The sequence below is a fragment of the Pseudoalteromonas shioyasakiensis genome, from assembly GCF_019134595.1.
In the GTDB taxonomy this organism is placed as follows: domain Bacteria; phylum Pseudomonadota; class Gammaproteobacteria; order Enterobacterales; family Alteromonadaceae; genus Pseudoalteromonas; species Pseudoalteromonas shioyasakiensis_A.
The window spans coordinates 2,060,142-2,290,827 of sequence record NZ_CP077770.1 but is presented as its reverse complement, the minus strand read 5'-3'; the positions used below and the strand labels follow the sequence as shown (position 1 = coordinate 2,290,827).

226 protein-coding genes, 10 tRNA genes and 1 pseudogene (2 of these 237 only partly in view) are annotated in these 230,686 nt (G+C 41.0%); 148 read left to right on the top strand and 89 right to left on the bottom strand.

Annotated elements, in window-relative coordinates:
* A protein-coding gene (locus tag KQP93_RS10720; protein WP_217874362.1) for a 7TM diverse intracellular signaling domain-containing protein crosses the window boundary here: on the top strand, positions 1 to 865 show its final stretch. Its footprint begins 1,817 nt before the window's first position; the window shows 865 of its 2,682 coding nt (coding positions 1,818-2,682); its start codon lies off the left edge, out of view; the stop codon is at positions 863 to 865.
* Between the two features lie 92 nt (positions 866 to 957).
* Positions 958 to 2,232: an NADP-dependent isocitrate dehydrogenase gene (gene icd, locus KQP93_RS10715; RefSeq protein ID WP_217876774.1), complete on the top strand. Its 1,275-nt coding sequence runs from the start codon at positions 958 to 960 to the stop codon at positions 2,230 to 2,232.
* Here icd and KQP93_RS10710 read toward each other — a convergent pair.
* Both KQP93_RS10710 and KQP93_RS10705 read right to left on the bottom strand, forming a co-directional pair.
* On the bottom strand, positions 2,229 to 2,672 hold the full coding sequence (locus KQP93_RS10710) for a hypothetical protein (RefSeq protein ID WP_217874360.1): 444 nt from the start codon (positions 2,670 to 2,672) through the stop codon (positions 2,229 to 2,231). The genes icd and KQP93_RS10710 overlap by 4 nt on opposite strands.
* A 111-nt stretch (positions 2,673 to 2,783) precedes the next feature.
* On the bottom strand, positions 2,784 to 3,731 hold the full coding sequence (locus tag KQP93_RS10705) for a LysR family transcriptional regulator (RefSeq protein ID WP_217874359.1): 948 nt from the start codon (positions 3,729 to 3,731) through the stop codon (positions 2,784 to 2,786).
* 105 nt (positions 3,732 to 3,836) lie between these two features.
* Between KQP93_RS10705 and aceK (KQP93_RS10700) the strand changes: the two genes are divergently transcribed.
* Genes aceK (KQP93_RS10700) through KQP93_RS10685 form a run of 4 tightly spaced genes read left to right on the top strand, consistent with a single transcriptional unit; the run spans position 3,837 to position 7,396 of the window.
* The gene (gene aceK / locus KQP93_RS10700; RefSeq protein WP_217874357.1) at positions 3,837 to 5,666 is read left to right on the top strand and encodes a bifunctional isocitrate dehydrogenase kinase/phosphatase; all 1,830 of its coding nucleotides are present in this window, start codon (positions 3,837 to 3,839) and stop codon (positions 5,664 to 5,666) included.
* 52 nt (positions 5,667 to 5,718) lie between these two features.
* Entirely contained in the window at positions 5,719 to 6,111 is a 393-nt protein-coding gene (locus KQP93_RS10695; RefSeq protein ID WP_054561986.1) for a hypothetical protein, read from the top strand.
* Positions 6,112 to 6,119: 8 nt separating this feature from the next.
* Positions 6,120 to 7,082 carry a zinc-binding dehydrogenase gene (locus KQP93_RS10690; protein ID WP_217874356.1) on the top strand — a complete coding sequence of 321 codons (963 nt, stop codon included), beginning with the start codon at positions 6,120 to 6,122 and terminating at the stop codon, positions 7,080 to 7,082.
* 53 nt (positions 7,083 to 7,135) lie between these two features.
* Entirely contained in the window at positions 7,136 to 7,396 is a 261-nt protein-coding gene (locus tag KQP93_RS10685) for a DUF2999 family protein (protein ID WP_054561248.1), read from the top strand.
* Between the two features lie 56 nt (positions 7,397 to 7,452).
* Here the strand turns inward: KQP93_RS10685 and KQP93_RS10680 are convergent, their stop codons facing one another.
* Positions 7,453 to 7,659 (bottom strand): helix-turn-helix transcriptional regulator, encoded by a 207-nt coding sequence (locus KQP93_RS10680; RefSeq protein WP_054552938.1) that lies wholly within the window; start codon positions 7,657 to 7,659, stop codon positions 7,453 to 7,455.
* Positions 7,660 to 8,118 carry a hypothetical protein gene (locus KQP93_RS10675; RefSeq protein ID WP_217874355.1) on the bottom strand — a complete coding sequence of 153 codons (459 nt, stop codon included), beginning with the start codon at positions 8,116 to 8,118 and terminating at the stop codon, positions 7,660 to 7,662.
* A gap of 186 nt (positions 8,119 to 8,304) precedes the next feature.
* On the opposite strand from KQP93_RS10675, the gene lepB reads away from it, so the two are divergent.
* Positions 8,305 to 8,964 carry a signal peptidase I gene (gene lepB, locus KQP93_RS10670; RefSeq protein WP_217874354.1) on the top strand — a complete coding sequence of 220 codons (660 nt, stop codon included), beginning with the start codon at positions 8,305 to 8,307 and terminating at the stop codon, positions 8,962 to 8,964.
* A gap of 83 nt (positions 8,965 to 9,047) precedes the next feature.
* The gene (locus KQP93_RS10665; RefSeq protein ID WP_217874353.1) at positions 9,048 to 9,863 is read left to right on the top strand and encodes a hypothetical protein; all 816 of its coding nucleotides are present in this window, start codon (positions 9,048 to 9,050) and stop codon (positions 9,861 to 9,863) included.
* A gap of 92 nt (positions 9,864 to 9,955) precedes the next feature.
* On the opposite strand, the gene metG is transcribed toward KQP93_RS10665, so the two are convergent.
* Positions 9,956 to 11,980, bottom strand: coding sequence for a methionine--tRNA ligase (gene metG / locus KQP93_RS10660; RefSeq protein ID WP_217874352.1), 2,025 nt, complete (start codon positions 11,978 to 11,980; stop codon positions 9,956 to 9,958).
* A 178-nt stretch (positions 11,981 to 12,158) separates the two neighbouring features.
* Here metG and apbC point away from each other — a divergent pair, with 178 nt between their 5' ends.
* The 3 genes from apbC to KQP93_RS10645 all read left to right on the top strand — a co-directional run bounded on the left by apbC (position 12,159) and on the right by KQP93_RS10645 (position 19,236).
* A complete protein-coding gene (gene apbC / locus KQP93_RS10655; RefSeq protein ID WP_217874351.1) occupies positions 12,159 to 13,238 on the top strand; it encodes an iron-sulfur cluster carrier protein ApbC in 1,080 nt (359 codons plus the stop codon).
* Between the two features lie 316 nt (positions 13,239 to 13,554).
* The gene (locus KQP93_RS10650) at positions 13,555 to 16,206 is read left to right on the top strand and encodes a glycoside hydrolase family 16 protein (protein WP_217874350.1); all 2,652 of its coding nucleotides are present in this window, start codon (positions 13,555 to 13,557) and stop codon (positions 16,204 to 16,206) included.
* A gap of 78 nt (positions 16,207 to 16,284) precedes the next feature.
* Complete coding sequence (locus KQP93_RS10645; RefSeq protein WP_217874349.1) at positions 16,285 to 19,236, top strand: TonB-dependent receptor; 2,952 nt, start codon at positions 16,285 to 16,287, stop codon at positions 19,234 to 19,236.
* 74 nt (positions 19,237 to 19,310) lie between these two features.
* Here the strand turns inward: KQP93_RS10645 and KQP93_RS10640 are convergent, their stop codons facing one another.
* A complete protein-coding gene (locus KQP93_RS10640; protein ID WP_217874348.1) occupies positions 19,311 to 19,637 on the bottom strand; it encodes a hypothetical protein in 327 nt (108 codons plus the stop codon).
* 281 nt (positions 19,638 to 19,918) lie between these two features.
* Here KQP93_RS10640 and dcd point away from each other — a divergent pair, with 281 nt between their 5' ends.
* Complete coding sequence (gene dcd / locus KQP93_RS10635) at positions 19,919 to 20,506, top strand: dCTP deaminase (protein WP_217874347.1); 588 nt, start codon at positions 19,919 to 19,921, stop codon at positions 20,504 to 20,506.
* 130 nt (positions 20,507 to 20,636) lie between these two features.
* Positions 20,637 to 23,132 carry an EAL domain-containing protein gene (locus KQP93_RS10630; protein ID WP_217874346.1) on the top strand — a complete coding sequence of 832 codons (2,496 nt, stop codon included), beginning with the start codon at positions 20,637 to 20,639 and terminating at the stop codon, positions 23,130 to 23,132.
* Here the strand turns inward: KQP93_RS10630 and KQP93_RS10625 are convergent.
* Together KQP93_RS10625 and KQP93_RS10620 are read right to left on the bottom strand one after the other, a co-directional pair.
* Positions 23,098 to 23,874 (bottom strand): CLCA_X family protein, encoded by a 777-nt coding sequence (locus KQP93_RS10625; protein WP_217874345.1) that lies wholly within the window; start codon positions 23,872 to 23,874, stop codon positions 23,098 to 23,100. The two genes, KQP93_RS10630 and KQP93_RS10625, sit on opposite strands and share 35 nt — an antisense overlap.
* Positions 23,874 to 24,473, bottom strand: a complete 600-nt coding sequence (locus tag KQP93_RS10620; protein WP_217874344.1) for a tRNA-uridine aminocarboxypropyltransferase — start codon at positions 24,471 to 24,473, stop codon at positions 23,874 to 23,876. The genes KQP93_RS10625 and KQP93_RS10620 overlap by 1 nt, the downstream gene beginning before the upstream one ends.
* 129 nt (positions 24,474 to 24,602) lie before the next feature.
* Between KQP93_RS10620 and KQP93_RS10615 the strand changes: the two genes are divergently transcribed.
* Together KQP93_RS10615 and KQP93_RS10610 are read left to right on the top strand one after the other, a co-directional pair.
* Complete coding sequence (locus KQP93_RS10615) at positions 24,603 to 24,947, top strand: Hpt domain-containing protein (RefSeq protein ID WP_217874343.1); 345 nt, start codon at positions 24,603 to 24,605, stop codon at positions 24,945 to 24,947.
* Positions 24,948 to 25,040: 93 nt separating this feature from the next.
* Positions 25,041 to 26,258: a pyridoxal phosphate-dependent aminotransferase gene (locus KQP93_RS10610; protein WP_217874342.1), complete on the top strand. Its 1,218-nt coding sequence runs from the start codon at positions 25,041 to 25,043 to the stop codon at positions 26,256 to 26,258.
* Between the two features lie 25 nt (positions 26,259 to 26,283).
* On the opposite strand, the gene KQP93_RS10605 is transcribed toward KQP93_RS10610, so the two are convergent.
* The 4 genes from KQP93_RS10605 to KQP93_RS10590 are packed head-to-tail and all read right to left on the bottom strand — an operon-like array spanning position 26,284 to position 29,184.
* A complete protein-coding gene (locus tag KQP93_RS10605; protein ID WP_055021127.1) occupies positions 26,284 to 26,751 on the bottom strand; it encodes a glycine zipper 2TM domain-containing protein in 468 nt (155 codons plus the stop codon).
* A 12-nt stretch (positions 26,752 to 26,763) separates the two neighbouring features.
* A complete protein-coding gene (gene lpoB / locus KQP93_RS10600) occupies positions 26,764 to 27,375 on the bottom strand; it encodes a penicillin-binding protein activator LpoB (protein ID WP_217874341.1) in 612 nt (203 codons plus the stop codon).
* Positions 27,376 to 27,385: 10 nt separating this feature from the next.
* On the bottom strand, positions 27,386 to 27,811 hold the full coding sequence (locus KQP93_RS10595; protein WP_054552954.1) for a YcfL family protein: 426 nt from the start codon (positions 27,809 to 27,811) through the stop codon (positions 27,386 to 27,388).
* An 8-nt stretch (positions 27,812 to 27,819) separates the two neighbouring features.
* Positions 27,820 to 29,184: a COG3014 family protein gene (locus tag KQP93_RS10590; RefSeq protein WP_217874340.1), complete on the bottom strand. Its 1,365-nt coding sequence runs from the start codon at positions 29,182 to 29,184 to the stop codon at positions 27,820 to 27,822.
* A gap of 133 nt (positions 29,185 to 29,317) precedes the next feature.
* Here KQP93_RS10590 and KQP93_RS10585 point away from each other — a divergent pair, with 133 nt between their 5' ends.
* Entirely contained in the window at positions 29,318 to 30,190 is an 873-nt protein-coding gene (locus KQP93_RS10585; protein WP_254907663.1) for a DMT family transporter, read from the top strand.
* Between the two features lies 1 nt (position 30,191).
* On the opposite strand, the gene KQP93_RS10580 is transcribed toward KQP93_RS10585, so the two are convergent.
* The 7 genes from KQP93_RS10580 to KQP93_RS10550 form a co-directional block, all read right to left on the bottom strand.
* Positions 30,192 to 30,872, bottom strand: a complete 681-nt coding sequence (locus tag KQP93_RS10580) for a M15 family metallopeptidase (protein WP_217874339.1) — start codon at positions 30,870 to 30,872, stop codon at positions 30,192 to 30,194.
* On the bottom strand, positions 30,869 to 31,999 hold the full coding sequence (gene dapE, locus KQP93_RS10575) for a succinyl-diaminopimelate desuccinylase (RefSeq protein WP_217874338.1): 1,131 nt from the start codon (positions 31,997 to 31,999) through the stop codon (positions 30,869 to 30,871). Before dapE ends, KQP93_RS10580 begins: the two co-directional genes overlap by 4 nt.
* Positions 31,999 to 32,343, bottom strand: a complete 345-nt coding sequence (locus KQP93_RS10570) for an ArsC family reductase (RefSeq protein WP_217874337.1) — start codon at positions 32,341 to 32,343, stop codon at positions 31,999 to 32,001. The genes dapE and KQP93_RS10570 overlap by 1 nt, the downstream gene beginning before the upstream one ends.
* Positions 32,344 to 32,348: 5 nt before the next feature.
* The gene (locus KQP93_RS10565) at positions 32,349 to 32,792 is read right to left on the bottom strand and encodes a PTS glucose transporter subunit IIA (RefSeq protein ID WP_254907662.1); all 444 of its coding nucleotides are present in this window, start codon (positions 32,790 to 32,792) and stop codon (positions 32,349 to 32,351) included.
* A gap of 57 nt (positions 32,793 to 32,849) precedes the next feature.
* The gene (locus KQP93_RS10560) at positions 32,850 to 33,242 is read right to left on the bottom strand and encodes an ACT domain-containing protein (RefSeq protein ID WP_054552960.1); all 393 of its coding nucleotides are present in this window, start codon (positions 33,240 to 33,242) and stop codon (positions 32,850 to 32,852) included.
* A gap of 209 nt (positions 33,243 to 33,451) precedes the next feature.
* The gene (gene pta / locus KQP93_RS10555; protein ID WP_217874335.1) at positions 33,452 to 35,608 is read right to left on the bottom strand and encodes a phosphate acetyltransferase; all 2,157 of its coding nucleotides are present in this window, start codon (positions 35,606 to 35,608) and stop codon (positions 33,452 to 33,454) included.
* 4 nt (positions 35,609 to 35,612) lie between these two features.
* Entirely contained in the window at positions 35,613 to 36,827 is a 1,215-nt protein-coding gene (locus KQP93_RS10550; protein WP_217874334.1) for an acetate kinase, read from the bottom strand.
* Positions 36,828 to 37,117: 290 nt separating this feature from the next.
* Here KQP93_RS10550 and yfbV point away from each other — a divergent pair, with 290 nt between their 5' ends.
* On the top strand, positions 37,118 to 37,564 hold the full coding sequence (yfbV, locus tag KQP93_RS10545; RefSeq protein ID WP_055021121.1) for a terminus macrodomain insulation protein YfbV: 447 nt from the start codon (positions 37,118 to 37,120) through the stop codon (positions 37,562 to 37,564).
* Here yfbV and KQP93_RS10540 read toward each other — a convergent pair.
* The 3 genes from KQP93_RS10540 to xthA are packed head-to-tail and all read right to left on the bottom strand — an operon-like array spanning position 37,561 to position 39,811.
* Positions 37,561 to 38,358, bottom strand: a complete 798-nt coding sequence (locus KQP93_RS10540) for a putative RNA methyltransferase (protein WP_217874333.1) — start codon at positions 38,356 to 38,358, stop codon at positions 37,561 to 37,563. The two genes, yfbV and KQP93_RS10540, sit on opposite strands and share 4 nt — an antisense overlap.
* The gene (locus KQP93_RS10535; RefSeq protein WP_217874332.1) at positions 38,355 to 39,005 is read right to left on the bottom strand and encodes an energy-coupling factor ABC transporter permease; all 651 of its coding nucleotides are present in this window, start codon (positions 39,003 to 39,005) and stop codon (positions 38,355 to 38,357) included. Before KQP93_RS10535 ends, KQP93_RS10540 begins: the two co-directional genes overlap by 4 nt.
* Complete coding sequence (gene xthA, locus KQP93_RS10530) at positions 39,002 to 39,811, bottom strand: exodeoxyribonuclease III (RefSeq protein ID WP_054552965.1); 810 nt, start codon at positions 39,809 to 39,811, stop codon at positions 39,002 to 39,004. The genes KQP93_RS10535 and xthA overlap by 4 nt, the downstream gene beginning before the upstream one ends.
* A gap of 243 nt (positions 39,812 to 40,054) precedes the next feature.
* Between xthA and KQP93_RS10525 the strand changes: the two genes are divergently transcribed.
* The 4 genes from KQP93_RS10525 to rluB all read left to right on the top strand — a co-directional run bounded on the left by KQP93_RS10525 (position 40,055) and on the right by rluB (position 42,804).
* Positions 40,055 to 40,486 (top strand): exonuclease III, encoded by a 432-nt coding sequence (locus tag KQP93_RS10525; RefSeq protein ID WP_217874331.1) that lies wholly within the window; start codon positions 40,055 to 40,057, stop codon positions 40,484 to 40,486.
* A gap of 206 nt (positions 40,487 to 40,692) precedes the next feature.
* Positions 40,693 to 41,214, top strand: coding sequence for an EF-hand domain-containing protein (locus tag KQP93_RS10520; RefSeq protein WP_054561272.1), 522 nt, complete (start codon positions 40,693 to 40,695; stop codon positions 41,212 to 41,214).
* Positions 41,215 to 41,344: 130 nt separating this feature from the next.
* Positions 41,345 to 41,935: an SMC-Scp complex subunit ScpB gene (scpB, locus tag KQP93_RS10515; protein ID WP_054552968.1), complete on the top strand. Its 591-nt coding sequence runs from the start codon at positions 41,345 to 41,347 to the stop codon at positions 41,933 to 41,935.
* Entirely contained in the window at positions 41,932 to 42,804 is an 873-nt protein-coding gene (rluB, locus tag KQP93_RS10510) for a 23S rRNA pseudouridine(2605) synthase RluB (RefSeq protein ID WP_217874330.1), read from the top strand. The genes scpB and rluB overlap by 4 nt, the downstream gene beginning before the upstream one ends.
* Positions 42,805 to 42,902: 98 nt before the next feature.
* Here rluB and ald read toward each other — a convergent pair whose 3' ends face one another.
* On the bottom strand, positions 42,903 to 44,024 hold the full coding sequence (gene ald / locus KQP93_RS10505; RefSeq protein ID WP_054561274.1) for an alanine dehydrogenase: 1,122 nt from the start codon (positions 44,022 to 44,024) through the stop codon (positions 42,903 to 42,905).
* Between the two features lie 142 nt (positions 44,025 to 44,166).
* On the opposite strand from ald, the gene lrp reads away from it, so the two are divergent.
* The 8 genes from lrp to KQP93_RS10465 all read left to right on the top strand — a co-directional run bounded on the left by lrp (position 44,167) and on the right by KQP93_RS10465 (position 54,016).
* Positions 44,167 to 44,646, top strand: a complete 480-nt coding sequence (gene lrp / locus KQP93_RS10500; RefSeq protein WP_054552971.1) for a leucine-responsive transcriptional regulator Lrp — start codon at positions 44,167 to 44,169, stop codon at positions 44,644 to 44,646.
* A gap of 141 nt (positions 44,647 to 44,787) precedes the next feature.
* Complete coding sequence (locus KQP93_RS10495) at positions 44,788 to 47,280, top strand: DNA translocase FtsK (RefSeq protein WP_217874329.1); 2,493 nt, start codon at positions 44,788 to 44,790, stop codon at positions 47,278 to 47,280.
* A complete protein-coding gene (gene lolA / locus KQP93_RS10490; RefSeq protein WP_217874328.1) occupies positions 47,280 to 47,906 on the top strand; it encodes an outer membrane lipoprotein chaperone LolA in 627 nt (208 codons plus the stop codon). The genes KQP93_RS10495 and lolA overlap by 1 nt, the downstream gene beginning before the upstream one ends.
* 3 nt (positions 47,907 to 47,909) lie before the next feature.
* Positions 47,910 to 49,247: a replication-associated recombination protein A gene (locus tag KQP93_RS10485; RefSeq protein ID WP_217874327.1), complete on the top strand. Its 1,338-nt coding sequence runs from the start codon at positions 47,910 to 47,912 to the stop codon at positions 49,245 to 49,247.
* Entirely contained in the window at positions 49,240 to 49,626 is a 387-nt protein-coding gene (gene crcB / locus KQP93_RS10480) for a fluoride efflux transporter CrcB (RefSeq protein WP_082389253.1), read from the top strand. Before KQP93_RS10485 ends, crcB begins: the two co-directional genes overlap by 8 nt.
* 9 nt (positions 49,627 to 49,635) lie before the next feature.
* Positions 49,636 to 50,940: a serine--tRNA ligase gene (gene serS / locus KQP93_RS10475; RefSeq protein WP_166340717.1), complete on the top strand. Its 1,305-nt coding sequence runs from the start codon at positions 49,636 to 49,638 to the stop codon at positions 50,938 to 50,940.
* A gap of 140 nt (positions 50,941 to 51,080) precedes the next feature.
* Positions 51,081 to 52,403: an ABC1 kinase family protein gene (locus KQP93_RS10470; RefSeq protein ID WP_217874326.1), complete on the top strand. Its 1,323-nt coding sequence runs from the start codon at positions 51,081 to 51,083 to the stop codon at positions 52,401 to 52,403.
* Between the two features lie 1,280 nt (positions 52,404 to 53,683).
* Positions 53,684 to 54,016 carry a hypothetical protein gene (locus KQP93_RS10465; protein WP_217874325.1) on the top strand — a complete coding sequence of 111 codons (333 nt, stop codon included), beginning with the start codon at positions 53,684 to 53,686 and terminating at the stop codon, positions 54,014 to 54,016.
* Between the two features lie 427 nt (positions 54,017 to 54,443).
* Here the strand turns inward: KQP93_RS10465 and KQP93_RS10460 are convergent, their stop codons facing one another.
* The 14 genes and pseudogenes from KQP93_RS10460 to KQP93_RS10400 all read right to left on the bottom strand — a co-directional run bounded on the left by KQP93_RS10460 (position 54,444) and on the right by KQP93_RS10400 (position 63,360).
* Positions 54,444 to 55,439 (bottom strand): recombinase, encoded by a 996-nt coding sequence (locus KQP93_RS10460; RefSeq protein ID WP_217874324.1) that lies wholly within the window; start codon positions 55,437 to 55,439, stop codon positions 54,444 to 54,446.
* Positions 55,440 to 55,613: 174 nt separating this feature from the next.
* Positions 55,614 to 55,835, bottom strand: a complete 222-nt coding sequence (locus KQP93_RS10455) for a hypothetical protein (RefSeq protein ID WP_217874323.1) — start codon at positions 55,833 to 55,835, stop codon at positions 55,614 to 55,616.
* Positions 55,832 to 56,119 carry a hypothetical protein gene (locus KQP93_RS10450; protein WP_217874322.1) on the bottom strand — a complete coding sequence of 96 codons (288 nt, stop codon included), beginning with the start codon at positions 56,117 to 56,119 and terminating at the stop codon, positions 55,832 to 55,834. The genes KQP93_RS10455 and KQP93_RS10450 overlap by 4 nt, the downstream gene beginning before the upstream one ends.
* A 7-nt stretch (positions 56,120 to 56,126) precedes the next feature.
* Complete coding sequence (locus tag KQP93_RS10445) at positions 56,127 to 56,423, bottom strand: hypothetical protein (protein WP_217874321.1); 297 nt, start codon at positions 56,421 to 56,423, stop codon at positions 56,127 to 56,129.
* The gene (locus KQP93_RS10440; RefSeq protein ID WP_217874320.1) at positions 56,420 to 56,779 is read right to left on the bottom strand and encodes a hypothetical protein; all 360 of its coding nucleotides are present in this window, start codon (positions 56,777 to 56,779) and stop codon (positions 56,420 to 56,422) included. Before KQP93_RS10440 ends, KQP93_RS10445 begins: the two co-directional genes overlap by 4 nt.
* 75 nt (positions 56,780 to 56,854) lie before the next feature.
* Positions 56,855 to 57,706, bottom strand: a complete 852-nt coding sequence (locus KQP93_RS10435; protein ID WP_217874319.1) for a hypothetical protein — start codon at positions 57,704 to 57,706, stop codon at positions 56,855 to 56,857.
* On the bottom strand, positions 57,703 to 58,335 hold the full coding sequence (locus KQP93_RS10430; RefSeq protein ID WP_217874318.1) for an MT-A70 family methyltransferase: 633 nt from the start codon (positions 58,333 to 58,335) through the stop codon (positions 57,703 to 57,705). The genes KQP93_RS10435 and KQP93_RS10430 overlap by 4 nt, the downstream gene beginning before the upstream one ends.
* Before the next feature lie 10 nt (positions 58,336 to 58,345).
* Entirely contained in the window at positions 58,346 to 58,990 is a 645-nt protein-coding gene (gene ssb, locus KQP93_RS10425) for a single-stranded DNA-binding protein (RefSeq protein ID WP_217874317.1), read from the bottom strand.
* 10 nt (positions 58,991 to 59,000) lie between these two features.
* Positions 59,001 to 59,288, bottom strand: a complete 288-nt coding sequence (locus tag KQP93_RS21585; RefSeq protein WP_303396568.1) for a DNA translocase FtsK — start codon at positions 59,286 to 59,288, stop codon at positions 59,001 to 59,003.
* Positions 59,265 to 60,149, bottom strand: a pseudogene (rdgC, locus tag KQP93_RS10420) (recombination-associated protein RdgC); the annotation flags it as partial. The pseudogene rdgC and the gene KQP93_RS21585, both read right to left, overlap by 24 nt.
* 10 nt (positions 60,150 to 60,159) lie before the next feature.
* The gene (locus KQP93_RS10415) at positions 60,160 to 60,540 is read right to left on the bottom strand and encodes a hypothetical protein (RefSeq protein ID WP_217874316.1); all 381 of its coding nucleotides are present in this window, start codon (positions 60,538 to 60,540) and stop codon (positions 60,160 to 60,162) included.
* Positions 60,541 to 60,992: 452 nt separating this feature from the next.
* On the bottom strand, positions 60,993 to 62,162 hold the full coding sequence (locus tag KQP93_RS10410) for a DUF1351 domain-containing protein (RefSeq protein WP_217874315.1): 1,170 nt from the start codon (positions 62,160 to 62,162) through the stop codon (positions 60,993 to 60,995).
* Positions 62,163 to 63,083, bottom strand: coding sequence for a Rad52/Rad22 family DNA repair protein (locus tag KQP93_RS10405; protein WP_217874314.1), 921 nt, complete (start codon positions 63,081 to 63,083; stop codon positions 62,163 to 62,165).
* A 4-nt stretch (positions 63,084 to 63,087) separates the two neighbouring features.
* Positions 63,088 to 63,360 (bottom strand): hypothetical protein, encoded by a 273-nt coding sequence (locus KQP93_RS10400; protein WP_217874313.1) that lies wholly within the window; start codon positions 63,358 to 63,360, stop codon positions 63,088 to 63,090.
* Positions 63,361 to 63,575: 215 nt separating this feature from the next.
* On the opposite strand from KQP93_RS10400, the gene KQP93_RS10395 reads away from it, so the two are divergent.
* Entirely contained in the window at positions 63,576 to 64,130 is a 555-nt protein-coding gene (locus KQP93_RS10395) for a hypothetical protein (protein ID WP_062564185.1), read from the top strand.
* Here the strand turns inward: KQP93_RS10395 and KQP93_RS10390 are convergent, their stop codons facing one another.
* Positions 64,131 to 64,775 carry a LexA family protein gene (locus KQP93_RS10390; protein ID WP_082710844.1) on the bottom strand — a complete coding sequence of 215 codons (645 nt, stop codon included), beginning with the start codon at positions 64,773 to 64,775 and terminating at the stop codon, positions 64,131 to 64,133.
* A 116-nt stretch (positions 64,776 to 64,891) separates the two neighbouring features.
* Here KQP93_RS10390 and KQP93_RS10385 point away from each other — a divergent pair, with 116 nt between their 5' ends.
* From KQP93_RS10385 to KQP93_RS10375, 3 genes are read left to right on the top strand one after another with little or no spacing between them, the layout of a single operon-like run.
* Positions 64,892 to 65,104, top strand: coding sequence for a Cro/CI family transcriptional regulator (locus KQP93_RS10385; protein WP_217874312.1), 213 nt, complete (start codon positions 64,892 to 64,894; stop codon positions 65,102 to 65,104).
* A 12-nt stretch (positions 65,105 to 65,116) separates the two neighbouring features.
* A complete protein-coding gene (locus KQP93_RS10380; protein WP_062564183.1) occupies positions 65,117 to 65,644 on the top strand; it encodes a phage regulatory CII family protein in 528 nt (175 codons plus the stop codon).
* A 2-nt stretch (positions 65,645 to 65,646) separates the two neighbouring features.
* The gene (locus KQP93_RS10375; RefSeq protein WP_217874311.1) at positions 65,647 to 65,856 is read left to right on the top strand and encodes a hypothetical protein; all 210 of its coding nucleotides are present in this window, start codon (positions 65,647 to 65,649) and stop codon (positions 65,854 to 65,856) included.
* Here the strand turns inward: KQP93_RS10375 and KQP93_RS10370 are convergent.
* Positions 65,853 to 66,170 carry a hypothetical protein gene (locus KQP93_RS10370; RefSeq protein WP_217874310.1) on the bottom strand — a complete coding sequence of 106 codons (318 nt, stop codon included), beginning with the start codon at positions 66,168 to 66,170 and terminating at the stop codon, positions 65,853 to 65,855. The genes KQP93_RS10375 and KQP93_RS10370 overlap by 4 nt on opposite strands.
* A gap of 494 nt (positions 66,171 to 66,664) precedes the next feature.
* Between KQP93_RS10370 and KQP93_RS10365 the strand changes: the two genes are divergently transcribed.
* From KQP93_RS10365 to KQP93_RS10305, 13 genes are all read left to right on the top strand, one after another.
* A complete protein-coding gene (locus tag KQP93_RS10365; protein ID WP_217874309.1) occupies positions 66,665 to 66,874 on the top strand; it encodes a TraR/DksA C4-type zinc finger protein in 210 nt (69 codons plus the stop codon).
* Between the two features lie 2 nt (positions 66,875 to 66,876).
* Positions 66,877 to 67,101, top strand: a complete 225-nt coding sequence (locus KQP93_RS10360) for a hypothetical protein (protein WP_217874308.1) — start codon at positions 66,877 to 66,879, stop codon at positions 67,099 to 67,101.
* 61 nt (positions 67,102 to 67,162) lie between these two features.
* Complete coding sequence (locus KQP93_RS10355) at positions 67,163 to 68,065, top strand: replication protein (protein ID WP_217874307.1); 903 nt, start codon at positions 67,163 to 67,165, stop codon at positions 68,063 to 68,065.
* Positions 68,062 to 68,628 carry a hypothetical protein gene (locus KQP93_RS10350; protein WP_217874306.1) on the top strand — a complete coding sequence of 189 codons (567 nt, stop codon included), beginning with the start codon at positions 68,062 to 68,064 and terminating at the stop codon, positions 68,626 to 68,628. Before KQP93_RS10355 ends, KQP93_RS10350 begins: the two co-directional genes overlap by 4 nt.
* Positions 68,629 to 68,631: 3 nt before the next feature.
* Entirely contained in the window at positions 68,632 to 69,057 is a 426-nt protein-coding gene (locus KQP93_RS10345; protein WP_217874305.1) for a hypothetical protein, read from the top strand.
* A 9-nt stretch (positions 69,058 to 69,066) separates the two neighbouring features.
* On the top strand, positions 69,067 to 69,369 hold the full coding sequence (locus KQP93_RS10340; RefSeq protein WP_217874304.1) for a hypothetical protein: 303 nt from the start codon (positions 69,067 to 69,069) through the stop codon (positions 69,367 to 69,369).
* Entirely contained in the window at positions 69,370 to 69,819 is a 450-nt protein-coding gene (locus tag KQP93_RS10335) for a recombination protein NinB (RefSeq protein ID WP_217874303.1), read from the top strand. It begins immediately after the preceding gene.
* Positions 69,806 to 70,114, top strand: a complete 309-nt coding sequence (locus KQP93_RS10330; RefSeq protein WP_217874302.1) for a DUF1364 domain-containing protein — start codon at positions 69,806 to 69,808, stop codon at positions 70,112 to 70,114. The genes KQP93_RS10335 and KQP93_RS10330 overlap by 14 nt, the downstream gene beginning before the upstream one ends.
* Complete coding sequence (locus KQP93_RS10325; protein WP_217874301.1) at positions 70,108 to 70,545, top strand: hypothetical protein; 438 nt, start codon at positions 70,108 to 70,110, stop codon at positions 70,543 to 70,545. The genes KQP93_RS10330 and KQP93_RS10325 overlap by 7 nt, the downstream gene beginning before the upstream one ends.
* Positions 70,546 to 70,550: 5 nt before the next feature.
* A complete protein-coding gene (locus tag KQP93_RS10320; protein ID WP_217874300.1) occupies positions 70,551 to 71,111 on the top strand; it encodes a hypothetical protein in 561 nt (186 codons plus the stop codon).
* Between the two features lie 180 nt (positions 71,112 to 71,291).
* A complete protein-coding gene (locus KQP93_RS10315) occupies positions 71,292 to 71,519 on the top strand; it encodes a DUF3892 domain-containing protein (RefSeq protein WP_217874299.1) in 228 nt (75 codons plus the stop codon).
* Between the two features lie 226 nt (positions 71,520 to 71,745).
* Positions 71,746 to 71,934, top strand: coding sequence for a hypothetical protein (locus KQP93_RS10310; RefSeq protein ID WP_217874298.1), 189 nt, complete (start codon positions 71,746 to 71,748; stop codon positions 71,932 to 71,934).
* The gene (locus KQP93_RS10305; protein ID WP_217874297.1) at positions 71,921 to 72,292 is read left to right on the top strand and encodes a hypothetical protein; all 372 of its coding nucleotides are present in this window, start codon (positions 71,921 to 71,923) and stop codon (positions 72,290 to 72,292) included. Before KQP93_RS10310 ends, KQP93_RS10305 begins: the two co-directional genes overlap by 14 nt.
* 31 nt (positions 72,293 to 72,323) lie before the next feature.
* Here KQP93_RS10305 and KQP93_RS10300 read toward each other — a convergent pair whose 3' ends face one another.
* Complete coding sequence (locus KQP93_RS10300) at positions 72,324 to 72,581, bottom strand: hypothetical protein (RefSeq protein ID WP_217874296.1); 258 nt, start codon at positions 72,579 to 72,581, stop codon at positions 72,324 to 72,326.
* A 452-nt stretch (positions 72,582 to 73,033) separates the two neighbouring features.
* On the opposite strand from KQP93_RS10300, the gene KQP93_RS10295 reads away from it, so the two are divergent.
* From KQP93_RS10295 to KQP93_RS10155, 30 genes are all read left to right on the top strand, one after another.
* The gene (locus KQP93_RS10295; RefSeq protein ID WP_217874295.1) at positions 73,034 to 73,870 is read left to right on the top strand and encodes a hypothetical protein; all 837 of its coding nucleotides are present in this window, start codon (positions 73,034 to 73,036) and stop codon (positions 73,868 to 73,870) included.
* Entirely contained in the window at positions 73,860 to 74,246 is a 387-nt protein-coding gene (locus KQP93_RS10290; protein WP_217874294.1) for a LexA family protein, read from the top strand. The genes KQP93_RS10295 and KQP93_RS10290 overlap by 11 nt, the downstream gene beginning before the upstream one ends.
* Positions 74,247 to 74,248: 2 nt before the next feature.
* Complete coding sequence (locus KQP93_RS10285; RefSeq protein ID WP_217874293.1) at positions 74,249 to 75,124, top strand: hypothetical protein; 876 nt, start codon at positions 74,249 to 74,251, stop codon at positions 75,122 to 75,124.
* Between the two features lie 120 nt (positions 75,125 to 75,244).
* The gene (locus tag KQP93_RS10280) at positions 75,245 to 75,799 is read left to right on the top strand and encodes a hypothetical protein (protein ID WP_217874292.1); all 555 of its coding nucleotides are present in this window, start codon (positions 75,245 to 75,247) and stop codon (positions 75,797 to 75,799) included.
* Between the two features lie 69 nt (positions 75,800 to 75,868).
* Positions 75,869 to 76,363, top strand: coding sequence for a lysozyme (locus KQP93_RS10275; protein ID WP_217874291.1), 495 nt, complete (start codon positions 75,869 to 75,871; stop codon positions 76,361 to 76,363).
* Positions 76,335 to 76,823 (top strand): hypothetical protein, encoded by a 489-nt coding sequence (locus KQP93_RS10270; RefSeq protein WP_217874290.1) that lies wholly within the window; start codon positions 76,335 to 76,337, stop codon positions 76,821 to 76,823. The genes KQP93_RS10275 and KQP93_RS10270 overlap by 29 nt, the downstream gene beginning before the upstream one ends.
* The gene (gene lysC / locus KQP93_RS21670; RefSeq protein ID WP_440590134.1) at positions 76,714 to 76,956 is read left to right on the top strand and encodes an Rz1-like lysis system protein LysC; all 243 of its coding nucleotides are present in this window, start codon (positions 76,714 to 76,716) and stop codon (positions 76,954 to 76,956) included. The genes KQP93_RS10270 and lysC overlap by 110 nt, the downstream gene beginning before the upstream one ends.
* Positions 76,904 to 77,221 (top strand): HP1 family phage holin, encoded by a 318-nt coding sequence (locus KQP93_RS10265; protein WP_062564163.1) that lies wholly within the window; start codon positions 76,904 to 76,906, stop codon positions 77,219 to 77,221. The genes lysC and KQP93_RS10265 overlap by 53 nt, the downstream gene beginning before the upstream one ends.
* Positions 77,221 to 77,934, top strand: coding sequence for a hypothetical protein (locus KQP93_RS10260; RefSeq protein ID WP_217874289.1), 714 nt, complete (start codon positions 77,221 to 77,223; stop codon positions 77,932 to 77,934). Before KQP93_RS10265 ends, KQP93_RS10260 begins: the two co-directional genes overlap by 1 nt.
* Positions 77,934 to 79,667 carry a terminase gene (locus KQP93_RS10255; RefSeq protein WP_217874288.1) on the top strand — a complete coding sequence of 578 codons (1,734 nt, stop codon included), beginning with the start codon at positions 77,934 to 77,936 and terminating at the stop codon, positions 79,665 to 79,667. The genes KQP93_RS10260 and KQP93_RS10255 overlap by 1 nt, the downstream gene beginning before the upstream one ends.
* Before the next feature lie 3 nt (positions 79,668 to 79,670).
* Complete coding sequence (locus tag KQP93_RS10250) at positions 79,671 to 81,764, top strand: hypothetical protein (protein ID WP_217874287.1); 2,094 nt, start codon at positions 79,671 to 79,673, stop codon at positions 81,762 to 81,764.
* A gap of 2 nt (positions 81,765 to 81,766) precedes the next feature.
* Positions 81,767 to 82,489, top strand: coding sequence for a RyR domain-containing protein (locus KQP93_RS10245; protein WP_217874286.1), 723 nt, complete (start codon positions 81,767 to 81,769; stop codon positions 82,487 to 82,489).
* Positions 82,490 to 82,825: 336 nt separating this feature from the next.
* Positions 82,826 to 83,875: a hypothetical protein gene (locus KQP93_RS10240; RefSeq protein ID WP_217874285.1), complete on the top strand. Its 1,050-nt coding sequence runs from the start codon at positions 82,826 to 82,828 to the stop codon at positions 83,873 to 83,875.
* 10 nt (positions 83,876 to 83,885) lie between these two features.
* On the top strand, positions 83,886 to 85,100 hold the full coding sequence (locus KQP93_RS10235; protein WP_062564158.1) for a N4-gp56 family major capsid protein: 1,215 nt from the start codon (positions 83,886 to 83,888) through the stop codon (positions 85,098 to 85,100).
* Between the two features lie 58 nt (positions 85,101 to 85,158).
* A complete protein-coding gene (locus tag KQP93_RS10230) occupies positions 85,159 to 85,539 on the top strand; it encodes a hypothetical protein (protein ID WP_217874284.1) in 381 nt (126 codons plus the stop codon).
* Between the two features lie 79 nt (positions 85,540 to 85,618).
* Positions 85,619 to 86,047 carry a hypothetical protein gene (locus KQP93_RS10225; RefSeq protein WP_217874283.1) on the top strand — a complete coding sequence of 143 codons (429 nt, stop codon included), beginning with the start codon at positions 85,619 to 85,621 and terminating at the stop codon, positions 86,045 to 86,047.
* A gap of 14 nt (positions 86,048 to 86,061) precedes the next feature.
* Positions 86,062 to 86,622 (top strand): hypothetical protein, encoded by a 561-nt coding sequence (locus tag KQP93_RS10220; RefSeq protein WP_217874282.1) that lies wholly within the window; start codon positions 86,062 to 86,064, stop codon positions 86,620 to 86,622.
* Positions 86,622 to 87,275, top strand: coding sequence for a phage adaptor protein (locus KQP93_RS10215; RefSeq protein WP_217874281.1), 654 nt, complete (start codon positions 86,622 to 86,624; stop codon positions 87,273 to 87,275). The genes KQP93_RS10220 and KQP93_RS10215 overlap by 1 nt, the downstream gene beginning before the upstream one ends.
* 1 nt (position 87,276) lies before the next feature.
* Positions 87,277 to 90,288 (top strand): hypothetical protein, encoded by a 3,012-nt coding sequence (locus KQP93_RS10210; protein ID WP_217874280.1) that lies wholly within the window; start codon positions 87,277 to 87,279, stop codon positions 90,286 to 90,288.
* Positions 90,278 to 90,913, top strand: coding sequence for a hypothetical protein (locus tag KQP93_RS10205; RefSeq protein WP_217874279.1), 636 nt, complete (start codon positions 90,278 to 90,280; stop codon positions 90,911 to 90,913). Before KQP93_RS10210 ends, KQP93_RS10205 begins: the two co-directional genes overlap by 11 nt.
* Positions 90,914 to 90,920: 7 nt before the next feature.
* Positions 90,921 to 91,250, top strand: a complete 330-nt coding sequence (locus tag KQP93_RS10200) for a hypothetical protein (protein WP_217874278.1) — start codon at positions 90,921 to 90,923, stop codon at positions 91,248 to 91,250.
* Between the two features lie 43 nt (positions 91,251 to 91,293).
* Complete coding sequence (locus tag KQP93_RS10195; protein ID WP_217874277.1) at positions 91,294 to 92,919, top strand: hypothetical protein; 1,626 nt, start codon at positions 91,294 to 91,296, stop codon at positions 92,917 to 92,919.
* A complete protein-coding gene (locus tag KQP93_RS10190) occupies positions 92,919 to 98,519 on the top strand; it encodes a phage tail tip fiber protein (protein WP_217874276.1) in 5,601 nt (1,866 codons plus the stop codon). Before KQP93_RS10195 ends, KQP93_RS10190 begins: the two co-directional genes overlap by 1 nt.
* A 137-nt stretch (positions 98,520 to 98,656) precedes the next feature.
* A complete protein-coding gene (locus KQP93_RS10185) occupies positions 98,657 to 98,983 on the top strand; it encodes a hypothetical protein (RefSeq protein WP_156426434.1) in 327 nt (108 codons plus the stop codon).
* Entirely contained in the window at positions 98,980 to 99,636 is a 657-nt protein-coding gene (locus KQP93_RS10180; protein WP_217874275.1) for a hypothetical protein, read from the top strand. The genes KQP93_RS10185 and KQP93_RS10180 overlap by 4 nt, the downstream gene beginning before the upstream one ends.
* Positions 99,637 to 99,647: 11 nt before the next feature.
* Positions 99,648 to 100,097, top strand: coding sequence for a hypothetical protein (locus KQP93_RS10175; protein WP_217874274.1), 450 nt, complete (start codon positions 99,648 to 99,650; stop codon positions 100,095 to 100,097).
* Positions 100,097 to 100,333 (top strand): glycine zipper domain-containing protein, encoded by a 237-nt coding sequence (locus tag KQP93_RS10170; protein ID WP_062564145.1) that lies wholly within the window; start codon positions 100,097 to 100,099, stop codon positions 100,331 to 100,333. The genes KQP93_RS10175 and KQP93_RS10170 overlap by 1 nt, the downstream gene beginning before the upstream one ends.
* 9 nt (positions 100,334 to 100,342) lie before the next feature.
* On the top strand, positions 100,343 to 101,638 hold the full coding sequence (locus KQP93_RS10165; protein WP_217874273.1) for a hypothetical protein: 1,296 nt from the start codon (positions 100,343 to 100,345) through the stop codon (positions 101,636 to 101,638).
* A complete protein-coding gene (locus tag KQP93_RS10160; protein ID WP_217874272.1) occupies positions 101,628 to 109,061 on the top strand; it encodes an LPD38 domain-containing protein in 7,434 nt (2,477 codons plus the stop codon). The genes KQP93_RS10165 and KQP93_RS10160 overlap by 11 nt, the downstream gene beginning before the upstream one ends.
* A 205-nt stretch (positions 109,062 to 109,266) precedes the next feature.
* Positions 109,267 to 110,310: a sensor domain-containing diguanylate cyclase gene (locus KQP93_RS10155; protein ID WP_217874271.1), complete on the top strand. Its 1,044-nt coding sequence runs from the start codon at positions 109,267 to 109,269 to the stop codon at positions 110,308 to 110,310.
* A gap of 308 nt (positions 110,311 to 110,618) precedes the next feature.
* On the opposite strand, the gene KQP93_RS10150 is transcribed toward KQP93_RS10155, so the two are convergent.
* Complete coding sequence (locus KQP93_RS10150; RefSeq protein ID WP_217874270.1) at positions 110,619 to 111,734, bottom strand: ankyrin repeat domain-containing protein; 1,116 nt, start codon at positions 111,732 to 111,734, stop codon at positions 110,619 to 110,621.
* Between the two features lie 220 nt (positions 111,735 to 111,954).
* Between KQP93_RS10150 and KQP93_RS10145 the strand changes: the two genes are divergently transcribed.
* Entirely contained in the window at positions 111,955 to 112,644 is a 690-nt protein-coding gene (locus KQP93_RS10145; protein WP_217876773.1) for an HNH endonuclease, read from the top strand.
* 115 nt (positions 112,645 to 112,759) lie between these two features.
* Here the strand turns inward: KQP93_RS10145 and KQP93_RS10140 are convergent, their stop codons facing one another.
* The 3 genes from KQP93_RS10140 to KQP93_RS10130 all read right to left on the bottom strand — a co-directional run bounded on the left by KQP93_RS10140 (position 112,760) and on the right by KQP93_RS10130 (position 114,326).
* Complete coding sequence (locus tag KQP93_RS10140; RefSeq protein ID WP_217874269.1) at positions 112,760 to 112,993, bottom strand: hypothetical protein; 234 nt, start codon at positions 112,991 to 112,993, stop codon at positions 112,760 to 112,762.
* A gap of 533 nt (positions 112,994 to 113,526) precedes the next feature.
* Positions 113,527 to 113,603, bottom strand: a tRNA-Pro gene (locus KQP93_RS10135).
* Positions 113,604 to 113,708: 105 nt separating this feature from the next.
* The gene (locus tag KQP93_RS10130; protein WP_217874268.1) at positions 113,709 to 114,326 is read right to left on the bottom strand and encodes an arylesterase; all 618 of its coding nucleotides are present in this window, start codon (positions 114,324 to 114,326) and stop codon (positions 113,709 to 113,711) included.
* Here KQP93_RS10130 and KQP93_RS10125 point away from each other — a divergent pair, their 5' ends adjacent.
* From KQP93_RS10125 to KQP93_RS10025, 21 genes are all read left to right on the top strand, one after another.
* Positions 114,327 to 115,046: an ABC transporter ATP-binding protein gene (locus tag KQP93_RS10125; protein WP_217874267.1), complete on the top strand. Its 720-nt coding sequence runs from the start codon at positions 114,327 to 114,329 to the stop codon at positions 115,044 to 115,046.
* Positions 115,036 to 117,537, top strand: a complete 2,502-nt coding sequence (locus tag KQP93_RS10120; RefSeq protein ID WP_217874266.1) for an ABC transporter permease — start codon at positions 115,036 to 115,038, stop codon at positions 117,535 to 117,537. The genes KQP93_RS10125 and KQP93_RS10120 overlap by 11 nt, the downstream gene beginning before the upstream one ends.
* Before the next feature lie 138 nt (positions 117,538 to 117,675).
* Positions 117,676 to 118,200 carry a crossover junction endodeoxyribonuclease RuvC gene (ruvC, locus tag KQP93_RS10115; RefSeq protein ID WP_054561285.1) on the top strand — a complete coding sequence of 175 codons (525 nt, stop codon included), beginning with the start codon at positions 117,676 to 117,678 and terminating at the stop codon, positions 118,198 to 118,200.
* A gap of 1 nt (position 118,201) precedes the next feature.
* Entirely contained in the window at positions 118,202 to 118,822 is a 621-nt protein-coding gene (gene ruvA, locus KQP93_RS10110) for a Holliday junction branch migration protein RuvA (RefSeq protein WP_217874265.1), read from the top strand.
* Between the two features lie 7 nt (positions 118,823 to 118,829).
* A complete protein-coding gene (gene ruvB / locus KQP93_RS10105; RefSeq protein WP_217874264.1) occupies positions 118,830 to 119,834 on the top strand; it encodes a Holliday junction branch migration DNA helicase RuvB in 1,005 nt (334 codons plus the stop codon).
* Between the two features lie 898 nt (positions 119,835 to 120,732).
* Positions 120,733 to 121,437 (top strand): protein TolQ, encoded by a 705-nt coding sequence (gene tolQ, locus KQP93_RS10100; protein ID WP_217874263.1) that lies wholly within the window; start codon positions 120,733 to 120,735, stop codon positions 121,435 to 121,437.
* Positions 121,424 to 121,849, top strand: coding sequence for a protein TolR (gene tolR / locus KQP93_RS10095; protein ID WP_217874262.1), 426 nt, complete (start codon positions 121,424 to 121,426; stop codon positions 121,847 to 121,849). The genes tolQ and tolR overlap by 14 nt, the downstream gene beginning before the upstream one ends.
* Position 121,850: 1 nt before the next feature.
* Entirely contained in the window at positions 121,851 to 122,789 is a 939-nt protein-coding gene (gene tolA / locus KQP93_RS10090; RefSeq protein ID WP_217874261.1) for a cell envelope integrity protein TolA, read from the top strand.
* Between the two features lie 9 nt (positions 122,790 to 122,798).
* Entirely contained in the window at positions 122,799 to 124,157 is a 1,359-nt protein-coding gene (tolB, locus tag KQP93_RS10085; RefSeq protein ID WP_217874260.1) for a Tol-Pal system beta propeller repeat protein TolB, read from the top strand.
* A gap of 35 nt (positions 124,158 to 124,192) precedes the next feature.
* A complete protein-coding gene (pal, locus tag KQP93_RS10080; RefSeq protein WP_130051703.1) occupies positions 124,193 to 124,732 on the top strand; it encodes a peptidoglycan-associated lipoprotein Pal in 540 nt (179 codons plus the stop codon).
* 12 nt (positions 124,733 to 124,744) lie between these two features.
* The gene (gene ybgF, locus KQP93_RS10075) at positions 124,745 to 125,506 is read left to right on the top strand and encodes a tol-pal system protein YbgF (RefSeq protein ID WP_217874259.1); all 762 of its coding nucleotides are present in this window, start codon (positions 124,745 to 124,747) and stop codon (positions 125,504 to 125,506) included.
* Between the two features lie 168 nt (positions 125,507 to 125,674).
* Positions 125,675 to 125,750 (top strand) — tRNA-Lys (locus KQP93_RS10070).
* 63 nt (positions 125,751 to 125,813) lie between these two features.
* Positions 125,814 to 125,889 (top strand) — tRNA-Lys (locus tag KQP93_RS10065).
* A 57-nt stretch (positions 125,890 to 125,946) separates the two neighbouring features.
* Positions 125,947 to 126,022 (top strand) — tRNA-Lys (locus KQP93_RS10060).
* Between the two features lie 57 nt (positions 126,023 to 126,079).
* Positions 126,080 to 126,155: transfer RNA gene (locus KQP93_RS10055), tRNA-Lys, on the top strand.
* A 56-nt stretch (positions 126,156 to 126,211) separates the two neighbouring features.
* A tRNA-Lys gene (locus KQP93_RS10050) sits at positions 126,212 to 126,287 on the top strand.
* Between the two features lie 56 nt (positions 126,288 to 126,343).
* Positions 126,344 to 126,419, top strand: a tRNA-Lys gene (locus KQP93_RS10045).
* Positions 126,420 to 126,471: 52 nt separating this feature from the next.
* Positions 126,472 to 126,547 (top strand) — tRNA-Lys (locus tag KQP93_RS10040).
* Between the two features lie 51 nt (positions 126,548 to 126,598).
* A tRNA-Lys gene (locus KQP93_RS10035) sits at positions 126,599 to 126,674 on the top strand.
* A 129-nt stretch (positions 126,675 to 126,803) separates the two neighbouring features.
* The gene (nadA, locus tag KQP93_RS10030) at positions 126,804 to 127,844 is read left to right on the top strand and encodes a quinolinate synthase NadA (RefSeq protein ID WP_054561293.1); all 1,041 of its coding nucleotides are present in this window, start codon (positions 126,804 to 126,806) and stop codon (positions 127,842 to 127,844) included.
* Between the two features lie 148 nt (positions 127,845 to 127,992).
* Positions 127,993 to 128,080: transfer RNA gene (locus KQP93_RS10025), tRNA-Ser, on the top strand.
* Between the two features lie 10 nt (positions 128,081 to 128,090).
* Here KQP93_RS10025 and KQP93_RS10020 read toward each other — a convergent pair.
* Positions 128,091 to 128,615, bottom strand: coding sequence for a carboxymuconolactone decarboxylase family protein (locus tag KQP93_RS10020; protein WP_217874258.1), 525 nt, complete (start codon positions 128,613 to 128,615; stop codon positions 128,091 to 128,093).
* A gap of 229 nt (positions 128,616 to 128,844) precedes the next feature.
* Between KQP93_RS10020 and KQP93_RS10015 the strand changes: the two genes are divergently transcribed.
* Entirely contained in the window at positions 128,845 to 129,729 is an 885-nt protein-coding gene (locus KQP93_RS10015; protein ID WP_217874257.1) for an AraC family transcriptional regulator, read from the top strand.
* A 27-nt stretch (positions 129,730 to 129,756) separates the two neighbouring features.
* Here KQP93_RS10015 and KQP93_RS10010 read toward each other — a convergent pair whose 3' ends face one another.
* Both KQP93_RS10010 and KQP93_RS10005 read right to left on the bottom strand, forming a co-directional pair.
* Positions 129,757 to 130,155, bottom strand: a complete 399-nt coding sequence (locus tag KQP93_RS10010) for a DUF2750 domain-containing protein (RefSeq protein WP_217874256.1) — start codon at positions 130,153 to 130,155, stop codon at positions 129,757 to 129,759.
* An 85-nt stretch (positions 130,156 to 130,240) separates the two neighbouring features.
* Positions 130,241 to 130,822, bottom strand: coding sequence for a TetR/AcrR family transcriptional regulator (locus KQP93_RS10005; RefSeq protein WP_217874255.1), 582 nt, complete (start codon positions 130,820 to 130,822; stop codon positions 130,241 to 130,243).
* 331 nt (positions 130,823 to 131,153) lie between these two features.
* On the opposite strand from KQP93_RS10005, the gene KQP93_RS10000 reads away from it, so the two are divergent.
* From KQP93_RS10000 to KQP93_RS09965, 8 genes are all read left to right on the top strand, one after another.
* On the top strand, positions 131,154 to 132,197 hold the full coding sequence (locus KQP93_RS10000) for an alkene reductase (RefSeq protein ID WP_217874254.1): 1,044 nt from the start codon (positions 131,154 to 131,156) through the stop codon (positions 132,195 to 132,197).
* A gap of 212 nt (positions 132,198 to 132,409) precedes the next feature.
* A complete protein-coding gene (locus tag KQP93_RS09995; protein WP_217874253.1) occupies positions 132,410 to 134,767 on the top strand; it encodes a TonB-dependent receptor domain-containing protein in 2,358 nt (785 codons plus the stop codon).
* Positions 134,768 to 134,824: 57 nt separating this feature from the next.
* Positions 134,825 to 135,952: an alkaline phosphatase family protein gene (locus tag KQP93_RS09990; protein WP_217874252.1), complete on the top strand. Its 1,128-nt coding sequence runs from the start codon at positions 134,825 to 134,827 to the stop codon at positions 135,950 to 135,952.
* Positions 135,953 to 135,993: 41 nt separating this feature from the next.
* Complete coding sequence (locus KQP93_RS09985; RefSeq protein WP_254907744.1) at positions 135,994 to 137,010, top strand: alkaline phosphatase D family protein; 1,017 nt, start codon at positions 135,994 to 135,996, stop codon at positions 137,008 to 137,010.
* Positions 137,011 to 137,137: 127 nt separating this feature from the next.
* The gene (gene recC / locus KQP93_RS09980; RefSeq protein WP_217874250.1) at positions 137,138 to 140,482 is read left to right on the top strand and encodes an exodeoxyribonuclease V subunit gamma; all 3,345 of its coding nucleotides are present in this window, start codon (positions 137,138 to 137,140) and stop codon (positions 140,480 to 140,482) included.
* Entirely contained in the window at positions 140,469 to 144,044 is a 3,576-nt protein-coding gene (recB, locus tag KQP93_RS09975) for an exodeoxyribonuclease V subunit beta (protein WP_217874249.1), read from the top strand. Before recC ends, recB begins: the two co-directional genes overlap by 14 nt.
* A 5-nt stretch (positions 144,045 to 144,049) precedes the next feature.
* Positions 144,050 to 146,125, top strand: coding sequence for an exodeoxyribonuclease V subunit alpha (gene recD / locus KQP93_RS09970; RefSeq protein WP_217876772.1), 2,076 nt, complete (start codon positions 144,050 to 144,052; stop codon positions 146,123 to 146,125).
* Positions 146,112 to 146,567: a GNAT family N-acetyltransferase gene (locus KQP93_RS09965; protein ID WP_217874248.1), complete on the top strand. Its 456-nt coding sequence runs from the start codon at positions 146,112 to 146,114 to the stop codon at positions 146,565 to 146,567. The genes recD and KQP93_RS09965 overlap by 14 nt, the downstream gene beginning before the upstream one ends.
* On the opposite strand, the gene KQP93_RS09960 is transcribed toward KQP93_RS09965, so the two are convergent.
* Positions 146,564 to 147,193: a trimeric intracellular cation channel family protein gene (locus KQP93_RS09960; RefSeq protein WP_062565213.1), complete on the bottom strand. Its 630-nt coding sequence runs from the start codon at positions 147,191 to 147,193 to the stop codon at positions 146,564 to 146,566. The two genes, KQP93_RS09965 and KQP93_RS09960, sit on opposite strands and share 4 nt — an antisense overlap.
* A gap of 116 nt (positions 147,194 to 147,309) precedes the next feature.
* Positions 147,310 to 148,599 (bottom strand): amidohydrolase, encoded by a 1,290-nt coding sequence (locus KQP93_RS09955; RefSeq protein ID WP_217874247.1) that lies wholly within the window; start codon positions 148,597 to 148,599, stop codon positions 147,310 to 147,312.
* Positions 148,600 to 148,708: 109 nt separating this feature from the next.
* On the opposite strand from KQP93_RS09955, the gene KQP93_RS09950 reads away from it, so the two are divergent.
* From KQP93_RS09950 to KQP93_RS09925, 6 genes are all read left to right on the top strand, one after another.
* Positions 148,709 to 149,371, top strand: coding sequence for a Crp/Fnr family transcriptional regulator (locus KQP93_RS09950; protein WP_217874246.1), 663 nt, complete (start codon positions 148,709 to 148,711; stop codon positions 149,369 to 149,371).
* A 54-nt stretch (positions 149,372 to 149,425) separates the two neighbouring features.
* Positions 149,426 to 149,830: a hypothetical protein gene (locus KQP93_RS09945; RefSeq protein ID WP_217874245.1), complete on the top strand. Its 405-nt coding sequence runs from the start codon at positions 149,426 to 149,428 to the stop codon at positions 149,828 to 149,830.
* Positions 149,831 to 149,937: 107 nt separating this feature from the next.
* Positions 149,938 to 150,441 (top strand): Mpo1 family 2-hydroxy fatty acid dioxygenase, encoded by a 504-nt coding sequence (locus tag KQP93_RS09940; protein ID WP_217874244.1) that lies wholly within the window; start codon positions 149,938 to 149,940, stop codon positions 150,439 to 150,441.
* Positions 150,442 to 150,462: 21 nt separating this feature from the next.
* Positions 150,463 to 151,251, top strand: coding sequence for an SDR family oxidoreductase (locus tag KQP93_RS09935; RefSeq protein ID WP_217874243.1), 789 nt, complete (start codon positions 150,463 to 150,465; stop codon positions 151,249 to 151,251).
* Between the two features lie 184 nt (positions 151,252 to 151,435).
* Positions 151,436 to 152,431 (top strand): branched-chain amino acid aminotransferase, encoded by a 996-nt coding sequence (locus KQP93_RS09930; RefSeq protein WP_217874242.1) that lies wholly within the window; start codon positions 151,436 to 151,438, stop codon positions 152,429 to 152,431.
* A 159-nt stretch (positions 152,432 to 152,590) separates the two neighbouring features.
* Positions 152,591 to 154,744, top strand: coding sequence for a prolyl oligopeptidase family serine peptidase (locus tag KQP93_RS09925; RefSeq protein ID WP_217874241.1), 2,154 nt, complete (start codon positions 152,591 to 152,593; stop codon positions 154,742 to 154,744).
* Between the two features lie 69 nt (positions 154,745 to 154,813).
* On the opposite strand, the gene KQP93_RS09920 is transcribed toward KQP93_RS09925, so the two are convergent.
* Complete coding sequence (locus tag KQP93_RS09920; RefSeq protein ID WP_217874240.1) at positions 154,814 to 155,905, bottom strand: DUF481 domain-containing protein; 1,092 nt, start codon at positions 155,903 to 155,905, stop codon at positions 154,814 to 154,816.
* A 102-nt stretch (positions 155,906 to 156,007) separates the two neighbouring features.
* Entirely contained in the window at positions 156,008 to 157,303 is a 1,296-nt protein-coding gene (locus KQP93_RS09915) for an anti-phage deoxyguanosine triphosphatase (RefSeq protein ID WP_217874239.1), read from the bottom strand.
* 214 nt (positions 157,304 to 157,517) lie between these two features.
* On the opposite strand from KQP93_RS09915, the gene KQP93_RS09910 reads away from it, so the two are divergent.
* The 8 genes from KQP93_RS09910 (at position 157,518) to ttcA (ending at position 163,348) form a co-directional block, all read left to right on the top strand.
* Positions 157,518 to 158,336, top strand: coding sequence for a glucosaminidase domain-containing protein (locus KQP93_RS09910; protein ID WP_217874238.1), 819 nt, complete (start codon positions 157,518 to 157,520; stop codon positions 158,334 to 158,336).
* Entirely contained in the window at positions 158,329 to 158,997 is a 669-nt protein-coding gene (locus tag KQP93_RS09905; RefSeq protein WP_217874237.1) for a DUF2987 domain-containing protein, read from the top strand. The genes KQP93_RS09910 and KQP93_RS09905 overlap by 8 nt, the downstream gene beginning before the upstream one ends.
* 497 nt (positions 158,998 to 159,494) lie before the next feature.
* On the top strand, positions 159,495 to 160,388 hold the full coding sequence (gene ppk2, locus KQP93_RS09900; RefSeq protein ID WP_217874236.1) for a polyphosphate kinase 2: 894 nt from the start codon (positions 159,495 to 159,497) through the stop codon (positions 160,386 to 160,388).
* An 11-nt stretch (positions 160,389 to 160,399) separates the two neighbouring features.
* The gene (locus KQP93_RS09895) at positions 160,400 to 160,714 is read left to right on the top strand and encodes a hypothetical protein (RefSeq protein WP_217874235.1); all 315 of its coding nucleotides are present in this window, start codon (positions 160,400 to 160,402) and stop codon (positions 160,712 to 160,714) included.
* A 118-nt stretch (positions 160,715 to 160,832) separates the two neighbouring features.
* Positions 160,833 to 161,255, top strand: coding sequence for a hypothetical protein (locus KQP93_RS09890; RefSeq protein WP_217874234.1), 423 nt, complete (start codon positions 160,833 to 160,835; stop codon positions 161,253 to 161,255).
* A 1-nt stretch (position 161,256) separates the two neighbouring features.
* On the top strand, positions 161,257 to 161,772 hold the full coding sequence (locus KQP93_RS09885) for a demethoxyubiquinone hydroxylase family protein (protein ID WP_217874233.1): 516 nt from the start codon (positions 161,257 to 161,259) through the stop codon (positions 161,770 to 161,772).
* A gap of 35 nt (positions 161,773 to 161,807) precedes the next feature.
* On the top strand, positions 161,808 to 162,212 hold the full coding sequence (locus tag KQP93_RS09880; RefSeq protein ID WP_217874232.1) for a hypothetical protein: 405 nt from the start codon (positions 161,808 to 161,810) through the stop codon (positions 162,210 to 162,212).
* A gap of 242 nt (positions 162,213 to 162,454) precedes the next feature.
* Positions 162,455 to 163,348 carry a tRNA 2-thiocytidine(32) synthetase TtcA gene (gene ttcA / locus KQP93_RS09875; protein WP_217874231.1) on the top strand — a complete coding sequence of 298 codons (894 nt, stop codon included), beginning with the start codon at positions 162,455 to 162,457 and terminating at the stop codon, positions 163,346 to 163,348.
* Positions 163,349 to 163,413: 65 nt separating this feature from the next.
* Here ttcA and uspE read toward each other — a convergent pair whose 3' ends face one another.
* The 10 genes from uspE to ccoN form a co-directional block, all read right to left on the bottom strand.
* Positions 163,414 to 164,337, bottom strand: a complete 924-nt coding sequence (gene uspE / locus KQP93_RS09870; RefSeq protein WP_058584855.1) for a universal stress protein UspE — start codon at positions 164,335 to 164,337, stop codon at positions 163,414 to 163,416.
* A gap of 102 nt (positions 164,338 to 164,439) precedes the next feature.
* Entirely contained in the window at positions 164,440 to 165,174 is a 735-nt protein-coding gene (locus KQP93_RS09865; RefSeq protein WP_054553050.1) for an FNR family transcription factor, read from the bottom strand.
* Between the two features lie 38 nt (positions 165,175 to 165,212).
* A complete protein-coding gene (locus KQP93_RS09860; protein WP_217874230.1) occupies positions 165,213 to 165,884 on the bottom strand; it encodes a sulfite exporter TauE/SafE family protein in 672 nt (223 codons plus the stop codon).
* Positions 165,877 to 166,044, bottom strand: coding sequence for a cbb3-type cytochrome oxidase assembly protein CcoS (ccoS, locus tag KQP93_RS09855; RefSeq protein ID WP_217874229.1), 168 nt, complete (start codon positions 166,042 to 166,044; stop codon positions 165,877 to 165,879). Before ccoS ends, KQP93_RS09860 begins: the two co-directional genes overlap by 8 nt.
* Positions 166,041 to 168,416 (bottom strand): heavy metal translocating P-type ATPase, encoded by a 2,376-nt coding sequence (locus KQP93_RS09850; protein ID WP_217874228.1) that lies wholly within the window; start codon positions 168,414 to 168,416, stop codon positions 166,041 to 166,043. Before KQP93_RS09850 ends, ccoS begins: the two co-directional genes overlap by 4 nt.
* A gap of 9 nt (positions 168,417 to 168,425) precedes the next feature.
* Entirely contained in the window at positions 168,426 to 168,917 is a 492-nt protein-coding gene (locus tag KQP93_RS09845) for a FixH family protein (RefSeq protein ID WP_217874227.1), read from the bottom strand.
* 149 nt (positions 168,918 to 169,066) lie between these two features.
* Positions 169,067 to 170,032: a cytochrome-c oxidase, cbb3-type subunit III gene (gene ccoP, locus KQP93_RS09840; protein ID WP_054561330.1), complete on the bottom strand. Its 966-nt coding sequence runs from the start codon at positions 170,030 to 170,032 to the stop codon at positions 169,067 to 169,069.
* Complete coding sequence (locus KQP93_RS09835; protein ID WP_054561331.1) at positions 170,029 to 170,214, bottom strand: cbb3-type cytochrome oxidase subunit 3; 186 nt, start codon at positions 170,212 to 170,214, stop codon at positions 170,029 to 170,031. Before KQP93_RS09835 ends, ccoP begins: the two co-directional genes overlap by 4 nt.
* Before the next feature lie 5 nt (positions 170,215 to 170,219).
* Positions 170,220 to 170,894, bottom strand: coding sequence for a cytochrome-c oxidase, cbb3-type subunit II (gene ccoO, locus KQP93_RS09830; protein WP_054561332.1), 675 nt, complete (start codon positions 170,892 to 170,894; stop codon positions 170,220 to 170,222).
* A gap of 12 nt (positions 170,895 to 170,906) precedes the next feature.
* Positions 170,907 to 172,340, bottom strand: coding sequence for a cytochrome-c oxidase, cbb3-type subunit I (gene ccoN, locus KQP93_RS09825; RefSeq protein ID WP_036967883.1), 1,434 nt, complete (start codon positions 172,338 to 172,340; stop codon positions 170,907 to 170,909).
* Between the two features lie 346 nt (positions 172,341 to 172,686).
* On the opposite strand from ccoN, the gene KQP93_RS09820 reads away from it, so the two are divergent.
* The 3 genes from KQP93_RS09820 to KQP93_RS09810 all read left to right on the top strand — a co-directional run bounded on the left by KQP93_RS09820 (position 172,687) and on the right by KQP93_RS09810 (position 177,773).
* Complete coding sequence (locus KQP93_RS09820; RefSeq protein ID WP_217874226.1) at positions 172,687 to 173,106, top strand: hypothetical protein; 420 nt, start codon at positions 172,687 to 172,689, stop codon at positions 173,104 to 173,106.
* Positions 173,107 to 173,696: 590 nt separating this feature from the next.
* The gene (locus KQP93_RS09815; protein ID WP_217874225.1) at positions 173,697 to 176,288 is read left to right on the top strand and encodes a TonB-dependent receptor plug domain-containing protein; all 2,592 of its coding nucleotides are present in this window, start codon (positions 173,697 to 173,699) and stop codon (positions 176,286 to 176,288) included.
* A gap of 108 nt (positions 176,289 to 176,396) precedes the next feature.
* Complete coding sequence (locus KQP93_RS09810; RefSeq protein ID WP_217874224.1) at positions 176,397 to 177,773, top strand: hypothetical protein; 1,377 nt, start codon at positions 176,397 to 176,399, stop codon at positions 177,771 to 177,773.
* 42 nt (positions 177,774 to 177,815) lie between these two features.
* Here KQP93_RS09810 and KQP93_RS09805 read toward each other — a convergent pair whose 3' ends face one another.
* The 10 genes from KQP93_RS09805 to KQP93_RS09760 form a co-directional block, all read right to left on the bottom strand.
* A complete protein-coding gene (locus tag KQP93_RS09805) occupies positions 177,816 to 178,079 on the bottom strand; it encodes a hypothetical protein (protein ID WP_055198739.1) in 264 nt (87 codons plus the stop codon).
* Between the two features lie 11 nt (positions 178,080 to 178,090).
* Positions 178,091 to 178,921, bottom strand: a complete 831-nt coding sequence (locus KQP93_RS09800) for a peptidoglycan binding protein CsiV (protein ID WP_217874223.1) — start codon at positions 178,919 to 178,921, stop codon at positions 178,091 to 178,093.
* Positions 178,921 to 182,394 carry a transcription-repair coupling factor gene (mfd, locus tag KQP93_RS09795; protein ID WP_217874222.1) on the bottom strand — a complete coding sequence of 1,158 codons (3,474 nt, stop codon included), beginning with the start codon at positions 182,392 to 182,394 and terminating at the stop codon, positions 178,921 to 178,923. Before mfd ends, KQP93_RS09800 begins: the two co-directional genes overlap by 1 nt.
* 30 nt (positions 182,395 to 182,424) lie before the next feature.
* Positions 182,425 to 183,318 (bottom strand): carbon-nitrogen hydrolase, encoded by an 894-nt coding sequence (locus KQP93_RS09790; protein ID WP_054553061.1) that lies wholly within the window; start codon positions 183,316 to 183,318, stop codon positions 182,425 to 182,427.
* Entirely contained in the window at positions 183,311 to 184,369 is a 1,059-nt protein-coding gene (locus KQP93_RS09785) for an agmatine deiminase family protein (RefSeq protein ID WP_217874221.1), read from the bottom strand. Before KQP93_RS09785 ends, KQP93_RS09790 begins: the two co-directional genes overlap by 8 nt.
* An 84-nt stretch (positions 184,370 to 184,453) precedes the next feature.
* Positions 184,454 to 185,047, bottom strand: coding sequence for a PilZ domain-containing protein (locus KQP93_RS09780; protein ID WP_217874220.1), 594 nt, complete (start codon positions 185,045 to 185,047; stop codon positions 184,454 to 184,456).
* A gap of 105 nt (positions 185,048 to 185,152) precedes the next feature.
* Positions 185,153 to 188,326: an efflux RND transporter permease subunit gene (locus tag KQP93_RS09775; RefSeq protein WP_217874219.1), complete on the bottom strand. Its 3,174-nt coding sequence runs from the start codon at positions 188,324 to 188,326 to the stop codon at positions 185,153 to 185,155.
* A gap of 14 nt (positions 188,327 to 188,340) precedes the next feature.
* Positions 188,341 to 189,546 carry an efflux RND transporter periplasmic adaptor subunit gene (locus KQP93_RS09770; RefSeq protein ID WP_217874218.1) on the bottom strand — a complete coding sequence of 402 codons (1,206 nt, stop codon included), beginning with the start codon at positions 189,544 to 189,546 and terminating at the stop codon, positions 188,341 to 188,343.
* A 202-nt stretch (positions 189,547 to 189,748) separates the two neighbouring features.
* Positions 189,749 to 190,441, bottom strand: a complete 693-nt coding sequence (locus tag KQP93_RS09765) for a haloacid dehalogenase type II (protein WP_217874217.1) — start codon at positions 190,439 to 190,441, stop codon at positions 189,749 to 189,751.
* Between the two features lie 55 nt (positions 190,442 to 190,496).
* Positions 190,497 to 191,150 (bottom strand): peroxiredoxin-like family protein, encoded by a 654-nt coding sequence (locus KQP93_RS09760; RefSeq protein WP_217874216.1) that lies wholly within the window; start codon positions 191,148 to 191,150, stop codon positions 190,497 to 190,499.
* Between the two features lie 106 nt (positions 191,151 to 191,256).
* On the opposite strand from KQP93_RS09760, the gene KQP93_RS09755 reads away from it, so the two are divergent.
* The 4 genes from KQP93_RS09755 to KQP93_RS09740 all read left to right on the top strand — a co-directional run bounded on the left by KQP93_RS09755 (position 191,257) and on the right by KQP93_RS09740 (position 196,877).
* Positions 191,257 to 192,132 carry a LysR family transcriptional regulator gene (locus KQP93_RS09755; RefSeq protein WP_217874215.1) on the top strand — a complete coding sequence of 292 codons (876 nt, stop codon included), beginning with the start codon at positions 191,257 to 191,259 and terminating at the stop codon, positions 192,130 to 192,132.
* 85 nt (positions 192,133 to 192,217) lie between these two features.
* Positions 192,218 to 192,778, top strand: a complete 561-nt coding sequence (locus tag KQP93_RS09750) for an RNA polymerase sigma factor (protein WP_217874214.1) — start codon at positions 192,218 to 192,220, stop codon at positions 192,776 to 192,778.
* Positions 192,775 to 193,845, top strand: coding sequence for a FecR family protein (locus tag KQP93_RS09745; protein ID WP_217874213.1), 1,071 nt, complete (start codon positions 192,775 to 192,777; stop codon positions 193,843 to 193,845). The genes KQP93_RS09750 and KQP93_RS09745 overlap by 4 nt, the downstream gene beginning before the upstream one ends.
* 125 nt (positions 193,846 to 193,970) lie before the next feature.
* Entirely contained in the window at positions 193,971 to 196,877 is a 2,907-nt protein-coding gene (locus KQP93_RS09740) for a TonB-dependent receptor plug domain-containing protein (protein WP_440590059.1), read from the top strand.
* Positions 196,878 to 196,935: 58 nt separating this feature from the next.
* Here KQP93_RS09740 and KQP93_RS09735 read toward each other — a convergent pair whose 3' ends face one another.
* Positions 196,936 to 197,334 (bottom strand): ExbD/TolR family protein, encoded by a 399-nt coding sequence (locus tag KQP93_RS09735; protein WP_217874211.1) that lies wholly within the window; start codon positions 197,332 to 197,334, stop codon positions 196,936 to 196,938.
* A gap of 290 nt (positions 197,335 to 197,624) precedes the next feature.
* Between KQP93_RS09735 and KQP93_RS09730 the strand changes: the two genes are divergently transcribed.
* Positions 197,625 to 198,602: a catalase family peroxidase gene (locus tag KQP93_RS09730; protein WP_217874210.1), complete on the top strand. Its 978-nt coding sequence runs from the start codon at positions 197,625 to 197,627 to the stop codon at positions 198,600 to 198,602.
* A gap of 187 nt (positions 198,603 to 198,789) precedes the next feature.
* A complete protein-coding gene (locus KQP93_RS09725; RefSeq protein WP_058584874.1) occupies positions 198,790 to 199,239 on the top strand; it encodes a GNAT family N-acetyltransferase in 450 nt (149 codons plus the stop codon).
* A gap of 255 nt (positions 199,240 to 199,494) precedes the next feature.
* On the opposite strand, the gene KQP93_RS09720 is transcribed toward KQP93_RS09725, so the two are convergent.
* The 9 genes from KQP93_RS09720 to KQP93_RS09680 all read right to left on the bottom strand — a co-directional run bounded on the left by KQP93_RS09720 (position 199,495) and on the right by KQP93_RS09680 (position 206,672).
* Positions 199,495 to 200,511, bottom strand: a complete 1,017-nt coding sequence (locus KQP93_RS09720) for an IS110 family transposase (protein WP_217874209.1) — start codon at positions 200,509 to 200,511, stop codon at positions 199,495 to 199,497.
* 828 nt (positions 200,512 to 201,339) lie between these two features.
* Complete coding sequence (locus tag KQP93_RS09715) at positions 201,340 to 201,759, bottom strand: hypothetical protein (protein ID WP_217874208.1); 420 nt, start codon at positions 201,757 to 201,759, stop codon at positions 201,340 to 201,342.
* Positions 201,760 to 201,815: 56 nt separating this feature from the next.
* Complete coding sequence (locus KQP93_RS09710; protein ID WP_217874207.1) at positions 201,816 to 202,256, bottom strand: hypothetical protein; 441 nt, start codon at positions 202,254 to 202,256, stop codon at positions 201,816 to 201,818.
* Positions 202,257 to 202,388: 132 nt separating this feature from the next.
* Complete coding sequence (locus KQP93_RS09705; protein ID WP_217874206.1) at positions 202,389 to 202,877, bottom strand: hypothetical protein; 489 nt, start codon at positions 202,875 to 202,877, stop codon at positions 202,389 to 202,391.
* Positions 202,878 to 202,958: 81 nt separating this feature from the next.
* Entirely contained in the window at positions 202,959 to 203,597 is a 639-nt protein-coding gene (locus KQP93_RS09700) for a hypothetical protein (protein ID WP_217874205.1), read from the bottom strand.
* Between the two features lie 528 nt (positions 203,598 to 204,125).
* Positions 204,126 to 204,512 carry a hypothetical protein gene (locus KQP93_RS09695; RefSeq protein WP_217874204.1) on the bottom strand — a complete coding sequence of 129 codons (387 nt, stop codon included), beginning with the start codon at positions 204,510 to 204,512 and terminating at the stop codon, positions 204,126 to 204,128.
* Between the two features lie 134 nt (positions 204,513 to 204,646).
* The gene (locus tag KQP93_RS09690) at positions 204,647 to 205,207 is read right to left on the bottom strand and encodes a hypothetical protein (protein ID WP_217874203.1); all 561 of its coding nucleotides are present in this window, start codon (positions 205,205 to 205,207) and stop codon (positions 204,647 to 204,649) included.
* Between the two features lie 474 nt (positions 205,208 to 205,681).
* Positions 205,682 to 206,032 (bottom strand): hypothetical protein, encoded by a 351-nt coding sequence (locus tag KQP93_RS09685; protein WP_175081829.1) that lies wholly within the window; start codon positions 206,030 to 206,032, stop codon positions 205,682 to 205,684.
* A gap of 109 nt (positions 206,033 to 206,141) precedes the next feature.
* Positions 206,142 to 206,672, bottom strand: a complete 531-nt coding sequence (locus KQP93_RS09680; RefSeq protein ID WP_217874202.1) for a hypothetical protein — start codon at positions 206,670 to 206,672, stop codon at positions 206,142 to 206,144.
* A gap of 616 nt (positions 206,673 to 207,288) precedes the next feature.
* On the opposite strand from KQP93_RS09680, the gene KQP93_RS09675 reads away from it, so the two are divergent.
* The 4 genes from KQP93_RS09675 to KQP93_RS09660 all read left to right on the top strand — a co-directional run bounded on the left by KQP93_RS09675 (position 207,289) and on the right by KQP93_RS09660 (position 209,319).
* Positions 207,289 to 207,684 carry a hypothetical protein gene (locus KQP93_RS09675; protein WP_217874201.1) on the top strand — a complete coding sequence of 132 codons (396 nt, stop codon included), beginning with the start codon at positions 207,289 to 207,291 and terminating at the stop codon, positions 207,682 to 207,684.
* A gap of 197 nt (positions 207,685 to 207,881) precedes the next feature.
* Positions 207,882 to 208,310 (top strand): hypothetical protein, encoded by a 429-nt coding sequence (locus KQP93_RS09670; protein WP_217874200.1) that lies wholly within the window; start codon positions 207,882 to 207,884, stop codon positions 208,308 to 208,310.
* A gap of 221 nt (positions 208,311 to 208,531) precedes the next feature.
* Entirely contained in the window at positions 208,532 to 208,729 is a 198-nt protein-coding gene (locus KQP93_RS09665) for a hypothetical protein (RefSeq protein WP_217874199.1), read from the top strand.
* A 194-nt stretch (positions 208,730 to 208,923) separates the two neighbouring features.
* The gene (locus KQP93_RS09660; RefSeq protein ID WP_217874198.1) at positions 208,924 to 209,319 is read left to right on the top strand and encodes a hypothetical protein; all 396 of its coding nucleotides are present in this window, start codon (positions 208,924 to 208,926) and stop codon (positions 209,317 to 209,319) included.
* A 319-nt stretch (positions 209,320 to 209,638) separates the two neighbouring features.
* On the opposite strand, the gene KQP93_RS09655 is transcribed toward KQP93_RS09660, so the two are convergent.
* The 6 genes from KQP93_RS09655 to KQP93_RS09630 form a co-directional block, all read right to left on the bottom strand.
* On the bottom strand, positions 209,639 to 210,082 hold the full coding sequence (locus KQP93_RS09655; protein WP_058584881.1) for a ferritin-like domain-containing protein: 444 nt from the start codon (positions 210,080 to 210,082) through the stop codon (positions 209,639 to 209,641).
* 186 nt (positions 210,083 to 210,268) lie between these two features.
* Positions 210,269 to 211,207, bottom strand: a complete 939-nt coding sequence (locus KQP93_RS09650; RefSeq protein WP_054554698.1) for a LysR family transcriptional regulator — start codon at positions 211,205 to 211,207, stop codon at positions 210,269 to 210,271.
* Between the two features lie 16 nt (positions 211,208 to 211,223).
* Complete coding sequence (gene aceK / locus KQP93_RS09645; protein ID WP_054554699.1) at positions 211,224 to 212,948, bottom strand: bifunctional isocitrate dehydrogenase kinase/phosphatase; 1,725 nt, start codon at positions 212,946 to 212,948, stop codon at positions 211,224 to 211,226.
* Positions 212,949 to 213,039: 91 nt separating this feature from the next.
* On the bottom strand, positions 213,040 to 213,519 hold the full coding sequence (locus tag KQP93_RS09640) for a DUF4124 domain-containing protein (RefSeq protein ID WP_217874197.1): 480 nt from the start codon (positions 213,517 to 213,519) through the stop codon (positions 213,040 to 213,042).
* A 75-nt stretch (positions 213,520 to 213,594) separates the two neighbouring features.
* Entirely contained in the window at positions 213,595 to 215,088 is a 1,494-nt protein-coding gene (locus KQP93_RS09635) for a DUF3413 domain-containing protein (protein WP_217874196.1), read from the bottom strand.
* Positions 215,089 to 215,093: 5 nt separating this feature from the next.
* On the bottom strand, positions 215,094 to 215,306 hold the full coding sequence (locus KQP93_RS09630; RefSeq protein WP_217874195.1) for a DUF1414 domain-containing protein: 213 nt from the start codon (positions 215,304 to 215,306) through the stop codon (positions 215,094 to 215,096).
* 63 nt (positions 215,307 to 215,369) lie between these two features.
* Between KQP93_RS09630 and yejK the strand changes: the two genes are divergently transcribed.
* The 4 genes from yejK (at position 215,370) to KQP93_RS09610 (ending at position 218,409) form a co-directional block, all read left to right on the top strand.
* Positions 215,370 to 216,386 (top strand): nucleoid-associated protein YejK, encoded by a 1,017-nt coding sequence (yejK, locus tag KQP93_RS09625; RefSeq protein WP_054554703.1) that lies wholly within the window; start codon positions 215,370 to 215,372, stop codon positions 216,384 to 216,386.
* A gap of 194 nt (positions 216,387 to 216,580) precedes the next feature.
* Positions 216,581 to 217,030 carry a DUF3291 domain-containing protein gene (locus KQP93_RS09620; protein WP_217874194.1) on the top strand — a complete coding sequence of 150 codons (450 nt, stop codon included), beginning with the start codon at positions 216,581 to 216,583 and terminating at the stop codon, positions 217,028 to 217,030.
* Positions 217,031 to 217,543: a GNAT family N-acetyltransferase gene (locus tag KQP93_RS09615; RefSeq protein ID WP_217874193.1), complete on the top strand. Its 513-nt coding sequence runs from the start codon at positions 217,031 to 217,033 to the stop codon at positions 217,541 to 217,543.
* Positions 217,543 to 218,409 (top strand): PhzF family phenazine biosynthesis protein, encoded by an 867-nt coding sequence (locus KQP93_RS09610; protein ID WP_217874192.1) that lies wholly within the window; start codon positions 217,543 to 217,545, stop codon positions 218,407 to 218,409. The genes KQP93_RS09615 and KQP93_RS09610 overlap by 1 nt, the downstream gene beginning before the upstream one ends.
* 58 nt (positions 218,410 to 218,467) lie before the next feature.
* Here the strand turns inward: KQP93_RS09610 and rne are convergent, their stop codons facing one another.
* On the bottom strand, positions 218,468 to 221,614 hold the full coding sequence (gene rne / locus KQP93_RS09605) for a ribonuclease E (protein WP_217874191.1): 3,147 nt from the start codon (positions 221,612 to 221,614) through the stop codon (positions 218,468 to 218,470).
* Positions 221,615 to 222,233: 619 nt separating this feature from the next.
* Here rne and rluC point away from each other — a divergent pair.
* Both rluC and KQP93_RS09595 read left to right on the top strand, forming a co-directional pair.
* Entirely contained in the window at positions 222,234 to 223,202 is a 969-nt protein-coding gene (gene rluC, locus KQP93_RS09600; RefSeq protein WP_217874190.1) for a 23S rRNA pseudouridine(955/2504/2580) synthase RluC, read from the top strand.
* Positions 223,189 to 223,881: an HAD family hydrolase gene (locus tag KQP93_RS09595; RefSeq protein WP_217874189.1), complete on the top strand. Its 693-nt coding sequence runs from the start codon at positions 223,189 to 223,191 to the stop codon at positions 223,879 to 223,881. Before rluC ends, KQP93_RS09595 begins: the two co-directional genes overlap by 14 nt.
* Here KQP93_RS09595 and KQP93_RS09590 read toward each other — a convergent pair.
* Positions 223,829 to 224,425: a Maf family protein gene (locus tag KQP93_RS09590; RefSeq protein WP_217874188.1), complete on the bottom strand. Its 597-nt coding sequence runs from the start codon at positions 224,423 to 224,425 to the stop codon at positions 223,829 to 223,831. The genes KQP93_RS09595 and KQP93_RS09590 overlap by 53 nt on opposite strands.
* Before the next feature lie 141 nt (positions 224,426 to 224,566).
* Between KQP93_RS09590 and yceD the strand changes: the two genes are divergently transcribed.
* The 8 genes from yceD to pabC all read left to right on the top strand — a co-directional run.
* Positions 224,567 to 225,091, top strand: coding sequence for a 23S rRNA accumulation protein YceD (gene yceD, locus KQP93_RS09585; RefSeq protein WP_217874187.1), 525 nt, complete (start codon positions 224,567 to 224,569; stop codon positions 225,089 to 225,091).
* A 10-nt stretch (positions 225,092 to 225,101) separates the two neighbouring features.
* The gene (rpmF, locus tag KQP93_RS09580) at positions 225,102 to 225,272 is read left to right on the top strand and encodes a 50S ribosomal protein L32 (protein WP_036967969.1); all 171 of its coding nucleotides are present in this window, start codon (positions 225,102 to 225,104) and stop codon (positions 225,270 to 225,272) included.
* A gap of 11 nt (positions 225,273 to 225,283) precedes the next feature.
* The gene (gene plsX / locus KQP93_RS09575; RefSeq protein ID WP_054554712.1) at positions 225,284 to 226,312 is read left to right on the top strand and encodes a phosphate acyltransferase PlsX; all 1,029 of its coding nucleotides are present in this window, start codon (positions 225,284 to 225,286) and stop codon (positions 226,310 to 226,312) included.
* A gap of 70 nt (positions 226,313 to 226,382) precedes the next feature.
* On the top strand, positions 226,383 to 227,309 hold the full coding sequence (gene fabD, locus KQP93_RS09570) for an ACP S-malonyltransferase (protein WP_167657743.1): 927 nt from the start codon (positions 226,383 to 226,385) through the stop codon (positions 227,307 to 227,309).
* An 11-nt stretch (positions 227,310 to 227,320) separates the two neighbouring features.
* Positions 227,321 to 228,067: a 3-oxoacyl-ACP reductase FabG gene (gene fabG / locus KQP93_RS09565; protein WP_217874186.1), complete on the top strand. Its 747-nt coding sequence runs from the start codon at positions 227,321 to 227,323 to the stop codon at positions 228,065 to 228,067.
* Between the two features lie 238 nt (positions 228,068 to 228,305).
* Positions 228,306 to 228,542 carry an acyl carrier protein gene (acpP, locus tag KQP93_RS09560; RefSeq protein ID WP_016707440.1) on the top strand — a complete coding sequence of 79 codons (237 nt, stop codon included), beginning with the start codon at positions 228,306 to 228,308 and terminating at the stop codon, positions 228,540 to 228,542.
* Between the two features lie 117 nt (positions 228,543 to 228,659).
* The gene (gene fabF, locus KQP93_RS09555; RefSeq protein ID WP_217874185.1) at positions 228,660 to 229,898 is read left to right on the top strand and encodes a beta-ketoacyl-ACP synthase II; all 1,239 of its coding nucleotides are present in this window, start codon (positions 228,660 to 228,662) and stop codon (positions 229,896 to 229,898) included.
* 57 nt (positions 229,899 to 229,955) lie between these two features.
* Positions 229,956 to 230,686 carry the 5' portion of an aminodeoxychorismate lyase gene (gene pabC, locus KQP93_RS09550; protein WP_217874184.1) on the top strand. 82 nt of this gene lie beyond the right edge of the window, so the window shows 731 of its 813 coding nt (coding positions 1-731); its start codon is at positions 229,956 to 229,958; its stop codon lies beyond the right edge, outside the window.

Here is a 230,686-nt window from a genome sequence, read left to right as displayed (position 1 = left end):
GCTTGGACTTAATATTTCAAAGAGCCTCGCCAAAAAATTGGATGGGGATATTAGCGTTAAAAGTAATGTCGGCTCTGGCAGTGAGTTTATTTTCACTATGTCGGTGTACACCACAGATAATACACGTTGGCTTAATGATATGAGCGAAGTGAAGCTCGTTGAAACCTCACCGTTTAGTAAGCTTGATGCACCAGAGAACTTAAAGGGCAGAGTGTTACTTGCCGAAGACCACCCAGACAACCGACGTTTAATTGCGCGAATATTAGAGCGTATGGGGCTGACAGTGATAACCGTTGAAAATGGTAAAGACGCAGTGCAAGCAACCCTCGAAGACAGCTTTGATCTTATTTTGCTTGATATTCAAATGCCCATTATGGACGGTCAAGAAGCATTAAAAATGATGCAAGCAACGGGAGTGAGTGCGCCTATCATTGCACTGACAGCGAATACCATGAAGCATGAAATTGCCCGTTATATGAAGCAAGGCTTTAATGATTTAATCGCCAAACCAATTGATAGAAACGCGTTTAGCCATAAAATTGCCAGTTACTTAGATTGCGATGAGTTAGCCGATATCAAGTTACCTGAAAAAGAGTTTCAGGCACTTAAAGATGACTACATAAAAGGTCTGGAAGAACAGTATCGAGAAATGCGCGAGCAATACAAAAAGATGGATATTGACGGATTAAGCAGAAATGTTCATATGCTTAAAGGCGCTGCGAACATGTTCGAATGTGAAACGCTTTATGTTAAGGCGGTTGCCGTTGATGCTGCGCTTAAAAAAGATACCGTCACGCTCGATACGCAGCTTATTGCATCCTTATTTTGTGCCATGCAAGACGAGATTACCAAGGTAACGCATTGATTGCTTGAATAGCGGCTATTTCTTTGTAAGCACAGACAAATTAGCTATTTCTTGATATTAATATTATTAAAACACCTTGCTGGGAAGGCATGATGCAGTATCAACATATTTCAGTCCCCTCGAATGGCGCGCAAATTACTATCGATAGTAAGGGTCAATGGCATATTCCTGATAACCCGGTTATTGCTTACATTGAAGGCGATGGTGTGGGTCAAGATATCAGCCCGGTAATGCGTGATATTGTTGATGCTGCAGTGAGTCAGGCTTATCAAGGCGATAAACAAATACATTGGATGGAAGTGTTCAATGGCGAAAAAGCAGCCGCGCTTTACGATGGCGACTGGTTCCCGCAAGAAACCCTGCATGCAGTTCGGCAGTATAAAATTGCTATCAAAGGGCCGCTAACAACCCCTCTTGGCGGTGGTTTTCGCTCTTTAAATGTCGCTCTTCGTCATGAGATGGACTTATTCGTTAATATGCGGCCCATTCGCAGTTATCCGCATTTACCATCACCTTTAAAAGAGCCTGAAAAAACCCAAATCACAGTAATACGCGACAGCTCTGAAGACGTTTACTCAGGCATTGAGTGGCAGGCTGGCAGTATTGACAACGAACGTATGCTTGATTTCTTGTGCCAAGAAATGGGTGTCACCCGACTTCGTTTTGATAACCAATGCGGTATTGGTATTAAAAATAGCTCGAAAGAGGCGGCAGAGCGACTAATGCGTTACGCCCTTAACTTTGCCCTTAAAGAGCACAGTGAATCACTGACTGTGGTGCACAAAGGCAATGTACTTAAATTTACCGATGGCGCCTTTAAACGCTGGGCATTTGCCCTTGCAGAGCAAGAGTTTAACGCTGTAGCGCACGAAAATGGTCGTTGGTTAGTGATCAAACGTGACGAGCAAGATGATTTAATTATCAAAGAAGTCATTGCCGATAACATGCTACAACAAGCGCTGCTCACCCCAGAGCAATTTGATGTGGTGGTAACAACCAATCAAAACGGCGATTACTTAGCTGATATGCTAACCGCACAAGTTGGTGGGGTAGGTATTATGCCTGCGGCAAACTTAAATAATGAAGTGGCCTTTTTCGAACCGACTCATGGCACATTTAATCGCATCGCCGGAGAAGACACTGCAAATCCAACAAGCAGTATTTTAAGTGCGGTCATGATGCTACGTTTTATGGGCTGGCACGAAGCGGCGAATAAAATAGAAAAAGCCCTAGAGCAGACGCTTAGCGCAAATGAAATGACGTTTGATTTGGCGAACCTAGTAGCCGATGCGACGATGCTTAGTTGCAGTGATTTTGCAAAAAGCATCATCGCGCGAATAAGTAACTCAAATAATGAACCATATTAAGCGGCATTGGCGCTTTTAACTGCGTAGACACATGGTTTACCTGTTAACTGTGCTGCAAGTTGGTAAATGTGCTCTGCACCTGGCTCATTGCTTGTCATGCCTGTTAATGTATCCATTAACGCAACCACTAAAATAGCTGGTACTTGGCAGCAGTATTCATCTAGCACTGCAGTTGTTGTTTGTGCATCAACATGACAATGCGGGTGAGTACGTACTGTGCTATACGCTTTTAACAGTGTCTCTGCTTGTAAAACATCATCATCTTGATGTTTGGTTTTACGGCATTGGCAACCAAACTCATCAACCATCGTTGCTAGTGTTTGGTAAATCTCATCGCAGGCTAAATCACTTTTTTTACAAAGCTGCTGCTCGATGAATGAGTGTAATTGACCATTGATGTAAAGGCCGTCTTGTTGAGTGAATTGCGCTGAAGTTTCCATAATCATTTTCTCTTTGTTTATGTGCTTAACTTCACTCTAGCCCTTCACTCATTATTAATGAAATTGTTGTTTTCAATAACTGATATTGATTTTATCAATATTATGCTGTTTTTAGCGATCAGCCACGGTACTGGCAAAGGCAAGTAGCTCTCTGCGCAGCCATTGGTGCGGGTTTGCGTGATGTAGTAAAGGGCTCCATAACATTTTTACTTCAATAGGCACGATTTGAAATGGCACTGGACTTATTACCAAATCAGTGTGTTTTGCTAATAACATCGCTTGTCGACGGGGCAATGTGGCGATAAGTTTTGGTGATTGGCACAGCAAGCTTGCCACCATGTAATGGCGGGTGAATACGCGAATATTGCGGGTTTGTTCTAGTTGCCATAATGCCTCATCGACCCAGCCGAGTTTTTGGCTGCCTGATTTATTTGTTACAGCCGCCTCAACGCCCCAACCAGCTCGATTCACCCAAATGTGTTCTTGATCAAGGTAGCCTTCAAGGTTTTGCTGTTGCAAGTAAGGGTTGTCTGGGTGTGTTAAGCAGCAGTAATTATCTCGCCAGACACTGGCTTGGTGAAATGAGCGGGGCAGGCCGTTAAAGCGATTAATGGCAAGGTCGATGGTGCCTTTTTCCATATCTTGAAGGTTAACATCGCTTGGGCTCAAAATATCAAAATTAAGCCCCGGATTCTTTGCAAGCTGCTGGGTGATAAACGGCGCAATAAGGGTTGATTCAAGGTAGTCGTTTGCCATGATCCGAAACGTAATATTGGCTGTGCTCGGGTCGAATACCTCACTAGGCTGAGTAATTTCCTCAGCCATTTTTAATAGTGATTCTATTTCAGGTTTGAGGCTGAGCGCTTTTGCAGTTGGCGTCATTGTGCCAGCGGCTCTCACTAATAATGGATCATCAAATAAATCACGCAAACGTTTAAGAGCATTACTCATTGCAGGTTGAGTCAAAGCTAGTTTATTAGCGGCTTTAGACACACTTTGTTCATCAATGAGGACATTTAAATACACCAATAGGTTGAGGTCGACGTGCCTAATATTCATTTGATCAATCTTATTTATTATCTTTATTAATTACCTAAATTAAAGCGCGCTTGCTATTGTGTGTAAACAAGGCGACTAAAATAATCAGCATAAGCGATAAAAATAATGCCACAGCAAAGTTCACATTTGGCTGTTAAATCACACAGCGAACAGTTAAATCAGGTCGTAGCGACTAAGCTTGCCCGTGCAGTGTATGCTGGCTTTGAGGCTATGTTTGCAGAGTTTTTAAATATTACCCTCGGTGCACAAAGTCGTTTTGAACAGCGCCAGTGGCATCAAGTTCAAGGGGCTATGAAATCGCGATTGCAAGTTTACGAAGGGCAAGTAAAAAAGGTAAGCCAAGCGGTAAAAATTATTGCTTATAGCGAAGTAGACGACCCAGCGCTTTGGTTATTAGCCAAACAAATATACGCAGAAATGGTGCAAAGCCATGAAAACCAGCCCATTGCTCATACCTTTTTTAACTCAACCTTCGGTGCAATTTGGGACTCACGAAAAATTCGCAATGTGCACTTGTTTGTACTGAAAGCACGATATCAACTGGGGCCAAGACCCTTTGATTCATTGGTTAGCCGCATTTCCCTGCAAAATGGCTTTGAAAGTGCGATTAGTAGCTTGATCAAGCGGCATGTGTTTCGCTCACAATACGCTGATTTTACTGATGATGTTGCCATGTTACAGCGCACCTTGATTGCTGGAGCGAAACAACAATGCCCACAAGTTTATGAGCTGCTAGCACTTAACGACGGTTATATTGAATACGCTAATTCATTGTTTTTCAGAAATAAAGCCTGTTACATCATAGGCCGCTGTATTGCTAAAAATGGCGATAACATGCCATTTGCGATTGCGCTATTAAACAGTGAAAAAGGTTTGCACATTGATGCTGTGATGATGGGAGCTGATCAACTCAGCTTGTTGTTTGGCTTTGCGCGTACTTATTTTATGGTCGACACTGACCAACCCGCCCGTTACGTAGATTACCTCAGTGTTTTAATGCCTCATAAGCAACGTTTTGAGCTGTTTAATGCCATAGGCTTTATCAAACACGCGAAAACCGAGTTTTATCGTTATAAAGTTGATACCACCCGCAATAGCCCCGTTGACGATAAGTACACACTTGCGCCGGGTACGCCGGGCATGGTGATGCTGGTATTTACCACCCCAGGCTCAGATTATGTGTACAAGGTAATAAAGGATAAATTTAGTGCGCCAAAAACGGCCACCAAACAACAAGTAATGGCCAAGTACGACTTTGTTAAACAAGCCGACCGAGTAGGCCGGCTAGTTGATACACACGAATTTCGTTATTTAGCGTTTGATTTAAGCCGATTTAGTGATGAGCTTATACAAATAATGCAGCAGCAAATTGGCGATAGCTTAGTGATCTCGGGTAATGCACTTATTTTGCGCCATGTTTATGTAGAGCGTAAAATGACGCCGCTTAATTTGTATATCAACGAATGTGATGAGCGAAAACTGCAGCAAGTAATGGTTGATTACGGTAAAGCGATAAAAGAGCTTGCGGGGGCTAATATTTTCCCCGGTGATATGCTGATGAAAAACTTTGGTGTAACCCGTTGGGGAAGAGTGGTTTTTTATGACTACGATGAAATTTGCCCGATGACAGAGTGTCAATTTAGAGAGCTGCCAAAAACCGATGACTCATTAGATGAACTCAGTAGCGAAAGCTACTTTGATATCGCCGAAAACGACATATTTCCCAGCCAGTTTAAAGTGTTTTTTAGCGCTAATAAGCGAGCGTTTGAGCACTTTAATGCTGCGCATCAAGATATTTTCACTGCCACAATGTGGCAGCAATTACAAGCTGTGATAAACGATGGGCAATTGCTTGATGTTTATCCTTATAAGCAGTCTTGGCGCTTTTCGTCGATGAGAGCTCAAATGAAAAAATCTCAACCGATAACAGTTTAATAGGAACATAGTGTTAGCGTATGCTATTGAAAAAATTGCTAAGGAACGCACTATGAAAAACACACTGTTATTATCGAGTTTATTTATTTCGTCTATGGTAAGCGCCAATCCGTTATTAGGTAGCTGGCAATTTGTTGAAGGCAAATATGCAACCAATGACGGCTATGTGACGGCAAAAGCGCCAGAAATAACCTCAGTTAAACTGATTACACCCAGTCATTTTAGCTATATCACCCAAAAGCAAGGCAACTTTCATTACGCTGGTGGCGGCAAATATGTTTTGCAAGACCAGCAATTTATCGAGACTTTCTCCTATGGTAATGTACCTTCACTACTTGGTAAGACCATGGCATTTGATTACAAAATAAAAGGTGACTTGTGGCACCACACCTTGTATGAAAATGGCAAATTAGTCGAAGCTGAGATCTGGCAACGAATTAAATAGAAGGTGATATGCGTTATATTAAGCACGAAGACTCACAGTTACATTTTGCGCAAACAGATAAACCAGTTCTAAAAGATAACGAAGTTCTTATTGCTGTTGCAGCAATCGGCGTTAATCGGGCAGATTGTTTACAGCGACAAGGTAAATATCCTGCGCCCAAAGGTGACAGTGAAATTCTAGGGTTAGAATGTGCCGGTACCATTGTTGAGCAAGGTAGTGCAGTATCGGGAGATTGGCTTAATAAACGTGTTTTTGCCTTGTGTGCGGGCGGTGCTTACAGCGAGTATGTTGCCGTTGATGCTGCGCAAGTGATGCCTTTACCAGATGAAATGACAATGGCCCAAGGCGCTGCAATCAGCGAAGTTTACTTAACGGCATTTTCTGCCTTGTTTCAATTTGGTCAGCTCAAAGCGGGGCAAACGGCACTGATCCATGCGGGAGCAAGTGGTGTCGGTGGGGCGGCAATTCAAATGGCAAAACGTGCGGGTGCTCAAGTGGTGATCACCGCAGGCAGTGATGAAAAGTGTGAACATGCCAAGCAGCTTGGCGCAGACCACACCATTAATTATAAAACCACTGATTTTGTAGAATACTTCAAAGCCAATAATTTACAGGCCAATACCATTGTTGATCCTGTCTCAGGAAGCTATTTAAATAAAAATGCTGCCGTTGCAGCAATAGATTGCCAAATTGTGATGTTAGCGTTTTTAGATGCGCGCTTTGCTGAGGTTGACTTTGCGAGGCTACTTAGTAAGCGCATATCATTTCATGCATCAACTTTGCGTAATCGTTCAATTGAATTTAAACGTGATTTAAAAGAGCAGTTTATATCGCGCTTTTATGATGACTTGGCTAACGGGCTGTTCGATTGCAATATCTATAAAACCTTAAATTGGCAAGAGGCCAATGAGGCGCACCGCACTTTAGATAACAACGAAAATTCGGGAAAAGTGGTGATGTTAGTTGAATAACAGCAATTTGCCCATATTATTGGTTTTATTAGTAGTTAAAAGTAAAGGTTAATATGAACCCTATTATTGCAATGCTCAAAGAGCACAATGTAAGTGACGAGAAAGTGCGTGAGCTGTTTCAAGCGTTTATGGAAAACCCAATGATGGCAATGGGTCTGGTTCAACAGTTAGGTATTCCACCTGAAAAGCTTCAACAACTGATGGCATTAGTGATGACACAGCCACACCTTATTAAAGAAGCGGCTGAATCAGTGGGTATCAGTGATGATGAAGTTGAGCAAGCCAAAGCGCAGTTCAAAAATCAGCAGTCATAAAATTAAATGATACGAATTTAAAAAAGGTTAGCTCTTTGGCTAACCTTTTTTGTTAATTACTGATACGAAAACACGTCGTCTAGTTTCTTATCAAACAGTTGAGCAATCTTAAAAGCCACCTCGAGCGAGGGTGAATATTTACCTTTTTCAATTGCTACTATAGTTTGCCTTGAAACGCCAACTGCCTCTGCCAATGCTTGCTGAGTCATTTCGTTGTGATGAAATCGAAGTTCCCGAATGGTATTACTGAGCTGTTTTGTCATCTAGCTGTCTCTTCGATATAAATACGCTTTGCTGGCAATAGTAATAATTTCACTGGCTAAAAAACCAATAATAAGAAAGTGCATAATATTATATAGATCAGAAACCTCAGGTAACAGCATGCGTCCAGATACGCGCTCAATTTGCGTCGCTAAAAATACACACATTAAGATAGTTGCAGAGCAGAACCAGTGACCAAGCTTGGCGCTTTTTAGGTCAATGAGCTTGTCGCGCTCATCATCCCCTAAGTTTGCTTCTTTGTGTTTAATACCAGCAAGCACAGATTGTATAATGATCTCTAAGACTACCGCAATTACGAGAAACCTATACAAATAAGACACCATGGTCTCTTGGCTTAGAGCCCCCGCGGCTTGTAGTGAATTAATACCTAACAGGTAATAGCTTAAAAGGCCTATGGTTATCACCAAGGTGCCCCAAATTGTCATTTCTTTGTAGCTCATTTCCTTCCACCCTATGTAAAATATATTTGACTTGGTGTTAAGTAAACTACTCATTGCTTACTGTGTCAAATATTTTTAACATCATGTATGGTATTTTTATCATTGACGTATTTCGTTACATTTAGTTAAGAACTAATTTGTACCGCACAGACTCCTATTGAAACAAACAACAAATAAGGAACAAATATGAACTGGCTTTTGAAGGTATGGAAAAATAATCGCTCATTGATTTTATTTATCTGCTTGATGAGTGTTTTTAGAAGTGCAGTGGCTGATTGGTATGAAGTGCCAACAGGTTCAATGAACCCGACCATCGTTGAAGGAGACCGTATTTTAACGGATAAAATGGCTTATGATCTGCGTGTGCCATTTAGTCATATTTCGATAATGCGTACTGATGAGCCACAAGCCGGTGATATTATTGTATTTGATTCTAAGGCTGCAAATAATCGCTTAATAAAGCGTGTTATTGGCGTGCCGGGCGATACAGTGACTTTAGTCGATAATAAATTGATCATAAACGGTAAAGCACTTGATTACGCATTAACTGATGATAAGCAAGAGCAGCAAACACTCATTGAAAACCTTGCAGGTGTTCAGCACGCTATTCAGGTATCAAAAACGCCTTCGGTGATGCAGCACTTTGCCCCTGTCGTTATTCCCAGCGATATGTATCTAGCGATGGGTGATAACCGTGATAATAGTGCAGACTCGCGAGTGATTGGCTTAGTGCCTCGCAGTGAGTTATTAGGTAAAGCTAAAAGAGTCATAGTGTCACTTGATTATGATGATTATTACTTACCTCGAAAAGAGCGGGTTTTACATGATTTGTACTTAGCGCCTTAGATAAATATCATCCAAAAATTGGCAATTTAGAGTTTTGTGTTTCAATATTAACGACATAAAAATAATAAGCCAAAAGGTAAAGTATGATAAATGATAAGTTTGCGAGATTAATTCGATGTTATTTTTTACTCGTCTTTTCGATTAGCCTTGTTGCATGTGGTTCGAGCTCAAAAAACGAATCTACAAAAGTTGATGACACTAACAGCTCAACACCCGATAAAGGTGTTGGGCTTGTCGATAATAGTGGTAGTGCTGACTATAAAATTATTATCTATGGCAATAGCCATAGCACAAAATTAGGGAGCTTGCTTGAACAGCTCATTTCCAGTGAGTTAACAAATTCTCAAGTCTCAACCCTTACCGTCAGTGGTCGCTTTTTAGATGAGATAGTGAACGCATCAGGCAATGTTGAAAAGCTACAGCAAGACAATTGGAGCCATGCTATTTTTCAAGGTCAAAAGTATTCTCAGTCTGGCTCTGTTAATTATTCTACAAGTGAGGCTGAGCGATTAATTGCCAGTGCAAAAGAGCTGGATATCACGCCCATCTTATTTCCTGAGCATCCGCAGCGAGGCGACAGCAAAGAAGGGGAGCTTGTCTATCAATTGCATTTGTCGATTAGTGAAAAAGAGGCAAGTTGTGTTGCACCAATCGGTTTAGTTTGGGACAAAGCAATTGCGGCATTACCTGAGCTTAATTTTTACAGTTCAGATGGAAATCATGCTTCAGATGCAGGGCACTTACTGACCGCGATGACTTTCTATGAAGTCATAACAGGTGAGCTTGCCGATACCCTAGCTTACAATGCTGCTTTTGCTATTACCGAACAGCAACACCAGCAGTTTGGGCAAATAATTACTCAAGTACTGACTGAGTATCCTGCATGCCCAAGCTCATAAGCTAACTACATTAATCTAAAGCATCCATTAAATACAAAAAAACCGTTGTGCCTAGACACAACGGTTTTTTATAGTAGCTAGTAATTGTGTAATTACATTACACGCATGCCAGGCTCTGAGCCATCATCTGGGTTAAGAATATAAATTTCTTTACCGCCAGGGCCTGCTGCTAATACCATGCCTTCAGACATACCAAAACGCATCTTACGAGGTTTAAGGTTTGCTACCATAACCGTTAGCTTACCTTCGATGTCTTCTGGTGCATACGCAGATTTAATGCCTGCGAATACTTGGCGCGTTTCGCCACCTAAATCTAAAGTTAGTTTTAATAACTTATCTGCGCCCTCAACGTGTTCTGCTTTAGCAATTTTTGCTACGCGTAAGTCAACTTTCGCAAAATCATCAAATTCGATTTCTGGGCTGATAGGTTCTTTTGCTAGTGGGCTGTTTGGATCAATCTTGTCTTTTTCAGCAACTAGGCTTTCTTTTGATTCTTCAATCATTTTGTTTACTTTATCCATTTCAACACGTTGCATTAACGGTTTGAACTTATTAATTGCGTGACCAACAAGCGCAGTTTGCGCGCCTTGCCATGTTAAATCGTCGTTTAAGAAAGCTTCAACGTTTGCAGCCATACCTGGAAGAACAGGTTTTAAGTAAGTGATAAGTACACGGAACATATTTAAGCCAAGTGAACAAACATCGTGTGTTTCTTGTTGTTTTGTTTCGTCTTTAATCAATACCCAAGGCGCTTTAGCGTCGATAAATTGGTTTGCTTTATCAGCAAGTGCCATGATTTCACGAATTGCACGGCTGTAATCACGGTTTTCATAGTGATTTGCGATGCTTGCAGAAGCTGCTTGGAACTCACCTAATAGTGCTTCGTCCATTACGGTGTCGCTAAGCTTACCGTCAAACTTCTTGGTGATGAAACTTGCACAACGGCTTGCGATATTAACTACTTTACCTACTAAGTCAGAGTTAACACGTAGTGCAAAGTCTTCAAGGTTTAAATCAAGGTCAGTGATACCGTTGTTAAGCTTTGCTGCGTAGTAATAACGAAGATATTCAGGATCTAGGTTATCAAGGTAAGTACGCGCTTTAACAAAAGTGCCTTTTGATTTAGACATCTTCGCGCCATTCACAGTTACAAAACCGTGGGCAAATACGTTTGTTGGCTTTCTGAATTTTGCGCCATCTAACATTGCTGGCCAGAATAAGCTGTGGAAATAGATGATGTCTTTACCAATGAAGTGGTAAAGCTCTGCATCTGAGTCTTCGCTCCAGAAGGCATCAAAATCAATCCCTTTTTTGTCGCAAAGGTTTTTAAAGCTCGCCATGTAGCCAATAGGTGCGTCTAACCAAACGTAGAAGTATTTACCCGGTGCACCAGGGATTTCAAAACCAAAATAAGGTGCGTCACGGCTGATATCCCACTGCTGTAGGCCATCTGCAAACCATTCATCTAGCTTGTTCGCCATTTCTTGTTGAATCGTACCTGAGTGTAACCACTCTTTAAGCATGTCTTCAAAAGCAGGAAGGTCGAAGAAGTAATGCTCAGAATCTTTTAAGATTGGCTCAGCACCCGACATAACAGAGCGTGGGTTGATAAGCTCTGTTGGGCTGTAAGTTGCACCACAAGAATCACAGCTGTCACCGTTTTGATCTTCAGACTTACACGTAGGGCAAGTACCTGTTACAAAACGATCTGGTAAGAAGATACCTTTCTCTGGGTCGAAAAGTTGAGAAATAGTATGCTTTTTAATGTGACCCGCTTCATTTAAACGGTTGTAGATTAACTCGCTAAAGTGACGGTTCTCTTCACTGTGCGTGCTGTGATAGTTATCAAACTTAATGTTGAAATCAGCAAAGTCTCGTTGACGTTCAACACTGACGTTTTTAACCATCTCTTCTGGCGTGATCCCTTGCTTTTGCGCATTAAGCATAATTGGTGTGCCGTGAGCATCATCCGCGCAAACATAGTAGGTTTCATGACCTTGTTGTTTTTGGAAACGCGCCCAAATATCAGTTTGGATATATTCTAGTAAATGACCTAAGTGAGTCGGGCCATTGGCATAAGGTAATGCGCTAGTAATCAGGATCTTTCGCTGTGCCATAATCATTCCGAATTGAGATTAGTTCGATGCAAATACGCTCGAATATCATTATTTAATTCATTGTGGGTTGCTTATATACAACCTAAAGCAATGATATTATCTAATTGTCTGGTTTTAATGCCTTGAATGTTACATAATTCCGCAGCACTTTTCATCAAAGAAACGCTAATTTATTGCTATGTTTGGACTGTCAAAACTATTCTCAAGTAAATCGGCTGAAAAAGCACCTATCATTGCTGCCTTAGCCGCCTACCGTAGTAGCGCATTTGCCATTGGCATTGAGCAAGACTGGCTCGAAGAGCTTAATCAAAACAGCGATAAAAGCTGGCAGGTAAAACTTAGCCTACCTTTTGCTGGCATGGGCGAAATCAACGAAATTGAAAAATTTGTCACTGATAAACTATCAATACCTGTGTCAATTAGCGCTCAAGTTAAATTACCTGGCACATATAGTTTTAAGCAAATTAAACATATTGTGCTCGTTGCATCAGGCAAGGGCGGCGTTGGAAAATCAACCACGGCGGTGAATCTTGCCTCAGCTTTAGAGCAAGAGGGTGCCAAAGTGGGTATTCTCGATGCCGATATTTATGGTCCGTCTATTCCACTGCTTCTGGGCCTACAAGGGGCTGAGCCGAAAACAGCCGATAATAAAAACTTACTCCCTTTTGAAGCGCACAACCTCAAAGCGCAATCGATCGGCTTTTTAGTACCAAGCGATGATGCAACCGTTTGGCGAGGGCCAATGGCATCAGGTGCACTTAATCAATTAATGAACGAAACCGCTTGGGGTGAGCTTGATTATCTAATTGTTGATATGCCTCCAGGCACGGGTGATATTCAATTAACCATGAGCCAAAAAGTGCCAGCAAGTGGCGCTGTGATCATTACCACGCCTCAAGATTTGGCTTTAGCCGATGCACAAAAGGGCATTGCTATGTTCAATAAAGTGAATGTGCCCGTGCTTGGTTTAATTGAAAATATGAGCTACTTCTTGTGTGGTCATTGTGGTGAGCCTAATCATGTTTTTGGAAAAGATGGCGCTGTAACATTAGCGCATCGTCATGGCGTGCCTGTGCTTGCTAATATTCCGCTGGCTATTGAAATTCGCGAGAGCTCAGAGCAGGGCGACTTAATTGCCAAAGACAATACGGCTCAGATAAGTGAAACCTACAAAACCGCAGCACGTGTGCTTGCTAGTAGCTTGTATTATCAGCAGTCACAGTCAAGTTCAGTTGAAATCATCATTACCGAAGATTAATGGTAGCAAAAGTATTACAGCTAGACGTTTCAGTTAATAAAGTTGTTTTTAGTGAATTTCTCTTGCTGTGAGGCTACTCACTTACTTTTTTGTTCATGGCTTGTCTTGTTAATCACCTAGACTAAAACAATTTCGCAGTAAATGTTAATATTTTATTGACGTTTTAGTAACCGTGTCATACCCTAATGAAAGCGCTTACATTGAAAGGGCTTTTTATTTACTCCTTAATGTAAGCGCTTACAATTGACTGATTAAAACTATACTCTATATATATCAGTTGAGTACTAACAAACACATAATGTTAGGGTTCAATGCAATGAACAAATTCAAAACACACTTAACACAACTAACAATGGCGCTTTCTGTAGCGACTTTAGTTGGCTGCGGTGGCTCTGCCACAGATACAAAAATAGATACTGTCGATCCAACTGAACCAGTTTCAGATTGGGTGATGGTTTGGGAAGATAACTTTGACGGCGATGCCATTGATGACAACAAATGGAATTTCGAAATAGACTGTGCGGGTGGCGGTAATAACGAAAAACAATGTTATACCGACAGTGAAGAAAACGCTTTTGTTGCAGACGGTATTCTAAATATTGTTGCATTACCTGCAGAAGAGGGTGCAGCAAAACCTTATACGTCTGCACGTATCAATACTCGCTATAAAGCTGATTTTAAATATGGTCGCTTTGAAGTACGTGCAAAGCTACCTAGTGGGCAAGGTTCTTGGCCTGCGTTCTGGATGATGCCAACCGATGAAGTTTACGGTGGCTGGCCTCGCTCTGGTGAAATTGACATTGTTGAGTCGGTTAACTTAAAAGTTCCAACCGAAGATGGTGTCGAGTCAAATATTTACGGCACGCTTCACTATGGTAAAGAGTGGCCAAATAATGATAGCAGTGGTAAGGCTTATGCATTTGACCAAGGGTCAAACCCTGCTGATGACTTTCATACTTATGCTATTGAGTGGCAAGAGGGTGAAATTCGCTGGTATGTTGATGACTACCTATACGCGACACAGCGCAAGTCAGAGCTACTTTACAATGCAAATGGTGAAGCGCTGGCTCTAAAACATAAAGGTTGGTACACAGAGTACTTTGACCAAACAACTGGTGAGTTAAAAACGTTTTGGGATGAATCTCCTTATGACCAAGAGTTTTATTTAATTCTTAACTTCGCAGTTGGCGGTGATTGGCCTGAAAACGTTAATGCAACCGGTATTGATGCAAGTGCATTCGAAAATGGTCAGGCATTTGAAGTTGACTATGTTCGTGTTTATGAATGTGCGCAAGACCCTGACACAGGCAAAGGTTGTGAAACAGTTCGCCCTGGTTATGACAATTTAGAAGATGCACTTGTGCAAGGCGCAGCTCCTGCTCCAACACCACCAAGTGATGGCACTGTAACTCCGCTTACTATCTTTGATAGCAGCTTTAACCCTAACTGGCCTGCATGGGACTGTTGTGGTGGCACAACGCCAGGGTTAGTTGAAGATGCAGACCGTGGTAATGTGGTTGAGTTTAGTGTGGGTGCAGAGCCTACAGTAAATGGCTTTATTAGCCGTGATGCCTTTATTACCGATGAAAATGGTGAAGCCTCTCCTTATGATGCTAGTGCAATGCTAGAAGACGGCTATGTAACGTTTGATATGCAAGTGACTTCGCTGCCAGCTACACCAGATGCACCTTGGTTATTTAAAGTCGAAAGTGATGAAGGCGCGACAGCCGTTGAGCTAAATCTAAGTGATAGCACAGAAGGTGTCAGCCCAGTTGCTGGTGAATGGCAAACTTATACCTTCCCACTGCAAACATTAGCTGATGCTGGCTTAAATGTATCACTGATCGATGTGATCATGATTTTCCCTGCGTGGGGTCAAGGTGAAGGTGCTGTTTACCGTGTTGATAATGTTGAAATTACTAATGGCGGCACAACAACATTACCTTCATTAACTTTATTCACTGATGAAACTAATCTTGATTGGCCGCTATGGGATTGTTGTGGTGGTTCAACACCTGTTGAAGTAGTCGACGACGAAGAGCATGGTGTTACTGCAGAGTTCTCTATTGGTGCAACTCCTACGGTAATGGGTTTTATTAACCGTACTTCATCAGGTGGTAGTGGTACTCAGTTTGATGCATCAGCATTGGTTGATGATGGCATGCTGCAGTTTGAGATGAAGATCACCTCTTTATCATCAACACCAGATGCGCCTTGGTTATTAAAAGTTGAGTCTAATGAAGGTGCAACAGCGGTAGAAGTTAACCTTAACACAAGCTCAGAAGGTGTTGACCCTGTTGCTGGTGAATGGCAAACATACACTTTCCCAATCAGTACTTTATTAAACGCAGGTTTAGATGTAAGTGCTATTGATGTAATCATGATTTTCCCTGCTTGGGGTCAAGGTGAAGGTGCCGTTTACCGTGTCGACAATGCTCGCATTTATGCACCTGAGCAAGAATCGGCAGCATCAGAGCTGACGCTGTTTGCCGAAAACGTGGCAGATCAGTGGAGCATTTGGGATTGTTGTGCTGGTAGCACGCCAACAGTCGAAACTGACGATGAAACTCATGGCTCTGTGGCAGAATTTCAAATTGGTTCTACCGCTACGGTAATGGGCTTTTTAGCTGATGATGGCGTGAGCTTTGATGCATCGCACTTATTATCTGAAGGTGTGGTTCGTTTTGAAATGAAGATTGTTTCAAACGCCAGCGACCAAGATGCTCAGTGGTTATTCAAGATTGAATCAAACGATGCAGGTCAAGCTGTGGAGCTTGCATTAAGTGCAAGTCAAGAAGGTGTCGAGCCGGTGGTTGGTGAGTGGCAAACGTATACTTATACACTTGCTGACTTACTAAGTGCAGGTCTTGATATTAGTGCAATCGACGTTGTTATGGTGTTCCCGTCATGGGGGATGGGTGAAGGTGCGGTTTACCGTATTGATAATGCAGTTATTGCAAACCCGTAATTAACATTGGCAACAAGTGATGGGTGCTGATTACAGCACCCAGTATCCATGACAACATATTGCAAAAGCAGGTATATCATGAAAAGCACAAAATTTATTAAAACACCTCTTGCAGCGTCAGTTGCGATGATTTTAACCGCAGGGCTAGGCACTATGTCGGCTTATGCACAGGATGAGCAAGAGAAAGCTGATAACGATATTGAAGTTATCGAAATTAAAGGTATTCGTGGCAGTATGATCCGCGCCATGGATATGAAACGTGATGCAACTGGTGTTGTTGATGCGATTTCAGCAGAAGAGATGGGTAAATTCCCAGATACTAACTTAGCTGAATCATTACAGCGTATTACCGGTGTATCAGTGAGCCGTTCAAACGGAGAAGGTAGCGAAATTACGGTACGTGGTTTTGGCCCTGAGTTTAACCTAGTAATGTTGAATGGCCGTCAAATGCCAGGCACGGGTTATACACGTTCATACGCCCTTGAGAATATTGCCGCTGACGGTGTAAGTGCACTTGAAGTAGCGAAATCAGGTCAAGCTGATGTACCAAGTGGTGGTCTAGGTGCTACTGTAAATATTATTACAACTCGCCCATTAAATAGCCCAGGCGAAAAGTTTAGCTCGTCGATTAAAGCTATTCATGACTCGTCAAATGAAAAAGGTGATGATGTAACGCCAGAGTTTTCAGCGATGTACAGCAATACCTATGCTGATGATACATTTGGTTTTGCGGCATCATTCTCTCATCAAGAACGTGATTTTCAACAGCAAAGTGCCAATATTCAAGGTTGGCAAGCAAATGTTGACTTACCAACCCTTGATGAAGGTGACTACATTGACCCACGTGCGGTAGATAGCGAAGGCAACCGTGTCGGTAATCACTTCTTCCCGAAAGACATGAACTATAGTATTGCTGATGTTGAACGTGAGCGTACTAATGGCCAAGTAACTTTACAGTACTCACCAATTGAAAGTTTTACTGCAACGGTTGATTATACGGCAAGTCGTGCAATCACTGGTGTTGAAACTGCTGGTTGGGGTATTTGGAATGAGTTTGGCAGTAACATTAATAGTTATGAGCTTGATGAAAATGGTACAGCGCTTTATGCCGATATCAGTGGTAATGATGGTTCATTCACGGCAAGTCGTGCCACTACAGAAGTAAAAGCACGCTCAATTGGTTTAAACCTAGAATGGCAAATCAACGACCAGTGGGAAGTTGAGTTCGATTATCATGATTCGAAAAACGAAACTGATAACGGCGCAGATGATGGCTTAGGTTCTGATGGTCAAATCATTCTTGGCTCGGATCAGTTACAGAGCAAAGTATATGATTATCGCACAGGCGAAGTTCCGCATGCATACGTTAATTGGAAAAATGGTACGACAGTACTTGATCCAAGTGAGATAGATTCAAACTTCAGTCAGTTTATTTACTCACCAGGTGAGTCTAAGGTAGAGCAAGCTCAGCTTCATGCAACTTGGTTCAATGAAAGCTTTGAAGTTCCACTTGTTAAAGTGAAATTCGGTGCTGCCAATACTAAGCAAACTATGGGTGGCTTTACTGCATGGAGTGGCTTACGTGGCGGCCCGGGTTTTAATCCATCATTCACCGAAATCTTCCCTGATGGCATGTTCACTTATAATGATACTGGAGACATGCTTGACCAGTTCGCTGGAGGTGGTAGTGCCCTTGAGCCAAATTACTATTACACCTATAGTTTTGAAGAAGCGTTAGCTCGTCAACTTGCTTATTTAAACGAAGATTTATTAGGCGATAATCAATATTCAATTGACCCATACTTTGATGGTATCGACAGTGAAAGCTACGTAGAAGAAAAAACGCAAAGCTTCTACGTGAACAGCTTATGGGAATTTGAATTGTCTGATTACTTTGTTCAAATCAACGCAGGTCTTCGCTACGAAGATACCGATGTAACCAGTACGGTTCGTCAACGTGTAGAAAGCCAAGTTAATTGGGTGAGTGCATCTGAGTGGATCATGCAGTACGAAACTGGCGGTACAGACAACTTTTATCAAGAAGAAGGTAACTACGATATCTGGTTACCAAATATCGACGTAAAAGTTGAAATTACAGACGAGCTTGTAGGTCGTGTTTCATGGGGTAAAACCATGGCTCGCGCACCACTTGGTAATTTAGCTGGTGGCCGAAGCTTAACGGGTAGCCCGAAACCAGGTTCACGTACTGGCGGCCAAGGTAATACTAACCTGTTGCCATTTGAATCAACAAACCTCGATTTATCACTTGAGTATTACTACGGTGAAGGCAGCTATGCATCGGTTGGTTACTTCAAAAAAGACGTAGATAATTTTATTCAAACGCAAATTACAGAAACAACTATTGATGGTTTGCATGACATCTTAAATGGCCCTCGATACCAAGAGGCTGTCGCATCAGTTGAAGCGCGTGGCGAGCAAGCAACGAGTGACGCTATTTTCAATGAAATGCTAGCATTAGGTTATGGTAATGCGGATGGTGCTATTGAGCCGACGAGCTCTGACCCACTAATGGTATGGAACATTTCTCAGCCACAAAACACTGATAGCAAATCAGTTGATGGCTTTGAACTTGCTGTTCAGCACTTATTTGGTGAAAGCGGCTTTGGTTTAGGTGTCAACGCAACATTTGTAGATGGTGATGTTGAATTTGATGTTGATAGCTTAACTCAACAAGCGCCATTATCTGGCTTAAGTGATTCAGCGAACTTCCAAGCTTTCTATGATAAAGATGGTTTATCTGTGAAAGTGACTTACGCATGGCGTGACTCTTACTTAATTGGTGTTGGTCAAGCGCAAGGTTCATCTGATGCGCCGCCACAGTTTGGCGATACATATGGTCAGTGGGACTTAAGTGTTAACTACGACATCAACGAAAACATGACTGTTTTCTTTGAAGGTATAAACCTTAATAACGAAACTGAGCGTGGCTACGGTCGTTACGAAGAGCAGTTCTTATTTGCTCGCCAATACGGCCCACGTTATACAATCGGTGCTCGTTATAGCTTTTAATATGTGATCCCGATGGAACAAAAGCCGCTCAATGAGCGGCTTTTTTTATTTTAAACCTGATAATTAAGACGTTTTTAAAGAGGCTTCTTGCGATAAAGTAAGTAGCCAAAAAAATAGCAAAAAATAGCAATGCCAGGGTTAATTAATAAATTAGGCATAAACACAATATCGGTTTCACCAAAACAGTAGAAGTAAAAGGCAATAGTAAGTAGTGAAGGTAACGGGAAAAAGAACGTTTCGTTAGCAACTAAGCCCACTACCGACCAGCTAGTTAATAGTAGTGAACCGACAAAAACGAGAAAGCCATGCAACATTTCTTGTTTTTTAGCGTAACGTTTGGCGATTAAAATTGCGACAACGCATGCTGGCAATGTTATTACGGATAAAATAACGTAATCCATAACAACTTATCCTCATTCTCCCTGTAATCGCGTAATTAAAACAAACCTTTGTATCTCAGTTAAATCAGAAATGGCTGATATTATAGCCTGAGGTAGCTTATCTTATTTTGTTGAGAATAATTCGCGCAACACGCTGATGATTTGTGTAATATATGCCACACTATATCCACCCCATTTGGCTTTACTGATACACACTCGACTTTTGTTGTGTTTCAACTAGAGCTTAGCGTGTTTTTTCAACTTAAAATCATATGTTTAAGTTGTATTAGGTAGAATAATAAATGAGATTATCAGATACCCATATTCAGCAGTTTATTGACGAAGGCCGCATTGTTATTGAGCCAACACCAAGTAAAGAAATGATTTCAGGTGTGACGGTGGACTTGCGTTTGGGCAACAAGTTTCGAGTTTTCCAAGATCATACCGCAGCCTATGTTGACTTAAGTGGTCCAAAAGATCAGTTAAATAAGGCGATGGAATCAATCATGAGTGATGAAATTGTACTTGCTGAAGAAGAAGCATTTTTCCTTCACCCAGGTGAATTGGCACTGGCTATCACCCACGAAAAAGTTACATTACCAGCAGATATTGTTGGTTGGTTAGATGGTCGCTCATCTTTAGCACGTCTTGGTTTGATGGTTCATGTAACAGCGCATCGAATTGATCCAGGCTGGTCTGGTAATATCGTGTTAGAGTTTTATAACTCAGGCAAATTGCCATTAGCTTTACGCCCAATGATGAAAATTGGTGCTATGAGCTTTGAAACCATGACAAGTCCTGCAGAAAACCCATACAACACGCGTAAAGACGCAAAATATAAAGATCAAAATTCGGCAGTAGCAAGCCGTATTAGTGATGACAATAAATAACTCCAGTTTATGTGGCCTTAGTGCCACATAATATATTTACGAACTTTTTACCTATTTTGGTTCGCTATAATTGGCAATTTAAGCTTATCGGTCCCATACTTTTAGCTGGTGTTAAATGCACGGAGCTAAAATGCACATTGTTGGCAAGCAAGTCCATCGGGTTATAAAAAAACTGCTCGTATTACTGTGTTGTATGTTGTTGCACAGCGTAAGCACTTTTGCTGCCAGCGATAGTGCGTCAGTTTGGCTGCTTGACTCCGCTGAGCCACTTGCCAAATTAAGTGAATCCTTGGAAGAATCACTTCAAAATGCTAAAAAGCTAAATGCACTCGAAAGTAGTTCTATTCGCCTTGCCCCGCAAACATCTCATTGGTTAATAATCGATTTATTCCAACTTCCCGACAATAGAAATTATGTTGTTTATCTTGGTGAGCCTAATTTAACCTGGGCTAAATTTTACCTTTTAGATGAAAACTATCAGGCTACCAATAATCAGCGACTCGCTTCACTAGAAAGTTTATCAAATGTTCGTCCTCATTGGTTGATTGAGCATAGCCAGGGGCATCGCTGGGCGTTAGTTAACTTTGAGCACGATAGGGCACTGACAATTGAAGTTGGGGTGATTTCAGCCAAGATATTTGAAACCAATTTACATCAAATAATTTTAAGCTATGGCGCTATTTTAGGCGTGCTAATTTTATGTATGTTTGTGTGTGCTGTTTATTTTTTTGTATCACAGCAACCAAAATACTTGGTACTGGATGCGTACTTCGTGTTGGTTTGTATCGGATTTTTGATTGATAACGGGTTAATAAGCTATCTTGTTAATGGTTTAGATTGGGAAGCAAAATGGCCTGTTAATGAGTTTGCATTATGTTTTGTAAGCTATTTTTTATATCACTTTCTAGCGATCCATACCTATACAGTTAAGTTTAAAAAGGCTTGGCAAGCTATGATGGTTTGTTTACTAAGCGCAGCTGTGTTGTCATCAATATTGCCTCAGTTTAATCGTCAGTGGCTTTTTATAGTCAGCTGTTTGGGCTTTTTGTGCTTTGCTTCTGTAATCTTTTATAGTTTGATTAAGCGTAAAAACAACCGTACTCACCTGCGTGTTTTTATGCTTTTAACTATTGTTATTCAAGTGCTTAGTCTATTTATTTGGAATGGCTTTGGCATTGGTTACCATGGTGTCCATAACACCATCTTACTTATCACATCACTGGCGATATGTTCCGTTCTATTGTTAAAAGATCGTCAGCAAATTTCAGCATTTAATTATTCGATGCTGCATGATGCAGATACTAAACTGCCAAATAAGCAATTTTTGCTCGCGCAGATAGTGAAAAAAGTTTCGAAAAAACAACACTTCTCAGTTTTATTATTTAAGGCTCATGTACTTTCAAATGCCCGTTCTACCTTTGGCTTTGAACAGGCCAATATTTGTATCAATGAAAGATTAAGTATCTTAAATACTCAGTTGCAGAGTATGAATGCACTAAAACTCGAAATCCAAACCAGTAGAAGTGCTTGGCTTGCGCATGTAGATGACAGCACATTTGGTTGCCTAATAATGGGGGAGCTTGAACTAAGTCACATTGAACAGTTTGCATGTTTGATCCATGGTGTGTTTGAAGAAGGGCTCACCCATGAAGAAATTAATTTAGTCGACAGTGTTGATATCGGCGTTGCTTATTACCCAATGCACGGTAATACCGCGAAACAAATTTTCCAATGTGCGATACAAGCAATGTCTGAAAAGCGTTTACAAGGTGAGCGTTGGCGCATGTTTGATTCAGAAACTGCACGCCTGTCTGAGCAAAGGTTATCGATTGCTGCAGCGCTTAAAATAGCGATTGATGAAGACCAACTCAGCTTGCATTTTCAGCCACAGATTTGCTTAAAAACAGGCAAAGTTGTGGGTTGTGAAGCATTGCTGCGTTGGCAGCATCCCGTATTTGGTGCAGTAAGCCCAGATGTGTTTATTCCAATTGCAGAGTCAGCCGGGGTGATCAATCAGTTAACTGAATGGGTTGTTGAAAGAGGCATTGAGTGGCAAGCAAAATTTTGCAAACTGATACCCGATCACGTTATTTCTATTAATATTTCAGCAAAAGATTTATTAAATAAAGACTTACCCGTGCTGTTAATCACCATTTTAAATGAGCAAAAAGTAGCGGCTGAGTCTGTGATGTTAGAGCTTACAGAATCAGCCACTTTGGAAGAAAGTAAAAAAATTAAAGCAACACTTGATGACTACCGTTTAATCGGCCTAAAGCTTGCAATTGATGATTTTGGTACAGGCTACTCATCGCTTGCCTATCTCAGTCAGTTAGGCTTTGATGAAGTGAAAATAGATAAACAGTTTGTGTTAAACCTGCCGTTTTCAGTGAACGATCAGAGTATTTGTCGGGCTACCTGTGACATCGCCACTACTTTAGGTGCACATGTTGTTGCAGAGGGGATTGAAGATGAGCAAAGCCTAGCAATGCTGCAAAGTTATGGTTGCCAGTTTGGACAAGGGTATTATTTTTCAAAACCACTCTGTGCAGATGACTACCTAGTTTGGATAAGCGAGGTGCAGAAAGTTGAGATTAGTCTTGATGCAACAGTGAACCTAATTGATTAAAGTAATTCAGCAGTGCTGAAAAGCAGCGTATTGTATGCTGCTCATCTGGGTAAATTAAGCCACTTGTCGATAAGCCACTCACTAAAAAGCTATTTTTTATGTCAGGGTGCATGGCAATGCACTTTTCAAAACAGCGGGCCGCTAGTTCTTCCGGCATACTCATATAAAGTTGCTTTACTTGCTGATCATAAGCGATAGATTGCTTCACGAACGCATTTGGGTTTTCACCTGAGGTGTCTAAAAATACCTGATGATAAAACTCATTTAAACGCTGATTTAGTGGATGGCTTAAATCTGGTGATTTTTCGAGCCATAGTGCTGAGCAAAATTGCATGCTCTTTCTGCCTTTGAATAAATGCTGACAAATGTGGTGATCAAACGCATGAAACCATTCATGGGCGAGTGCGCCCCCACCGGCATTTTTTGCAAGCGCAAGGGTTTGGCTGTGGGCATTGTAATGAGCCTGCACACCTTTTTGGCCACCATGACCAAAGGCAAAATTAAGCTTACCCCTAAGGCCAATTGCCGTTGGGGGTAAAGCCAGTATTTGCGCAAGGTCAGCTAAGGCATCGTAAATTAAATTCGCCGCTAATAGTCGCTCTTGCTTATTAACCCAATTGCCAACCACCATGGTACGAAAACCAAAGGTATCGCGAATATCGTCAAAATCGACCTGATCATCAAAGCGATAATCTGGTCCCTGACGGCGAAAACCCGCGCTAAGTCGTTTTGATACACGCATTATAGATAGCGTGCCTTAACATCATCTGGCATATGTTGGGTTTGCTTATCGACCAGTGCTGCTAATAATTTGTATAACGGTGTTACATCAAGGCCTTCAATGAGTTTAAGGCTATGAGCAACAGCTTCTAAAGTTGACAAGCTATCTGCTCGTGGTGCTTTACGGATGACGTATTTGTTTTGTGGTATTTGCTTAAAACTCACAGCTTGAAATGCGTGAAGGCTAGGAGTTAATTGCAGCATTTTGTAGGCTTTTTTCCAAGTGCCATCAATTACAATTAAATGAGTTAAAGGCTGTTTGAAAGCATCTGTAGTGGCAGTGTGTTCATCTAAACATAATGCATTATCAGCAGGATAGAGTACCGCTGTTGTTGCTTTTGGCAATGTTGCAAGCTGTAAAAAGTCTTGTTCTGACTCACCTGCAATGATCTGGCAATTTTCTAAGCCTAAATTCAGCAAATTAGCGGTGTTCTTAGTAGTTTTTTCCTCACTAGGGTGGCGTAATATAATGATTTTTAGTTTATTATTGATTATGCTTATTGAATCACATAAACAGGTTTTAACTGAAAAGCCACAATGTGAGCACAATTCTCTAGCCATACTAACTCAGGTGTAAATCAAAACTATGCCTAGTATACATGAGCTTAACTCGCAAAGCAGGTTTGCTTTTTAGCTATGAACGGCTAAAGTTGCGATTTATATAATTACGTTTTTGATTAAGGGGTAAAGATGACGACAATCACAATCGATGAGAGTGCACTTGAAGGGATGGAATCACTTTTAGGTGACCAATTTGCCGACACCTTAACCTTTTGTTGTAGTGAATTTCAGCGTTTAGGCTCTGAAGTACTTGCAAATCTTGGTTCAGATAACGAAGCTGCAGCACGACATGCACACAGTTTAAAATCAAATGCAGCCCAATTTGGTGCCGCGAGTTTATCATCGCTAGCTCAAGAAATTGAATTGACATTAAATCAGGGCGATGTAGCCACTGCACAAGAAAAATCACAACCCCTTGATGAACAAGTTTCAGGTTCTGTAGAAAAATTACAAGCTTGGTTCGCTACTCGCTAAAAACTTGAATATATTTCAGTTATAACCGCAAAAATCCACTGGCATGGTTGCTCTGTATTAGGTTAGTCTTAAGGCTAATTAGTAGAGGTAACCATGTCACAAATCAAAAAGAGTCACAAACTAGACGGTGTCTGTTATGACATACGTGGGCCTGTGCTTGCACAAGCTCGAAAAATGGAAGACGAAGGGCAAAAAGTATTAAAGCTAAACATTGGCAACCCAGCTGCCTTTGGCTTTGATATGCCTGAAGATATGCACAAAGATATCATCCGTAACTTATATTCAGCCCAAGGCTACTGTGACTCTAAAGGCCTCTACTCAGCCCGTGTGGCTGTCTATCAACACTATCAGCAACGCGGTTTATTTAATCTTGATGTCGATAATATTTACATCGGCAATGGGGTCAGCGAACTAATTCAAATGACCACACAAGCATTACTAGATAATGATGACGAAGTGCTTATTCCTGCACCGGATTATCCGCTATGGACAGCATCAGTTAAATTAGCAGGGGGTAACCCTGTACATTACCTTTGTGATGAAGAACAAGATTGGTTTCCTGATATTGCTGATATTAAATCGAAGATCACCTCAAAGACCAAAGCATTGGTGCTTATTAACCCAAATAATCCAACCGGTGCGGTGTATAGCGATGATCTGTTGATGGAACTTATCAATATTGCTCGTGAACACAAACTGTTGTTATTGAGCGATGAAATTTACGAGAAAATCTTGTATGACGGTGTCACCCACAGCTCTATTGGCGCACTGTGTGATGATGTGCCAATTATCACCTTTAATGGCTTGGCTAAAACCTACCGCGCTGCGGGTATACGTATGGGCTGGATGGTGTTAAGCGGCCGCACAAGTATGATGGACGACTTAAGTCGTGGTCTAGATATGCTGGCATCAATGCGTTTATGTGCCAATGTACCTGCACAATATGCTATTCAACAAGCTTTAGGCGGTGTGCAGTCAATCGATAACCTGATAAACCCAGGTGGTCGGTTGTACGTTCAGCGTGATATTGCATGGCGTGGTTTAAATGCCATTGATGGTATTAGCTGTAAAAAGCCTAAAGGGGCGCTTTACGCATTTGCGAAAGTGGATACGGCGCACTTTAATATCAAAAACGATGAGCGCATGATTTTAGATTTACTCAAAGCAGAGAAAATCTTATTAGTGCATGGTCGCGCATTTAACTGGCCTGATCCTGATCATTTCAGATTGGTGTTTTTACCAAACAAAGATGATTTAACAGAAGCCATGAGTAAGATGCAGCGATTCTTCGCTGATTATCGACAAAGCTAAAAAAAGCGAGCCGAGGCTCGCTTTTTTAATACGCTTTATCAACACGAACCGTGTTATCGGTTAGGTAAACCAAACGTACTTTATCACCTTGGTTAAACAGCATTTGGTTGTCTTTATCTTGTACAACCATAAATTGTTCGCCGCTTTCTACTTTTATCATCAATTCAACGAGCTGATATTGTATAACGCGACTGTTTTGTTGACGGTTGTGAGCAACAGAGCCACCAATCATCGAACCTAAAATGGTTGCTACAGTGCGGCCACTACCGCCACCAAACTGATTACCGATAACACCGCCAATAAGCGCACCACCAAAGGTTTCCCAGCCGTTCGTTTTATCTCTGACCAGTTCTTGTTCAGTAATGGTTCGTACTGATTGTACAGAGCCAAACAACACCTGTTGTACAGGTACTGCTTTGTTACGCTGATAGTCAGCATAACTTGGCGAGCTCAGTAATAAACAGCTTGCTAGGATTGCTACTAGGTATTTCATAAACCCTCCTGACTACCAGCCAAAAGTTGATTTCTCACGTGTTTTGCGGATTTCAGTTTCATCAGCCCATTCAACTAGGCCGCTTTTTAAATCCATTAAACGCATAGTGAATTTGTAATACACATCAGCCTTGTCAGCGTTTGATTTAACAATGCTCGATAAGTTGCCGTATAACATATATTGCGCACCAACTTGCTGGCCAAAAGCGATAGCGGTATTTGGATCGACAAGTGGATCGACGTTTTGGAAATTAAGTTGCTCGCGCACAGCTTCAACACGGGTCATATCAACAAAGCGGAACTTACCACTGCGTAATAACTGTGTTGAGATTGAATCGGTGATAGATTCAGTATCAATATGCTCGCTCGTTTTGTTTTTAATACGCTCAACAAACACGATAGGGCGAGTATTTGCTGTCATGGTGCCAATCACAGGTGAAGCAAGTAACGAGTCTGTCATTTGGCTTGCTACTTTTTGTAGATCCGTTGAGCCAAAATTGATATCTGTGGTTTCTACGGCTTGCGCATCACCATAGCTAACAACGGCTTTATTAGCACAACCAGACAGCAACAAAGCGCTTGTCATCGCAACGGCCGCAGCCGACTTAACAGAAAGTAATTTCATTGTAGTATCCTTAATCTTCAAATTCTTGTGCTTCTGTTGACACTTCACGCACTGCAAGCGAGAAGGTGACAGCATTTGCTGTCGGGGCTAGGCCCGGTAATTGGGTCTTAGCAAATCCAAATAATGTAATAGGTTGCCAAGGTGAGTGGTTGCCGCGAATAACAAAGCCATCAGCGTCATACCAAGTAAATTGATATTGTAAGTATTGAGACTTTTTATACTGGCTTGCCAGTGTCACAACAACATCGGTTAAGCCATTTGTTTGGCGTGTTTTTACATCTGTAATGGCTAATTTTTTGCCAAGTTCAGGGTTATTAACAATCAGTTGTTGGTTATACTGTTGTGATGCCTGCTCAACACCAATGCCAGAAGTGGTAGGGCGTGAGGAGCAAGCCGCAACAAGTAAAATGGTTAATAGTGGCACTAAGTATTTCATCATTGCTCCTAGAGTTGTACGACATGTGTGTCGTAGTAGTTATTTATAGAGGTTAGAAAAATCAAGGTTAACCCTTGCTTACTAACCGTAAAATCAATATCGCCATGCCCTGGCACGGTTAAAGCGTGCTGACCTGCTGGCATCGCGTGCTGAGCAATACTCAGTTGACTTGGTAAAGTCGACCAGCTTCGCGTATCAGCCTGCTCTGATGCAATGTTATAAATATTCGCTAAAATATTACCGACATCGCCGCCGCTTCTTGCCAATTCTGCACGCATCTTTTCTTTCGCAACCAAACGCATAACTTGGCGGGTTATTCTGCCAGCACTTTGATCTTTCAAAGTTTTTGCTGCCAACGCTTCAAGCCTAACAATGGGCGTCAGTGGCAAATTTTCGCCATCGAGACTCACTGTTTTATCACTGCCGGCATAGGGCGCATCGCGATATACTGGCATGGCAATACTGTAAAAGCGTGCATCACCCCGGGAGGTATAAATGGGTAATCGTAAATGAAACTCTTGCCTTGCTGGTATCAAACCTTGCTCTGCAATTACAATTACTTGGCCCGTGTTTGCTTGAGTCTGCTTTAGTTTGCCAAAGCGTTTGCTAAATTCTTCAAAATCCTGATCAAACCCTTGTTTTTTGGCAAGGCGTAACACTGTTTGCTGTAAGTAGCTATTTTCGCTATTTATTTCGAGTGCTTTTTTATAATCGATATAGGCATCATCAAACTGTTTATCCGCCTCATAAAGTAGGCCTGACAAATAAAACGTAAAGGCATTTTGAAAGCCATTTTTAACATTACCAATTAGCTCGGCCATATCAGGGTAGCCTTCGGCTGCCTGTTCCGCTTGTTCATCAAGTACGGCTTGGTTGTCTTTAAGTGCATCTTCTTGCACTTTATTAGCACGTCTAACTTCAACTAATGCAGATTCAAGTTGTTTATCAAAAACATAACTCAGTGCTTTGTAGCTATGCAGCATCGTCATTTCATAAGCTGCTGGCTCATAACCAATCACTGAGTCATTGGTTAATAATGAATTTGTTTGCTCAAGGCCTGCACTTAGCTGTACTTTGGCTGCTCGACGCTTTTTTTCCATATTTTGATAAACAGCTTCAAAGGTCTCATTGGCCTGAGAATTTTGTTTAGCCAAAAACTCAAGACGGGCCGTTTCAAGCTGATTCAATAAATAGTTACTATGGCCGCGGCTGTTACTTGGCAAAAGTTGCTGTGCACTTGCTATGTTATTTTGAGAAACAGCTTGGCGCACAGGTCTTAGCTGCGTCGCATAATCTTGGAATAGATCAGTAATACCTATGGTACTGCAACCAGATAACAGTAAAGCAGCCCCGATAAATAAACGTCGATGCACTGAACACTCCTTTTAAACAATGTACTGAGATTAGCATACGCGGCTTAACCTTCTATGATAAATTATGTAAAAAATCGTAAGTTAATAGACAAGTTTCTGGTCTTCTGTTTTTTAATGTTAAAGGACACCGCATTTGCTAAGCATCGTACTGTATACCTTGATTGCACTTTGTGCGTTTGCAGCTAACTCTTTGCTGTGCCGAATGGCATTACAAAGTGGCGATATTGATCCGCTGAGTTTTACTGCCATTCGCTTAGCAAGTGGGGCGTTTATGTTGCTTGGCTTACTTTTATGGCAAACAAAGCTAAAGCAAACAAAATCACAATCAGCCCAACCTTTAACCGATAAAGGCAATAATATCAGTGCGCTTAGTTTATTTGTGTACGCGCTGTGCTTTTCAGTTGCCTATGTTGATTTAAACACAGGCACAGGCGCACTCATCTTATTTTCGGCAGTACAGTTAACCATGATAGGCCATAGTGTTTTAAATAAAGAACCACTCAGTAAAGTGCAGTGGGGGGCTTTGTTTTTTGCTTTTGCGGGATTTATTTACTTAATGCTGCCCTCAGCCACAGTGCCTTCTTTAATGCCTGCTGTGCTTATGGCGTTAAGTGGCGTGGCATGGGGTGTTTACAGTATTCGCGGCAAATCATGCAGTTCACCTTTGCAAGCAACCAGCTTTAACTTTCTAAGAAGTTTAATACTTGTGCCAATTTTAGTTATTGTAGCTTTAGTTGATTGGCAAGGTATTACTTCGAGTGGGATTTATTTGGCGATAGCTTCAGGAGCGCTTGCATCTGGGCTTGGTTATAGCATTTGGTACATTGCACTACCTAGGATTAAAAGTAGCCAAGCAGGTGTGGTGCAGCTAACCGTACCTGTGCTTGCCACATTAGCTGGGGTGGTGGTTTTAGATGAGCAATTAACAGCGCGTTTAGTTGTAGCCAGCGCCTTAATTCTTGGCGCTGTACTGGTGTTTTTGATGGCTAAAAAGCGCAGTGTCTAGATTAGGGCGTATTAATATTTAATACGTAGCGTTCATATAGGGTGTTAAGTTCGGCTAGTATTGCTTGCTTGCCGTTCAGTTCACTTTGTGCAATACATTGCTGTAATGTTGCAACTGACAAATACTCCATCATCTTTGCAGATGCACCAATATGACTAATATGCCAAGGCTCTGGGGCAACCCCACCTTTGTATTCTTGGAAAGGGCGATAAAAACCATACTTTTCGAGGTTATCATCAAGCCATGCAGCAAGCTTGGCAAAGGGCCCTGTGGACGAATACTCATCAGGCGTTAATTGCAGTTGATAATCATCGTCAATAGGGCGGGTATCGTAGATGTCGAGGTCGGTGCCAAAGTGGTGCCTACTTGCCCCAGGGAGTGCCGAGTAAAGCATAATAGCGTGGCACTTTTCAGTATCACTTAGGCTTGCTAAATCTACCGTTTGTTGCTTTAGGGTATAAACCGGTCGAAGGCCTTGAAACTTAGCATTCCAAATAGCACTTTGACGATGAAAGTCGCGAAAGCTAGAGGCAATTGTTAGATCAATACCTACTTGTTTTGCTCCTTGCTGCAGAGCTAAAAAATCATTAACAATATCACGATGCAAGCGATGATTTTGTAGCTCAACTAAATGTGAGCTACTTAACCCCGTGGCGCATTGTTTAAGCTCGGTTTGGTTCATGTAAGCAGTTGCTCTAAAATGACTTCGTAAATATCAGCTAGTTGAATTAAATCATCGGTGCTAACACATTCATCTACTTTATGAATGGTTTCATTACGAGGACCAAGCTCAATGACTTTGGCACCCGTTTGTGCGATAAAGCGACCATCAGAAGTACCGCCGGTGGTTTCAAGCGCGGTGTCGCGTCCAGTCACCTGCTTAATAGCGTGCACGGTGGCATCAACTAACGGGCCATGATCGGTTAAAAACGGCAGTCCATTGACAATCCAATTTAGCTCATAATTCAGGTTGTGTTTCTCAACAATTTCTACGACTCGCTGTTGTAGTTCTTGGTGAGTCACTTCAGTGCTAAAGCGAAAGTTAAATTGAATTTCAAGCTCACCAGGGATCACATTACCGGCACCGGTACCGCCGTTAATATTCGAAACTTGAAAGCTCGTTGCAGGGAAAAATTCGTTACCTTGATCCCACTCGGTTTGACTCAGCTCAGTTAACGCAGGAGCTGCTAGGTGAATCGGGTTTTGCGCTAAATGCGGGTAAGCAACATGGCCTTGCACACCTTTCACGGTTAAAAAGCCAGTTAAAGAACCGCGACGACCATTTTTTACTACATCACCAAGCACATCACGTGAAGATGGTTCGCCGACGAGGCATAAATCAATCTTCTCACCACGTGCTTCAAGGGTATCGATAACTCGGGTTGTGCCGTTGATAAACGGGCCTTCTTCATCAGACGTAATTAAAAACGAAATTGACCCTTTATGATCTGGGTGCTTAGCCACAAAACGCTCGGTTGCAACCACCATGGCAGCCAGTGAACCTTTCATATCAGCTGCGCCGCGACCATGTAACAGTCCGTCTTTTACTAGTGCAGAAAAAGGCGGGTGCTGCCAGTTTTTTGCAGGGCCTGTTGGTACAACATCTGTGTGACCAGCAAAACAAAAATGCGGTGACGCATCTCCCTTACGAGCCCAAGTATTTAACGTATCAGTGAAAAACAGTGATTCAATATTAAAGCCTAGCTTTTCAAGACGTTCGTTCATTAGCGCTTGGCAACCAGCATCTTCAGGCGTCACTGATTCACGCTGAATAAGCGCTTGAGCAAGTTCAATTACAGGGTGAGTCATTAGGCAAAAATCTCATCGTATTGAGCTGCTTTAAAACCTAAGTGGTATTGGCCGTTATGCACAAGCACTGGGCGCTTGATCATCGCAGGTTGCTCAACCAGTAATGCTAATGCAGATTCTTTATCGAGATTTTGCTTTTGCTCATCAGATAATTGACGGTAAGTTGTGCCGCGTTTATTAACTAGATCTTGCCAATCAATATGCGCTGCAAACTCATTAACTAGCTCAGCACTAATGCCGTCTTTACGGTAATCATGGAAAGTAAACTCTTGATTTTTATCAGTTAAATATTTCTTGGCTTTTTTGATTGTATCGCAATTGCTGATACCGTACATGATAGTCATAAATTCTACTTTTTAGTTACAGTGAGTAATGTGTCTACCCCAGCAGTGACCTGAGATAGTGAATAATATAGGGGTCCAAGGTGCTGGCTATTTAGAACGCATAGGGTGCCAAGCATAGGGCTGCTCAGCTCGCGTAAATCAAAATAGGCTAATCGTTCACCTTGGCTAATTTTACTGCCATTTAATTTAGCAATATTGGTGTGGTTGATATGTTCTTCAACCGATGAAAACGATAAATTTAATAAAACTTTTAAACCGTTTTTTGCCTGTAAAATGTATTCTTTACCGGCATTTTTAACTTGTAATAGGGTGCCATCGAATGGCGCGATGATGTTGTGACTGGTTAGTTCAACACTAATCCCCGGGCCAAGGGTGGCAAAACGAAAAAATGGCTCAGGGTGCTCGCTAATGCATTTTACACGCCCAGTAAATGGGCTTTTAATAGCCATACAGCGCGCTTTTCTGAGGCTGCGTTCGGGTAAGTATTGAACTTCGTTAGTCATGGCTTATTTAACATCACCTAGCACATGGTAACCGTCTTTTTTCAGGGCTGTAATAGCTTTGGCCATACTTTGCTTTTTCACCAATACATAATCTGTATCGTAGGTTGATAGGGCAAAAATCGAGATCGACGCTTTTGCTAGTACGCCAGAAATATTCGCCATAATACCAGTTAACGAAAAACCAAGTGGGCCAATTACTTCAAGTGCTTGCCAGTCGGTTTCTTGATCAAGACTGTCGAGTTGGAAACTACTAGGGCAGACAATAGACAGCTCATCAGCCGTTTTTGCAATAAAGAAAATAGCTTGTTGGAGTAAGGCAGGATCAATCGTCGCATCGACATCTAAACTATGAATGGTAAGTTCTTCACTATGAAGTTGTAACGTTTGTTTTGACATCTGCGATCCTATCTTTGAAGCCTTTGAATTTATAGTATAGGTAAACAAAGTTAAGATAAAGCGCAATAATTTTGATTGCTGAGGTTTTACTCAATATTGCTGTTGAGGTTGTCCACAGATTCTGTGGATAAATATGGGAATAGGTCAGTATAAAGAAGGTAATAGGCTAATTTATAAAGGTTTTATAAATTAGCCTAAATTTTGAAGGGTTAATTTTTTAAGCTTTCAACTTGCTTAGCTTGAATCGCTGTTAGGGCAATGGTGTAAACAATATCGTCTACTAATGCACCACGGCTCAAGTCATTTACCGGCTTGCGCATACCTTGCAGCATTGGGCCAATACTAATTAAATCGGCACTACGTTGTACGGCTTTATAAGTTGTATTACCGGTATTTAAATCTGGGAATACAAACACTGTTGCTTTACCTGCAACCGGGCTGTCTGGTGCTTTCTTAAGTGCTACGTTTTCCATAATTGCAGCATCATACTGAAGCGGGCCATCAATCACTAAATCAGGGCGCTTTTGCTGGGCAAGCTTAGTGGCTTCACGGACTTTTTCTACGTCAGCACCTGAACCCGAGGTACCCGTACTGTAGCTGATCATTGCAACACGCGGTTCAATACCAAACGCAGCCGCTGAATCCGCTGATTGAATCGCGATATCGGCCAGTTGCTCTGCTGTTGGATCAGGGTTGATAGCACAGTCACCGTATACCAGAACTTGATCAGGTAACAACATAAAGAAGACTGATGATACCAACGATGAACCCGGTGCTGTTTTAATTAACTGTAGTGGTGGGCGAATCGTATTCGCTGTAGTGTTAACAGCACCTGACACTAGGCCATCTACTTTACCTTGTTCAAGCATCATAGTACCGAGTACAACATTATCAAGTAATTGCTCTTGGGCAACCACTTCTGTTAAGCCTTTGTTTTTACGAATTTCGACCATAGGCGCAACGTAATCGTTGATCACATCACCTGGTTCAACAATGGTTACGTTATCGTTTAGCTCAACACCTTGTTGCTCAGCAATACGTAAAATTTCTTCTTTGTCACCAAGTAGGATTGTTTTTGCAATACCACGTTGACCACAAATTGCTGCGGCTTTAATCGTGCGCGGCTCATTACCTTCAGGTAAAACAACCGTTTTCTTCGCTTGACGGGCCTTATCTGTTAGTAAGAAGCGAAACGCTGGCGGAGACATTTTACGAGTACGACCAACACTTTGTGCAAGGCTGTCTAACCAGTCAGAGTCAATGTTACTCGCGTTGTGATCTTTTACTTTATCGATACGTTGGTCATCATCGCACGGTACTTCCATATTGAAGTTGTGCAGTAATAAAGACGTGCGCCACGTATCTTCTTGTGTTGCAAGAATCGGCAGGCCGGTATTCATAGCTTGTTCGCACAATTTCATGATGCGATCTTCAGGCTTAAAGCCACCGGTTAATAAGATAGCCCCAAGTTTTGTACCATTCATAGCCGATAAACAAGCGGCAACGAGTACATCAGAGCGATCGCCCGGAGTTACCAGTAATGCACCAGGGGTAAAGTGGCTTAAAATATTCGATACAGTACGAGCACAGAAAGTAACGCGACGTAAACGACGGTGAGCCATGTCGCCTTCGTTAATAACTTCAGCCTTTAGGTATTCACATAAATCACGCACACGTGGCGCTACTAGGTCGAAATCCCACGGGATTGAACCTAATAATTTAAATGGGTGCTTTCTGAAAATAGGTAGTGATGCTAAACGGTTTAATTCGTTTTCAAGTTGCTCAGGCTCATGGGCTTCAACTAGATCAGCACGGGCACGACCTTCGTCATCTAGAGGTGCATTAACTTTATTGAAAATACAACCTAGCACACGAGGGTGGTTAACACCGCCATAGTTGCCTGAGGCGATTTCTAAACGGTCTTCAATTTGGTCATTGCTATCGTTACTAGGTGTTAAAACAAAAACAATATCAGCACCCAGAGTTTGCGCGATTTCACGGTTTACACGGCCAGCGTAAGGCTGACGACGTGTTGGCACCATACCTTCGATAATAGCAATTTCGTCTTCTTTAATGGTGCTTTCAAAGCGCTCTACGATTTCTTCTAGTAAGTCGTCGCCTTTACCATCACCAATCATTTGCTCTGCATAGCTAAGCTCAAATGGTGTTGGTGGATTAATTGGTGAGCCATGGGTGACAATTTGCGTCGACTTTTCAGGACCTGTATCGCCAGAGCGCGGCTGAGCAATTGGTTTGAAAAAGTTAACTTTAAGCGCTTTTTGCTCAAGCGCACGCACTAAACCAACAGAAACAGATGTTAAACCAACCCCAGTCGAAATAGGGATCAACATAATTCTACGTGCCATTTACTTAACCCTCCTTTGCAATGCGGGCTGCATCGTTAGCAATAACCCATTCTTCGTTAGTCGGGATCACAAACGCTTTAGCATGCGCTTGGCCTTTTGAAATTAAGCCTTCTTTACCAAAACGTGCCGCTAGGTTAGCAGCTTCATCACACTCAAGGCCTAAAAAGCCTAATTGGGTGATTACTTTGTCACGAATAATATCTGAGTTCTCACCAATACCACCGGTGAAAATAAGTGCATCAAGGCGTTGTAAAGGCACCAAAAATGCGGCGATTTGTTTTGCTAAACGGTAGCAGAAAATATCGAGTGCAAGGTTCGCTTGCGGGTGGCCTTCAACAGCGGCTTCTTCAATAGTGCGACAATCATTTGACAATTCACTAATACCTAACAAGCCACTTTGCTTATTAAGTAAGTCATCAATTTCTTGCACTGAATAATTAAGTTGCTGAGTTAAAAACGTGAATAAACCCGGGTCGATGCTACCACTGCGGGTACCCATCACTAAGCCTTCAAGCGGTGTAAGGCCCATACTGGTATCAACACTCTTACCATCTTTAATCGCACACACCGAACAACCATTACCTAAATGCGCACTGATCACATTGGTTTGCTCGCGCTCTTTGCCTAATAATTTTGCAGCTTCACCAGCAACATAATAATGGCTTGTACCATGGAAACCGTAGCGTCTTACGCCGTGCTCTTTATAAAGCGAGTAAGGTAGGGCATATAAGTACGCAATATTTGGCATGCTTTGATGAAATGCCGTATCAAACACAGCAATTTGCGGCAGCGCTGAGAACGCTTGCTGTGCAGTGCGAATACCCAATAAATTGGCTGGGTTATGAAGTGGTGCTAGTGCGGCTGTTTTTTCGATAGCTGCAAGTACATCATCGTCGATAAGCACAGATTCAGTGAAATGCTCACCACCGTGCACAACACGATGACCCACGGCAATTAAATTATCTGCAAGGCCTAGCTCATTAACTAGCTTCACAAGCTCAGCAATTGCTGCATCGTGGGCTTGGCCCTTTGCAAGCTCAATAAGTTGTTTTTCACCATTATATTTATATTTGATTGAAGGCGTGTCTGAGCCAAGGCGCTCAGCTAAACCAGAAATAACTTCGTCAGAAGTGGCGGCATCTAAAATGGCAAATTTTAAACTTGAACTACCACAGTTCAGTACTAAAACATGTTGTGGTGAGCAAAGGGGCGTCGACATAGCTAGGTCCTAAAAGTACGATATCAGTCAGTGTATATTAAGGCTTGATAATTAGAATTCTTTGCCAGTATAGTAAATAAGTATTTTGTTGCTACACTTAACAAAGCTAGGCTGTAATTATACTAAAGTCTGGTTGACTTAAGCCGATAACATTTTATCTCATTTAGACTTTAAACGTTAGTCTCCTAACCATTAATTTGGTATTAAAACTAGGACAGGTTTTGCAGGGATTGTATCCGGGAGTGTGTTACACTCGGTTGTGAAACAAGTTGAAAACCCTAGGAGTGATGATGCAAAAAGGTGTCATGTCACAAGTGCAAACAGGTCGTCAGTACGCAAAAAAATGGCCGATGCGACAAGAGCTCGCTCCATTGTTTGCCGAATTTAGAGTGATCAAGGCCACTGATCTGGCAATTACAGTGATGCCAATATTGGCAATGCTGACCGTATTTATGCAAGTGAATTACTTAGGTAGTGATTATTTTCCACAAGCTATCACTATCGCGATATTCTTTTTATCACTACCGCTTCAAGGTTTGTTGTGGCTAGGCCGCCGTGCAGAAACCCGTTTAGAGCCAGCAATGCTAAGTTGGTATACCGAGCTGCACAGTAAAATGAAGGCGCATGGTTATCAGTCACAATTAACGACTGAAAAACCACGCTATACTGATTTAGCTCAATTATTAAAAGACATGTTCGAAAAAATGGACAAAGCCTTCACTAAAGAACACTTCTAATCGCGAATAAACTGGCTCACATAAAACGATAACGTTACTTTTTGTGGGCCTTGTTGCTCTATCTGTAGCCAATGCTCTGGTCGAAACTTCCACGCAAACGGCGTCATCATAATTAAATGTTTAATCTCATCGACAGACAACAGCACCTGTTGCTCTAATAAGTTTATCGACTCTTTGCTGAAGCCTGCTGGTGGTTCTATCTCTGTATGCGGTTTCACATCAGCATAAATAAACGCTTTTAACTCTTTAAGGTGCCAAGGACCAGGGCTTGCAACAAGTAAACTAGCTTGCGGTTTGGCAAGGCGAGCAAGTTCTTGTGCAAATAAAGGGGCAAACACACTAACAAGCACATCAGCCTGCGCATCTGCAAAAGGGGCTTGGCTAATCGACGCGACACTAAAATGCGCATTTTCGTAACGCTTAGCGGCGTATTTTACCGCGGGCTTAGAAATATCGACACCATATACATCGGCACTTGACTGCGCTGCAATTGCTTGAGTGTAAAAGCCTTCACCACAGCCTAAATCAATCACTGAACTTGGTTCGAGAGAGGCCACTAGCTCTGCTAAAGCTTGTTGTAAAAACAAATAGTGCCCGGTACTTAAAAAAGCGCGGCGAGCCTGCACCATTTCAAGGTTATCACCCGGTTGTTTAGACTTTTTATTTTGCACGGGAAGTAAATTGACATAACCCTCTTTGGCGATATCAAAACTGTGGTTGTTGTCACAACGGTATGTTTTATCGGTTAGAGTAAGTTCAAGCCCGCAAAGCGGGCAGTGATAGTGAAGACTCATGAGTCTAAATAGTCCTTATCATAAAAGGTTTTAACCCAATGAGGGCGATACGTGATCATCAAGGTAATGGCCATGCCATTGAGCATTGCTTCTGGAAACCAAATTATGGCACACAGGATCAGATAGTTTTCTGAAATCTCAATAAAGCTGTAATCACCTAGCAAGTAATAAAACACACCGCTGGTAAGTATTTTAATACAGGCGATAACAGCAGCAGTTAAAAACGCGCATACAAAGATATAAATAAAAAAGTGTCTTGGCAGATAGCTGTAGCAAAGCACAAAACACAAATAGCTCAATGTAATTGGTAAAAAAGCAGTAAACAATAAATGCACTGGCAGCATTGATACTGGCAACTGAGCGACTAATACCAAGAGTAAACTTGCAAGAAGGCTTGCAAAAATAGCCAGTCGCCAACCTAAAATCAGGGTCACAGCAGTGACCCCTAAAATATGCAATTCGAGGCCTGGCAATATCCCCGCTTTAATGCGCCACAGTACAGCAAGTACTAAAGCACATGCGAGCACACCCACTTGTCTTATCGGTGTTGCCAGCAAATGTGACAGGCTTTGTTTATCAAAGCTGAGCCAAACTATTATAGCCACACAGCTCCACAATGGGAGCTGCCATTGCAGTGTGTCTATCATGCGTTAAATGTTGACCAAATTGGCGCATGATCAGATGGTTTTTCGATACCACGCAATTCGTAATCGATACCAGACTCAACACAACGCTCAGCAAGAGCTGGGGTTGCTAAGATCACATCAATACGCAGACCGCGGTTGTCATCAAACCCTTTTGAGCGGTAATCAAACCACGAGTATTGCTCGGTTTTTTCTGGGTAAAGTTCACGGAAGGTATCTTTAAAGCCCCAGTTTAATAAAGTGCTTAACCATTCACGCTCTTCAGGCTGGAACGAACACTTACCAGTTTTTAACCAGCGCTTACGGTTTGGTTCACCAATACCAATGTCGAGATCGGTTGGTGAAATATTAATGTCGCCCATCACAATAACATCTTGCTCTGGCGTGTGGTTATCTTCTAAGTGAGTCATTAAATCTTTATAGAATTGACGCTTGTAAGGGAATTTGGTTTCGTGGGCAATATTATCGCCTTGCGGGAAATAGCCATTCATCACCGTTAGGTCACGACCATTTTCTTGTGTCACGGTAACACTGATCATACGACGCTGTGATTCGTCAGTATCGGTAGCAAAGCCTTTAACAACTGATTTTGGCTCTTGTTTACATAACATTGCCACGCCGTAATGCGCTTTTTGACCATGAAAATAAACGTGATAACCCATTTTTTGCACGTCTTCGAGAGGGAAGGCCTCATCATGTACTTTGATTTCTTGTAAGCCAATAATATCTGGTTGATGTTTATCAATTACGGCTTGCAATTGGTGTAAACGAGCGCGCAGGCCGTTAATGTTAAATGAGATTACCTTCATGGTGCACCTATTATTTTTGTTTCAGTGTTTAGCGCAATTCTATCATCAAACTAGGGCTTATTCATGAGCTAATTACGAAAATCAAATTGGGTAAATGTTGATCAATTGCTGCTTAATTTAAAAACATTGTTAACTCACTATTAATTATTAAATTAAATAAATAATTCAGTTGATCTACTGATTTTTGTTTATATAATGCGCGCAAACCATCCGTTCATATTATGTACTATTTAAAGGTAAACCATGAAAAAACAATTAGTGATGCTTTCTCTTGCATGTATCTCATTCAGCTCATTAGCAAGCAACCCGCACTACTTTTCAGCTGATAACCGTATTGAGTCAAAGTTATGTAGCTTAAGTGCGAACGAAGGGTTTACCGCTGCACGTAAAGAAGCAGCAAAGCATGGCATTTCAATGTCACGTTTTTCAAAAAGCATTTTATGTAACGGTACTGACATCCGTGAAATTGCTAAAAAAGCACAATCACAAGAAGCAGCTAAAGCAGCTGTTGAAGTGTTTGCTAAAAATGAGCAAAAAGAAACTCAACTTTGCATCACTGCACTTAAAAAAGGTTTAACACCTGTGCGTGAAAAAATTGGTAACTTAAATACGTTAAAATGTAACGGCGAAGCAGTAACAGACTTCGTTAAGCGTTACCAAAACGCAGCTATCTAATAGCGGCATTTTTGTTATTTGTAAAAAGCGCTCTTCGGAGCGCTTTTTTTATGAAAAAATTACAGCACTCCATGAAAAGCTTGCTAAATCATAGGCTTAACCTCAACTTAACCGAGCTGTAAGTGCTTGATTTTAGCCAATAAGGCATTTTGGCATTCAACTTGTAACAGTCGAAGTGAATCTAATCGACTACAAGGAAATGTCTTATGAACAAGTTAACTTTAGCATCAACAATTTTAGCAGCACTAAGTCTTTCAGCATGTTCTGCAAGTAACTCTTTAGCAAAAATCGATAGCGATTTTGGCAGCCTAGATAATGACAATGACGGTTATATCTCTAAAGTAGAAGCTGACGATGATGCAATTTGGGATCATTTTTCAAATATCGATACCAATATGGATGAGCAAATCAGCCGTACTGAATTTAATGCATACATGCAATTAAATACGGGCAAGGTAGCAACTGATAGTGAGGTATCTGAATCAGCATTTAAAGCTGAAATCGCTAAATTTGACCCAATCGAAAATGACTTTAAATCGTTAGATAACGACAAAAATGGTTATGTTTCTATTGAAGAAGCCGATGACGACGATATCGCAAATCACTTTGGCTATATGGATAGCAACAAAGATAAGCGTGTAAGCCGCACTGAGTTTGTTAATTACATTAGCAAATATGGCAGCGACGTTGCCGAAGATGATGCCCTTGAAATGGTTAAAAATAGCTAATTTCAATATCCATTCATAAATATCCCCCAAAGCCAGTGTTTTACACTGGCTTTTTTACAATAATTTTTCCAACCTTGGCCGACTTCTGTCATAATAGAGCGTTAGTGATTTAAAATGACCTTTAGTAGCGATGGCCACAAAACGTATCAGTGATGAACAGTTAGTCGAAATCATAGAAGCCGCGATTTTTGTTGCTGGAAAACCTGTGTCTAAACGTCATTTAAAAGAGACAGTATTAGCTGATTTAAGCGTATCTATGCCGCGCATTAATAATGCAATTGAACAAATTCAAACGCATTATCAAACCCGAGGCATTAAGCTTGTTGCAGTAGGCAGCGGTTACAGGTTTCAAGCCTGCGCTAGTTTAGCGCCCTGGCTGGCAAACTTATGGCAAGAGCGCGCACCTAAATACTCACGAGCACTACTAGAAACTTTATCCTTGATTGCCTATAGACAACCTATTACCCGTGGTGAAATTGAACAAGTACGGGGGGTTGCTGTTGGCTCAGGAATTATTAAAACCTTATTAGAAAGAGAGTGGGTTAGAGTTGTTGGCCATAAAGAGGTGCCTGGGCGCCCAGCGTTGTATGCCACAACATCCGCTTTCTTAGATTATTTTTCATTAGCTGGTTTAGATGAATTACCGCCGTTACCTGAACTTCAGGAGAGTAAAATCAACCAGTTATTGAGCGATCCTTCTGTGAGAGAACTATCTGAATGAGTAATGTAGAAACTGAAAAGTTACAAAAAGTATTAGCCCGTGCTGGCGTGGGTTCACGTCGTGAAATGGAAAAATACATCGATGCCAACCGTGTGAGCGTGAATGGTAAAGTGGCACGTTTAGGTGACCGTGTTGAAGCAACCGATATAATTCGAGTTGACGGTCACGTGGTAAAAATTGAAGACAAAGACGACCGTATTTGTCGTGTGCTTATGTATAACAAACCAGAAGGCGAGTTATGTACACGTAAAGACCCTGAAGGCCGTCGTACGGTATTTGACCGTTTACCACGTGTCGATGGTGAACGCTGGATTGCAGTTGGCCGACTAGATATTAATACCGCTGGTTTAATGCTGTTTACTAACGATGGTGAACTTGCTAACCGTTTAATGCACCCAAGCTACGAAGTAGAGCGTGAGTACTCAGCTCGTGTGTTTGGTGAAGTGACTAACGAAACGCTACGCACTTTAACTAAAGGTGTTGAGCTTGAAGATGGCCCTGCAAAATTCTTGAACATCAAACCTATGGGTGGTGAAGGTATCAACCGTTGGTTCAATGTGACTTTAACAGAAGGCCGTAACCGCGAAGTACGTCGTTTATGGCAATCACAAGATGTTGAAGTATCGCGTCTTATCCGTATTCGTTACGGTAAATTAGAGCTTGATAAGCGCTTGCCACAAGGTGGTTGGGCTGAACTTGATTTAGACACGGTTAACTATTTACGTAAAACAGTACAACTAGGGCGCGAAACGCAAACTAAGCTGTCGGTTATTCCTGAAAAGCGTAAAGACAAACGTGCCAAAATTAACCAAATCCGTAAGGCGGTTAAAAAGCACAATCAACGCGCTAAACAAACTAAGCGTCGTTAAAAACTATTTTCAAACTTGTTTGCAAGTAGAGCACTTCACTTGCAAACAGGCATAAAAAAAGCAGCGATATCGCTGCTTTTTTTGTTTCACAATGCTAATTAAGCATTTTCAACTGCTGTACGTGGGTCAACATATTCCATGTTGAAAGCTTCAGCTACTTCTTTATAAGTTACTTTACCTTTGATCACGTTCAAGCCTTTTAAGAAGTTTGCATCGTCAAGAAGCGCTTTCTTGTAGCCTTTGTTAGCAAGGTTGATGATGAACGGTAATGTTGCGTTGTTAAGTGCGAACGTAGAAGTACGTGGAACAGCACCTGGCATGTTAGCAACACAATAGTGAACAACGTCATCAACGATGTAAGTAGGATCAGCGTGAGTTGTCGCTTTAGAAGTTGCGATACAACCACCTTGGTCGATTGCAACGTCAACGATTGCAGAACCAGGCTTCATTGCTTTGATGTGCTCAGCTGTAACTAGTTTAGGCGCCGCTGCACCTGGGATTAGTACGCCACCGATCACAAGGTCAGCTTCTAGTACGTGTTTTTCTAATGCGTCAGCAGTAGAGTAGATAGCTTTAACTTTATTACCGAACTGTGCGTCTAATGCACGTAGTACGTCGATGTTACGGTCAAGAACAACAACATCAGCACCTAGGCCAACAGCCATTTGCGCTGCGCTACGACCAACCATGCCGCCGCCGATAACAACAACTTTAGCTGGCTCAACACCTGGTACACCACCAAGTAACATACCACGGCCGTGGTTTGATTTTTCAAGCGCTTGTGCACCAGCTTGGATAGACATACGACCTGCAACTTCACTCATAGGAGCAAGAAGAGGTAAACCGCCACGTGAATCAGTTACTGTTTCGTAAGCGATACACACTGCGCCACTTTTAACTAGGTCTTCAGTTTGTGGAAGATCCGGTGCTAAGTGAAGGTAAGTAAATAGGATTTGGTCTTCGCGTAACATTGCACGCTCAACAGCTTGTGGCTCTTTTACTTTAACGATCATTTCAGCTTTAGCAAAAACGTCTGCTGCTGTTGGTAAAATTTCAGCACCAGCTGCAACATAATCTTCGTTAGTGAAGCCAATGCCCATACCAGCATCAGTTTCAACAAACACTTGGTGGCCATGGTTTACTAGTTCACGAACACTCGCAGGAACCATACCTACACGGTATTCATGGTTTTTGATTTCTTTAGGTACACCAATAATCATAGTTTTTCGCCTTAATAGAACGGGATAAAATTTTTGACTATTATATTCATGACCAGCCAGTGTGTCTCACCTTTTTTAAGTGGTAATCTAGTGATATAATCTAAAAATATATTTTAAACAGTGCAAAACTCTGGTTTGGCTTATGCATCAATTACTCGACAGAATAGACCGTAAAATTTTAATGGAATTACAGCTCGATGGTCGGATCTCTAACGTAGAGCTGGCAAGGCGTGTAGGGCTAAGTGCCACCCCTTGTTTGGAGCGGGTAAAAAAGCTCGAAAGAGAGGGTTATATACTCGGATATAAAGCAGTAGTGGATCCTGCTAAACTTGGCCAAGGTTTGTCGGTTTATGTAGAAGTAACCATCACCAAAACCTCACCAGATGTTTTTGAAGAGTTCAACGCTGCGGTTAAAAAGCACGACGAAATAATTGAATGCCATCTAGTGTCGGGTAATTTCGATTTTCTATTAAAAACACGTGTAAATGATATGTCGGAATATCGAAATGTACTGGGTGATATTCTACTAAAACTACCAAATGTCAGTGAAAGCCGAACTTATGTGGTAATGGAAGAAGTAAAAGGTGAAGAAGGGGTCATTATTCGCCCATATATTGCCTAAACTGTTAAAATACATATTGAGTAACAAAAACTTGTTCATTATCAGTCCATCAAGGCTAAGATAAAGTGCATCAAACGGCATTTCCTGCTAAGGTATTTCACTGCTAATCGATCAGTAAAGAATAATAAGGAATAGGGAGCTATGCGCCTAAATGGTGTTCAAAGACTGTTAGAAACGGGGCTAATCATCAGCACCTTTGCTGCAGTATTTATTTTATGTGCATTAATCAGTTTTGATCCTGCGGACCCTTCATGGTCGCAAACCGGTGAATTTGTTAATGTTAAGAATATTACCGGCACAGCGGGAGCTTGGGTTGCAGATATCCTATTACTCACTTTTGGCTGGCTTGCTTATTTAGTGCCTGTTGCTATTCAATTGTTCGGTTATTTATTGTTTAAACAGCCACACCGTATTTTCCAGCTTGATTACACCACGCTTGCCTTACGTGTTATTGGTTTTGCGCTGTTTATTACTTCAGCAACGGCCATCAGCAGCATTAATTTTGATGATATTTATAACTTTTCATCTGGTGGGGTAGTGGGGGATGTTATTGCTACAGCAATGATGCCAACCTTTAATTTTACCGGCACCTCAATTTTATTACTGTGTTTTTTCTTTGCTGGTTTAACCCTATTAACCGGTATTTCGTGGGTGCAATTTGTCGATTTTGTCGGCAAGTGGGTAATGAAAGCATTTTACTTTTTACGTGAGCAATTTTCTGCGTGGCTGCATCGTGAAAAAGAAGCCGTTAAAGATATTGCCACTACAGAGCCAGACGCTAACTTTGTAGAGCCAGAAAACGAGCCAGCTATTAGCTTTAATGATGCTGATGAAGAAGAGCCAAAGCCAGCTAAAGCACAGCAAAAGCCTGCTGAAAAAGCCGATGATGACTTTAAAGGCTTTGATGAGCTTGATGATATTCTTGACCAAGAAATTGGTTTTAGTGCCCTTGATGATGAATCATTCGATACCGTATCGGCACTGAATGCGCTTGATCAGAGCCCAGTTGTTGAGCCCGAAAAACCTGTCACAACGGTTGTTTCGCCTGCGCGCCCTATGCCTAAACCAAAACCTGCATATGAGCCACCACCAACGGCAAAAGAAAAGTTTGAAGCACTGCTTGAAGAGCAGCCGCCTACAAACCCGTTACCATCACTTGATTTATTAGACCGCCCAGATAAAGCGAAAAACCCATTATCTCAAGAAGAGCTTGATGGTATTTCGCGTCTAGTTGAAACCAAATTACTTGATTTTAACATTCAAGCTGCGGTTGTGGGTGTTTACCCAGGTCCGGTTGTAACGCGCTTTGAGCTTGATTTAGCGCCGGGTATTAAAGTAGCTAAAATCACTGGCCTAGCGAAAGATTTAGCGCGTTCACTGTCTGCTGTAAGCGTGCGTGTAGTAGAAGTTATTCCGGGTAAAACCTATGTTGGTTTAGAGCTGCCTAACAAACACCGTGAAATTGTGCGTTTAAGCGAAGTTATTAACGCGCCTAAGTTTGAATCAAACCCATCACCACTGACTATGGTGTTAGGTAAAGACATTGCTGGGGAGCCGGTGTGTGCTGACCTTGGCAAAATGCCACATTTACTTGTTGCGGGTACCACAGGTTCAGGTAAGTCAGTGGGCGTTAATGTAATGATATTAAGCTTACTATACAAATCGGGCCCTGATGATGTTCGTATGATCATGATCGACCCGAAAATGCTTGAACTTTCTGTGTACGAAGGAATCCCACATTTATTATGTGAAGTTGTTACCGACATGAAAGAAGCAGCCAATGCATTGCGTTGGTGTGTAGGCGAAATGGAACGTCGTTATAAGCTTATGTCGGCACTTGGTGTGCGTAATTTAAAAGGTTACAACCAAAAAGTGTTGGATGCCAAAGAAGCGGGTCAACCGATTCTAGATCCACTGTTTAAAGACACCGACGGTATGGCCGATGGCCCTGAAGAGCTAGATAAACTACCAAGTATTGTGGTGGTCATTGACGAATTTGCCGACATGATGATGATCGTGGGTAAAAAAGTGGAAGAGTTGATTGCACGTATCGCGCAAAAAGCCCGTGCTGCGGGTATTCACTTAGTGTTAGCAACACAACGCCCATCGGTTGACGTAATTACAGGTTTGATAAAAGCGAATATTCCAACCCGTATGGCGTTCCAAGTTTCAAGTAAAATTGACTCGCGTACCATTTTAGATCAGCAAGGCGCTGAAAACTTACTTGGTATGGGTGACATGCTTTACTTACCGCCAGGTACCAGTGTACCAGTGCGTGTGCATGGCGCGTTTGTAGACGACCACGAAGTTCATGCGGTCGTAGATGATTGGAAAAAACGTGGCAAACCAAATTATATTGATGAAATTTTAAATGGCGATGCCACAGAAGAAATTTTATTACCAGGAGAAACCAGTGAAGACGGTGATGAAGAGTCAGATCCGCTTTACGATGAAGCAGTATCATTTGTAATTGAAACCGGCAAAGTGTCGGTATCGAGTGTACAGCGTAAGCTTCGTGTAGGTTATAACCGCGCAGCTCGCTTAGTTGAACAAATGGAAACATCAGGCATTGTTAGCGCACCAGGACACAACGGTGCCCGCGAAGTCTTAGTGCCAAATGGTGGAGCAAATTAATGAAAAAAATTAAATACCTAGCCCTAATTATGGGTTGTTTATTAAGCGGTCAAAGTTTTGCAGACGATAGCGAAGCGTTGCAACAACAACTGGCTGCGATTAAAAGTTTTAAAGCAGAGTTTTCACAGCAGGTTACCGATTCGCAAGGCGAAGCTATCATGCAAGGTGAGGGGAATATTGCCCTGCAGCAACCTATGATGATCCGCTGGCAGCAACAAAGCCCAGACGATACCTTGTTTGTGTCAAATGGCGACAAAACTTATTACTTCGACAGCTTTGCTGAGCAAGTAACGATTATGAATACCCACAGCCTGATTGATTCAACTCCGTTTGTATTGTTGACCTCAAAAGATCCAGAGCAATGGGCTAAATACCAAGTTGTGGCAACCGATGCAGGTTTTAGCGTCACACCAAACAAAGGCGTTGAGAGCCAAGTTGAGCAACTAGACATTAGCTTTAATGCTAAAGAGCAAGGCCTAGCATCACTGACAGTACTAGATACCTCTGGTCAGCAATCTTTATTTACTTTTAAAGAGGCTAAAGTAAACGAAGCACTTGCAACTCAAACCTTTGAATTTACTATTCCTGAAGGTGTTGAAGTTGACGACCAAAGCCAAGGTGATTAAGGCTTGAGTAATCTCGGATTTAATTTTGGCCCTGATGTGCGCCCACTTGCGGCGCGCATGCGACCCGAAACACTCAATGACTATATAGGTCAGCAGCACCTTTTAAGCCCCGATAAACCTCTTTACCAAGCGATTCTTGCAGGACGATGTCACAGCCTCATTTTGTGGGGGCCGCCAGGCGTTGGTAAAACCACGTTAGCGCAGATTATTGCAAACCATGCCGATGCCAGCCTTATTCAAATGTCGGCAGTCACAGCAGGTGTAAAAGATATTCGTGAGGCAGTAAGCGAAGCAAAAGCAAATCTTGCAGGGCGAGGGCAACGCACCTTATTGTTTGTTGACGAAGTACACCGTTTTAATAAATCTCAGCAAGATGCATTTTTGCCACATATTGAAGATGGTACGTTTATTTTTGTTGGCGCGACCACCGAAAACCCATCATTTGCACTTAATAACGCGATACTGTCTCGTGCCCGTGTATATGTATTAAAAGCACTTGAGCAAGCCGATTTATTTAATGTAATTGAGCGCGCCTTACGCCAAGACGTAGAGCTCAGCCAAAAACACATTGAAATTGCCGAAAACGCTAAACAAGCGCTTTGCCAAGCAAGTGACGGCGATGCACGTAAAGTACTTAACCTGTTAGAACAAGCGGTTGACTTAACCACTGAGCAGCAGGGCAAATACCTAGTTGATCAACATGTTTTAAGCCAAGTACTGCCAACTCATTTAGCCAAGTACGACAAAGGCGGTGATGAGTTCTACGACTTGATTTCAGCGTTTCATAAGTCAGTGCGAGGTAGTTCACCTGATGGCGCTTTATATTGGTACTGCCGTATTTTAGCAGGGGGCGGCGACCCACTTTATGTTGCAAGGCGCTTATTAGCGATTGCTACAGAAGATATTGGCAATGCCGACCCGCGAGCGATGGAAGTCGCACTCAATGCGTGGGATATTTTTCAACGTGTTGGCCCAAGTGAAGGTGAGCGTGCTATTGCACAAGCCACCATATACTTAGCCAGTGCCCCGAAAAGTAACGCTGTGTATATGGCATTTAATCAAGCTATGCAAGATGCTAAAAATGAGCCGAGTCATCCGGTGCCAGAGCATCTACGAAATGCACCAACTAGCTTAATGAAAGACTTAGGTTATGGCGCCGAATATCGGTATGCTCACAATGAAGAAGGTGCATTTGCTGCAGGTGAAAAGTATTTCCCTGAGGCTATTAATGATCGCCAGTATTACTTCCCAACCGACCGCGGGCTTGAACAAAAAATAAAACAAAAGCTGGACTATTTAACTCAGCGCAACGAGCAAAGTGATATTAAACGTTATGAATAGTTTGAAACTTTACATGATGATTGCAATGGGTGGCGCTTCAGGGGCATGTTTACGCTATTTTCTTAGCGAAACCATGCTAAAACTGCTCGGTAGGGGATTCCCTTTTGGCACATTGACAGTTAATATTCTTGGTTCATTGTTAATGGGCATTTTATACGGCTTGATTGAAAAAGAAATAATCGCTGTTAGCCCCGCTAAAACCTTAATTGGTATTGGCTTTTTAGGTGCATTGACCACCTTTTCAACATTCTCAATGGATTCGTTGTTGCTCTTGCAACAAGGTCACTTTTTTAAAATGGCCCTCAATATCACCTTAAACGTGGTGGTGTGTATATTTATGGCTTGGCTGGGCCTTCAGCTGGTAATGCAAAAAGGTTAAAAATCGAACATGTTAGATTCTAAATATTTACGTCAAGATATCGAACAAGCGGCTGCACGTTTAGCATCACGCGGTTACGAACTTGATACTGCAGCGGTAACTGCACTTGAAGAAAAACGCAAAACATTACAAGTAAAAACGCAAGAACTTCAAAGCGAGCGTAATGCAAGTTCCAAAGCTATCGGCCAAGCAAAAGCGAAAGGCGAGCACGAAAAAGCACAGCAGCTGCTTGATTCAGTAAGTAATCTTGGCGATCAACTAGACAGCGTTAAAGCAGAGCAAGACGCAGTACTTGAAGAGCTTAAGCAAATTGCACTTGCTATTCCAAACCTACCTGATGAATCAGTACCTGTAGGTGAAGACGAAGATCAAAACGTTGAAATTTCAACCTGGGGTACGCCTAAGTCATACGACTTTGAAGTAAAAGATCACGTTGATGTTGGTCAAGACGTAAACGGCCTAGACTTTGAAATGGGCGTTAAAATCAGTGGTGCGCGCTTTACTGTTATGCGCGGTCAAGTTGCACGTATGCACCGTGCTCTTACACAGTTCATGCTTGATACGCACACAGACAAAAACGGCTACACAGAAATGTATGTGCCTTACTTAGTTAATAGCGCAAGCTTATACGGCACAAGCCAATTACCTAAGTTTGCTGGTGACTTATTCCACACATTAGGTTTAGTGGATGATGACGGTCAGCAACAACCTGGTTTTAGCTTAATTCCTACTGCTGAAGTACCACTTACAAACAGTGCTCGTGACGAAATTTACGACGAAAGCGACTTACCAATTCGTTTAACAGCGCATACGCCTTGTTTCCGTAGTGAAGCGGGTAGCTATGGCCGTGATACACGTGGTCTTATTCGTCAGCACCAATTCGACAAAGTTGAATTAGTACAACTAGTAAAACCAGAAGATTCAATGCAAGCGCTAGAAGAGCTAACAGGTCATGCTGAGCAAATCTTACAAGCATTAGAGCTTCCTTACCGTAAAGTGATTTTATGTACGGGTGATATGGGCTTTGGCGCAGCTAAAACTTACGATTTAGAAGTATGGTTACCTGCTCAAAACACCTATCGTGAAATCTCATCATGTTCAAACATGGTTGATTTCCAAGCGCGTCGTATGCAAGCGCGTTTCCGTCGTCAAGGCGAGAAAAAGCCAGAGCTACTTCATACACTAAATGGTTCAGGTTTAGCAGTTGGTCGTACACTGGTAGCAATTTTAGAGAACTACCAACAAGCAGACGGCTCAATTGTTGTACCAGAAGTATTACGCCCTTACATGGGTGGCTTAGAAGTTATTAAATAAATCTTAATGATATTGAGTTTAAAGGCCGCATCGGGAAACCCTGCGGCCTTTTTATTGCCTAAAATCTATTAAAAACAAAAGTGGATCTAAACTCTAGCAATCAACGTATTCAAAGCATTAAGTTAATAGTGTGAAGTAATATGAGTAATAAACAAAAACCTGTTCCAACATCACGGTTTTCGAGGGCGGCTCGGCTTGGCTCTTTAGCTGGTAAAGTCGCGGGTAATATGCTGTTTGAAGGAACAAAAGCATGGGCAACAGGCAAGCAAACATCACGACAAGAGTTATTGTTACAGCCAAAAAATATTCAGCGCTTTGCTGAGCAGCTTGCAAATCTGCGTGGCGCAGCAATGAAATTGGGGCAGCTTTTATCCATGGATAGTGGTGAATTACTCACTCCAGAGCTATCTGCAATTTTAGCAAGGCTGCGTTCAGAAGCGACACCTATGCCGCAAAAGCAGCTAGTTAAAGTAATGCGAGAGCATTGGGGTGATGCGTGGTTAGAGCAATTATCGCATTTTGAACTTAGACCATTTGCTGCGGCATCAATAGGGCAAGTGCATATTGCTTACCGCGAATCGGGCGAAAAGTTAGCAGTTAAAGTGCAATACCCAGGTATTGCAAAAGGCATTGCCAGTGATGTTGATAATCTCGCTTATCTACTAAGGCTCAGTGGTTTGCTACCCAAAGAGGTAGAAATACAGCCTCTTATCGATGAAGCAAAACAGCAGCTTATAAACGAAGCTGACTACGAATTAGAAGCTAATTATTTAAAACGCTACAGCGAGTGTTTAAAGGGGGATGACAATTACCTGACTCCCAATGTGGTAGATTCGCTTAGTTCTTCTCAAGTTTTAGTAATGAGTTTTGTTGAAGGACAAGAGCTAGATGAACTAGTAAACACACATCAAGCGCTACGTAATAAAGCGGTTGAACAGTTACTCAGCCTATTTTTACGTGAATTATTTAGCTTTAAACTAGTTCAAACAGATCCAAACTTTGCCAATTATCAATATCAAATCGACAATCAACGCTTAGTACTTTTAGACTTTGGCGCCACCCGCGAACTACCTCAGCATATTAGTGATGGCTACTTACAGTTATTATCTGGTGCGATTAATAATGATAGGGCAGATGTTGCAACAGCTGCACAGCAAATTGGCTATTTTCAACAAGGGCTTGCTCAAGAATATATAGATAATGTCGTCGATATATTTCTACTCGCCTGCGAGCCACTGCGCCACCAAGGTGAGTATGACTTTGCGAATAGCGACTTACCAAAACGCATTAAAGAACTCGGCCTAAAAATGAGCACAGCCTCAGAGCATTGGCACGCACCACCCGTAGATGCCCTGTTCGTACACAGAAAACTAGCAGGCCTGTTTTTAATCGCTGCAAAGCTAGGCGCAAAAGTGAATGTGAACAGTATTTTTAAGGAGTTTGAAGTACAGAGTGATAAATAATTGAGCGGGGTTTTGGGGAGCTCAATTCAAGCCTTTAAGGAGTTAACGTAATTGCTCTATTTGACGATTGAAACATTGTGAAACTAGGCAATTGCCGTCTATCAATATGGGGCAAGTTTTAAACTTATTTGATTTGATATTGTTGCTAAATTTTCAGAGTGCTCAGCAATTAAATTTTTGAACTCAGGTCATTTGCTGCGGCATCAATAGGACAAGTGCATATTGCTTTAATAAGCTGATACTTTGTTCAAGAAACTATGGAGAAAGTAATAACTGTATCTTGATAAAGAATAGATGGACTTCCCAGAGTTTGCAGACACCCAATGAGTTACATTGTAACTTCTCATTTTCCATTATATTTACTCTATGTAATTTTAATTACAAATAAGAAGCGGCAGACAATGCAAATTTTGCATAAGTAGCTCGTATTTATTTTCGAAGACAAACTTTTTGGAGATGAATATGACTAACTCACACGTTGTGGAACTATTTCAGAAGCGTCCTGCAGTTGCTAATGATGAAGAATATATTGCTTTATATGAACAAAATGATAGCTACATATATTGCGTAAGAAACTATGTAGCCCATCTAGAGTCTAAAACTTTAATCAAACACCTTTGAATGTGCAAAAACGGCCTCACAATCTGCGTAGTGAGTTATAAAGTCACTTTCATCAAAATCAAAATCATAAAAGCAAGATGTAGTTATTGGTTTTTCATTCTCGAGTAAAATTTCAAATTCGGCCTGTAGTACTTCAGAAGCGCGTATAGGCTTATCAAAGTACACGTAACATTTCGAATTACCACCTAATGAATGAGTTTTCCCATCAATATTTATTTTATTACCCTCAATTACAATTTCATTGGGTGTAATAACTAGGTAAGAGAAATAGTAGACTGCACATAAGTAAAAAATTGGAGATACAAACAGCGCGGCTTTTATCTTTATGGATTCCGTATCATGAAAGTAATATGTAGATACCAAAGATACCAATGAGAAAAGAAGTGTTATGACAAACATTGGTGTAAGCCAGTTTTTTTTAAATTTGAAGTTCAATATTGATTACCATTTTAAAGCTTAAGTTGACTCAACTGCATTGAACCAATTAGAGAGAGTAATTTTAAGGTTCTCGCCTATTTCCGCAAGCACCATTAAGCTTTTTATTTTCCATAAAGTTTGTTTTTTCTCAGCCGATCAAAAAATAATAAATCAGCAGACAATACAAATTTTGCATAAGTAGCTCGTATTTATTTTCGAAGACAAACTTTTTGGAGATGAATATGACTAACTCAAACGTTGTGGAACTATTTCAGAAGCGTCCTGCAGTTGCTAATGATGAAGAATGTATTGCTTTATATGAGCAAAATAATGATTACATTTATTACGTAAGAAATTATGTAGCTCAGCAAGAGTTTATAGTTGTTAGCGACTCTTTTATACAAGCACTACCTGAGGAGATGCGCCCAGCTACGAACGTGTTTTTCAGTTGTAATTTCTGCTTATTGAAACAGTTCAAGCAATTGGTGCAATCGCATATTCTCAACACTGGACAATTTCTTTATTTTTATCATTTGTTTGATAAATCAGTTAACGCGTTTTTTGACTCGTTATGAATTAAAGCCAGCTCTGCTGGCTTTTTTAAATGAATAAGAGTGCTCTAAAAGCTCAGTTTGGGTTTTAAGTTTTCATTAGAAAAAGTTATTTCATTTACGTGCTAGAAAAGGGGGGGGGTTCACAATTGCTAATGCAAAACTAATACAAAACTTTTACAAATTAGCAGTTTCTAATATAAAAGTGATTTTGTATATCTATTTGATATAAAGGGGGAAAAGATGGTCGGCATAGCAGGATTTGAACCTGCGACCCCTGACACCCCATGTTAACAAGCTGGAACTAGGTAAGGCACTGTATTAAAAGGGTTTTATTTGTTTTAACTGTACTTTTAAACAGTGTATTAAGTGAAAAAATCGCATTTGGCGTATTTAATTAAATCAATAACTTAGGTTCTATTTTACCACAGCTTTTTATATAAAAACCTTGTTAGATCTGTACTTTGATGTGAGGAACTTGAACCCACTCAATACCCTTTCCATAGCTTGTATATATCTTTGTCGATTTACTGTCTGAATGGCCCATTCTTTCCTGAGGGCTGATGCCTTGTGCTTCAATTAAGCGTGCGGCCATACCTCTAATTTCATGGTAAGTTGGTCGTTCTTCTTTTGGTAAATTTGAAAACAAACCAAGCTGATCTCGGACATTTGAAAATTCTCGACTTATATTGTGGCTAACTATCTGAGTGATATGTTTTACCTCTTTGCTCATTGGGTTGGACCGACTCTTAGGCAACTTATGAACAACATAAGGTGAAGCTATATTATCTCGACTGGTGTCGATAATGTCTTTGATGGTTTGGCCTATTGGTATAACTACATGTGAGGCTTCGGCCTTATGGGTTTTTTGGCGGTGAATAGCTATTTCACCATAAATAACATCACCAGCAACGATAGTTGGTTCGTCATACCAAATACAACCACATCGGCCTTGCTCGGCTTTTTTTATCTTGTACTCGATTCGTGATATTTCTAAAACTGCATGTGTTGTTTGCAGTGTTAAATCCATTGCGGTTTTAAGCCAGAGCGGGGCAGCCTCACGGATCAATGTAAAAGACTTAACATCAAGCGCCTTACGCTTTTTAGCTTCTTTTGGTCGTTTAATTTTAAGCTTAGCTGGATTTTCTTTCATTTCTCCAATGTCTTTAGCATAGTCAAATACTAATTCCAAAAAGCCTAACTTGCGATTATATACGTTGTTGCTGGCCTTGCCGTGAAATTCGTCCATATAGTCAGTCACTGTGCCAAGATCAATTTGGTTGCCAGGCATGCTAAAGAAACCTTTAACGCGCGTCATATCGTTATTCCATGTTGAAAGTAGGCTTTTGCCTGGCTCTTTGTCTGTGATCATGCGTTCAAGAATCGCATCGCAGTGCTCAGCAAGCGGTGACGATTTACTATCACTAGACAAAATCACATCAAGCATTGAAGCACGTTTTAAGCGGTTGTACTCAGTTGCTATTATTATAGCTTCCGTTCTATTCTTACTGATAACTTTGCGCTCGCCATTAGTAAGCGTTAATCGGTAGCCTTTACCGCTTTCAAAGTATAAATAGGGCGGAAGATCCCTATTATTGTTATTTCGTTTCCTTGGTGCCATTTAACTGTTCGCCGCTAAATCAAGTGCTATTGAATGTGCCTTACTGATTGACCCCGGTACTTGGTCATCATAAATATATGCATGTTGACCAGGGCCAATTAGTTCGCCTTTCACTGTGCCTTCAATTACCCAGTTACGCAAGCATCGCTGATTAGGCATAGACTCGGGCGAAAAGTGTTGTTCAGCCCATTTCCTAGCTTTCATTAACTTTGGCTTATTCATGAATCACCTCTCTCATAATTTTTTAATCGCTGGCTTTCTTTGCTAGCAATTTCAATGTTTGGTTTTAATAGCTTTTTATTGGCATTGCCAATAGCGCTATCAGTCAGATCAAGACCTTTAAACACTTTGGTTTTGTTATGCTCTTGTTGAATAATCTCGTTGCGTTCAAAATCGCGCATTTCAATAACTTCATCAAAATGATCTTCACAAGCTACAGCGCCTCGATATTCATACGCTTCATGGCTTTCAAGCTGTTTTTTACACTTGCTACATATATAAGCCATTAATCACCTATGCTGTTTTCTTGTTATCAATCGGGTTTGCAGCCAAATAGATGGCACTATTAATATGTCCTGCCACTATCTCTAAACGCTCTGTAAAATCTTCGTCTTGGTCTGGTATTTCCATATCGTAATAAGTGCGTCCATTCACTGTGCTGTAGTAGATTCGTATCTTTGGCTCTGTCATTACATCATTCATGTAAAGCTGAAATAGCTTCACAGGTTCACCTGGCTTATCAGGCATTGCTATTCGCATCTGTCGAAATAGATGAGTTAAATACTGTTTGCAAGTTGGTCGTTTTTTCATGGCTCTACCTCTTTTGCAGGAATGATTAAAAACTCATGTTCGCTGATCTGTATCTGATCGCCAAAATCCAATAAGTCACCACCTTCCAACAGATTTTTACAGGCAAAAAGATAGTCAAAATTGCCTGATTGGATAGCCTTATCAAGTAGCGTAATCATCACTAGCTCCTTTAATTTTTCTGACTCAAAGCTTCTGAAGTTAAGGGCGCAAACGTGCAGCCCTGAGGCGCTATTTATTTCCTCCTCTTTTTTATACATGTCAGCAAAGAAATTAATGGCTTTTTCTGTATCAACAACGTTTGCAGAAAAACTAACTTTGCAACCTTTCTTAAATAGTTCAGTAAGATGATCTGTCATTGGTTTGTTTTTCCTTTATCATCAAGCTTTGCAGCCTTTTTAGGTTTAAGCGCAAACCAGTTATGCGCTCGGCGTTTAACTTGTGGTTTCATGAATAATTTCACACTTTCTTTGTTTGTTTCGATACACAAAAGCCATCAAAGCTGCTGCTTCAGTACTTCCTGTTTTCGAAATATATGCATCGATACCATCTTTATTAAATAGTTCTATTTCTGCAGGTGTAAGGTAATGCCCTGCATGTATTTCACAATTGAGTAGTTTCATTGCTCTATCATTTTGAGATAGGTCTACGGTTTCAGTTGAAGGTGTGTAATATAGAACTGCGTAAATTGTGTTTAGGCTGTGATCTACCACCTTTGAGATATGTTCAGGTTGATAGCCTATATCTCTAAGAGTACAAATAAGTGCACGATCATATGAATTTACCTTTGAAAGGTGATTATCACTTCCATACTTCCTGAAAGATAAGCCATGTTTTTTACAGTAATTGATAACGTTTGATTTAGAACAGCTCAATTGATTTGCGGCTTCTTCAATTGTAAGTTTATTGTTTATGCACTTGTTTAATTGATGTATAAACAACTCTTCATTTTCTATTCTTCTAAGGCGGTTCAATCCTAGTTTTTTTCGTCTTGATTGAACCTGAGTTGACTTAATTGTCATTTCGTTAGCTATTTCTTGATCGCTTAAGCCTCTATGGAATAGTTCTTGGAGTTTTTCCTCTTCAAAGTTAAGCCAGAGAATATGTCCTCTTAGGTAGTGATGGTACAAGCTTGCTACCTGTTGAACACAGCTATTCAACTTTAACGCTATCTGCTCAAATGAAGAGTGAGGCGCTTTAGATTTTTCTTCAATAGTGCCCAAAATTAGAAGATCTCTTTCTGTTACAGCCTTTTCTTTTAGCTCTTCAACTTTATATCTAGTCATGCCGCTTTCGCCTTCTTATTTAATTTTCCCACTTCATTACCCCAAACAGACCAGCCTTTAACACGCTTACGAGAAAATAACTCGATACGAGGCACGTCACCTGCGAGCTCTACGCACGCCTCTCTAAACTCGTTTGGCTTTTCGCTATGCTGTCCCACCTTAAAAGCACCGCTAAATATTGTGTGCTTCAAAACTTCATCTAAGCTTTCAGGATCGTAGTGACCCACGGCTCTAACTGAATGGCTTGCAACTTTCGGTTTTCCTTTAATTGCGATAATGGCTGACTCGCTCCCACCGCGAGTCCAAAAGCCCATACCAAAAAATGGAATGTTATTTACAGTGAGCTTGTTCCATACGAAGCCATTCATATTTTTAAGTGTGAATCCCCATGCTTTCACAACGTCTAAGGCTTCTTGTGGCATTGCGCCGACATACCACAGAACCAATATGCAATCGTCGGCTGCAATGTCATCTATAGGCATTGCTTTGATTTCATCTACAGTCATTGTCGACTTGTATTGATGCTTAGCACCGCTTGTCATGCTTCCACCTGTCTTTTTATTGCTGAATGACCAAGCGGGATCAGCGTATATAAGGTTGAATTTATTGCCTTTAAATTGTTCAAACATGGGGCCTTCCTTACATACACATCAATAGAGCAGGGTACTGCAAGCCGATGGGCGCGAATGGGATATCATCATCAAAATCTATAGGTGGCTCCATAGGGTTTTGAGGTCCGCCGTACTGCTGTGATTGTTGCGGTTTAGGGGCATATCCACCTTGCGAATTGTTATTACGAGCATTGCTTTGACGTTGATTGTTCTGTTGTCCGCCTTGATGGTGACTTCTTTGTTGCTGTCCACCTTGATATCCGCCTTGTTGATGACCGCCCTGATAACCACCACCTTGATAGCCAGTTCCTTGATGTTGATCGTTACTACGGCCACCAAGCATCTGCATCTGCCCGCCCATGTCGACAACGATTTCTGTTGTGAATTTTTCTTGGCCTGATTGGTCGGTCCATTTGCGAGTTTGCAAGCGACCTTCAATGTAAACCTGTGAACCTTTACGTAAGTATTCACCGGCTACTTCAGCAAGTTTCCCGAACAAAATGACGCGATGCCATTCTGTGCGCTCTTGCAATTGACCTGTATTTTTGTCCTTCCAGCTATCAGTTGTAGCCACACTGATATTTGCCACGCCATTGCCATTAGGCATGTAACGCACTTCAGGATCTTGGCCTAAGTTGCCTACTAAGATTACTTTATTAACTCCGCGAGCCATGGTTTACCCCTTACTTAACTAATACTTCTCGAGCGCCGTTATGACCAGGCGCGGTGATGATGCCGTTTGCTTCAAGCTGTTCAACTAATCGAGCAGCTCGGTTATAGCCAATTCGAAATTTACGCTGAAGACGTGAGACAGATGCGTGCTGAGACTTTTGAACAAAATTAACTGCTTCGGCATAGAATTCATCATTGCCATTGTTGTCTTGAAATTTTGAGAGCAATGATTCGTTAGAATCGTCTTGATCTTCAGGGAACCCATTAACAAGGCCGCCATTTGTAAGCTCGGTCACCATTTCGACCAATTCACTTGCAATTAAAATGAAGTCTGCATCTAACTTAATTGGCATATCTTCAGCAGGAATATCAGCGTTTTCTTCTTTCAGTGTGTCTGAATAGCCGACTTGTTTGATGGCACCATCATTTTGGAAGTTAAACTTGATACGGTCTTTCCAGTTAAGAGCTAGTTTTGTTACTCGCTTACCCAAATCTAAATGAGCTTTAATTTCGTCACCTTGTAAGTCATGGCCTTTCAGTTTTACAATTGCGCCACTATCGTCTGCCTCTTGCATTTCGGCATCTGCGCCAATTGAGAAGTTGGCAGGGGTAGAAAAGTTAGTTAACCAATCAGTAAGAAAGACATCCAAATCAAATTCGCCAAATGCTGGAACTATTGGCAGGGTGCCAAGTGACTTACGCAATAGGGCGGTGAGCTCTTCAGCCTTTCCAAAACTAGCGCTGTTAACCACTAATAAACCGCTGTCCATATCAATGAATGCGTATTGTAGGCTTGATTTAGTAAACGCTTGAGGTAGCAACGTGTGCAAAGTGTTTTCTTTTAGTTCGTCACGTTCTTTCTTCTTAACTGTGCGATTTTCCTCAAGTTCAATTTGCTCAATTTTTTCGGCAACTATTTCATTAATCACAGCCGCTGGAAGGACTTTTTCTTCACGTTTAGCGCACACTAGGATTTTGCGATTTGAAAAGTGGCATAGTGCTTCACCATGCTTCCCAAAAGCTTTAGTCCAACCTAAAGTTGACAACTCTTGTTCACCACAATGACGAAACATATCTTGCTCAAGTGCTTCGTTGAATTGTTCATTATTGAACTCAATTTCTTGCTTGAATTTATAAATTATTAAATTTGAAAAAAGCATAAAATTACCTTTAAAAAAATTCTTCATTGATGAGCTCTTGAGTGAAATTTTGTTCAAGAGGCACCCACTCAAAAATTGGTTTTTTAGTACGCTTGGAGTATTGCAAAGCACCTTTTTTATCTGCTTTATGTACTCGTCTCATACCTTTTAAAGCTCGTATATCGCCCGTTTTATTTGCTAGCTCTATAAAGTCATCAACTAGGCTTGGACTTGATAATTCGCCGCTGACAGCTGTAGGTTTTGACTTTAAAAACAATTCTTCAGTCATAACCTCAACCAGTTGTTTGTGCTGTGCTGGATTTTTTGGCGCAAGTTCGCCACGCATAGCATTTACCTTCTTTTCAGCAGCGGCTTTACATTTCTTTTTACTTACGCCAAAGACACAAAACATACTGGACCTACTTGGTTGTGAGCCAGACAGCGGTGGCAACTAAAAACACAATTGCCCCAATGACAGCAGTTAATTTAATAAATTCTTTGCGTTTTCGAGCCTTGCAAGCGCGTGTTGAGTTGCCTCGAATTGCCATGTAATCGTGCATCATAATTAAGCCGCTCTATCTGTATGACTTACTGGTTTTATGCCACCTAGAACCTCGATTAGGCAGTGCATCTTTCTACACGTTTTAAAAGCTTCAGTTCTATTTCGAGTAAATTTCCCACCAGGTAAAACCCAACCTTCAACGTTTTCTATTTTTGCGCTTACTACTATTGCTGACCCAAAAATAATGTTGTTACAACGTAAGTGCTGAGTCATACGGTGTTGAGCTATTCTTGTTACTGATGAAATAGTTTCTCCCCTTAAATGACGCGCCCGAAGGCGCTACATTTGTTTAAAGTTTGGAATTAAGCAGCAAGCGCTTTGTTTAATTCTGCTTCTAAGAATGCGATGTGACTTTCTGCTACTTCTAGCTGATCACAAACGCGGTCTAATTCATCGTTCTCTGCTCGGTCCATTGCACTCGGCCATAAATCCAGAGGGATATAGCCATCAGTATTAGTTGTAGCTTCAAAAACGTCTGACTTGATTGTCCCGCCTAGAAGCGGTGCATCTTGAGATTGAAGTTGGTTATCTTCTTGTTGTTCAAATTGAGCCTGCTGAACGCTATGCACATCTTGGCTGGTGACTTGATCTTCAATTGGCTGAGCAACTGAGTTAACAGATTCAAGTTGTTTGGCTTGTGTAAGCATCATTCGCAGTTGCTGAATTACCTGTGCTTGAAGCTGGATAACTTCATCTAGACGAGGCCCAAAGTCACTTTCAGTAGGTGTATAGTTTTCTAACTGAGTAATACGGTCTTGGATCACTTGGCTAGACTTGCCAAAGAAATCCATAGGGCTGTTACGCAATTTATTAATGCGGTTTTCAATAGTGCGCTCTTTTTCAATTTTCTCTTCTTTGGCACGTAACTCAGCACGTTCAGCTTCAACTTTTTCGTTAGCTTTTGCTGTCTGATACATTTCATTAAGTGTTTCGATCACTTCTTTTTTAGCGTCGATAGCTTCATGAATAATGTCTTTGTGGAATGAATCAGTTTCGATGAGATCTACTGACTCCAGTGCATCAGCAATATACTGAGAGTCTTTGCCCTTGCATTGCTGAATAAAACCTTTGAACTCAGCAATATCTAGGCGCTGCTTATCTAGCATTGCTTCGTGTTCTGCTTTAATACGTGCTGCTTCTTCTTTACGGCGTTTATCCTCTGCTTCAAACGCTGTAATGATAGGATTGTAAATAACATCAATTTTATTGATTAAGTCATCACCGTGATCTTTTAGCTCACTAGTGAAGCTGATTCGACGATCATTGATTGCCTTGGCTAGCTTGTTACGCTCAGTTCGAATTTTACGGGCTTCTTTGAAGTCATCATCATCTTGCATATCAAGTTTTAATGACTTCGGGTACTTCTTACGAAGTTCTGCCAGACCTTGTTTTGTTAGGTCTTCTTGAAATACGACTTCTACTAGACTTGTTGCAGTGCTTTGCTTTGCTGTAGTCATGGTGCTATGCTCCATTTAGTTTCTTAGGTTGATTAGTGCTTGTTGATGCGCTTCGTTTACCTGGCTAACAAAATTGGTTGCGTCAATTTTGTTTGCTCTACAATGGCCCTTAACCTCTTGAAGCAGTTTCTTATGGTTAAGGTTTAAAATTGATTCGTTCTCAGCGCTTGTGATCAGGTCGCTGATTTTTGTTTTGATCCAATTCAAAAACTTTTTGTTTTTATTTATTGCCTCATCTTGGTTTTGCTTCTCAAGCTCAGCTTTTTTGCGGTCTTTGATTGCTATTGCTTTGTCTCGAATATCGATTCTGTTTACGGCTTCAGCGTATTTGTAAGCTTTGTTGTAAGCTTCTCGCATTGATTCCATTAACTCAGCAGATTCAATCGCCTCTAAGTACTTATCGAACTTAGCTTTTGGTAACGCCCAATCAGGTAGTTGTGGAGGAAACCATTGTGCTTCCATTTTTGGGCCGTTTTTCTGTTGCTTATTAAGCGGAATGCGTATGTATTCACCATCGCACTCGAAGCGGTTATTGACTGGTGAGCAAGTTGCAAACTCTGATTCAAGAGAGTAGAGGTAACGGCCAATCCCAAATTGAACGGCTGTTCGCTTCATGGCGCCTGATAGAGCGCCTTTAAGTGGCTCTATATTCGTGTACTCTGCGCCATCCCACTTAGTTACCCATTTATCACCAATGCGAACTTTTAACCCGCAAAGGTAGCCTTTACCGTTAGATGCTTCTTGATAGACATTCTCCCAGCCATCCAGACCTAGAACGTCATCTAATCGTTGTTGGATTGCGCGGTTAGTGATGTATGGAATAACCATTACCCAAGGCTTTTGCTTGTTAGATACACCGCTTTGTTGAACACGCCATTCAATGTCATGTTCTTCAAAAGGATCTGCCAATAGGTCTTTTATTTTTGTAACGTCCATGGTCTTAGCTCACTAAATCAAGAGGGCAGTTAAGCTGATTAAGCTCGTCGGTTACCGCATTGATTTTTTGCGCTGAATCTTTCGCATTTAGCAAGATGGTCTCTAAGGCAACAGTCTCGTTTGACTCGTCTTTTATGAAGATTGAAACCACATCATTAGATGGCGAAACACTCACGCAAGCTGTGTGCTTAGCAAGTGCGAAAGTAAGCGATGCTGAAATTAGACGATGTAGTGCTAGTTCAACTGACTCTTTATGTTGTTTAGTGTTGCTATCCATGTTGATACCTTTGTTCATTTTTCTAAACTTAATTTAAGTTTATATATACAAACAAATCTGTCAACAAAAAAGTTCATAAAACTAAACTTTTGGTTCGGGGTTATAAATTTCTATTGGTGTTTCTGTGTGCTTAAGAATGTTTAAACGGGAATGTTGATATATAGCTATTTATTGTTTAGGGTTAGTTAAGACCTAAGTTAAGCGACGTGATTTATATGGATATAATTTTAATTATTGGTGGGATTTTCGTAGTTTGGTATTTACTTGATAATCGTGACACAGATAAAACAAAGACTAAAGAAAAAAGATATGAGCGGTTTGAAACTGAGAATGGTTATGTAGAACGCGAACAAACAAGAGTTTTTACTAGTTCTTCTACAAAATTCAATGTAAATAATGAGAAGCTAGAGAAGCCTATAGACCATATTCCAAAAGTATCATCCAACGTTCAACAGCCCTTAGAACATAAACCAGACCTGATCTCTAGGCAAGAAGCAGCAGTTATTCAGCGTAATGCTGGTTCAAAAACCAAAAAGTGTTCCAAGTGCCTAAATAACCTTGCAATCTCATCCTTTGGGCAAAGCGAAAGAAATAAGGACGGTTTAACCAAGTGGTGCCTTGACTGCTTGAGAGCTGATAATAGCAGGAAGCAAATAAAGTATAAGATTTGCTCAGGTTGTGGGAAAAGGCGAAGAGGTACAAGTTTCTACCATTCTAATAAGACTCAAGATGGTCTTACAAAATGGTGCAAATCTTGTCATAGAGGTTAGTTAAAAATCTTGTATGACTTGTTTGACTACCCCAATGATAGTGCAGTTTCCATTGATAGGCATTGTCGGGTAGCTGTTATTAAATGGCTTTAAGTATTTCGCACCTCCATCAATAACTAATTGCTTTAAAGTTGCTTCGTTGCTGTCTTCTAGTCTTGCGACGATTACTTTTCCATGTTCAGCTTGCATGTTCGGGTCAACTATTATTACAGAGCCCTCAGGTATTGACTTCCCACCCGTAAAACTCGTCATACTGTCACCTTTAACACGAAGTGCAAATGCTTCATCACTAACATTTGCTGTATGTTGATAGAAAGTGATGTCAGATGCTTGTTGCAAACTTTCCAAATCAATTTCTTTCCATTTGCCAGCCTGTACCCAAGATATTAGAGGGGCCTTGCCTCTAAGGTCTGGGCCTAGCTCTAATTCTAGGTTTTTATTGGGTAACCCTTTTCCTTCAATTAACCATGTAAGATTACAGCGTAAAAACTTAGCTAATCTAACAGCGTTTTCGCCTCTAGGCTTGCTTACACCATTACGCCACTGACTTACGGTTCCCTTAGAGATTTTCAGTTTGTTGACTATATCAATTCCTTTAACACCCTCAGATTTCATCTGTGCTTCTAAACGTTCTTGAAATGTCATTTTTATATTCTCTAAGTATAGTTATCTAAACATCTTACTATTTTATTGGTTCACTTTGCTTGACTTGTAAATGTTCATAAAACTATACTTCTCGCATACTTATTTAGGAGATGTATATGAAAACCAGCGATGCAGTTTCATATTTTGGTAGTAAGTCAAAGTTAGCTAAAGCTTTTTCTCCACCGTTAAGCAAAGGATCAATAACCCATTGGACAAATGATGGTCGAGTTCCTCGCGGTCGAGCTTTTGAACTTCAAATGATCACAAAGGGGGCGCTCAAAGTTGATCTGTCTCTTTATGAGAATGATCAGCCTAAGTCAGCAGCATAAGGAATAATATAAATGCTTTTATCTAAAAAAAGTACGTGTGCTCATGCACCAGCCGCACGATGCCCAATGGCAGCAGCTGAAAGTTATAAGAATGACTACAACATTGCTGAACTTGCTAGACAGATGGGTATGAATCCAACAGTTCTTAGAAGCAAGTTGGATGATGGTTGTGATACTCACATTCTTGGGTATCGACAAATTATTGCAATGTCAGACCTAACACAAGACTACCGTTCACTAGAAGCCTGGGCATTTAGCGTAGGCAAAACAGTTGTTGATTTGCCTGATGTTGGTTTATCAGATGAAGAACTAGCAGACCAAATACTTCAGTTGCAAGCCGCATGCGGTGACTTTGCTAAAGCTGTTCACACTTCACGTTCTGATGGCGTCATTACCGAATCAAATTTCGACGTTATTCAAAAGCGGGCCCAACAAGCTATTACAGCTATTTTGCATGTAACAGCTGAGCTCGAGCAAATGGTGCGTCCTGATCCAAATGAACCGGCTTCAGTGAAAGCTACATCATTGAAGGTGGCTTAGTTGTGGGTAGTAATAAAACACAAAGACAGAAAGCGGCTGAAGGCTACGAAGCATACTCAAAAAGCGTTGAACGTTTAGGCAAACAAATCAGTGAAGAAGCGATTGAGCTAGGCCTTCATGATTCAGCAATGGTGGGGTTTGTTGCTGATGTTGTTAGGGGTATCGATGGCCTACCTGAAAGCCAGGTAGGCCGGCTGATAAGTAAGGCTTAACAGCCTACTTTGCCTTTTTCATATACAGAAGAAGATATTTTGAACTCTTTTTCAAAATCGACTTTAAGAAGTGTTAGTCCTTTTGAGGTTAAGTAGTAATTGGCGTTATCTGCGTGATCGCCATCAAACATCAAGTAGCCATTTGCTACTAAGTAATAAAGGGTTGCTCTTAACAAAGGTATATCCATTTTCACGTCGAAGTCAGGGGCTTCATAACGTTGAAGGTGGATCTTTTGTGGTAATGGGAATTGCTCTGCGAGGTTATTTAAAAGCGGTTTAGCAATTCTATTAAAAGAAGAAATATCGAAGTTCATTTTTAGTCCTTTTGTGTGGCTGGTTTTTGTAATTCGCACTTGCATGCTAGCAGACAAAAGGGCGCTTTAAAATTGGCAGTTTGTGATGTGTTAACTGTGAAAGGTTGGCAATGGTGAGGGTGCCTAGCCACCGTTAGTGGGTGGCTAGGACTTTCTTATAAGAGCCCTGCAGTGTATAGCGCTAAAACCATCGATGCTAATGCATAGATAATTTTAGAGATATCTACAGTGATCTTAACAGAGACTTGAAACTTCATGAGAAATCTCACTCCATCACAAGTCGCCGAGCGCTCAGCGACCAATGAAAATTTGGCCGACGAGTTCCGAGCCTTGCAAACTCGGAGGCAAGGGAGGGGAGTCTATTAGTCCCTAATCACGTCTAGGGCAACGGTCTGTGCAAGCCAATAGACTAACTCTCCCTGTCGCTACCGCCTATAGCGAACATACAGAATGTGTGTTTTTTAAAACTTATTCAAGTAGTTAATGGAGTCGTAATGGATGCAGCTGATAGTGCTCAAATTGAAATAGAGCGAGAACAAGAAAGACAGTTAGCGAACTTAAAACAAGAAGATATTCAAGAGTCATTAGATTGTGTTGAGTGCGGTGCTGATATTCCTGAAGAGCGTAGAAAGGCAGTTAAAACGAATTTGTGTATTGGATGCGCTGAACTTCAAGAAATACAAAGACGCCAGTTTAGGCGTTGAGTATGAGCTTTATAGTTCGTCACTCTATAAGCATTGGGGTGCTGCTGATGGTGATAAGTACTCTCGCCAGTAAACATGAAACAATTTCTGATTTATTAGCCATGTTAGCTGTGATGGCTTTTGTAATTAACTTAATTGGTTGCGTGGTTATTGGAAGAAGAAAACTGAATAAAGCAAAAGAATTTAAGGCGCGAGCTACAGCAAAGGCTGATGTAACTCGCAGATAAAACAAAACCCGCATCAGCTTTGGTCGGCACGATAGCGGGTTGAGTAATAACAGGAGTAATTATGGCTAATTTAGCAGAGATTTACAAGTTCCCATGTAGCCAGGAGCAAACCAAACAGGCCGAGGTCGTTACTGTGGCAAGTTTAGAAAAAGGCTTTACGCGCCTAGCAAATACATTGCTGGATGCTGCGATTAGTCATGATATGACAAAACGTCAATATAAGGTGTTTCTAGCAGTCATACGTAAGACGTATGGCTTTCAGAAGAAGCGTGACCGGATTAGTGGTTCTCAGTTATCTGAGATAACTAATATGCCAAGAGCACGCTGTAGTGAAGTATTGAATGAATTGATTGAAATGAAGCTGATTATCCGTACAGGCGGAACTCAAGGCGAGCTAGAAATCAATAAAAAAACGAGCGAATGGACAGAGCATAAACCTAAGAAGTGTTACCAAAACAGTACTAGCAAAAAACCAAAACAGTACAGTACTGAAACAGTAACACTTACTAGTACTGAAACGGTAACACATGCTAGTACTGAAACAGTACACACAAAAGAAAGTCTTAAAGACAACTCTAAAGATAAAGAATTAACTAAAGTTAATTCTTGCTCAGAGCAAGGCTCTGAACCAGCCGTTGCATGGATACCGACCAACAAAAAAGATGAACGTTACGAAATAACCCAAACCCAAATTGATGAATGGTCTGAAACGTATCCGGCAGTTGATGTTTTACAGCAACTACGAGAAATGTATTCGTGGAGTAATGCAAATCCCACTCGTCGTAAAACACAGCGAGGTATGCCGCGATTTATTGTTAGTTGGTTATCGAGAGAGCAGGACCGGCCATCAGCACCAAGTCATTTTAGCCAACGCAAATCTAATAACGTTGGTGACCAACTAGCTGCAATGCAAGCAGCGGTGGCACACATGCCTGCACTTCATGATGACGAGGTGATCGGATGAACAATCAAATATCAACACTCAATCAATCGCAACGCTGTCCTGATCAGGCGCTTGCAAGCCTGATCGGTGGTGAGATATTGCCAGCGCTAAGAGCTTACTACCCAGCAAGTGATTTTAATTGGCGTGGAAACTTAGAGCAGACAGCAGTTGAATATGCGAATCAACTCTTTGGGATGAAGTTCTTAGTGAAGGAAATCAGAGCTGCGCTTAATTTGGCTAGAACTCGATCTGTTTCAGAACGTCACGCGCCAAACCCCATTGAATTTAAAATTTTATGTTTGCATGCCCGCGGTATGCCAACACTTGCGCAATGTATGGCTGAGATAAACGACCAACGAGTTAAAAACTACGGCAAAGACAAAGAATGGTCTGAGCCTTTAGTTTACTGGCTTAACCAAAGTATTGCTGCAGCAAGAGCAAATCTTACTGATAGCGCTTGGCAGAAAATGGCTAAAGAGAAATACACAAACCTTGCAGAGCTATATGGCAAAGGGGAACTCAACCCTATACCGCTAAAGCTTGAGTACTCAGCGCCACCGGCTTACTTGAAGTACGTGGTGTGAGCCATGAAGTCTTACGAACAAGACCAAAAGCAATTCATCCGTGCACTAAAAGAGATTTTAGGTGATGGGTATTGGCTTGCAGTCGCTGAAGCGCGTAAGGCCAAGGAAGGGGTGCTTAAAGGAATAAATGAGCCAAGCGCAAGAGACTTAAATGCAGCTACTGCAGCAGGTAATAGGGTAATGGCCAGAGCAGCAAAACTTGCTGGTGTTCATAGCGTCCCTCAGTACATCAAGGACCAGAAGGAAGCATTTAAACAGGAAAAGATTAAACGTGAAGAGTCTCGCCGTCAGCATCGCAAGGCTGCAAATCAGATGAGCAATGTAAAAGCTCACCCGGGTAACTTCACATCAAATAAGGTTCCATCACATCAGGGTTATTCGCTCAACGCTGAAATGGGAAAAACATTTAAACAAGCACGAACTGCATAGAGGTTAATCATGGCACAAGTAAAGAAAAGCACATTACAGCAACTATCACCAACCGGCGAGCTGATCAGTGATGGGTTCCTATCAGCTGCAAAAGGGCATGCAGCAAAAGCTATACAAGAGGGAAGCCAGGCAAATGTGAATAAAGCAATCGAACTACTGGTTAAGTCAACAACAGTGATCACTGAGCGATACAACTTGCCCCGTGATTTACGTGACTCAATGCTAGCGGCAACGGCAGAAGTATTGAAACTGGCACACAAAGAGGAAGTAGCCAAGCAAGAACCTGCAAAAGAACCAGAGAAGGCTGCGTAAATGGCAAAGAAAGTTTTAACGGCCACTAATGCCCAGTATTACTTGCCTCAAATAGGGCAAGCAGTAAGAGATATGCTGCGCTTTGGTAAAGACGTTGTGATTGAGTTCAAAGAATTCAAGGCAAAGCGTTCTTTAGCTCAAAACCGACTTATGTGGGTGTGGAATCAGGAAATAGCTGAACACTTGCGAGAGCATTTTGGACAAGAAAACAGCTCAGAAGATGTTCACGAAGTATTTGTGCGCAAAAAGTTTGGTGTGCGCGTTATCCAAGCAGGCAATGAAGAGCCAATCATTGTTAGAAAACGAACACGAAAGCTGAATACCAAAGAGTTTACAGAATACCTTAATTGGCTAGAGCAATACTGCGCAGAGTACTTAGAGCTAATGCTAACAAGGCCTGACGATTTATACATGCTCGCTCTATATGGAGAAACAAATGTCGCTCATTAGTAAGAAAATTCGCAGTAGCGCCAGAGGCCAACAATGCCAAGTGCGCATACCGGGTGTGTGCAATGGCAATTGTGAAACAGTGGTACTTGCGCATGTAGGGAAAGGATCAGGTATGGGCCAGAAGTGTGATGACATACATGCAACGTATGCGTGCTCGGCATGCCACGATGTTATTGATAACAGAACTCGGGTAGGTGATCCGCGTATAAATCGTTTGTATGCATATGAAGGGATGATCAGAACGCAATCAATTCTATTAGAGCAAGGTTTAATTGAGGTACCAAGCGCATGCTAACAATTGGAATAGATCCTGACTTTGTTAAAAGTGGTATTGCTGTAATTCAAGGGAAAACTATTTTACACCTTGAGTCACTTAGCTTTGTTGACCTGTTTGAATACATCGCTGCAGCTGGTCCAAAAGACTCAATCACAATCAAAGTAGAAAACCCCGAAGCAATAAAGCCTTTATTTGGTGAGAAAGTTAAGAACAAGCGATCAGTGCGCGAAAAAATTTGCCAAGACGTTGGCGCATGCAAAGCGACAGGTCGGCTAATTTGTGAAGTTCTTGAAAGCCAAGGTTACCAAGTCAATAAAGTAAGACCTCTTAAAGGGCCACATAAGCGACAAGCTAAAAAAGACGGCAATTACTTCAATAAAATCACAGGGTGGCAAGGCCGAACAAACGAAGACAAACGTGACGCAGCAATGATTGCGCTTTGGGGGTAAACAGAATGCAGCCGATTAAACTACTAGCAAAACTAACAACTAAAACACTTAATCTAACTGGTACGTTTGGCGGCAGTGGTCAAGACGTCATAGATTGGAGAACGGCAGCGCATGCACTTGCTGGACTGCCACCATGTCAAACTGGATGGGCTTACTTTAGATATGTAGGTGAAGAGCAAAGACTTAAACGTGTAGTAAGATCTTTAACGATGCATGCAACGGTTTTTATCAAGATACGGCAGTACAAGATAAAGCCCGACACATTAAACGGCCTAGTAATGTCGGCAATATATGAGCACGTACAGCCGGTATGCAATGAATGCGATGGAAGCGGCCTAGCGCCTGGGGAGAAAGCGACAAGTCCTAGCCCTGATATTTGCATTCACTGCCATGGTAGAGGGCGCAAGCCAATATCAAAGAGAAGTCGTTGCCAAATCATCGGTATCAATCACAAAAGCTACAGCTGTGCACATGACGAAGTAACCAAAGAGCTTCTAAGGCTAATTAGTGAATGGGAGAGAGATATATTTAAAAACATCTATGAAAAGATGGAAGATGTAGCTTAAAAAATAACTGGTCGGAGCAGTTATTATGTATTATGATGTTGATGTGGGCGATTTTATAGCCTTCAAAGTGGTTAAAGCGCTACCAAACAATCGTTTGGTAGCAATTATTCATACAGAAACTAGTACAAATAATGTTAGCACTAATATTTTAAGCTAGTTTCCTCTTTAGAGGAATAAGAAATGACAAAAAAGCGAATTATAGCAGCCAAAAAAGATAAAAAAGGAAATATCATTGCTGTTAAGAGTGAGGGTAATAAGAGGTTTTATAATAAGGATCAGGCAATAAAGCTAGCAGAAAAAGGAGTGTTAGATTTAGTTGTAGTAAACCCGAGCAATAAGGATAAACACATTAGGACTCCACCCAACAAAAAGGTAAAGGATAACTTAGATAACTTACCATCATCATGACATCATTAAGCCCAGCAGTCTGGGCTTTTACTTTTCCGCTTTTAACTTTTTAAAACAAGACATTTGCAAATTTTCTGCGCACTATTACTGCGCAGTATCTCATATTCCACTTTAGCTATTTGATTTCATTAATATATAAAATAAAGCATAATTACCAGAGTGCGCAGAATTACGATTAAATGCGCTATGATAAAAGAAGCTCGGCATAGCATTAAAAGGAGGTAACATGCAAAAAAAGCTCGCTAACATAAAAGTACAGCCAGTAGGATTTGGCGACTACTGCAATTTCACATTAGCTTTAGATATCGACAATGAACATTTAGAGGCTTATTTCAATAAGAATGATACGAAAGCGACGATTGCATATAAGCTTCGTTCATTGGCAGAAAGAATTGAAAATAATGAACAGAAATAGCTTTTTTTCAAAAAATATGTGCAACATCATTAGAGCCATAGCATATATTTTATTTTCAATCCTAACTCTATGGATGGGGTGGTCTGGAGTTTTCTTTTATGGTGACAGAGGTGACGCCGCAATGTGGTTTGCTAGAAGTGGTGCTATTGTAACAATATTTGCAGCTATGGCTGAGGTTCTAATGGCTCAATATTGGGTTGGTAGTATAAATCAAGGAATCACGAGTACAAGCATCTCTGATTTTGCTAAAAGGCATAGGGAAGTCATTTTATTTCTTCAAGGGTTATCTGGGTTTTTAATAGTTATAGGAACAATGGTTTGGGCATACGGTGACTTGATATATACAACATGGAAGTAGCGCCCACTATTAAGGTGGGCGGCGTTGGTTATTATTTTAACTTGAGTTCTTTCTGAGCTTTTTGAACATTATTAAGCGTTCCATGTAAAGAGTCCGCCATAATGCTCCAATGGATATCCCGAAAATTGTCGTTTGCAGTCATCATCACTAGAGAAGCATTGACTTGTGAAAGTAAGTAATCAACCTCTTCAATATCAACTTCAGAAGACTGGCATTTGCACTGGCAGCTCTTTACATCATTAGTTTTTGAGCGACTAAATTTAACTAAGAATGATTTTAAAAATTTCATGGTTCACCATTTTTTAAATGAGAACACACTTTGAGTGTGACGAATTCAGTATGAAATTCGTCTTTTGCTGTCATGAATAAATAGAGATACGAACACTGATAACTTAAAAATGGTTCGATTGAGCTTTTTAAAAGGCGGTACGTAGACTGGCCGGTGGCTCAGTATTTGAAAGCTTTCATTTCCATCAACTTCTCCGCTATTTACCTTAATCCTTTTGCAATATTCCTTTATGTAGGAATCAAAATCGTCATTTAGCGATTGCTTCACAGCACGACGCGAATTGCTTTTCGACACTCTTGAAACTGCTAGGAAGGTAATGGGACAAATAGTCATCAACAAATGCTGTATTTAGATATAATTGAATTAAAAGTAGAATACCTCTCAGAAAAATAAAATCAATAACTTAATAGCGCCTATAGTAATAGTCAGGCAGCTGAAATGATGTAAGATATTTGAAAGAAGTTGATAATTTAATAAAACAAATCTCATTAGTATTAATGGAAGCTAGCTTGCTTATGGATAAAAACAAACCTAAAACAATGGAAGAATTTGGCACTTGGTTTAAAAGAACCACCCTTGCTTATGTGGCCCTAATTTTTGTTCTGGTTCTTTCATATGGCTATCTCGTTAAAGGGGGTAGCTGGGGAAGTCTTAGTGATGTAGTGATCGCTGTATTTACTATTTTAATTGCTTACACAACTAATTTGATATTAATAGCAGCTTGGCTAGCAAGCAACGACTGGAATAAAGAAAAAAAGTATGAGTTAGGTTTATCACTATTATCAAATTTAGTTTCGTTTTATGCATTATGCTGGGAGCTAAGGGTCTTAAGAGTCAGGTCATTTCATGAGTACAAATGGATTTTAATGGAAGACAAAGAAATTGAATCTTGTTCGATATTGCAAGATGATGATGCTACTAATGAATGTATCAAAAATGTTAAAATTGCAGTTAAAGACTCAAAAGAAGAATTAATGATTATTAAGAGAAAAATTAAAGAGTTGGAAAGTAGAGCTGAAAAATTACATGGAAATTGTCTTCTAGAGGCTTCTATATACGGAAACGACATTGTGGAAAAAGTGGATGAGTTTGTTAAACAATCCAAAAATATAAAAACAAGCAATAAAGGAGCAAATACCTCCTTTAATGATATAGCCAAGCTTGTGCTTCATAGTCCAAGAAATTTACCTAATCTTCCTTCTGATAAGGAAACTTTGGCATTGCTAAACGATTACTCTAATTATAGTCATTTGGATGAAATTGATATGGAATTTGCAGATGAACACTGAGATATTAGAAAGTAACTTCAACAAAGCCAACAGCTTTAGAGATCTACCAAATGGAGTAGCAGGCTTAATCGAAAAGAACAAAGATGCAACCTTTTATGGCATTGCTAGCGGCCGGTCGATGGAAGGTGTTGGGATTTTTGACGGTGACCTGTTAATAATCGACCGCAGTGTTGATGTTAAGCAAGGCGATGTTATTGTTTGTGCATACAATGGTGTTTTCGTTTGTAAGATTGCAGACTTGAAGAATAATCTGCTGCTTTCAGCTAGCGAGGAATACCCACCTGTAAAAGTTACCAAGCATGATGAGTACCTTTTTGAAGGGGTTGTAATTAGTTCTGTGCGAATGCATAGAGGAAGTGTTAAGGACACGTTTTAATTATGAGTGATAAAATGACAAAGCCTAAGAATAAGCAGTTTTTTTCAATTGATGAGAGCGTAGGACTGCATAAAAACTACTCATTTAGACTTGCTATACTTCTACCTTTAGCTATAAGCGTAATCCTTATCATAATATTCACAGTTCAGTTAGCGCTTAAAGGGCAGTTTTGGTTTTCTATTTCTCAGCCTGGTGTAACCGCATTTGTAAAATATTTTACCTTTCCAATATCCTTACTGTCATTAAGCATAGTCTTTGGGGTTATGGTTGCCAGGTTTCACTCATCAAAGCAAAAAGCTAAGAGTAATGAGATAACTGAAAGAAATAATTCAGTTAATTACTTTTATAAGACTCACGAGGAATTTGAGAAGTTTTGCATGAAGTTAATAAAATCAGGAGATAATGGCTTTAAGGGTATTAAGGCAAATATTTGTTATGAGGCGATGTTTGATTCAAGTTCACCTAAAGCGCCATCGCTCTTTGTAGGTGACAACTTTTTTCGCTCTATCAATAGTTACTATTCTGTTTACATTGATAATTTTGTTAATTACCTAGGTAGTAACGATTTCAAAATAGCAAATTCCGGCACCAAATTGACCGGTGAGGGCCCAAGGCATAATTTTAGTAGAGGTTTAGCAGATAAGCTTGAAAAACTAGGATTAGAATTTGATCGGCCAGGTACTTCTAGTGATTTGAATATTGAAAAAGGCCTTAAAGAGTTTTACGAATCTATATTTGAGCTTTTTTCCTTTCCTGGCTTGGAAAACAAATTAAAATCAAAAGAAAAGCTAAATGAAATTCATGAGGAGTGGATTTCATTTCTTAAGACGCACCCGAAGTATATTGAGTTTATGGGCTTGCAAACCCCCCAATCCTGATATAGTATTTTCCATGTTGAAGAAATCCGCTTAGTTTACTGCTGAGCGGATTTTTTTGTTTATATTTTGACTTTACCATTAAATTGCTGTTATTTCTCTTTCATAAACATGGGGAGATTTATGAAAAGTATTGATGTAATGGTTGTTCTAGGTATTGTTCTTTGCTTATTAGCTGGAGTTATTATAGGGCAAAGCTTTTCATTTGAAGTAAAGTTAAGCGACTTGATAGCGCTAACAGCAACTTTGATAACCTTTGCTTTCGCTTATTTTGGGCTTAAGTTTAATAACGCCCAATATATAAATTCAATTACGCCAATCATAAGAAAATACGAGTTAAATAACCCCGAAAGTTATTGCTACATTCTCAATGTTCATAATTATAGTGCGGGAGCTGCAATAGATTTTGATGTAAAAATTTCTCTAGGTGGAATTGAGTATAGTTTGGGTGCTTTTATGCATGAGTTGGGTGTACGCCATGGAGCAATGAGCCAAGCGTATGGCTTTCCTGCTGTTCTTGCTGCTAATGGAGAGCATGAAATTTTAAAACTGACAGCTAAAGACTCAGTTCAATTTTGGGGCCTACAGGAAACATTAAGGCAATCGGAATTGATTCTGCGATTTTCAACAATACAGCACTTGGAGCTAAATGAGAGGATTAAATTGGGCTTTAAATGAATACAGCTCAATGCCTATATTAAACCCGCATCTCGCGGGTTTTTTTTACCTAAAATTTGAGAGCAAACTATGAAAGCAGGAAAACTTATAGCGCTGGGGTTTTCCGGCATTCTGGCGGCTGCAGGTGTCACAGTCGCTACTTTCGAGGGCCAAGAGTTAACCGGCTATGTTGACCCTGTTGGCATTGCAACAACTTGCTATGGTCATACTGAAACAGCTGTTGTTGGTAAAGAGTACACAGAAGATGAGTGTTTGAACCTATTAGCTGATGATTTGGCAGCGCATAATGAACAGCTAATGAGTGCTATCAATATAAAACTGAGCCAAGGCGAGCACATTGCGTATTTATCATTTCACTACAACGTTGGCTCAGGCAACTTTCAAAGCAGTACATTACTTAAAAAGTTAAACAATAACGATCGCATTGGCGCTTGCAATGAGCTGTCACGCTGGATTTTTGCTAAAGGCCAAAAGTTACCTGGCTTAATCACGCGAAGAGAACAAGAGCGTTCAATATGTCTTGGTGGAGTAGCAAATGTTCAAAGCACTATTCAGCAGCATTGAAAGAATCGCTATCGTCGCATTACTAGCGGCACTGGCTTACGCAACATATCAACTTGTGACTATTGAAAACGATCTTACAGAAGCTAATAAAACGATTAAAAGTAAAAGCTTAGAGATTGATAACCTAACAATACAAACTGAGTTCTTAGCGCAAAGTGTTGAACTAACCGAAAAGCAGAATCAAAAGTTAATACGTGAGCGAGAGTCATTATCTCGCATTAACCAAGCCTACCAAGATGAAGTAAGCCAGCTAACTAACAGCTTAAATAATTCACAATCTGAAATAGACAAGTTACGAGAGTCAAGCGATGAAGCTACTAAACAATGGGCTAATGATAGCGTTCCTTGTGATGCTATCCGCTTGCTCAAGTACGCAAGAACCAGCGAGTGTGACAAGGACGGTGGTACAAACGAAATACGTGTACGTAACACCGCCGGAAGAATATCTATCCAACTGTAGCATCGACATTAAACAAATAGCAGGAAACGCGAGTTTGTTAGCGTATGCGCAGTATTTAGAGTTTGTCATAGATAAATGCAATGAAGACATTAAACGAACCAAACAATGGGCCAGCGAATTTAACAATGGATAAATCAACAGCAGCAGCCAGTTACACCGCAAGTATCGGTACTGGTGTCGGTGGCTTATTGTCACTTAATAACATTGCCCTTGCGCTTGGTATTTTGTTCACAGTAATAACGTTTTTAATGAACTGGCGTTATCAGAGCAAAAAGCATGAGCTTGAACTTCAGAAACGCCGTGAAGATGCTGAGTACCATAAGGCACGTATGAGAGAACTGGTGCGTGATGATGAACAAGCATTAGCTGAGTGCAAGGCAGGCTACGGTGAACAGTAGTGTCAAAATGGGACGATTTAAAGACACTATTCTTAAAGGAGCATGAAGAAAGTGGTATAGGTCCGCGTGATTTCTGTGAAAGTCACGGCCTTAATTACGCAACAGCAAGACGTTATATAAAGCTGCCTCAAACCAACCTGAAGAAACAACCAAAGGCTAGAGAGCGTAAAACTAAGGAAGGTAAGCAAAAGCCCGGTGTAAAGCCTGGTACTCGAAATCGACACCTTGTAACGCATGGTGGCTATACAAAGTACTTTGAGAATGAAGTTAATCAACTTGTAGAAGCCACAACCCTTGAAGATGAACTCTCTCTTTGTAGAGCTCGTATTCACATGGTTATGAAGGCCATGGAAGGAATTAATAAAAAGCTGGAAGATCCTGAAACTGATGTTGATACAGCAGCGCGGTTTTATGAGTCGTTATTTAAAGCAGAGTCAGCGCTCGATAGAAACATTACACGCGTTGAGTCAATTATAAAAACACTATCGAATCTTGAAACAGATTCACTAGCACGTGGCAAGCTGATTGCTGAAACATCAAGAATATCACAACAAACTAAAGCACTTGTTCATGCAACTAAGCGCGGCAAACATCAAGCGGAAATTGCTGAACACGAAGCTACGAAAGCCAGAAAAGAAGCGGGTGGTACTAGCAAACTTGATAACTTCATTGATAGTCGCACTGACGGATTAGATCAGGTGGTAAGTGAATAATGCAGCCAAAGCTTGCTAAATATCCTAAAAGTACTTGGTTATCTGAAGAAGAACGCTTCACTTTGGATGATGTGGACCTGTTAGAGCGGTGTGAGCCATATTTAGACTGTTGGTGGTGGCGACTAAACAATCTCTACATTATTGCTAACGAAAAGGGCCAAGAGGTTTTATTTCGTTGCCGGCTTGCACAAACCATGTTGTTTATGACTATGTGGTTTTTAAACATCATTTTAAAAGCGCGTCAGTTGGGCTTTAGTACTGCTATTCAAGTTTTCATTCTTGATCACGCTATGTTTAACGATAACAGACAGTGTGGTGTTATTGCCCAAGGTAAAGATGAGGCAAGCGCGATATTCTCATCCAAGATACTTTATCCATACGAGCGGTTACCAAGCTGGCTTAAGACAGGTAAGCGCTCGATTAAAAGTAAAACAGGCACTGGTATTTGGTTTAATAATGATAGCTGGGTACGTGTTGCTGTTTCGTTCCGCTCTGGAACACTTCAAGTCTTGCACGTTTCCGAGTACGGTAAGATATGCGCGCAATATCCATTACGCGCAGAAGAAGTTAAAAGCGGCTCATTCAATGCTGTTCATGACGGCTCATTAATATTCGTTGAGTCTACAGCTGAAGGCGCAGCCGGTAACTTTTTCGATATGTCTGTAGAAGCTATGGAGTTGCTAGAGTCAGGCATTTCGTTAACTAGGCAAAATTTTAAGTTTCATTTCTTTCCTTGGTTTGAAGATCCTAAGTATGTTGCACCAGTCCCAACAGGCGGATTAAAGCTAACTAAAGAGCAAGTTAAATACTTTAAGTCAGTTGAAGCGGCTAATGGAATAACGCTCAGTGAAGAGCAAATATGTTGGTACATCGGCAAAGAACGCAACATGAAAGACAAGATGAAACAGGAGTTTCCATCTACGCCAATGGAAGCGTTTTTAACATCAGGTCGAAAAGTCTTTGCGAGTGACGATTTGATGCGTGTTGAAGGTCGTTGCAAAAAGCCTCTCATTGTTTATGAAATTGAGCCCTATACAGGCAAGCTCAAAAAGATGAATGGCAAAGTGGACCTATCATCTAAAGCTTCTGACAAGCTTGCACAATCAACACTTGGTTACTTGCTCGTTTGGGAACTGCCAGACGATGACGAAGAATATGCGGTCGGAAGCGATGTTGCAGAAGGACTTGAACATGGCGACCGCAGCTCATTAGATGTATGCGCAAAATCAGACGGCAGACAAGTGGCCCACTGGTTTGGTCATATAGATCCTAAGCGATTTGCTCACATCAACAAACATATTGGCCTGATGTATAACAAAGCGTTTATTGGCATAGAGAGAAACAATCACGGCCATGCAACACTTCAAGAGTTAGTTGAGATTTACCCGACTAGCCGGATTTACACAGAAGAGCACATTGATCGTGAAGATACCGATGAAGAAACAAAAAAAGTAGGGTGGCACACCAGTGCACAATCTAAACCAATACTCACAAGTGGTTTGGATGAACTGCTTACACATGACAAGGACGGCATTGTTTGGCGCGGAACAGCCAACGAATTAAACACCTTTGTTTACGATAAAAAAGGGCGAATGGGCGCGCAGCCCGGCGGCTTTGATGACCAAGTAATGAGCTACATGATAGCCAAAGAAATGTTGGTCAGAATGCCGAAGAAACTCATTAAAGATAATACTCCCGCACCGCACAACCCTAACTCTTGGATGGCACGATAATAAATGGCTGATTTTGCAAAGAACAAAGATGGTTTGTCGTTAGATAAGCTATTGTCGATCCTTGGTGACATTGACTCACAACCTGATTGGCGAACACCCGCAACAAAAGCTTGTGCGTATTATGATGGCGACCAATTAAGTGCAAAAGTTAAAGCTGTTTTAGCAGAGCGTGGGCAACCTGACATTGTTCACAACATGATTGGCCCAACAATTGATGGCGTATTAGGCTTAGAAGCTCGTTCACGTTCTGACTTGATGGTTTCAGCTGATGACGAGCAAGGTGAAGAGCTAGCGAAGGCGCTTAATGAAAAGTTCAAAGACTATTGGCGCTTAGCTAATGGCGACCGAGCGTGTTCTGATGCCTACGCAAGTCAATTAAAAGCCGGTATTGGCTGGGTGGAAGTTACTAAAAATCCAATCCCTTTTTCAGCGCCATACCGAATTAAGTTTATTCATCGTCGTGAGGTTTGGTGGGATTTTCATGCTGTTGAAGCTGATAGAAGTGATGCACGCTGGATTGCCCGCCGCAAATGGCTTGATTTAGATGAAGCAATAGCGACTTTTCCAGAGCATAAGGAAATCTTGGAGCAATCCGTTAATCACTGGGAAGACTTCTTGAGAACGTTGGATGAAGAGCACACCGAAGATCATGCACTGCAATCTGCATGGAGTGATGCGCAAAGCTGGAACAGAGCAACAAGCGAGTGGTTAGACACAACACGTAAACGCGTATTACTGCAAGTTATCTATTACAAAGTGTGGAAGCGTGCTCACATTATTCGACTGTCAGATGGCCGTGTTATCGAGTTTGATAAAAACAATACGGCACATGTTGCAGCTGTTAATAGCGGTAAGGTTCAGCTTGAATATGCTGCATTCCCTAATGTGCGAGAAGCATGGTTTATTGGTCCACATCGTATTATTGATCGACCAAGCGAAGCGCCAGGTGGCATGTTTAACCTTGTTCCATTCATTGGCTATCAAAAAGACGCAAGCGGTGAGCCTTACGGTTTAGTCAGTCGAATGATGCCTGCGCAAGATGGCATTAATGCGCGAGTAATACGACTTAACTACTTACTACAAGCAAGGCGTGTTATTGCAGATGAAGATGCAACTCAGTTATCAGATCAACGGGTAAAGGAAGAGGTTGAAAAGCCAGATGGTTACATCAAGCTTAATCCAGAGCGAAAGAACAAAGGCAAGGCCAGTGATGCAATAAGCATTCAAAACGATGTAGGCATTGCAGCGCAACAGTTTAACTTGATGCAGCATGATATGAAGCTGATACAAGATTGTGCCGGTGTATATAACTCGATGTTAGGCCAAGACAGTAACGCAACAAGTGGTGTAGCTATTGCCAACTTGGTAGAGCAAGGCACAACAACACTTGCTGAAATAAACGATAATTTCCATTACTCACGAAACAAAGTAGGTGAGCTGCTTCTTGCTTATATTATCGAAGATCTCAAGCCTCAAAATAACATTGAGGTAACTGTTAACCGTGAAGATAAAGCAAAGCGCCGTTCTATTGTTATTAATGAGCCAAATCCTGAAGGAAAGCGCAATAACGATGTAGCACGCTGGCGTGGACACATGGCACTGGCACCTGTAAAAGCCACGCCAACATACAGACAGCAACAAGCAACACTACTCAGTAACACGATGAGTCAAATACCGCCAGAAGCTCAAGCAGCAACATTACCAATGCTTGTAGAGCTAATGGATCTGCCAAACAAAGAAGAATTTCTATCAACCTTACGCCAAACCTTGAACATTCCAAAAGCTAAAGAGGATATGACAGAGGAAGAATTAGCACAGGCACAAGCTCAGTCTGAAAAGCAACAAGCAATGGAGCAACTGCAGCAACAAGAAATTCAGCAGAAGGTGCAAAAAATCGTACTAGAAAACAAACAGCTTGAAGCACGTATCAATGAAATTCAGAAGAAAGCTGAAACTGAAGGTGTGAAAGACGAGAAGATCCAAGCCGAAACGCAAAATATCATTGCTGAGGTACAGAAGAAACACGCAGAAGTAGCAGCGCTTAAGTCATCAATACAAACAAATTTACAACAGCAACTAGACGCAATACAGGTGTAACAATGAGCGAGCAAACCGAAGATTTAATTAATGTTTTAGTGTGCGGTAATGATGGCGCAACAGTTCATATTCGTGAAGTAATGGCCGAGTTTCAATGCTTCAAAGTGGTACAGGCAGCTGAAATTAAATCAGTAGCTAAGTTAGAGGAACAACCAGAACTCTCTTTAATCATCGGTATACCAGGTACTGATGTTCAACTGCCATATTTAGCAAGCACGGAACTGACTGCTAGATACAAGCCAGTAGCAGGTGATTATCTAGTACTTTATGAAAATGATTATGTCTCAATTAGTCCTAAAGAAGCTTTCGAAGATGGATATAACAAAATTGAGTTTGCTGATTTTGAAGGCGCGGACGAGCTGGGCATTCCAAAAGAGTATATGGGGCAGGTGACAGCAATCGCTAAAATGTGCCATGAAGTAAACAGAGCCTATTGCAAAGCGCTTCGCGAAGAGCAGCCAAGTTGGGAAATGGCACCACAATGGCAGATTGATTCAGCAATCAAAGGTGTTGCCTTTCATATCCTTAACCCTGATGCACCGGCTAGTGCTTCACATGATAGCTGGATGGCTGAAAAAGCAATTCAAGGTTGGAAATATGGCAAGGTTAAAGATGCTGATAAAAAAGAGCACCCTTGTATGGTCCCGTTCCATCATCTACCGGTAGAACAACAAGCGAAAGACTTTATTTTTAGCACCATAGTTAAACAAGCTATTCAGGGCTAAATATGAACTTATTAAAACACTTATTTTTAAAGTTCATAATGCCGGCTTTCAAGCCAGTGGAAAGCCATCAAGCAAAACAACTCAAGCCAGAATCATTGAATCAAAGCATTAAGCAACGCAAACCAGTTTATGTAATTAGCTGGGGAAGTGTTGATGTGAGGTTACGGAAACCTTACAGGTAATAAATCCAATTAAGTATGTACTACGCAGAAATTAAGCCGCTTTAGGGAAACCCAAGGCGGCTTTTTTGTGCGATGCACAACAACTCGCAAAGGCAGCGTACAGCCTACAACTTTAATTTTCGCAGCTATGTGTCAAATAGTGATGGAGTCATTAGTGGATAATCTCGACGATATTTTAGAAAACGGCACACCAGAAGAAATCGAAGCGGCACTGGCCGATGTTGATCTTGATGGTGACACGCTTTTTGGTGATGAAGATGGCAGCGAAGTAAGCGAGCCTGTAGTAGACACTAAAGAAGAGCCTACAGCGGAAGCTGAAGCCGAACAGGACCAAGGCAAAGAACAAGCTGAAACAGACGTAAAACCGGAATCGTCAACCGAAGCAAGTGATCAAAAAGGTGATGTGCCTGAAGGTTTTGTGGAAATCGACGGTAAATACTACGTTGAAGCAACAGACATTACGAGTAAGAACGGCCAGCACAGCTTGCCTTACGATGTACTAGTCAAAGCGAGACAACGTGCGGCAGACGCAGAAGCGGTAAGCCAACGTATAGCCGATGAAAAAGCAGAGCTGGAAAGCAAGTACGAAGAAACTAAGCAGTTAGCTGAATTGCACAGCAGTCAGTTAAAAGAGGCGGGTATCGACGCACGTAAATTACCTAAGCAAATGCTTGAAGATCCTGAATTGTTGGCACGTGTCAAAGAAGAATATCCAGACTTAGGGGAAATGGTCGGCGCTTTAGCTGAACAACTCCGAGAGCACAACGCTAATAAGCAAGCATCCCAAGAAAATCAAGAGCAAGAGGCTGTCAGTGACAACCCAATACAAACTGCTTTTGAAAGTTCAAAGCATCTGAAGTCGTGGCGTGATAATGATTCAGACAAATGGGAAATGGCCCAAGTTATTGATGAAAAGCTCGCAAGTGACCCGTCTTTTAAAAACAAATCAGTAGCAGAGCGCTTTGCAGAAGTTGAAAAGCGTGTTCAGTCAGCGTTTGGAGAGCAACACAAGCCTAAGCCAAGCGAAGTCCCATCTGCTGCAATCCCCAATTCACCGACCGACTTAGGATCACAAGCAAGCGACCTTAGTGCAAATGCAAGTTTGCTCGATAAGGACGCGGCAACGATGACTGATGAAATGTCAAACATGACAGAGGCTCAGATCGAAGCATTGTTATCTGAAGCGTCGGACGTTTTATTCTAGGAATTAAATAATGAGTACGATCACTAGAGCACAGGCTGCAAAAGCATTTGGCGCAGCCCTGTTTACACACACTCGCCGTCAAAACACGTTTGTAAACATGTTGACCGGCGGTGCTCCGCAATCTGCGAAAAAAGACACGAACCATGGTAAGAATCAAACCGAGAAAGGTGCGCCAATTGTCATGATCCGTGACTTGGAATCACAAGCCGGTGATACGGTTGAAATGGATTTATTCCACAATCTAAATGGTTTACCAACAATGGGTGATAAAAAACTGGAAGGCCGTGGCGAAAGCTTGAGCAAAACAGTGTTTGAATTACGCATTGACCAAGGCCGTAAGATGGTTGATTCGGGCGGTAAGATGAGCCAAAAGCGTACTAAGCATAACCTGCTTAGTACTGCTAAAACGCTTCTAGGTAATTATTACAACGACCTAAAAGATGAAGTGGCAATGTATCACCTGGCGGGTGCACGCGGTTCATTTAACCCAAGTGACATTATCGTTCCACTTGAAGACCATGAAGAGTTTAACGAAATCATGGTTAATGAAGTGCAAGCGCCTACTTATGACCGTCATATCTTTGGTGGTGACGCAACGTCATTTGAAACTTTGGACCCAGCTGACATTTTAACGTTAGACAAATTAGATGACTTAGCGTTGATCCTTGAAGAGCAGCAAAACCCAATGAAGCATATTTCGTTTGAAAAAGACGAAATGGCTAACGAGTCACCGTTCTTCATCCTGTTTGTTACTCCGCGTCAATGGCGTGACTTATGGAATAGTGCGTCAGAGAAGAAAATGCAAGAGCTTATGTCTCGTGCAATGGCGCGTGGTCGTGGCTTTAATCATCCAGTATTCAAAGGTGATGTGATCATGTGGCGTAACATTCTTGTTCGCCAATATCGTAAGCCTGTGCGTTTCTATGCAGGTGATACTGTTACTGTTTCAAACAACGACAAGTTAGCAACGACTAAACAAGTAACAGCTGGTGCAGATATCGACCGCGCAATCTTGCTGGGTGGTCAAGCATTAGGTAATGCGTATGGTAAAGCTGAGTCAGGTACTCACTTCCATATGAGCACGAAGAAGGTCGACCATGACAACGGCAATGAAACAGCCATTGTTTGGATGAACGGCTGTAAGAAAGTGCGATTTGCAGACCGTGAAGGCCGTGTAAATGACTACGGCACGATGGTTCTTGATACTGCTGTAACACTTCAGTAAATCTCAAAGGCGGTTCATACCGCCTTTTACTTCTAACTTTTAAATAGTGAAAAAGATTATGAAAGAAACATTCTATCGCGGCGCACAGGGTAACTTGTCATTACACGTGCTAACGCTATCGCTAACTGCATTAGCTTCGGGCTCAACGGTCATTGCTGCTGAACAACTGCCTATTGGTACACAGGTAACCGGTATTCGCGTCATTAATAGCGCGCTTGGTTCTGACACAGAGCTAACGACAAAACTCGTTGATTCAAAAGGTACAGAAACTGAGTTGTCCGTTATTGATACTGTATCAGCTGGTACTGATGTGACACCTGTAAAACCTATTTACATCGGTGATACCGGGCCGAGTGATTTGGTGATTGAAAACTCAGGTACGGGTGCTGCTACTGGTGAAGTAACACTTCAACTAGAGTATCGATTCAAAGGCTACTAAAAGCTATTTGACGTTGTAATTAAAACCCTGCAAATGCAGGGTTTTTTATTTTGAATTACTGATTTATGGAGTCATTAGAATGGCTACGAATATTGTTTATATTGGTTCAAAACCAGTAAAGAAAGATACTGTGTGTGGTACACGCCTCATTTTCAAACGTCATGAACCTATTCCGGTAGATGATGCATTAGCGCCACGCTTTTTGGATTTTCCTACTGTGTGGGTAAAGGAAAGTCAGCTAGAAGGCGTTCTTGAGCGACAAAAAATGCTGGACAAACTGGCTGAAGAAGAGCGACTTGCTGCAGAAGAAGCCGCTAAGAAAGCTGAAGCTGATGCCAACATGGTTGTGATTGTTGAAGGTGAAGAAGTTGATCTTGCTAAGTACAGCTCAAAACAGCTAGATACCTTTGTTGTCGCGCATGAATTAGAAATCGAAGGCCCTAAAAAGCCAGTAGATGACTACCGCAAAAAAGTGCGTGATGCATTTCGTGCCTTAACGAGTGAATAAGGCGAGGAATAATCATGACTCAGCTGTCTACCTTGATCCCGCTCGTTCGAGAGCGTTGCGGTGGCGTTCTTGAGAAATTTGCACTTGATCACCTTAAGCGTGCATATCAAAAGTTTTGCGCTGAGTCCTTGTACTTGGCTCGCTCACAACAATTCAATCAAGGTGAGGCAGCACGGTTAACTATTGATGATGACCACGCTTTTGGGGGCGTTAGTTTTGTATTAGATGCTAACGGCCATGAGCTAGAGCGAGGTCTTGATTACAACGTATCAGTAAGTGGCGAAGTGTTTATCACAAAGAATACCTCAGCCTTTAAAGTGTTTTATTACATTACACCGTTGTTCTCACTCCCTGATGACTTTGACGCAAATGACACGCTTATCAGCAAGTATGCTGATTACCTTGCCGATGGTGCCGCATCAACACTCATGAAAATGCCTAACACCCAATGGACTGAAATTAATTTTTCAGAGCACTACCGCCGGAATTTTATAGACGGTTATCGTCTTGCCTACCGCGAAGCAATCAATGCGCTGGACGAAAAGCGACCAACTAAACCAAGAGAGTTTTACTAATGGCTATTGTCACATCTAAAGAAATTACTACGCGAGTAAACAAGTTATTAAACGATCCAGGCTTTGTTCGTTGGCCTGAACCAGAGCTATTAAATTATTTGAATGATGCTCAACGTGCAATCGTGTTGCGTCGACCAGACTCTTACAGCATTGATATCGATGATTTTGCGTGTGTCGAAGGTACGAAGCAAGCGTTGCCAGCAGATGCGTTAAGGCTGATTGATATCACACGTAACGCCACCGGCAAGGCTATTCGCGGACCATATAACCGCCAAGTGCTCGATGATAATCATGAGTCTTGGTATGCCGGTACAGATGCAACTGAAGTGCAGCTTTATATCTATGACGAGAGAGTGCCAAAAACCTTTTACGTTTATCCAGGTGTAACAGCAGGTGTTGAATTAACGCTCGCTTATTCGAAAGCGCCAGCATCTATTGGTATGGCCGAACATGATACAAACGCTGTTATTGCCTTAGACGATATATACGTCAACGCCATTATTGAATGGATTTTATACCGCTCTTATATGAAAGACGCGGAATATGCAGCAGATCCTAATAAAAGCACAATGCACCTCCAAGCCTTTGAGAATCAGCTAGGTCAGAAAAACCAAGCTGACAGTGCAATGATGGGTCAACAGAAGGGGCAGTAACATGACAGCAAGTGCAGGCGCGTGGTATCGCGTAGGTGCCGTAAATGTGGTGAGTGACCAGCAAGCTGTCACTGGTGTAGGCAGTAATTGGCAAAACGATGTTACAGCAATAGCCGTAGGGGATATTTTCACCTTAGATGCTAAAACATGGTATGAAGTGATTGCTGTTAATAGTGATACCAGCATTACATTGGATAGAGGGTTTGAAGGAAGTACTCAAAATGCTGCTAACTATGCAATTGTTCGAAACACTTCAGGCACTATTCTTACCCGCGTTGCAGGTCAAATTGCTGTACAGTTTAACCAAAAACAACTGTTTCTAGATGAATTAAGAAAGTGGCTTAACTCTGATAATGCATCGGAAGAGCTGACTGATAGTCACGGTGTAAAAAAATCACTCAAAACACCTGCTCAAATGGTTCGAGATCATGATAATAAACTAGCAGAAATTGATGCTATTCATCCTTATCCTTGGGCAATGCGGAAGGTTGAATTTGAAGCTATGCGAGCAGCAAATAAAGAAAAGTATGCAGCCAATGGTTTTGTGCATCTCGGCAAGCATTATACTAGTTCTAGCTATTCCACTATTGTCCAGAGAGGTTTGTGGACACCTAACGCACTGTCCGAAGGTCTCAGGTTAGGTGCCTCTGGGCTCCAACCTCTTGGTGGAGATAGTAAAGAAGATAATCCTTATATACATATAGCTGGAGTTATTACTCAGATAAATAGTATTGGTAATTCAAGCCCAAGTTTAAGGCATAATTATATAAAACTACCACCTGCTGAAGATGGTACACGTACATATGATAGCGCAACTGGGGTATCAGTTACTCATGCAACCCCCACTCTTGCATTTGCAGCAGAAACAGCAACAAATAAGGTAGTAACTGACCGAGTTGATATGTGGGGTTTTGAAGCCTTTTTGCGAGAAATCAATGATAATGACCCCTTTGTGTATAAGGATGGTTTGCCTCAATCATTAGCTTCAAGTATCAATGGTGTGGCAACGGTTGATGATAATGTAAGGCCTATTACTTATTTTGCTTGGTATAAGGGTGATACAACAAGCAGAGGTAAAGGTGTAAATTGGCAAACTGCAACTGAAGCTCAGCGTATTGCTATTGCAAGTGATCGAGGCAACGCCAACCGTATTTATTTTGATGATTCAACAGGTAAGTTTTATCAATGGTGTGTACTTGGTCGTAGCTTTGCTGGGGCTGGTAATGGTGATTGGAGTTTTATTGAGAATAAAGAAAATATCTTAGGTTTTTCCACATACGACAGGGTATATGCTAAAGGTATTAGTGATAGTGATGAGTCATTTGTAGGTAGTGCGGATGCTAACCATTATAGAGGGTTCTATGCAACAGCTAATGATTCACCTTTTTTAGGGGTATTTACTACACATAGTCAGTATAAAAATTCAAAAGGTGTAAACGGGCAATGCTATTTTTTAACTTGCGGCACTATTAATAGACTAAATACAGGAGCATACCACCCAAGTATAAATCCTCTTGGTGCTGCAAAGTGGCGAGACTCCAGGTCGGGTAACAACATCATAAATGGCAGTGCAACTTGGGATGATATCATCGATCCTGCATGTGTCCCTACAGAAAAGTCCCAGGCATTTGATCTTCAACCTACGGGTGGAGTCCCCACCCCATGTGCTTCCAATACTTCAGGGTTTATAGATGGTCCAGCCGGAAGTGGCAGATCCGATGACCGTTACTATGATGCAATCTATGCAAGCGGCCAAGGTGGTGTGTGTCGAGATATGCGTTATTCATCATGGGGGGTGGAAGCTGAAGATTTTGAAGAAATTGATATAAAAATTAAACTTGGTACCTACCGTGGTAGAAATAAATTAGGTGTAACAAAAGTAGGAACAATAACTACTCCAAATGGGGCTATCAACTCTAGTGGAGTAACCAAATTGATCGCATCAGGACAAAGATTTAGTAATGAATTTTCGGATTGGTCAGATTTTGGTATATCAGCGACAGGAAGACCTGTAGATCTTGGAATACGTGGCTGTTACATAGTAGGAGCAAGTGGAGCAGTTTATCCTTTGCAAGCTTTCTCAATAAGAACAGATGCTGATTCAACTTGCTATGTTGTAGGTTCTATTGCCAATGACTTCCCAGCAGGCTCTTATAATATAGTTATTTATAGAGATGATTTAAGGTCATTACCTTCAGTTTCGGATGAATACTTACATACAGAGGTTGTTGGTCACCCCTCACAAATACTTCTTTGTAATGACTTAAATAAGGGGTGGTTAGGCACTTGGAATCCTGTGATTCCAGATGGCACAACTCAAACATATAAACTTACTAGGCCAAGTATAAACCCCACATCAACACAAAGACAGATTGTAACAGAAGATCAAGGTTCTAACTGGCTCAGTGGAGATGCAACATACAATTATGTGATCTCAGCCGTTACAGGGGCATATAGTTCAACAAGGGTTTCTGTTTGGCAGTATGTAACAAAAGCCAATGTAACTATTGATGCTTATAATCATGAGATTTATGGAGGTGAAAATGGCTTAGGTTATGTATATGCGAGTAGTGACGGATTTTCCCCTGATGGAAGAAGGGGAAGGCTTTTGAAATACTCTTTGGTGGGGAGTGTATCAGGCACAATAAGTTATAACAAAGGTGCTATTCAAAATCTTAAGTTAAGTAGTTTTGGTTTCGTCGACAGCTCTTTGTTGACACCTACAGAGAGAGTTGGTTACGGGAATTTTCACTCTGCCTTAGTTCTTGATGGGAGTGAGGTGGTAGATGGTTTTAAAGCCCTAAATTATAACGTAGTAAAAGATCAGCAAGCGTTTATCCACTACGCTTATGCCCAACTTACCTATGATGAAACTGCAGGTGACTGGGGTGATGATGAACAAATTCATATCGCTGATAATCAAACCACTATGCTAGACGAGAACGGCCATACGAATTTAGTTGGCACAGCCTGCAGTGTAGAACCTATAGGATGGCTTAAAAATGTCAAATAATCTTACCCCTATTTTAGAATTTATTGAGCTCGACGCTGAGCAAAACCCTGTTGTTAACGAACAAGGCCTACCAACGTTACTACAGCGTCCGATTGCCAAAAACATTCCAGAACTCATATCTAAAGGCAAAATAGATAACTTAGATATGTTTGCTGAGTTACATGCACAAATTCTGCAATGGGATTGGGCTGAACTTTATCTTAATTATTTAATTGATCTTATTGAGATTGAAGAGCATAACGCGAACTTACCAGAACCCTATGAAAATGATGAAGGTGAGGTGATTAACGTTCAGCCATTACCGCTACCAGAAGCACCCGAAAGGCCGCCATTAATGACGCCTACAGAAGTGTTAGAGCCATATCAGAAGCACATAAATAAGCTAATAGGCATTGAGTTCAAAGGTGTCCAAGTGTCATTAAACGAGTCGAATCAAAATGGTTTATCGGCTCTAAAAAGTGCCTTAGAGCTTGCTAAAGAGTTTGAATCGGAAAATGAATTCTTCCCTGTAAATTTTAATGCGGAAACGCGACAGGGCGTTAAGGTTTTAACATTGGTCGATGAAGCTGAGTTTAAAAACTTTGGCTTGCAATTTGTTATGGCTAGAAAGGCTTTCTTTGAATAGGTGAAATATGGATTTCTTAAAAACAGTAAGAACGTTATTAGGCTACATTTTATGTGGCCTTTTTTTTATCGTGCCGTTTATATTGCTAACGGCATTTACAGTGATTGGTTGCCGTTGGGCTTTTAATGGCTTATATGGGATTGATATCACTATCTGCAATATTTGCCATGGCACTAATTTAGAGTCTATTTCGGCACGAAGTTACCGGCTAAGGAACGATAAACGGTATTACTTACAGATGCGAATAATTGATGTACTGGCAAAACCTTTTGATGGTGATAATCATTGCCAACGTGCTCACAAATGGGAAAGCAAAGTTATCAAGCTCAACCAATAATTCACCAAAGCCTACCTAATTTCAATATTCAAAAGCGAATACTATGCCTGCAATCACTGTAAAAACTTTCGCCGGTGAACGGCCTAAACTCGACCCGCGTTTACTCCCTAACGAATCAGCCTCAAAAGCATTTGGTTGTCATTTTGATAATGGCAACTTATCAGCGCTTAAAGTCCCTTTGAGTACAGGTGTGACATTACCTAGTAATACAAAGAGTATTTACAAACACTTAAATCAACATTGGTTTTCGTGGAGCAAAGTTGTGAATGCTGTACCAAGTCCGATTGCAGATGATCAATGGCAACGAGTTTATTTTACAGGTGATGGCTACCCTAAAGTGACAAATAACGCTATTTTCATTGGTGCCACAATGCCTGCAGCGTCCTACCGGTTAGGTGTTCAACCACCAGAAACACAAATATCTTGTAGTGTATCTGAAGGCGTAGACGAGAATGAAGAAGGGGCTGAGATTGACCCGAATGATGATGAAACTCGTTATTACACGCATACATTTGTAACAGGCCAAGGTGAAGAAGGTCCACCGGGTGAAGCATCATTAAAAGTCGAAATTAAATATCCCGACAACCCTGACACCTCTGTCTCACTAATCTTAAGCCCACCAAACGTAAACCTTTCTAATATCACTCGTCGAAGGATTTATAGAACAGCAACAGCAGGCGGATCAGCCGATTACTTACTCGTTGCCGAATTGCCTATTTCTCAAACAAATTTCATTGATAATGTGCAAGGTGATGAGCTGGGCGAATCGCTAAACACATACGATTATGAAATGCCGAATGAGAACATGATCGGTTTAACGTCAATGGCAAATGGTATTCTTGCAGGATTTTTTGATAGTACAGTTTGTTTTTGTGAAGCCTACTTACCCTATGCTTGGCCCAGTGATTACCAACAAACAACCGAGCATGACATTGTAACGATGGCCGCACTTGGCAATACGCTTGCTGTTTTAACTGAAGGTTATCCGTATTTATTCAGCGGTGTAACGCCTAGTGCAATGTCTGGTCAAAAGCTCGAGTTCAAGCAAGCATGCGTGAGCGCGCGCTCTGCAGTTATCGTCAATGGCTCATTTATTTATGCAAGCCCGGACGGACTTGTTGCGTTAACGTCGAGTGGTTTAACGATGCTCACAGAGCAAATTATTACACGTGAACAGTGGCAAGAGTACGAACCCCATACAATTGAAGCTTATTATTATGAGGGGCGTTATCTAGCATACTACGGTGCGGCGTTAGATAAAGGGTTTATTTTTGACCCTAAAACAGGTGATTTTAGGCACTTCGAACACGCAGCCGATTGCGGGTTTAATAATCTAGTCGATGACACATTGTATCTATGCAAGAACGGTGAGTTAGTAAAATGGGGATCTGGTTCGACTAAGATGGATTATCGTTGGCGCTCTAAGGACTTTGAAGCAAGCGATATTAATTTTTCATGTGCCATGGTGAAAGGTGTTGATGTGAACTTGTCTGGTATTAAAGTCTTTGCAGATGAAGTTGAGGTATTACATCTTACACCGGGTGAAATACCTGAAATGGCATTTAGGTTACCTACAACACGCGGAGATTCATGGGCGTTTGAGGTCTATGGCAAAGGGACTGTTCATAGCGTATCAATCGCGACAACAATGCGAGAGGTGACTGCTTAATGGCTAAACGTCTGCGCAAAAGTGATTTCCCGGGTATAGGGCGACAAGGTGGAAAGCAAACTGAAACAGCATTAACTGAAAACGTAGAGCTATTAACCGGCCAAAGAGGAAGTGGTGAAAACCGTGCTCTTTTATACAAGGACCTAGTAAATTTAGATGCGCTAAAACGAGAAGCGTTGATCAGAAACTCAAATAGCTCAAATGATGACTCACCACTGCCCCCAACAGGGCCACTTGTTGAAAACCCTCATAAACCAATAAACGTCATTGGACGAGGTGGCTTTACATTCATCGCTATTGAATGGGATGCACCAACTTATAAAGGGCACGCGTATGCTGAAGTATTAAGAGCTGATACAGATGATTTCTCACAAGCAGTACGCATAGCCACAGAAGTTACAAACGTCTTTTCTGACTCGGTGGATATGGGGAGCAAGTATTACTATTGGATCCGGTTCGTAAATGTCGTTGATGTGATAGGGCCAACACAGGGCTCAAGGGGTATTGAGGTCGAAACAAAAGAATCAGCCTCCACTATTCTTGATGAAATAGGCGGTTTGATTGAGCTTTCGCACTTAGGTGAATTTCTAAATAGTGCGATAACAGAGATACCGAATATTGATAGCCGTGTCGATAACATCATCAACAATAGCATACCTAATCTAGATGACCGTGTAGAACAAATTACATCGATTCAATTGCCGGATTTAAATCAGCGAGTTGATGATGCAATTAACAACAGCATTCCAGATTTAGATGCGCGTATATCGAATATTACAGAAAATGTTATTCCGAATCTTGATACGCGTGTTAATGGACTACTGGCAATTGACTTTGACCAGTTTCGAACGGACATTGATGCTGCGCGAGTTGATATCGACAATCAATTCACGAACATAACAAGTATCTCAAATTCTATTTCTGAGATTGTTGATGGTGATATTGCAGCTCTAAATAACACACTAGATTTGCTTACAGGCACAGTATCTGACATTGAAGGTATTTCTATTTCTGCAAAAGAACGTGCCGAAGCGATTGAGATCACAAATGATGCGTTAGCACGTCAGCTAATTGATGCCGCACTCGTTAATGATGAGAACTGGCAGAACAACACAGTTAAGATCATCGAGTTTGAATCATCATTAGAGAACATGACAGCCCGTATCGAATCTGAATTTCTAACAGTGACTGAGGCGAACCAGGCTATTGCTGCTGCAGCCGAGTCTATACGGGTTGAAATTGAAGAAAGTGGATTGTCTTTATCTGGTGAAATTGAAAACACATACTACACGAAAGCCACAACAGATGAAGCAATTGCGCTTGCTACTCAACAAATTAAATCAGAGATAGAGGACGCACAAGGGACAAGTATTGGTGCGACTATTTTCAATGATTACTACACCAAAGTTTCGACTGATCAAGCTATCGCAACAGCAGGGCAGACTTTAAAATCTCAAATTGAAGATCCTGAAGGCAATAGTATTGGTGCCAATATTGCGAACAATTACTATACATCGACAGAAGTTGATAGTGCTATTAGTCAAGTCACCACCCAGCTTACTACTAATATAGATTTTGAAGCATCAAGTATCAGGGCAGAGCTTGCAGAGGATTATTATACTTCAGCGGATGTTGACCAAGCTATTTCACAGGCAACCACAACACTCGATGCTGCAATTAATCAGGGTGATCATGCTATAACGAGTTTGTTGAACACACAGTATTCAACAAAGGCTGAAACAGAGCAAGCAAGAGCAAATGCATTACAAATTTTAAAGTCTGAAATAGAAGATACTGAAGGTACTAGTCTAGGGGCTACGCTATTTAGTGATTACCTAACGCAAGTTGATACAGAAACGGCGATTGCGGCTTCAAAGACAGAATTAACGAGTGAATTAAATGATGTCAAAAGTAATCTTGCTAATAACTTCTACACTATTGCTGGTGTGGATGAAGCAATATCGCTGGCTTCCAATGCATTGGACTCTTCGTTAAAAGCGAAGATAGAAGCCGATGATCAAATCATAATTCAAAACTTAAACAGCAATCTTTCAACAAACTACTACACAAAAACTCGCGTAAATGAAGTTGTTACAGCTGCGACCAACAATCTTGAAGCAAGCTTAAACCAAGTCATTGAAGATGAAACGAGCCAGATCACGTCAAATATTTACTCGACGCTTTCAAATAACTACTACACCATTTCCAATGTTAATGAGGCTATTTCAAATGCTAGTGATCAATTAGCAGCATCATTCTCAACACAACTAGAAGAAGGCGACACAAGCACTTTAAACACCGTAAACACATTACTAGCTAATGACTACTTTACTCAGGCTGAAACCAACAGCGCTATTTCGACTGCATCACAAACGCTTTCATCGCAGCTCGAGAACTTGATTTCAGCTGGTGATATACAGTTAGAGCAAAACATTGATGCAACGCTGCAAAATAATTATTTAACAACGACAGAAATTAATTCAGCAATTGCGCAGCAAAATACTGTTTTAAAAACACAAATTGAAGATCCAGAAGGTAATAGTGTTGGCGCAACCTTGTTTAACAATTTCTACACTAAAAGTGACATTGATAGCGCCAATTCGCAAAGGCAATCACAGCTTAATGCACGTTTTGAATTTTGGGAGACATTAAGTGATGATGCAGCCTTGGCAGCCATTGAGAATGCGCTCGCTAACGATTTGGCTCAGCAGATTCGACGGGAATCTGAATCAGATATAATCACTAAACAGAATACTGTAGCTGATAAGCAAGAGGCACTAGCGCAAGACTCTGAAACGCTCAATGCAGCGTTTAATGAAAACACATCACAAATAAATAGTTTGAGTGTAGTTGTTAGTAATGAGTCACAAAGTAGGGCGCGTCAATATACTGCATTATCAAGCGAAGTTGAAAACACAAAAGCTGATCTTGCTAATAATTACTATACAAGCGCTTCAGCGGATGAAGCGATAGCCCAATCAACCTTAAACTTAAAAACAGAAATTGAAGATCCTGATGGCAACAGTATTGGGGCCACCCTTGCTAACGCTTACTTTACGAAAGTTGATACTGAATCAGCAATTGCAACAGCTACAACCGCTTTAAAAACCGACATAGAAAACCCCGAGGGGACAAGTTTAGGTGCAACGTTAGCCAACGAGTATTTAACTTCAGTAGATACAAATAGTGCCATTGCTTCGGCTACAACGTCTTTGAAATCTGAAATTGAAGATCCTGAAGGCAATAGCATAGGCGCCTTATTGGTAAATAGTTACAGAACGGTTGCTGAAACTGACTTGGCAATTTCTAATGCCTCTTCACTGCTTAAGTCACAAATCGAAGATGCTGAGGGCAATAGCTTAGGTGCAACTTTATTTAATGACTACTTCACAAAAACAGATACATCGAGTGCAATAGCTCAAGCATCTAATCAATTAAAGGCCGAAATTGAAGATCCTGAAGGTAATAGTGTCGGGGCAGAGCTATTCAATAGCTACCTAACAACGACAGAGACAAATCTTGCCATTTCTCAAGCGACAACAGCATTAAAAGCGGAAATAGAAGATCCCGAAGGCAATAGTGTAATTGCAGTATTGAGCACTGATTATTACACGAAAACTGAAACTGATTCGGCAATCTCTGCAGTACAAACAACCCTAAATAGTGCAATTCAAAACAATGCGAGTACTTTAGTTAACGACTATTACACCGCTGCGAATACTGACACTGCGATAAGTAATGCTGTAACACAGTTAAAATCTAGCATCGAAGATCCTGAAGGGAGCAGCATAGGTGCGATGCTTGCAAGTAGTTACCGTACAGCAACAGAGTCAGACACCGCAATTTCTAACGCTATCTCTTTATTACAATCAGAGATAGAAGATCCTAACGGCAATAGCATTGGTGCAACACTACTTAATGAGTATTTGACAGCAACTGATACAACGAATGCAATCACTCAAGCATCAAACCAATTAAAATCTCAAATTGAAAATCCATATGGCAATAGCATTGCAGCAGATTTATATAATAACTACTTTACTAAAACGGACGTTAACTCAGCGATAAGTAGTGCAACCACAGCACTTAAGTCACAAATAGAAGATCCTAACGGTAACAGTATTGGTGCAATTTTAAATAGTAACTTCTATACAAAATCAGAAACGGATAGCGCTATAAGCTCAGTTGAAAACACTCTCAATAGTGCGATTAATGGAGTGAACAGCACGCTAATAAATGATTATTACACTGAGTCGGCAACAGACTCTGCAATCAGTTCAGCGGTAACACAATTAAAGTCTCAGATAGAAAACCCTAATGGTAATAGTTTGGGGGCAGACCTTTATCAGAACTACTTCACAAAGGCTCAAACTAACTCAGCAATTAGCACTGCTAATACTGTATTAAAATCTGAAATTGAAGATAAGGATGGCAATAGTCTTGGTGCAAGCTTAGAGACACTAAGCCAAACGGTTGCAAATAATCAAGATGAGTTTAGTGCTCTATGGGGCGTAAAAACGTATGTAAATGGTGTGTCTGGTGGGTTTGGTTTAGTGAATGACGGTCAGAATGTTATTTTCTCAGTTGAAGCTGACCGGTTTGCAATTGTGCAAGACTCCACCGGTGATGGTGTTCATGGGTTAAAACCTGTTTTTGCAGTTGTTGATGGACAAACAGTGATAAGTGAAGCTGTCATTGATGATGCTTACATACAAAGCTTAGTAACCGATAGCTTATTAGCTGACAGAGTATTGATAGGTTCAGAGTTGAAAACCCCATCGATTAACTACAACAAATCCAATGGCGCGCGTACAGGTAATTTCTCTATGTCGCCCGATGGTACCATGAAGGCAATAAGTTGCATTCTTGAGAGAGTCACTATTCGCGACCAGTCTGGTAACACAGTTTTTTCATCGGACACCAATGGCGGGGTTTTAATTGATGCTTCTAAAGTCGACGGACTCGGGGCATTAGCTACTCAGAACTCTGTTAGCTACACAGATTTGAGCAATAAACCGACACTTGGTCCTTTCGCAGGACTAAGTAAAATTCTAAGTTCAAATGTGTCCACATATATCGCCAATGGCGCGATTGGAAGCGCACAAATTAATCAAGCTTACATTGATACTCTGTTTGGTAATAATGCGAGTTTCTTTGGAACAGTTTACGCTGCAAACATAGAGGGTGACGTAACTGACTTAAGAGTGAAAACATCATCTAATGTAAATGCGACAATACACAGCCAAGAATACACCGTAATCAGTTTTACAATTTCAAGCTTGCCTTTTGCCCGTAGTGTCACTGTTAGTGGCATCAAACTAATAGGCAGTCATGGGTTCAGCGCTGCGCCCGAAGCAGAGGTATTGCTGTATGTGTCTGGTTTTAGTGGTGCACAAGACTCCTATACGCATGCTTTCAGTGGTGATGATGGAACGCGAACTGCGGTAACCAAAACATTAGCGGCAACAATACCAGCGAACTCTAGCAGAACAGTAACATTGAAAATCAAGAAAACATCAACTGAAGGAACGCAGACAGTTAACGCACCGGCGCAAAGTATTATCTGCCAAACCTTCAAAGATGGCTCAACGATTAGTTAATAGCAAAACCCCCCAATATAGGTTAGTATTTTTACATAATGGACAAATCGTATCTGCAGTGTGTGTCATGGGCCAACCACCGTGACAGGCTTAAAGAGCCAATAACGCGAATAGGTAACACGGCGAACGAACCCAACTTGTTCAATGAAATAGATAAAGCCTGCTCAAATGAGTGGGCTTTTTTGTTTGTAGCGCCCGATGGATTCGTTGTTTTGAGGCCGCGTTCACAAATGAAACATGAGTATATCCAAGTGTGTGTTGCTTCCTGTCATGGGGGCGATGCAATCAACCGGTATCTCTATCACATCATTCGCCTTGCCAAATGTGGCCGGGCATCCTTCATAGAGTTTTCAACAGCACGCAAAGGTTTTAATAAAGTTGCACCGGCTTATGGTTGGCGGCGATTTTGTGTGCGTGATGGTTTAGTTGTCTGGCGGCATTTTTTAGAGGTTTGTAAAGCATGAGTAAATCAGGCGGGGATATTAAAGAGACTGAGTACGAGAAAGAACTCGCAAAAGTCTATGCAGAAGAGTGGGCCTATTACCAAGATAGCATAGTCCCATTTGAAAACATGGTGATTGATGACGCTAAAGAAGCGAACGATGACACTGTTTATTCAGACATTGCTGAAAGTGCAAACCTTGGCAGTCAAAAAGCATTCACTAGTGCAAGGACAAACACTGCCACAAATTTAGCGGCGAGTGGAGTGAATCCAAATTCAGGCAAATTTAAAGGCACGTTAAGCGACTTAAGTGACAAGCAATCAGTTGTATCAAGTGACACTACAGCACGTTCACAGGTAGCAGGCCAAGAACGCTATATAGACAAAATGAGCAATGTAATGGCAATGGGCCAAGGTCAATCTCAAGAAGCAACGGCTACTCTAACGGACATTGCACAAAGCTCACAGCGTAAAGCCTTCAATGATGCAAACATCTCACAACAGCAAAGTGAAAACTTACTTGGCGCTACTGGTGCGATTGCAGGTGCAGGGGCTAGTTATTACAAGAATCAGCCCGCTGTAAATGCAAACAATGCCAACACAATCACCTATAACGCAACGAATAACAGTAGCTTGCTCGACGATAGCAATATCAACGCAACAAGAACAACTTAGGAGATAACACCATGGCAGATACACCAGCAGCAACAGATGACCCATTTGATCTTTATTCAGTTGATTCAGGCCAAATTCGAACAGGACGCTATCAAGATGCGTTAGCAGATTTAACTCGCCAACAATTCGAAGATTACAAAAAGCGCTACCTTCCTGTGCAAGAAAAATTATTTTCGTTAGCAACGGATGATTCGCTATTAACAGAACAGCTTGAAAGAAATCAGCAGAACATTGATAGCAACTTCAAGATTGCTAAAGGAAGCGAGGATCGGCAGCTAGCACGCTTTGGTGTTAACGCTGCAAACAGCAAGCAAGATAATAACAATAACAACCTGCTCAAAAGCCTCACAACGGCATCTGTGAATAATGAAACACGCAGTTCAGTTGATGATCTGCAAAACAAAATACTAACCGGTCAAGGTGGTGCTACAAGCACGCTTGCTGATATAGGAAACGTCTAATGTCTTATTCAATTATGAACGCAGGCCAAAGCACTAAGGCCAAATCGACTCAGTCACTCAAAACGCTCTCAGATATGGAGCAAAACCGAGAAATAGCAAATGACCAAGCTGATCAGGCGCAAAAAAATTCGCAAATGAGTGGCACGGCTACCGGTGCAATGATTGGCACACAGATAATGCCAGGCTGGGGCACTGCTATTGGTGCTGTAATTGGTTTTGCTGCAGGTTCTTTATAAGGGGGAGTTATGGCAGGTGCATTCGTAGATGGTGCGTTAAAGGGCTTCAACATGATGGAGCGTCATCAGTCGCGTCAATTCAATGAACAGCGTTTAAGTGATTTAGATAAGCGAAATGAGGAACGCTATCAGCAAGAACAGATGAGACGTGCTGATTTAGACAAGCAAAGAAAAGCAGAGCGTGCAGAAGATGTGGCATTTAGAAATCAGCAGGCCAAGCTAAACAATGAACATCGAAATGCAACGCTTAGGTCAATGAATGACTATCGTAATAAATCTATAGAACAGCGTGCAGCTGAAACTACATGGCAGCAAAATTACCAAACTCAACAAGATACTTGGAAAAAAGATCAAGGTGATATAGCGCTAGGTTGGCAAGCTTTTCGTGAATACGGGAAAGTACCAGAAGCATTAGAAGAAGTATTTAAGCGAAATCCAACGAAAGATCCAAGGCGATATACAGATCCCGCTTTACGTGAAAGCGTTAAGCAACTACACAGTGTTATGGGAGAAGCAATCAAAACGGGCCAACTTTCTAAAGTAAACGAACCCGACTCAATCAAGTTATTCAATAACGTTTTCAAAGAGAAAATTAATTCATCTGTTGGACATTTTGATAAGTTAGTCGGTGCAAAAATCGCAGATGTTAATTTCGCTGGTTTTGTGCCTGTTGAAGATAAAGAAGGCCGTGTTGCATTAGCTTTAGAAGTTACATATGAAAACGGCTCTAAAGAAGTCAAACCAATGACTAAAGGCAGAACATCACAAAGCGATGATCCTGTTCTAACTTTCACACCAAAAGAACTTATCGGAACTATCAATTCTGCTGCGACAATGGCAGATATGATGGAACGGCCAGAGTATTACGATCGTCTTGGTATGCAATTGAATGCGAATATGGGCATTCGAACCAGCCCTCAATCTAAAGCTAATGACGCCAAAGAAGCTGAATATAGAAAAGCTAAGATGCAATTGCTTGAGTCCAAGGCAAAAGCGTTAGCAGATGTTGAATCTGGAAAAGGGGCGCCTATTCCATTAGAAGGAGAAGCGAAAGAACAGGCGATCGCAGGTGTAGAGACTCAGTTTCAAAAGCAGATGGAACAATTAGACAGCATCTACGGGAAAAGTAGCTCTCCAGAAAAATCAAATAAAAAGCAAGCGGGAACAGTCAAATACACAAGTCATATTGATGGTGTAGATGCAAAAGGAGTGATTGCTAAATTTATGGAAGCTAATAAAAACTTGTCAGAACAACAAGCCATTCAAATTGCAATTCAGCAAGGGTATTTATCAAATGAGCAATAAAATAATAGACCCATTCACTAAGAAAGAAATTGAATTTATAGATCCATTTGCTGAAGAACAGACAGAGAGTGGAATAGCTGCATCATTTGGTGCAGGTGTTGATAAGCTACAAGAGTTAGGTTACCGAGCTGTAAAAGGTTTCACAGATGTTGGCAAACCTAAAGAAGATCAAACAAATTCATTAGGCAGAGCTATAGGTCAAGGAGGTTCATTATCGAAATGGGCTCAAGAAGGCATTGACAGAAATATTGAAGAACAAAATAGCTATGAGCCTACAGTTAAATCATATAAAGACATTGATAGCCTAAGTGACTTTGCGAGCTATGCAGGTGAGTTAACCGCAGGCTCTATTCCTTACATGGCGGGAGCTGCAACAGGTGTAGGTGCTTTTGGTATGGCCGGCGGCCTTGCACAAGAAGCTTACGAAAAACAGCCTGAAGGTGAAAAAGATGCAACACGCGCAGTTGTTTCAGGTGCTGGTCAAATGCTGCTTGAACGACTTGGCATTAAAGCTAGCATGGGACAACTAGGCAAAGACATTTTAAGAGATGGAGTTCTTGAGACAGCAAAGCGATATGGTAAAGGTGAATTAACTGAAGTTGTGCGTGATCCAAGCATTGCAAAACGGCTATTAAAAGGTGCTGTTGGTGAAGGCGTAACAGAGACCGGTCAGGAAGCGTTAGCACAGTGGGGTGCTGGCAAAAGTCTGGATGAGTTTGAAAAATTGGATGAGGCTTTTGTAGGCGGCTTGGTTGTTGGGGGTATAGTTAGAACTGGCTCTGAGGCAACTCAAAAAGCACTGAGCTATCAGCAAAGAACGGCTGAGGTCGTGAAGAATAGTGCTGATAGCTTAGTTGACTCGGGCGTACCTCAAGACGAAGCTATTGATATGGTGCGAGTGAATCAGTTTGAAGCAGCTAAAAAGCAAGGTTTTACTGATGCTGAAGCCTCGGCAATTGTTGCTCGAACGATGAAAGAAAAGTTTGGTATAGATAACGATTTATTTAATGCAGCATCACAACCAGAGCCATTACCTGAGCAGGTTACGTCTAATGAAAATGTGACAACTAATCCAGGTGAAAATGAAGCAGAAAGAGATGTGAATTATGACACACCCACTGCAGCGAGACAGGCTGGTTTTGGTGAATCTAGCAAAGACATTGGGCAATATGGTGATTTTATCTCTAGTCCTACACAAGAGTCTTTGCGAAATCTTGAGCAGGGCAATGGTTCGCCCTCAATCCAGACTCAAGTTAGTGAAGCCCGATTAAATACAGAGCCAACGCCTGAGGACCGTTTTAGCCCCATTAAGTACACGTATGAAGGTGACTACTTAGAAGCTGAGCCTGAGCACAGGCAAGGGATAGAAAAGGCACCAATCGAAGGAACTGCAGAACCAGAGCAGGCTATGCTTCCAACATCACAAGAAACAGCGGATCATCAAGGGCCTGAAAACCTTGCTGCAGATCTTTCCGCGCAATCAGAAGGCATTGAACAAAAAGATATAACTTTTTCAGGTGATCAAAGTGGTGTAAACGTTCAAAAGGACGGACAACCGTTTAAAAGCAAACGCGATGCATTGTTAAGCAAAGAGGCGCGTGCAGCACGTAGAGCTGGCGATAAAACTAAAGCAGTTTCCTTTGATAATGGTTTTGGTTGGACGATTAAAAGTCCCGCTCAAAATAAAGGTAAGGGCACTGAGCCCGCATCAGAAGAAGCCACAGGACAACAGGCCAACATTAAAGGCGAAATGATAGATTCTGAATGGCAGGCTTTTTCACCACAAAGCCAAACTAAAAAAATACCGCGTGCTGAAATGCCACAAATTAAGGCGGAAAATCGTGGTGCCATGGTTAACTTTATGAAAGCGAGAGGCATTGAGCACAAGCAAGATAAAGTTTCAGCACAGTCTTTAAAACCAACACAAGCCGAGTTCTCACCTAACAAAGTTACACAAGCTAAAGAATACGAAGGCGGTGAGAGTTCGATTTTAGTGTCGAATGATAACCATATATTAGATGGTCACCACCAATGGTTAGCTGCTAGTGAAAAGAATAAGCCTGTTAAAATAATTCGTTTAGATGCACCAATAGAGCGATTAGTGCCACTGGCAAAAGAAATGCCGAGTACTGAAACTCAGGACAACACTGGTAAATCAATTGAAAAAGACCCGGTATCCCTTGAACAAACAAACGAACTGCCACCAATCCTGAAAACATCTAAACGGAAATGGCTTCAAACTGAAGCTAAAAAGCAAGGTCTTAAAAAAGATTCACCTGGCTATGAAGCTGCTATGAAAAAACTAGATGAAGGGTATGAGTCTGCTGTTGATAAAGCCTTCGCAGAACAGCCTTTTGAAACTTATCAGCGGTTTAATTCTGACACACCTGAAAGTATTAATCGGCAGGCTTATAACGAGTTAAGAAAAGAGTTCGGCATAAAAGACAATGAGCCGCCTATTTCTGACAAGACACCAGAGCAAAAAGCAGAGCCGCCACAGAGCGGCTTTTCTGTGCCTAGCGAACAGGAAAGAAAGCAAACAATTGATTCAGAAGTCATTGAAGATTTCGGTGAAAAGTTAGGTGGTGCTCGTAAAGATTTATGGGGCGGGTTTGCAGAAAGCCTTGACGAAAAATCTGATTCGATAAAATCGAAACCACTCAGCAAAGCCTTGCCTCAACCTGATTACCAAAAAATGTCAGATGAAGGCGCAGATCCTAAAGCATTAACTTTTATTGCAATGGCTAGAGGAAGCATACCTTCAAAACCAAAATTGAGTCATAAGGTCAGTGATTGGGCTGATTATGTAGATAAAGTTAAGCAATCGATTAATCGAGTTTTGAAAGAGGGGGCCGACCCTGAAAGTGAAATTAACTTACTTAGTCACTTCATGCGCAAAGGTACTTTAAATGGCGCTAAAGAGGCTTTGGGCACAATTGCAAATGCGAACCCTGCAATTCTGAAAGAGGCGGCGAAATATCGCATACGTTCTGCCAAATATAGCTTGTTCAATGGCAAAGAACACAAGCCAGCTAAAACTTTTTACACTATTGAAAAACAAGGTCGCCGTATAAGCTTAGATAATGCAGTTGAGACATTGGAAGAAGCTCAAAAGCAGTTAGCTGAAATAATTAAGATTGAGAGTCAATCAACAAATAGACAAGCAAGACATTCCAAAATAAATGTGTTTCGTGACAGGTATACCGGCCAAGTGTATTTGGGCTGGAAGGGTGCGAGTGGTGTATTAAAAATTCAAGACTTCAAAACACCGGGCGAAGCTCGAGAGCATTTAAGTACTAACAGAGATGCAGTTGAAGAGAAGTTGCAGAAATTAAAGTCCACACCGAATATGCGTAAGCCTGTGAATGTGGAACGAACAGGACCTGAAAGACACTCTGATAATGTTACACCAGGTACGTTTACTGAAGCATTTGGGTTTCGTGGTGTGGAATTTGGGAATTGGGTTGAACAGGGTAAGAGACAAAAGGATCTCAACCAAGCATATGATGCATTGATGGATTTAGCAGAAGCGATAGATGTGCCACCGAAAGCGCTTAGTTTAAATGGTCAGCTTGGCCTTGCATTTGGTGCCAGAGGAACGGGGGGCAAAGAGCCCGCAGCAGCACATTACGAATCAGGCAACATGGTTATTAACTTAACTAAGAAGTCGGGTTCAGGTTCCCTTGCTCATGAATGGTGGCATGCACTTGATAATTATTTTGGCAGGCAAAAACATAGCGGCTCAGATTTTATTACAGAGTCACCATATCACTTAAAAGGCGATGAAGTTCGTCCAGAAATGGCTGAAGCGTTTAAGAGGGTACGAAATGTTATTAATGCAAGCGATTTACCCAGCCGGTCATTAAAGTTAGATCAACGTAAATCTAAAAAGTATTGGTCTACAAATGTTGAAATGACAGCACGTTCATTTGAGACATTCATAATCGATAAGTTGAATAAAGGCAAAATCAAAAACGAATATTTAGCAAATGTAGTTAGTGATGAAGCTTGGAGTGCGGCGGAGTCACTTGGTTTTGAAGATGGCAATACATTCCCTTATCCATTGAGTTCAGAGCAAACCCCAATCAATGAAGCCTATCAAGCATTGTTTGACACAATCGAACATAAAGAAACGCCTGAAGGGATCAAGTTCTTCTCTAAATCTAATGCAAAAGAAAAGCCTAAAGGCATTGCAAAAGGTGATGCTGAAAAAACAGCAAATAGTTTCATTAAATCTTTGAATGGCGCCAATGGAATTAATGTTCATGTACTCGAATCAACTAACGATGCTGAGAAGCTATGGCGTATGAGTTTAAGTGACTCAATCGTTAAGGGGGCTTATAACGATAAAACTAAAACGGTCTATGTAATAGCAGAGAATATTGAAAGCGAATCAGATTTAAAACGAACTTTAGCACATGAAACTATCGCCCATGGTGGTTTAGACACTGTTATAGGTAAGAAAGCACATCAAGAGTTCTTAAATCGCATAAAGAAAACGAAGGGCCGAAAAGCTTTTGAACAATATTGGAAAGATGCCAATAAAGACTATTGGGATTCCAGTGATGACATTAAAGCAGAAGAGATCTTTGCACGATTTGTTGAAAATGAGCCTAGTAAAGGTGAGCTTAAGTATTGGTGGCAGGCATTAAAGCGTTGGCTAAAAGCACAGCTTGATAAAGCCGGTATTATGTATCGTGAAGATGATGAAATTACTCATATGCGCGAAATGCTGCACAGTATTGTTAAAGGTTTTAAATCGAAAAGTGCTCCATACACCGACTCAATAGGGGAGTTAGCATACAGCCAGACGGGGAATAAGTTTAGTCAAACGACGACTGCTGATAAACGCACTGCCAAAGAAAAGCTGGGCTTAACTGAAAGTGTTCAGAAAACCTTGTCAGATAAAGCGAAAGAGCGAACGGCTGAAGTTATGGAGACTTTAAAGAGCGCTCCATTTTGGAACCGTTTAAACGAAGGCATCTTTGATGGACTTGCAGGCATTAAGCAAGCTGAAGAGGCGATTGGTGTAACTGATCCCAATAAACAAGGCTATGTAAGTGCACGTTTGGCTGCAGGGGTTTCTGACGTTTTACACGGTGTATTTAATTACGGTGCGCCGCAATGGAAAGACGGGATCATTCAACGCAAAGAAAACACGAAAGGCTTACTCGAAGTTTTTAGTATGGTTCAAAACGATCTAAATGATTGGTTAGCGTGGATGGGGGCTCACAGAGCTGAGCGATTAAAGGCACAAGGAAGAGAAAATAATTTATCAAAAGCTGATATTGAAGAACTCAAGTCACTAGCGAAAGGAAAAGAAAAACTCTTTGAAGAGGTTAGAGCCGAGTACAATAAAATCAATTCAGCTATTCTCGATGTAGCTCAAGGTGCAGGGCTCATTAATACGCAACAGCGCAAGTCATTCGATGAAGAATACTATGTCCCATTTTTCCGAGATATGGGTGAAACTGATCCAGAAATGGATGCAATCAAACGTTCTATTGTCGAGCCTCACACACGCAAAGGTATTGCAGGCCAGTCAGCACAAATTAAAGAGCTTAAGGGCGGCAAACAATCTACCAAGGACCTATTAGAGAACATCATCACTCGCCAAAGTACTTTAATAGAAGCATCACTCAAGAACAAAGCGATGCAGGAAGTCGTATCAAACCTTGATGGCACTGACTTTATGATTCATGAAAAAAGCGATGATGCTAAAAGCATGACGCAAGAAGAATTGAATCGAAACAGTAAAGTACGGGTTATGATAAACGGTGAGCCACAAGCTTACTTAGTTAGTGATCCTGCTCTCATGCGTTCACTTATTCAAGTGAACAGTTCTGGCAGCCAGAACATCGTTAATAAAATCGGCCGTAGCGCAAAAAGGTTTTTAACTGCAGGTATCACATTATCACCTGACTTTATTGCAAAGAACTTTATTCGTGATGCGGCGCATGCTTGGATGATCAATAAAGATGGGTTCAAATTCGCTGCAGACAGCGTTAAAGGTTTGAAAAAAGCGTTTAAGGAAGATGAAGCGTACCGGGACCTTATATTCAGTGGAGCAGCCTTCCAAGGTGGTTATATTCATGGGGCAGATCCAGAAGCTGCCGCACAGCAAACTCGTAGAGCATTAGCAAAGAAAGGTTTATCTGAGAACGATATAAATACTTATCTAGGCAGTTTAGTGACCAACGGTAAGCAGTTACTAGAGACATACCGGAATATAAGCGACAAGGTTGAGAATGCCAACCGGTTAAGCACTTATGAAGCGGCATTATCAAACAACAAAAGTAAGCGACAAGCAGCTTTTGAAGCGAAAGACTTAATGGATTACAGCCTTAAAGGTAATTTTACGACAATTAATTTCATGGTTGATGTATTGCCATTCTTTAACGCACGATTACAAGGCATGAGTAAACTTGTCAGAGCGGCTAAAGCACAAGGTGATGATCAATTAGTTAAAGTGCTCAGTCGTGAACTAGCAATGAAAGGTATTAAAGTCGCAGCGTTTAGTCTTGCGTTAGCTATGTATAATGATGATGACGAACGTTACCAGGCATTACCTGATTGGGATAAAGACGCTAACTGGCATTTCTTTTCTGGTGATGATCATTGGCGCATTCCTAAGCCATTTGAGTTAGGCGTGATTTTTGGCACCATTCCAGAGAGGTTGTTTAACTACGCCGCGGGCAACCAGAGCAGCAAGGATCTGCAAAAGTCATTAATGCATGCAGCCCTAACAACGATGGCATTAAACCCTACACCCCAATTTATACTGCCGCTTGTTGAAACGTCATTAAACCGTTCATTCTTTAGAGATGCACCTATTGAAGGCATGGCAGATCAAAATAAACAAGCCCAAGACCGTTACAGTGCTTTCACTAGTGACACCGCAATTGCATTGGGCAAAACGCTTGGTTGGTCACCTAAGAAAATTGAGCATGTGATTTTAGGTTATACCGGTACGATGGGGAGCTATGTTCTTGGAGTCAGCGATATGATTGCAAGACAGGCCATTGGTAAGGTTAATGCTGAAACACCACTTAATAGATACCCGGTGATTAAATCTTTTTACCAAGGTGATACACCTAAATCGAACACTAAGTTTGCAAATGAGTTCTATGATGCGCTTGATGCTGCTAATCAAGCCTATGGAAGTTATAAACGAGCTATGGAGCTTGGTGATACTACTCGTATTAAGGAACTGCTTGAAGATGATGGAAGCAAACTTCGTTCTAGAGCAGGATTAGCAAAGGTTCAGCGCTCTATATCAAAATTAACCAAAGCCAAGAGTGCTATTAATGATAGTAGGCAATTAACTAGTTCTCAGAAACGCGAGCAGATAGATAAAATCCAGAAAAAAATTAATATTATTTACCATAAAGCTTACTTGGCATTTAGATTAGGAGAAATGTAAAAGCACACAAACGAAGGGATGAAGGTGAGTTTGTGTGCTTGGGTATTGATAATATTTGGGAATCTACTAAATGAAGAATTTATGAAATTCATATTTAATATAGGAGCTAAACTAATTGTTGTCAAATTTCATTCTAAAAGTTTATATAACCCAATTTATTTATGCTAATTTTAAAAAATGAAGTATTTAAAATATTATGAATCAAATGGCTAGTGATAAAAGTTGTTTAGTGGCTAATTCAAATTTAGTAAGAAGAATTGCATCTAAGCGAGAGAATTTACTCACCGATACACATCTATTCATGAAAGAGATTATCCTTTTGGGGCTTAATGCTTTAGATGTAAGTCGAATTTCAATTTGGATGATTGAAGATGGTAAATATTTGGAGTGTGTTTTGAATTCTGAGTGGTACTTTACGGAAGTTCCACCACAACCTCCAATCATCGAGAAAAAAAATCATCCAGAATACTTTTCTGCAATATTTTTTGGTAACTCAATAGTTGTCAATGATGCAGAAACAGATGAACGAACCAAGAGCTTTTGCGATGATTACCTCAAGCCTCAGAACATTAAGTCAATGTTGGATACAATAATTTTTAAAGAAGGGTTTCCAATTGGAGTTGTATGTTGCGAGCAAGTAGGTGAATCTAGAGACTGGTCGGTAGAAGAGGTTCATTTCACAGAAGTTTTAGCGGATTGTTGTACATATCGATTTATGGCGCGAGAACAAGCTAAACTTGAGAAGAAGCTTGAGACTTTAGCCTTTAAAGATGCGTTAACGGGTGTTCATAATCGAAGATTCTTTTTCGAATCTATAGATGTAATTTTTAATCAACATGTAAGGGAGAAACAACCTTTATCCTTTGCAATGATAGACCTTGATAATTTTAAATCAATAAACGATAAATTTGGCCATGAGGCAGGTGATTTAGTTCTTCGTAAATTCGCAGAAATTGTAAAGTCATCATTGCGAAAAAGTGATCTTTTTTGTCGTTTAGGTGGAGAAGAGTTTGTCATCGCTTTTCAAGGATTAACTTCTGATAAAGCAAAAGAAGTATTGGAGAGAATTTCAAAATCTGTTCATGACTGCTCCATAGTTTACTTAAATGCTAAGGTGAACTTTACATTTTCTGCAGGTATTAGTCAGTTGAATTATAACGAAACTATTATTGCCTCAATTAGACATGCGGATGAAGCTGTCTATCAAGCAAAAAAGAGGGGCAAAGATCAAGTGTTCATATGTAAGTAATCTGATTTGCTTTCGTGATAAGTTATAAACTTATAAAAGCCTAATTTAATCTCAATCAAAAGTAGGTCCAATACTATTATTGGACCTACTTCAATTGTCCAAATCTTCTGACCCTTGGGTAGAGGGCCTCCACAAATGGAGTGTCCTAAAAGAATAAAACTGTGAAAAAAGCAAGTACCATCAGTTTATAAATGCGGACCACATAAAACTACACAAAATGACGGTATATAGTCAAGCCTCTTTCTTTAACTTCAATTAAAGTCCTCAGTTTCTCATAGTGGATGAACAAAGATGAGACTACTTAAAAGTTAGTTTTTACATGCGTTTGACACAGCTTTGTTTATATCTGTAGATGTGTAGCCATACCCATTAGTATAATTAATAATGTCCATGCTGTGGCTTTCTGCTCGGATATATACACTCTTTCCATTTGTACAACTAAATTCATAATTATTGACATCGTCAGTAGTCCACTTACGAACTAGCTTGCTGTTACCTGTATTGTATTTGCCTAATAAATAATTAGATGCAGCATTTCTATGTAAGCGAGCAAAGTCCATTGCACTTTGATTATCGATATTTTTTATGTTTGGATCAGCGCTATAGGATATGTACAACTTTGAAAACTTAAGCCCTTCTGAATCATTGGTCACTGATCTATGTAAAACTGTATTTCCTCTGTAATTTTTCTGATTAACGTTAATTCCATTTTCAAGTAAAAACTTAGTCATACTGTAATTGCGATAAGCTATATGTAGCAAGCCTTCGCCTGAATCATTCTCGTAGTTAATATTTGCACCGTTTTTAAGTAAATTTTCTGCTTCTTTTATGTCATCATATGCAACCGCTTTAAGTAATCTAACGTCAATATTATCTTTATTAGATAAAAGTAACTTAATTAATTCACGATTTTCGATTTCTTTAGACTTGCACATATTTATGTAAGCATTGATCAAAGCTTGCAATTCATTAGCAGTGTTTTTACTACCCACTGGAAGTAGAAGTTCTTCTAAATTATATTTCCAATTTCTGTCATAGTTCGGATGATGAGGGGTGTTTGTACTTGTCAAGCAATTTGATTTATTGCACGTTACTAAAAAACTAAAGGGCGTATCTTCATCCCAAGCACCATGATATTTAAAATTTGCATTATTTAGATTAATTTCAGTTTGAATTTGGTGTTGTTGATTAATTATGTCTTTCTTTTCCCAATATTCATAGCTAATAACAGTACAATCAGTTTGATGAAAAACAGGTTTAACATGATAAGTAAGGGACTGATACTCAAAGATTTTATTTATTGCATTCGCTATTTTATGTAGATTTATCTCGTCTTCTTTTTTTGTTGCTTGATTTTTAATTTCTTCATTGTTTGGAGAGCAGCCTAGAAGAAGCAGGCTTATCAATGATAGCTTAAAATGCATAAAATCCCTCTTTGAAATTATTAAATTTATGCTAAAAAATAGCTTGTAAATTTGATTGGCATTTACAATGTATCTAGTGTCATAAGCTATATTTAGTTTGCTTAAAGGAATTACCTAGCAATTTCATATGCACTAAATTTAATTTAAATTATTTTATATGGTTATGATAAAAAGTTATCTAAGATCAAGAATTTGTCAAGTTAGTTCTTAGGAAGTATGAATGAAAATATTAACTTTAATATTTCTAACGCTGACTTCTTTATCGTCTGCAGCTCATAGTGGGCGAACGAATTCAGAAGGCTGCCACAATGATCGCAAAAATGGTGGCTATCACTGTCATGGTTCAAAGACAAAGTCCTACACAAACAAATCTACTTCAGTAATCTCAACATCATCTCCGCCGCTTTTAACAAATTACAACAGAAAAGATTGGCCTCACTGGGTAGATGCAGACTCTGACTGCCAAGATACTCGAGCTGAGATACTGATCCGCGACTCTCGAGTTCCTGTAAAATTCAAAAGAAATAAAGGCTGTAATGTTTCATGGGGTGAATGGTTAGATCCATATACTTTACAGGTTTTTACTAAAGCATCTGATTTAGACATTGATCACGTAGTTCCTCTAGCTCATGCACATGAAACAGGTGCGGCTAATTGGACTCGAGAACAAAAGCGGGCTTTTGCGAATGATTTTGAAAACTTATTAGCGGTAGAAGATAATTCAAATCAAGCTAAAGGTGCTAAGTCACCATTAGAGTGGATGCCGGGAAATAAGGCATTTCATTGTGACTACCTAATGAAATGGAGAGCAGTAAAATTGAAATACAATCTTAGAATAACAATTAAAGAAGCAGAATTTTTAGTTTCAAAGTTGTCAAATTGTGAAGCTTACAGAGCTAAATTTCTATAATTCTAATCGGTTATTATAAAAATAATAGCTGTAGTTCTAATTTGGATTTGTCTGGTGTTTAAAGAAAATAAGACCAGACAAATACAGTGAAATGATTACTTGGCTTAAGCAGAAATTAATTATTTTTTCTGCGTTTCTTATCACCTTCTTTTTGAGCTGGAGTTCTATCATCGCCTCGGCTTGTTCTATGATCATGGCCACCGGTAATTTTATTACGCCCATAGTCAACAAACCCTTTATATATATCTGAATTACTATCTTTCTTATCATCAAACATATCGAAAAAACCCATTTTATATCTCCCTTTAAATACACACATTGATAAAAGCTTTTCAGCTGATACTACCATTAACAACTTAGACCTTGATTCTATAAATTACAATCTTTAGTTTGGATAGTGTGATGCAAAGGATTAGTAGAACAAGGTTTATTCTTTAGGTTTTAATTAATAGAATTAAAGGCCTATTAGATAACCAATGATAGTTAACACAATACAAAGTAAACCAATTAAATAAAGTAAACTTTCCTGAGATGCTCTCCATTTTTCACTGCCGACTCTAAAGCACAATAGACCTAAAATACATATTGGACCTCCAATGATTAACCCCACCTTATCTGATATCGTCAAGCCAAGGATCACTAAAATTAGCATTAAGATAATGTGCATACTTAAATCACGCGCAATAAAAATTTTAAAGCTAGATGATCATTCAGCTTAAGTCCACGTGCTTTTCATTGCTGTTCGCACTTACGAGCTTTGAGAGTATGATTTTGATGAGAGTTCAGAAAAGAGTTTTACCACAATATTACCACTATTTTACCACAGTGTTTTTAATGGCTATTCTTGTTCAGTGATAAGCTGTTGATTTTTTGGGGTTAAAATGGTCGGCATAGCAGGATTTGAACCTGCGACCCCTGACACCCCATGACAGTGCGCTACCAAGCTGCGCTATATGCCGACGTTGCAAGCCATAGTACGGCTTTTTTTATAAAAATCAATATCTCCGCAGTTCGATTGCCTGTTAATTGTTCAGGCAATCAGTATTAAATCAATGGGCTAGAGTTTAATCTAGCCAATCGTTGATCGTTTTGTACATAAAGTCGCGTATCAATGGTTGAGCATCGGCATTAGGGTGCAGGTTATCGTTTTGCATAAGTTCTGGACGGCCTGCAATGCTAAGCATGAAAAAGGGCATAAGCTCAGAATCTGTTTCATCAGCAATGGTTTTAAAGCTATCGGTGAAAAGTTTGGTATAACGCGGGCCATAGTTAGGTGGAATTTGTACTTCCATTACGGCGGTTTTCGCCCCAATTTTTTGGCTTTTTGCAATTAATTCACGTAAGTTAGTTTGCAGGCGTTTAATAGGGAAACCTCGTAAACCATCGTTTCCGCCAAGCTCAATGAGTACATGAGTGGGTTCAAATTCGCTCAGTAACGCGTCGAGTCGTCTTAAGGCACCGCCTGTGGTTTCACCGCTAATACTGGCGTTTACTAGGTATACAGATTGGTCTTTTTCATCGTACTTATCTTGTAACAATTTAACCCAGCCTTGCTCTTGTTTAAGACCGTAAGCGGCGCTTAAACTGTCACCTAAAATTAAAATTGTGTTGTCAGCTGCTGCCGTAAGTGGTTTGATTACTAACAGTAAAACGAATATAAAACGTAGGATTGGATGCATCATATGTCAGCGCTTTCTCAATTAAACATCATTCAAGTTAAAGGACTTTCTAAAACGGTCACCACGGTTGAGGGCGACCTGACCATCCTCAGTGACATCAGCTTTAATGTCAAGTCGGGCGACTCAGTTGCAGTGGTAGGCACCTCAGGTTCGGGTAAGTCTACTTTATTAAGTTTATTAGCAGGCCTTGACCAATCAACGGGCGGCAGTATCCATTTAGACGGAGCCGCATTACACGAATTAGATGAAGAAGCACGCGCAGCACTTCGCGCTGAAAAAGTAGGTTTTGTATTTCAGTCTTTCATGCTTGTACAAAGCTTAACAGCCCTTGAAAACGTAATGCTTCCTGCTGAACTTGCGGGTAGCAAAGACGCTAAGCAGCAAGCCCTTGAGCTACTTGAAAAAGTAGGCTTAAGCCACCGTGTTGGCCATTACCCATCGCAATTATCTGGTGGTGAGCAGCAACGTGTAGCAATTGCGCGTGCATTTATTGGCACACCTAAAATCTTATTTGCCGATGAACCGTCAGCGAATCTAGATAGCAAAAACGGTAAGTTAATTGAGTCTTTATTATTTGAACTAAATAAAGAGCACGGGACGACACTTATTTTAGTAACCCATGATGAGCAGCTTGCACAAAAGTGTCAGCAAATTTTACATATTGAAGCAGGGCAGCTATTAACTGTTAAAGAAAACGAAGGAGTGCAAGCGAATGTGGGCTAAATTAGCACTAAAGCTGTTTTCACGTGAGTTTAAGCGTGGCGAATTAACAGTGATCAGTGCAGCAATCGCCTTAGCTGTTCTCACTGTTTTAACACTGTCTATGGTTACCGACCGAATTGGTCAAAGTATTGAAGAAAAAAGCAGTGCCTTTATTGCCGCTGATCGCGTTTTAGCAAGTAACCATGCTTTACCTGCTGAAAATTTAGATAAAGCCAACCAAGAGAATTTACGTACTGCAAAAATAACCTACTTCGATACCATGTTATTTGCCGGTGACGAAATGCAGCTTGGCTCGGTTAAAGCGGTATCAAACACCTATCCGTTAAAAGGCGAGTTAAAAGTAAAAACCAGCCTAACTGGCCAACCAGAAGTAACTTCTGATATCCCAAGCCGTGGTGAAGTATGGTTAAGTGAATCAGTGTTTTATGCGCTAAACATTCAAGTGGGCGATAAAGTAGAGCTTGGTGCTGCTACGTTTACGGCTAGTCATGTTGTAGCCGAAGAGCCAGATGCACCGTTTAATGTGTTTTCAAGCAGCCAACGAATCTTAATCAATGAAGCAGACATTGCTGTTACAGAGGTAATTCAGCCGGGCAGCCGGGTGTTTTACCGTCAACTTTATGCTGGTGACAAAGACAATTTAGATACCTTCTATGCGTGGTTAAAACCACAAATGAAAGATAACCAACGTTGGTATGGTGTTAAAGACCGCCAGTCACCTATTTCTAATAGTTTAAATCGTGCTGAGAGTTACTTATTGCTAGCTGGTTTACTTGGCATTATTTTAGCTGCCGTTGCTATTGCGGTATCGGCAAAACGTTATTGTGAACGCCAGTACGACCCGGTTGCCATGATGAAAACGCTCGGCGGCAGTCGCGCTATGATCCGTAAAATCTATTTACTTCATTTGAGCCTTGTTTGTTCAATGTCGGTGATTGTTGGTTTACTGATTGGTTATGGATTACAAGCCATTGCAACAGATTATTTAGCACAAAGCATGGGCTCAGCACTGCCAAGTGCATCGGCAAAACCTTGGATCATTGCGATCAGCACGGGTGTGATTTGTGCGGTTATGTTTTCAATTAAACCACTACTCGATTTATTTGATATTCCGCCGCTGCGTGTACTACGTCGTAACTTAGGTGACCGTTTATTGGTAAGTAAAGTGCACCTTGCAATGTCGGCGCTTACTGTGTTTTTACTAATGTGGTTATTTAGTAACAACATTAAAATTAGTGCAATTTTGTTCCTTTCGACGGCATTTTTAATTGCGGTGTTATTTGGTTTGTCAAAGGTTATTTTTGGTGGTGGCCGCAAACTTGGCTTGAGTCCGGGCAATAGTTGGTCATTGGCGATTGCGTCAATTCAAAAGCGTGCCAATGTAAATGCGGTACAATTAATTAGCTTTGCTTTGGCTATCAAGCTATTACTGTTTTTAATTGTACTTAAGAACGACATGATTTCAGACTGGCAGTCTCAGCTTCCTGAAAATGCACCTAATTCATTTTTAGTGAACATTACTGAGCAAGAGTTAGAGCCTATTACTAGCTTCTTAGCGCAAAACGATATGCCAACGTCAGATTTCTATCCGGTTGTGCGTGGCCGTGTAAACGCCGTTAATGGCGAGCTGGTTGCCCGCGAAGTATCGCAAGAAGACAACGAAAAGAAAGACGAAGAAGCCCGCTCTGGTATTGGCCGTGAGTTAAACCTAACTTGGCGTAAAGACTTGCCTAATCAAAACGAGCTTATCGACGGTGCATGGTTTAGTGAAGACTCAGTGGCCGAGGCATCGGTAGAAGAGTCGATGCTTGAACGCCTTGATGTACAAATTGGCGATACACTTACTTTCTTAATTGGTGCGCAGTCGTTTGATGCAAAAATTACCAGTGTACGTAAGGTTAATTGGACCACGCTTAAGCCTAACTTCTTTATTATTTTGAGCCCAGATGTGCTTGCGAGTTTTCCTGCTACTTATATTTCATCAGTAAATGTAAAAGCAGAGAAAAAACGTGAGTTTAATCAGCTAATGCGTCAATACCCAACGGTTAATGTGATTGATGTTGAAAGCTTCATTAAACAAATTCGCTCAACCATAGAGCAAGTATCGTTAGCGATTGGCTTTGTACTCGCGATTGTGGTTGCCTGTGGCGCTTTAGTGCTTATTTCACAAGTGCAAGCAAGTTTAGGCGAGCGAATGCAAGAGATAGTTATTTTGCGAACCTTAGGTGCAAAAGGGCGCTTAATTAAAAATGCCACCTTATATGAGTTTTTACTATTAGGCGTAACTGCAGGTTTAGTCGCTGCCATCGTCAGTGATATTGCCCTGTTAATAGTGCAAAGACAGATGTTCGATTTAGCAGGTAAGTTCCACCCTCATATTTGGGTTATTGGCCCAGCAGTCGGTGGCTTATTTGTGGCATGTTTGGGCTATTTGATGATAGCGCGAACAATGCGAAAAAATACCCAAGGCTTATTACGCTCGCTCGCGTAAATGTCTTACTTAAAGGTTGACTATAAAATGCTCGCAATTGCGGGCATTTTTTATGAATTGCAATTGGTTACTGGTAATTTATACAGTGCTCTGGCATTATTAACCGCAGATAATAATGATAATAGACGGTTCAGTTAGTTGGCGATTATTTTAGGGATTGATCCTGGTTCACGATTAACAGGGTACGGCGTGATTGCTCACCAAGGTGCTAAGTTCACTTATTTAGGTAGTGGCTGCATTAAATTGGCTGATCACGATTTTCCGGTACGCTTAAAAATGATTTACCAAGGGATCAGTCAATTGGTAGAGCAATTCTCCCCAGACAGTTTTGCTATCGAAAAAGTGTTTATGGCACACAACCCAGACTCAGCGCTTAAGCTCGGTCAAGCACGTGGTGCAGCGATTGTTGGCGCTTCAATGGCAGAGCTGCCAGTTTATGAGTATTCAGCTAGGCAAATTAAGCAGGCCGTTGTAGGTAATGGCGGCGCCGATAAGTCTCAAGTTCAGCATATGGTTAAAAACATTTTAAAGCTGCCAGGTACCCCTCAAGCCGATGCCGCAGATGCCTTAGCAATTGCTATTTGTCATGCTCACTCAGAACAAAATTTAATAAAACTTGCGGGCAGTGCGAGCAAAACCGTAAGAGGAAGATTAAGGAAGTAATATGATTGGTCGATTAAATGGCTTACTAGTTGAAAAGCAACCGCCAGAAATTCTTATCGAAGTAAGTGGTGTGGGCTACGAAGTACAAATGCCGATGACCTGCTTTTATGATTTACCGGCAGTGGGTGAGCAAGCGATTATTTATACCCATTTTGTGGTACGTGAAGATGCCCAGCTATTATTTGGTTTTAATAATAAAACCGAACGCGCATTATTTAGAGAGCTATTAAAAGCCAATGGTGTTGGGCCAAAACTTGGTCTTGCGATTTTATCGGGGATGTCGGCACAGCAATTCGTAAGTTGTGTTAACAATGAAGATGCAACCACACTGGTTAAACTGCCGGGTGTTGGTAAAAAAACGGCTGAGCGTTTAGTGCTCGAAATGAAAGACAGACTCAAAGATTGGGGTAATGACTTATTTACACCATTTAGCGATAATGCCGTCATTGAGCCATCAAGTGATGATACCCTAGTGGCAAATAATGCTGCAGATGACGCTGTATCAGCACTTGTGGCATTAGGCTATAAGCTACCGCAAGCACAAAAAGCGGTTAAAACAGTGAACAAACCAGATATGGCGACCGAGGTTCTAATTAAAGAAGCTCTTAAATCAATGTTGTGAGTAAACCATGATTGAAGCAGATCGCTTAATAGATGCGAGTGAACAAAGTAACGAAGACAGTGTTGATCGTGCCATACGACCAAAGCTGTTAACCGATTACACAGGCCAGCCGCATGTTAAGCAACAAATGGAAATTTTTATTGAGGCGGCTCGCCATCGTGGCGAAGCGCTGGATCACTTATTAATATTTGGTCCGCCGGGTCTTGGTAAAACCACACTTGCAAACATTGTAGCCAACGAGCTTAACGTTAATATCAAAACAACGTCGGGGCCAGTACTCGAAAAAGCAGGCGATTTAGCCGCGCTTTTAACGAACCTTGAAGAAGGTGACGTACTGTTTATTGACGAAATACATCGTTTGAGCCCGCAAGTCGAAGAGATTTTGTATCCCGCAATGGAAGATTATCAGCTGGATATAATGATAGGTGAAGGCCCCGCAGCGCGCTCTATAAAGCTTGATTTACCGCCATTTACTTTAATTGGTGCAACTACTCGTGCAGGCTCACTCACCTCACCACTTAGAGACCGTTTTGGTATTGTTCAGCGATTAGAGTTTTATTCTGTTGAAGACTTATCAAAAATTGTAGCCCGTTCAGCACGCTTTTTAGACTTAACCATGTGCGATGAAGGGGCAACCGAAATCGCCAAGCGCTCACGCGGTACACCGCGCATAGCAAACCGTTTATTACGCCGCGTTCGTGATTACACCCAAGTGAAATCAGACGGTAAAGTGAACGCCACAGTTGCAGAGCAAGCCCTCGATATGATTGATGTCGATAAAAGCGGTTTTGACTATATGGATAGAAAATACCTGTTAGCTATTATCGAAAAATTTATGGGCGGCCCAGTTGGCCTTGATAACCTAGCGGCTGCAATTGGTGAAGAAAAAGAAACCATTGAAGATGTAATAGAGCCGTTTTTAATTCAACAAGGCTTTATTCAACGCACCCCGCGCGGACGACTCGTTTCAGATATTGCTTATTTACACTTTGGGTTAACGCCAGATAAGTAACAAAATCCTAAGTTACTTAAAAGCTATAAGTATCAAGCAGCTCGAGAGGGCTGCTTTTTTATTGAGGTATCTTGCCTGTTTAAATATAGGTTTTACCGCTTACCGCGATTGTTACTAAGCCTCTTTTAACACCTGTAATTCACATGCTGTTAAGATATCGATAGGTATTCTCATTGGCGTTTGTGTAGGCAAAAAAAAGCCCGCATAAGGATGCGGGCAAACAACAAGTTGAAGGAAGTAATTCAGGGAACTACGGTCTACTTGAATGAGGTTTTATCCCAATTAAAGTAAACCTAGAGCAATACGAAACTTCATATTGCTAAAAACGGAGCTTAATGAAAGAAACTTTCATGAGGTTGCTAGCTCGGTATAGGTAAATAATACGCAATGATGGATTTTTCTTCAAGCTAGAAAAATTTTATTTTCAGATAAAAAAAACTAATGTGATCTAAAAGTTGAATTGTTTTCTTTTTGTTCACATTGTAGATATTTTATATTTAAGTTCATGAATGAGCGGGTTTTTATAAATTTTACGATCTTTATTCAGGATTAGTTTAAGTATTCTGTAGTAGATTTGTAAAAGTACTTTTGGGTGTTTATGCGTAATTTATGAATAAACGTCGTATTTTTGGATGTTTTGGTTGCTTTTTAGTGTCACTGTAGTGACTTATTATTAAGGTGAAAATATGCATAAATGGGGTGTTAAAACTTTATGTGGCTAAAAAATAACTAAGCAAATTGCTTTTTACCGTTATTTGCAGCTAATTCACAGCAAGAGCGTTGTCAGTTCATAATTGACTAGATACACTAGATGTAACTTTTGGCCAGCTTTGTGGTCAATAAATGCAAGTGTAAAAAATATAACAAATTACATAGAAATCTATTTTAGGAGTTTAACGTGGGATCAGGGCTTAACTTTTTAGATCTTATTCTAGAAGCCAGTGTACTTGTCCAGCTAGTAATGTTGGCATTAGTCGGTATGTCGGTAATGTCATGGGCAATTATCTTTCAACGTAAAAAAGCGATTTCTGATGCACTTAATGGCGCGAAGCGCTTTGAGCAGAAGTTTTGGTCAGGTATTGATTTAAGTAAATTATATAACGAAGTATCAGCTCGTCCTGGTGGTGCATCAGGTGTTGAAGCATTATTCGTTGCTGGTTTTAAAGAGTTTGCACGTCATAAGAAAAATTCACTACAAAGTGCAAGCATCGTTATGGAAGGCACACACCGTTCAATGCGTGTTGCTTTATCGCGAGAAGTTGAAAAACTTGAGTCAAGTTTATCGTTTTTAGCAACAGTGGGTTCAATTAGCCCTTATATCGGTCTATTTGGTACGGTATGGGGTATCATGAACGCATTCATCGCGTTAGGTGAAGTTAAGCAAGCTACCCTACAAATGGTAGCGCCAGGTATTGCCGAAGCACTGATTGCAACAGCAATGGGTTTATTTGCTGCAATTCCAGCTGTTATTGCTTACAACCGTTTTGCAAACAAAGTAGAAAAGCTTGAGGGTAATTACATTAACTTCATGGAAGAGTTCGCCAATATTTTACACCGCCAAGCAGCTGCGCAAATAGAGGCTAAAGCGAATGTACCAGCGTAAGAAACGTCGCCCAGTAGGTGAGATAAACGTAGTTCCTTACATTGACGTAATGTTGGTACTACTTATTATATTTATGGCAACTGCGCCACTTATTACTCATGGTGTAAAAGTGGATTTGCCGAAAATGGAAGAATCAGATTTAGTTGATACCAAAGACACGCCACCTATTATTGCGTCAATTGATGCTGATGGTAAGTATTATGTAAGTGTTGGCACAGATCCAGAAGCGCCAATGGAAGCGTTGGATGTAGCTGCGGTAATTAAACTTCAGCTACAAAAAAATCCGGATACACCTGTGATGATCAAAGGCTCGGGCAAAGTTTCTTATCAAGAAGTTCTGCTGCTTATGGACTTTTTGAAAAATGCTGGTGTGCCTTCAGTGGGTCTAATGACCGAGTCATTTGAGGGTTAGTATGCGTGAGTCATTAATTAAATCGCTTCTATTGCATCTCGGTATTATTGGTTTTTTAATCGGATCAGCGAATTTTCATATGCCAGCGCCTAAGGTGATGGAAGTAACGTTGAATCCAGCTATGCCTGAGCCAGAAAAAGCTGTTGCTGCAGTAACGGTTGACCAACAAAAGGTTGAGCAGAAAATTGCTGAGCTAAAAAAGCAAGAAGAAGCGAAAAAACAAGCCGAAGCAAAGCGTATTCGTGATCTTGAACGTCGTGCTAATGATGCACGCAAGCAACGTGAAGCTGAAGACAGACGCCTTAAAAAGCTAGAACAGCAGCGCCGCGCGAAAGAGAAAGAAAAAGCCGAAGCCGAAGCACAAGCGAAAAAAGCGCGTGAAATTCAAGAGAAAGAACGTGCTAAAGCGCAACAAGCTGAAAAGCAAAAGCAAGAGGCTGAAGCCGCAGCAAAAGCAGCCGCTGAAAAACGTAAAGCTGAAGAAGAAGCGTTAAAGAAAGCAGAAGAAGAGCGCAAGCGTAAAGCTGCCGAAGCTGAAGCTGAACGTAAACGTAAAGAAGCCGAAGCCGAGCGTAAACGTCAGCAAGCATTGCAAGAGCAAATGCTGCAAGAGCAGTTAGCTGCCGAGCAAGCTGCACGTAATAAAATTCGCCAGCAACAGGTTGTGAGTGAAGTTGATAAATATAAAGCGTTAATTATGGCGCGTATTCAACAAACTTTACTTATCGATGAAAAAATGAAGAATAAGCAATGTCGCGTTAATATTCGCCTTGGCTTTAATGGTTTAGTAACGCAAGTCAAATCATTAGGTGGTGATAAATTAGTGTGTGAAGCTGCTCTTCGAGCTGTTCGTATGGCCGATACATTACCAGTTTCGCCTGATAAAGATGTATTCGAGCAATTGAAAAATATTAACTTAACAATTAAGCCAGAATTCTAAAGGAATGATATGTTCAACCAGATAAAAACAGCATGTTTTATTGTATTACTGGGCTTTCATGGCATTGCCAGTGCTGCACTAGAAATTGTTATCACTGAAGGTATTGATGGTGCGCGCCCAATTGCAGTCGTACCATTTAAATACCAGGGCGTAGGCCCAATCCCTGAAAAACTGAGCACCGTTATTGCAGCTGACTTGATGCGTAGTGGTAAGTTTAAACCTGTTGATGTGACAAATATGCCGCAACTACCTGGCAAAGATGCTGATATAGATTACGGCGCTTGGGTCAATCAAGGTGTTGAAGCGGTACTTGTTGGTCAAGTAGAGCAACAACCAGGTGGACGTTACCTAGTAAGATATGAACTTATTGATGTGATCCGTGGCCAAATTACAGGCGGCGAAACACAAATGATGAGCAACGGTAAGCTAGTTAAAAGCCAAGATCATGTACTAGATGCGCGTGAAAGTGTTATTTCTGAAAATGGTTTTCGCCGCTATGCGCACCGTATTAGTGATGTAGTTTATGAAGCACTTACCGGTGAAAAGGGCGCATTTTTAACGAAGATTGCTTATGTCATCGTTCGTGATGGTGAACCTAAGCCATACCAATTAGTGGTTGCTGATTATGACGGTTACAACGAACAAGTATTACTTCGCTCTAAAGAGCCATTAATGTCACCGGCTTGGTCACCAGATGGTACTAAGCTTGCGTATGTAACATTTGAAAATCGTCAAAGCCAAATTTACATGCAAGACTTATATACGGGTAAACGTGAGCTGATCACAAGCCACCCAGGCATTAATGGTGCACCACAGTTCTCACCTGACGGCAAAAAGCTACTATTGGTGCTTTCTAAAGACCGTAATGGTGCAACAGAAGTCTATCTTTTAGACCTTGCAACTCGCAAAGAAAAGCGTTTAACAAATCACCGTAGTATCGATACTGAGCCTTCTTGGCACCCAAATGGGCAAGATATTGTGTTTACGTCTGAAAGGGGTGGTAATGCCCAGATTTATAAGTTAAATTTGCAAACTGGTAGGTCAAAACGCATGACGTTTGATGGTGATATGAATTTAGCAGGTTCGATTTCACCTGACGGAAAAGAATTAGTGATGGTGAATCGTACTAACGGTCAATACCATCTTGCTAAAAAAGAGCTAGCTACAGGCGCGTTCCAGGTATTAACTAGAACTCGCTTAGATGAATCGCCGAGTATCGCACCAAACGGCTCGATGATTATCTACAGCACGCTTCATAATAATAAACAGGTGTTGGCGTTAGTGTCTATGGACGGTCGCTTTAAAGCACGCTTACCTGTGCTAGATGGACAAGTTAAGGCACCGGCTTGGTCGCCTTATTTACAGTAATTTTTACTGGTTTACTCAATATAGGAATCAATTAAATGCAACTTAATAAAACTTTAAAAGGCCTGCTTATTGCTGTGCCAGTGATGACATTAGCGGCGTGTAGCTCTTCTTCAGGTGTTGACGAAGGTGCTGCAAACCAATCTAACCAAGGTATGGTTGAGCAATCAAACACTGATACTGTTGAAGTTGCAACGCTTACTCCAGAGCAACAAGCTGAAGAAGCACTTCGTGAAAAATACGAAGCGTTACGTCAAGAGCAAATCATTTACTTTGGTTTTGATAATGCAAAAATCCAAAGCAAATATGCTGAGCTTTTACAAGCACACGCTGAGTTCTTAGTACAAAACCCATCAGTTAAAGTACTTATCGAAGGTCACGCTGATGAGCGTGGTACTCCTGAGTACAACATCGCACTAGGCGAGCACCGTGGTCAAGCAGTAGAAAAATACTTACAAAGCTTAGGTGTTTCTGCTAGCCAAATGTCAGTAGTGAGCTATGGTGAAGAGAAGCCAATGGTTAAGTCTCGCACTGAAGAAGCGTTCGCGAAGAACCGTCGCGCAGTATTAGTTTACTAATAAAGAGTCATTATGAAGCCGAAAATTATTTTGGCAGCAATGATCTTAAGCGGGAGCACCCAGTTATGGGCTGCTCCCGCTCCTGTTTCAGAAGCTGCAAGCTCGCAATCGAGCATTGAGAAGCGTTTAGTCGCTTTAGAAAACATGATGAAGTCACGTAATTTATTGCAAGCTGAGCTTCAGCAGCAGCTTAATATTTTACAAGACGAAGTAAGCCAAGTACGTGGTATTACTGAAGAGCAAAGCTATAAGCTTGAAAAAGTACTACAACGTCAGCGTGAGCTATATCAAGAGATTGAGAACCGTGTAAGCCAAGCTTATAGCCAGCCTGCTGCAACACAAACTCAACCTACTAACTCATATACAGATGTAGGTGCATCACAGGCAATCAGTTCAGACTTATCTGAAAACGAAGCCTATGAGCGTGCAGTGGCGTTAATCATGAAAGATAAACGTTATGAGCAAGCAATTCCTGAGTTTCAAACATTCTTAACTACTTACCCTAATTCAGTGTACGCATCTAATGCGCATTATTGGTTAGGTCAGTTGTTAACAATTCAAAACGATCAAGCTGGTGCAACTGAGCACTTTAAAGTAGTTGTGAATGAATACCCTAATTCTAATAAGCGCCCAGATGCGATGTTAAAGTTAGGAAACTTATTAGCAGATCAAGGTTTAGGCGAGCAAGCCCTTAAAACCTTTAATGATTTAATTAATCAGTACCCAAGTACTACCGCTGCTAAATTAGCCACAGAACGTCTGTCGCAAATGTAGATTTGACCTGATTAGACTGCTTTTTGACATAAGCGGTCTAAAATTAGGCAACTAGACATAAAAACTTAAAAAAAGAGATATTTTCTGTTGCACTCAGCATTTAAATAAGTATTATAAGCGCCCGCAGCAGGCGATTGGTAACAACAGCCAAAATGCGGAAAAAAGAGCGGGTCATTAGCTCAGTTGGTAGAGCAGTGGACTTTTAATCCATTGGTCGATGGTTCAAGTCCATCATGACCCACCATTCTATTAGAATGGTAATCTTTAATCGACGGATTTACGTATAGCTTTTATAAGCAATTAGAGCGGGTCATTAGCTCAGTTGGTAGAGCAGTGGACTTTTAATCCATTGGTCGATGGTTCAAGTCCATCATGACCCACCATTCTTTTGAATGGTTCTATATCGGCGGATTTACGCAGCTTTTTATAAGCATCAGAGCGGGTCATTAGCTCAGTTGGTAGAGCAGTGGACTTTTAATCCATTGGTCGATGGTTCAAGTCCATCATGACCCACCATTCTTTTGAATGGTCCTATATCGGCGGATTTACGCAGCTTTTTATAAGCATCAGAGCGGGTCATTAGCTCAGTTGGTAGAGCAGTGGACTTTTAATCCATTGGTCGATGGTTCAAGTCCATCATGACCCACCATTCTATGAATGGTCTTATATCGGCGGATTTACGCAGCTTTTTATAAGCATCAGAGCGGGTCATTAGCTCAGTTGGTAGAGCAGTGGACTTTTAATCCATTGGTCGATGGTTCAAGTCCATCATGACCCACCATTCTTTGAATGGTCTTATATCGGCGGATTTACGCAGCTTATTACAAGCATCAGAGCGGGTCATTAGCTCAGTTGGTAGAGCAGTGGACTTTTAATCCATTGGTCGATGGTTCAAGTCCATCATGACCCACCATTCTTTCGAATGGTTCTATATCGGCGGATTTACGCATCTAAATATCCAGAGCGGGTCATTAGCTCAGTTGGTAGAGCAGTGGACTTTTAATCCATTGGTCGATGGTTCAAGTCCATCATGACCCACCATTCTTCGAATGGTCTCATATCGGCGGATTTACGTATCTAAATATCCAGAGCGGGTCATTAGCTCAGTTGGTAGAGCAGTGGACTTTTAATCCATTGGTCGATGGTTCAAGTCCATCATGACCCACCATTCCTGATTTATCTTTTCTTTCTAAGTTATCCTTTATTTATCTTAACAGCTCACAGCAATACTGTTCTTTAGCTTAAGATTCTCGTATAATTCGCGCCATGAATGCACTGTGGACTAAGTGGTCGAGAAATGAGTCTAGCTGAACAAATAATGCCTGAAGATTATATCTTCCCTCCAAAGCCAGCTCCGTTATCAAAAGACGAGCAAGCTGAGTATAAGGCACGTATCAAACAATTATTAAAAGACAAGAACGCGGTTCTTGTTGCCCATTATTACACTGACCCTGAAATTCAAGCACTAGCTGAAGAAACAGGCGGTTGTGTTGCTGACTCGCTAGAAATGGCGCGTTTTGGCGCTAAGCACGACGCAGATGTAATTGTGGTAGCCGGTGTTCGCTTTATGGGCGAAACAGCAAAAATCCTAACGCCAAATAAAACTGTTGTTATGCCAACGCTCGCTGCAACGTGCTCATTAGACGTAGGTTGCCCAATTGAAGAGTTCTCAGCGTTTTGTGATCAGCACCCTGATCGCAAAGTAGTGGTGTATGCAAATACATCAACCGCTGTTAAAGCACGCGCAGATTGGATTGTTACTTCTTCATGTGCCCTAGAGATCGTAGAGCACCTTGATGAGCAAGGCGAAAAAATCATTTGGGGTCCAGATAAACACTTAGGTTCTTACATTCAAAAGAACACAGGTGCAGACATGATCATGTGGAATGGCGCCTGTATCGTTCATGACGAGTTTAAAACCAAAGCACTTAAGGACATGAAAGCCTTACACCCAGATGCGGCTGTATTGGTTCACCCAGAGTCTCCTGCGGAGATTGTAGCCTTAGCTGATGCGGTTGGCTCAACAAGCCAACTAATCAAAGCAGCGCAAACTATGGACAACAAAAAGTTCATCGTAGCGACTGACCGAGGTATTTTCTACAAAATGCAGCAGTTATGCCCAGAGAAAGAATTCTTTGAAGCCCCAACAGCGGGTGAAGGCGCAACCTGTAAAAGCTGTGCACATTGCCCGTGGATGGCTATGAATGGCTTAAAAGCGATTGAGGAAGCACTGACAGACCCAGAAGGTAAAGAAGTGTTTGTTGATATGGACTTACGCGAAGGCGCATTAAAGTCGCTTAACCGTATGTTAGATTTTTCAGCAACGCTTCAACGCTAAGAGCGAATTGACTATATACAAAGGGCAAGGTGTTTACCTTGCCTTTTTTGTTTGATTACTAATCACTTAACTGCACTATTTTAAAAAGCCCTTGCGTCTGTAGGGTTGTTTTCATACTATAACGCCGCGCTTTACTCTAAGCGCCTTAGGTGACGTGTCCGAGTGGCTGAAGGAGCACGCCTGGAAAGTGTGTATACGGCAACGTATCGAGAGTTCGAATCTCTCCGTCACCGCCATTTCTTAAATTTACCCTACCATTGCAAAGTGCTTTTCAAGATTACATTTTGCACGCATGGCTATGTGGCTACTGACCTTCCTAGCAAGTTCTATCACTAATAGTTCAAGTTGTTCACGGCTATAACCAAGTAATACACATCGTTTAAGTTGCTCGCTAACTAAGCTGCTGGCATCGTCTAGCGCAAATAAAGCGCCTAAAGAGGCAAGCTCAAATACTCTGTTGTTTTGCTGAACTAAACCAAAAGGTAGTTGGCCGAATGTGAGCGCGGTTTTTAGTTGCTGCTCTGTGCGTTTGATAAGCAACGTATTTGAACCTTTAATATCATCAAGGGACTTTAAAACCTCTAGTGCTAGCAATGCTTTTGGCACCCCAGAATACACACTGATATGCGGTAAAATATCACACAACTCTTGCATTGAAACGCCATCATTCAATGCGTGCTGACATGCTCGTTTTAACAAGGGCTTGTCATGAACGGTGACCAAAGCAGCGATCGCGACAAACACAAATAAATCCGTGTTGTTATGGTTCATAATTTCTCTTTTGATTTTAGATATTGATTGTATTGAGGTTTTGTAGCATTGGCTGATTGCAAAGAGCATGCAATCGAAAAATTGAAAATACATTATGATTGATGATGACTGTTTCTGCTTGCCATAAATGATTTAATTTTTGCCTAAAATAACGAACTGTTACCTAAAATGGTCCTAACCTCAAATTACGGTGATACACTTAATTGAGTATTTCTTAGAGGTAATCTAAATGCGTCAGGCATTAATAGAAGCGGTTAAAGCAATAGCGATTGCAGACGGTAATTTTGAAACAGCAATTCCTGAGTTATTGGTGTTCAGACGAAGCGAAGTTTCATTACCGGTGGCCTGCGTGTATGAGTTAGGGCTGGGTATTAGCTTGCAAGGTGCAAAGCGAGTTGTGTTGGGTGAACATAGTTATGATTACACTGACGGCCAATCATTGGTTACCTCAGTCGATGTGCCCGTAGCTTCACAAATAACGCGTGCTAGTAAAGATCTGCCATTCTACGGCATTTACTTACGTTTAGATGCCCATGAGATTAGCCATATTGTTGCTGAAATGGATTTTGCCGGGCAAGACAAGTTCCCTAAACACCAAGCTATGTCGGTGGTTAATACTGACAATGGCTTGCTTGATGCTTTACTAAGGCTTATTCAACTCGACAAAGAGCCTCAATTAAAAGCTAACCTAGCGCCACTTATTAAAAAAGAAATTATATTGCGCTTGTTAAATAGTCCGCACAGCCCTTATTTAAGGCAGATTGTGATGTCTGGCTCTGCCCATCAAAAAATCGCCAAAACCTTATGTTGGTTAAAAGAAAATTACACGAGTCAATTTTCAATTGATGATTTAGCCCGTGATGCACACATGAGTCCGTCGACATTCAGACTACATTTTCGTGATGTGGTAAAAATGAGCCCATTGCAATACGTAAAGAACTTACGGTTGCAGGCGGCAAGGCAATTAATGCTGAATGAGCGAATTGATGTAGGCTCTGCAGCTTTAAAAGTGGGTTACGAGAGTCCATCGCAGTTTAGCCGCGAGTACACACGCTTTTTTGGCAAGCCACCGATAAAAGATATTTCGGCACTTCGGTTGCAACAAATCGCATAAAAAAGGGAGCGCTTGGCTCCCTTGTATTTAAAATCGTCTTTTTGACATTCTCAGTTGTGAGTCAAACTCATCGGGGAATAAAATTGTGCCGTCGTCTTGGTCAGTGGGGAATACAGCAATAAGTAAGTCATCTTGCTCAAGACCAGGTGTCCAGCGACTTAACCAGTCTTTTACAGGTATAGCTTTTGGTGTGCAGTCTTGCCATTCACCGGTTGCCCAACTTTGGGCAAATTCACGGCTAGGCCATACAGGCACGCAGTCGTCGTCTTCGTTAGAGAGCATGACGCAGCCATGTTCATCATTGAGGATCCAAACTTGTTTAAACTCTTGAACCGTTTCAAACATATAAGCGAGTCGTTTCTTAGCGCCTAAGGCGAGTACAGTATCAAATTCAGTTTCAACACGTTTAGCAGTTGCATTATTCATGACAGGCTCACTCTTTTAGTTATACACAGCTACACCTTAATCATAAGGTGATAAATTAATATGACAAGTAAAGTTAATAGCTAAATTAATTTACTAATGCAGCAAATAGATCGTCAGCAAGTTGTTGCAGAGATTTAGGGTCTTGATTTGTCAGCGCATAGGTACGAATACCGTATATGCCCATGACTAAAAAGCGCGCCAACTGTTGAGCTGACTTGCTACTTGAAAATTCGTTGTTATCTAGGGCTTTTTGAAGTTGTTCGGCGAGGGCATGCTCATAAGCGTTTAAGTTACCACGCAGTACAGTGCAAATCTGCGGGTCGTTGCCTTCAACCTCAGATAGACTCTTTGTAAGTAAGCACACTTTAGCTACTTCACCTTCAATACACTCATCAACAATCACAGTTAAGTAATGTTTAAGGGTCGATAAAATTGATTGTTGGTCATTAAAAAGGGCAGTAAATTGTTGGTTTCTATCTTTTTGATATTGCTCGGTAGCTGCTAAAAACAAGCCTTTTTTGTTGCCATAAGCCGCGTAAATAGAGCCTGGATGAAGGTGAGTTACTTCTTTTAATTTTTGCATACTGGTCTTCGCATAGCCATATTGCATAAAAGCATGCATAGCTTGGCGTAGTACAAATTCAGTATCAAATTCAGCAGTTCTCATTAAAGCTCCTCACGGTATATAATACCAATCCGCAATAATACTTAGTCATTTTGAGGGATTAAACCTGTCGCTACCCGCGTTAAAAATTTCTGATTTACGACTGCATGGATGCAGAAGGTAGAGCAATGCAGGAGCAATTTCCGAGCACAACTAAATAACGAAATTTTTGCCTTGTTATCAACGAGGTTTTCTTGCCTCAAAATAGACCACTTAATTAAGCGAATTGGTATAAACGAAGTTTACGTAATCTTGAACGATTATTCAAAATAAACCTTGAAGTGTGTATGTTTCGCCCTTATCTTGAATGTATGTTCAAGATAAGGATAAAACCATGACAACAGATTTACTTTCTCCATTTAAACTAAATGACAGTATTGAGCTGCAAAACCGTGTACTAATGGCACCACTTACGCGCTGTATGAGCGACGATAACCTAGTACCTACACAAGCAATGGTTGATTATTATGCACGCCGTGCTGATGCGGGCTTAATTATTAGCGAAGCAACGATTATCCGCCCAGATGCCCAAGGTTACCCAAATACACCGGGTCTATTTACCAGTGAACAAATTCAAGGTTGGAAGAAAGTGACCGATGCTGTGCACGCCAAAGGCGGCAAAATGTTTGCTCAGCTTTGGCATGTTGGTCGTGTTGCACACCCTCACTTTTTTGGTGGTGATGTACTGGCACCATCAGCAATTGGTATTGAAGGTTCGGTACCAAGAATGCGTGAATTAACTTACGTTACTCCAAAAGCTGCAACCATTGAAGACATTCAAGGTTTAATTGCTGACTACGCAAAAGCGGCCGAAAACGCAATTGAAGCAGGTTTTGACGGGGTTGAAATTCATGGTGCAAATGGTTACTTAATTGATCAATTCTTACACTTTGCTGCCAACCAACGTGAAGATCAATACGGTCAAACACCAGAAAACATGTCGCGTTTTGCTCTTGAAGTCGTTGATGCAGTAGTTGCAGCAATTGGTGCAAATAAAACTGCATTACGTTTATCGCCAGGTGCGTATTTTAATATGGCTGAAAGCGATGATGATAAAGCGGTATTTGATTATCTATTACCAGCGCTTGAAACGCGTAATCTTGCGTACTTACATGTTGGTATTTTTGATGACAGCATGCGCTTTGCAAGCTTAGGTGATAAGTCAGCATCGGAATATATGCGCGGTGCGTACAAAGGTACCTTAGTCGGGGTAGGTAGCTATAGCTTTGAGTCAGCTAATCAAGCTATCGATAATAACCAATTTGACTTAATTGCGATTGGTCGCCCATTCATTGCGAACCCAGATTACATAAGTAAAGTTAGAAATGGTGAAGCGTTAACACCATACAGCGACGAAATGCTGGCTGAACTGATTTAAGCAAACCTAATAATATTGTCCAACCAACAAGCGCTCAGTTAATTTAACTGGGCGTTTTTTCTAATACTTTCTTATTTATTAAACAGTTAAGTCTTAAATGTGCCATGAAAATGCATTAATTGTTTAATTGTTGTGTCAAAAATTTTGACCCTAAATGTAATGCACGCTCTGCATACTGTGCCCGCTTTTAAATACGTAACCTTGGAAAAACAATGAGCACAGTAACTAAAAAAACAAAGCTAAGCCTTGTAGTCGCAACGCTTTTAGCAACATCGGCAAATGCAAACACGAATAACGAAATTGAAGAAATTACCGTTGTTGCAAAGCCAACCAGTTATGCAAATAACGTGATTGAACCTGCCATGCTTGAGCAACAAAGTTCAGTATCAAGTGTGTTAGCCGTGATTGATAACCTACCGGGTATTAGCATCAACGAAGGTGATGCGTTTGGTGGTGACGATTGGTCAACCACCATTACTATGCGTGGCTTTAGTATTGATGGTAATCAACAGCAATTAGGTATGACGATTGATGGTATTCCTAATGGCGGTTCTAACTATGGTGGCGGTGCAAAAGCAAACCGTTATCTTGACAGCGAAAACTTAGCTACAGTTGAAGTAGGGCAAGGTACGTCTGATATTGCCTCTGCATCACTCGAAGCATTAGGTGGTACTTTTAATTTTGTGAGCGCACAACCAAGTGCTGAGCAAAGCACCACGTTTGCTTACACAACAGGCGATCACAATGCTAGCCGCTACTTTGTTAAGCACGAAACTGGCACTGTGTTTGATAACACGCAAGCTTATATCAGCTATTCGCAAACAGACACCAGCCGCTGGGTTGGAGATGGTAGCAATGGTGGTAAAGACAATCAGCACATCGAAGCGAAGTTTGTATCAGACTTTAGTGACTTAACCGTAACGGGTCGTGTGTCGTATGATGATGTTCACGAAATTAACTATAACAGCATTAGCATTAGCGAGTTTGAACAAAACCCTGATTGGGATCGTTTAACTTGGAATTGGACAGGCGTGCCGCATTTTGATCAAATGTTTGCGGAAGGCTGGGGTACACTGCGTGAAAATACTCTTGCGTATGTAAAGTTTGATTACGCATTAAGTGCCACTTCAAACTTAAGTTTGTCGCCTTATTATCATAAAAACTCGGGCCGTGGTGATTGGATCCCGCCTTATTTAACGTCACCGGTTGATGGCGATGGCAATCCAACAACAATTGGCGGTGAAAACGCTGGCAGCTACGGCTTTACCGACAGCGACGGTAACCCACTTGCACCTGCTGCAGGTTGTACGGCAAGTTTAGAATGGCCATGGTCATCTGGCCCTGGCTTAAACCCAGCTTGTTACCCAGATGATGCTATTCCAGTTATGTCGTATCGTCATACTCACTACAAAAAAGACCGCTTAGGTATGACCGGTGAGTACCAAGTAACCCTTGGCAATCATGATATTGAAGCCGGTTTTTGGTTTGAACAAACAGACCGTGATGAGTCACGCGACTGGCACAAAGTGATTGATGCCCGAATTTATCATCACTTTGATCATACGCCGTATTGGACACAGTATAAGAACACCTTCGAAACAGATACATTCAAGTGGTACGTACAAGACTCAATCAGTTTAGGCGACTTCACACTTAATTTAGGTGCTAAACAGTACCTTGTAGAGCTGCAGCGTTATAACCATTTTGAAGATGAATACTCAGATAAAATCGACAGTGATTCAGATGTGCTCTTCAGCGGTGGTGTGCTTTATCAGCTATCTGCAAGCACAGAGCTATTCACCAGCTACAGCGAAAATTTTGCGGCAATTAAAGATGGTGTACTTGAACGTGATTCATCAACACTGACCGAAATTGAACCAGAAACAGCTGAAAACATCGACCTAGGTGTGCGCTACAGTGATGACCGCTTAAGCTTAACGGCAACAGCTTACAGCATTGAATTTGATAACCGCATTACCTTTATTGCACCGGGCAGTGATACTGATGGAATTGATTACACCATTGGCACGAACGGTTCTTACATCAACGTTGGTGGTATTGAGTCAACGGGTGTTGAGCTTTCTGCAAGCTATATGCTGACTGAGAAATGGAACCTTTACACATCGTATACGTACAATAACTCTGAGTATCAATCGAACGATCCAAGTACTTACAACAGCGATGGTGAGTTACTTGAGGATGCATCAGCCAGCTTTAAAGCGGGTGATGAAGTGATTGACTCAGCACAAGATTTATTTGTGGTATCGGCAGACTACTACAGCGGTGATTTCCGCTTTGGTTTATCGGCTAAATACACAGGTGAGCGTTTAGGTGCATGGACTGATGAGCAAACCCGTTCGCGTAACGAGGTTGATGGTTACACCTTGGTTGATTTAAACATTGGTTATAACACCAGTCTTGATTCAGGCGTGTTTCAATCAATCGACCTTGCATTTGTGGTGAATAACCTGTTTGATAAATCATATCTCGCAGGTGGTATAGGTAATGGCTCTACCTACTTTATTGGTGCACCACGTACCGCAGCTTTAACACTTACAGCGCAGTTTTAAGCAATAAGCTAACGTTTTAAATAGCCCATCGTTGATGGGCTTTTTTGCAGGTGAAATATGAAAAAATTAATTTTAGCCACGGCGGTGGTAGCGGCATCACTATTAAGCTTAAACAGTAAAGCTGCCGACAATGTTGTGCTCGTTACTCTTGATGGCCTTCGCTGGCAAGAAATGTTCTCTGGGGCAGATAAAAACTTAATTGATAACACTGATTTTGTTGCAAATACAGATGAACTCAAAGCACTTTTTTGGCGAGATGACCAAGCACAGCGAACTCAAGCGTTAATGCCATTTTTTAGTGAAACATTGGCAAAGCAAGGTGTTTTGATTGGCGATAGAACGCAAGGCTCATTGATGTCGGTAAGCAACCCGTGGTATTTCTCATACCCAGGTTACAGTGAAATTTTAACCGGTATGGTAGATGAGAATATCGATAGCAACGATAAAGTGCCTAACCCGAATAAAACCATTTTAGAGAGTTTAAATTCTCAGCCAGAGTTTAAAGGTAAAACCGCGCTTTTTGGTAGCTGGGATGTGTTTCCCTATATTGTAAATCGTGAGCGTAGTGGGGTTTTTGTTAATGCTGGCTTTGAAGCTTTTGATGCTGTGAAGTCAAAGGAAGTGACTCTGCTAAACCAAATGCAAAGCGAGATCCCAAGTCCTTGGCACAATGTTCGCCTCGACAGCTTTACCTACCGATTTGCCAAACAATATTTATTAAATAAACAACCGCGTTTACTTGTTATTAGCTTGGGTGAAACCGATGACTTTGCCCATAACGGTAAATACGATGCCTATTTAAAATCGGCTAAACAAAGTGATGCGTTTATCCGTGACCTTTGGCAAACAATTCAACAAACACCAGGCTATAAAGACAATACCACATTGATCATCACCACCGATCATGGCCGTGGCAGTCATGCTGATGATTGGCAGCACCATAGTTCGAAGCGTGCTCTGGCACGTTCAGAGCAAGGAAAACAGCGTTTTCCAAACGGCATTGTTGGCTCTGAACATATTTGGTTAGCAGCCATCGGCCCAGATATAAAAGCAACAGGCTTAATTAAGCCCAAAAATGAGCTCAAACAAGCGCAAGTAGCGGCAACTGTGTTGAGCATTTTAGGCGTCAACAGTCAGCAAGTTAACCCGAAAATGGCCGCGCCAATTAAGGAGATTTTAAAATGAGTTTAACGCTTAGTTTTTTTAGAAGTGCCTTATCTGGGTTAATGCTGGTTAGTTGTGCGAATGCGATTGCCGCGCCGAGTAAAATTTTGTTTGGCTCATGTGGTCATCAAGACAAAGCTATCCCCATTTTTGATGCTATCAACAAAGAGCAAGCCGATTTATTTATGTTCCTTGGCGATAACATTTATGGTGATACCGAAGATATGTCGGTACTTGCCGATAAATATCAACGTTTAGGGCAAAAGCCGGGCTTTAAAACATTACGTGCGAATACACCAATAATAGCCATCTGGGATGACCATGATTATGGCGAAAATGACGCTGGCAGCGAATACCCGAAAAAACAGCAATCACGAAAAATCATGCTCGACTTTTGGCAAGAGCCAGCAGATTCTGATCGCAGGACTCGTGAAGATGGTATTTACACTTCTTACACGTACGGTGAAGGTGAGCAAACAGTAAAGGTGATCATGCCTGATCTTCGTTTTAATCGCGCGCCGTTGAATCATGTATCGGCGATGACCTACCAACTTGAAAGAAAGCCAGCAAAACAAGGGCCTTATAGCCCAACAACCGATAAAAACGCCTCTATGCTTGGCGAAAGCCAATGGCTATGGCTCGAACAAGAGCTTAAGTCAGATGAAAAGATAAAAATCATTGCCTCAAGCTTGCAGCTATTAGCTGATTTTACAGGTTGGGAGTCATGGGCAAATTATCCTGCTGATCGTGAGCGTTTATTTGCGCTTATTAAAAAGCATAAAGTAAATGCTGTGATTATTGTCAGTGGCGATACTCACTGGGGTGAGCTCTCAAAATATCAAGATAACTTAGATTACCCGTTATATGAGATGACCAGCTCTGGGCTTACAGAAAAGTGGAAAGATGTTAGCCCTAATAAACACCGTGTGGGTGATTACACTCATGAAGTGAATTACGGCGATTTAACAATCGATTGGCAAAAAGCAGATCCTACCATTCGTATTGCGCTTAAAGGTATCAAGGGTGATGAGATCATGCACACCGAGTTTGCGTTATCGACGATAAGCCCATACCAGTAAATATTGCCTGCAGCTCATGCCCGCAAACATGGAATAAGCCTTGTTTGCGGGTATTTCTCTCTATCCCATCTAATTAAAATATCTTACACTGTGTCAATTAGTTAGTTTCAAGCAAGGACAGTGTAAAGTGCTGAATATAATTCAATCAAATCGCATGGAAGCACTGCAAGCGCGGTTTCACGCTCTTCTTAAAGTTAATCCGCTAACGAGCCCTTTTAAAAAAGAAATTGTGCTCGTGCAGTCACCAGGTATGTCGCAGTGGCTAAAAATTGGTTTAAGTGAACACTTAGGGATTGCCGCTCAGGTCGATTTTCCGCTGCCTTCGAGTTTTATATGGCAGCTTTACCAACAATTGCTGCCTGATGTACCCAGTGAATCACCGTATAACAAAGCTAACCTTGCTTGGAAGCTGTTTGCTATTTTACCAAACTGCATTGATGAGCCGCTGTACTTACCACTTAAAACCTATTTAGATGGTGACAGTGAAGGGCAAAAAACCTTTGCCTTGTGCGAGAAAATTGCCGACGTTTATGACCAATATTTAATGTATCGCCCCAATTGGATTGCCACTTGGGAGCAGGGCATCGATGAACTTGATGATGTTGATGTGGGCATTGCGCCATGGCAGCCAGATCTCTGGCGTAAGCTGGTGGCGCATAGTAAAGAACTTGGGCAAAGCCAATATCACCGCGCCAATATGCAAGATAAACTCCTTGCAGCCCTCGAAAAAATGGACGCAAGCCTATTACCTGAGCGCATTAGTTTATTTGGTATTTCTGCAATTGCGAGCAGCCAGCTTGAAGTATTTCAGGCCATTGCGAAAAAAACGCAGGTGTTTTTGTTTTTCTTTAACCCTAGTGAGCATTACTGGGGCGACACACTCGATGAAAAAACAGCAGCCAAGATTGCCGCTAAATATGCCAAACGCCCGCAGTTGCAAGCGCTTGAAGACAGCGCTAAAAACCCTGATCACGAGTACTTTTTTATTGGTAACCCGTTACTCTCGTCATGGGGTAAATTAGGCCGAGATTATTTTGAGCAGTTACTGCAACTAGATGCGCAGTGGCTTGATGGTTTCGATAACGAGTTTGATCAAAGCTTGTTATCGCAAATTCAGTCTGAAATTTACCAATTAGCTTTTAAGGGTGAATCACTAACGCCTGATAAAGAATGGTTTATTAATGACGAAGGCAAATTGCCGATTCAGACTGATGATACCAGCATTGTGCTGAGCGATTGTCACACGCCACTTCGTGAAGTAGAACGACTACACGATTACTTGCTCAATTTATTCAATGAAAATAAAGCGCTAACACCAAAAGATATTATTGTAATGATGCCAGATGTTGGCACTTACAGCCCGTATATTGAGGCGGTGTTTGGTGGTGCCGAAGGGCGACGTTTTATCCCTTATGCGTTAGCCGATTTAGCCATAGAGCAAGAAAAACCTGTGCTTAGCTCGTTTGCCAGTTTAGCCGATTTACCTTACTCACGCTTTGGTGTATCTGACATTCTTGATTTACTACAAGTCACGCAAATTGCCGAAAAGTTTAACCTCGAACCTCATGAATATGAGCAAATAGGTTTTTGGCTTGAACGCGTTGGCGTTAAATGGGGCTTAGATGCCGCCCACAAAGATAGTTTTGGCTTACCCGCAATAGATTTAAACACTTGGCAACATGGCCTAAACCGCTTGTTATTAGGTGTTGCACAACGGGATGAACAATTGCCGTTTTCGGGGATTTACAGTGCCGATGAAGTTGAGGGTATGGCATTAAATACCTTAAATAAACTCATTGAATTTATTGATGTACTGGCCCGTTATAAAGCCAAGCTGCAAGCTGATGCGCCACTTAACGAAAAGGCAGAAATTCTAAAAGAATTATTAAGTGATGTGTACAGCGATGAAGGCGAGCAAAGCTGGGATTTATTAGTACTGCAAAAAGTGCTCGATACACTGATAAAGCATTATGACAATGGCGATTACCAACATAACGTTTCGCAACGCATTGTTAGTTACCTTGTAAAACAAGGTATTCAAGAAAAAGGCGTAGGACAGCGCTTTTTAGTGGGGCAAGTTAACTTTTGTACGCTGATGCCAATGCGTGCAGTGCCATTTAAAGTGGTGTGCATGCTAGGTTTAAATGATGCAGATTACCCGCGTACCGTTCAGCCAATTGGTTTTGACTTAGTGCCTTTCTCAAAACGCCAAAAAGGCGACCGCTCTCGTAAGCTCGACGACCGTTACCTATTTTTAGAAGCGATTTTAAGTGCCCGTGAGAATTTATACATCAGTTATATTGGCCGTTCTTGTTTTGATAACCAACCAAGAATGCCCTCAACTTTAGTGAGCGAGCTTTTGGAATACATAGCCCGTAGCTTTGAATTTGCCGATCAAGCAACTCACTTAAAGCTACCAGAGGCGCTGATTAATTATCAGCACTTACAGCCATTTAACCCGGCTTATTATCTGACCACTAACAAAGAAGGTAATAAAAGCCAAACTGATGACGAGCAAAAAGCAAACAAACAGTTAGCCACACAATTACACAGCTATAACCCTGTGTGGATGCCAACTCAAGCTGTTAACCCTGAGCCACAGCAAGCGCTTAGTGTACAGCCAGAAAGCAGTGTTGAGTTAACTCAGTTTATTCGCAGTATTTGCCAGCCGCACGAGAGCTTTTATCAACAAAGTTTGGGTTTACGCTTACCGCAATTTAACGATATCGCTAAAGATGAAGAGCCATTTAGTTTAGATGCATTACGCCGCTACTTTTACCTCGATGAAATTCTCGAAGCGAGCATTCAAGAGCTACCGCTTAACAAAGCGCAAATAATGCAGCGCGGTGAATTACCTCAAGCCCATGTTGGCGACCTTGTGTTTGAAAGTATGCAGCACCGAGTTGATGCGCTTGCAGGGCAAGTGAAAGCGCATATTCAAGGTGATGAAGCATTACCCGTTGAAGTAAATATTAAAATTGCCAATACCACCTTAGAAGGTTGGTTAAATCATATTTATGGTCAAAAACAGGTGTTTTATCGCACCGCAAGTATTAAAGCAAAAGATGTAATTCGCGGCTTTGTGCATCATTTAGCGGCGCAAATAATGGGCCAGCCGGTTGAAACCCTCATTCTTGGTTTAGACAAGCAAATTAGTTTTTCCCCCTTGTCTGAAGACGATGCCCGTAAGTATTTGAACGATTGGTTTTCGCTTTATGAAACGCTTTTAACTCGCCCTGTGGCGTTTTTCCCGGTCAGTGGTTACGAGTACATAAAAACAGATAAAGACATGGTTAAAGCAAACAATAAATTCGCGCCGCAATACATAGGCATAGGCGAAGGTGAAAACCCATACATTCGCTTAACCATAAAGAGCCTTAAAGACTGTGAAGAAGAGTTTATAAAATGGAGCGAGCTGCTGTTATCGCCACTCGTTGAATTAGCACAGGAGGCAGATCATGCAAACGCTTAATCCAATGAGTATGGCACTGTGTGGGCAAAGCCTAATTGAAGCCAGTGCTGGTACAGGTAAAACCTACACTATCACAGGTTTGTATTTACGGTATTTGTTGGGCTTACAAAAAGCGACTGGTGAAGATGAACAATTAAATACGCCTCTAAGTGTTGAGCAAATACTGGTGGTGACATTTACTGAAGCCGCAACCCAAGAAATTAAAGACCGTGTGCGGGCGCGTATAATCAATGCCAGAGATGCACTGCTTGGCAAAGAGCCCGATGATGAGCTGATTGAGCAAGTCATTAACGAGGTGACTGACAAACACGCCGCATTTGATTTGCTAGACGCTGCAGCAAAGTCGATGGATGAAGCAGCTATATTCACCATTCATGGCTTTTGTCAGCGCATGCTGAAACAACATGCTTTTGAATCCGGCGTGGCGTTTAATTTAGAGTTTATTTTAGATGAGCGTGAGCTTATTCAAGAAACCCTTAATGACTTTTGGCGTGCCTTTGTTTACCCACAATCAAAAGAGCGCACCCAAGCAATTACCGATATTTTTCCAGTGCCGGCGTCACTGTATTCACAGGTATTGAGTTTACTCAATAAACAAGGGGCAACAATCACACCTGAGTACGACCTTGACGAAATATGGCAAGCGCGCGACAACTTTGTGGCAAAAGTACCAGCATTTAAAACTGCGTGCCGTGAGAGTGAGTTTATTAATGCTGTAAAAGCATCTGATTTAAGTGGCTCAAAAACCCCAGGCCGAAAAAACAGCCTTGCTGCGCTTGAAGAGTATATAAACAATGATGAGCTATTTTTTGTATTTGGTACCAGTAAATACTCGTTCGAAGTGTGGAGCACAGAGAATTTAAGCGACCCTGCAAATTATAAGAAAAACGGCAGCTTGCTGAGTCATGAAATGCTGGCTCAGTTCGATGAAATGGCTAAACTCAGTAGCCTTATCAATAACGGGTTGAATATTGCGATAGTGCAATACGCTGCTAAATGGGTGGCAAGTGCATTAGCTAAACGTAAGCAAGAGCAAGGCGTTATTACTCCAGATGATTTACTGAGTAACTTGCATCAGGCACTTTTAAGTGAGCAAGGACAAGCGTTAAGTGAAAAAATTGCCGCTTTGTTTCCGGTTGCTATGATTGACGAATTCCAAGATACCGACCCAGTTCAATACGGTATTTTTAGCCGTATTTATGGCATTAAAAACACCACCCTTGCCATGATAGGTGACCCAAAACAGGCTATTTATGGATTCCGTGGTGCAGATATTTTTACTTATATTGGCGCAAAAAAAGCTGTTTTAGAGGGTAAGCAATACACCCTAGATACCAACTACCGCTCAAGTGAAGGGGTTGTTGATAGCGTAAACCGCTTATTTGCTAAAACTGCTAATAGCTTTATTTATAACGATGCGATCCCATTTCAAAAGGTTAATGCCAAAGGAAAACAGCAAGACAAAGCGTTTTTAATAAACGGTGAAATGCCCAGTTCGTTTGAATTTTCGGTTTTTGTTGATGAGTACGCCGAAGCTAACAACAAGCCAACCAGCAAAGGGGTTGCTCAACAAGCATTGGCTTTGCAATATACGAAAAAAATTACTGAGCTACTCAAGCAAGCTAATGCAGGCCATGCGACTATCGCAGGAGAACCACTCACTGCCGCCGATATCTGTGTGTTAGTGCGTGACCGAAACGAAGCACAGCTTATGAAAACAGCACTGGCAGAAGCCGCCATTGCCAGTGTGTATTTATCGCGAGATAGTGTTTTTAACCAAGAGCTTAGTCATCATTTACTGAACTTTTTAACGGCATTGCATGGTCAGTATGATGAGTCATTACTGCGTGGTGTACTAGCAGGGCCATTGTTTTGCTTAAGCTACAACCGCATTTATGAGCTTCACGAAAATGAAAGTGCATGGCAAGAGCATTTAAACTTTTTTGCTCAGCTTGCTCATATTTGGCATAAACAAGGCGCTATGGCGATGCTCGAGCGTTTATTAAGCCATAACCAGCTCGCAGCACGTTGGCAAGGCTTAGGCTACAACGTTGAGCGCTGGCTCACCGATTTCCGTCATTTAGGGGAAATTTTACAGCAAAAGCAAATTGAGCTTGAGGGCACCCACAGATTGCTGCGTTGGTTTGCGCAAAAAGTCAGTCAACAAGATGGTGAAGCGGTGCAAGTACGCCTAGAAAGCGATGCTAATTTGGTGAAAATTGTCACTATGCACGCCTCAAAAGGCTTAGAGTACCCGATTGTATTCATGCCGTTTGCCTGTGGTTATCGCGAAAGCAAAGAAGCCCTTTACCATAAAGACGGTAAGCTTATTTATGACCTTGCTAAAAGTGACGACGCAATGCAAAAAGCTGAGCAAGAGCGCTTGGCTGAAGATTTAAGATTACTTTACGTAGCACTAACTCGTGCTGTGCATTTTTGTTCCGTGGGTATGTATAACATTGCGCTAGGTCGCAGTGCTCGCCCAGGTATTCAAAGTACTAGCATTGGCCACGTATTATTTGCAGGGTTAGAGATTAAATCGAGCGATGAATGGCGCGCATTGTTACAACAATTTTGTGAAGGCTCTGCGCACATGCATTATGAGGCGTTTAGCCAAGCAGATGAGCTAGAAAAGTTAACATTCGCTGGTGCAGGCAAAGAGCAAGCCTATCAAGTTAATACTGTTAAAGCAGACATTCAGCGTGATTGGCGCTCAACCAGCTTTAGTAGCTTAACGTTGAAAAAGCATACTGATCATATTGAGCTTGGTCGCAGTGATGAAGACCACGAAAAAGATGAGTTTTTAGCTCAAAATGCCAATGCTTTAACACCTTACAGCTTCCCTAAAGGCGCAAAGCCGGGTAGTTGTTTGCATGAAATATTTGAGCAATTAGACTTTACTGACCCTTATGCGTTGAAGCGTCCAGCCACAGAGCAAAACGACCACGCATTAGATAAAGTGATCAAAACGTTATTCGAAAAATACCATATTGACGAAAGCTGGCAGGAAATGACCGAGCAGTGGATCCTTGCTGCACTGAATTGCCCATTAAACGATAAAGGGCTTAGTTTATCAGTACTTGAGCCTGATACCTGTTTGGTCGAAATGGAATTTAACTTACCGTTGTTATCACTCTCAAGCGATAAGCTTAACCAGGTTTTAGTTAAACATTTTAACTTACCCGGGCAGCTTGATTTTAGTGAGGTGCAAGGCTTACTAAAAGGCTTTATAGATTTAATATTTTGCTGGCAGGGTAAGTATTATATTCTTGATTATAAATCGAACTTTTTAGGCAATAGTGCGGCTGACTACCAACATGAGCAACTAGAGCAAGCCATGACCAGTCACCAGTATCATTTGCAGTATTTAATTTATACAGTGGCACTGCACCGTTTATTAAAACAACGTATTCAAGATTACGATAGCGATACGCATTTAGGGGGTGTTTACTACACCTTCTTACGTGGTATGAGCGAAGGGCAAGGGGTGTATTTTAATCAGCTAACAAAACAGCAAATAACTGAGCTTGATAGCTTATTCGCACAAGGAGCCATGCTATGAGTCAAATGACATTCGGCTTTGATGACCATGAGCCAAACGAGCCAATGAATAAGCAGCCAGAACAACCAGCACAACATGCCCAAAGCGATTCAGTGTTGCCTGCCACAGAGGTTAAAACGCAGCCTTTACTAAGTTATTTGCTTGAGGCAAAACGTATTCGCTTAGTTGATGTGAAACTCGCAGAGCTATTGACTGGCACAGAAACAGTAGCCGGTTCACAAACACTGATAGAGAATAACGATGCAACGAATAATGAGGTTTTTTACCTGATTTTATTGCTTGCGGCAGCGCAGCAAAGTCAGCACAGTTGTTTAGAGCTCGTAAATATAAATTGGCAAAACCCGTTTGAAATTAAACAGCAAAGCCTAGCTGATGCCAGCATTACAGCCCCTGATGTTTTAACCCCGTTTGATATGGAATTTGGCCTTGCTGAAGCCGTTAATAAACTAATGAATGCTGAGTGTGTCGGGGACGACAAACCACTGCTATTGTTTGCGAATAAACTTTATTTTGCCCGATTGGCAGAGTACGAAACCACACTGGCTTCGCGTTTACATCATTTAGCAACGAAAGAACTCACCCTTGATGAAGCCGAATTAACTGCATTACTTGAGGTGTATTTTCCTAATAGTGAACATACAACAAACCCAAGCGATCCTATTAAAACATTAAACTGGCAAAAAGTAGCCTGTGCGATTGCCGCAACAAAAGGCTTTAGTGTGATCACTGGCGGCCCGGGTACCGGTAAAACCACCACAGTAACTAAGCTACTAGCAATATTACAATCTTTGTATGCCAGTGCACCGCTAACAATAAAGCTGGTTGCACCGACAGGTAAAGCGGCAGCGCGTTTAACCGAGTCGATTTTAGGGGCAAAGCAAAAGCTTAATATGATCCCTGATAATATCGCGCCACTTATTCCTGAAAGCGCGCAAACGATTCACCGTTTACTGGGCGTTATTCCGCATACCAATAAGTTTCGCCATAACAAGCGTAATCCGCTGCATTTAGATGTACTGATCATTGATGAGGCATCGATGGTAGATTTATCGCTTATGGCAAAACTAATCGAGGCACTACCAAGCCATGCAAGGCTTATTTTACTCGGTGATAAAGACCAATTAGCCTCGGTTGATACGGGCAGTATTCTTAGCGACCTATGCCAAGGGTTAGAGCTTGACAAAATGCCTGATTACAGTAGTGATAGAGCTGCGCAGCTTAATCGCGTTTGTTTTAATAATCAGAGCGAGATACCCTCGGCGAGCAGTCATTTTGTACTCAACGATTGTATTGCGTTTTTACAGCAAAGTTATCGTTTTGATGACAGCAGCGGCATTGGTCAATTAGCACAAGCTGTAAATACCAATAACAGTGGCTTACTGGGCTACGTTGAGCAAACGATTAATCAAGGTGGCTTTAAAGACCTTAAACTTAATTACAGCGTAATTAGTAAACCGATTGAGCAATTTGTGCAACAAGCGGCGTTGCAATATCACGATTATTTGCAGCTTATCCAGCAAGGGGCAAGTGTTGCCAGTGTGCATAAAGCATTTTCGCATTATCAGTTGCTAGCTGCTGTCAGAGAGGGAGATTATGGTGTAAATAGCCTTAATCAGCGTATTGAAAAAGCACTGGCTCAACAAGGTTTAATCTCGCCATATCAAAGGCATTACGTGGGTATGCCAATTATGATCAGCCAAAACGACTACCAGCTAAAACTGTTTAATGGCGACATAGGTATTTTAATGCACGATGAGCAAGGTCAGTTAAAAGCCATGTTTGTTGATGAACAAGAAAATATTCGCGCCTTTTCGCCCGCACGTTTACCTGCTCACGATAAAGTGTATGCTATGACAATTCATAAGTCGCAAGGTTCTGAATTTGCTTATACAGCAATGATTTTACCGCCAATAAAACAGGCTAATCAGGGTATTAACAGACAATTGGTTTACACGGGTATCACCCGCGCGAAAACCACATTTGAGCTGGTGGCCGATAAAAATGTACTGCTTATGGCAATGAATAAATCTGTTACTCGTGCATCAGGTTTATACGATAGGTTAAAACATGAAGCTAGTTAAAGTAACGAGTGACCAACTCAACGAGTTAATGGGTTGGTTTAACAAAGAGGCTGAACTGCGTATTTGGTCTGGGCCATTTTTTAATTACCCATTTGATACGCAAAGCTTTAAAAATGATTTAAACCTAGATGCGCTGAGTTCCTACACGTTGGTTAATGACGAAGGCCGCATGTTAGGGTTTGGTCAATACTATCTACGTGAAGGTCGTTGCCATTTAGGGCGGCTAGTTATCGCGCCAAGTGAACGTGGTAAAGGTCTTGCAAAAGTGTTGATAAATTTACTGGGAGAGCAGGGCAAACAGCAATTGAACTGCGATAGCTTGTCGTTGTTTGTATATACCCACAATACCCTTGCTAAAACGGCCTATGAAAAACTGGGTTTTATACAAACCCAGTACCCCGCTAACATGCCACTCGATGGCTGTATTTATATGACTTGCTAAGAGCGTTTAAAGCTGCTTTTACGAAATAGGTTAGGTTGCCAGCCAAAGTGTATGGCGCCTAATCTTAAACATACCGTCACAGCAAATGCGCCAAGAATACACCAAATATAACTCACCTCAAGGGTGAATAAAGCCGCGTAAGTTAACCCGCCAGATAAGCAAGCGGTTGAATAGAGTTCTTCACCCATTACTAGAGGCACTTCTCGGCAGATCACATCACGCATCAGGCCACCAAAAATACCTGTGGTCATACCCATGGTGATGGCTACAACCATATCTGCGCCGCCGATCAGTGCCTTTTCGATACCAATAATATTGAAAATCGCCATCCCTACAGCATCCATTAATAGCATGGTGGTGTTACTTAAATCGGGTAAGTGACGAATAGATAAAATAGAGGCGAATATGGCTATGTAAGTTGCGTACAAATAATCGGGCTGAGCTATCCAAAATACTGGTTTGTTAAGCAATATGTCTCGAAGTGTGCCACCACCCAGAGCTGTGACTGTGGCAACGACCACCACACCAAAACCACCGACACTTTTTTCATGGCCCAGCAAGGTGCCAGAAATAGCAAAAAACGCTACACCGATAATGCTTAAAAAATGGAAGTATTCTGATGTCATGGGGTTTCCTTACCTGTTTATAGTAATCTAACCCTAGCAAAATGAACTTTATTGATGCTGAACAGCTAAGAAAATAGGGCGGGTAGTGATGCCACCCGCCGGTAAGAAAATTTTTATTATTTTAGGTAATCAACCACTAATTGCGTCATTGCATTTACGCCAAGCTGTAAAGCTTTTTCGTCTGCAAAAAAGTGTGGTGAATGGTTACTAGGTGCTGTAACTGCATCTTGACCTTTTGGTGTGACACCTAAGAAAAAGAACATGCCTGGTGTTTCTAAGGCGTAGTAACTAAAGTCTTCGGCACCTGTGATAAGTGGCGTTGTGATCAGGTTTTCTTTGCCAACCACACCAGCAAGAGTTGGTGTCATTTTCTTGGTTAATTCAACATCGTTCACTGTTACTGGGTAGCCATGATCAATGTGAACATGCGCTTCTGCGCCACCTGATTCAGCTACCATCTCAGCGGTTTTAGCTAAACGTTTTTTAATGTCAGCACGCATTTCTTGGTCAAAGGTACGAATTGTGCCAACCATTTCAACTTGATCAGGGATGATGTTGTTACGCACACCGCCATTAATGGCACCAAATGAAACCACCGAAGGCGCTTTGGTTACATCAACTTGGCGTGAGGCAATGGTTTGTGTTGCCATAATAATTTGTGATGACGCCACAATTGGGTCAACCCCATTCCAAGGGCGTGAGCCGTGAGTTTGGCGACCTTTTACTGTGATTGTAAATTTGTCGGCGCTGGCCATTAGCGGCCCTTCACGAAAACCAATTTGTCCGGTATTAAGTGAGCTGGTTACGTGTAAACCAAATACGGCTTCTGGCTTTTCTTTAAATAAGCCTTCTTTAAGCATCAGCTCAGCACCACCTTCTTCGCCGTCTGGTGCACCTTCTTCAGCAGGTTGGAATACAAACAAAATATCACCCGCTAGCTGGTCTTTAATTTTTACTAAAGACTCAGCTGCTGCCATTAAAATAGCCACATGGTTATCATGACCACAGGCATGCATTACGCCAACGGTATTGCCTTTATACTCTGTTGTTTGAGTTGACGCGAAAGGTAAGTCTACTTGCTCTTTAACAGGTAGTGCATCCATATCTGCACGTAGCGCAATAAGCGGACCTTTTTTGCCCCCTTTAAGTTTGGCAACCACACCGGTATGAGCCACACCTGTTTGAACCTCAAGGCCTAACGAACGTAGATGCTTAGCCACGTATTTGGCTGTTTCAAACTCACGGTTACTAAGCTCTGGGTTTTGATGTAAATGACGGCGCCATTTAATAACTTTTTCGCTGACGCTTTTATTTGCAGATTTAAGTTCAGTATTAATATCACTAGCAAATGCAGGGGTAGAAATAGCACTGAGAAGTAGGCTGGTCGAAAGTAGTTTGTTTAACATCCCGTATCCTTTTATTATTTAGATATCCAAACCGTCTGTGAAACGCTGAATTCTGCATTTTGAGGTGGCTTGGATATATGCACACTACATCAATGTAAAGGATAAACACTTGAATGAACAAGACCTTTCGGTAATTAACCAAGACAAATGGTTTAAAAATCGCACACAATTATTTAGGGACAAGCTAGTAAAAAATGCTAAATTAATCACCTTAAATGCTGGTGATGCATTGTTTTTGCGTGGTGATGAAAATACCGGTCTGTATTGTGTTATTAATGGCGTGCTTAGAGTTTCTGGGGTTAATAGCCAAGGCAAAGAAGCAGTGCTCAGTTTTGTAACCAGTGCGATGTGGTTTGGTGAAGTGGCTCTGTTTGATGGCGGTAAACGCACCCACGATGTGTATGCTCAAACTGCGGTACGGCTTTTACACGTTCCTGAGCGGGCATTAAGTCAGTTATTACAAGAAAGCCCTGCATATTGGCATGATTTTGGACTGTTGCTTACCAATAAAGTGCGAAACCTGTTTGATTCATTAGAAGATCACGCACTGCTTACAGCAAAGCAAAAGGTGAGTAAGCGGTTATGCATGCTTTATCAATCGTCACTCCAAAGCTGTTTGCCGCTTACCCAGCAACAACTTGCCGATATGACCTATTTAACACGGCAAACCATTAATCAAATATTACAATCCCTACAAGCTGATTCAATTATTAATCTTAAATATCAATCGATTGAAATTATTGATATCGATAAATTGCAATCTCAATGCTAGCTTGGAACTAAAATTGCTACAAAGTTGTAATCAAGCTTAAATGGAAGACAACTTGTGGCAATTACATTTCATAATCAATATAACCCTTATCACGCCTCGGCTGCTGGTAAGCAGTCGCAAACGGCTCGCCTCGATGATATGAAGGCTATGCATACGCCAGCATCTTCAGCACAACAACTTTTACAAAAGCAGTCTGAGCCCAGCTCTTTTTTAGCACAGGCGCAAGAAGCTTTGGTTTATCAGCGGCTCGGGGTTGATAAAGAGAAAATTGATGAAATAAAAGCGCAAATAGAAAACCTTGCTGAACAAATGCAACAACAAGGTGCCGATACTAAAGCACTACAAGAAAAAATGAATGAGCTGCAAGCGATGCTCGATGAAGAGTATCAAAAAGGTCGCGAACGCATGGATATGCGACCAGAAGCTGAAAAAGGCAAAGTCATCGATGCGCTGGTTTAATAATATGTGAGTCTAAGCTAGTCACTTTAAGTGTCGGCTAGTTGACATTCTTGTTGGTGAATTTTCTGCTAATCTGAATTTTGAACACAGTTTTGGCAGGAAAAACAATGAAAACATTAAAACAACAACTGACAAATTACGCCCTTTATCACCGTTCTAAACGCAATATTTACACTCACTTTATCGGCATTCCATTAATTGTGTTTGCAATTATTTGTTTATTGCAACGCGTCACGCTTATCTCAGAGCCTGCTGTTATCTCCTTGGCAACCGTGGTGATTGCACTCACGTGTCTTTATTACTTAATGCTTAGCTTATCTATGGGGTTAATTATGGCTGTATGCTTAAGTTTGTTAAGTATTGCTGCTGAGCCTGTGGTGTCGCTTTCAACAGAGTTATGGCTAGCTGTGAGCATTGGCAGTTTCGTTGTTGGTTGGGTGTTTCAGTTTATTGGTCACTATTTTGAAGGTAAAAAGCCAGCCTTTGTTGACGATTTAATGGGTTTGGTAATAGGGCCGTTATTTGTTTTAGCAGAGTTCTTGATTATGCTTGGTTTTTATAAAGATATTGCTAATCATATCGAACAACATGCAGGGCCTAACAAAGCATAACAACAATAATAAGGAACACACATGCAATTAAATGGTAAAACAGTTTGGGTTACTGGGGCATCTTCTGGAATTGGGGAGGCACTTTGTGAGCAACTGGCAGCAAAGGGTGCAACGCTAATACTGTCTGCCCGTAATGAGGATAAACTCAACGCTCTTAATACAAGGCTTGGCGGTAATCATCATGTGGTCGCCCTTGATTTGGCAAAGCCCGAAGCCTTACTTGAAGATATGCCTGCGGTGATTGAGCGAATTGGCCGCATTGATGTGCTTATCAATAACGGTGGGGTGTCGCAGCGTAGTCTATTTTTAGAAAACGAATTTACGGTTTATCGCCAACTGATGGAAGTAAACTACTTTGGTTTAATTGCTTTAACTAAGGCGGTCGTACCACAGATGGTGAAGCAAGGTATGGGCATGGTGGTATCAATTAGCAGCGTAGCGGGTAAAGTCGGTTCAAAGTTCAGAACTGGGTATTCGGGTTCTAAGTATGCGGTTGTGGGCTTTATGGATTGCTTAAGAGCAGAACTAGCCGATAAAAATGTGAATTGCCTGACTATTTGCCCAGGTTCAATTAAAACAGCTATTGCGCATAACTCGTTAGATGGCCAAGGTAAACCGCAAAATAAGCCAGAGGAATCAATTGAAAACGGTATGGATGTGGCAAAAGCGGCTGCAAAAATGATTAAAGCCATTGAAGCCGAGAAAGATGAAGTTGTTATTGGTGAAGGAATAAGTGGTTTAGCACCGACTATTAAGCGTTTTTTCCCGGGCTTTTTTAATCGCCTCACAGCAAAAATGAACTATAGATAATTTATTATCATTTGTTAGCGAATGATTCTCAGTAAACAATGCGCAACTTGGGTTGCACATTTTTTGTACCAAATGGTCGGATTATTATCACTTTAATCGATAAAAGGCACTAGTTTGCTATGGTTAAACGGGGATGGATTAGCATACAATGGGGTAAAAGTAGTCCAAACAAGAGAGAACAACAATGGCCGCATTTGGTACTGTATTTATGCCACAAATGATCCAAGCACGTTTTGCTGATAACTCATGGAGTGAAAGCGCGCTGGTCCCATCTGATAAAATCGAATTACATGCGGGTGCTCACGTATTACATTACTCAAGCACCTGTTTTGAAGGATTAAAAGCATTTCGTCACGAAGATGGCTCGGTCTATATCTTTCGTATGGATGCTAACATTGCTCGTATGAAACAAAGCTCTAAGTTACTAAACTTACCTGACTTTGACGAAAGCATGCTTGAGCAAATGATCAAAGACATTGTAAAAGAGTACGCAGACGAAACACCAACTCCGCCGGGTTCTATGTATATTCGCCCAACTCACATTGGTACAGAAGCGGCAATTGGTAAAGCGGCTGCGCCTTCGATGAGTTCCTTGCTTTATGTACTGCTTTCGCCTGTAGGTGATTATTTCTCAGGTGGTGCTACAGCATTACGTGTATTACTTGAAGAAGACGGCATGCGCTGCGCACCACACATGGGTATGGTTAAAAGTGGTGGTAACTATGCAAGTGCATTAGGTCCAATCTTAGAAGCTCGCTCTGAGCATCAAGCTGATCAAATCTTATTCTGCCCAGGTGGTGATGTACAAGAAACTGGTGCTGCAAACTTCATTCTAATTGATGGTGACGAGATCATCACAAAAGCACTTGATAGCACATTCTTACACGGTGTGACGCGTAATAGTATTTTAACCATTGCTAAAGATTTAGGTATGACCGTATCTGAGCGTAACTTTACTGTGTCTGAGTTACTAGAAAGAGCCGCTAAACCAGGTACTGAAGCTGCGTTATCAGGTACCGCTGCGGTACTTACCTCGGTTGGCACACTTATTCATAACGACCAAGAGTTTAAAGTGGGCTCTGGTGAGCCCGGTGACAAAGTTGCTAAATTACGCCAAGCATTGAATGATATTCAATGGGGTAAATCAGCAGATACTCATGGCTGGTTAACAAAAGTATAATTGCTAAAAAAGTCATATATAAAAAGCCACGTTACTACGTGGCTTTTTTGTTTTTACATTGGTTTACAGCACTTCCTGTGTTTAACCGCAAATTACTAGACATTCTAATGCTTTAATTTTACTTTCATTTTATTAACAATAACTAAAAGTAAATTTATTATGATTAAGAAAACACTAGCATGTGCAATTGTTGTTGCATTGGCGGGTTGCGGTGAATCTACCCCTACAAATACAGAACAAACAGTAAAAACTGCAGAGGTTAAAGCTGCTGTGAATTATCCAGAAACTAAAAAAGGCAATGTTGTTGATGAATATTTCGGTGAAAAAGTAGCCGATCCGTATCGTTGGTTAGAAGACGATATGAGCGACGAAACAGCCCAGTGGGTGAAAGCCGAAAATGATGTGACGTTTTCTTATCTAAAAAACATTCCTTATCGCGATGAGCTTAAAACCACCCTTGAAAAGCTGATGAACTACGAAAAAGTTACAGCGCCATTTAAAGAGGGTGAGTACACCTATTTTTATAAAAACGATGGCCTGCAAAATCAGTACGTAGTTTATCGTAAAAAAGGCGACTCAGAGGCTGAAGTGTTCTTAGATCCAAATACCTTCAGTAGCGACGGCACAACCTCAATGTCGGGCTTAACATTCACAGAAGACGGCACGCTAGCGGCTTATCAAATCTCTGAAGGCGGCAGTGACTGGCGTAAAATTATCATTATTGATACTGCAACTAAACAGCCGATTGAAGAGGCTTTAGTCGATGTAAAATTCAGTGGTATCTCTTGGCTTGGCAACGAAGGTTTCTATTATTCGAGCTACGATAAGCCAAAGGGCAGTGAGCTGTCTGCAAAAACAGATCAACATAAAGTTTACTACCATAAGTTAGGCACGGCTCAGGCAGATGACCAATTAGTTTATGGTGGCACAGAGGCTCAGAAACATCGTTATATTGGTGCTGATGTAACCCGTGATAATCGTTATTTAATAATTGCTGCAAGTACTTCAACTTCAGGTAATAAACTGTTTATCAAAGATTTAACTAAGCCTGACAGCGAGCTAGTGACTATTTTAGATAACACTGACTCAGATACCTCAATTATTGATAATGACGGCTCGAAACTATATTTGGTGACTAACTTAAACGCGCCAAATAAACGTGTAGTGACTGTTGATGCAGCTGATCCAAGCCCTGAAAATTGGCAAGATTTAATCCCAGAAACTGACAATGTGCTTAGCCTTTCAAAAGGTGGTGACTACTTCTTTGCTAAGTATATGGTTGATGCGATTTCACAAGTAAAACAATACGATAAATCAGGTAAATTGGTGCGTGACATCAGCCTGCCAGGTGTGGGTACTGCATATGGCTTTAGCGGTAAGCACGATGCACAAACGCTGTATTACTCATTTACTAATTACACTACACCAGGCAATACCTATTCGTTTGATGTTGAGTCAGGTAAGTCTGATGTGTATCGCAAGTCGGGCGCTAAATTTAATAGCGAAGAATATATCTCTGAACAAGTGTTCTATACATCAAAAGATGGCACTAAAGTTCCGATGATTATTTCATACAAAAAAGGCACCGAACTTAACGGTAAAAATCCGACTATTTTATATGGTTATGGTGGCTTTAACGTGAGCCTAACACCAAGCTACAGCCCTACAATTGCGGCATGGCTTGAGCACGGTGGTGTATATGCTGTTGCTAATATTCGTGGTGGTGGCGAATACGGTAAAGAATGGCATGTAAATGGTACACAGCTTAAGAAACAAAATGTATTTGATGACTTTATTGCTGCGGCTGAGTACTTAAACGAAAAACAATACAGCTCACCTGATTACCTAGCGGTACGTGGTGGCTCAAATGGTGGCTTATTAGTTGGTGCGGTTATGACACAGCGCCCTGAGCTATTTAAAGTTGCGCTTCCTGCTGTAGGTGTTTTAGATATGCTTCGTTACCACACCTTTACAGCCGGTGCTGGTTGGGCGTATGACTACGGTACAAGTGAACAAAGTAAAGAAATGTTCGATTACTTAAAAGGCTACTCGCCAGTTCACAATGTAAAAGAAGGTGTTAGCTACCCAGCAACCTTAGTAACAACAGGGGATCATGATGACCGTGTTGTGCCTGCGCATTCATTTAAGTTTGCAGCAGAGCTACAAGAAAAAGGTGCGAAACAAAATCCGTATCTTATTCGCATTGAAACAAATGCAGGCCATGGTGCAGGAACACCAACCAGTAAGATCATCGACCAATACGCTGATATTTATGGCTTTACCCTATACAACATGGGTGTTAAATCGCTATAAGAGATTCCTTAACTAAAATTAAAAACGCCGAGCTAAGCTCGGCGTTTTTGTATTGATTAATTGAGATGTTTATAAATCGATACCCAGCGCAAAAATCATTTTGTAATCTTCTTTTTCTGGTACTACACCGTTTTCATCGGCAATCGGGTCAGCCAAATAATCCCAAACTAGAGACACATCAAAATCGATATCATCGGTGATCTCAAATTCAAACGCAGCCATCGCATATTGTGAATCACCACCGGCGTCACTGTTGGCAGTTAGGTAGCGATAATTTAAAGAAAAATCAATTTTCTTGGTGACTTCTAACTCATAATTTGTAGATATAAACCAAGACATTGACGAATTACTCTTATCTTCCCCTGCAGCTACTGTATCAAATTGGGTCTTTTGGTACGCGGGTCCTGCTGTAAAATCCCATTCTGTTTTATCGGTATCCATAACATAGTAACCAACACCGGCACCCACAGTGTACTTGTTGGCGATATTCTGAAACGGGTCACGATAATATTCGAAGAAAATAGGGCGGTAGTACATTTTTTGTGTGTAAAACCAGTCAAATGTACCGTTTGCACGAATGTTGTTTTTAGTCACTTGATCATCGCTGGTGGTGCGATAGCCTAAAATTTCAGATAAAAATCGACTTGATGCAGTACGGCGCTTTATATCTGCCTTAACAGAATACTCTGTTTGGTCAGTATTACCGCGAGCTAAATCTGCACCCATCGATAATTTTACAGTCCATGCACTAAGTTCGCTCTCAACTGAAGGAGCAATAGAGACTAAATCGCGATAACGGTATTTAGCTTCTTGTTCGCCAACTTTTACATAACCGCCAGAGATATTTAGTGTGCCACTGAGTTCATTACCATCGTTAAAACGCACAGTATGATGGCGATCTGAGATGATCATGTAGACATCTTCGCGATCAATAATTAATGTGTCGAGCACATCACTATCGAACTCGATTTCTTTATCGTACATTGAGACAAGCTCGCCTTTGAGCCATTCGCCCGAATTCAGCCGTACCCAATCGAAATGAGTGGCATCTTTTATGATTATGCCGCGCTCTTCAAGAAGCGGATCAGGAAGTGTTTCTGCACTATAGCAAGCAAATGAGCTTGCTACAGCTGCACTAATAAGCAGGTATTTTTTGAGCATTATTTCAATCCATGTTAAATAAAATGCATTCAAGGGGTGAGGTTGTTGTTACTAATAACCTGTTTAATTTTAGAACAAATTTAAGCGCTATTCAAAAATTACTTAAGCAGATGGCAAAAATAATCGCTGATAGGTTTTATAAGCATATTCATCGCTCATTCCTGATAAGTAATCACATATTATGCGCATTGCATTATCACCTTGCTGGTGTGCATTTAGCCACATTTCTTGGGTTGTTTCAGGAAGTAAGCGCATTGGGTCGCTGGCAAAGGCACTAAATAATTCAATAAGTAGGTTTTGCCCTTTAAATTCAACTTGTTGCATCTTTGGCTCACGAATTAAACGTTTAAAAACAAAATGTTTTAGCACGTTAAGAATCTCGGCAAATTCATCCGGTAGGCTAACTGTGTACTGTAGTATTTCAGATTCGAAATCTGCGTTTTGTACAACTAACTGAGCGTTAATAATAAAGGTATTAACCAACTCACCAATGGCGTCTTTTCGCTCATACTCGTGATGAGAAAAGAGTCTGGCGGTTATCGAGCTCAAATGAGTGGTTAGCCACGCTGAGTCGAGCTCTTGTAATTGTACAAGGGCATGATTTTGCCAATCAGCCAGCGTTAAAACTTCGGTGGCTATGGCATCTTCTAAATCGTGAACGGCATAAGCAATATCGTCAGCTAATTCCATAATTGCTGAATCTATCGATTTGTAGTGGGTTTTGGCTCTAAACTCATCAACCTTATAATGACTACTCAGCAGCGCTTTATCGTTATTAGACAGTGGCTCAATGATCCAGTCGAAAACATCTTTATCGTCATTATATAAGCCTTTGGCTGGTCGCCAATGGTCAGCTTTAATAAAGCTACGCTGCCCACTTAAAGGTGGAATGCTGTGCCACAAATCATCAATAAAGGCTGGGTATTTAATAAAGCCCAACAAGGTGCGCCTGGTTAAGTTCATGCCATGGCCATTTGAATAGGGCTCAAGCTTAGAGACAATTCTTAGTGTTTGTGCGTTACCTTCAAAGCCCCCATGCTCGCGCATCATGTAATTTAATGCTATTTCACCACCATGCCCAAAAGGAGGGTGGCCAATATCATGTGCAAGGCATAATGTTTCGAGTAAGCTACCGCTCGGAAAATTCGTAAATTCAGGGTGTTGCTTTTTTAGATGGCGTAATAAACCACTGCCAATTTGAGCAACTTCTAGAGAGTGGGTCAGACGAGTTCGGTAAAAATCATTTAAGCCAATACCCATAATCTGGGTTTTTGCCTGCAACCGCCTAAATGCAGCGGCATGTATGATACGAGAGCGGTCAACTTGCCAAGCTGAGCGGTTATCGTTTGGACGATATTTTTGCTGATCAATAATGCGAGCTTGCCAATATTGGCACATAAAAATAACCTACCTATTTCTCGTTTGGTTGCTTTTCAGTATACGCAAGCGCTTGAAAATTGCGAGTAAATTGGCGCTATATCAGGCTATTTTGGTAAAGGTTTAGGTAATTATCTTAGGGCAAATTCGCCAAAAATAGACGGCTTTGGTATACTTCGCCTTTGTGTGTACGTGACGTTACCGTACATGAGTAGTCGTTTATTTGAGAGAATACATGCTTAATTACGTTTTTCGAGCTTTACTTGCTGCTTTTTTTGCATGGGCGTTGTTATCGCCGTTTATGGATAAAGAAGGTGTAGAAAGTGGGTCTGAACAAACACAGGCAACGCCAAAAGGAACCCAGCGCGTAATCAAAAAAGAAAAGCCATTACATAATGTGAAACTACCAGATTTTGCAGCGTTTAGTGATGTGAAAGAAAAGAAACATGCATTTTTTGATTTTATTCGCCCTCATGTTGAGGCCGAAAATAAAAAGATTCTTCAGCAACGTGCAACCCTAGAAATTGCGCGCATGATGCTGGAGTACAATGAGCCACTAAGTAGTAAGCAGCAATCAGATATTAAAAAAATACTGACCAGCTACAAGTTGCCAACCACTATAGATACTTTATCACTTACCCAAGCTCTACGCCGTGTAGATATCATTCCTAAAGAGCTTGCGCTTATGCAAGCTGCAAATGAATCTGCATGGGGCACGTCACGCTTTGCACGTATTGGCTTAAACTTTTTCGGCCAGTGGTGTTATAAAAAAGGCTGTGGCATGGTGCCTCGTCGCCGTGCTAACGAAGCAGCCCATGAAGTGACGGCATTCAAATCGGTACGTGCTGCTGTAAGTTCATATTTTAAAAATATTAATACCCATGCAGCGTATAAAGATTTAAGATCAATTCGTGCTGATTTACGTCGCCAGCAAAAGCCAATTGATGCAACTAAGCTAACACAAGGCTTGTTGTCTTATTCTGAACGACGTGAAGCATATATTGAAGAATTAAATAAAATGATAAATCAAAACAGAGCTTACTTTGATGAATAAACTCCTTCCATGGTTAAAAGCAGCAACCATCGCGGTTGCGCTAGGTACAGTTGCAACCAAGGCCGCTGCAACTGAATTTGTTGTTGCCTATGATGGCTTTTACGATCGTTTGAAAGTTGTTAATAAAGGCGAATTCCAATACGCTCAAGTTAACTTTTATTTGTCTGATATTGCTAGCAACGAAGTATGTACAATCAAATCAGGTAAAATAATTACAGAAAAACAAGAGTTTGACTTAACTTATACAGATAAAGCTCAGTTACTTTTACCATTTGATAAGCAGCTTGATACAGATAAAGCCGTTATTGTTGTTCAACCAGAAAATCCAAAACATGAATGCCAATTAAAGTTACAAATTGAAGCAACGGATCTGGCTGATTTTGAACTCAGTAAAGCAAACTTATACACGTTAAATGAAGAATTTGACGAGCTGTTATCTGATTTGTCGGGCTTTTTTGTCAGTAAATTAATGTGGTTCTTACTGCCTGAACAACAAGGTGTTGTACTTAAATTTAACGGCCAAGACGCTATCTCCGCAAATGACGTTAGTTGTAAAGAGCTGCGTTGTTCAATAAAAGTAACAGATGACTGGCAAGATGATAACACAGTGCTAAGCAGTCATGCTGAGCTTATCAGTGCTACACCTTGGATTGTTAAATAGCGACCATATATTTACTAAAAGCATTTAAATAACGACAAAAGGGACCTTACTTAGGTCCCTTTTTCGTTATTGAGAGGGTAGTTCTTATGTCTCTTTTTTTCAAAGTTCATATCGGTATTTTGGTTTAGTGTCAAAATCTAAAATTCATCGTAAGCATTGCAGTTACTTTGACAGTTTCTTTTATCTAACTTATTCCCTTAATTAATATTTTTTCTAACTATTTGTATTGCTGTGCATTTAAGAATTAGCGTGTTTTTAAATCTGAAAACAGTATGAAGATATGCGTTTTTGCTGATTGTTTTTTGCTATAGATAAAAGGTTTAATTTTATTTTAGTATTCTTATTTTTACTTAATTATTAAGTACTAACCTTATATTTTTTAATGATTTTTTCAGTGCTTAAAATATAGATTTAGATCAAGTTACTTAGCAATAACTGGCTTAAAGTAAAACTATAAAGATCTCAATATAGGTAGTTATAGTTTAAAAGGAGTCGTTATGCAGACAGTCAATGTCGAACCTGTATCAGTTAAACAACAAAAATTAGCCGAAGCCAATGCGAAACAGGATGTGGTTTTTGATCTAAATGTTAAAAACCCAAGCTTAAAGTGGAATGCAGATGGTAAATACCCATATAAACGCAAAATGGACGTGGTTGAATACGAGCGCCATAAACACGAACTGCAAATCGAGCTTTTAAAAATGCAAGGCTGGGTAAAAGAGACCAACCAGCAAATTGTGATTTTATTTGAAGGTCGAGATGCGGCGGGTAAAGGTGGCACAATTAAGCGCTTTATGGAGCATTTAAACCCACGTGGGGCGCACGTAGTGGCTTTAGAGAAGCCATCTGCAAGAGAGCGAGATCAATGGTACTTTCAACGTTACATTAACCACCTGCCAACAAAGGGTGAAATTATACTGTTTGACCGTTCTTGGTATAACCGAGCCGGTGTTGAGAAGGTAATGGGGTTTTGTGATGATCACGAATATTTAGAGTTTATGCGTCAAACACCCCAACTTGAACGCATGTTGGTGAATAGCGGTATTAAGCTATTTAAATATTGGTTTTCGGTCAGTAGAGAAGAGCAATTTAGACGCTTTAAATCGCGCCAGAACGACCCGCTCAAACAATGGAAGCTAAGCCCAGTTGATATGGCATCACTGGCTAAATGGCATGATTATAGTGATGCCAAAGATGCCATGATGTTTCATACCCATACTAAGGATGCGCCTTGGACACAAATTCGCTCTGATGATAAAAAGCGCGGACGTATCAACTGTATGCGCCATTTCTTAAGTTATTTGGATTATCCAGACAAAGATCACGAAATTGTGAATCGTCTCGACTCGCTTATTGTCACCGAACCAACCCGCATGTCTACGCGTCAGTAAAGGAGAATACTATGCAAAATTCACAGTCAGTATTCGAGAAGCGTCTTGCTAAGCTCGAAAAAGTTCTCGAAAAGAGTAAAAAAGAAGTGGCTAGAACCACTGAACTAGCAAAAGATGCAGCACTAAAAGCACAAGCAGCTGTAGAGTGTGCCAGCGAAGCAGAGAGCCTGGCCAACAACGCTAAAAAGCGCTTGAAAGCAGCCAAAAAGCAGTTAAAAGAGGCTAAAGTGTTAAAGGTAGCGCAGAAAAATGCGTCGAAAAAGTCGGCAATAAAACGTGCCAAACGAATGGCAAAGAATAAAAAAGCTAAAACTAAAAGCACTTAAAGTTACCAAAGGGCACATGGCTCATGTGCCCTTTGTTTTTTATTAAGCGTCTCGCTGGACATTTTTACGATTCTCGTTATGCTAAACCTTACTTTTTCAGGGACTTAAAAGCATATCCATGAAACCTTTAGCGTCTATTTTTGTTATTTTACTGCTTTGTTCAGCTTGTAGCAGTCATCTACCTATCAATCCAGAAATGCAAACTAAGTTGCAAGGCCCATGGCAGTCTACAAATAGCCCAATTTGTGAAGATAATTTTCATACCATAGTATTTAAAAATAAAACATTAGAAATCTCTTATGAGGAACAGGGCTATATTTCTGAGACTGAAGCGAGAAAAGCCTTTGTTTATAATATTTTATCGACAGAGAAAAATTTAATCCGTGTGCAGCTTGAAAATGAAACTCGCTTAGATAAAAAGGGTAAGCCCGTGGTTTGGCATCTAAAACCACTTAGAAATGATAAATACTGCTGGGGCAGAGATGACTGGCCTGACCTTGCTTGTACAGCTTCTCGTTACAAATGTACTGTAAGCAATTAAGATGATCTCAAAAGAAGTCGCAAGAATTGTGCGTGTTGATCATGCAGGTGAATTTGGGGCGATAAGTATTTATAAAGCTCAGTTATTTGTCTCTAAATTTTTATATCAAGATATCTCTGTACAGCTTAAAGAAATGCTAAATCATGAAATCGAGCATTTCAAAACTTTTGATTGTTGGTTAAAGGAACATAAAATACGGCATTGCTACGCAATCTGGTTTTGGTCTTTGGGTGGTTATTGTTTAGGTTTGATTACTGCTTTACTTGGACGTAAAGCAATTTGGGTGTGTACAGAAGCCGTTGAATCAACGGCTCTACATCATCTAGAATGGCAATTAAGTTATTTAGAGAACAACAATAAAAGCGCATATCAAGCGGTACTAAGCATTCAACAAGATGAAATTGAACACCAGAACCTAGGCAAAGTGAATGGTTCAAGTTCATTTTACTATTCACCAATCAGATTAGTCGTTAAGCACTCCACTAAATTTGCTATTTGGCTTTCTACTAAGTTGTAAAACTAAAAAATAAGGATAATTAAATGAGAGTTTGTTTGCTGATTTTGTTTTCGTTAGCATTTATGGTGTGTTCGGCTCAGTCTGAGCCAAATGCAGAATTAGAATTTGAACGGTTCTATAATGCATTGAAAATGGATGAAATTTTTAATGGTCTTGGTGGTGGTAATGTAGAGGTTGATACAAAGCAAATATTAGCAGATACACTAAAAGATTTACCTGAAAGTCAAAAGCAATTGTTGATAAATGCGATGGGGACATCTGTATTGGCAGAGCCAACAGACATGAGTGCCGCCAAGATGGCTTTTAAGCTTAAAATTCTTAGTTTATTAACACCACAAGAGCTTAAAATAGCAGCAGATTTTTATTCAACAAATATTGGTTTAAAAGCGCATCGAGCCATAATCGAGGCGGAAGTAGCTGCTTCGAACGTTTTAGATTAATTGTTGTTTCATATAAATTATTTAGTAAATCCAGAAAACACCACTTAACCTGTTATAAATATAAATAACCTGAATCCTTAACCTTCATTCCCAAAGCGCTGTGCTTTACATGATACCTCTACGAGAGAAGCCCTTTAATTATCCCACGCTAATCATTTCAACTGGCTCAAAAAGTCCGTATAATCCACGCCGAACTTTTTACTATGAAACATGGCTTACTAAAGCCTGTATGAGCAGAGCAAATGAATCAAACTGATACTAGAAAAGAAACTCTTGAATTTAATAAACTTCAAAAGCGTCTAAGAAGGCATGTTGGTAATGCGATTACTGATTACAACATGATTGAAGACGGTGATGTTGTTATGGCATGTATCAGTGGTGGTAAAGATTCTTTTGCAATGCTAGATATCTTGCTTAGTTTACAAAAAGCAGCGCCGATTAAATTTGAAGTGATTGCAGTAAACCTTGATCAGAAGCAGCCTGGCTTTCCTGAACACATTTTGCCTGATTACTTTGAAACGCTAAATATCCCGTATTACATCGTTGATAAAGATACTTACTCAGTAGTAAAAGAAAAGGTACCAGAGGGCAAAACAACCTGTGGTCTGTGTTCACGACTTCGTCGCGGCACACTTTATTCATTTGCAGAAAAAATTGGTGCAACCAAACTAGCACTTGGTCATCACATGGATGATATCGTTGAGACAATGTTCTTAAATATGTTCCATGGTTCACGATTAAAAGCGATGCCACCAAAATTACGCTCTGATGATGAACGTAACGTGGTCATTCGTCCGTTGTCATATTGTCGTGAAAAAGATCTAATTAAATATGCTGAGCACAAAGACTTCCCAATTATTCCTTGTAATTTATGTGGCTCACAAGAAAATCTTCAGCGTCAATCAATCAAAGCGATGCTGACAGAGTGGGATAAGAAAACTCCAGGTCGTGTTGAAAGTATCTTTAAGTCTTTACAAAATGTTAGCCCAAGCCAGCTTGCAGACAGAAACTTATTTGATTTTGAAAACTTACCGCTTGATAGAGAAGGCAATCGTGAAAGCTATGACTTTAGCGAGGCGGTGGTCTCATCGACAAACATTGATGAATCATTATTTATCGATGTAACAAATATATAAAAACCCTCAAACTGTATATATAAAAAAGCCCCAAACTGGGGCTTTTTTAATGCATATTAACAATGTTATTTAGCAAGTGGGCTTACATAGCCGTCTGGTTTTAGTGCTAACACATCGCAGTCAAGGCTATCAATGACATGCTCTGCTGTGTTACCGACAAGTGCTGCACTTAAGCCTGTGCGACCGACAGTACCAATCACAACTAACTCGCTGTTGAGGCGCGCAGCAACATCAGGAATAACATCTTCTGGTAAGCCTTCTTCAATGTGGCAATGAGCTTTATCAATATCAAACCCTTCAGCTAATGAGAGCGTTGATTCAAAGTGATGTTTTTTAACTGATTCGTTATAAACACCTGGGTTGAATTCAGGGATTTCAATGGCGATATTAACTGGCGTTGCCGGGTAGGCATTCACAAGGTTAAGCGTTGCGTTGGCCAAGTCACAAATGAAGCGAGCATCATTAATAATACGCTTGTTAAGTTCAAGGTGTTGTTCATTCTCACTCACTGCATTCACTGCAGCTAAAATATTACCTTTTGCTGGCCACTCTTTCTCTTTAACAAGTAAAACTGGAGCAGGGCACTTACGAATAAGATGCCAGTCAGTTGGCGTGAAAATAACTGACTTAAGCGTATCGTGTTGATGAGTGCCTTTTACAACAAGGTCAAAACCATCGTTGATCACGGTATTGATAATGGCTTCGTAAGGGCGATTATGCCAAACCACGCAGCTATCAATGGTAAGCTCAGGGTAAAGTGCGATTTGCTCATTTAACCATTCTTGGCGGTCTTTTATTACGGCTTCGCGCATTGCTTCACGCTCATCAGCAGAAAGCATTGTGGTCATTTCGTAAGAGAAGTCGTAGATACTGAGGAAAGCGGTGATGGTCGCGCCAGATTTTTTGGCTAGATCAATTGAGCGGCTTAAACTATGTTGCTGCTCTTTGGTTGGGTCTATAACTGCTAAAATTCGTTTAATTGCGTCCATGTGCTGCTCCTTAACTGTTCCGCAAAAAGTAGTACTTTGAGTGTAACCTAAATTTAGAACAGTTAAAGGGGCAAACAATATAAAGTTGCGTTAAATCAAACTCTATTTACATTTAATCGCTGCAGTTGCTGCAAGCGCTTGCTGGTCCAAAATGGTGATAAATTTACCTTCAACCTTAATGAAGCCTGCTTTTTGGAAGCGGCTTAAAAGGCGGCTAATTGTTTCAACAGTAAGGCCTAAATAATTACCGATTTCACCACGTGTCATGGTTAAACGGAATTCTTTACGTGAGAAACCACGCTCACCAAAACGCTCTGCAAGATTATAAATAAAACTTGCTAGACGCTCTTCAGCTGACTTTTTATTGAGTAACAATAACATTTCTTGGTCATAGTTAATTTCATTACTCATTAAACGCATAATTTGTTGGCGTAGCTTAGGTAGTTTACCGGCTAATTCGTCTAATGTATCGAATGGAATTTCACATACCATCGAAGTTTCAAGGGCTTGTGAGAAGCTCTGATGAGCCATTTTGTTAATAGCATCGAAACCAACTAAATCACCAGCTAGATGAAAACCAGTAATTTGTTCATCACCTTGTTCTGACAAAGTATAAGACTTAAACGAACCTGAGCGTACCGCATAAATGGCATTTAAGCTTTCGCCAGACTCAAATAAATAATCACCTTTATGCAGTGGTTTCTTACGTTCGATGATTTCATCGAGACGATCCATTTCTTGACCGTTTAATGAAAATGGCAAACATAGCTGGCTGATACTGCAATTATTACAGCTAATTGTGCATAAGCCTTTTGACTTGTTTTGTGAGAAGTCCATACATCAAATCCATTCAAATAAGTTAACAACCCGTAAGATTAATGAATTAGCTTATCGGTTGCTATAATTAATAAGTATATACCGTACCATATTATTACGCTGCCTAGAATAACCCTAGTCCAAACATGGTTTAAAATAGTGTTTATTTTCTGGCTGACGAGTCCTACGCTTATCATTGCGGGAAAGGTGCCTAACGCGAAAAATAACATCACACCTGCACCATGTGATGCTGATGGGCTAGTCAGTGCCCAGGTTAGCGCAGAATAAACTAAGCCACAGGGCAACCAGCCCCATAAAGCGCCATAGAGTAGGGCCTTTGGGGTAGTATCGACCGGTAATAAATAACGATTAAGTTTAGCTAAATGCTGCCATACTAGGGTTTTACCAAGTTTTTCTAGCCACTGTAGAGTGGCCGCTAAGCGCATAATGTAAACCCCAACAAGCAGCATAAAAATACCACTCAAAAACGACAACGCTATCGATATAGAAGTATTTTGCGCTGCAAAGCGACTACTAATTCCTGCTACGAGTGCACCGGCAAGCATGTAACTGAGTGCGCGGCCAAGGTTATAAGCAACCGAAAAGCTCACTGCACGGTTTTTGTTGGCGGCAAGTTGTAAACTACTGGCAATGCCACCACACATCGCTAGGCAATGACCACTGCCTAACAAGCCCATTATAAATGCACTAATAAACAGCGGATCAATCATTACTTTTTTTGTGCTGCTCTTTATCGTCTTCAAACAGGATACTGTGGCCCTGTTTGTTTAAATCAGAAAATTGTTCGCTTTTTACAGCCCAAAAGAACACCCCAATGGCAATTAGCACAAATAAAATGGCAATTGGGATAAGCATGTAGATGATACTCATAGTTTTAATAACCTTAATGAGTTGGTAATAACCAAAATGGAGCTTGCAGACATACCAATTACGGCCATCCAAGGAGCAACGAGGCCAAGGGCTGCCAGTGGTAAAATCGAACCATTGTAAATAAGTGATAATGCCAAGTTTTGCTTAACAATACGGCGCGTCTTTTTCGAGACAGTAAGCAAATGTTCTATGGCTGTTAGATCACTATTGAGTAATACCACATCGGCACTATTTTTGGAAATATCAGCGCCGGTTTCCATCGCAATAGATAAATGGGCACTGGCAAATACTGGGCTGTCATTTACACCATCGCCGACCATAGCAACAATGGCCCCTTTACTTGCAAGTGCTTCGACATGGGTTTGTTTGTCGCGAGGGCTACATGCAGCATGCACGGTATCTAAATTTAGCTGTTTTGCAATTCGCTCACCACTGTTAGAGGCATCGCCCGTTAACATATGGCACTTAATTTGTTGCGAATGCAGTGTAGTAATTAATTTTTCTGCGTTGTTACGTAAGCTGTCGGCAAGATAAAAGCGCGCAACAACTTGTTTGTCGATATACAAGGTTGCTTGTGCATCTGCTTTTTCGGTATCAAACCAACCGCTTTTACCTATCGCAAGGTGCTGATCATTGAGTAAAGCGGTAATACCTTTACCCGGTTCGATAGTCACATTATCAATAGGGTTCACTGAGTCGTTGAAACCAGCGAATGCATTAGCAATAGGGTGCTCAGAGAAGCTTTCAAGTTGCGCGGCTAAGCGTAATGCATCAGTTTCACTGTACTGGATGTTTACTAGTTCAACTCGTTCAATGGTAAAACGACCTTGCGTTAAGGTGCCTGTTTTATCAAAGGCGATATCTGTTAATTGTGGTAGCGTTTCTAACACATGGGCTTGTTTAATTAAAACTCCACGCTTTGTAAGGCTTGCTACAGCACACGTCAGAGCAGTTGGAATTGCTAAACTAAGCGCACAAGGGCAGGTTGCAACAAGTACAGAAATAGTAACCCAAAAGGCATGCTCGGGATCTATTTGATACCAACCAATTGCTGTTATTGAGGCAAACACTAATAAGCAGGCAACAAACCACTGCGCTACTTTATCTGTTATCTCAACTAATCGCGGGCGCTTGGTTAACGCTGTGTGTTGTAACTTAATAATTTGATTAAGCAGGGTATTTTGACCGATTTTGTTGATCTCAATACTGATCACGCCATCGTGGTTAATCGTTCCTGCGTAAACTTGATGGCTGACGAACTTATTAACGGGTTGATGCTCGCCCGTCATCATGGCTTCATCAACGGTTGTTTGACCTTTTGTAACAATACCATCAGCAGGAATAGTCTCGCCTGCTTTGATTAATACAACATCACCCAGCTTTAGTTTTTTAGCCGCAATTATCGACTCTTGATTATTCTCATCGATAATACGAGCTGTAAGAGGCAGTAACTTTTGCAAGTTAGCGGTAAATTCACTGGCTTTTAAACGAGCTCTAAATTCTAAATATTTACCTAATAATAATAAGAAGGTAAACATACAGATAGATTCAAAATAAACTTCGCCAACCGACATTAATGTGGCATAACAGCTTGCCCCATAAGCACCAAAAATTGCTAATGAGACGGGTAGGTCCATATTCAGCTGTTTGGCTTTTAAACCATTAATGGCATTGGTTAAGAATGGCAGGGCACTGTAAAGAATCACCGGAGAGGCAAGTACTAAACTTATCCAGCGGAAATACTGCTCGAAATTCTCTTCCATGCCAGAGAACATGCCAAAATACATGGCAAAAGCAAACATCATTACTTGCATGGTCATCAGACCGGCAACCCCTAAACGGCGGATATAAGCTTTTGCGGCTTGTTGTTTTTGGCTCGCTTCAAGGTCAGCCTGAAATGGGTAGGCTTTATAGCCGATTTCGTGTAATGAGGTGATAATTTGGCTAAGTGGTGTAACCGATTTATCCCATTGGATCATGGCACGGTTGGTCGAAGTATTTACATCAACACGTTTTATCGCTTTTAAGTTAAGTAGTTGTTTTTCGATTAACCAAGCGCAGGCAGCACAGGTGATGCCTTCAACTGTTAATAGTACCTCTGATAAATCATTAGTGGCTGAAATAAACTCGTCTTGAATATCTTCGTTATCGTAACTTTTAATCAACTCGAGTTGCTCTGGAACAAGTTGTTCAACTTTACCAGAGCGTACAGTTCTAAATTTATAGTAATCGGTCATGCCTTGGGCGACGATATTCTCAGCAACCGTTTGGCAACCAATACAACACATAGGTTGTGCCTTACCGTCTATTTCGACAGTTGCATTAAAGCCTTTTGGCACACTTTCAAGACAATGAAAGCAATTATCGGACATTAGAGTTTACTACTTATATTCAGGGCTAATCGAAATCGTTTTATCAGTTGGCAAAATGACATCTTCTTTTAGTTTCCAACTGTTATCGATTGGTTCAATAAACACTGTGTATGCACCATCAACATGGGTGTCGAGTAGGGCAGTAAAATCGCCATGGGCGTTTTTCATTAGGCTTACATCAAAGTCATTGGCTTTAATGGTGCGATGATAAAATGACATTTTTAAAGAGTGAACATTGCTTGCATCACCCTTGGTGAAAGAAAAAGTTACTTTGTCGCCTGCAATATTTAAATCGCCATGTAAATAAAGTGCTTTTGCTTTATTAAATTTGCTGAGTTCAAGGTTAATTGCTTTGCCTTTTTTATAGTAATCATCAACAACCATATCTGGGCCGTTGCCAATTGCCATAAAAATAAGACCAGCACAGCCGATGATGGCTGCAAGAGGAAAAGAGATTAAAAACCATGGCCAAAAGTTTTTATACCAAGGAGTGGGTTTCATAGTACTTATACCTTTAAAAACGTTGTACGCATTTTATCGGATTTAAAAGCAAAAGACTAAAAAAAAGCCTCCAGATGGAGGCTTTTTTGATCTTAATTAATCTATTGAATTAAAAGATTAATTGTTTATACATTTTATTAACCGCGTGGTTATTTATCTTGCGATAAGCTGTAAACGTACGCTGTTAATAAGTGAACTTTATCTTCACCTAAAATGTCTTTCCATGCTGGCATTACACCGGCGCGGCCATTGATTAGTGTTTCTTCAACAGCACGTTTAGAACCACCGTATAACCAGATGTTATCTGTTAGGTTAGGTGCACCAAATGGTAAGTTGTGTGCAACAGAACCTTTACCGTCAGCACCGTGACACGCAGCACACATTGCAAACTTAGCAGCACCTGCAGCAGCGTCTTTTTGGTTAACAGTACGGCCAGAAAGGCTAAGTACGTGAGCAGTCATTTCTTTAATGCCTTGCTCGCCAAGTGCATCACCCCAAGGTGGCATCGCAGCAACACGACCGTAAAGAAGTGTTTCTTTGATCTTGTCTGGTGTACCGCCGTATAACCAATCGTTATCCGTTAGGTTAGGGAAGCCTTGACCACCACGTGCATCTGAACCATGACATTGTGCACAGTTTTGAGAGAATAAACGTTGACCAATCTCAAGCGCTTTTTCATCTTTAACTAGTGTTTCAATATCTTGTTTTGCGAATGACTCAAAGATTGGGCCAAAACGCTCATCAGCAGCGATAAATTCTTGGTCTAATTGAACGTTCTCACCGTTAGCTAATGCTTGTTCAGTCGCTTCTTTAGACTCAGCTAAAGAAGTAATACCTTGGTTAGAACTTGTCCATTTACCTAAACCTTCCCAGTTACCTAAACCTGGGTAAGCAGCAAGGTAGTATACAGACCAAATGAATGTCGCGAAGAACATGTAAGTCCACCATTTTGGTAGTGGGTTGTTTAGTTCTTCAATGCCGTCAAACTCGTGACCACAGCTTTCGCCTTCTTTAACACCTGTGTAGTTTTTTAAGTTCCACAGAAGTAGGCCGAAGATGATAGCAAGACACGCTAGGGTTAATACGATAACCCATATACTCCAAAAGCTAGTCATTTCTCAGACTCCTTTTCCTCGTTAGAGATTGTGTTGTTGTGTTTTTTTTCATCTTCAAATATGGCATTAGCAGCGTTATCAAATCGGCTTTTGCTACGCTTGCTGTATGCCCATACAACAATCACAATAAACAGTACTAAAATTACCAGAGTCAAAATGCCTCTGTATGTTCCGTAATCCATAATAATTACTTCAAGTGTGTGCCAAGCTGTTGTAAGTAAGCGATTAGAGCTTGCATTTCAGTTGCGCCTTCACCATTGTTCATGGCTTCGATTTTCGCAATGTCAGCTTTTAGCTCTTCGTCACTTCCGTAACCTTTGCCGTCGTAACGGTCGCTAGCTTTGTCGATTCCGAAGCTATCACGGAATACTTGAAGCTTTTTAAGTGTATGGGTCGTATCGACTCTGTTTTCGTCTAACCAAGGAAACGCTGGCATGTTCGACTCAGGAACCACAGCACGTGGGTCCATTAAGTGAGCATGGTGCCAATCGTCTGAGTAACGCTCACCAACACGAGCTAGGTCAGGACCAGTACGCTTAGAACCCCATTGGAATGGGTGATCCCATACTGATTCACCAGCTACAGAGTAGTGACCGTAACGCTCAACCTCGTCACGGAAAGGACGAATCATTTGTGAGTGACAGTTGTAACAACCTTCACGCACGTAGATATCACGACCTTCCATTTCTAACGCTGTAAGAGGGCGTAAGCCATCAACAGGTTTAGTCGTATCGTCTTGGAACATTAGTGGAGTAATCTCAACTAACGCACCAAAGCTGATTGCAAAGACAGTCAAGATAGCCATTAGGCCAACGTTCTTTTCGACTATTTCGTGTTTGTTTTGTGAATTATTATTGCTCATCGTGCTACTCCATTATGCCAATTGTGCGTCAGCGTCTAGTTGAAGCGAATCTTTCTTCGCTGCAATAGTACGATAAACGTTGTAAGCCATAATTAGCATACCTGTTACGATGAATACACCGCCTAGGAAACGCATGATATAGAACGGATACGAAGCTTCTAATGACTGTACAAAGCTGTACATTAACGTACCGTCTGAGTTTACTGCACGCCACATTAGACCTTGCATTACACCTGAGATCCACATTGCTACGATGTATAGAACAACACCAACAGTGTGTAACCAGAAGTGCGTGTTAACTAGTTTAACACTGTACATACGGCCTTGTGAGAATAGTGCAGGGATTAGGTGATAGATAGCACCGATAGAAATCATTGCAACCCAACCTAGTGCACCTGAGTGTACGTGACCTACAGTCCAGTCAGTGTAGTGAGAAAGCGCATTAACTGACTTAATAGCCATCATTGGGCCTTCGAACGTAGACATACCGTAGAAAGATAGAGAAACAACTAAGAAACGAAGTACTGGGTCAGTACGTAGTTTATGCCATGCACCTGATAACGTCATGATACCGTTGATCATACCACCCCATGATGGAACGAATAGGATAACTGACATAACCATACCTAAGCTTTGCGTCCAGTCTGGAAGCGCAGTGTAGTGTAAGTGGTGAGGACCTGCCCAGATGTATAAAGAAACAAGAGCCCAGAAGTGAACTACCGATAAACGGTAAGAATAAACAGGGCGACCAGCTTGTTTTGGTACGAAGTAGTACATCATACCTAAGAAACCAGCAGTTAATAAGAAACCAACAGCGTTGTGACCGTACCACCACTGAACCATTGCATCTACAGCACCTGCGTAGATAGAGTATGATTTAGTAAGTGAAACTGGAATTGCCATGCTATTTACAATGTGTAAAACAGCAACAGTAATGATGAAACCAGCGTAGAACCAGTTCGCAACATAGATGTGCGATACTTTACGCTTGATTAACGTACCAAAGAATACAACTGCGTAAGTTACCCAAACAACGGCGATAAGAATATCGATTGGCCATTCAAGTTCTGCGTATTCTTTTGAGCTTGTGATACCTAAAGGTAAGGTAATCGCTGCTAGTACGATAACAAGTTGCCAACCCCAGAAGGTGAAGGCTGCTAGTTTATCTGAGAAAAGGCGCGTTTGACATGTACGTTGTACGACGTAATAAGACGTCGCAAAAAGTGCACTTGTACCAAATGCGAAAATTACTGCGTTCGTGTGTAACGGACGTAGTCGAGAGTAAGTTAACCATGGTGTATCAAAGTTAAGTGCTGGCCAAGCTAATTGGGCAGCAATCAGAACCCCAACACTCATGCCAACGATGCCCCAAATCACTGTCATAATAGCGAATTGGCGTACAACTTTATAATTGTACTCAGTTTGTGATGCTACTGTTTGGCTCATTTTCTGGCTTCCGCTGCAATAAATGCGTTTTAGAAATGAATTACCCACTTTTATTCAAAGTGGGGCCTACTATTACTTCACAAGCGTGTTACCTAAAGCCAACTTAGCGGTGCTAGCTTCAGAAAACAAACTCGAGAAACCCTTATTTTTGCGATGGAAATGATAAAATTTTTGACCTTAAAAAGATAGGTCAATTGCATAAAATTATGACATCAATCAAATTTTAGCGCTTTGTTGGTTATTTTTTGTCAGAGATTGTATTTTTATTAGCTTATTCCATCTAGCATGGTTGTCTTTTCGCGGGTAGCTCACTAGTATCCGCTTTTATTTTATACAGGCAAATAGAGTGCGAACCAGTTTATTACCCGTTTTCCTTTTCAGTGTATTTTTAGCTGCATGCGATAGCCAAAGTATAGAAGAGGGCAGCACAAGTACAAGTTGTGAGAACAATAGTCATTGTTATTACCCTAATAATGCAGAAGTTTGGCTGAGCAACCCAGATGTCAGCCCAGAGCTACCTTTTGCAATCAACCTAAAGCTGCCTAAAAATGCTAAAAACCTCTCGGCTAAACTTGAAGGTGTCACTATGTATATGGGGTTTATTCCACTGCAGTTTAAACAGATAGGGCAAGTTTGGGTTGCTGATACTATGGTTGGCGCATGCTCTGAGCCTGTTATGACTTGGAAAATGATCCTCACTTATACTACTGGTGATAATCAACCACAAACCTTGCTTTATTATTTCGACTCACTGCAAACTCGATAACATCTTCCCTTATTATTGTTGATCACAGTTTTTAATTATTTAAAAGCTGTGATTGTCGTCATTCCTACGTCATCTTTTTCTACTTTAATGTTCTTTATTAGCCGTATCTTTATACGGTATTACAAACTGACGGAACAAAAACAAAAAATCATCCTCTAATACACTGTTTAACGGGCTAACTTTGTCTATTTAGTTAATTTAAGTGAATAACTATGGTTAGCAGTCTTACCAAGCTTTTACGGTTTTTATAACGTTGTGTGATCAACTTGTAAAAATTTCATTTGTAGCACTAATCGGGCTTTAGTTACACTTGATTACAAAGTGCGTGTAATTGATTTCAATCGTGTTTTTTTTGCTACTTAATAATGTTACTTTGCTGATGTGGCAGTGTTTTTTTCTGTTAACATTGATACATCGTGAAACCTTATTACCTAAAATGGGTGCGTCATTTTTGGGTTGTTTTTTCTTTAATCTATCATTCAGTTTTCGTTCAGTTAACTGAGCCTAAGTTGCCCTCCGCTGACTCGTGATTCTAATAATAACGAGCGCTACCTGATTAAAGGTAAATTTCCAACAAGTAGGGTTTTCACATGAAAAAATCAATTCTTGGTTTAGCTGTTGTTTCAGCAATCCCAATGTTCTCAAGCATGCAAGTTTTAGCTGCTGATGATGCAGCAGAGTCTATTGAAAAAATTCAAGTTACAGGTTCTCGCATTAAGCGTACCGATATGGAGACGTCTAGTCCTGTAACTTTAATCGGCGCAGATGACATTAAAGCAATGGGTGCATCAAGCATCGATGGCGTTCTACAAAAAATGACTGCAGCAAGCGGTGCGATGACTAACCCTGCTGTTAACAACGGTTCAGGCGGTAACGCTCGTGTTGACCTACGTGGTTTAGGCGCACAACGTACTCTAGTACTAGTAAATGGTCGTCGTATGATCAACTCTGGTACTGGCGCAGCATCTACTGTTGACTTAAACACAATCCCAGTATCAATGATCAAGCAAGTTGAAGTACTAAAAGACGGCGCATCTGCTGTATACGGTACTGACGCGGTAGCTGGTGTTGTTAACATCATCTTAAAAGACGACTTCGAAGGTCTAGACATGAACCTTAACGGTGCTATCACTGGTGAAGGCGATGCAGACGAAACGTCTTTTGATATCACAATGGGTTCAAGCTTTGACCGTGGTAACGTTGTAATTGGTTTACAATACACTGACCGTGGTGATGCTTCTCAAGCTGACCGTGATTTCTCTGATTGTCCAATCGAAGAAGATTACGATAACGGTAGCTTCTACTGTGGTGGTTCTTCTTACACGCCTTTCGGTCACGTTTGGGCTGAAAATGCAGATCTTCAAGGTCAAGCAGATGGCGAATGGCATGACTTCACTTCAGCAGGTGATGCTTACAACTACTCAGCAACAAGCTACCTTTACACGCCAATGCGTCGTTTAAACCTTACAGGTATCGGCCACTTTGACGTAACTGATGAAACGCGTTTAGTTTCTGAGTTCACTTACTCTAAGCGTTGGTCAACTCAACAAATGGCTCCACAGCCAGTATGGTTTGACTTCACTTACGATGCAGACGCAATGGGTGACTCACTTCTTTCTCACGGCGTAGCTGACGGTGAAGACATCTCTTACGGTCGTCGTATGACTGACGTAGGTCCTCGTGGTTATGAGCAAGTAGTTGACACTGTACGTGCAGTAATCGGTCTTGACGGTGGATTCGACAACGGTTGGGGCTGGGATACTTCAGTAGTATTCGGTCGTAATGACTCAGTTGACCGCGCAACTAACCTACTTAACATGGGTTCAATCCAAGACGCAATCGAAGAGGGTGACTTCAACCCACTTAACCAAGCTGATTGGTCAGGTAGCAACCTTGCACAGTACAACTACACTGAAAACAACTCAGGTGGTAGTCAATTATTAGTTCTTTCTGCTGGCCTTAACGGTGAAGTAATGGAACTTCCTGCAGGTTACGTTGGTTTCGCTGCTGGTATCGAGCGTCGTGAAGAAAAAGCATGGTACGTTCCAGATTCACTAACTTCACAAGGTCTTGCAAATGACCCACGTGTTGAGCCAACTGGTGGTCGTTTTGACGTAAACGAAGCTTACGTAGAATTCGCTGTTCCACTTCTAGCTGATGCACCATTTGCACAAATGGTTGACTTAAGCGCTGCTGTTCGTGCATTCGATTACAGCACATTTGGTTCAGATGAGACTTGGAAACTAGGTCTAACTTGGCGTGTAAACGACGAACTAATGCTACGTGCTGTTCGTTCAACTGCATTCCGTGCTCCTACAGTATCTGAGCTTTACCAAGGTAAATCACCTTCATTCGAACAAGTTAACTTCCCTGGTGCACAAGACCAAGCTGAAGTAACTGTTGGTGGTAACGACCAATTAACGCCAGAGCTTGCTGATACAGTAACAGCTGGTTTCGTATACGCTCCAGAATGGTTAGACGGTTTCTCAATGACTGTTGACTACTACGAAATCGAAATTGAAAACTCAATTTCAAGCGTAAACAACCAGTACATCGTTGAAAACTGTCTTGATGCTTCTACTGGTGCATACAAGAACCAAGATACTGCACTATGTCAGTCTTCTGCAATCAACTTCAACCAAAGCACTGGTCGCATTAGCTTCAACAACCAATTACAAAACATTGGTAATGAATCTACTAAAGGTTACGACGTAAACTTCAAGTATGCATTTGAAGCTGCAGGTATTAACTGGCGCACAGGTGTTGATGTAACTATCCTTGATGAGTACATCGTTGATTCAGGCACAAGCACAATCGATTACACAGGTCTTGTAACTTCAGGTATCGGTAGCTACGCGAAAGTTAAGTCTAACTTCACTCTTAACGCGTCTGGCGACAACTGGGATGCACAATACCAAGCACGTATGATCGACGGCTTAGACAGCTACGCATGTCTTGCTGACGACAGCGAGTGTCTAGTACCAAGCGTTGGTACTGTTGTATACCATGACATCAGCGGTTCATACATCCTGAACGACACAGTGTCATTCTCTGCAGGTGTTAACAACTTATTCGATAAGCAAGCACCTTATTACTCAGGTAACAATGACTCAAACACTGACCCGTACACATACGATGTACTAGGTCGTCGTTTCTTCGCTGGTATGAACGTTAAGTTCTAATCTAGTTTGAAATGATTATTAAGGCCCCGTTTTTACTGGGCCTTTTTTATTGTCTGAAAGCTTATCAACGCGTAAACTATAGAGGTACTTTTAACAAACGAGGTGATATTGCTTAAACAAGACGAAAACTTATCTTTTATTATTGAGCCTGAGCTTAAACCACGCACAGAGCAACGACTCGACCTCTATTTCTCCATTCCTAATGAAATGAGTGTTAATCCACAAACACTGAGCGAAGAATCTTTCTTTAACAACAATTTTAAATCGCACCTTGCATATAATGCTAACAACATTCACTTACCCTTAGTGAGAAGCCGCTTTGTTAGTAAAAACAAAGGTGAACAGCAAGATTATCGGCAAAACTTAAACTTATTTTGTTATCAAGTTCGATTAGCGCTGAATGCCGATATTAAAGACACCCTAAAGCACCAAGAAGCCGAAGAGTTTTACCCTGCAGCCATTGAGTTGTGCGAGCAAACCAAAGGCTTGTTGAAAAAACTAAGACGCTACACCCCAGATGATGAAAAGCTACTGCCATTTTATAAAAACGCCGATAACTACTTAAGCTGGCATGTAGAGCAGTCATTTTTAAAACTACTTGATGAAGGGCCGCGCAGTAGTGATTTTGCAAAAGAGCGCAGTGATCTATTAGAGTTTTGTAAAGCTGAAAACAATTACCGTGAAGAGCAAGAATATAACTCGCAATCAACACTTGAAGATGCCAACCGTATCACCAATAAAATGCGTCTATTACAACGTTTGATTGAGCATGGGGTGGTACTTACACGTAGCACGCGGCATTTAAACAGTTATTTAAAACGCATGGTAAAGGGCACGGTGACCGCTGTGATCATGGCCTTTGTGATGTTGGTTGTGTTAAATGCACGGTCAAACTTTACCGAAGTGACAGCAACGTTGATTTTGATCTTGGGTGTTATTTATGGTCTTCGTGAGATATTTAAAGAAGACATAACACGGGTTATCTGGCGGGCTATTGTTAGGGGGCGACCAAAATGGCGCTTTCAGTTTAAAAACAGCATAACCAAAGACAAAATTGCCAGCCAATATATTTGGCTTGAATACACCAATTTTAAACGCCTGCCTAAAGCGGTAAGAAGAATTTTTTCAAAGCGACGTCATCAAAATAAACAAGCTGCTCAATGGTTGCATTTTTCGAGCGAAACACAAGTTTACGCAAAAGAGTTTTTACCTGGCTACGACACCTTGCAACAAACCATACAATTTAGCTTGGCACCGTTTGCTCGTTATTTAAAGCGGGGTGAAGGTAAGCTTTATCATTTAGATAGTAATAAAATCTCTAAGAAAGCCGTAGAAAGACGTTATCAGTTAAATGTGGTATTAGTGTTTACACAAAGCGAAGATGAAACTTTGTATCAGCGTTACAAGATTACGTTAAATCGCAGCAAGATTGTTAATATTGAGCGCATCTACTCGCAAACTGACATTCTGAAAGATGAAAGATGAAAGATGAAAGATGAAGGGGTGGCCTTGGCCACCCACTCAGGTTTATTTAGCGTCTAAACCTGTTTTGCTGTAAAGCGATACTTTGTCTGACACTAGCGTAATTTCGATATTTTTATCTTTGTTACCCCAGATACAGTTAGTGTGTAGTGTCTTTTCTTCACACTTATCCGCGGAACCCAAAATAGCTTCAACCTCAGTTTTATCCATGCCAATTTCAATTTTTTCGTAGTTCTCTAAATTTACTTTTGAGCAACCAGCTAAAGTAAGTGCCGCAGCCGCTGCTGCAATTGCCATATATTTTTTCATAATTGTATCCATTAATGGTTGTAGCGTCTTATTTGAACGATCATCCCCATACGTGGGTGATCAAAATAATGTATCTCGTTACTGATCACACGTTTAAATTGTGAAAAACGTGCCTTTTCGTAATCACCAGTTTCTAAGCGCTGACTAATATCAAAATCTGCATTTATAAATAAGTAGTGACGAACGTAAATTTTCATTAAACCGTCTAATTCCCACTCTGGCACATTTTGCAGTTGGTCGGGAATATAGCGCTCAGCAGGGCCTACTAAGCTTATAAAATCGTTGTTTTCTTCTACAGGACTTGCGTGTTTTGCTAAGTGCTCGCCGGCAAATAGGCGGATACTCGGTGCTCTTTTTTCACTCATTTCAGGAAAACGCCAGCCGGTATGCAAAATAGGGGTTAAGCCTTTTCTATCAAGCTGATTTTTTTGCTCAACAAACTGTAATTGTTCTGGTGCGATTAAGTAAATTTCGTCAGTGTCTTCACGGGGTTCAACAACGGGTGTAACAGGCAGTTGATTATAGCTTGCTAAAAAATCAACACTGTCATCACACACATTCGAGTGAGGGTTGCTATTGACTAAAGAATCAGTGAACGAATCAGAGCGAAAGCGGCTATCGCCTTCAATACAAGCCTGTTTTGCCTGCTCAGTGTATGCAGGAGATAATAGATCTTTGCTACTCTTAGCCTTGATTTCATCGTGTTTTAGGCTGAAATCTTCCTGTAAGTAGGGGGCTGGGCGCTGTTTATAAATAAGTACTTCTATTTCGAACCAACGTGCTGCAAATGACGAGCTTGTAAATAAGCAACAAAGCAGTAGTAAACTATTTCTAAACAACATTAATGGCTAACCTTTTTTTCGAAATCTGCAATCATTGCAGTGACCATTTTTAAGCGTTCGCGAGCGTTGGCTTCGCTAATTGCAAAGCGCAGTTTGTTTGCGCCATCCATTTTATACACCTGTGGTGCACTTTGTATCAAACCTATAATGAAGCTAGGGTTAACCTTTGTATGCTGGCTAAACTCAAAATAACCACCTTTCGGGTTTGCTTCAATCTTCTTAATGCCAATATTACTTGCTTGCAGTTTTAATTGCTGCAAACTGAATAAGTTTTTCGTGGCGTCAGGCAACAGACCAAAACGGTCAATCAGCTCTACCTGTAACTCGTCCATATCATTGAGGTTAGCACAGCTTGCTATGCGTTTATAGATACCTAAACGTGCATTTACATCATGAATATAGTCATCAGGTAATAACGCTGGCAGCTTTAAGTCAACCTCAGTTTGCTGACCGAGCAAGTTCTCAAGGGTAGGCTCTTTACCTTCTTTGAGGGAGTTAACCGCTTGTTCAAGCATTTCCATATACAAACTAAAGCCAATTGTTTGCATTTGACCCGATTGATCATCACCAAGCAACTCACCAGCACCACGAATTTCTAAGTCATGGGTTGCGAGCGCAAAGCCTGCACCCAGGTCTTCCAGTGATTCAATCGCTTCAAGACGTTTAACTGCATCTTTACTCAGTGATTTAGGGTTACCAGTCAGGAGGTAGGCATACGCTTGGTGATGGCTGCGGCCAACACGACCACGCAACTGATGCAGCTGTGCCAGACCGAGTTTATCTGCTCTGTCCATAATAATGGTATTGGCCGTGGGTACATCGATACCGGTTTCGATAATAGTGGTACACACAATCACGTTATATTTTTGGTGATAAAAATCACTCATGATTTGTTCAAGCTCGCGTTCTCGCATTTGACCATGTGCGGTTGTTACGCTGGCTTCAGGTACCCATTCACTGATTTCTTCTGCAACTCGGTCTATGGTTTCAACATTATTATGTAAGAAATACACCTGACCACCGCGTTTAATCTCACGCAGAATTGCTTCGCGAATTAGTTCAGCATCTCTTTGTCTAACAAAGGTTTTAACTGCTAAACGTTTCGCAGGCGGTGTAGCTATGATTGATAAGTCACGCATACCACTCATTGCCATGTTTAATGTACGTGGGATAGGGGTTGCTGTAAGCGTTAAAATATCGACATCGGCACGTAATGCTTTGATTTTTTCTTTTTGGCGCACCCCAAAACGGTGCTCTTCGTCAACAATCAATAAGCCCAAATCTTTAAATTTAATATCTTGTTGAATAAGCTTGTGAGTACCAATCACGATATCTAATTTACCCTCGGCCATTTTATCTAGGGTGTCTTTTTGCTCTTTGGTTGAGTTAAAGCGCGATAAAACGCCAACCTCAATTGGTAAATCGGCAAAGCGATCTTTAAAGTTTTCATAATGCTGCTGTGCAAGTAGTGTGGTTGGTACAAGCACCGCAACTTGCTTGTTATCGTTAACAGCAACAAAGGCTGCGCGCATTGCCACTTCGGTTTTACCAAAGCCAACATCACCACATACTAAACGGTCCATCGCTTGCTTGCTTTGCATATCACCGAGCACAGACTCAATGGCGTTGCGTTGATCGTCAGTTTCTTCAAATGGGAAGCTATCGCTAAACTGACGATATGCACTGCCATCAAGCTTAAATTTATTGCCAGGCTTTGCTTGGCGTTTAGCGTAAATATCTAATAGCTCAGCAGCCACATCACGGACTTTTTCAGCGGCACGTTTCTTGGCTTTTTCCCACGCATCGGAGCCTAATTTATGGAGCGGGGCAGAGGCTTCTTCACCACCTGAATAGCGGCTCAGCATATGTAACGCAGAAACGGGCACGTATAGCTTTGCCTCGTTGGCGTAGATGATCGTAACAAATTCAGTGATCACACCGGCAGCATCAATGGTTTCAAGGCCTTGGTAGCGGCCTACGCCGTGATCAAGGTGAACAATTGGCTGGCCTTCACGTAATTCAGCAAGGTTACGAATAAGCGCATCTTGGCTGGCTTCGTATTTGTGTTTACGGCGTCGACGTTGCGAGACCTTAATGCCTAATAATTCTTGCTCTGTGATAATGGTTAAACGCGGCTTACCGTCTAGCACCACACTTTGTTCAAGTGGCGAAACGATTAGGCCAACATCGCTCGAACTATTGGTAAAATCGCTAAACGATTCAAATTCTTTAAGCTTTAAACCGCTTGGCTTTAATAAAGTGAGTAATGATTCGCGGCGGCCATCCGATTCAACCGAGAGCAGCACGCGGCCTTTTTGTTTTTTCTCGCTGGCAACATAGTCAATTAAACCTTGGTACGGTTCATGTAACTTATGATCAATACGAACATTTGGCAGCTCTTTACTAGCAAGGTTTGTATGACCCGCTTTGGTGCCTAATTTTGCTTGTGATAAGCGAATACGCGCATATTTACCAAACTCACCAAATAGTTCATTAACGCTTTGATACAGTTTTACAGGTTCGAGTAAAGGTCTGAGCGGATCAACACGGCGGTTTTCATAGCGGACATTCACATCATGCCAAAACTGATCAGCAGCATGCTCAATATCGCCAAAATGCATAAACGTGGTATTGCTTGGTAAGTAATCGAAGATAGTTGCCAATTCATCAAAAAATAGTGGCATGTAATATTCGATACCCGCAGGCCAGGTTCCTTTAGTCACCTGCATATAAATTGAGTCTTGCTCAGAGCTTGCGCCAAATTGTTCACGATAGTTGATACGAAAACGCTCAATGTCTGAGTCGTTAGTTGGAAACTCGTGAGCTGGCAGTAACTCAATTTTGTCGACCTTTTCATCTGAGCGCTGGCTTTCAACATCAAACAAACGAATGCTGTCGAGCTCATCATCAAAAAAGTCTAAACGAAATGGGTGAGGGCTACCCATAGGATATAAGTCAACGATAGAGCCGCGAATCGCGTATTCACCATGCTCCATCACTTGTTGTACATGTAAATAGCCCGCTTGTTCTAAGTTTTCACGCAGTGTGTGGGTATCTAGGGTATCGCCAACTTTAAAGTTAAGTGTTGAACCATAAATAAACGAAGCAGGGGCAGTACGCAGCATCAAGGTCGACACTGGCACGATTAATACGCTTTGTTGTTCTTTTTTTAAGGTATTTAACGTGGCTAAGCGCGCCGAAATAATATCTTGGTGCGGCGAAAAATGATCATAAGGCAAGGTTTCCCAGTCAGGGAAGACCATGACTGGGTTTTCAGGCAACAGAAATTCGAGTTCAGTTTCAAGGCGTAGGGCGCTTGGCGTATCTGGGGTGACAATCACAACCAGCTCGTTGTGTTGCTTTACACCTTCTGCGATGGCGATGCTAAGCCCGCTACCGGTAAGTTGTCCCCACTGAATTTTATCTTTTTCAGATTTTACCCAAGGCAATGCTGCCCATTGCGCAAACGCCATTTACTACTCCTTTAAACTGTTTTTTACTGCTTAGTCTCGATAAATCTTGGTTAAGTCCTGATAGTGATCGATACGACGATCACGAAGGTAAGGCCAAATTCGACGTATGTTTTCACTACGCGCTTGGTCTAATTCAACAACTAATAATTGCTCATCGCTGTTGTTCGCTTCGGCTAAGATTTCACCTTGAGGACCCGCTATAAACGAGTTACCCCAGAACTGAATACCTTCACTTTGACCGCTTGGATCACTTTCGTGGCCAACACGGTTACAGCTGATCACAGGTACGCCGTTGGCAACTGCGTGAGCACGTTGTGAAATAACCCAGGCGTCTTTTTGACGTGTTTGCTCGTCTTTTTCATCACGCGGGTCCCAGCCAATGGCTGTTGGGTAAATTAAAATTTCCGCGCCAGCCATTGCCATTAAGCGTGCAGCTTCTGGGAACCACTGATCCCAACACACTAATACGCCTAGTTTACCAACAGAGGTTTGAATAGGCTCGAAACCTAAATCACCCGGTGTAAAGTAAAACTTCTCGTAAAAGCCTGGGTCATCAGGAATATGCATTTTACGGTATTTACCGGCAATGCTGCCGTCAGTTTCAAGTACCACAGCAGTATTATGATATAGACCCGTAGCGCGCTTTTCGAATAATGATGACACGATCACCACATTGAGTTCTTTGGCAAGTGCGCCTAAGGTATCTGTGCTTGGGCCCGGAATGGTTTCTGCTAAATCAAAAACATCTACATCTTCGGTTTGGCAAAAATACAGGCTACGGTGTAGCTCTTGAAGAACAATAAGCTTAGCGCCTTGGCTTGCTGCATCACGAATACCCGCAATTGATTTAGCCATATTGTCTTGAGCATTATCGGTGTTTGATTGCTGAACAAGAGCAACCTTTAAATGCGTTGGTTTAGTCATTGTTTGTTCCTGCTAAAAAGCCGCGCGGTAATTGCATTGTAATACAGTGTAAGCTGCCAAATTGGTGAATAATTGGCACACAATTAATACCCACTACAGTGTGATCTGGGTATGCTTTGGCAACCTGACCAAGCGCCAGTTGGTCGTTTTCATCACCATAAATTGGTACTAAAACGGTTTTATTGATAATTAAATAATTAGCATATGTGGCAGGTAGTCTGTCACCATCTTCATCGAAAACTGCTTTTGGCCAAGGTAAGGCAATCAGCGTGTAGTTTTCACCTTCTGCTGTTTTAAATAATTGCAGTTGTTTTTCCATTGCATCAAGGGCTGCAAAGTGCTCATCATTTTTATCGTCGCACTTAACATAAACAAGCGTGTTGTTTGGTGCAAAACGTACCAGCGTATCAATATGGCTGTCAGTATCATCACCCGCAAGGTAACCGTGATCAACCCAAAGAAAAGAGGTAGCACCTAGTTGCTCAACCAGCGTTTTTTCTATATCTGCTTTTTTGAGTTCTGGGTTACGATTTGGGTTTAATAAGCACTCACTGGTTGTGAGTAGTACGCCGTGTTCATTGATTTCGACACCACCGCCTTCAAGAACCAGCTCACTTTGCTGATAACCATTTTTAGGGTCAGCGACTTGCTTTACAAGTACTTGATTAATTTTATTATCAAGATCACTTGCAAATTTATTGCCCCAACCATTAAAAATAAAATCCATTACTTTTAACTCTGTTGCGTCATCAATATTCGCACAGGTTAATGGGCCATGGTCACGTGCCCAAGTATCGTTACACGGTGTCACCACAAAGTGAATGCGATTAGCATCGACATCTGCATTTGCAAGTAAAACTGAAATATGTGCTTTGAGGGCATTATCATGGGCCACAATTACAACATCTTGTTGTTGGCTAATTGCTTGGCAAAGCGCTACATACACAGGCTCAACAGCTGTTAAATTTGCAGCCCAATCTGTGTCTTGATGAGGCCAAGTGAGCATAACGGCATCTTGCTCAGCCCATTCAGGTAAAAGTCTAAATTTCATGAAGGTATTAAACAAACTAAGGTGGGGCTAGTTTAGCATTTTAGCCATAGATGTCAGCTTTTTGTGCGCGATAAAGCGTGATTTTTAACTGTCTTGCTGATTGTTTTCTTGCTGACGTTTTTTAAGTTGGCGTGTTTGTGCGTGCAGGGCTGCTCTTACGACTAAATCTTGGTCAGCATCGCGAATGGCAGTAAACAATAATGTGTATTGGTATTTATCATCATCGCATTTTTCAATAGCCACTAATTCGGTATAGCAATAAATAGCTGATGCTTCGTGTTGCAAGAATAACTTAGTGCGAAATGATTGCCCTAATTCATACACATCAGCGGAGGTAAGTTTTACACCGCCACCGCCATAACTATCGCAATAGTTTGCGTTATCGTCAGGCTGCTCTGAGGCTAAGATGTGACTCATGATTAAATCAATTTTACGAGACTGAGCTTGTAAGAAAACAGCTAATTCTTGTGCTACATCACCCAGATTACGCAGTGGTCGTAAGCTTGTTTGTTCAAGTTCGTTTACTTCGTTGGCAAGTTTAAACAGGGCAGGGATATCCGCTTCAAGCTCAGCATTGGTTTTTGGCACAGCACTTGGTTCAACCGCATATAAATTGACACGGTTGCTCTCGTTGATTTGAAAAAACTGTTCAAATTCGGCTAATTTTTGATTATTCATGCTGTACTCCACACATCTTTCCTTAATACTAGCGTTCGAAGCAGTAAATTGCTAGTAATCAAATAATCAAAAAAAAGGGCAAACTCATTGTTTGCCCTTCATTTTTTACAGGTTACCCTCTTGGGTTTTGACATGTTCTTGTTGATGATGTTCTGCTATCTCATCAGCAAGCTCTTGTCTTGAACGTTTTTCAGTTAACTTACGCGCCGTTAACCAATAAAAGAACAGCGGCACAAAGAATACGGCAAGGAATGTCGCTGCCATCATACCGCCCATTACACCGGTACCAACACTGTGACGGGCACCTGCACCTGCGCCAGAGCTCAGTACTAAAGGAACAACGCCTAAAATGAAAGCAAGCGAAGTCATAATGATTGGTCTAAAACGTAAACGTGCAGCCTCAAGTGCAGCCGTACTTGCGCTCCAGCCTTGTTGATGTTTCATCAAGGCGTATTCAACGATAAGAATCGCGTTTTTACTAGCAAGACCAAGAAGTGTTACCAGACCAATTTGGAAGTACACATCGTTTGTCATGCCAACAACCCAAACTGCTATAAGCGCACCAAAGGTACCAAATGGCAAGGCAAGCATCACAGACAGTGGTAACGACCAACGCTCATATAGCGCTGCTAGAATCAAAAATACCATGATCACAGCAAGGCCTAAGGCAATCCCTGTGGTGCCTGAACTGCGTTTTTCTTGGAATGCAGAGCCTGTCCATTCGTAGGTCATATTAGGTGGTAAAACGGCTTGTGCTATACGCTCAACTTCAGCAATAGCTTGACCCGAACTGTAACCCGGTGCTGCATTACCCATCAGTTTAACAGCAGGTAAGTTGTTATAACGATTTAGGTTTTCAGGGCCACGGCTATACTCGATAGTGGTAAAGGCTGAAAGCGGCACCATAGTACCTTGGTTGTTTTTAACATAGATACGACCAATGTCATCAGGCTTCATTCTAAACTCAGCATCTGCAGACATTAGTACTTGCCATGCGCGACCAAATTTATTGAAGTCGTTAACGTAATAAGTCCCTAAGTTACCCGCAAGGGCAGTGAACGCATCATCAATTTCTACACCCATGGCACGCGCTTGTTCACGGTCAACATCAACACGTAGCTGTGGTGCATCAGGGCGCCAAAGTGTTTGCAGGCCACTGATGATAGGGCTCTTTTGTGCTTCAGCTGTCATCAACTGCATTGCATGTTGAAGTTTGTCTGGGTCGCTATCACCTTTGTTTTGAATGTAAAATTCAAAACCACCGGTGTTACCTAAACCAAAAATAGCAGGCGGATTAAAGGCAAGAACGAGCGCCTCTTTAATACCCGCTGTTTTCATGAATAGCTCTTGCACCAGCGCCTTGGTATCAACTTCACGCTCATCCCAGTGCTTTTGAGTTACGAATAAGGTTGCAGCACTGTTTTTGTAACCACCGCCAATAAAGTCAAAACCGGTAAACGCCACCACGTTTTCGTTCGCTGGGTTTGATTGTACGGCCTCAACAACTTGCTGTGTGACTTGCTCTGTGCGCTCAAGTGATGAACCGTCAGGTAAGAAGATTGCAGAGATGTAATAACCTTGGTCTTCATCTGGCACAAGCGAACCAGGGGTGTTTTGCCAAAGGCCAATTGTAGCGGCAATCATGCCCGTCATTAAGATCAGCCCTAACAGGCCACGGCGTACCATAAAGCCAACAGCACCGACATAACGGCCTGTGATCTTGGTAAACATGTCGTTAAACCATAAGAAGAAGCGGGCAGTTTGCTTGTGTTCTTGTTTTAAAATAAGCACACAAAGCGCTGGCGTCATCGTTAACGCAACGATACCCGATAAACTCACAGCAATCGAAATAGTAATAGCGAACTGGCGGAATAACTCACCGGTTAAGCCACCCAAAAACGCAATTGGCACAAACACTGAACAAAGTACTAAAACAATTGCCACCACAGGGCCGCTTACTTCGCCCATCGCTTTAACAGCGGCTTCTCTAGCACCTAAGCCTTCTTCGTGCATGATACGCTCAACGTTTTCGAGTACCACGATAGCATCATCAACAACAATACCAATCGACAGCACCATACCAAATAAGGTGAGTGAGTTAATTGAATAACCCAGCATATACATACCGGCAAATGTGCCCAGTAGTGACACTGGTACTGCAAGGGTAGGTATTAGGGTAGCACGCCAGTTTTGTAAGAATAAATACACTACTAAGAATACCAATACCATGGCTTCAAGTAGTGTTTTTACAACTTCACGAATCGATACTTCAACAAAGCGGGTTGTGTCGTACGAGGTTAAATGTGCAAGTCCGGTAGGGAACTGGCTTTTCATTTCTTCAATAACACTGTTTACTTCTTCGGCTACATCAAGGGCATTTGCTCCTGGTTGCAAGAAGATACCTAATAGTACCGCCTCTTTACCGTTAATTGTCCCTTTGAAGTTATAGTCTTTTGAGCCAAGCTCAACACGCGCTACGTCTTTTAAGCGCAAGCTACTGCCGTCTGTGTTTGAACGAATAATGATATTTTCAAATTGCTCAGGCTCAGATAAGCGACCTTGTGCAGTCACACTGTAAACCAACTCTTGAGGAGATTGTGTAGTAGGTGTGGCACCAATTTTACCTGCCGCGTATTGTGAGTTTTGTACACGGATTGCCCCTGCAATTTCTTCAACAGTGACACCTAATTGGCTCATCACATCAGGGCGTAACCAAATGCGCATTGCGTAATCTTTGGCACCAAAAATTTGTACACTGGTAGTGCCAGGAATACGTTTAACACGGTCTAGCACGTTCATGGTGACATAGTTTGATGTCCATAAACTCGAACGTGTTCCATCTGGTGAGTAAAAGGCATGAACTTGTAAAAAGCTAGAAGAACCTTTTTGAACCACCACACCTTGGCGGCGAGTTTCTTCAGGTAAGCGCGCTTCAACCTGCTTAACACGGTTGTTTACATTAACGGCGGCTTGGTCAACATCAGTACCAATTTCAAAAGTAACTTCGATGGTGGTTGAACCTGCACTGGTTGACGTTGAAGACATATACATCATGCCTTCAACACCGGTAATGGCATTTTCAATCGGTGTCGCAACCGTTTGCTCAAGCACATCGGCAGATGCACCCGGGTAGGCTGCGGTTACTTGTACAACCGGTGGTGCTATTTCAGGATATTGCGCCACTGGTAAGCTGCGCATCGCAGCAAGGCCCGCAAGCACAATAACGATAGATATAACAAACGCAAAAATGGGTCTGTCTATAAAGTAACGAGAAAACATAAGGCTCCCTGTGCTTATTCTGCGTGGCTTGGGTTAGCGGCGGGTTTGCCAACATTGACTGGCATACCTGGGAAGAAAATACGTGCCATGCCATCAACAATAACTTGGTCGCCTTCTTTTAAACCACTGCGGATTAACCAAAAGTTTTGGTATTGCTCGTTTTCTGGTTTTTTGATCCATTCACCTACTTTTACAGGGGCAGGTAATGCGACATCCATACCTTGTTCGTTTTTACTTACTACATAAACAAATTTACCGGTGCCGTTATCAAGCACGGCACGTTGCGGCACGATGAAAGCGTTTTTGCGAACTGCACCACTTAACTCAACACGAACGAATTGACCCGGGCGAAGTTGAAAATCAGGGTTAGGAATAATTGCCTGAAACTCACTGGTACCTGTGTTTGGATTAATACGCACATCAGAGAAGTTAACTTCACCGGTTTGCCCGTATAAAGAGCCGTCTTGGAGTTTAATTTGTGTTTTCCAGTGGCCTTGCTCAGGTAATGTCAGTGAGCCATTTTTAACATCTTGACGCATTTGCAGTTGTTCACGCTCAGATAGGCCAAAACGAATACGAATAGGGTCAAACTGAGTCATTTGAGTCAGTAATAAATCTGGACCAGAAACATAGGTTCCTTCAGAGACAAACTCACGTCCCATTACACCTGCGACAGGGGCTTTCACTTGCGCATATTCAAGGTTTAGTTGCGCTTCTTTTAAGGCTACTTTTGCAGCGGCTAAATCTGTCTTAGCAATATCATTGGCTGAGCTTGCGTTATCGTAGTCACGTTGTGAAACTGACTTTTCGGCACGTAGTTTAGCTAATCGTTTAACGTCACGATCAGCTTGAACAAGCGCTGCTTTTGCACCATCAAGTGCAGCTTGCGCACGATCAACCGCAAGTTGATAAGGTTCTAGGTCAATTGTAAACAGTGATTGGCCTTGCTCTACACGCTGACCTTCTTCAAAGTTGCGTGATTCAAGAATACCGGTGACACGGGCACGAACTTCAACCTCTTTTGAACCAGACAGCGTCGCTGGTAGCTCAATAGTAAAAGGTGCATCGTGAGTTTCCATTGTCATAGTCGCGACAGCAGCGGGGTGCATTTGACCCTGTTGTTGCTGTGGCGCTTCAGAACAACCTTGCAGTAGCAAAGGAGCAGAAACTAATAACAACGCAGATAATGATAATTTGGCAGGTGCGAAAGGCAGACGCATGTTTACTCCACAGTCCAATTGTTAAGTAGGTATGCATAAAAAATAGTCTATTAACATGAAAGACGTCACTATGCATATTCATTTAGCGTTTAGTTTATACCCAAAAAAGAGAAAGGTACACCCTGTAGTTTACTTTTTTATTGAGCACAAAAAAACGCAAAGCATTTTCGCTTTGCGTTAATATAACGGTTTAAATCGTTTCTTACTTTTCCGTTAGTAAAGAGGCTAACTCTTCAAGGTTTTTAACGATGTAGTCTGGTTGCTTTGCCAGTGGGTAAAGGGCTTTACCGGGCCTTGCGATAAACGCTGTTTGCATACCCGCTTCTTTAGCGCCTGCTACATCCCAGCCGTGCGCTGCAACCATTAAAGCTTCGTGAGGCGCTACATTTAATTGTTCAAGCAACCACTTGTAAGCGCGCAGATCGGGTTTATACACTTTAATATCTTCAACACTGTAACGGTGAGTAAAGTAATCTGTTAAGCCAGCATGTTGAAACTGCGCTTTAACACCGTTATTTGACGAATTTGTAAAGCTGACCAGCTTATAGTCTAGCTTTAATTGCGCCAACGCTGGTTTAACATCGCTATGCGCAGGTAAAGATAAAAGTGGTGGCACAATCGCTTGCTTTGCTTGCTCTTTAGTTAACGAAATTTGATTATTACTTGCCACCATCATCAGTGCAGCAACGCCAATTTCACCGAAGTCATGATAATCATTCGACACCGTACTCACTAAGGAGTGATGCAGCATGGTCGAAAACCAAAGCGGTAATAACTGAGTATTGCCATCAAGCGCTTTAGCGACTGAGCTTTGCATTTGTTCAAGATCAAGCAAGGTTTCGTTGACATCAAACACAATTACTTTTGGTTTTGCTTGGTGTTGAGACTCTGCCATTGTGCCTCCCGAATAGGTTATGCTTACCAATAAAACTAGACTAAAAAATACTTTTTTAAACATGACTTAGTGCCTTAACTGCGTTAAGAACATCTAAAGGCTCTGCTCTTAGAGTGTAATCTTCATGGGCAAAAGCAAATTGAATCACACCCTGGCTATCAATAACGTAAGTTGCCGGTAATGGTAATTCGTAGCTATCGTCACCATTGGCTTTTGGAATATCTAAACCAAGTTGATCGTAAACAGGAATTAAGCGTTCATCTAACGTGAATACCAAGCCACACTTTTTAGCCAAAGAGTTAGACACATCAGAAAGAACTGTATAAGCCAGCTCGTTTTGCTGTTGGGTAGACAGTGATTCATCAGGTAACTGAGGCGAAACAGCAACTAACTGTGCATTTTGATCAGCAAATGCTTGTTGCATGTTATTGAGTGCGCGAAGCTCTAAATTACAATACGGGCACCAACCACCACGGTAAAAACTCAGTACAAGCGGGCCTTTCGCTAGCAACTCAGTCGAGCTGATTTGTTTGCCTTTGCTGTCGGGTAATTCAAATGCTGGAAACTTATCACCGACGTTTAAAGCATGTTTACTCAATTGTTCTGCAATTAGTTTTTCAGTCGTGACATCCATCAAATTTAAGATGTCAGCTGGGACATTGGCTTTCTTTTGCACTTCAAATGCTTCGATTTGGGTTTTTAAAGACATACATACTCCAATCATTTTTTACAATTTGTAGCAAGTATAGAGTTTTGAATTTTTATATATACAATACAAAACTGAAACCTAAATTCGAAAATATTGAATCAAAGCCATGTACAGTTTATGTGATTTAGAAACCTTTATAGCCATAGTTGAAAACCAAGGTGTGGTTGCCGCTGCTAAAGCTCAGGGCCTTTCACCTGCAACGGTAAGTCATCGCTTAAGTAAGTTAGAAAAAGCGTTAAGTACAGTGTTGTTGTTTCGTGATAGTCGGCGAATACGCTTATCACCTGCAGGGGAGTTGTTTTATCAACGTGCTGGTGCCATTTTAGAAGCCTTGTATGATGCTGAGCATCAAATTGGCGCTCGGGGTTCAGCGGTTACAGGGCTTTTAAGAGTCACTATGCCGCCTTGGGTTTTCTCAAAATTTGTAATGCCAGAGCTTGGTCATTTTGAACAGCAATTTCCCGACTTGAAACTCGATTTTATGATTACAGATCAATTTGTGAATATTGTTGATGATGCCCAAGATGTGGCTATTCGAGTAGGTCAGTTGGCAGATTCAAACCTGCTTTCTCGTAAGCTTGTTAGTAACTCTCGTATTTTGTGCGCAGCGCCGAGCTATGTTGAAAAATATGGGCAACCAAAATCGGTGGCTGATCTTAAAGACCATTACTGGGTGTGTTTGCCATGGCAGCGACAGCTTAAATTTAACGAAGGCGGCCAAATAGTTAATTATAATGCGAGAACGCGTTTTACTGTATCTAACTCAGATAACATGACACAGGCTGCGATTGCAGGCCATGGCATAGCGATTAAATCTTATATTGCAATTAAAGACGATTTAGCCGAAGGACGGTTAATCGAAATACTCCCTAATAGCCTTGTTGATGCTGACGCGCCAGTGTGGTTTTTAAAACCACAAAACAGCCTAGTGACGCGCAAAACAGAGGTTTTTTATGAGTTTATGAAATCTTTGTTTACTTAAGGTACAAAAACTTAACAAATGGCTTGTAATTAAACTGAAATCTCGTACCCTAAAGCAATAAAAATATAATAAAGGTGAGTTAAGGATGACAGATCAAACTGGGGTTATCACCGCTTTTACCGAGATATCGAGCAAGCTTAGGCGCTTTGTATCACGTATCGTCAGCCCTGATGATGTAGAAGATATTGTGCAAGAGACGTTTATAAAAAGTTATGAAGCTGATCTTAAGCAAAATATCGAATATACTCACAGTTATATGCTGAAAACGGCTAAGCATTTGGCGCTAAATCATATTGCTAAATGGGACAATAAATACAAAGAATCGTTAGATGAACAACAGCAGGTTGAGCATCACATGCGTTCATTGGCACTTGAAGATGAAGTAACTTCTAAAGAGCGTTTTTTGTTTTTTTGCCGAGTGACTAACGAACTAAGCCCTCAGGTTAAAAAATGTTTTATCTTAAAAAAAGTCTATGGCTTAAGCCAAAAGGAAATTGCAGCTAAAATGAGTCTTAGCGAAAGTACTGTTGAAAAACATATAGCCAAAGGCTTATTACATGTTCACCGAGCAATGAAATCACACGACGTACAACCCCAGGCATTTACCCCTACCACAGAGTTCACTGCAAAAGAGGTGAACAAATGAGTAATGTCCACCCATTTTCATCAAAAGACATGATTCAAGAGCAGGCGAGTCAATGGATCAGTGCCATTGATCGTGGCCTATCTAAAGATGAAGTAAGCCAATTACACTTGTGGGCTCACCAAAGTGCGGCTCATCAAGAGGCATTGTTTGAACTTGCGACCTTATGGGATGAAATGAGTGTGCTTAATGAGTTAAGTAGTTTGTTTCCTTATAAAGCACCGCAAAAACAACCTGCAGTATTTGGTATGGCAACCGCTGCCAGCTTTTTGGTGGCAATGCTGCTTGGTTCTATCATGCTTATCTATTCAAGCTATTGGCAAAGTGAAGAAAACGACTACGCTAAATTTAGCAAAATTTACCGCACCAAAGTGGGTGAGCAAGCTGAATTTGTGCTCCCAGACAGCACTATTGTGCAGCTTAATACCAATACTAAACTCGAAGTTGCCTACTCAGGCGATCGCCGTCAGTTGATTTTGAGCCGTGGTGAAGGGCGCTTTAATGTTGCCAAAGATCCGAGCCGTCCGTTTACGGTTATTGCTGGTGATAAATCATTTACTGCACTTGGTACGGTGTTTAATGTTCAGCGAAATACCGCTTCAGACTTAGAGCTTGTGGTGACTGAGGGCAAGGTGATGATTGCTGATCCGAGTACTCAGGTTGATGCCAGCGATTTTAATCGTTTAAAAGATGCCTCAGATAACAGTGCAAATATTAAAGCGCTTCGCGCTAATGTTGTTGTATCTGGTGAAAAAGCCCTCATAAAACAAAGTAAAACAGAGCCAATTAAACAGTTATCGGTTGATGACGTACAACGTGATTTGGCATGGCAACAAGAAATGCTGATTTTTAATGGCGAGTCTTTAGGCGAAGCTCTGCAAGAGGTGAGTCGTTATACTGCCACACGTTTTGAATTAAATGATCCAGAACTTGCCTCTTTAAAAGTGGCTGGCGTGTTTAAAACTGGCGACATTAAAGGTTTGCTTGATTCTTTACAGGCCAACTTAGGTGTAGAACATCAACGTTTAGGTGAACATCGTGTTAGCTTAACTATCGCTGCAAAAGGTTAGTTCTGCCCATGAGAATACGCCAATGTTATGATGTTAATTGTGCGCCACCTTCTCGTCACAAAAAATTAATTAAAAAAAAGTTAAATTTACATAGCGGATTTTTCTTCCTCACTTGTTTGTTTAAATTGCGCAGTAAGCAATTGCCGTTGTTACCTGCCTCTTTTGTTATTTATGGCCTCACAGCAGGCCAAGTAGCAATAGCGGCTGAAAAACAAATGCTGCAATTTGACATCAAAGCGCAACGAGCTGATTTGGCGTTAATCGAATTTGCAAAGCAAACCGAACAAACAGTCATTTTTTCTTTCGAATTAGCAAAGCAATATCAAGCGCAATCTGTGTTTGGTTTTTACACCAAACTTGATGCACTGAACGCGATGCTAGAAGGCGCTGAGCTCGATGCGGTTGTTGATCAACAAGGCTTGCTGAGTATAAAACTCAAACAAGTAGATAGGATGAATAATAACATGATCAAAGTATCAGGGGTCAGCGCTGCAGTCGTGCCATTACTGCTTGCCGCCAATACGCAAGCGTTAGCAGAAGATCAATCAGCAGAACAAAACATCGAAAAAATTGCCGTTGTCGGTAGCCGTGTAGCAGGACGCTCGGTTGAAGATTTACCGGTTCCGGTTGATATTTTAAGTGCCGAAGCACTCGAGAATACAGGTCAAACAGAAGTAGGCCGTATGCTTCAGGCTATTGCACCGTCTTTTAACTTTTCAAGCTCGTCTATCAGTGATGGTACTGATGCACTTCGTCCTGCAACATTACGTGGCTTAGGGCCAGATCAAACCTTAGTTCTTATCAATGGTAAACGCCGCCACCAAGCGAGCCTTATTCACATTAATACGTCAGTTGGTCGTGGTACGGCGGGTACCGACATGAATGCTATTCCTGCTGCTGCAATCAAACGTATTGAAGTATTACGTGATGGTGCTGCTGCGCAATATGGTTCAGATGCCATTGCAGGTGTTATTAATATCGTATTAAAAGACGCTGAAGAGGGCGGTAAAGCGGCTATCAACTACGGTGAGTATTCAGAAGGCGATGGGGAAACTGTAACTGTTGATTTCAACAAAGGTTTTGCTTTAGGTGACGAAGGTTATTTAAATACCACAATCAACTACCGTGACCGTGCGCCGACTAACCGTGCAGGTCTTCATGGCTCATGTCAATTTTACGGCTGTACTGAACTTGATGATGGTACGCTATTGGCAGGCGACCCACGTGAGTTAACAGCACCTCGTGATACGTTTAGAATTGGTGATGCAGATTCACAGCAATTTGCCTTAACGATTAATACTGGCTATGAGCTTGCTGGTGGTGAGCTATATGGCTTTATCACTTATTCAAATCGTGAAAATGAATCAGCTGCGTTTTTCCGTCATAACGCAAATGCTAATGGTAACCCTGTATTACAAGATGGTGATGCAACCATTCCTATGGGTTTCTTACCAAAAATTAATACAATCATCGATGACGTGTCTTATAACTTTGGTTATAAAAAATCGTTCGATAATGACTCAAGCATTGATTTATCGTACACCTACGGTGAAAACAGCATTGATTACACAACAAGTGACACTATCAATGGCTCATACGCGAACTACCTTCGTTATGACCAAGGTTTAACGGCTGATGAAATTCGTGCCACTATTCCGCGTTCAGCATATGCATATGGCCTTGAATTATCACTGCAAACTTTAAACCTTGATTACACAAAAGATTACGACAACTTCTCATTAGCACTGGGTGCTGAGCTTCGTACCGATGAGTTCCGTATTCTTGAAGGTAGCGAATACGCATACCGTGATTACGACACTGTTGATGGTATGAGCATCTATTCTGGCTTAAATGGTGGGGTAGGTAGTGTTGACGCTGCAAGTGGTACGCAAGGTTTTGGTGGTTCAGACCCGGCATCATCTGTTGATGAGTCGCGCGATGTGATCTCATTCTATATGGATGCAGAAACCTATGTTATCGATGATGTAATTATTTCAGGTGCGGTACGTTACGATAACTACAAAGGCTTTGGTGACACAGTTAACTTTAAGTTAGCGGGTAACTGGTCTGTAACTGAAGATGTGTCTTTACGTGGTGCATTAAGCACAGGTTTTAGAGCACCTTCTATGCAACAACTTTACTTTAATAACGTAAGTACACAGTTCGTTGTAGGTGATGATGGCAGCTTAGTGGCTGAGCAAGTAGGTACGTTTAGAAACGACAGTACCTTAGCGCAATCAATTGGTATTCCTAAGCTAAAAGAAGAGAAATCACAAAACCGTAGTTTAGGTATTGTGTATAACGTCACCGACAATATTAACTTAACCATTGACTACTACTCGATTGATATCGACGACCGTATCGTTATTTCTAACCGTTTAGGTAAAGGTTTATCAGATACGCTAGATGCTGCACTTGAAAGCTCAGGCGCAGGTGCGGGTCAGTTCTTCTTAAATGGTGCAGACACAGAAACAGAAGGTGTTGATTTAGTAGCAACATGGAACACAGAAGGCCTAGGCGGTACGCTTGATTTCACCTTTGCTGCTAACTTCACTAAAACAGATGTGGTTGATTTATTCACGCCATCAGGCAGTGGCCTTGAGACTATTCCAGTAGAAGATGTGTTTTCTGCCCAAGAAACATCAATTATCGAAGAATGGCAACCAGAAGACCGCATTAACTTAAGCGCGCTTTACCGCTTAGAAGATTGGACTGTAAACCTATCTCTAAACCGTTACGGCGAATACACAGTTGAAGATGGTGGCCGTCAAACATACGGTGCTGAAATCTTAACTGATGTTAAAGTTAACTACTTCTTTAACGAAAACCTGTCATTTAACATTGGTGCAAATAACTTATTTGATGTTTACCCAGATAAGAACACCATTGGTAATTCACGCTCGGGTACAATTGTTGATGCAAGCGGCAACACAATTGTTTCAAGCCCTGGTGTATTCACTTACTCACGTCGTTCAGCACCATTTGGTTTTAACGGTGCGTATTACTACGTAGGTGCAGAGTACAAGTTCTAAACTCCCTTTAGATTCCTTTATTATTTAACTTGCAAAGGGCCGTTAGGCCCTTTTTTAGTTATAAAGAGGTGCTTATAGAAATTGGCACATCTTGATATTGTTTTATTTTATCAAGCAAGGTTACTAAGGTTTTGTGGCTGCTTTGCTCACTTGCTGTTACTTGCACATTGGTCATTTCAAACTGTGCGGCAAATAAGGCAAGGTTAGCGATTATCTGCTCTGGTGTGATAAGCCGGTTTGCAAAATAAATACTATCGTTTTCAGTGATAGTAAATTGCGCTTGTTTTTTAGGGTTTTCAAGACTTGTTTTTGCTAAAGGGCGATTCACTTCAATAGCGCGCTCCTTAACAAATGAAGTTGTGACGATAAAAAATATCAGCAAGATAAACACAATATCGAGCATAGGAGTCATATCTACATCAGCGTTTGCAGTGGTTTTCTTATGTTGTTTCACCATAATTAGGTCCTTGTTGTTTTTGACCAAGCCACAAAATTTACGATTAGGTGGACTAGTCATAGTCGTGATTAATACCACGGATTATTTTTAAAATGCTGGGCGCCACAGCAGTTTTTCGGATCCTAAATTTAAAGTTAGCAGCTTTTATAAATACTGTAGTTAAATAAATATTCTAAGTTTATTAAATGTTTGTAGCGTTTTTGTTGGTAAAAATATTTATTAGCTTTGATGAAATTATTTTGAAGTTTATCTGGTCATTTTTGTTGAAACTAAGTTTAAAGGATGGATAAATGCTAAAAATTAAGTCTTTAGTTTGTGCCATGTGCCTTGTATTACCAACAGCAAGTTTTGCTGAGCAAGCAGTAAATGGGCAAGATTTTATTAATTTATTTGAAAAGCTGTCAGGAAAGCAGCCCGGAATCAGAAAAGGTCACGCCAAAGGGGTGTGCGCTGTCGGAACATTTACACCTAATCAAGCAGCAAAGCAGTATTCAATCAGCCCTTTATTTAACGCACCGTCAAAAGCAAATATTCGCTTTTCTATGGGCGGGGGTAACCCTCATGCTGATGAAACATCACGCTCGCCGCGTGGAATGGGGGTGCAGTTTGTGCTAAAAAATGGTGATGTGCATAATATTGCAGGGCTTACTACGCCGGTATTTGCAGGCAACAGCCCAGAAGCATTTTTTGGTTTACTAAGTACCTTAGTACCTGACGAAAAAACAGGTCAAATCGATTTTGCAAAAGTAAAAGCATACAGAGAGCAAAACCCGAGTACTTTAGGACAATTTAATTGGCTACAAAGCCATAACCCGCCAGCATCGTATGTGTCTTCACGTTATTTTGGTGTGCATACCTTTTACATGGTTGATGAAAATGGCGCTAAGCATGCCTTTAGATGGGCCATGGTGCCAGAAGAGCCAGAGCAGGTGCTAACAGAAGAGCAAATGAAAACCTTCCCTAAATCATTTCTGGCTAAGCGACTTGAAGAGGATTTAGCGAAAGGGAAGGTTCATTATCGTTTTCAAGCACAATTAGCCGAGCCGGGTGATGCATTAACTGACCCTTCAGTTCGTTGGCCTGCGAATCGCAAAACAATTAATTTAGGAAAGCTCAGCATAGAATCAACAGGTGAGTCAGGTTGCGATCTCACTAATTATGACCCAAATCTATTGTCTAAAGGGTTTAAGCCAAGTGATGACAAAGTACTTAAATTACGCTCAACAGCCTATGCGATTTCATTTGCTAAGCGTTTAACGGGGCAATAAAAAACTAAATCGCTTGGCGGTGCTCCCCATAATTTGATTACCAAATAAACTTGGTGGTTTAACGACCAAGCGATTTTAATTTAAAAGTTGTCGTAAATAGTTAAAGTCATATTTGCCAATTATGTATTGTTTTTATTCACTTTACCCTTACCTATACATTTACTGAAAAATAAATAAAGGGAATTTTATGAATGTGACTTTGCGTGATGTTACGAAGGATAATTGGCTGGATGTAATTCACTTAGAAATAACTAAAGAGCAAGAGGATTACGTGGCGTTAAATTCAGAGTCTATCGCTGAATCAAGCTTCTATCCCCATTATGTTAATCGGGCAATATATCGTGAAGATGAGGTTGTCGGTTTTATTCAATATTACCAAGAGCTTGAAGAAGGGCTACCTGATGAGTTTTACATTGCTCAGTTTATGGTTGATGTAAAATATCAAGGCCAAGGTATAGGTAAAATCGCAACAGAATTAGTAATTAACGAGATGAAAAAAATTCCAGAATGTAAAAAAATAACCATACTCTACATGCCTGGCCACCATACGATGCGCAAATTTTATTCTCAGTTTGGTTTTGTTGTCACCGAAGAGGACGATGAAGACGGTGTTGTAATGGAACTTGATGTTAAATAGTTGAAATGCACTTTTTGGGACATAATGTATGGTACGCCCCGTTTTGCAAGTTAATAACTAAAAATAACGGAGATGGTTTGCGCTAATGTATTCAGAGTCTATTAGAGACTTTCATTAGTCCCAGCTCTACGATGAGATCTGCGCCAGATTGTCCTCAAAAATGAGAAAGTACTTTATCTTACTGAAATGTCCACAAGGTCTTCAATCTGGTGGTCTAACCGTTTTGTCATCATTAATTATCATATGCAAACTGACTTAAACTCTAATTTCAAAGGGCTTCTTCTTGGTCATTACAGACCAAGCTATTCTTGCTATTTTATTTGCTAAAGCAACAAGTGCGACATTAAATGGTTTTCGACATTTTAAATCTATCAACCATGTTCCAAAGAACTTTTCCGCTGTTTTATCCCGCCACATAAAGGCACGAGCAGCGTGAATAAATAACTCTCTCAGTTCCTTATTCCCCCGCTTGGAAATACCTAACATTCTAGGTTTACCGCCCGTTGAGTATTGAAATGGAACTAACCCTAGCCAAGCGGCAAAATTACGTCCATTATCAAAATCCTGTGGACTACCAACTGCTGATATACAGCATGATGCAGTCATAGGTCCAACACCTGGAATTGTTTGTAATAACTTAGCTATATCGTTTTCTTTATTTAACGCTAATAACTTATCTTCTTGAGCTTTAATCCACACATTTAGTTGATTGTAATATTCATATTGAGTTGTTAGCTCTGCAATCAATAGCGGTGGCAACACTTCATTTTGATCAGCTATCCATTGGAACAAGTTTTTCATTTGATGATGGCCTCTCGGAAAGCTAAGTCCAAATTCCAGTAGTATCGAGCCAATTCGGTTCATACAGGCGGTTCTTTCTTTAATATAGCCAGAACGAACACGTCTAATAACGGTCCCTAATTGAGCTTCTTCTGTTTTGACTGAAACAAACCTCATGTTTGGCCTTGTTGCAGCTTCTGCTATCGCATCTGCATCAATGTAATCATTCTTATGGGTCTTAACATAAGGTTTTACATATTGAGCTGGTATTAGCTTAACCTCATGTCCTAATTGTTTGCATTTCCTTGCTAGCCAGTGAGCACCGCAGCAAGCTTCCATTGCAATAACTGTTGATTCTTGGACAGATAGAAAATCGACTAACTTTGCTCTGGAGTATTTATGTCGAAATATTTCACGACCAGAATAATCGTGACCAATTAGGTGAAAGGTTGATTTACCTAAATCAATACCTATGACTTTTGCAACTGACATGATGGTTTCCTCCTGTAATAGCCAACACTATGAGTTTAGCTAATGGGTGGGGCGTACCATCTAATTAATGAGTTATAGTATTTATTCTGTAACACCCGAATAATGGGCGGATTTTGCTTGGTTACACTTAGCGAAGAATGAGCGCCAGCCAAGCTTTGAGCGTCCCATCCATTATTGCCTTGTTATAACCCCCACACCTGTGATGCTGCAAGAATTATTGCCCCTGAAAATACTGAAAAAGACATAATATTGATAATTTTCCAGTTCCCACCATTATTGGTAATTATTTTAAACAAACTAAACAATAAAGTTAAAAATGCACAAACTGAAACCCCAATTAAACCCAACATAATTGGTGACCAAGTTATGTTGCCAGAATTAAAGTGATAATTGAAAAACGCAAATGCCCATAGATGAAAAATACAAACAACCAAAATATATAGTTCGTTTAATCCAAATCGCTTCTGCTGAATACCACATACAGGACAAAAGTACGCAACATACTTACCAGAACGAACAGCTTTCGGGAATATTTTGGAGTTACATTTCTTACAAATAGTCATGGTGTTCAACTGATACTACAGGGGTTATAACAGCGTATTACCGAGAATTCCCGTTAACACTCTATGTGTTAATTTCCAGAATTATCAAAATACGGTTTTTAATAATCAAATTATTAATAACTTACACATAGCTAAAAGGATTTACAATTGTTGAGGCTAAGACGAGTTATGTTTGTAAATCGTCAATGGACGCAAACGTATTGAGACGATGTGCAGTTGTGTGCCAACTACTGTCATTCGTAAAGTCCCACACTGAAATGGCTTGTTATATTTCAACTTCTTCGAATATTGCATAAGATTTATGAAGTATTCGTGCACCTATATACACCTTCTCTGGGGTGATGCCACAAGAGTATCTATAGGATTTACCAACCTCAACAACAGCAATAATTTCAGCGTCTGTCGCACCACCTCCATAATTACATTGCAATATGAATTTATATTCGCCTGGTTTCAAGTAAGCTTCTTTAATAGCATTTTGCATTGGCTTAAATTGCATAACCAATGAACCGTTAGCGTCAAAAACTGCATTGATAAATGCACTCGGTTTACTACTAAACGGCTTATGTGGTTGTTTGAAGATATATGCTAACTGATTTTGAGCAATTCCTTCGGGGTTGTGAAACCTTGTAGCTTGGCAACCAGCCAATAAAAGAACAAGAAATACCGAAATGAAGTTTTTCACTAAACTATCCTTTAAATATAACACTCGCTTTACTTGTCCATTATTTAAAGCGCTTGTTATGTACCTTTACCCATTATTTTATAGGCTATTGGATACTCTTTTTTATACAAATCAGAACTCAATTTCTTTGCTAGTGCCAGACACAACTCTTCTTTTTTAGGTTGACTCTGTTTGTTAAACCAAATTATTGAGTTATTTGAAACATTCTTTCCAAGATCAAACAATTGCTCTCGTTCTTTTGTCGAAATTCTATCTAAGCCAGTTATTAGGTTTGTAACAACCGCGTTATTCCTAGACATCCATGCATCAATAGCTTCAGTAACTATAGCCCCGGCTTCAGGAGCGTTTCTATTGCACATAAATTTAAAAACATCCATTTCTTTAATGTGCCCATAAACTATTCCAATCGCTTCGCCTTCATTTTCAGCATCTGATGAAGCATTTGAATAGGCATAACTTGAAATAAACAGTCCAAAGAAAGTTAAAAATATTCTCATACTCTACCTAGGTACATAACGCCCACATAAGGGGCAGTAATGCGTGGGCTAAAATCCGAGATAAGCGACAGAGCCCACGTGTTACTGTCCCAGCGAGCCTGCGAGCGACTTAATGTGATTGTTAGGTACGTTCTACTGACTAAAATAGGTATCTCCTCGCTCTACGGAGGTATTAGACTTCTCGTCACTAATTAGGACTTCTGGGTCAGCGGTTGCAAGAATGAACACCGTCTGATCTTCTGTCCAGATATAATACCCAAAAATTTCATCAGGCCCAGTTTGATCAACAATACTGTCTGCCTGCACATACTTTTGATATTCGAGGCCATTGCACTTTCTTACAGGGCCGAACTCGTGGGTAATATCTAACTTTTCTGTAGGTGAAGAGTAAGACTCATCAATAATGTGGAACGAAACCACTTCGTTAAATATGACTCGTAGACATCGACTCGTTTCCAAAACTTTAACAGGGAAATAAGGCCCGATCGGAGTATCAGTATCAGACAACACCATTTCTCGCTCATTTGACTTAACACCTTCAACCAGTTTAATGCTAAGCACACTAGGGTGATGGAACTCTACCTTCTCGAAAAACCATGTGTCTACCTTCGGAATATTCATAAGTACCTAACGCCTGGCGCAGAGGCGAGCGATAGCGAGTCCTGCCCGCAGGGCGCACTGACGCCACTTGTTAGCTGCATTTTATTTGATTGGATTGAATTTTTCTAAGTGCTCTTGAATGGCAAGTCTTACGTCATGAGCTGCTTCTTGCAGCTGAGAAATACCAACACCATTTTCATACATTCGAGCATTAATTTTATTATGAATCCATGCGTAATTCGTATCTAAGCTATCCCAGTATTTACCTTCTTTAAGCCCGTTTTTATAGCTGTCTATTTCTTGGATATAGGCAGAAAACATGGATTTTGTTCGTGCTTCTAAGTTTGAAATAACTTTATCTCTAATTTTCTTTGGAATAAATGGATCAGACTTTAACTTGTCAAGATAAGTTGTAAGATGACCAAAGTTATCAGGAGTTGGCGTTCCAACATGAATTTCTTTACTTGTAATTATTTCATGTTTAAAAGGTTTTATTTCTTCATGCAGCCTTTCTATAACTTCCTTGGCTGAATCCTGCTTTCCCCAGTATCTATCTGAACTTGGATCAAATTCTTCATACAATTCATCAGAAAGTAGTGCCAATCGATCCATTACACGTTTTTGGTACTCGGTATTGACAGAGTTTAAGAGTCCATTTTTTGCTTTAATAAACGTCAATATCGCAATCAGTGATCCAGTAATATAAAAGAGAATTTGGAAAATTTTTACTGCTGAATCCATCTATTTTTCCTTTGTTATGAACTGTAAAGTTTAGGTGCAGCTAACATGTTTATAGCGAGCTAATCGCGCGTTTTTCTACCACAACGTAGCTCGTTTTTCTTATTAGATTATTTTTAACAAACTTGCTAACTAATTGCCAGTGTTATTAAAATTTAGGAGTTCTCGCTTTTACCTCAGGATAAAAACGAGCGATTGGGTCGTTTTCTTGACTATGCGAGCAATAGACTTTGACGAAATAGAAAAGCAATTGTGAACGGCCGATGTTCGCTCTTTTAAAATTCGCCTAAACACGTCTTGGGACAGTAACGAGTCATGCTTGATGGTCAGTAATTGGCTCTTCGCGGAACTTCGGGAAAGCTGGCACTTCGGATGGTGAATTTGCTAGTTGCTGTCTCTCAATTGATGTTTAAACCTAACAATTAAACTCTCAGAATAGATACAAACCGCTTATCTAACTACTAAATAAAAGGGCAACTACTTGTTTGCTACAGTGCGTGAAGAATAAATGCCAGCCAGTATTTTTTCATTTTAAATTTTATTGTTAGCTTCGAACTCTACGACGCTAACTTTAACCACGTGATTAGAACAGCGTAATAATGGCCACGAAGCATTATATTGAACTTCAAGAGGCTTAGTTTTCTTAATCTGTAATTCACTTCCAGTCAACCAAGTCAGCTTGAACTCAGCATTCAATTGATAAGAAGCTAAGACTCCTACACCACAAGTGCCGTTAGCAAAATCAAGAAATACTTGAGTAACATCACCACTTACAGAACTTGTTTCAACAATATATGCCTTATGCCCAAGCGAAGAAGTTAAAACCTTAGATTTCTCCATCTTTAGCCCAGAAGGTAAAGTGTTTTTTCCACAACCCGCAAGCGCTGCAATGATGAATAGTGTGAGATACCATTTCATTTAGAAACCTTTTGCCCTGTAAAGGGGGTAATAATGTTTGTCTAAAAATTATGAATAGTAGCGGAACAGAGCCAGGCTTTAGCAGTCCCATCACCTGGTGCGTTTGTTAGTTGTACTTACAACCAAAACTGCCACTACTTTTTTGATTTTTGTATTTTATAACTTGTTGGCTCTTTTTCTTTGTGGCTTCGATTATCATCGTATTCGATACCCTGATACTCACCACTATGCCCCGTTATTACTATTTTTCTTGTATCTAGCCACAATATTACTCTTTCGGCTTCTTCAGCAATGTGAGGGTAGAATTCATCAACTTTATCATTAAAACCATCTGGACAAGTTAATCCAAGACCGTAACCTAACCCAAGGTTATCCATGAAACCAAATCCTTCGCAATATAGGTCATAGCATTGCTCGATATATTTATCCACATCGTGCGGCTTAGCAATTATTTTATGGAGGATGTTGCGAATACTCCATTCATAATATTTACCCATAGAAAAATACTTTGAGAGCACTTTTTGGGCTTCATATAAACTGGAAGGCGTTTTGTAGTTTATTGAAATGATTTCGAGATAATCATCAGAGTTTAAGGTTTGTTCGAGTGTAGTTTCCGTGTACACCCAATTCTCGAAGTCAGATAATTCGATTTCTCTGGATACTAATCTATAGAAAGTTAATTCGATAGGATGCAAACAATTCTCTCACAAAGCTAACGCCACACTAAGCGGCAACTAAAACTTGGCTATAATATACGACGATGGAGTACAAGCCATGCGTTTTTTGCCCATACTCATTACGGACTGAACCAGATTTGTTGCATAGCTGATAAGAACTCTTCTGTAACAGGATAACCAGAATCATCGCCAATGACTGAATCTATGTCACAAGTTGGACAAAGAGCTGTATCCCCATCATCTGTCCAATATAGGATATTTTTGTAATCGAATATATCAAGGCAATAGAAACAACCACATTTGTTGCTATTTCGCAAAGAATCTCGGTGATATATCGATTTTTTGTGAGCCGCTTTCGCAGCATATAGTAGTTCAATATCCATATTTTAAAAGGGTATATAATGCCCCGTTTAGGTGTTAGTTATTGGCTAAAAAACGAAAGCAGTGAGTAAATTCAACTGTTCTGCGTCCATTGATTGATTAATTTGTTAGCTATACACATTCCATTCTGTAGCTCAAAGTTAAATTAGTTATGCTATCCGAGTTTGCAATGTAACGTATAATAGCCTTTTCGCTGTACCAGTCACCAGACCATTTAAATTTGAACTCACCATCTAGAGTTTCAGATTTATACGCTTCACCGTTTAGCATCAAATGTATAACGGAAGAACCGGTAGAGTTTCCATAGCCTTCTATCTTAATAGCTATAACTTTATCTCCACATGTACTCGTTAATGTAAAAGTTTGAGATTTTGTTAAATTCTTATAATTGATTGTAGAAACTTGATAATTATTACTACAAGCTATTAAACCAACTAATAAAAAGTAGACTAAAACTCTCATTCGATTACACCATATAGCTAACGCCGCGATAAACGGCAAAAAGTAGTTGCAAAATTTGTGATGCACGAACAAAGCCAACTGTTTTTGTCCGCACTTTTAATTTACCTTGTTAGGTGTATGTATTCCAAATTAGAGTAAACAAAACAAAAATTGAAAATGTTGCATACGTGACGATACCTAACCAAAAACAACCGGGTGATTCACTGCGCTTAACAGTTATTGCTTTAATTTCTATTTCTCCAGTTTTTACTGCATGAATGCAATAAACAAGTAAAAATGGGCTTAAAAATAAAAACACTATAAAAGCTACGAAGTCACCGAATCCCTCGGGTTGTGGTGTAAACACAAATGCCAAGAAAGTAAAAATACAACCTAAAAGAAAAATAGTTTTCAAAAGCCGTGAGGTATTTAACCTTAAATTAGTTATTGCTTTAATTACAACGTTATCATCGTTTTTAACAGAACTTATTGGTGACTTACACTTAGAACCAGTTTTCGGAGAGATTCCTTTATTTCTATTGTCTATTTCTTTAAGTACAATTTGATACCTATGATGATATTTATCCCGATCAATATGCTCTAAAACATCTAAAAATTCCTCATGAGTATATTGAGAATAATTTGGTTCAGAAGTAAACACCAAGTACACCTAACATGTTTATAGCGAGCAAATTGCGCGTTTTTTTATTGGTTTATTTTTAACAAACTTGTTAACTAATTGCTAGTGTTATAAAAATCTAGTAGTGCTAGCTTTTTAACTGTATAAAACGGGCGAAAGGGTCGTTTCTTGACTATGCGAGTGATTAAATTGTAGCTTTACGTATATACAGTTAGAAGGATTGTAAATGAAAAACTCTCTCCGTATTTTAATTACATTGAGGACTATATACTCTATCGACAGTACTCATTAAGAACTACAAGTACTTAATTTAGGTAAGTTCGCGATTGTTGTTCACTTTCGCAACATACGTCACCAAGATTAATAGAAAATACAGAAGCCGAAGCTTTTATATCTTTAGCTCTGTGTGAAAAGGCATGGACTCACGAACTAGCTAAGCAGCAATATAAGTCTAACAATTTAACGAAGAAAGAGTATGGGTATATAGTTGCAAATATAGATCTTGGTTTGGCTACAGTGAATAAGTGCACATAAATGTTACTTAAAAGGACGTGAAATGCTTGGCTTGAACTCTTTCGTTGCTAATATAAGCCTTTTATTTTGCCTCGGGTAGTAGTTCGTTGTATTGGTGAGAATAGTGAATATTGCTATAAGTTTTAAAAGTACAAAGTTTGACGTCTCAAAAGAGCGAACAAATCCAATTAATCCGATTTTTGGTGAATCACTTTTAAAGTGGTTTAAATCTGAAATTGAACCTGATTTTGACGTTACTGAACCTGATGAAGAGGATTGGGGTTGGTATAGCTATATTGACTGGAAGGGACGTCAATACATGCTTGGAGCATCAACTTACTTTGAAGAAGGTGATGATCCAAAGTCAGAACTCGAGTGGGTTTTACAAATAGATAAAAGCCGTACTTTCATTGAGAAGCTCTTTGGAAAAGCAAAAATATCAGAGACTGATGAATGTGTATTATATTTTAAATCGAAGCTTGAGTCAGAGCCTAAAATTAGCTCAGTAAGTTTTGAGTAATCGCACATAACAACCGTTGTAGTGAGGTGTTTTTAGTGGTTGGCTTTATTTATTGTGTTCATTATTTTAGCCAACTATTAAATGCTGGTGCCATGTTTTCACGGAGAAGTGGCGCATTTAGGAAACTGTGATAGCGCCAAAAAGATAAATAGTGTTTACCAAATTTTTGCAATGGCGTTTTACTTTCAGGAGATACAGTGAGATTTCTAGTATTTTTACTTTCATTAACTTCCTTTTTTAGCATTGCTTGCTCGACTGAAAATACGAGTGGGGTATCAGCTTTTAAAACTCAAAGTATTTACGGTGAGATATCGCATATAGAAGTTTACTACCCTTTGGATTACGGCGACGCTCAAGTTTTTCGAGCTGAAATTTCGTTTGAAAGCAATTTTGATCAACCTTTATTGACCGTTCCCACATTTGTTAATGAACCATTTGATCTTGATCAAAGACCCGAGTTGAGATCTTATAGAGTTTCAACTTTCCAGCTTGCTACTAATATGTTGGGTAAAGCTTCTATAGCCATCTATTACAAGTTTCCGAAAAGAGATGATGGTTTAATAAAATTTTGTATGGGACCACGAGTGATATACAAAATAAGTGACTTACCTGAAAAGTCTCTATAACAAACACATTGATGCATAGCTGTTGTGCGTGGTAACTACACAATTGACAATATTAAGCCTATGGATATTGAAGTTCATTTCCCCTAACTGGGTGAGTGGCACGGCAAGTAAGTGGTACCTGTAGCAAACAAGGAAATTAAACAAAGTGCACAAAACAGCAGGCTTGTGCTCTTCAATCGCTATTTTTTGCTGGTTATTCCGGCATTTTAAAAGAGGTTTAAATGGATTTAAATTTTCAAACTGAATCAATGGTTTTGTTTTTCTTAGTACTTTTCTCATTAACAATTCTGCCAGTAAAAATTGGAGCTACAATTTTTGGTTCTACTAGTAACGAATTAAAACTCTGTGCTATTTCAGTATTTATAGGAACTTTTCTTTCAATGTTATGCTTGATGCTTATTGGTGGTTTTTGGGTTTAATGGCATCCTATATCGCTGTTGCTATTGTTTACTCTAGAGTATTAGGTATATCTATTATGTGGTCGTTTTTGTTTACTTTTGGAGTTTTCTTTATACAAGTGGGAGTTGTTCAAGCCCTTACAAAGTTAGGCATTTTTACCTAATAAACTCATAAAAGAAATCTAAATTTTGTTATTCATTAAGGCATTAACTTTATGAAGTATCCGTTTACACCAAAGTCGACATCGTACCTAGAGCCAGGTCATTATTGGCCGATTGCTCTTAGCGATGGGAAATATGCTTGTGGTGTCGTAGTTTCTAAACTTATTGATATACATGAAAATAAAATAGAGAGCAGGTTATTCTTAGCTGCATTAATAGATTGGTCAGGTAGAAAGCCTCCGACAGCTGAGGGTATTAAAGATTGTAAAGCAATAAAAGTTGGAGGGCTGCACATAAAATCCATCACAACAGCAGGAGTTGGTATTATTGGGAAAGCCAACTTTTGTTTTTTAGGTCAAAATCCTCGCCAAATAACAGATGATCTTGTCACAATGGGTTACAACGTTCTTAAAGTTGTTGCAGAAAAACATTTCACAAAAAATAGTTAACAAACAGGCAAGACTATGGGCATGCTTAACACGCCATATTGCTAAATGTTTTAGTGAGGTAACTTCAATTAATTCTAGATCAGATTGTTTCCAAATTACGATGAAGACGATGGGGCAGGATCTCTGTTCGTGTGTCGCTAGTATTTGACTGGAAATATAACAACTTAAGTCATATGGGGCACGAGAGCCTTGGGCATGCACGTAGCTGCCTAACGATAAACCTCCAACCTAACAGTTAAACTCTCAGGTGAGATACACACCCTTATCTAAATTTAAACAGATAAAAGCCCAGCTTAACTGGGCTTTGCACTCTCACAATTTAATGCTTTTTCATTTTACTCATTTCAGCATGACAACTTTGAATTGTCAGCAGGGTTTTTGATAGCGCGGCTTCACAATCATGGGGTTGTGGCTTTTTAAGCGCGTGTTTTATCTCTGCTAGTGTTTTATCTTCAACTTCTTCAAGCTCGCTAACATAGGTGGCATTTTTATCTGCACCAAGTTTGGTGATTACTGATGTATAAGCTTTACGCGCTTCTACAGCAAAATCGGAGCCATTTTCGCGCTCGCCATTTTCGTTAATAGCATAAGGTTGTAAGCGCTCAACACTTACTTTACGCGCATCTATCATGCGTTGAAATAAGGCAATTATGCTTGGGTCGGTTACTTTTTCCTGTGCTTTTTCATAAAAATCGATACCGCTATTCATAACTTGAATGATATCTGCAATATGATGAACGTCTTGTCCTTGATGAGTATTCATAATGACCTCTTTTTGAATATTAAAAACAATGCAATTAGATACTTGCAAAGCATATTCCAGTTCATTACTTGAATATAAAGTTATTATATTTCAGGTGGTTATTGGTTTTTAATAGGAGAGGTGCTGCTGATAAGCTAAGCTAACACTTTGCTTATCAGCAATAATTACAATCTGGTTGGTAAAATCTTACTTAAGCTCGTCGGCTACTTCGGCAACCTTTTGGCGTAACCAAATATGGCTTGCATCACGGTGTAATAGCGGGCTCCAAATCATATCGAGCTCAAACGGCGGGATAGGGAAAGGCGGCTCAAGAATTTTAAGGCCCGGATCGTCTAAATAAATATTTGCGGCTTTTGAAGGCAGCGTTGCAACCAAGTTTTGTTCTTTCGCTAAGTGAATGGCTACGTGGTAGTTACGGGTAAAGGTGGCAATATTACGGTGTTTACCAAAGTGAGCGAGCGCCTCATCAACCCAACCTAGCTTTTGCACATCTTTAGGGTCCATACCAACACCTACACCAAAGCCTGTTTTACTTACCCAAATATGGCGGGCTTTTAAATAGCTGTCGAGGCTGAAGTCTTTGATAATTGGGTTATCTGCTTTTACTAGGCAACAAAAGCTGTCTTTCCAAATTTGTTTATAGTGAAACGATTGCGGTAAGTTTTCAAAGCGGTTGATAGCCATATCTACCTTACCGTTTTCAACATCGTGGAAGGTGACATCACTTGGGGTCAAAATATCGAGTGTGGTATCGGGTGCTTCTTCGTGTAATTTACTTAATAAGCGTGGGGCAAGAGTGCTTGCTGCGTAGTCACTGGCCATGATACGAAAAACACGTTTACTTTGTGATGCTTCAAACTCGCGGTTTGGTGCAAGTGTTTCTTCAAGGGTCATTAAAATGCCGCGGATCACCGGCTGTAACTCTTTTGCGCGCTCTGTTGGTACCATACCTTCACTGGTACGCACTAAAATAGGGTCGTTAAATAAATTACGGAGCCTTTTTAAGCCATTACTCATGGCAGGTTGGGTAATGCTTAGCTGGTTAGCAGCTTTAGTTACATTACACTCCCTTAGTAAAGTATCTAGGTAAACAAGTAAGTTTAAATCTATTTTACTTATATTCATTGTGTGTCCTTGGTGTTTACCAATAATGGATAAATCGTTGTGCAGCAGGGTATGGATAAATGTGGCTAACTACACCTTGCTTATAATTGTATTGTGCTTGTCGCCAATAGGCTGGATCTTCAAGCTCAGGGTGTGTACTTAATAAATATTGCTTATACACCGGATTTGCTGTCACAAAGGTACATAATTGCTCTGGGAACACATCTTGTGGTGCCACAGAGTAACTTTGCTCATTGGTTAAGTAATCATCGTACGACTTTGCTTTTGGTAAGGCGCGAAAGTTCATGTCTGTTAGGTACTGAACTTCATCATAGTCGTAAAAAATAATGCGATTATGTTTACTCACCCCAAAGTTTTTCAACAGCATGTCGCCGGGGAAAATATTTACGGCGATCATTTCTTTTAAAGCTTGGCCATATTCTTCTATTGCTTCAAACGCTTGTTGTTCACTGGCATTTTCAAGATACAGATTTAACGGTGTCATGCGTCTTTCTATATACAAATGCTTGATGATTAACCATTCGCCTTCAATAATCATCGAAGAGCCAATGGTTTTATGTAACTCTGCAAGTAATTTACTATCAAATCGGGCTAGTGGAAATACGACGTTCGAATACTCTATGGTGTCGGCCATGCGGCCAACACGGTCATGGCTTTTTACTAATTGGTAGCGTTTTAATACGGTATCGCGGCCAAAGGGTTTGCTTTCACCAAAGGTGTCTTTAATGACTTTAAATACATAACCAAACGAAGGCAGGGTAAATACCATCATCACCATACCCGGTGTGCCAGGGGCAATCACAAGCTGATCGTTTGAATGATCTAAATGACTTAAAAACTCTCTGTAAAACTCGGTCTTACCTTGTTTATGAAAACCTATTGCATTGTATAGCTCTGCCAGTGTTTTGTTCGGCATAAGCTGATTTAAAAAGCGTACTAACGCTGATGGCGCATGGGTTTCAACCATAAAATAAGCACGGGCAAAACCAAAGATAACCCGCATTTGCGATGATTTGGTGAGTAGGGCATCAAGGTATAGCCCTTTGTCTTCATGGTGTAACACCGCAATAATAAATGGCTGTACGCCACTTTCTGATACCACGCGGCCAACAATATAAGCGGCTTTGTTTCGGTAAAACGGGGCTTGTAATATATCAAAGCGCATTTGCCATGCTTGGTGATGTGTATCGGGCGCTTGTTTATAAAAGGCTTTTACCAGCAAGCGAATATCGCGTTCTAAATCAACAAAGGGCGCTTTAAAATCAAACTGATTAATAATTTTGCGTATTGTGGGTCTTAAGCCATCAACAACAGGGTGGTAACTGCGGTATTCAACTTCCATTGGTAGTGCAGGGGCATCCGCAAGCGTCGCTTTTACAAAGATAAAGTCATTATTAAAATAACGACGATGAAATAAACGACAAAAAACAGAGTTGTAAAAGGTTTCGGCGAGTTCTGCCTGAGGGTGAAAGCGCAAAAATTGCTGATAGAGCTGTTTGGTTTCGAGCCAGCAGGTTTGATCTAAGGTAATAATTTGCTGTTCGTTGAGCGACTTTAGCTTAGCAATGGTTTCGTTAACCCGATCATCGTAATGGCTAATTCTGAGTTTGCTTATCTCATTTATTTTTTGCCAATCACGATGTGCAAACGCGAGTGGTGCTTTCGCTGTAATTGCTTGAAAGAGTTTATAGTGATTGCGAAACCCAGATAAAATTAACTCTGCAATGTGTTGTGGCTGCATATAAACTCCTTACTTATACCCACGTAGAGCAATAACTCTATTGGTGTTAAGAATATGTTATTTATTCTACAAACCCAATAGTAAAGTGCATTTAATTATAGCGAGCGAGTTTTTTCTCAAGTTTTGCGAGTTTTTTATTAACGCTTTTTACGTCGCGCCCGTATTGCTTGTTAATTGCTTTTAGCTGTTTTTTAATATCTTTATTAATTTGCTTCGCTTCTTTATCAGACAAAATTCGGTTTAAGCGCTGTTCTTGCTGGTACTGAGCTCGGTCTCGATCACGGCTTAAAATATCTAAGTGGTGTTTATAGCTGCGAATTTCAGCTTCGAGGTTTCTGATAATTTGCTGGCGTTCAAGCTCATTGAGCTCTTTAACAAAGTTTTGCGGTGCTTGTAAGTCTGGGTCGGTTACTTGAATTTTATGCTTGGTTGCACGGCTACCACAGGGGAACTCACTAAATATAGTGCCTCTGTCTGTGACACATTTATAGTATTCTGTGGTGGCAGCAAGTGATGTGTTGGTAAAACAAAGTAGTGTAAGTGATATTAGGTATATGATTATGGCTTTCATGACGTCCGTGTCTCCTAATCAATTAAGGTGTCTAATATCTAAAGCTAGCTCGAAATAGTGATTTATCAATAAGAGCTAGGGCGTATATCGTTTCAGCTTTTTAATGCTTTGCACTAAGAACGGAATATCGAGCCCTTGTTCAATTGCAAAGCCTTGCGCTGCTGAAATATTTTTAAAGTTACCGTCTGAATCTATCAGAGTAATTCTGTCTTTTTTAAATGCGATAAATACATTTTGCGAGTAGTTAACACCGGTGTCGTCATGGCGTTTGTATAAGTTACTACCCAACATGCTTTGTTTTGCGAGTGTTTTACAACCAAGGTAATGGCCCACGCTGGTGGCGATAATATCACTTGGTTGAATAAGGCCTTCGGTTTGTACAACTTTTTTATCTGAGCTGTATAAGCGAGAGGCTGTAACAATACCATTGCTCTGCTGTGCAAGACTAAAGGCAAACACGGCATTGGCAGATTCACGAGCTTGTGTTGTAGCGTCTGCGCGTACAAGGCGAACCGCAGGGTTTTGATCGTCGTTATTAATAAATTCGAATTGCTCAAAACCATTAATTTGTATTGATCGATTATCAGCAAGCCACACAGGTAGTTGCTGTTTGTCTAGAATAGGGGCTTTGTAAAATGCTGGCAGGCCGTACACTAAACTAAATAGCGTATCTTCGGTTTCTACTGGCTGTAAGAACAAGTCTGTTTTACGTAGTGCAGGCTCAGTGGCAACAAATTGCTCAAGGTCAGCATTATTTTCAAATACTAAAATATCGATAGTCGCACTCGACTCAGCTTTACACTCTGCAAGTGGAGTAGGTGCTAAGTAATTAATATTATGTGGGTCAAGCCTCACATCGTGCGCTTCTTTGTAGCTTTCTAGATCTAGCAAATCGTTTTTAGCTAATAAGCTTTTTGCTGTTGTAGGGTAAGACAACGGCAATACATTATCTTGTTTAGTGATATCAAACTTTAAATTGGCATCAGCCCAAATATGAATACTGTGGCTAAGTGCAAAACACACTAAAATAGTGCTGGTTGCATAGCGCGGGAATTTATATTGTTTTAAGCGCGCCAAGTGGTGCCAGGTGTAGTTACTGACTAATAATTGGAACGCTAAAATTAGCAGCACTATGCCGCCCGCAAGAATCGTTGTTAATGCCGGTGAGCTTGTTAAACGGTGCCACAACAAAGAAACAATTTCAGGTAGAGCAGACGTATTTAAGTGATAACCCAAATTAAAATAAACATAGGCATCAAGCGTTAAGAAAGACGCGCCGAGGGTTGCAATAATGGCTGCCATCCCTCGGATATGCCGAGGGTATGGAAACACTAAGCTTAATGGAAATATCGTTAAAACAAAGGCAATAAAAGTAATAAAGCTGGTGTGGCTTAACCAGGTCACGAGCATATATAAATAGCCCATGAAGGTTGTCGGTGCACTGTCTGCAACTAAGTAGCTTAAGCTAATAAATAGCACTAAACCTATGTTTGCAAAGGTGAACCAATGGCCCCAACTTAAAAGCTGACTTACTTTTGAAGAAAACTGACTTTGTTGCGATAAATTCATAAATCTTATTTAACCGACTGTGCTAATGCTTTGGCAAAGTTGTCGGCAACAGATTGTCTTTTCTCTGATGGTACATGCTCTTTTAAAATATGCGTGATAGAATTTCCTAAACACATAAGGCTTAAATCAACAGGCGCTTTGTGCTCTGTTAGTACATCAATCAGCTGATCAACGATTTGTTCTACTTGCTCATTAGAATATTTTGATATGATAGGCATCAGTTGGTTCGATAAAAAGAGTTATATTCCCGTATTTTAACACCAGAGGCGTGAAAAACAAAGATGACAATAGATGTTAAAAAATTAGTCGTTCATTATGTAGACAAAAAAGATGACGATACAGATATTCATTTACGCAATGATGAGATGGTTGTTAACGATAAAGTAGCCGTTTTTATAGAGCAGCTACACCATGCATATAATGGTAAGCCTGGTAAAGGCTACTGTGCATTTAGCGGCGAGAAAAACAGCATTGTTGCTTCGGCTATGCAAAGCTACCGTAACGACGAGCTTGGCTTTTGGCACATGACAGAGCAAGCAACGAACGTACTAAAAGAAGAGTTAAATAAATATGCCTTTAACGAAACAGGCTATTTAGTTTTTTGCCATTATCAGTATGTTGCAAGCGACTTCTTGTTAATTGCGATGATCAATATTAAAGAGCATTACTCAATTACTTCTGAGCTAGATTTAGCGTCATCACGTCACTTAGATATTTCGCGTATGCAACTAGCTGCACGTGTCGATTTAACTGCGTGGGATACACAACCAGAAGATAACCGCTATGTGTCGTTTATTAAAGGTCGTGCCGGTCGTAAAGTGGCTGACTTCTTTTTAGACTTTTTAGGCTGCGAAGAGGGCATTGATCCTAAACAGCAAAGCCAAGTTATGCTTAGTGCTGTAGAAGACTATTTATCTGAGCAACAATACGACAAGTCAGAAAAAGACGAGCTACGTAAGCAAGTTTTTGATTACTGTAATGATTGCGTAACGACAGGTGAAGATGCCAACGTTAAAGAGCTTTCTGCAACCTTATCGAAAAATGACGACAGCCCATTTGAAAGCTTCTGCCAAGAGCAAAGCTATGACTTAGAAGAGTCGTTCCCTGTTGATAAGAAAACAGTCACTAGCATGGTGAAGTTCTCAGGCATGGGTGGCGGTGTTAGCGTGAGCTTTGAACGTAAACACTTAGGTGAGCGCGTAATGTACAACGAAGCAACCGATACACTGGTGATTAAAGGTATTCCACCTAATCTTAAAGACCAGCTTCAGCGCTTTATGGAGCAAGACGAAAGTTAATTTGGCTCAGCTTAAAGTTTTAAGTAATAAGCTGATAGATAACAGTTTATAGCCCAGCACTTGCTGGGCTTTTTAGTTCAGAAACAATTGTATTAGGTGAATTTAACTAATATCAATGATGTTGCTATTGCTATATCGCTTAGTTTTAATACACTCAAGGTACAAACTTCCCCGATGGCTAAGGAGAGTCATAAATGAAACTTGCCCAACTGAATATCGCTCTTGCTAAATACCCATTGGATGCCCCTGAGATAAAAGATTTTGTCGATAATCTCGATTTAATAAATGGCGTTGCTGAAAACAGTGTTGGTTTTGTATGGCGTTTAAAAGACGAATCAGGCGATGCCACTAATATTAAATTGTTTGATGATCCGAATATGATTATCAATATGTCTGTATGGGAAAGCGTTGAAGATCTTAAAAACTTTATGTTTCGCACTCATCACAGAGATTTTATGCGCAGAAAAGGTGAATGGTTTCATCGCTTAGCAGAAGATAGCTATGTTTTATGGTGGATTGAAGATAACCATGTTCCAACCCCTCAAGAGGCATTAGAGAGGTTGCAATATCTGCGAGAAAACGGCGACACTCCTCATGCTTTTACATTTAAAAGTAATTTTACGGCTGAAGATCTAAGAGGTTAAATGGCTCTTTCGTTTAATACACCGAGACTCAACGTCATTGAAATAAATTCTAATGCAGCAAAGTCAAAGCGAACTACTTTAGTTAACGCTTTACCTGCGATATTAACTCCCGCTGTAGTTGCGAATTTACCGGGTTATTTTCAGGGGATAGACTCTATTGCAGCTGCAGAAAAGTGGTTGGCTAACATGCTTAACGAGTGCCGCTTATTAATGCTGCAATCTCAACATCAAGACGTTGTTGGGCTTTTATTTATATATACCGAAAACCATGATGCTCATATAGGTTATTTATTAGCTGAGCAGTACTGGGGGCAAGGCCTTGCATTTGAGTTGTTGCAGGGGTTTATAAACCTCGCTGGTACTCAGTCACAGTGGCAAAAGCTCATTGCTGGTGTTGATGAGTCAAATACACCATCGATTAAGCTTTTAAAAAAGTTGGCTTTTGAAGAAAAAGCATCTAAGGAAAATGGCATGTCGTTTTATGAATTTAACTTAAACCAAGGCATACAATAATGACAATAACCGCATTTTTAGTTAACTCGTTTAGTGCAAATAATACAGGCGGCAACCCAGCAGGTGTCGTGTTGAATGCAGATAAACTCACAAACGCAGAAAAACTGACGATTGCAAAAGAAATTGGTTTTTCAGAAACCGCGTTTGTGGCACAAGATCATCAAGTTGACTTTGCTGTGTCATTTTTTACGACAACCGAAGAAGTTGATTTTTGTGGCCATGCAACACTTGCGGTGTTTGCTACGCTCTTCGAACAAGGGTTATTAAAACCTGGTTATTACACTCAGCGAACAAAAGCGGGCTTGTTAGGCGTAACAATTGCCGAAGACGGTCAAGTTACCATGGAGCAAGCCTTGCCAAAATACCTAGGCAACTTTGCTTATGACGACCTTGCAGACTTATTAGGGCTTGATAAAACAACGCTGGCAGAAACAGGCTTGCCAATCGATGTAATAACTACAGGCTTACCAGATATTATAGTCGCTGTGCCGAATGGCTACTTAGATAAAATCACTATCGATGAAGTGGCGCTTAGCGAGTTCTGCCAACAGCATAACGTGATTGGTGTGCATGCCTTTGAATTATGTGAAGAGCGAAGTGAGCTGACCGCAAGTTGTCGTAACTTTGCGCCTTTGGTTGGTATACCCGAAGAGTCAGCAACCGGTAGCGCCAGTGGCGCGCTTGCATGCTATTTATCAAAACATGTATTTGTACAGCAAGAAAACCATTTCAAGTTTGAACAAGGCCGAGCAATGGGGTGCAGTTCACATATTTCTGCCAGTGTATTTTCGGATCAGCAGGGGGTTTATAAGGTTCTTGTAGGCGGCTATGCCAATCACCTAGGTACTCAACAGCTTGTTATCTAAAAGCATCACACACAAAAAAGCCGCGTTATAAACGCGGCTTTTTTATTAAGCGACTAAATTATTCAGCCGCTAAGGTTTTTGCCATATCAGCACGGGCTCTGCCAGCAGGTTTAATTGAACCCGCACGAAGGCCGCTATCTGGAATAGCTACACGCTTATCATGTGCCATAGCCGCTGGTGTTGGCTCTGGCTCACTGTCAGCTACTGGCGTAGGTTTTGCCATTGCAGCGCTTGCTGAACCTTTTACTAAAACAGTTTTTTCATTTTTAGCAGGTTCTTCAGCTTTTACTGGTTCCTCAGCTTTCACTGGCTCTTCAGCTTTTACTGGTTCTTCAGCTTTCACTGGTTCCTCAGCTTTCACTGGTTCCTCAGCTTGAACTGGTTCTTCAGCTTTTACTGGTTCTTCAGCTTTTACTGGTTCTTCAGCTTGAACTGGTTCTTCAGCTTTTACTGGTTCTTCAGCTTGCACTGGTTCTTCAGCTTGAACTGGTTCTTCAGCTTTAACTGGCTCTTCAGCTTGTGCTGGTTCTTCAGCTTGTACTGGTTCTTCAGCTTGTACTGGTTCTTCAGTTTTAACTGGCTCTTCAGCTTTAACTGGTTCTTCAGCTTGCACTGGTTCATCAGTTTTCACTGGTTCTTCAGTTTTCACTGTTTCTTCAGCTTGAGCTGGCTGTTCAGTTTTAACTGGTTCTTCAGTTTGAGCTTGTTTCGCTTTTAGCTCAGCTTCATATTCAGCAGCAGCTTGGTCGGCAACTGGAATAAATGCTGGCGCATCAGCTTTGTCATCACTTGATTTTTCATCATGCTCAGGGCGACGGCGACGTTGGCCTGCTGCACGTAAATGACGTGGTGAACGACGAGAGCGTGTACGTGGTTGAGCTTGGTCTTCATCAGTTGCTGTTTCAACTGCAGATTCAGTTTGCTCTGCTTTTTTAGGCTCAGCGTCAGCTTTTACAGGTTCTGCAGGTACTTGCTTTTCAGCAACCGGCTGTTCTGCTTGTTCTGTCTCAACTGCTACCTTTTCTTTTGCAGGCTTAGCTGGTTTTTCAGCTTTAGGTGCTTGCTCAGTTGTTTCAGTAGTTTGTACTGTATTAGCTTCATCTGCGCTTTCGTCTGCTACGCGAACTTTTTTGCGTAAGTTACGGCGTTGACGACGAACCTTAGGTTTAGTTTCCTTAGGTTGCTCAGACTTAGTCTCTGGTGCAGTGTCTTTATTTGTTTGCTCTACATCATCAGTACGTTTTTCATTACGTTTTCTGTTGTTAGAGTTACGGCGACGTTTGTTGCGATTCTCGTTACCTTCTTTTTGCTCAGGCTTATTCGAAGCATTTGTATTTTCTTCTTTAGCTTGTGCATCATCAGGGCGCTTATTGCGCGAGTTGCGACGGCGTTGATTGTTGCTGCGGCGACGGTTGTCGTTATTGCGACGATTATTGCTACGTCTTTGTGCTGCTTTTTTCTCTTCTTGCTCTTTTTCAGTTTCTTCTTCGGCATTGCTAAATAACGACTTGAAGAACTTACCAATTGCCGCAAATAAACCACCTTCAGACTTTTTAGCCTCAGGCGTTGTTTGCTCAACTTTTGGTGCTGCAGCTTGAGGAGCAGGTGTCGTAGGCATAACAACACCTTTAAGAACCGGCTCTTCACGAACTGGTGCTGAAGGCGCTTTAGCCATTTCAAATGCTTCTGGCTCAGGAGCAACAACTTGCTCGTAGCTTACTGTTTCGATTGTTTCGTCTTTACGTAAGCGAACTACTTCGTAATGTGGCGTTTCCATGTGTTGATTAGGAATGATCACAACATCAACGTTATGGCGCTTTTCGATGCGTTGAACACTACGACGTTTTTCGTTTAATAGGTAAGCGGCAACAGCCACAGGCACTTGTGCATTTACTTGTGATGTGTTGTCTTTGATTGCTTCTTCTTCGATTAAACGAAGGATAGACAATGCAATTGATTCGTTAGAACGAATCGTACCTTGGCCATTACAACGAGGACATGGGCCTTGGCTTGCTTCACCTAATGAAGGGCGTAAGCGCTGACGAGACATTTCAAGTAGACCAAAGCGTGAGATCTTACCAATCTGTACACGTGCGCGGTCTGGGCGAGCAGCGTCTTTTAAACGATTCTCTACTTCGCGTTGGTGGCGTGGTGGTGTCATATCGATGAAGTCGATAACAATAAGACCACCTAAGTCACGTAAACGTAATTGACGGGCAATTTCGTCTGCTGCTTCTAAGTTAGTATTAAGTGCTGTTTCTTCGATATCACCGCCTTTAGTGGCTTTAGATGAGTTGATATCGATAGACGTAAGCGCTTCAGTTGGGTCAATTACAATTGAACCACCTGATGGTAAGCGAACTTCACGTTGGAAAGCTGACTCAATTTGGCTTTCAATTTGGTAGTGGGTGAACAGTGGTACATCGCCCTGATAAAGCTTAACGCGGCTCATGAAATCTGGACGAAAACGCTCAATATGGGCTTTCGCTTCTTCAAATACACGTGCTTTATCAATTAAAATCTCACCAATATCACGACGTAAATAGTCACGGATTGCGCGGAAAATTACGTTACTTTCTTGGTGAATTAAGAACGGAGCAGGGCCGCTATCAGCAGCTTGCTGAATTGCTTGCCAATGCACTAGTAGTGCTTTTAAGTCGTACTCTAGTTCTTCAAATGATTTACCAACACCTGCAGTACGAACAATTAAGCCCATACCTTTAGGTAGTTCTAAACGGCTTAGTGCTTCTTTAAGTTCAGTACGCTCATCACCTTCGATACGGCGAGAAATACCACCGGCACGAGGGTTGTTAGGCATAAGTACTAAATAGCTACCTGCAACGCTGATAAAAGTCGTTAACGCAGCGCCTTTTTGGCCACGCTCTTCTTTATCAACTTGCACAATGACTTCTTGGCCTTCTTTGATCACGTCACGGATATTTGGACGACCTTGGAATGTATAGCCTTGTGGGAAGTAGGTGCGAGCTATTTCTTTAAGAGGAAGGAAACCGTGTCTTTCAGCGCCATAATCAACAAAGGCAGCTTCTAATGACGGTTCGATACGGGTAATTTTACCCTTGTAAATATTTGCTTTTTTTTGTTCGTGACCTGGGCTCTCTATGTCTAAATCATACAGGCGCTGGCCATCAACCAGTGCAACGCGCATTTCTTCTTGCTGCGTCGCATTGATTAGCATACGTTTCATATTGTTACTCTACTAATTCTGTCGCTGACATGACGATATAAAATCGTCTGTTCAGTGGTTTCTGACGGTTGTTTTTGTGCAGTCTCACGACTGGGTAAAGTCAAAACCTGAGGTTGTTAGCTTACATTGAGCATCACTAAGTGTGGCTGACAATAACATGTTGTCACGTTATTAAATTCTTATAGGTGTCAAAACTGCCGCCAATTCTGCGGTTTTAATTTACGAGTTTTGTCCCGAAGTCGACCATGTTCAAATTTTTATTCAATGTCTTGCTACAACAGCTGCTTCTGAATGACGTTGCTACGTCGTCACTATCAGTCAATTTATCTTGTTCAATTGCTTTTTATGTTCATTAATCAACATTCGTGCTCAAATTATTCAGGCAATATATTACGCGCATCGCCGATAATTGAACGCTCGTGTTGGCTGGGTAATTATAAAAGCTTTGGAAAACTTAGCGCGGATCTGTATGATCGGCAACCCAGAATATGCTTCACGAATGTATTAATGTGATAAAAGCACCGTTGTTACTTGCAAACTTTATGTTCGCGACGGTGATTATCCCACTATTACCGTCGCGTTAGCAACTAAATTATTTACTTAAATCAGTGATTAGGCAATGTCAGAAAAAACCGGCTTACAAGTTTCGTTTGTTACCATAGGTGAAGACCATCTAGGTCAACGTATTGATAACTTTCTTATTACTCACCTAAAAGGTGTGCCTAAAAGTGCAGTTTATAAAATCCTTCGTAAAGGCGAAGTGCGAGTAAATAAAAAACGCATAAAACCTGTTTATAAACTACAACTTAATGATGTGGTTCGTATTCCACCTATTAAAGTGGCCGAAAAAGAAGAGTTTGTGCCAAAAAAACTCGATAAAGTAAAACAGCTTGAAAGCGCCATTTTGTTTGAAGACAAGTATTTAATGGTGATCAACAAGCCTTCGGGTATGGCTGTGCATGGTGGCAGTGGCCTAAGTTATGGCTTAATCGAAGCGCTTCGCGTACTTCGCCCTGAAGAGCGTAGTTTAGAGCTTGTACACCGCCTAGACCGTGACACATCAGGTTGTTTGCTTATTTCTAAACGTCGTTCAGTGTTAACTGATTTACACAAACAGTTACGTGAAAAAACCATGGAGAAAAACTATTGGGCATTAGTTGATGGTCAATGGGATTCTAAAACGAAAAACGTTACCGAAGGACTTCGTAAAAACACCTTGAAATCTGGTGAGCGTGTGGTTCGTGTTGATAATAACGAAGGTAAACCATCGCACACACGTTTTCGTGTGCTGGAGCGATATGCTGAGTGCTCATTAGTGCAAGCGTCGCCGGTAACAGGGCGTACTCACCAAATTCGTGTGCATACGCAATGTAAAGGTCACCCTATTGCGTGTGATGATAAATACGGTGTGGCAGAGTTTGATCAATACGTTAATAAGCTGACTGGTTTAAATCGTTTGTTTTTACATGCCCACGATTTACGTTTTATGCACCCTAAAAACGAAACAACTATGCATGTTGAGGCACCACTCGATAATGCACTTCAAAACTGTATCAAAAAGCTACGTGCCGATAATGAACAAGTTTAAGCTGGTTATTTTTGATTGGGATGGCACAGTGATGGACTCTGTGCCAAAAATTGTCACCTGCCTGCGAAACACTGCGCGACACTTAGGTATTCCTGTTCCAACAGAGCAACAAGCCAAAGACGTTATTGGTTTGTCGCTGGCAAAAGCCACTGAAGTGCTTTTTCCGGCGCATTTACATTTAAACAACGAACTGGTTGCAGGTTACAAAGCTCAGTACCGTGAGTTAGACGTTACACCTACACCTTTATTTAAAGATGTAGAATCCGTTTTAAAGCAGTTAAGCGATGCAGGTATGCAATTGGCTGTGGCTACCGGTAAAGGACGTGAAGGTATCGTTAGGCTTCTTAACGAGTCAGGCCTTGGGCAGTACTTTGTGAATGTAAAATGTTCAGATGATGCTGAGTCGAAACCATCTCCAGATATGCTTGAACAAATTTTGCACGAGCAGGGCATAGCAAAAGGTGATGCTGTGATGATTGGCGATAGCCAACTTGATATGGCAATGGCCAATGCCGCAGGTATTGCTTGTATTGGAGTGAGTTTCGGTGCTCATAGCCCGGCGCAGTTACAACAACATACGCCGTTATGTGTTGTTGATTCATACCAGCAACTTTTGCAGGTTTTAACTACGCCCCTTGCAGCGCTAACACGTCAACACCAAACTCAGCCAACACTTTAGTTAATGTGATCAGTGGCAGGCCTATCAATGTATTGGGGTCATCGCCACTGAGCTTTTCAAATAAACAAATACCTAACCCTTCACTTTTAAAGCTACCTGCACAGTTGTATGGCTGCTCAGCATCGCAATAAGCATCGATCTGCTCATGGGTAAGGCTTTTAAATGTCACATCAAATGGCACCACGGTGGTAATTGTTTTATCGCTTTGTATATCAAATACACTTAAACCCGTTAAAAAGGTCACTGTATGGCCACTAAACGATGATAGCTGCTTAATGGCATTCTCTTTATTATGAGGTTTACCTAAGATTGTATCGTTGAATACTGCAACCTGATCAGAGCCGATCACCAAACCTTCACTAAAATGTTGTTTGGAAACTCGGGCTTTTTGTTCGCTTAAACGAGCAACTAATTGTTCTGGCTTTTCAGCTGCGATAGGGGATTCATCGATATCTGGAGAAAAACTTTGAAAAGGTAAGTTAAACTTAGTTAATAATTGCTGTCTAAATGGTGAGCTTGACGCTAATATAAGTGTTGGTTTCATAATAAATTCTGGATGAAAATTGTATTTTGCCAAGGATAAGCCACAATGAATCCGAAAACAAAGCAGAAGATCGTTAAAAACCTACCAAAATTGGTTTTTTACTTTGACTAACTTACTAACTATCTATATGATGCAGCCCCTATGCAAAAGGTGAAAATTCCCATCACTCTTCATCCCAGCAAAGCAGCTCAACATCGTTTAACGTATGACGGTATTGTCCCGCTTGAAAAACTTTCTCGTTTAGAGCAAGTTGTGCAGGAGGAAGCAGGTGAAATAGCGGTAAAGATTCATTGCAAAATTGACGAGCAAGGTTTAGTGGTAATAAGTGGTAACTTATCAACACATGTAACTGTAACTTGTCAACGCTGTAATGGAGAATTAGGGTTGGATTTGGAACAAGACTTTGTGTATTCGCCAATTGGTTTGGATGCAGAGTCAGATCATCTACCTGAAGGTTACGATGAAGTAGAGCTGGACGAAAACGGTGAAATCAACGTATTTGAGTTAATCGAAGACGAACTGATTTTAGCTATTCCAATAGTGCCTACACACAACGAAGCTTCATGCAGTTATACATCAGAGCCTACCAGCTTTGGTAAATTAGCTGCGAAAGATGACAAACCAAATCCATTTGATATTTTGAAACAACTTAAGAAAGATTCTTAGGAGAAGACTAATGGCTGTACAAAAAAGCAAAAAGTCTCGTGCAAGACGCGGCATGCGCCGTTCACACGATGCGATCAGTGGTCCAACTTTAACTGTAGATCAAGTTTCTGGTGAGACTCACCGTCGTCACCACGTAACTGCTGACGGTTACTACAAAGGCGTTAAAGTAATTTCTAACTAAGAGATTGCTATATGCTGACCAATCTAACCATAGCGTTAGATATGATGGGGGGCGATTACGGCCCCCGTTCATCTATCCCCGCTGCCGTGCAAGCGGTAAATGCTAATACCAACTTAAGACTCATCTTATGTGGTAATCAGCAAGTTATTCTAAAAGAACTCGAAGCACTCGATTCTGTTTCACACCCTCGTTTAATTATTCGTCATTGTAGCGAAGTTGTCACAAATGCGTGTGAACCTGCTTCAGCGGTTCGTTCTAAAAAAGATTCATCAATGCGAGTTGCCCTCGATTTAGTTAAATCGGGTGAAGCGCAAGCGTGTGTAAGCTCTGGTAATACAGGCGCGCTATTTTTTATGGCGCATTATGTATTAAAGATGCTTCCAGGCGTAAAACGTCCTGCATTAATCTCTGCTGTTCCAACTGAACGTAAAAACCCTGTTTATTTACTTGATTTAGGCGCTAATGTGCATTGTGATGCACAAACCCTTTATCAATTTGGCATTATGGGTTCTGTGGTAGCAGGGCAGGCACTTGGGTGTGATAACCCAAGAGTTAGTTTATTGAATATTGGCTCTGAAGACATCAAAGGGCATGAAGGAATAAAACAAGCTGCACAGTTAATGCAGCAGTGTGAATATCTCAACTACACAGGTTACAGTGAAGGTAGTGATATTTTCAGTGGAAAAGCCGATGTTATTGTGTGCGAAGGATTTGTAGGTAATGTGGCATTAAAAACCTGTGAAGGTATTGCCAAACTGATCATGCACAAACTCACCAAAGCCTTACACAAACATTTCTTATACAAAAGTTTAGCGTTTTTATTGCGTCCAGTGATAAAAAAACTCTACAAGCGGGTGAACCCCGACCAGTATAACGGCGCAAGTCTGGTAGGATTGCGCGGTATTGTTGTTAAAAGCCATGGCAATGCCTCACCAAAGGCGTTTCATGCTGCTATTGATGAAGCCGCGCGGGAAGTCGAACGCCAACTCCCTGAAAAAATCGCTGCGATTTTTGAGCAAACACATCCAACAACAAAGTAGTGCAGCATATCTAAAACTTGTTATGCTGCCTGCTACAGAATATTTTTTTGTTTAATTATAAGAGCAAAGTATGGCACATAAAATTGCACTCGTATTTCCAGGTCAAGGCTCACAAACTGTGGGCATGTTATCTGAACTATTAGCTGATTCACAAATTGCTAAAGCAACATTCGCTGAAGCATCTGAAGCTCTTGGCTATGATCTAGCTGCACTTGTACTAAATGGTCCAGAAGAAGAATTAAATCAAACCCATCGTACACAACCAGCACTTCTTACTGCTAGCGTTGCTATTTACCGTCAATGGTTAGACGCAAACCCTGATGCCGATGTTGTTATGGCTGGTCACAGTTTAGGCGAGTATTCAGCATTAGTTTGTGCTGGCGTTGTAAGCTTAAGCGAAGCAGTTAAACTAGTAGAAAATCGTGGTTTATATATGCAAGAAGCAGTACCTGCGGGTGTTGGTTCTATGGCTGCAATCATCGGCTTAGGTGACGACGAAATTAAAGCAGCATGTGAAGCATCAGCAAATGGTGAAGTTGTTTCACCAGTAAACTACAACTCACCAGGTCAGGTTGTTATTGCCGGCCACAAAGCGGCCGTTGAGCGTGCATCAGAAGCATGTAAAGAAGCAGGTGCTAAACGTGCTTTACCACTTGCAGTCAGCGTACCTTCTCACTGTGAACTAATGAAACCAGCTGCTGAAAAATTAGCTGCTGATTTAGCCGCTTTAACATTTAATACACCTAAGTGTGATGTAATCAACAACGTTGATGTAAAAGCTGAGCAATCAAGTGAAGCAATTAAAGATGCATTAGTACGTCAGCTTTACAGCCCAGTACGCTGGACTGAAACTGTACAAGCATTAGTTGCGCAAGGTATCACACAAAGCTACGAGTTTGGCCCAGGTAAAGTACTAACGGGTCTTGCTAAACGAATTGATAAAGCAATGGTATGTGCTGCGGTTAATACGCAAGCTGCTATTGATGAAGCGAAATAAGTAGGAATAGAATGACAAATTTATTTTCTCTTGAGGGCAAGGTTGTCCTAATCACTGGTGCAAGCCGTGGTATTGGTAAAGCAATTGCAAATACGCTAGTTGCACAAGGTGCAAAAGTAGCGGGTACTGCAACAAGTGAATCAGGTGCTGCTAAAATCAGTGAGTACCTTGGTGACAACGGTAAAGGTTATGCCCTTAACGTTACAGATCCTGAATCGATTGAGGCAACACTTGCTGCGATCAAGGCTGATTTAGGCGATATCGACATATTAGTTAACAACGCAGGTATTACTCGCGATAACTTATTAATGCGTATGAAAGACGGTGAGTGGGATGACATCATCGACACGAACCTAAGCTCAATTTTCCGTTTATCTAAGGCTGTTTTACGCCCTATGATGAAAAAGAAAAATGGCCGTATCATTAATATCGGTTCTGTAGTGGGCACTATGGGTAATGCGGGTCAAGCTAACTATGCTGCAGCGAAAGCGGGTGTAATTGGTTTTACTAAGTCATTAGCACGCGAAGTGGCTTCACGTGGCATTACAGTGAACGTTGTTGCACCTGGTTTTATCCAAACAGATATGACAGATGAGCTGACTGAAGACCAAAAAGCAGCTACGCTTGCAAATGTACCTGCAGGGCGTTTAGGCCAACCTGAAGAAATCGCTGCTGCGGTATGTTATTTAGCATCTGACGCTGCTGCGTATGTATCAGGCGAAACATTGCACGTAAATGGCGCGATGTACATGGTTTAATGAAAGTTAGCAAAAATTTGCTAACGAAAGATTATCGAAAATTGTTGAATTTTTTGTGATCTTGCTTTAAACATACTTGAATTCGCTATTAAAATAAGCGATAAATGAACAAATACTATTCGAGAGGTTTGACCAGATAAGTAATTATCAGCAAATCCTTGAATCACAGAATTATGCGGCGTAAACTACGCCGCAATCTGAAAATAACGCATTGGCGTTTTTAATAAAGGAAAGAAGAATGAGCGACATCCAAGAACGCGTAAAGAAAATTATCATTGAGCAACTAGGTGTTAAAGAAGAAGAAGTAAAACATGAAGCTTCTTTCGTTGACGACTTAGGTGCTGATTCACTTGACACTGTAGAACTGGTAATGGCTCTTGAAGAAGAGTTCGACACTGAGATCCCAGACGAAGAAGCTGAAAAGATCACTACAGTTCAAGCTGCAATCGATTACGTTACAGCTCACGCTGAGTAATTTTACGCATTTTGATTTTAAGGGCAGCTTCAAGCTGCCCTTAGTCTATCTATAGAATGATACTAATAAATTTGGTATACACCCCACCTAAAATAATTTCCTTATTGGAGGCAACCCGTGGCTAAACGTCGAGTCGTCGTAACTGGCTTAGGAATGTTGACACCGCTAGGTAATGATGTTGAATCTACTTGGCAAGGTTTGTTAAACGGTAAAAGTGGTATTCAAACTATCACGCATTTCGATACCTCAAGTTTCGGCACCAAATTCGCAGGTTTGCTGAATGACTTTGATGCATCAGCTTACATGTCACCGAAAGATGCAAAGAAAATGGATTTGTTTATCCAATATGGCATTGCAGCGGGTGTACAAGCACTACAAGATTCTGGTCTAGAGATCACTGAAGAAAACGCCACTCGTGTTGGTGTAGCAGTGGGTTCTGGCATCGGTGGTTTAACTTTAATTGAAGAAAACCACATTAAACTATTAAACAGTGGCCCGCGTAAGCTTTCTCCGTTCTATGTGCCTTCGACCATTATCAATATGATCTCTGGTCATTTATCAATTATGCACGGTTTACGTGGTCCAAATATTTCAATCGTTACAGCCTGTACTACAGGTCTACATAACATTGGTCATGCTGCACGTATGATTGCATACGGCGATGCAGATGCAATGGTAGCCGGTGGTGCTGAAAAAGCATCGACACCAATTGGTATGGGCGGCTTTAATGCAGCACGTGCATTATCAACTCGTAACGACGATCCACAAGCAGCATCTCGTCCTTGGGATAAAGACCGTGATGGTTTTGTTCTTGCGGATGGTGCTGGTGTTATCGTGCTTGAAGAATATGAGCATGCTAAAGCACGTGGCGCGAAAATCTACGCTGAACTCGTTGGTTTTGGTATGAGTGGTGATGCATATCACATGACGTCTCCACCTGAAGACGGTGCAGGCGCAGCGCTAGCGATGGAAAATGCACTAAACGATGCGCAAATTAATGCAGACCAAGTTGGCTACATTAATGCTCACGGTACATCGACTAATGCAGGCGATAAAGCCGAAACATCAGCTGTTAAAACAATTTTTGGTGATGCAGCGAAAGATGTGATGGTTAGTTCATCTAAATCAATGATGGGTCACTTGTTAGGTGCAGCAGGCTCGGTAGAGTCAATTATTACTATCTTGTCACTTGTTGACCAGAAAGTAAGCCCTACAATCAACCTTGATAACCCTGATGAAGGCTGTGATTTAGACTACGTACCGCACATTGCACGTGATGCTAAATTGGATTACGCACTATGTAATTCATTTGGTTTTGGTGGTACTAATGGCTCGTTGCTATTTAAAAAGGTATAATTCTTTTTAACAACGGACTAAAAAGAAGAGCCCAGTTGTTTAACTGGGCTTTTTTGTATGAGTAAATTAAAACAAACAATAAAAATAACCACACCAGACACCACAATAAGCACGCAAGATCGCGGCTTAAATTATGGTGACGGCTTTTTTACCACAGCCTCTGTGGTGAACTCTGTCGTTGAGCACTGGGATTTACACAAAACGCGTTTAGAAGAATGCGCGCAAAGACTATTTTTCCCCGAATTAGATTTAACCGCAATTGAGCGTGAAGTTAACCACGCAATCAGTGATACACAAACCGGTATTTTAAAAATAGTTATCACCCGTGGTGCAGGTGGGCGTGGTTATGGCTTACCAGCTACACCAAGTATCCAAGTGCTGATCAGCATATTGCCTGCAGTTTCACACTATAAAAGTTGGCAGCAGCAGGGTGTAAACCTAGCAGTCAGCGACGTGAAACTTGCACATCAACCTTTACTTGCAGGCTTAAAAACATTGAACCGTTTAGAGCAAGTACTTATCAAAAATCAAATGAACAGCCTTGAATGTGATGACGTTGTTGTACTTGACTATGATCACAATGTGATTGAGTGCTCTGCTGCAAATATTTTTGCCATTAAAGACGGTCAAGTTATGTCACCTAAGTTAGACCGCTGCGGTATCACTGGGGTTTATCTCAGCGCTTTATGTGATAAGTTAGCCATTGAATTTAAAGCAATCCAATTAGATGAGCTTTTAGCTATGGATGCCGTATTTATGTGTAACAGTTTAATGGGCGTGGTTCCCGT

Coding starts and splice junctions, on each gene's coding strand:
- KQP93_RS10465 (WP_217874325.1), top strand. CDS start 53,684: ATGACTAACTCAAACGTTGTGGAACTATTTCAGAAGCGTCCTGCAGTT.
- KQP93_RS10365 (WP_217874309.1), top strand. CDS start 66,665: ATGGATGCAGCTGATAGTGCTCAAATTGAAATAGAGCGAGAACAAGAA.
- KQP93_RS10200 (WP_217874278.1), top strand. CDS start 90,921: ATGGATTTCTTAAAAACAGTAAGAACGTTATTAGGCTACATTTTATGT.
- KQP93_RS10450 (WP_217874322.1), bottom strand. CDS start 56,119: ATGGCTTATATATGTAGCAAGTGTAAAAAACAGCTTGAAAGCCATGAA.
- KQP93_RS10370 (WP_217874310.1), bottom strand. CDS start 66,170: ATGAACTTCGATATTTCTTCTTTTAATAGAATTGCTAAACCGCTTTTA.
- KQP93_RS10385 (WP_217874312.1), top strand. CDS start 64,892: ATGAAAACCAGCGATGCAGTTTCATATTTTGGTAGTAAGTCAAAGTTA.
- KQP93_RS10380 (WP_062564183.1), top strand. CDS start 65,117: ATGCTTTTATCTAAAAAAAGTACGTGTGCTCATGCACCAGCCGCACGA.
- apbC (WP_217874351.1), top strand. CDS start 12,159: ATGTTTGGACTGTCAAAACTATTCTCAAGTAAATCGGCTGAAAAAGCA.
- KQP93_RS10570 (WP_217874337.1), bottom strand. CDS start 32,343: ATGACTATCATGTACGGTATCAGCAATTGCGATACAATCAAAAAAGCC.
- KQP93_RS09770 (WP_217874218.1), bottom strand. CDS start 189,546: ATGCGTCTGCCTTTCGCACCTGCCAAATTATCATTATCTGCGTTGTTA.
- KQP93_RS10560 (WP_054552960.1), bottom strand. CDS start 33,242: ATGTCAAAACAAACGTTACAACTTCATAGTGAAGAACTTACCATTCAT.
- KQP93_RS10020 (WP_217874258.1), bottom strand. CDS start 128,615: ATGAACCATAACAACACGGATTTATTTGTGTTTGTCGCGATCGCTGCT.
- KQP93_RS09635 (WP_217874196.1), bottom strand. CDS start 215,088: ATGAATTTATCGCAACAAAGTCAGTTTTCTTCAAAAGTAAGTCAGCTT.
- KQP93_RS10470 (WP_217874326.1), top strand. CDS start 51,081: ATGAGTAATAAACAAAAACCTGTTCCAACATCACGGTTTTCGAGGGCG.
- rpmF (WP_036967969.1), top strand. CDS start 225,102: ATGGCTGTACAAAAAAGCAAAAAGTCTCGTGCAAGACGCGGCATGCGC.
- KQP93_RS10410 (WP_217874315.1), bottom strand. CDS start 62,162: ATGGAGCATAGCACCATGACTACAGCAAAGCAAAGCACTGCAACAAGT.
- KQP93_RS10010 (WP_217874256.1), bottom strand. CDS start 130,155: ATGAATAATGCAACTGCTAAACGTGTTGAAACTGAATTTGATACTGTA.
- KQP93_RS10305 (WP_217874297.1), top strand. CDS start 71,921: ATGAACAGAAATAGCTTTTTTTCAAAAAATATGTGCAACATCATTAGA.
- ccoP (WP_054561330.1), bottom strand. CDS start 170,032: ATGACTAGCTTTTGGAGTATATGGGTTATCGTATTAACCCTAGCGTGT.
- KQP93_RS10580 (WP_217874339.1), bottom strand. CDS start 30,872: ATGAACCAAACCGAGCTTAAACAATGCGCCACGGGGTTAAGTAGCTCA.
- KQP93_RS09595 (WP_217874189.1), top strand. CDS start 223,189: ATGAACAAGTTTAAGCTGGTTATTTTTGATTGGGATGGCACAGTGATG.
- aceK (WP_054554699.1), bottom strand. CDS start 212,948: ATGCAGCCACAACACATTGCAGAGTTAATTTTATCTGGGTTTCGCAAT.
- KQP93_RS10235 (WP_062564158.1), top strand. CDS start 83,886: ATGAGTACGATCACTAGAGCACAGGCTGCAAAAGCATTTGGCGCAGCC.
- crcB (WP_082389253.1), top strand. CDS start 49,240: ATGAATAGTTTGAAACTTTACATGATGATTGCAATGGGTGGCGCTTCA.
- KQP93_RS10300 (WP_217874296.1), bottom strand. CDS start 72,581: ATGAAATTTTTAAAATCATTCTTAGTTAAATTTAGTCGCTCAAAAACT.
- KQP93_RS09650 (WP_054554698.1), bottom strand. CDS start 211,207: ATGAATATAAGTAAAATAGATTTAAACTTACTTGTTTACCTAGATACT.
- KQP93_RS09910 (WP_217874238.1), top strand. CDS start 157,518: ATGCTTAATTACGTTTTTCGAGCTTTACTTGCTGCTTTTTTTGCATGG.
- KQP93_RS10395 (WP_062564185.1), top strand. CDS start 63,576: ATGGATATAATTTTAATTATTGGTGGGATTTTCGTAGTTTGGTATTTA.
- KQP93_RS09930 (WP_217874242.1), top strand. CDS start 151,436: ATGGCCGCATTTGGTACTGTATTTATGCCACAAATGATCCAAGCACGT.
- KQP93_RS10645 (WP_217874349.1), top strand. CDS start 16,285: ATGAAAAGCACAAAATTTATTAAAACACCTCTTGCAGCGTCAGTTGCG.
- acpP (WP_016707440.1), top strand. CDS start 228,306: ATGAGCGACATCCAAGAACGCGTAAAGAAAATTATCATTGAGCAACTA.
- KQP93_RS09925 (WP_217874241.1), top strand. CDS start 152,591: ATGATTAAGAAAACACTAGCATGTGCAATTGTTGTTGCATTGGCGGGT.
- pal (WP_130051703.1), top strand. CDS start 124,193: ATGCAACTTAATAAAACTTTAAAAGGCCTGCTTATTGCTGTGCCAGTG.
- KQP93_RS09785 (WP_217874221.1), bottom strand. CDS start 184,369: ATGAAATTTAGACTTTTACCTGAATGGGCTGAGCAAGATGCCGTTATG.
- ssb (WP_217874317.1), bottom strand. CDS start 58,990: ATGGCTCGCGGAGTTAATAAAGTAATCTTAGTAGGCAACTTAGGCCAA.
- KQP93_RS10245 (WP_217874286.1), top strand. CDS start 81,767: ATGAGCGAGCAAACCGAAGATTTAATTAATGTTTTAGTGTGCGGTAAT.
- aceK (WP_217874357.1), top strand. CDS start 3,837: ATGCCACAGCAAAGTTCACATTTGGCTGTTAAATCACACAGCGAACAG.
- KQP93_RS09630 (WP_217874195.1), bottom strand. CDS start 215,306: ATGCCTATCATATCAAAATATTCTAATGAGCAAGTAGAACAAATCGTT.
- scpB (WP_054552968.1), top strand. CDS start 41,345: ATGGCCACAAAACGTATCAGTGATGAACAGTTAGTCGAAATCATAGAA.
- yejK (WP_054554703.1), top strand. CDS start 215,370: ATGACAATAGATGTTAAAAAATTAGTCGTTCATTATGTAGACAAAAAA.
- lepB (WP_217874354.1), top strand. CDS start 8,305: ATGAACTGGCTTTTGAAGGTATGGAAAAATAATCGCTCATTGATTTTA.
- dcd (WP_217874347.1), top strand. CDS start 19,919: ATGAGATTATCAGATACCCATATTCAGCAGTTTATTGACGAAGGCCGC.
- KQP93_RS10525 (WP_217874331.1), top strand. CDS start 40,055: ATGAAAAAACAATTAGTGATGCTTTCTCTTGCATGTATCTCATTCAGC.
- KQP93_RS09610 (WP_217874192.1), top strand. CDS start 217,543: ATGACAATAACCGCATTTTTAGTTAACTCGTTTAGTGCAAATAATACA.
- KQP93_RS10565 (WP_254907662.1), bottom strand. CDS start 32,792: ATGGCTATTAAAAGCCCATTTACTGGGCGTGTAAAATGCATTAGCGAG.
- fabD (WP_167657743.1), top strand. CDS start 226,383: ATGGCACATAAAATTGCACTCGTATTTCCAGGTCAAGGCTCACAAACT.
- KQP93_RS10150 (WP_217874270.1), bottom strand. CDS start 111,734: ATGCATTTTAAGCTATCATTGATAAGCCTGCTTCTTCTAGGCTGCTCT.
- KQP93_RS10310 (WP_217874298.1), top strand. CDS start 71,746: ATGCAAAAAAAGCTCGCTAACATAAAAGTACAGCCAGTAGGATTTGGC.
- KQP93_RS09815 (WP_217874225.1), top strand. CDS start 173,697: ATGAAAAAATCAATTCTTGGTTTAGCTGTTGTTTCAGCAATCCCAATG.
- recD (WP_217876772.1), top strand. CDS start 144,050: ATGACATTCGGCTTTGATGACCATGAGCCAAACGAGCCAATGAATAAG.
- KQP93_RS10325 (WP_217874301.1), top strand. CDS start 70,108: ATGCTAACAATTGGAATAGATCCTGACTTTGTTAAAAGTGGTATTGCT.
- KQP93_RS10270 (WP_217874290.1), top strand. CDS start 76,335: ATGTTCAAAGCACTATTCAGCAGCATTGAAAGAATCGCTATCGTCGCA.
- KQP93_RS10455 (WP_217874323.1), bottom strand. CDS start 55,835: ATGAATAAGCCAAAGTTAATGAAAGCTAGGAAATGGGCTGAACAACAC.
- KQP93_RS10535 (WP_217874332.1), bottom strand. CDS start 39,005: ATGATAGACACACTGCAATGGCAGCTCCCATTGTGGAGCTGTGTGGCT.
- KQP93_RS09760 (WP_217874216.1), bottom strand. CDS start 191,150: ATGTCTTTAAAAACCCAAATCGAAGCATTTGAAGTGCAAAAGAAAGCC.
- yfbV (WP_055021121.1), top strand. CDS start 37,118: ATGCAAAAAGGTGTCATGTCACAAGTGCAAACAGGTCGTCAGTACGCA.
- KQP93_RS10190 (WP_217874276.1), top strand. CDS start 92,919: ATGGCTAAACGTCTGCGCAAAAGTGATTTCCCGGGTATAGGGCGACAA.
- lpoB (WP_217874341.1), bottom strand. CDS start 27,375: ATGAAATTACTTTCTGTTAAGTCGGCTGCGGCCGTTGCGATGACAAGC.
- KQP93_RS10415 (WP_217874316.1), bottom strand. CDS start 60,540: ATGTTTTGTGTCTTTGGCGTAAGTAAAAAGAAATGTAAAGCCGCTGCT.
- KQP93_RS10000 (WP_217874254.1), top strand. CDS start 131,154: ATGACAACAGATTTACTTTCTCCATTTAAACTAAATGACAGTATTGAG.
- KQP93_RS10460 (WP_217874324.1), bottom strand. CDS start 55,439: ATGCTTGATGTGATTTTGTCTAGTGATAGTAAATCGTCACCGCTTGCT.
- KQP93_RS09695 (WP_217874204.1), bottom strand. CDS start 204,512: ATGAAATGGTATCTCACACTATTCATCATTGCAGCGCTTGCGGGTTGT.
- KQP93_RS10520 (WP_054561272.1), top strand. CDS start 40,693: ATGAACAAGTTAACTTTAGCATCAACAATTTTAGCAGCACTAAGTCTT.
- KQP93_RS09765 (WP_217874217.1), bottom strand. CDS start 190,441: ATGGCAGAGTCTCAACACCAAGCAAAACCAAAAGTAATTGTGTTTGAT.
- KQP93_RS10170 (WP_062564145.1), top strand. CDS start 100,097: ATGTCTTATTCAATTATGAACGCAGGCCAAAGCACTAAGGCCAAATCG.
- yceD (WP_217874187.1), top strand. CDS start 224,567: ATGCAAAAGGTGAAAATTCCCATCACTCTTCATCCCAGCAAAGCAGCT.
- KQP93_RS10330 (WP_217874302.1), top strand. CDS start 69,806: ATGTCGCTCATTAGTAAGAAAATTCGCAGTAGCGCCAGAGGCCAACAA.
- KQP93_RS10155 (WP_217874271.1), top strand. CDS start 109,267: ATGGCTAGTGATAAAAGTTGTTTAGTGGCTAATTCAAATTTAGTAAGA.
- ccoS (WP_217874229.1), bottom strand. CDS start 166,044: ATGAGTATCATCTACATGCTTATCCCAATTGCCATTTTATTTGTGCTA.
- KQP93_RS10690 (WP_217874356.1), top strand. CDS start 6,120: ATGCGTTATATTAAGCACGAAGACTCACAGTTACATTTTGCGCAAACA.
- KQP93_RS09865 (WP_054553050.1), bottom strand. CDS start 165,174: ATGGACTTCTCACAAAACAAGTCAAAAGGCTTATGCACAATTAGCTGT.
- KQP93_RS09935 (WP_217874243.1), top strand. CDS start 150,463: ATGCAATTAAATGGTAAAACAGTTTGGGTTACTGGGGCATCTTCTGGA.
- KQP93_RS09860 (WP_217874230.1), bottom strand. CDS start 165,884: ATGATTGATCCGCTGTTTATTAGTGCATTTATAATGGGCTTGTTAGGC.
- KQP93_RS10685 (WP_054561248.1), top strand. CDS start 7,136: ATGAACCCTATTATTGCAATGCTCAAAGAGCACAATGTAAGTGACGAG.
- KQP93_RS10145 (WP_217876773.1), top strand. CDS start 111,955: ATGAAAATATTAACTTTAATATTTCTAACGCTGACTTCTTTATCGTCT.
- KQP93_RS10350 (WP_217874306.1), top strand. CDS start 68,062: ATGAACAATCAAATATCAACACTCAATCAATCGCAACGCTGTCCTGAT.
- KQP93_RS10340 (WP_217874304.1), top strand. CDS start 69,067: ATGGCACAAGTAAAGAAAAGCACATTACAGCAACTATCACCAACCGGC.
- KQP93_RS10650 (WP_217874350.1), top strand. CDS start 13,555: ATGAACAAATTCAAAACACACTTAACACAACTAACAATGGCGCTTTCT.
- uspE (WP_058584855.1), bottom strand. CDS start 164,337: ATGGACGCAATTAAACGAATTTTAGCAGTTATAGACCCAACCAAAGAG.
- KQP93_RS10550 (WP_217874334.1), bottom strand. CDS start 36,827: ATGTCGACGCCCCTTTGCTCACCACAACATGTTTTAGTACTGAACTGT.
- icd (WP_217876774.1), top strand. CDS start 958: ATGCAGTATCAACATATTTCAGTCCCCTCGAATGGCGCGCAAATTACT.
- KQP93_RS09750 (WP_217874214.1), top strand. CDS start 192,218: ATGACAGATCAAACTGGGGTTATCACCGCTTTTACCGAGATATCGAGC.
- KQP93_RS10335 (WP_217874303.1), top strand. CDS start 69,370: ATGGCAAAGAAAGTTTTAACGGCCACTAATGCCCAGTATTACTTGCCT.
- KQP93_RS10440 (WP_217874320.1), bottom strand. CDS start 56,779: ATGACAGATCATCTTACTGAACTATTTAAGAAAGGTTGCAAAGTTAGT.
- KQP93_RS10275 (WP_217874291.1), top strand. CDS start 75,869: ATGAAAGCAGGAAAACTTATAGCGCTGGGGTTTTCCGGCATTCTGGCG.
- ruvB (WP_217874264.1), top strand. CDS start 118,830: ATGATTGAAGCAGATCGCTTAATAGATGCGAGTGAACAAAGTAACGAA.
- KQP93_RS09780 (WP_217874220.1), bottom strand. CDS start 185,047: ATGAATAATCAAAAATTAGCCGAATTTGAACAGTTTTTTCAAATCAAC.
- KQP93_RS10255 (WP_217874288.1), top strand. CDS start 77,934: ATGCAGCCAAAGCTTGCTAAATATCCTAAAAGTACTTGGTTATCTGAA.
- recB (WP_217874249.1), top strand. CDS start 140,469: ATGCAAACGCTTAATCCAATGAGTATGGCACTGTGTGGGCAAAGCCTA.
- KQP93_RS09590 (WP_217874188.1), bottom strand. CDS start 224,425: ATGAAACCAACACTTATATTAGCGTCAAGCTCACCATTTAGACAGCAA.
- KQP93_RS09850 (WP_217874228.1), bottom strand. CDS start 168,416: ATGTCCGATAATTGCTTTCATTGTCTTGAAAGTGTGCCAAAAGGCTTT.
- KQP93_RS10360 (WP_217874308.1), top strand. CDS start 66,877: ATGAGCTTTATAGTTCGTCACTCTATAAGCATTGGGGTGCTGCTGATG.
- KQP93_RS09960 (WP_062565213.1), bottom strand. CDS start 147,193: ATGACATCAGAATACTTCCATTTTTTAAGCATTATCGGTGTAGCGTTT.
- KQP93_RS10695 (WP_054561986.1), top strand. CDS start 5,719: ATGAAAAACACACTGTTATTATCGAGTTTATTTATTTCGTCTATGGTA.
- KQP93_RS09965 (WP_217874248.1), top strand. CDS start 146,112: ATGAAGCTAGTTAAAGTAACGAGTGACCAACTCAACGAGTTAATGGGT.
- KQP93_RS09745 (WP_217874213.1), top strand. CDS start 192,775: ATGAGTAATGTCCACCCATTTTCATCAAAAGACATGATTCAAGAGCAG.
- plsX (WP_054554712.1), top strand. CDS start 225,284: ATGCTGACCAATCTAACCATAGCGTTAGATATGATGGGGGGCGATTAC.
- KQP93_RS10320 (WP_217874300.1), top strand. CDS start 70,551: ATGCAGCCGATTAAACTACTAGCAAAACTAACAACTAAAACACTTAAT.
- KQP93_RS09640 (WP_217874197.1), bottom strand. CDS start 213,519: ATGAAAGCCATAATCATATACCTAATATCACTTACACTACTTTGTTTT.
- KQP93_RS09955 (WP_217874247.1), bottom strand. CDS start 148,599: ATGTTAAACAAACTACTTTCGACCAGCCTACTTCTCAGTGCTATTTCT.
- KQP93_RS10345 (WP_217874305.1), top strand. CDS start 68,632: ATGAAGTCTTACGAACAAGACCAAAAGCAATTCATCCGTGCACTAAAA.
- KQP93_RS10620 (WP_217874344.1), bottom strand. CDS start 24,473: ATGGCTAGAGAATTGTGCTCACATTGTGGCTTTTCAGTTAAAACCTGT.
- KQP93_RS09995 (WP_217874253.1), top strand. CDS start 132,410: ATGAGCACAGTAACTAAAAAAACAAAGCTAAGCCTTGTAGTCGCAACG.
- KQP93_RS09775 (WP_217874219.1), bottom strand. CDS start 188,326: ATGTTTTCTCGTTACTTTATAGACAGACCCATTTTTGCGTTTGTTATA.
- KQP93_RS10120 (WP_217874266.1), top strand. CDS start 115,036: ATGTGGGCTAAATTAGCACTAAAGCTGTTTTCACGTGAGTTTAAGCGT.
- KQP93_RS09615 (WP_217874193.1), top strand. CDS start 217,031: ATGGCTCTTTCGTTTAATACACCGAGACTCAACGTCATTGAAATAAAT.
- KQP93_RS09660 (WP_217874198.1), top strand. CDS start 208,924: ATGAAGTATCCGTTTACACCAAAGTCGACATCGTACCTAGAGCCAGGT.
- KQP93_RS10225 (WP_217874283.1), top strand. CDS start 85,619: ATGGCTACGAATATTGTTTATATTGGTTCAAAACCAGTAAAGAAAGAT.
- KQP93_RS10680 (WP_054552938.1), bottom strand. CDS start 7,659: ATGACAAAACAGCTCAGTAATACCATTCGGGAACTTCGATTTCATCAC.
- rne (WP_217874191.1), bottom strand. CDS start 221,614: ATGAAACGTATGCTAATCAATGCGACGCAGCAAGAAGAAATGCGCGTT.
- KQP93_RS10130 (WP_217874268.1), bottom strand. CDS start 114,326: ATGATGCATCCAATCCTACGTTTTATATTCGTTTTACTGTTAGTAATC.
- pta (WP_217874335.1), bottom strand. CDS start 35,608: ATGGCACGTAGAATTATGTTGATCCCTATTTCGACTGGGGTTGGTTTA.
- KQP93_RS10195 (WP_217874277.1), top strand. CDS start 91,294: ATGCCTGCAATCACTGTAAAAACTTTCGCCGGTGAACGGCCTAAACTC.
- KQP93_RS09905 (WP_217874237.1), top strand. CDS start 158,329: ATGAATAAACTCCTTCCATGGTTAAAAGCAGCAACCATCGCGGTTGCG.
- KQP93_RS09655 (WP_058584881.1), bottom strand. CDS start 210,082: ATGAATACTCATCAAGGACAAGACGTTCATCATATTGCAGATATCATT.
- KQP93_RS09920 (WP_217874240.1), bottom strand. CDS start 155,905: ATGCTCAAAAAATACCTGCTTATTAGTGCAGCTGTAGCAAGCTCATTT.
- KQP93_RS09730 (WP_217874210.1), top strand. CDS start 197,625: ATGCTAAAAATTAAGTCTTTAGTTTGTGCCATGTGCCTTGTATTACCA.
- KQP93_RS10705 (WP_217874359.1), bottom strand. CDS start 3,731: ATGAATATTAGGCACGTCGACCTCAACCTATTGGTGTATTTAAATGTC.
- KQP93_RS10445 (WP_217874321.1), bottom strand. CDS start 56,423: ATGAAAAAACGACCAACTTGCAAACAGTATTTAACTCATCTATTTCGA.
- KQP93_RS10265 (WP_062564163.1), top strand. CDS start 76,904: ATGAAGACATTAAACGAACCAAACAATGGGCCAGCGAATTTAACAATG.
- KQP93_RS10125 (WP_217874267.1), top strand. CDS start 114,327: ATGTCAGCGCTTTCTCAATTAAACATCATTCAAGTTAAAGGACTTTCT.
- KQP93_RS10280 (WP_217874292.1), top strand. CDS start 75,245: ATGAAAAGTATTGATGTAATGGTTGTTCTAGGTATTGTTCTTTGCTTA.
- KQP93_RS09895 (WP_217874235.1), top strand. CDS start 160,400: ATGCAAAATTCACAGTCAGTATTCGAGAAGCGTCTTGCTAAGCTCGAA.
- ald (WP_054561274.1), bottom strand. CDS start 44,024: ATGATTATTGGTGTACCTAAAGAAATCAAAAACCATGAATACCGTGTA.
- tolR (WP_217874262.1), top strand. CDS start 121,424: ATGTACCAGCGTAAGAAACGTCGCCCAGTAGGTGAGATAAACGTAGTT.
- KQP93_RS10435 (WP_217874319.1), bottom strand. CDS start 57,706: ATGACTAGATATAAAGTTGAAGAGCTAAAAGAAAAGGCTGTAACAGAA.
- KQP93_RS10390 (WP_082710844.1), bottom strand. CDS start 64,775: ATGACATTTCAAGAACGTTTAGAAGCACAGATGAAATCTGAGGGTGTT.
- KQP93_RS10495 (WP_217874329.1), top strand. CDS start 44,788: ATGCGCCTAAATGGTGTTCAAAGACTGTTAGAAACGGGGCTAATCATC.
- ttcA (WP_217874231.1), top strand. CDS start 162,455: ATGAATCAAACTGATACTAGAAAAGAAACTCTTGAATTTAATAAACTT.
- KQP93_RS10625 (WP_217874345.1), bottom strand. CDS start 23,874: ATGCGTGTATCAAAACGACTTAGCGCGGGTTTTCGCCGTCAGGGACCA.
- KQP93_RS10230 (WP_217874284.1), top strand. CDS start 85,159: ATGAAAGAAACATTCTATCGCGGCGCACAGGGTAACTTGTCATTACAC.
- KQP93_RS10640 (WP_217874348.1), bottom strand. CDS start 19,637: ATGGATTACGTTATTTTATCCGTAATAACATTGCCAGCATGCGTTGTC.
- KQP93_RS09620 (WP_217874194.1), top strand. CDS start 216,581: ATGAAACTTGCCCAACTGAATATCGCTCTTGCTAAATACCCATTGGAT.
- fabG (WP_217874186.1), top strand. CDS start 227,321: ATGACAAATTTATTTTCTCTTGAGGGCAAGGTTGTCCTAATCACTGGT.
- KQP93_RS09940 (WP_217874244.1), top strand. CDS start 149,938: ATGAAAACATTAAAACAACAACTGACAAATTACGCCCTTTATCACCGT.
- KQP93_RS09805 (WP_055198739.1), bottom strand. CDS start 178,079: ATGAAAAAATATATGGCAATTGCAGCAGCGGCTGCGGCACTTACTTTA.
- lolA (WP_217874328.1), top strand. CDS start 47,280: ATGAAAAAAATTAAATACCTAGCCCTAATTATGGGTTGTTTATTAAGC.
- KQP93_RS09720 (WP_217874209.1), bottom strand. CDS start 200,511: ATGTCAGTTGCAAAAGTCATAGGTATTGATTTAGGTAAATCAACCTTT.
- KQP93_RS09800 (WP_217874223.1), bottom strand. CDS start 178,921: ATGTTGTTTAGAAATAGTTTACTACTGCTTTGTTGCTTATTTACAAGC.
- KQP93_RS09685 (WP_175081829.1), bottom strand. CDS start 206,032: ATGAGAGTTTTAGTCTACTTTTTATTAGTTGGTTTAATAGCTTGTAGT.
- KQP93_RS10630 (WP_217874346.1), top strand. CDS start 20,637: ATGCACATTGTTGGCAAGCAAGTCCATCGGGTTATAAAAAAACTGCTC.
- KQP93_RS10315 (WP_217874299.1), top strand. CDS start 71,292: ATGACAAAAAAGCGAATTATAGCAGCCAAAAAAGATAAAAAAGGAAAT.
- ccoN (WP_036967883.1), bottom strand. CDS start 172,340: ATGAGCCAAACAGTAGCATCACAAACTGAGTACAATTATAAAGTTGTA.
- ppk2 (WP_217874236.1), top strand. CDS start 159,495: ATGCAGACAGTCAATGTCGAACCTGTATCAGTTAAACAACAAAAATTA.
- nadA (WP_054561293.1), top strand. CDS start 126,804: ATGAGTCTAGCTGAACAAATAATGCCTGAAGATTATATCTTCCCTCCA.
- KQP93_RS21585 (WP_303396568.1), bottom strand. CDS start 59,288: ATGGTGACCGAGCTTACAAATGGCGGCCTTGTTAATGGGTTCCCTGAA.
- KQP93_RS10175 (WP_217874274.1), top strand. CDS start 99,648: ATGGCAGATACACCAGCAGCAACAGATGACCCATTTGATCTTTATTCA.
- KQP93_RS09755 (WP_217874215.1), top strand. CDS start 191,257: ATGTACAGTTTATGTGATTTAGAAACCTTTATAGCCATAGTTGAAAAC.
- ccoO (WP_054561332.1), bottom strand. CDS start 170,894: ATGAGCAATAATAATTCACAAAACAAACACGAAATAGTCGAAAAGAAC.
- KQP93_RS10140 (WP_217874269.1), bottom strand. CDS start 112,993: ATGGTAGTATCAGCTGAAAAGCTTTTATCAATGTGTGTATTTAAAGGG.
- KQP93_RS09835 (WP_054561331.1), bottom strand. CDS start 170,214: ATGGATTACGGAACATACAGAGGCATTTTGACTCTGGTAATTTTAGTA.
- KQP93_RS09725 (WP_058584874.1), top strand. CDS start 198,790: ATGAATGTGACTTTGCGTGATGTTACGAAGGATAATTGGCTGGATGTA.
- KQP93_RS10220 (WP_217874282.1), top strand. CDS start 86,062: ATGACTCAGCTGTCTACCTTGATCCCGCTCGTTCGAGAGCGTTGCGGT.
- KQP93_RS09700 (WP_217874205.1), bottom strand. CDS start 203,597: ATGGATTCAGCAGTAAAAATTTTCCAAATTCTCTTTTATATTACTGGA.
- KQP93_RS10665 (WP_217874353.1), top strand. CDS start 9,048: ATGATAAATGATAAGTTTGCGAGATTAATTCGATGTTATTTTTTACTC.
- KQP93_RS10165 (WP_217874273.1), top strand. CDS start 100,343: ATGGCAGGTGCATTCGTAGATGGTGCGTTAAAGGGCTTCAACATGATG.
- xthA (WP_054552965.1), bottom strand. CDS start 39,811: ATGAAGGTAATCTCATTTAACATTAACGGCCTGCGCGCTCGTTTACAC.
- KQP93_RS10595 (WP_054552954.1), bottom strand. CDS start 27,811: ATGAAATACTTAGTGCCACTATTAACCATTTTACTTGTTGCGGCTTGC.
- KQP93_RS10180 (WP_217874275.1), top strand. CDS start 98,980: ATGAGTAAATCAGGCGGGGATATTAAAGAGACTGAGTACGAGAAAGAA.
- tolB (WP_217874260.1), top strand. CDS start 122,799: ATGTTCAACCAGATAAAAACAGCATGTTTTATTGTATTACTGGGCTTT.
- KQP93_RS09885 (WP_217874233.1), top strand. CDS start 161,257: ATGATCTCAAAAGAAGTCGCAAGAATTGTGCGTGTTGATCATGCAGGT.
- KQP93_RS10215 (WP_217874281.1), top strand. CDS start 86,622: ATGGCTATTGTCACATCTAAAGAAATTACTACGCGAGTAAACAAGTTA.
- lrp (WP_054552971.1), top strand. CDS start 44,167: ATGCATCAATTACTCGACAGAATAGACCGTAAAATTTTAATGGAATTA.
- KQP93_RS09915 (WP_217874239.1), bottom strand. CDS start 157,303: ATGTGCCAATATTGGCAAGCTCGCATTATTGATCAGCAAAAATATCGT.
- lysC (WP_440590134.1), top strand. CDS start 76,714: ATGCTATCCGCTTGCTCAAGTACGCAAGAACCAGCGAGTGTGACAAGG.
- metG (WP_217874352.1), bottom strand. CDS start 11,980: ATGGCACAGCGAAAGATCCTGATTACTAGCGCATTACCTTATGCCAAT.
- KQP93_RS10355 (WP_217874307.1), top strand. CDS start 67,163: ATGGCTAATTTAGCAGAGATTTACAAGTTCCCATGTAGCCAGGAGCAA.
- serS (WP_166340717.1), top strand. CDS start 49,636: ATGTTAGATTCTAAATATTTACGTCAAGATATCGAACAAGCGGCTGCA.
- KQP93_RS09705 (WP_217874206.1), bottom strand. CDS start 202,877: ATGAATATTCCGAAGGTAGACACATGGTTTTTCGAGAAGGTAGAGTTC.
- KQP93_RS09735 (WP_217874211.1), bottom strand. CDS start 197,334: ATGGTGAAACAACATAAGAAAACCACTGCAAACGCTGATGTAGATATG.
- KQP93_RS09845 (WP_217874227.1), bottom strand. CDS start 168,917: ATGAAACCCACTCCTTGGTATAAAAACTTTTGGCCATGGTTTTTAATC.
- KQP93_RS09985 (WP_254907744.1), top strand. CDS start 135,994: ATGCTGGTTAGTTGTGCGAATGCGATTGCCGCGCCGAGTAAAATTTTG.
- KQP93_RS09665 (WP_217874199.1), top strand. CDS start 208,532: ATGGATTTAAATTTTCAAACTGAATCAATGGTTTTGTTTTTCTTAGTA.
- KQP93_RS10290 (WP_217874294.1), top strand. CDS start 73,860: ATGAACACTGAGATATTAGAAAGTAACTTCAACAAAGCCAACAGCTTT.
- KQP93_RS10210 (WP_217874280.1), top strand. CDS start 87,277: ATGACAGCAAGTGCAGGCGCGTGGTATCGCGTAGGTGCCGTAAATGTG.
- KQP93_RS10160 (WP_217874272.1), top strand. CDS start 101,628: ATGAGCAATAAAATAATAGACCCATTCACTAAGAAAGAAATTGAATTT.
- KQP93_RS09890 (WP_217874234.1), top strand. CDS start 160,833: ATGAAACCTTTAGCGTCTATTTTTGTTATTTTACTGCTTTGTTCAGCT.
- ruvA (WP_217874265.1), top strand. CDS start 118,202: ATGATTGGTCGATTAAATGGCTTACTAGTTGAAAAGCAACCGCCAGAA.
- KQP93_RS09710 (WP_217874207.1), bottom strand. CDS start 202,256: ATGAGAATATTTTTAACTTTCTTTGGACTGTTTATTTCAAGTTATGCC.
- KQP93_RS10430 (WP_217874318.1), bottom strand. CDS start 58,335: ATGTTTGAACAATTTAAAGGCAATAAATTCAACCTTATATACGCTGAT.
- KQP93_RS10405 (WP_217874314.1), bottom strand. CDS start 63,083: ATGGACGTTACAAAAATAAAAGACCTATTGGCAGATCCTTTTGAAGAA.
- KQP93_RS10005 (WP_217874255.1), bottom strand. CDS start 130,822: ATGAGAACTGCTGAATTTGATACTGAATTTGTACTACGCCAAGCTATG.
- ybgF (WP_217874259.1), top strand. CDS start 124,745: ATGAAGCCGAAAATTATTTTGGCAGCAATGATCTTAAGCGGGAGCACC.
- KQP93_RS10675 (WP_217874355.1), bottom strand. CDS start 8,118: ATGAGCTACAAAGAAATGACAATTTGGGGCACCTTGGTGATAACCATA.
- rluB (WP_217874330.1), top strand. CDS start 41,932: ATGAGTAATGTAGAAACTGAAAAGTTACAAAAAGTATTAGCCCGTGCT.
- KQP93_RS10205 (WP_217874279.1), top strand. CDS start 90,278: ATGTCAAATAATCTTACCCCTATTTTAGAATTTATTGAGCTCGACGCT.
- KQP93_RS09990 (WP_217874252.1), top strand. CDS start 134,825: ATGAAAAAATTAATTTTAGCCACGGCGGTGGTAGCGGCATCACTATTA.
- KQP93_RS10710 (WP_217874360.1), bottom strand. CDS start 2,672: ATGGAAACTTCAGCGCAATTCACTCAACAAGACGGCCTTTACATCAAT.
- KQP93_RS10615 (WP_217874343.1), top strand. CDS start 24,603: ATGACGACAATCACAATCGATGAGAGTGCACTTGAAGGGATGGAATCA.
- mfd (WP_217874222.1), bottom strand. CDS start 182,394: ATGGCGTTTGCGCAATGGGCAGCATTGCCTTGGGTAAAATCTGAAAAA.
- KQP93_RS10400 (WP_217874313.1), bottom strand. CDS start 63,360: ATGGATAGCAACACTAAACAACATAAAGAGTCAGTTGAACTAGCACTA.
- tolA (WP_217874261.1), top strand. CDS start 121,851: ATGCGTGAGTCATTAATTAAATCGCTTCTATTGCATCTCGGTATTATT.
- KQP93_RS10540 (WP_217874333.1), bottom strand. CDS start 38,358: ATGAGTCTTCACTATCACTGCCCGCTTTGCGGGCTTGAACTTACTCTA.
- KQP93_RS10285 (WP_217874293.1), top strand. CDS start 74,249: ATGAGTGATAAAATGACAAAGCCTAAGAATAAGCAGTTTTTTTCAATT.
- KQP93_RS10605 (WP_055021127.1), bottom strand. CDS start 26,751: ATGAAATACCTAGTAGCAATCCTAGCAAGCTGTTTATTACTGAGCTCG.
- KQP93_RS10250 (WP_217874287.1), top strand. CDS start 79,671: ATGGCTGATTTTGCAAAGAACAAAGATGGTTTGTCGTTAGATAAGCTA.
- KQP93_RS09790 (WP_054553061.1), bottom strand. CDS start 183,318: ATGACTAAACCAACGCATTTAAAGGTTGCTCTTGTTCAGCAATCAAAC.
- dapE (WP_217874338.1), bottom strand. CDS start 31,999: ATGACTCACCCTGTAATTGAACTTGCTCAAGCGCTTATTCAGCGTGAA.
- KQP93_RS10015 (WP_217874257.1), top strand. CDS start 128,845: ATGCGTCAGGCATTAATAGAAGCGGTTAAAGCAATAGCGATTGCAGAC.
- rluC (WP_217874190.1), top strand. CDS start 222,234: ATGTCAGAAAAAACCGGCTTACAAGTTTCGTTTGTTACCATAGGTGAA.
- KQP93_RS10610 (WP_217874342.1), top strand. CDS start 25,041: ATGTCACAAATCAAAAAGAGTCACAAACTAGACGGTGTCTGTTATGAC.